Origin of the sequence: Bradyrhizobium sp. LLZ17 (assembly GCF_041200145.1) — a bacterium.
In the GTDB taxonomy this organism is placed as follows: Bacteria; Pseudomonadota; Alphaproteobacteria; order Rhizobiales; family Xanthobacteraceae; genus Bradyrhizobium.
On sequence record NZ_CP165734.1, the window covers coordinates 1,307,792 to 1,526,709 of the forward strand.

The window sequence follows — 218,918 nt, forward strand, 5'->3', positions numbered from 1 at the left end:
TGCCTGCGACAGTGATCTCCATGGTGGTACCTCGCTTGTTGTCGTTACTTCTTGCTTGCCGCGTAGCGCGCCTTGGTCTCGGCGTTCATGGGATAGAGGCCCGGCAGCACCGCGCCGTTGTTCACCTCGTTGACGATCCAGGCTTCCATGCGTTCCTGCTCGACACCTTCGGCCAGCACGTGATCGAGCATCGCCTGCGGGATCAACACGCAGCCGTCCTGGTCGGCGACCACGATGTCGTTCGGGAACACCGCGACGCCGCCGCAGCCAATCGGCTCGCCCCAGCCGACGAAGGTGAGGCCGGCAACGGAGGGCGGCGCGGCATAGCCGTCGCACCACACCGGAAGATTGGTCCCGAGCACGCCCTCGACATCACGCACCACGCCGTCGGTGACGAGCGCGGTGACGCCGCGCTTCATCATGCGGGCGCAGAGGATGTCGCCAAAAATGCCGGCATCGGTGATGCCCATGGCATCGACCACGGCGATGCAGCCCTCGGGCATCGCCTCGATCGCGGTCCGGGTCGAGATCGGCGACGACCAGGATTCCGGCGTCGCCAGATCCTCGCGCGCCGGCACGAAGCGCAGCGTGAAGGCCGGTCCCACCAGGCGCGGCAGGCCCGGACGCAGCGGACGCGCGCCGCGCATCCAGATGTTGCGCAGGCCCTTCTTGAGCAGGACCGTGGTGATGGTGGCGGTGGTGATGCCGGCGAGGGTCTTGCGGGCTTCGGGGGATAGCGACATGGACGGCAACGAGCTCCGAAATAGGCGGGACAGGACGCCGCGCATCTTGCGAGGCGCCGCCTTCGCGTCAAGGGCCAAGAACGCAGGCCCGCCGGGCTGTTATGCGATGCGATAACAAGGCTTTATCCCTTGCCCTTGCATTAATTTATTGGACTTGCGAGCGCATTTACGCGAAGCAGGCGATGCGCAGCTCAAGGATGAGCCCGCGTTTTCCAGAAGCCCGATTTCGAGAGCCCTTCGACAGCTCATGACCGCGACGCTTCCCCCGCCCCGCCTTCTGCCCAGTGGCGACAGCGCCGTCACGGTCGAGTTCAGCCGCACCATCGACGATACCGCCAACCAGCGCGTGCTGGCGCTCGACAAGGTGCTCGCCGCGGCGGCGATCGATGGGATCACCGAATCCGTCCCGACGTATCGCTCGCTGCTGGTTCATTACGATCCCGGCAAGATCGGCTTCGACGCCCTTGGCGAAAAGCTGCTTGCGCTTGCGACCCAGCCGCTGCCGCCGGCTACGACGGCGCGGCGCTGGCGCATTCCCGTCGCCTATGGCGGCGAGCACGGCATCGACCTCGAGGATGTCGCCAAGGCGTTGAACACCACGCCCGACGACATCGTCGCCAGGCATGTCGCCGGCGACTACAAAGTCGCGATGATCGGCTTCACGCCGGGCTGGTCTTATCTCAGCGGGCTGGACAAATCCCTGCACATGTCGCGGCGGCGAGAATCCGCGGTTGCTGACCCCCGCCGGCACGATCTCGATCGGGGGCATCCAGGCCGGAATCCAGTGCCTGGCTGCCCCGAGCGGCTGGCATCTGCTCGGCCGCACGCCGGTGCGGACGTATCAGCTCCACCGGAATCCGATCTTTCTGACCGAACCCGGTGATCGCGTGACGTTTTTCGCGATCGACCACAAGACCTTGGAGGAGCAGGATCGCGCCGCCGAGGCCGGCGAGATCATCGCCGAGCAGGTGGTCGCATGAGCCGGCTCGTTGTCGCCAGCATCGGGCCTGCAAGCTCCGTCCAGGACGGCGGGCGTCCGGGTGCGCAGCGCTATGGCCTGACCCCAAGCGGCGCGATGGATCGCCTTGCGCTCGCGGCAGCGAATACGCTGGTCAGCAACGACCCGTTCGCCGCCGTTGTCGAGATCGGCCCGTTCGGCGCCGCCTTCACGGCCCGCGACGGCGCGGTGCGCGTTGCGGTTGCCGGCGCGCCGCGCAACGCGGATATCGCCGGCCGACCGGTGGCCATGGAGACCTCGGTGACGCTGAAGGACGGTGAGACGCTGACGCTTGGTTTCGCCCGCGGCGGCGCGTTCACTTATCTCGCGATCGAAGGCGGCATCAAGGGTGAGCCGGTGTTCGGCAGTCTCGCGGTGAACGCGCGCGCGGGCCTCGGCAGCCCCTACCCGCGCCCGCTGCAGTCCGGCGACGAATTCGACGTCGATCCCGCGAGCGGCGCGCCTGAGCTGCGGATTGAATTGCCAAAGCCGATGAATGGTCCCATTCGCGTCCTGCTGGGACCACAGGACGACGAGTTCGACGACGCCAACAAGACGCTGTTCCTCAACAGCGAATGGAAGATCTCGGCGACGTCCGACCGTATGGGCTACCGGCTCGAGGGTCCCGCGATCAAGCACCTGCACGGCCACAACATCGTTTCCGACGGCACCGTCGACGGCAGCATCCAGGTGCCCGGCAACGGCGCGCCGATCGCCCTGATGATGGACCGCGGCACCTCCGGCGGTTATCCGAAGATCGCAACCGTGATCACGGCCGATGTCGGCCGCCTCGCGCAGATCTCGGCCGGCACGGTGTTCCGCTTCAAGGCCGTCAGCATGGCCGAGGCGCAGGACGAGGCCAAGACATTCGCGCAACTGATCCGCACCCTGCCCGATCGCTTGCGCGCCGCCGACACCGTCGCGCTCAACATCGAAGCGCTCAGCGATGCCAACGTGGCGGGCTATGCTGTCAGTGCCGTCGACGCCGGGACCTGGCAAGTTGCGGCCGAGCCGTAAACGACAAGAGGACCAGAGACGGAGAGCACCCCATGAAGACGATCGATCTCAATTGCGATCTCGGTGAAGGTTTTGGCGCGTGGGAGATGGGCAACGACGCCGCGATGATCGAACTTGCGAGTTCGGTCAACGTCGCCTGTGGCTTCCATGCCGGCGATCCCGACATCATGCGCCGGACCGTCGAGCTGGCGAAGGCGCGCGGCGTCTCCGTCGGCGCGCATCCCGGCTACCGCGACCTCCACGGTTTTGGCCGGCACCCGATCGCGGGCCTGAAGGCCTCCGAGATCGAGAACCTCGTCGCCTACCAGATCGGCGCATTGCAGGCGATCGCGACCGCGGCCGGCCACAAGGTGACGCATGTGAAGGCGCATGGCGCGCTCTCCAACGTCGCCTGCGAGGAAGACATGACGGCGAAGGCGATCGCCGCCGGCATCAAGGCCGTCGATCCGAGCCTGATCTTCGTCGTGCTCGCCAATTCGAAGCTGGTGAAGGCCGGCGAGGACGCCAATCTGCCGATGGTGCACGAGGTGTTCGCCGACCGCGCCTATGAGGACGACGGCAATCTCGTCTCGCGCAAGAAGCCGGGCGCGGTGTTGCACGATGCGAAAGTGATCGCCGACCGGGTGGTGCGGATGGTGCAGGATGGTGCGGTGGTCTCGGTCACCGGCAAGGTCATCAAGATGCGCACGGACACGGTCTGCATCCACGGCGATACGCCCGGTGCCGTCGAGATCGCGCGTGGCTTGCGTCAGGCGTTGAAGGATGCGGGGATCGAAGTGGCGCCGTTCAAGCGCGGGGCGTGAGGTTGGTCGTCATTCCGGGATGATGCGAAGCATCAGACCCGGAATCTCGAGGTTCCGAGTTCGGCTTCGCCGCCCCGGAACGACAACTCAGAACGGGTGCACCGAGAGCGTGCCGAACACGATGGCCGCGATGACCGCGACGGCGCTGTAGAGCCCGATGTGATGGACGCTGGCGCCAGTCCGCCGCGAGAGCGAGCGCGCGTAGAAATGCAGCCTGGCTTCCGCCGATAGCTCGCGCATTGTGGATCTCCAACGTCCCATTCCGGGGGATTATGAGGGATCAACCCCGGTGGGCCGCAAGGCGGCGACGGAAATAGCGATGCGGTTCTCCTGAAATACCGGCTTGGAGGTGCAAATTCTCCGCGGTGACCGGTTCCGAGAATCCCATTCGTTAAAATCCGCGCCGATTGGAACCGGCTCCTGTCGCGTTAGTACACATCCGCCTGGAACCTGCCCGTCTTCTTGAGCTCGGCGATAAAACTCACGGCGTCGTCGGTGGAGCGGGCACCGAACTGGGCGACGATGTCGACCAGCGCACGCTCGACGTCCTTGGCCATGCGCTTGGCATCGCCGCAGATGTAGAGATGCGCGCCTTCGGCAAGCCACGTCCACAGTTCGCGGCCGACCTCGCGCATGCGGTCCTGCACGTAAAACTTCTTCTCGCCGTCGCGCGACCACGCCAGCGACATGCGGGTCAGAAGTCCCGAGGTCTTCATCGCGTTGAGCTCGTCCTGATAAAAGAAATCGCAATCGCTGCGCTGGTGACCGAAGAACAGCCAGTTCTTGCCAGGCGCGCCGGTCGCCTTGCGATCGAGCAGGAAGGCGCGGAACGGCGCGATACCGGTGCCCGGGCCGATCATGATGATCGGCGTTTTGGGATCCTGCGGCAGACCGAAGCCGTGCGCCTTCTGCACATAGACCTTGAGCTTCTCGCCTTCATTGATGCGCTCGCCGAGGAAGGTCGAGGCGACGCCGATACGCTTGCGCTTGCCGATGACGTAGCGCACGGAATCGACCGTCAACGACAGTTTTCCGGGAGTCGCGTTGTGCGACGAGGAGATCGAATAGAGCCGCGGCTGGAGCGGCTCCAGCGCCTCGACGAAGGCCTCCGGATGCGGCCGGGTGCCGGAAAATTTCTGGAGCGCCGCCATGACGTCGAGCGTGGCGGCATCCCCATCGGGATCCTCGCCCTGTGCGAGCGCCCGCGCCTTTTCGCGCTGCGCACCGCCGGTGATGAAGGAGAGCAATTCGAACAGCGTGTCCGGCGCCGGCGACAGGGAGACGTCCTGGATCAGCGCTTCGCGCAGCGTCTTGCCGTTGACCTTCGTGGTATGGGAGGCGCCGAGCAGCGCGATGACCTGGTCGACCAGCCCGATATCGTTGCGCGCGAGCACGCCAAAGCTGTCGCCCACGACGTAGTCGAGCTTGCTCTCGGAGAGATCGAACTCGACGTGATAGGTTTCCTTCTCCGACTTTCCCTTGTTGAGAAGGCGGCGCGACAGGAAGGTCGCTGCGATCGGGTTGTCGCGCGAGCGGCCGGGTTCGGCAATCGTGACCGTCACCGCGGGCGCCGCCACAGCATCGGCCTTGCTGGCCGCCGGCGCCTTGTCGAGCTCCTCGTAGAGCGACTTCAGCATCCGCGCGGTTTCCTTGCCGCCGGGGACGCAGAGGTTGAGCCGCGCTTCGCTGCGGGTGGCGATCGCCTCCGAATAATCGTGGCAATTGTAGCCGCACTGGCCGCAATCCTGCTGCGCCATCGCCGCCATCATCTTGCGGCGTACGGGCCGGCCGTCAGCGAGCTTCATCCGGTCGGCGATCGGCATGGTCTGGTCGTGCCAGGGCGCTTCGCCGTCGTCGCCGTCCCCGGCTGCGCCTTGCATGACGGCCGCGCCCTGCTCCGCCGACAAAGGCGTAGCCGCATCAGGCGACAACAGTCCAGCAAAGAAGCCGTTCAGCCAGGAACGCTGCGCGTCGGAGAACGGCGCACTCGTTGGAATGATATCGAGTTTCGGCGGAGGGCTGATCTGGTTCATGCGGACACCTCTGCATCGGCAAGCTTGCGCAGCGTCTCGCCGTCATGGCGGCGCGCAAACGACAGGAAGGTTTCGTCGGGAGACGAGCGATGGGCGATATAGGCTTTGAGCAGCGCCTCGACCGTCTTCGGCGCGTCCTCGGCCTTGAGGTCGTGATAGACCTCCTGCCCGACATCGGCATCGGGACCGAACCCGCCGCCGGTGAAGAGGTGATAGCCCTCGACCGTGTCCTCCTCGCCAACCGGCACGCGCGCCCCGATCAGTCCGATATCGCTGATGTAGTGCTGCGCACAGGAGTGGTGGCAGCCGGTGACATGGATGTTGACCGGCTTGTCCATCGCGATACGCGGCTCGCACCAGTCGCCGATCTCGGCGGCGTGGCGCTTGGTATTCGAAGCGGCGAAGCGGCAGCCGGCGTTGCCGGTGCAGGCAATCAGGCCGGCGCGGATGTGGGAGGCCTCGACCGCCAGTCCGATCTGCTTGATCGCCGCAATCGCAAGCTCGACGCTATCGTCGCGCACGCCTGATATCAGCAAGTTCTGCCAGACGGTCAGGCGGATCTCGCCGTCGCCAAGATCCCGCGCGACCTTGGCCAGGCCCCGCATCTGTTCGCAGGTGATCTTGCCGAGCGGCACCGAGACGCCGATCCAGTTCAAGCCGTCCTGCTTCTGCTTGTGCACGCCGATATGCGCCATGCGGTCCGCCGCAGGCCGGGGCGCAAACGCCTCTTGCGGCACGCGCGCAAACGGCGTCTTCAGCCGCTCCTCGACGAGCTTGAGGAAGCCGTCATGGCCCATGGCGTCGAGCACATATTTCAGCCGCGCCTTGTTGCGGTTGGTGCGGTCGCCATGCTCAATGAACACCCGCACGATGGCATCGGCGACCGCGGTCGCCTGCTCGGGCTTGACGATGATGCCGGAATATTTTGCGAAATCCTTGTGTCCGGTGATGCCGCCGAGACCAAGGCGAAACCAGATTCCGGGCTCGACGCCGAACCCGTCTTTCACCTCGAACGCCGTGAAGGCGATGTCGTTGGTCTCCTCCAGCACCGCGATCCTGCCGGCGCCGTCGAAGGCGACGTTGAACTTGCGTGGCAGGCCATAGAGCGAGCGATCGTTGAGGATGTGATAGTGCCACTCGCGCGCGAAGGGCCGCGTGTCGATCAGTTCCTGCGGATCGATGCCGGCGGTCGGCGTTCCCGTCACGTTGCGGATGTTGTCGGCGCCGGAACCGCGCGAGCACAGGCCGAGATCCTGGATGCCCTCGATCAGCTTCACGGCGTGCTTCGGCGGAATCTCGCGAAGCTGCAGATTGGCGCGGGTCGTGACATGGCTGTAGGGCCCGCAGAGATCATCAGCGAGATCGGCAAGGCCTGACAGCTGCCAGTGCTTCATGATGCCGTTGGGAATGCGCAGGCGGCACATGTAGGAGTCCTGCGTCGGCGCGACGTAGAAGATGCCGAAATAGCGCCAGCGGAAATTATCCGCGGGACTCGGCGGCGCGTTGTCGTGCGCCTGCTGGCGCAGCCGCGGATAGGCGTCGAACGGATGCTCGTCGCGCTTGAATTTTTCCTGGTCGGCGAGCTTCTTGCCCGACGCGACGACCCTGTCCTGCGCCTTGATGTGCACGGCATCGGGACCGGTGGGCTCAGCGTTCGCCTTCCCGGCGGCGGCGCCGAGACCGCGACCGACCCGGCTGATCTGCAGACCGGTCGTGAAGCCCTCGAGATAGCGTTTCTGGTCGTCGGTAAAGTCGACTGAGACTGTATCGATTTTCATAGTCTGTAACGAAGCTCCTGCGGCCACCTCGGTGGGATCGACGGAATGGTAAGACCGGCGAGGACCTCGGCTGGCTCTGGAGCCGGCTTTGCCACTCGACGGTCCAAGCAGCTTCGTTGCTGTGGGACTTGGCGCAGCAGGCGACTGTGACTGGCTGGCCGCACTGCAACATTCAAGTTGCGTGCCAGCTTTGCGAAAATGAAATATTGAGCTATTTCAAATAATTATGGTGAGGGTCAAGAGATCCCGGCTCCGGAACTCTCTCGAAATTCGAGCAGTCAGCTCAAAATTTGGACGATAATCCCGGCTGCCCAAAAACGCTCCAGGCCGAATCAGGCCTTCCAGCGACCGACCTCGAAGGCCTCGAGATGCCCCCGGATATTACCGGGATCGAAGGTGGGGCCGGCGAACGCGCCAAACGCCGCCGGAGCCTCCGCAGGCGGCCGCTGTCCGAGAGCCGCATCGTAAAGATCCGGCCTGAACACGGCCATGGCCGTCTTGACGCCGTCGGGGTCAGCGTCGCCTGACCCCAGCGCACCATCTGGGCATAGAGCCACGCCGCCTGGACCGGATCCGGGCGCCCTGCCCCTTCGCGTCCGACCAGAAGGTAGCGAGCACTTTCGCGGAAGCTATCGTCGGGCGATATCTTCAGCCGCCCGTCGAGGGTGCGCTGGATCACTTCAGCATCGACGCCGATCCGTTCCGGCTGCGCGAGGATGCGCGCGGCCTCGGTCCGGTTTTCGGCGTGCTCGATGAACTCGGCCGCTTTCACTGCCGCGCGGGTGAGCGCGGCGACCACGTCCGATCTTGTCGGCCCAGACCTGGCGAACCGCCAATACCTTCTCCGCTGCGTGTACGAGAATATCGGAGACGAAATGCAGGATATGGCCGACGCCGAGATCGACCGCGATCGAATTCCAGGGGGCGCCGACGCAGAACGCGTCGACATGGCCGCTCTTGAGACTATCGACCATGTAAGGCGGCGGCAGCACCACGAGGCGCACGTCCTCGTCGGGATCGACGCCGGCCGCCGCCATCCAGAACCGCAGCTGGTAATTGTGGGTCGAGAACGGAAAAGTCATGCCGAAGGTCAGCGGCTCGGCCCCGGCCTTGCGCCGCTTGGCGACCAGCTTCGCCAGCGCTTTTGCGGTCGCAAGCGGATCGAAACGGTCGCCGTCGATCTCTTGCATCAGCGCGGCATGCAGCGCCGGCGACACGGTGATCGCGTTGCCGTTGATGCCGAGATTGAAGGGCGCCACGATCGGCACCTTGACATGGCCGAGCCCGAGCGAGGACGCGATCGCCACGGGCGCGAGCAGATGCGCGGCGTCGAACAGGCCGATATTGAGCTTGTCGCGGACGTTGGACCAGGACACCTCCCGCACCAGCTCGACCTCGAGCCCCTCGGCGGCGGTGAACCCCTTGTCGACGGCGACGATCAGGGCGGCGGCATCGACCAGCGGGATGAAGCCGATGCGGAGCGGAGCGGTCATTTCAGCATCTCCGACGCGGTGATGATCGACTGCGCGATCTCGCCGATTTTCTTCTTCTCGCGCATGGCGGTGGAGCGCAGCAGCACATAGGCCTCGTCCTCGGTGAGGCCCTTGACCTTCATCAGGATCCCCTTGGCCTTCTCGATGACCTTGCGGTCCTCGAGCTGCGACTTGGTGCGCTCCAATTCCTCCTGGAGCTTTGCGAAGGCGTTGAAGCGGGACACGCAGAGGTCCAGGATCGGCTTGATGCGCTCCTTCTTCAAGCCGTCGACGATATAGGCGGACACCCCGGCCTCGACCGAGGCCTGGATCGAGGAGGAATCGCTCTGATCGACGAACATCGCGATTGGGCGCCGCACGGCGCGGCTGACCTGGAACATCGCTTCCAGCACGTCGCGGCTGGGGTTTTCCAGATCGATCAAAATGATGTCGGGGTCGACCGCATAAATACGGGCGAGCAGGCTCTGCATCTCGCTGATATGGACGATCTGCGTGAATCCGGCCTCGCGCAACCCTTCCTCGAGGATCGCGGCCCGGATCGGGCTTTCGTCGACAATCACGATTTTAGGCGACTGTTCGGCGCTCATTGCTCACTCACGTCAGGCGATTCATCCATAGCACGCCCGAACGCCCTGCAAAGGGTTGTAATTAGTGGCTATTAGGACTAGCTCCTGCCGATCAATCAGGCAGATCTCCGGATATGGAACAGACGGCTGCGCCCAAGGTCAGCTTCGTGTCGCTCGGGTGTCCCAAGGCATTGGTGGATTCCGAACGCATCATCACGCGCCTGCGCGCCGAGGGCTACGAGCTCGCCCGCAAGCATGACGGGGCCGACATCGTCATCGTCAACACCTGCGGCTTCCTCGACAGCGCCAAGCAAGAATCGCTCTCGGCGATCGGCGAGGCCATGGCCGAGAACGGCAAGGTGATCGTGACCGGCTGCATGGGCGCCGAGCCCGAGCAGATCGAACAGGCCTATCCCGGCGTGCTGTCGATCACCGGCCCGCAGCAATATGAGAGCGTGCTGGATGCCGTGCACCGCGCGCTGCCGCCGGCGCACAATCCGCATCTCGATCTGGTGCCGCCGCAAGGCATCAAGCTGACGCCGCGTCATTACGCCTATCTGAAGATCTCGGAAGGCTGCAACAATCGCTGCACCTTCTGCATCATCCCGAAACTGCGTGGCGACCTCGTCTCGCGCCCAGCCAATGACGTGCTGCGCGAAGCCGAGCGCCTGGTCGATGCCGGGGTCAAGGAGCTGCTGGTGATCTCGCAGGACACCTCGGCCTACGGTGTCGATCTCAAATATGCCGAGAGCCCGTGGAAGGACCGCCAGGTCCGCGCCAGATTTCTCGATCTCGCCCGCGAGCTCGGCGAGCTCGGGGCCTGGATCCGGCTGCAGTATGTTTACCCCTATCCGCATGTCGACGAAGTCATCGCGCTGATGACCCAAGGCAAGGTGCTGCCCTATCTCGACATCCCGTTTCAGCACGCGAGCCCCGAGGTGTTGAAGGCGATGAAGCGCCCGGCGGCGCAGGACAAGACGCTGGCGCGGATCAAGCGCTGGCGCGAGGAATGTCCTGATCTCACCTTGCGCTCGACCTTCATCGTCGGCTTCCCGGGCGAGACCGATGCCGACTTCGCCTATCTGCTCGACTGGCTCGATGAAGCCGAGATCGATCGCCTCGGCTGCTTCAAATACGAGCCGGTCGCCGGCGCCACGTCGAACGCGATCGCAAATCCCGTCCCCGCCGAGATCAAGCAGGAGCGCTATAACGCACTCATGGCGCGCCAGCAGAAGATCTCGGCGCGCAGGCTGAAGCGCAAGGTCGGCACGCGGCAGCAGATCATTATCGACGAGGTCGGCCCGACCGTCGCCAAAGGCCGCTCCAAGGCCGATGCGCCGGAGATCGACGGCGCAGTCTACCTCACCAGCCGCCGCCCGTTGCGCGTCGGCGAGATCGTCACGGCGAAGATCGAGCGCGCCGACCAATACGACCTGCACGGCAGCGTCGCGGGGTTTTGATCTTCCGCTGTTAGGATTGGTGCAGCCACGCAGTCGCTGCAACCTCTCCCGCTTGCGGGAGAGGTCGCGCCGAAGGCGCGGGTGAGGGCTTTCTCCTCATTGGGAGTCTCTCTGCGGAAGCACCCTCTCCCCACCCCTCTTCCGCAAGCGGGCGAGGGAGCGCACTGTCGCTTGGGGCTACAGCTCTGTCAGCCTAGCCATTTCGGCACCCAGCGCTCCGGCCTTGGTGCACGGGTGAGATCGGCCCTGGCTTCGGAGAGCAGCGCCGGCTCGCCATCGATGGCCGGGCGCGCGTCGTAGTCGAAGTTGGGCATGACCCGGCCGTCGGCATAAAGCCCAAAACTCATCGCGTACCACAGCCCGAGCTCGGGCTGGGCCCGGCGCATCTCCTCGCGCAATTCGCGCAACAGCGATCCGATCGAGGCGGCTTCCTCGAACGGCTGCGGTCCCTGCTTGAGAATCCGCGCCTGGTATTGCTTGCCCACGATCGCGACTTCGAAGCGGGTCTTGTCCCAGGCCTTCTTGCCCTTGGGCAGATGCGCCGCAAGCCGCCAGCCGAGCTCGGCCATCATCCGGTGATTGGCCCAGTAGTCCTCGCGCTCGCGGCTCCACTTCTCGACGAAGCCGCGGAAGTCGGGCAGCTCCGACGATTGCTCCTCGGGCGCCATCCTTTCGCCGGGCGGCCGTCCGGCGAGCCACTGCGCAAGCTCGTCGGTCTGACACTCGACCTCGTCATCCGGCAGCAGATCGTGCCAGGCTTTGTCGAATTGCTGCGCGGTCAGCTTCGCGAGCAGACCGTCCAGCGTCGGCGCCAGCAGCTGATAGTCGCCCTCCGACCCCAGCCCCACCATCGGCGGGTCGTCGCGGTCGAGACCGGCGCCGTACCAACCACCGACGGCCGAACCGTCCGGCAAGCGCATGAACAGCGCGAAGCGGTCCCGCAACGAACTGCCGTCGAAGATCGGGGCCTGATCGGAGAACTGGCCTTGCAGCGAAAAGCAGCCGACGCTGCCCCAGGGACGCCCGTTCAGCCAACCGGCAAAATCAAGCAACAGGGGTGGCGCTTCGATGCCCGGCGGAAACGCGCCGCGAATGCTGTCGAGATCGATCGGGTAAGGCTTATCGGACAAAGCAAAAACTATCTGGTTGATCCCGCCCCTCTTGGTCTCGCCGGTCGTGCGTCCGGTTCGAACCAATTCGCGCGGTCTGATCACAAACTCGCCAGAGGCTTGATAGTTTCCGCGTAGCAATCAATGACATACAATCACAAGATCAATATGCGGGCCGGGCTCTGCTAACGGATTGCGAGCAGTCGCTCAAGATGCGCGAGAACGATCCTTATACGCTTGATAGCCGCGCCCTCATCTACCTCAAGCTCAGCAATCTCGATGCAGCGATTGCCGACTACGATCGCGCATTACGGCATGCCATGAGCAAGTCACTGGACCAGACGGATGCACACGGAGCGTGTTCTAGAAAACGCCTGCTTGACAAGCCCTGCCATTCGGCTGTACGGACCCGCCCCATGATCTCTTCCCGGACCCACCTGCGCCAAGCCATGCGTCGTCGCTCCCGCGACGATGATGGGTTGCGCCATGTCCGACGACGCCGCTGAAGCACTGAATTCAGCAGAGTTTTCGAGAAGGCCGCACCCCCAGTGCGGCCTTCTTGCTTTTCGCGCGTCTTTTTCACCCCGCCCCAGAGGAGTTCGACATGCCCAACGCCACCCATCCGTATGATGCGCTGATGGACATCACTGCTCGTCCCAAGGCCGTGTTCGTTCGCGGCGCCGGCTCCTACCTCTGGGATGACAGCCGCAAGCGCTATCTCGATTTCGTGCAGGGCTGGGCCGTCAATTGTCTCGGCCATTCGCCGCCCGCCATTGCCGATGCGCTAACAGCACAGGCCAAGCGGCTGCTGACGCCGAGCCCGGCCTTCTACAACGAGCCGAGTCTCAAGCTCGCGCAGGCGCTGGTCGCCAACAGTGCCTTCGACCAGGTGTTCTTTGCCAATTCCGGCGCGGAGGCCAATGAGGGCGCGATCAAGCTCGCGCGCAAATATGGCAGCCTGCACAGGAACGGCGCGTTCGAGATCATCAGCTTCGAGGGCGGCTTTCACGGCCGGACGCTGGCGACGATGTCGGCGTCGGGCAAGAAAGCCTTTGAGCCGCTGTTCGAGCCGAAGATTGCCGGCTTCAAGAAAGCCAAGCTCAACGATATCGCCTCGGTCGAAAAGCTGATCAACGCCAACACGGTCGCGGTGATGATCGAGCCGATCCAGGGCGAATCCGGCGTGTGGCCGGCCAGCGATCAGTTCCTGAAGGAGCTGCGCGCGCTCACCGAGGCGCGCGGCCTGCTGCTGATCTTCGACGAGATCCAGACCGGCATGGGCCGTACCGGAAAGCTCTTCCACTATGAGCACACCGGGATTGCGCCTGACATCATGACGCTCGGCAAGGGCATCGGCGGCGGCGTGCCGCTCGCTGCCCTGCTTGCGACCGAACGCGCGTCCTGCTTCGAGCACGGCGACCAGGGCGGCACGTTCAACGGCAACCCGATCATGTGCGCGGCCGGCCTTGCCGTCCTGGAACAGGTCAGCAAGCCCGACTTCCTGAAGTCGGTCACCGAGACCGGCCTGCTGCTCGAAAGCGAGCTCCAGAAGGTCTCGGCCCGGCACGGGCTCGGCGAGGTGCGCGGCCGCGGCCACTTGCTGGCGCTCGACCTCAGGCTGCCGATCGCACCTGGCATTGTCGCACAGGCGTTCGAGGCCGGCGTGCTCCTCAACGCACCGCAGGTCGACGCGTTGCGCTTCATGCCGGCGCTGAATGTCACGAAGGGAGAGATCGCGGAGATGATCGATTGTCTGGACGGGATCTTGACCAAGGCGGGTGCGGCGAGGCGCGTGGCGTAGCTGCACCGGGCAAGCTCGAGGCGGCCTGTCGTGACGGCTTTCCCCACGACGGCCCGCCCTGCGCCGGGTCGTTTCCCTACCCAAAGCGATGGTGATGATGAGGCATATCGCGAATGAGGCGAAACCGATCCCTCAGAATCCTTTCGCATTCGCAGGAATTCCGCCGCAGCCCTTCCAGATCGCGGATTCGAATGGCTCCGCGCGAACCGTCGATGACGCGCTTTGCATCGAGCTCCGAAAGCGCCTTCGAGACTCCCGGACGCCTCACGCCCAGAGCTGAGGCGATCATACTATGCGTAACAGGTACGCGGTCGCTTCCGATGCGATCTTGGGCCAGCAGAAGCCATCGGGCGACGCGTTCACCGATTTCATGCCTGCCATTGCAAAGCGCCATCTGCATATTGAGCGCCATCAGAACCTGGACGTATCTGAGCAGGTGTTCCCTGATCGTCGGGCTCCGCTGCAGGACATCCCGGAACGCATCGGCTTCGATGCGTAGTGCGCTTCCCGGCACCCGCACCACGCTTCGCTGGATCGTTTGCATCGTTCCGAGAACCAGCGACACCCCCACAAACCCGAACTTGCCGACCACCGCCACTTCGACCGGACCATCCCTGACCGTCCGAACGACCCGCGAAACCACACCGGACTCGATAAAGTAAGCCGCATCGGGGTAACGCAGCGCCTCCTGGAGAATCTCATTCCTCTTGAGCGGAACGGGCTTCAGGTGCGGTCGAAAGAGACCGAACTCGGCTTCCGGCAGCGTCGCAAGAATTGCATTCTGGACGGACGACGGCGCCTTGTCGAAGTGCTGAGTCGGATCGAATACCGCGGGATCAAGCATCGCCTTCCTTACGAGCCGCCGGGGTTCACGCGCCCACAAATGCGAACGACCGAGTGCAGTGCGAAATTAGCTCCAGAGCAAGGCGCCGTATCGTGACATATTAACGCAGTCGTGGGGTCGAGTCATGTTTTGGTCTTCGATCGGTGATCCCAGCCTGCTTGGGCAGCCCCGCGAACAGGTGGTTTGTCAAGCGACGGCATTTGTCTTGTGTTCGCTCTAACCGCCAGCAGCACCGCTGCTCGAGCGTGTCCGCCCGCGGGTCTCCGTCAAACCGAGAATCCGTTCGCGCGTTCGGCTCCGCGCTGCGTCCATCAGGATGGCGCCGGCCCAGCGATAAACGTTGTTCTCCTTCACTTGCTGGCGCATCAGCTTCATGCGTTCGACCTGCTCATCGACCGGCATCGTCATCGCAATCTCGAACGCGGCCGCCATTTCCTCCGTGTCGTAAGGATTGACGATCAGCGCTTCCGACATTTCACGCGAGGCACCCGTGAAGCTCGACAACACGAGCACGCCTGCATTGTCTTCGCGCGAACTGACAAATTCCTTGGCGACGAGATTCATCCCGTCGTGGAGGCTGCTCACGACACACACGTCGGCCGCACGAAACAGCTTGAACACGTCAGTCGGTTCATAGTGCCGTGCAATCAGCCTGATCGGCGCCTGTTCCTCCAAATATTGCCCGTTGATCTGTGCTGCGAGCGCCTCCGCCTCTGACTGCAACTTCGAATAAGCGTCGAGCTTGCTCCGCGTCGGAGCCGCGACTTGAATGAAGACGAGCCGTCCCTTCCAGGACGGATTGCGGGTCAACAGCGCAGCCACCGCCCGCATGCGGTCGAGGATTCCCTTCGTGTAGTCGAACCGCTCCACTCCGACGATCAGCTTCGTCCCGGCCGCGAGTTCAAAGTGGGCAAAGACCTCGGCGCGGCACTTTTCACCCGCGGGCACCGTCTGGAGGGCGCTGGGAGGCCATTCGATCGAGATCGGATAGGCGCGGATTTTCGTCTCGTGGCCCGCTAGACTGACGGCCTGCACCTCGCGGTCGATCCGGCTCTCGACGAACCTGTCGACGCACTCGACGAAATTGTTGCAGTGGAACTGGGTGTGAAATCCGAGGATGGTGCTTCCGAGCATTCCCTCGATGATCTCCTCCTTCCAGGGGCAGATACTGAAGGTCTCTGCGTTCGGCCACGGGATGTGCCAGAACGAGATGATCGTCGCTTTCGGCAAGCGCTGTCGAATCATCTTCGGTGCCAGAGCAAAGTGGTAGTCCTGAACGAGGACGACAGGGTCTTCGGTGCGCGCCTCCGCCACCACCGCATCCGCGAAGCGCTGGTTGATTTCCCGATACATCCGCCAGTCACCGATCCGGAAAGCCGGGCGTACGAAGACGATGTGACACAGCGGCCAGAGCCCCTCATTGGCAAAGCCGTAGTAATAGCCATCCTGCTCATCTTCGGAGAGCCAGACGCGCCGTAGTGCATATGCAGGCGCCCCTTCTGGAACCCGGATCCTGTCATTCTCATCGACCGTGTCGCGATCCGCGCTTCCGCTGCCATGCGCGATCCAGGTGCCCCCGCAGGCGCGCATGATTGGCTCCAGCGCGGAGACAAGACCGCTCGCCGGTCTCTGCACGACGATCCCGCCGTTCGATCTGTTGTGGATGTACGACTCGCGGTTGGAGACAACCAGCACTTCCGCACCCGGTAGTACGCCATGGAGCACTTCCTGAAGCGCCGTCGGGGTCCAGTCGATCTGTTTGGTGAGATTGAACTGTTCAGTCTGCCGCAGCAGCTTGTGAATTTCGCGGTCCATCGCCGACCCGCTCGCCGGAAGATGCGCGCCGGGGGTGCCCTTCCGGACCTCGTCAACCGCACGCCTGAGCGAATTCATCCAGTTCCGCAGCATCAGGAGTGCGAAGATGATGGTACCCACCGTCAGCACCAGCACGACGCCAGCCAGGGAAGCCAACAGATAGGCCAGCACCTGGCTTGACCGCGCGCTCGCAAAGCTCAAGTCGGTCAGGATCACGAGATACGACCGACCCTTGGTGGTGATCACCGGGAATGCGGCGACCAGAATGCGCGTGCCGGCGCTCGCAATATTTGCGAAGCTCTCGTTTTCAGACCGCGCGATCTTCTCGCAGTTGAAGCTTGCCGGCATTTCCGGGGTCGGCGCGACCAACTCGCCGGCCTGATTACAGAACCCGACGGCCAGGATCTTCTTGTCCAGCGCAACCCGCTTGAAGAGATCGGCTAGCCGATCCCAGGATTGATCTTCGACGTCGCGGTCGAGAAATGGTTGGATCGCATTGAAGACAAGCCTCGATCGGGTCTCTACGTCACTTCGGGACCATTGCTCGACGATTCCGCCCGTGAACGGCGAAATGCCGAACGCGACGATGAACGCAACAGCGAGACCGAACACCCCAAAGCGAAAGAAATCCCGAAATCTGATTGGCACCAAGTTATCCTTCGAAGATGGCCAGTTTCTCTGTGGCCAGATGCACTCCATAGGGGGCGTCAGCGCCCCCGGTTCTTCGTTGCAATTGCGGCGATGATCAGAGCAAACATCGCCAGCCTCAAGCAGTAGAAGGCCGGCTCCAATTCATTGGAGATATGCGTCAGCCCAAGCGTAAAACGCGTGACTGCGTCGATCGCAAAAGCAAGGCCGAACAGCAGGAAGAAGGTGTCCGAGGTCTGGCGCCAGAACTTGAGGAAGAACAGCGTCGCAGCGAATGACGCCATCGCCACCGCGCCTGATAAAAGCGCCGTAAGATTGGTCCCCATCATTCGGCGTCCCAGATCAATCCGTAAAGGAGAGTCACCATTGCAACCAGCGCGATCAGCAGCCGCCAAAGCGACAGGTCGACGTCGGGCAGCACGATCTTGTCGATGACGAGCACGACATTGTTCAGGGTCAGCCCCACGAAGCAGAGGCCACTCCAGAGCAACAGGCTGTACTTCTCCCGCCGATACGCGCCAAGCAGCATGCCTGCGCAGACCGCTGATGTCGCAGCACAAAGACCGTAGATGAAAGGGGACATCTTCACGAACCCTTTCGGAATTTAAAGGCATCGGCAAATGAGCCGATCCGGCGAGATTTCGAGTGAACGATGTTAGTCACCGGAATGAGGTGACGCGAGTATGCCCCCAGCAACTCTTCCAGCAACTCGAGATTCTGCGGCGGTATTCCGTCGACGCTGTAGTTTCCGTCGACGCAGATGAGAAGCTCGGTCGCGCAAAGTCGGTTCAGTGCTTCGGCCGCTTCCGATTCGGCGATGTAGAGACGCTTCGCCAGCCCGGTCGCGTTCCAGTGAGACTGGGCGCCGGATCGAATGAGAAGAAGAGCCTCGATTTGGACCACGGAATCGATCCGCTTCAAGATGAAGCTGCGAAGCTCGTCAGAAACATACGGATCTGCCATTGCAAAGCACGAGTCACGGCGTTTGGTGACGGACGATCGCCGGCAAGGACACCGCTGCTTACCGGTCGTGGCTGCAGGTCGAACCTGCATCGCCTCCTCTGGGTCTCTCGGAGTTGCACGCAAGGCAAACGGACCGCACCACCATGCGGCCGGCAACTGCACGTCGTTCGTGTAAATGCGGCGTCCTCATCTCACAAGACTCGCAATGCGTCTGCGGATATTTGAATTCCAGCTTTTCCGTTTTCGACATCCCGCCCCCACGGTCCAACCATCAGCCGTCCCCTGCCGCAATCACGATCGAATCGTGGCGACTCTAAGAACTTGATGTGCAGCAAGCGGCGAAGCAATCGGCCTTAAGGCGCGATCTGTCCGATAGTGTACCGAGAATTTGCCGCGAACGGCACGGTTCGAGATGCATTCAGGGCTTTAGGATGGACGCGCCCGTGGTCTTGCGGCTTTCGAGATCGACGTGGGCCTTCGCGGCATCTTTCAGCGCGTAGGCGTGGTTGATCGGCACGTGCAGCTTGCCGTTGATGACCGCGGCGAACAGCGTGTCGGCACCTTCCAAGAGCTCCGAACGCTTGCCGATGTAGTCGTTGAGTTTCGGCCGCGTCGCAAACAGCGAGCCGTGATTGTTGAGCTCGGCGATCGAGAACGGCGGAACGGGACCCGATGCGTTGCCGAAAGAAACGAACATGCCGCGCGGCTTCAGGCAGGACAGCGAGCCCGGGAATGTCGCCTTGCCGACGCCGTCATAGACGACATCGCAGCCCTCGTTGCGGCTGATCTGTTTGACCCGCGCGACGAAATCCTCCTCGTTGTAGAGGATGACGTGGTCGCAGCCATTGGCCTCGGCGATCTCCGCTTTGGCGCGCGAGCCGACGGTGCCGATGACGTGAGCCCCGAGCGCCCTCGCCCACTGACATGCAAGCAGGCCGATGCCGCCGGCCGCGGCGTGGATCAGCACGCGATGATGCGGCTCGACCTTGAAGGTCTTGTGCAGGAGATACCAGACCGTCAGCCCTTTGAGCATCAGCACGGCGCCCTGCTCGTAGGTGATGTGGTCGGGCAGCTTGACCAGCTTCTCCCAGGGAATGTTGCGCTCGCCGGTATAGGCGCCGAGATTGTGGTAGTAGGCGACGCGGTCGCCGGGGTGGAAATTCGTCACGCCCGGTCCAACCGCGACAACTTCGCCCGCGGCCTCGTTGCCGGCGATGAAGGGCAGCCCCGGCGCCTTGTAGAGGCCGGTGCGGTAATAAACGTCGATGAAATTCAGCCCGACCGCATGCTGGCGGATGCGCACCTCGCCGGTCGCAGGCGCCGGCACCTCGACGCTTTCATAGACCAGCGCTTCGGGGCCTCCGACCTTGTGCACACGGACGGCTTTGGTCATCGCCTGAGCTCCTCGTCTTGCTCTCGGTCTTGTTGCGGATCAGCGAAAGACATCGCGACCGTCTTGTCAACTCGACGCTAACCGGAACGCTTGACCGACGGCTTGCCGGTCTTCTTGCGGTTGCGCTTCGCGAGCACGTTGAAGAACTCGACCGCCGCCGAGAACGCAATTGCGAAATAGATGTAGCCGCGCGGGATGTGGAATTTGAATCCATCCGCAACCAGCGCCACGCCGATCAGCACCAGAAATGCCAGCGCGAGCATTTTGGTGGTCGGATGCTCCGCGACGAATCGCGCCACGGGACCAGAGGAAATGTACATGATCAGGCAGGCGATCACGACGGCCGCGATCATGATCTCGATGTCCTGCGCCATGCCGATCGCAGTGATGATCGAGTCCAGCGAGAACACGATGTCGATGACGACGATCTGGGCGATCACCCAGACGAAAGCGTTACGGCCGGAGGCGCCCTCGCCATCCGCGTTGTCCGCGTCGACTTCCGCATGAATCTCGTGGGTCGCCTTTGCGATCAGGAACAGGCCGCCGCCGATCAGGATGAGGTCGCGCCAGGAGAAGTCGTAACCCGAAAGCGAAAACACCGGCGCGGTCAGGCCGATCAGCCAGACCAGCAGGCTCAGCAGGATGATCCGGAACACCAGCGCCAGCGCCAGTCCGATCTGGCGGGCGCGCAGCGCCTGCTTCTCGGGAATGCGCGACACCATCACCGACAGGAAGATAACGTTGTCGATGCCGAGCACGATCTCGAGCGCGGTCAGGGTCAGCAGCGCGGCCCAGGCCTCGGGACTGGTCAACAGATGCATCATGCGAAGGATCTTGCCAGCCGGATCACGGCGTCGCTGAGACAGATCCAAAGCGCGATCGCGCAGAGTGCGATGGTCACGCCAGTGCCGACGTGAAAATCCATCTCCAGCGCATACAGCCCGAGCAGCGCCCAGATCACGATCAGCGACATCGTCAGCCAGCGCAGCCGCGCGACACGGACCGGATGCAGGACGTGGAACGGCACGAAGGTCAGCACCACCAGGGCTGCGACCAGCAGCGTCGACCACAGCGGCGGCCAATGCAGCAGGAACAGGTAGAACGCAGCCGCATTCCACAGCGCCGGAAAGCCGCGAAAATGATTGTCGTCGGCCTTCATGCGCAGATCGGCGAAATAGAGTGCGCTGGTGACGATGATGGCGATGCCGAGCAATGGGGCTGCCACCGGCAGCAACAGGCCGCTCGCAACGATGGCATACGCCGGCACGAACACATAGGTGACGAAGTCGACCACGAGATCGAGCACGTCGCCTGACCAGTTCGGCTGCACGTCCTTGACATTCAGCCGGCGCGCGATCGGACCGTCGATCGCATCGATGATCAGGGCTACGCCCAGCCATTGAAACATCGCCGCCCAATGCTCGCGCACGGCCTCCAGCATCGCCAGTAGCGCGATCGCCGCGCCGAAGGCGGTGAAGATGTGCACCGAGAAGGCCGCGGCACGGATCGCAGGCGTCGGCTTCAGGGATTCCTCCTGGCTGTCCATGGCTCGTGCTATCAGAATGAGAACGATTTGCACATCCGCCATTGCGGCGCTCGGTCGCACATTCGTCATAAAATCAAGGGAAATCAGCAGGAAGGCGGGTTGCGTCATTCCGGGGCAACGCGAGCGTCGAGCCCGGAATCCATTTCACAACCAGCTCGGCGGCGCGATGGATTCCGGGTTCGCGCCAAGAGGCGCGCCGTGGAATGACGGAGACGAGAGTTCGGCTTGAATTTGCCGCCGGGCATGTCAATTGTCGTTCCATGACAGACGCCTCGACACTCTTTGACGCAGCCGTGATCGGCGGCGGACCGGCAGGCCTTGCGGCGGCCATCGCACTGGCGCAAGCGGGTGCCCGAACTGCGCTGGTGGCACGGCGCGTACCCTATGCCGACAACCGCACCACCGCGCTGCTCGGCGCCTCCGTCGATCTGCTGGACGGCCTCGACGTCTGGCCACGCTGCAAGGACAAGGCCGCCGCGCTCGAAATCATGCGGCTCGTCGACGATACCGGCCGGCTGTTCCGCGCGCCGGAGGTCCGCTTCTCCTGTCACGAAATCGCCGTGGACGCCTTCGGCTACAATATCGACAACCGCTCCCTGATGCTGGCGCTGGAAGCGCGCGCGGCCGAGTTGCCCGATCTCGTCCGTTTCGATGACGAGGCCGAGAGCGTCGTCGTCGAAGCCGCCGACGTCGCGCTCCGCACCGCCTCCGCGCAATTCTTGATGGCACGGCTGGTGGTCGGCGCCGACGGCCGGCATTCGTTGTGCCGAGAGGCGGCCGGGATCGCCGTGACACGGCGCGACCTGACGCAGACCGCGCTCACCTTCAATGTCAGCCATGCGCGGCCGCATCGCAACGTCTCGACCGAGTTCCATACGCCGCACGGCCCTTGCGTGTTCGTGCCCTTGCCCGGCAACCGCTCCAGCGTCGTCTGGGTCGCAGCTCCCGCCGAAGCCGAGCGGCTTCGCGCCCTGAGCGACGACGAACTGTCCGCCGCGATCGAGAAGCAGGCGCATTCGATTTTGGGACTCATGACGGTCGAGCCCGGCCGCAACCTGTTCCCGTTGGCGATCGAGCGGCCAAAGTCCTTTGGCCGCGACCGCATCGCGCTGGTCGGCGAAGCCGCCCACGTGGTTCCTCCGATCGGCGCCCAGGGCCTCAATCTCGGCCTCAGGGATGCCGCCGATATTGCGAGGCTTGCTGGCCAAGCGATTGCGGCGGGCGACGATCCCGGCGCGCCCGAGGTGCTCAAGCGCTACGACCGCGCGCGGCGGCCGGATATCCTGAGCCGGACATTTGCGATCGACATCGCCAACCGTTCCTTGCTCAACGACTTCCTGCCGCTCCAGCCGGTCCGCGCAGTCGGGATGCACCTGCTCGGCGCCATCGGCCCGCTCAGGCGCTTCGCGATGCGCGAAGGCCTGACGCCGACCTGGCGAAAATAACGTTTTACGGAAACACCAGCCGTCCGGTCTGGAGCAGCCACATCACGCTGGTCAGCGTCACCACCGACGCAAACGTCCCGAGCAGCACCGCGACGGAGGCGGATCTGATCCAGGCATCGTTCTGCCGGGCGATGACGAACACGTTCAGCGCCGGCGGCAGCGAGGCCATCAGCACTGCCGTCGCGGCCCAGGGCTGCGCGAACGGTCCGAACGCCAGCATCAACGCGAAGGACGCGAGCGGATGCACCAGGAGTTTGACTGCGATCACGCCCGGCACCTCCCAGGGCACGCGATCGAACGGACGGAGCGCCACCGTCACGCCGAGCACGAACAGCGCCGTCGGAGCGGCTGCGTTCTGGAGAAAGGTGATGGTGCGATCGAGCGCGACCGGCAGCTCGATATGCAGCGCCGCGACCGCTGCGCCAAAGCAGGCCGACATGATCAGCGGGTTGAGAACGATCTGCTTCAGCACGACGCCAAAGGCATGCATTAGCGAGGGATGGTCCCGGTCGGAGAGCTCGATCAGCAGCGGCACGATCGAGAACAGGAAGATGCTGTCACAGCAGAAGATCAGCGCGGTCGGCGCCGACGCCTTCGGTCCCAGCACGGCAAGCGCCAGCCCCGGTCCCATATAGCCGATGTTGCCGTAGCCGCCGGACAGGCCCGCGAGCGTCGCCTCGCGCAGCGTCAGCCGTCCCAGAATCTTGCCGACGACGAGCGCGATGGTGAAGGCCGCAACCGTCGACAAGGTGGTCGCAACCAGGAACGGCGGGTTGTTCAATTCCGAGAACGGCGTCTTCGACATGATCGCGAACAGCAACGCCGGCAGCGACACGTAGAGCAGGAAGAAGTTCATCCAGGCGAGGCCCGATTCCGGCAGCGATTTGACCTTGCCGCAGGCGAAACCGACGAAGATCAAGCCAAAATATGGTAGCGCCAGATTGAGGATATCGACCATTGATGAAGTGTTTTCTGAAGATTTGGGGGCGCCCCTTACCGGCAGGTTAAATCCAGATGAGGCCACTAGCATCGGCCACAATCCTGGTCTATCGACGGAGAATGATTAAAGCGCGGACCGCCAAATTCCAGATCGGGCAGGTCGTTCGCCACCGGATCTTCTCGTTCCGGGGCGTGATTTTCGACATCGATCCGGAATTCAACAACACCGAGGAATGGTGGCAGTCGATTCCTGAAGAGGTGCGGCCTCACAAGGATCAGCCGTTCTACCATCTGCTCGCGGAGAACGCGGACTCGGAATACGTCGCCTATGTCTCCGAGCAGAACCTGTTGGCCGACGAGTCCGGCGAGCCGATCCGCCATTCCCAGGTCGCCGAGATCTTCGTCAAGGACAAGACCGGCGGCTACCGCCCGCGCAATCCATCGCTGAACTGAGTTTCGCCCGACCAAGCGGCCCAGCAAAAAAGGCGCTCGAGGTGAGCGCCTTTTTCATGTCCGGATTTGAGCCCGCTTACTTCTGTGCCGCCGGAGCCGCGCCAGGCGCAGCACCGCTCTGCTCGAGCTTCTTGCGCTGCTCGTCAGCCTTCTTCTGAAGCTCTTCCTGGAGCTTCTTCTGGGTTTCCTCAAACACCTTCGGATCGGTCGGCGGGCCGTCATAGGCCTTCTGGAATTCGCCGGCGAGCGGCAGCGGCAGGGTCAGCGGCGCGCCGTTGGCGTTGATCGCCTGAACAACGAGATTCTGGCCCTTCTTCATGTTGTTGATGAGCTCTGGCGTCGCCTCGTAGTCGGACATGCAGCCGTTCTGGAAGCAGATCACATAGGGGCTCTGCAACGGCGGATTGTTGTCCACGATGATGCGGGTGCCGTGCACGAGCTGCATGCCGAGCGGCAGCGTCACGCGCAGTATCTTCTTGGGCTCGCCTTCCGGCTCGATGATCACGGCCGCGATGACCGGCTGGCCCGATTCGATGCGGCCATCCTTGCCGGTGAAGCAGACCTGTTTGGCGTTGGCGTCCTGGCCCTTGAGGCAGAACTTGGTCCAGGGCGCGTAGATCAGCTGGATCTGCTGATCCGCCGGCTGGGCGCCCGGTTGTGCCGGAGCGCCCTGCGCGGGCGCTTGCTGGGCCTGAGGCGCAGGTGCGGGCGCCGGAGCTTTGGGGGCGGCCTTTGGCGCAGCCTTCGGAGCCGTCTTGGGCGCGGCCGGAGCGGCGGTCTGGGCTTCTGCGGCAAACGGAACGGCCAATGCCGTCGCCGTCAACAGGGCGAGTACTCGCCCGCGCGGCCGGACGGACGCGGCCAAATAACGGAAATTCATTGCGGAAAACCCTTTCTGAACGGGAAGCGCCCGAACCGCTCCGAAGCGCCGAACCGAGCCGCCAGGCGCGGCTCTCTCCCCGTCAATTGAGGCGGATAAGTGACGGGCTCGGCGCTCGTGCGCGATTGCCCGCCTTCTTAACGCGGTCGACGAAAAGATCAATGCCGACAAGCGTGTTTGACCGCGCTGGCGCCGGCGCCCCATCAAATTCCCTGTGATAAGATTGAGGCCCGGCTGTCCTCGAATCAACGTGTACCAATGTTCATGTTCCAGCGCCTGCTCGAGGGCCCCGGTGTGCGCCTCTGCGTCGTCGCCTTTGCTCTGGCCGCCGGGCTCGCAGCAAGCGGCGTGCGAGCCGAGGAAGCGCATGCCATCGCGATGCACGGCAAGCCGGCACTAGCGGCCGATTTCACCCACATGCCCTATGCCAATCCGGAAGCGCCCAAGGGCGGGCGGCTGACCTGGGGCATGCTCGGCACCTTCGACAGCCTCAATCCCTTCATCGTGAGGGGATTGGCCGTGCAGCAGATGCGGGGCTACGTGGTCGAGAGCCTGCTTGCGCGCGGACAGGATGAGCCGTTCACGCTCTATGGACTCCTCGCCAGGACCGTCGAGACCGACGACCAGCGGAGTTATGTCACCTTCCGCCTCGATCCCCGCGCCCGCTTCTCCGACGGCAAGCAGGTCACCGCCGACGACGTGCTGTTTTCCTGGCAGCTTCTGCGCGACCACGGCCGCCCGAACCTTCGGCAATACTATGGCAAGGTCGCCAAGGCCGACGCGCCAGATCCCCTCACCGTCCGCTTCGACCTCGCGGGCGCCAATGACCGCGAATTGCCACTGATCCTCGGCCTGATGCCGATCCTGCCGAAACATGCTGTCGACGTCGCGACGTTCGAGGAGACGACGCTGACCGGGCCGATCGGCTCGGGCCCCTACCGGGTCACGGTGGTGAAGCCCGGCGCCAGCGTCACGCTGACCCGCAATCCCGATTATTGGGGCCGCGACCTCCCAGTCAATCGCGGGCTCTACAATTTCGACGAGATCAGGCTCGACTATTTTCGCGAGGCGAACGGCCAGTTTGAAGCCTTCAAGCGCGGCCTCTATGATTTCCGTGTCGAGAACGAGCCGCTGCGATGGCACGACGGCTATGATTTTCCCGCGGCAAAGAGCGGCGATGTGATCCGCGACACCATCAAGCCCGGCGTACCGCAGCCGTCGGAATTCCTGGTGTTCAACACGCGGCGGCCGATCTTCGCCGACATCCGCGTGCGCCAGGCGCTGACGCTGCTGTTCGATTTCGAGCTGGTCAACCGCAGCTATTTCTTCGGACTCTATTCGCGCGTTGCCGGCTATTTCGCCGGTTCGGAGCTGTCAGCCTACGGCCGGCCTGCGGATGCAAGCGAGCGCGAACTGCTCAAACCCTTTGCCGCGCGGATGCCGCCCGACATCATGGACGGCATCTATCGCCTCCCCGTCACCGACGGCTCAGGGCGCGACCGCACCACGCTACGCGCCGCGCTAAAGCTGTTGTCGGAGGCCGGCTACGATCTCGAGGGCACAGTGCTGCGCAACCGCGCGACCAAAGCCCCCCTCACTTTCGAGATATTGGTGACCACCCGCGACCAGGAGCGCATCGCGCTGGCGTTCCAGCGCGACCTCAAGCGCGCCGGCATCGAGCCGAGCGTGCGATCGGTCGATCCCGTGCAGTTCGACCAGCGCCGGCTGGGTTACGAGTTCGATATGATCCAGAACCGCTGGGACCAGTCGCTCTCGCCCGGCAACGAGCAATATTTCTATTGGGGCAGCGCAGCCGCGGACAATCCGGGTACCCGCAACTACATGGGCGCCAGGGATCCCGCGGTCGATGCCATGATCGCGGCCCTCTTGGAGGCCCGTGATCATACGGACTTCGTCTCGGCGGTGCGGGCGCTCGACCGTGCCCTGATCGCAGGCTTCTACACAATCCCCCTGTTTAACGTCTCCGAGCAATGGATCGCGCGCTGGAATCGGATAGAACGACCATCGACCACCGCGCTGTCCGGGTATCTGCCGGAGACCTGGTGGTCGAAGGGTCCGTCTCCAGCGAAGTGATGCCGTGAACCAGCCAGCCGTATCGCCGACGCTCGACACGTTGTTCCAGCGCACGCTGTCCCGGCAGCCGCATGCGCCCGCCTTGTTCGATCCCCTCAACAAGGCACGCATCACCGGACACCAGCCGCGGCGGCTGACCTATGCCGAGGCCGACACGGCGATCGAGGCACTGTCGGCGCATTTCGTCGAGTCGGGCCTGCCCGCCAATTCCGTCATCGCGATCCAGTTGCCGAGCACGGTCGAGTTCGTGCTGACGGTGCTCGCCGCCCACCGCGCCGGCCTCGTCGTCGCCGTGCTGCCCCTGCTCTGGCGGCATGCGGAACTGACCGCCGCGCTCAACCGCACCGCGGCGCGCGCCATCGTCACCATGAGCAAGCTCGATGGCGTCAGCTATTCCGACCTCGCCATGCATGCCGCGGCGGAAGCCTTCTCGATCCGCCACGTGTTCGGTTTCGGCCCCGACCTGCCCGAGGGCATGGCCTCGCTCGACGACGTCCTGGCGCGCCCGCCCGGTACCACGCGCGCCGTGATCCAGGACGGCCGCAAGGCGGCGATGATCTCCTTTGATGTCACGGCAGAGGGCTTTCGCCCGGTGCCGCGGCCGCATTTCAGCCTGATCGCCGGCGGCCTCGCGATGTCGCTCGAAGCCGACATCAAGCAGGGCGCGACCGTGATGGCGGCGTTCTCGCCGATGTCGTTCGCGGGCCTCGCCTCATCGCTTGCGGTGTGGCTGCTCTGCGGCGGCACGCTGGCGCTGCATCATCCCTTCGAGAGCGAGGTGCTGGAGCAGCAGATCAACGCGCATGAATGCGACGTGCTGATCGCCCCGGCGCAGCTCGCCTTGCGGCTTGGCGATTCGGATCTTGCAGCGCGGATGCCGACCTTGCGCAACGTCGTCGGTTTGTGGCGTGCGCCCGAGCAGGTGGCGGCGAGCGAGGCATGGATCGCTCCGCATGCGCCGCTCACCGACGTTTATCTGTTCGGCGAGGCCGGATTGTTCGGCGCCCGGCGCGGCGAGGACGGCATGCCCCTGACCGTGATGCCCGGGCCGCATGGCGCCCCGCGCGAGCAGTCCGGATCCTCGATTGCAGGCGACATTCTGCTGACGCCGAAGGGCACGCTCGGGCTGCGCGGGCCGATGGTGCCGATCGCGGCCTACGCTCCGCCACAGCCGGTTGGCGATACGCTGATTGCGCAGCCGCCGCGCGACTATGTCGATACCGGCTATGCCGCGCGGATCGATCGTGCCAGCGGCGCGATCTGCATCACCGCGCCGCCCTCCGGCATCATGGCGGTTGGCGGCTACCGCTTCCTCTCCAATGACTTGCAGGAATGGGCACGCCGGCTCGGCCAGGGCGCGCTCTTGACCGCGCTGCCCGACCGGCTCTCGGGGCACCGGCTGGCTGGCCGGGCCCAGGACAATGCCCGCGCCCGCGAGGCGCTCAGTGAACTCGGGCTTAACCCCCTGATGGTCGAAGCTTTTCGCGACCGCTCCGGGCCGACTTGAGCACAGTTTCGGCCCATTCGTTGACGCAGCATTAAGGCGGCCAAACTAGATTGCGCAGCATCGATTGCGTGATCAGAGTTTGTGATGTCCCAGGCGGGCCCGATCCTTTTTGTGTCCAATGCCGAGCGCCCCGCCTTCATTGCGGCGCTGGACGAGGCTCGATTCTTTCCCGTCGTCGATACCGATTGGGCCAGCGCCGCGCGCGCCGTCGAGCAGATGCAGCCGGCGGCCGTCCTTGCCGCGATGCATGGCGGGCACGAACCGCATATTGCGCTGCTTGCGAAGAAGATCGCGGATCAGCCGCTCTATCTGCCACTGATCGCCCTCGATGCACGGAGCACGCTGCCTCCCAACGCCCTGCCCTTCTCCTCACGCGACAATGCCGACGCCCTGATCGCACGGCTTCGCGCCGCGATGCGCGTGCGCACGCTGCATGCCACGGTGCTGCGCCGGCTGCCGGAGCTGAGGGTCGCGCCGCCGGACGCTGATCCCGTGCGCGATGCCACCGTACTCCTGGTCGGCCGCGGCGCGGCTTACCCCGCGCTCTCCGTCGCGCTCGGCGAACGCATGGGCGTCATCGGCGCGCTTTCGATCGAGGCGGCGGCAAAGCATCTCAACTCCCGCGACATCGACGGCGTCGTGCTCGCCGAAGGTTTTACCCCGCGCGTCACCGATGCCTTCCTCACGGTGCTCGCGGAGGATACGCGCTTCCGCAACCTGCCCGTGGTCGTCACCGCGCACCAGCTCGTACAAAGCTATGATTTGCCCAATCTCGAGCTGATCTCGGGCGAGCCTGCGAAGATCGCCGCCAACGCACTGCCCCTGATCCGCCAGCACGCAATGGAAGCGCAACTCAGCCGCACCCTGCGCTCGATCGACGCCGGCGGCTGGCTCGACCCGCGCAGCGGGCTGCTGACGGTCGAAGCCTTCGCGCGGGATTTTTCCAAGGCGGTCGAGCAGACACTTGGCCGCGGCGGCGGCCTGTCGGTGGCGCGCTTTGCCTTCGATCCCGGCAATCCTCGCGCGCAATTGGACGCCGCGCGGATCCTGAGCCGCCTGATGCGACAGATGGATTTCGGTGCCGCCCAGAAAGACGGCTCCGTGATCGTGGTGTTCGCCGAAACCGACTTCCGCACCGCTCATATGATCGCCCGCCGCCTCTCCGCGGTCATGCGGCATACTTCGAACGGCAAGCACGAGATGCGCAGCGATCCGGTGGTCTCGGTGGACTCGCTGTCGCCGTCGGATACGGCCCGATCGCTGCTCGCGCGGCTGTCGGCGGACGCCTCAAGGGCTGCGTCGTAGCTTTCTTCGGCAAGCTGCTGCAACAAAACATCGTCATTGCGAGCGCAGCGAAGCAATCCAGAATCTTCCCGCGGGCAACAGTCTGGATTGCTTCGCTGCGCTCGCAATGACGTGGTGAGACCTGAAGCCTTACGCCGCCTTCTTGCTCTGCGCGAGGTGTGCCAGCTGGCGCATGATCTCGGTGGTGCCGGCGAGACGCTCTTCCGGCGTCTCCCAGTCCTGGAAAAACACCACCTTCATGTCGGGCCGCACCTTGGCCGCCTGGCCGTGGCTGCGGATGAACGACACCAGGCGGTCGGGATGCGCGAATGAACTGTCGCGGAAGGCGATGACGGCGCCCTTCGGGCCGGCATCGATCTTCTCGACGTTGGCCTGGCGGCAGAACGCCTTGATCGCGGCGACCTTGAACAAATAGCGCACCTCGTCCGGCAGCACGCCGAAACGATCGCGCATCTCGGCGCCAAAATTCTCGATCTCTTCCTCGGTGTCGAGGTCGGCGAGACGCCGGTAGAGCGACAGCCGCACCGAGAGATCACCGACGTAATCCTCAGGAATGAGAACCGGCATGCCGATCGTGATCGTCGGCGACCAGCGGTCGGCGGCAGGCTCGGAGACGCCGGCCTTGAGGTTAACAATCGCCTCCTCCAGCATCGACTGGTAGAGCTCGAAGCCGACCTCCTTGATGTGGCCGGACTGCTGCTCGCCCAGGATATTGCCGGCGCCGCGGATGTCGAGGTCGTGCGAGGCGAGCTGGAAGCCCGCGCCGAGCGTCTCCAGCGATTGCAGTACGGTGAGGCGGCGTTCGGCCTGTGCCGTGATCTTCTGCTGCGCCGGCAACGTGAACAGCGCATAGGCGCGCAGCTTGGAGCGACCGACCCGGCCGCGGAGCTGATAGAGCTGGGCAAGGCCAAACATGTCGGCGCGGTGCACGATCAGCGTGTTGGCGTTGGGGATGTCGAGACCGGATTCCACGATGGTGGTCGACAGCAGGATGTCGAACTTGCCGTCGTAGAACGCGGTCATGATGTCCTCGATCACGGCGGGCGGCATCTGGCCGTGGGCGACCGCGACCTTCATCTCCGGCACGTTCTTGTCGAGGAAGTCCTTGACCTCGGCGAGGTCGTCGATGCGCGGCACCACGTAGAAGGCCTGGCCGCCGCGATAGCGCTCGCGCAGCAGTGCCTCGCGGATCATCAGCGGATCGTGCGGGGCGACGAAGGTGCGCACCGCAAGCCGGTCGACCGGCGGCGACGCAATGATCGAGAGCTCGCGGACGCCGGTCAGCGCAAGCTGGAGCGTACGCGGGATCGGTGTCGCCGATAGCGTCAGCACATGCACCTCGGAGCGCAGTGCCTTCAGCCGCTCCTTGTGGGTGACGCCAAAGTGCTGCTCCTCGTCGACGATCACCAGGCCAAGGTCGCGGAACTTGATCGCCTTGCCGAGCAGCGCATGGGTCCCGACGACGATGTCGACCGAACCGTCGGCGATGCCCTTCTTGACCTGGTTGAGCTGCTTGGTCGGGACCAGGCGTGAGGCCTGCTCCACCTGCACCGGGAAGCCGCGGAAGCGCTCGGTGAAGGTCTTGTGGTGCTGGCGGGCGAGCAGCGTGGTCGGCACCACCACGGCGACCTGCTTGCCTTCGAGCGCGACGGCGAACGCGGCGCGCAGCGCGACCTCCGTCTTTCCGAAACCGACGTCGCCGCAGATCAGCCGGTCCATGGGACGGCCGAGTTCGAGATCCTTGAGGGTGGATTCGATCGCCCCTAACTGGTCCTCGGTCTCGTCATAGGGGAAGCGCGCGCAGAACTCGTCATAGAGGCCGGGTTGCACCGGCAGCCTGGGCGCCTCATGCAAATGACGCTCGGCCGCGATCTTGATCAGCTCGCCCGCGATCTCGCGGATGCGGTTCTTGAGTTTCGCCTTGCGGGTCTGCCAGCCAGAGCCGCCGAGGCGGTCGAGCTCGACCGTGGTCTGGTCGGAGCCGTAGCGCGACAGCAGCTCGATGTTCTCGACCGGCAGGAACAGCTTGGCGTCGGCGGCATAATGCAGCTCAAGGCAGTCATGCGGCGCGCCGGCGACGTCGAGCGTCTGCAGGCCGATGAACCGCCCGATGCCGTGGTCGGCGTGGACGACGATATCGCCGGCGGCAAGGCTCGTGATCTCCGAGATGAAATTGTCGAGCTTGCGGCTCGCCTTGCGCGGCCGCACCAGGCGGTCGCCCAGAATGTCCTGCTCGCTGATGACGGCGATCTCGTCGGTCTCGAACCCGCTTTCGAGGCCGAGCACCGCGAGAATGGTCTCGTTGCGCGGCGTTGCCTGCACCGTCCGCCAGCTGTTGACGCTGGTGGTGTGGGTCAGCTTGTGATCGCGCAGCATCGAGGTCATGCGGTCGCGCGAGCCTTCGGTCCACAGCGCGATCACGACCTTCTTGCGTTGGGCCTGCAAGGCCATTACGTGGCTGACCACGGACTCGAACACGTTGACGGTGGTGTCGTTACGCTCCGGCGCGAAGTCGCGGCCCTTGCGCGCACCGGCGTCCACGACGTTGGTGCCATCGGCCGGAACGGAAAACTGCGTCAGCCGCGCCAGCGGGACATCGCCGAGACGCTTGGCCCACTCGTCCTCAGTCAGATAGAGCCGGTCCGGCGGCAATGGCTTGTAGATGGCGCCGCCGCCTGGATGCTCCATCGCATCGCGGCGGGCCTGGTAATAATCGAGGATCTGCTTGAAGCGCTCGCGCACGGCGTCCTCGGCCTGCGGCTCGATCGCGACCGCGGCGCCTTGCAGGTAATCGAACAGTGTGTCCATCCGGTCCTGGAACAGCGGCAGCCAGTGCTCCATGCCGGGATGGCGGCGGCCCTCGCTGACGGCCTCGTAGAGCGCATCGTCGCGCTCGGGCGCGCCGAATTCGGCGACATAGCCCATGCGGAAGCGGCGGATGGTGTCGGTGACGAGCTGGAATTCCGAGATGGGCACGAGATCGAGCGAGCGCATGTCGAGCATCGTGCGCTGGGTCTCGGCATCGAAGGAGCGGATCGATTCCAGGCTGTCGCCGAAAAAGTCAAAACGGACGGGCTGGTCGAGGCCGGCCGGAAACAGGTCCAATATGCCGCCGCGAACGGCATATTCGCCGGGCTCGCGCACGGTCGAGGAGCGGTTGTAGCCGTTGTGCTCGAGCCAGGCGACAATGGTATCCATCGGCACCACATTGCCGGGTGCGACCGACAGCGCCTGCGCGGCGACGAGATCGCGCGAAGGCACGCGCTGCACGACGGCGTTCACAGTGGTCAGCACGATCAGCGGCTTGTCGCTGCCGGTCAGCGAGGCGAGCCGCGCCAGCGTGGTCAGGCGTTGCGCCAGGATGCCGCCATGGGGCGAGACACGGTCATAAGGCTGGCAGTCCCAGGCCGGGAAGGTCAGCACCGGCAAATCGGGCGCGAAGAATTGCAGCGAGCGTTCGAGCTGCTGCATCCGCGGCCCGTCGCGGCAGACGACCGCAAGACTGACAGCCGGCTTCTTCGGCCGCGCGGCAATGGCGCGCGCGAGGTCCGAAATGACGAGGCCTTCGGCACCTTCGGCGACATTGGCAAGCGTCAGCGCACGGCCCGGCGTCAGCAGCTCGGCGGGCGATTTCGAACCCGATTTCATAAATTGCCGTCCGCGATCGGAAACGCCTTGATGCGGGCAAACAGCGCGCCGGTGACGTCAGCCGGCAGCACCTTGTCGCCGATGATGGCGGCATAGAGATCGGGATCGGACTCCTCGAGCAGGCGCTCGAGCTCCTCGAGGTCGTTTTCGGACAAATTGCCGATCTCGGCGTCGGCAAAGCGGCCGAGAATCAAATCCATCTCGCGCGTGCCGCGGTGCCAGCAGCGGAACAGAATCCGCTTGCGGCGGTCGTCCAGCCCGCCACTTGATCGTGTCGTTCCCGTCATGTCTCGATTCCAGTCAAACGCCGAAAGCCCGGACGTGCCGGGCCGGCGTGATATAGCCACTCGGACCGCCGGTGTCAGCCCTTTGTTGCGACCCTCAGGGCACTCGATTTGTCATGGCCCGCCACGCGCGCGAGGGACCGCGAAAAAGACGTGGATGCCTGGCATAAAGCCGGGCATGACGGGTCGAAACGATCCTAGATTCACCCTGATGCGCCCCAGCCTGCTCAATCCGCTGTTTGCTCCCGTGACCAGCCTGCCCGGCGTCGGTCCGAAGCAGGACAAGCTGCTGCGCTATCTGCTCAGCCGCGATGAGACGCCGCGGCTGGTCGATCTCCTGCTGCATCTGCCGAGCCAGGTCATCGACCGCCGGGCGCGGCCGAAGATCCGCGATGCCGTCCAGGGAACCTTGGTGACGCTGGAGGTCACCGTCGACCGCCACCGCCCGCCCCCGCCGCGCAATGCGCGCGCGCCGTATCTGGTCTATGCCAGCGACGAGACCGGCGACGTCGTCCTGACGTTCTTCCGGGCCAAGCCCGGCTACGTCGAAAAGCTGCTGCCGATGGGCGAGAAGCGCTACGTCTCCGGCACGCTGCAAATGTACGACGGCATCCCGCAGATCGTGCATCCCGACCGGGTGCTGGACGCGGAGGCGATTTCAAAGCTCTCGGGCATCGATCCCGTCTATCCCTTGACCGAAGGGCTTGCACTCGGCTCGCTGCGTCGCGCGGTCGCACAGGCGCTGCAAAAACTGCCGGCCCTGCCGGAATGGATCAGCCCGGAGGTGCTGCGCCGCTGCAACTTCCCGCCGGTCGCGGAGGCCCTCACCCGGGTCCACCAGCCGGTCGAGCTCACGGACATCTTGCCTGATCAACCCTTCTGGTCGCGTCTGGCCTTCGACGAACTGCTCGCGGGGCAGCTCGCGCTGGCACTGATCCGCGCACAGCTGCGCCGCCCGGCCGGTGTGCGCAATGCCGGCGACGGGCATTTGCGCAACAAGATCATCGATGCTCTGCCCTACGCGCTGACATCCTCCCAGCGCGAGGCGGCGGCGGCGATCGCCAACGATCTGCAACAACCCGTGCGGATGCTGCGCCTGCTGCAGGGCGATGTCGGCTCGGGCAAGACCGTGGTGGCGCTGCTTGCCGCGGCGGCCGTGGCCGAAGTCGGCAAGCAGGCCGCGCTGATGGCCCCGACCGAAATTCTGGCGCGCCAGCACATCAAGACCATCGCGCCGCTGGCGGAACGCGCCGGGATGCGGGTCGCGATCCTCACCGGGCGCGAAAAAGGCAAGGAGCGGCGCGACATCATCGATCGGCTCGCCACGGGCGAGATCGACCTGCTGGTCGGCACCCACGCGCTGATCCAGGACGACGTGATCTTCAGCGATCTCGCGCTTGCCGTGGTCGACGAGCAGCATCGTTTTGGCGTCCGCGAACGTCTTGCGCTGACGTCAAAAGGCCAAGCGGTTGACGTTCTCGTGCTGAGCGCCACGCCGATTCCGCGCACGCTGGTGCTGACCTATTTCGGCGACATGGACATTTCCGAGCTGCGCGAAAAACCCGCCGGCCGCCAGCCGATTGAAACCCGCACCGTCTCGATGAGCCGCCTCAACGAAGTCACCGAGAGCATCGGCCGCGCGCTTCAGGCCGGCAAGCTGGTCTATTGGATCTGTCCGTTGGTCGAGGAGTCCGAGGCCGAGGGTACCGAGCACCTGACCAACGCGACGACACGTTTCGAGAGCCTGCAAAAACGTTTCGGCGATCGCGTCGGCCTGGTCCACGGCCAGATGAAAGGCACCGAGAAGGACCAGGTCATGGCGCAGTTCGCGGCCCACGAGATCGGGCTCCTGGTCGCGACCACCGTGGTCGAGGTCGGCGTCGACGTGCCGGCCGCGACCATCATGGTGATCGAGAACGCCGAGCGTTTTGGCCTGGCCCAGCTGCACCAGCTGCGCGGTCGCATCGGGCGCGGCTCGGAGGCCTCGACGTGCCTGCTGCTGTACTCGGAACCGCTCGGCGAGATGTCGAAGGCGCGGCTGAAAGTGATCCGCGAGACCACCGACGGTTTTCGCATCGCCGAGGAGGATCTGAAGCTGCGCGGCGAAGGCGACGTGCTCGGCGTGCGCCAGAGCGGCCTGCCCGGCTACCGCATCGCGCGCTCCGAGGTCCACGGCCAGCTGATCACGCAAGCCCGTGACGAGGCGCTGCGCATCATGAAGGACGACCCCAAGCTGAAGGGCGAACGTGGCGAGGCGCTACGCTGCCTGCTGTATCTGTACGAACGGGACGAAGCGATCCCGCTGATCGGGGCGGGTTAGCCCGCAGCTCTCTGACGTCCAACCTCATAGGCCGCCACATGCGCCCGGGCGAGATCCAGCAAGGGCGTGTCGATGCCGAGTGCACGGGCGCGATTGGCCATGTCGCCGAGGATGTGCTCCGCCCCGGTGATCGAGCCGCGCTCGACGTCGCGCAGCATCGAGGCCTTGAGCGGGGAGTCCAGGGTCGTGAACAGCTTCCGGTCAAACTCGATGAACGGGGCGCGCGGCTCAAAGCCCGAAGCGGTCGCAACGGAAGCTCCGTAATAGCCTCCAAGCGCTCCCGCGCCGATGACGAGTACTCTCATACGAACTCCCATTGGGGAGGAATTGCTTCCGCAGAAACAATAACAGATCGGCCACGCGCCGTCTCCTCCTCGTCATTGCGAGTGCAGCGAAGCAATCCAGAATCCCTCCACAGTAAGACTCTGGAACGCTTCGCTGCGCTCGCCATGACGACGCGGGAAGAGCCTGGCACATAGCGATCAGGTGGACTCGCGGCGACGCCCCTCACCTGGCATGCGCGCGCATGAACCTGCCGTGCTCGGATTCGGTCGCATCATTGGCCGGAAACATACATTCGAGCCGCAGCTCTTCCGCCGTCACCGTTTGTGGCGTTCCGACCGTCGTGATCATGGAGAAATAGTCCAGCCTCACGCCGTCCTTGACGAAACTGAGCGGGATCATAGGCATCGCATCGGAGGCCGACGGCGCGCGCCATTCCGGCTTCACGCCGGGGTATTGCGACAGTTCCTCCAGCAGCGCCTTCGTCGTCAGATCGACGACGTGTCCGACCGCCTCGCGATGTACCCGTGCGAGCAGTCCACGGGCGGTCTGCGGCCAGTTCGCGATGAAGGGACGCATGCCGTCCGGATCGAACATCAGGTGCAGCAGGTTGCGGGGAGCGGGTCGTGCCGACATGTCGATGAAACAATTGAACAGCCCCGGTGCGGCCTCGTTGGTCATCAGCACGTTCCAGTGGCGGTCCATAACGATGGCCGGAAACGGCTCGTGCTGACGCAGCATGCGGCGCAAGGCGCGATTGATGCTTGCCATGGCTGGCGTATCGAGCGCGGGATCGGAATAGGACGGCGCGTAGCCGGCGGCCAGCAGCAGCTCGTTTCGCTCGCGCAACGGGACGTCGAGGGCTTGCGCAAGGTCGAGCAGCATCTGGCGGCTCGGAACGCTGCGGCCACTCTCGACAAAACTGATGTGCTTCTGGGAGACGCCGGCATCGAACGACAGATCGAGCTGCGTCTTGGCGCGAATGTCCCGCCATTGCCGCAGCAGCGCGCCCGCAGAGCTGGCTCTCGTCTTGAGCTCACTGGCCGCAGCCTTCATCTCGACCGATCCTTGTTGTCGGAGCGCAATCTGCGCTTTTGGGCGGCGGAGGTGCCCCGGCGTCGGCGAGGCAGCTCCGCCGCCCGATGGGGCAGAACGAAGGTATCACCCGAAGGCCACCGGCCCCACGGCACCGACCCAGCGACGCACCTTGGTGTCGTCCTTCTCGTCCATGTAGAAAAAATGGGTCATCGTGGGATGCACCGTCGCCGCCGATCGGTCGTCGGGAGTCATGTCGACGATGCCACAAAACACTTTGAGGGAGCCGGCATCCCAATATTCGGTGACGTGATGCAGGGCGGTGAACCCGGTATCGATGAAGGCCTTCAGATTGGCGCGGATCGCTTCGCGGCCTTTCCAGTCTGCCACGCCGAGGTTGCAGACGGCATCCTCGGCAAAACAGTCAAAGCCCTTTCCGAACGTCTTGTCGTCGATCTCTTTCCACATATCGAGAAGCCATTGCGGCGGCTCTCTCCTGGTAAACATGACTTGCATATCGCTCTCCTGATGCGGTGACACATGCGCCGGAAGGCTTCATCGAATGCTCCGCGGCGGTGGACGACCAGGACAGTAGTCGGACGGCGACTTGGCTCAATTACATCGGAGGTAATAAAGCGGGCATCGCGCGTCGACAAAGGCGGTGCCCTGATGTGGGAGCAGCTAGCCCCTCTTGTTGACGCTTTTTTCCGCAAACGCCTTCATCAGGTCGGTATCGATCCCGTCGCCCGTTGCATCTCCAGCCAGATGCTCGAACCACCTCGCAAAACCCTCGTAGATCTGGCTGGCCGGATGATCGGGCCCGAGGAAGCCGGAAATCTCCCGCATTTCCGCGACCCAGCGATAGGCCTTCGGGATCATGTCGGGCAGCGCGACTTCGAGGCGCGCCAAAATTGCGGGTTGGCTCAGCGCGAGCTCGTTGCGGAGCGCGTCCGCTGCACCGGCTTTGGTGGCCGCGATCACCATCGCCGAGCCGATCCCGGCCAAGCCCTTGACGATGCCGGCGTAGGACATCTTGAGCGCGGACGCCGCGCCGACCGGACCTTCGACGATGCGTATGTCGAGGCCCAGGTCTTTCAGCACGGCAACGTCCCTGGCGTGCTCGCCGGACATATAGAATGCCGGACTCTTGCCGCCGGGCTGCGGCGGGAAGCCGATGATGCCGGCATCGACGAACGGCGCCTGCGCCGAGCCAATGATCTCCTCGATCCGCAGCACGGTGTCGACATTGACCGCATTGCAGTCGACCACGACCGGCTTCTTCTCGCGCCGGACGATCAGGGAGGCCAGCCGCTCAGCCAGCGCAACCGCCTCGCCCGGCGGCACGATCGAAAGGATGATGTCAGCGTCTGCGATCGCCTCGTCCTCGGCGCCAATCATGCCGGCATCCGCCGCCCGTTTCAGCGTCGCCTCGCTCCGCCCCCTGAGCGACGTGAGCACGCGCGCGCCGTTCTCGTTGAGGCGGCGGGCGACCGCACTGCCCATGGCACCGGGCGCGAGGATCGCTATGGTTGGGGACATCGCAAACTCCAGTTCGAAAGCCGAGCCGTGCGCTCAGGTCGAGTGGAATCATAGCAGAGGACGGACGCGCCTGCGTGAACGCGGCCATCCCGCGGGGGAATGGCCCTACTCCGCCTTCGCAGGCTGGAGTGTAGAGGCCTGGGCAATACGCGCGGCGTTCGCCATGCCGGCGAGGGCCGCCGCCTTCTTCGGATCGGGCGCCGACCCCGGCTGCACCACGCCGGCCGACATGATCAGCGTCGCGGCGTCCTCGGTGCTCATGTCGACCTCGACGATCTTGCTCTTCGGCACGTAGAAGAAAAAGCCGGTGGTCGGGTTCGGCGAGCACGGCAGAAACACCGAGACATGCTCCTCCTGCCCCGGCAGGCTGCGCGCGACGTCCTCGTTGGGTGCCTGCGAGATCAGCACGATCGACCACATGCCCGGCGATGGAAACTCGACCAGGCCTACTCTGCGAAAGCTCGAGCCCTTGCCCGAAAACAGCGTTTCGAACACCTGCTTCAGGCCACGGTAGACGGCGCGCACCGCCGGAATACGGCCGACGAAAGTCTCGCCGAGATCGACCAGGGTGCGGCCGATCAAATTGGCGGTCAGGAAGCCCAGCAGCGTCAGCGCGAAAACTGCGACAATCAGACCCCAGCCGGGAACGACGTAGGGCATATAGGTTTCGGGCCGATAGGCCAGCGGCACGAACGGCCGCACCACGCCATCGACCCAGGTGACGAACCACCAGACCAGATACAGGGTGATCGCGATCGGCCCGGTCACCACGAGGCCAGTCAGGAAATAGTTGCGGAAACGGCCGATCAGGCCGGTATGCGGTTCCGGGGCCGCATCCACAGGCGCAGGCGTGTCGTCGCGGGTGGTCATTCGGGTTCCAGGTCGGTCGCTTCGTTCAAGCTAGGGTCTTCTAGCAGGTTTTTGAAGACCACCTAGCGTCCCGGCCCGTTCCCTTTCGCCTATTCCACCGTCACCGATTTGGCGAGATTGCGCGGCTGGTCGACATCGGTGCCCATCACCACCGCCGTATGGTAGGCGAGGAGCTGAACCGGGACGGCATAGACCATTGGGGTGAAGGCGGCCGCCATGTCGGGCATGACGATGGTGACGAGCGACTCCACCGTTGCCTCTGCCGCGCCCTTCGCGTCCGTCATCAGGATGATGTTGCCGCCGCGCGCGGCGACCTCCTGCATGTTGGACACCGTCTTCTCGAACACCTGGTCATAGGGCGCGATGACGACGACCGGCATGGTCTCGTCGATCAGCGCGATCGGCCCGTGCTTGAGCTCGCCGGCGGCATAGCCCTCGGCATGGATATAGGAGATCTCCTTCAGCTTCAGCGCGCCTTCGAGCGCAAGCGGAAAGCTGGTGCCGCGGCCGAGATAGAGCACGTCGCGGGACTTGGCGATCCTGTGCGCCAGCTTTTCGATCTGGATCTCGGTGGTCAGCGCATCGGCCATCAGACGCGGAATCTCGACCAGGCCGTGAACCAGTTTGGTCTCGTCCTCGTCGGACAATTCGCCGCGGGCCTTGCCGGCCGCGATCGCAAGGTTTGCGAGCACCATCAGCTGGCAGGTGAAGGCTTTGGTCGATGCGACGCCGATCTCCGGCCCGGCCAGCGTTGGCATCACGGTCTCGCTCTCGCGTGCGATCGTCGAAGTCGGCACGTTGACGACGGCAATGGTGTGCGCGCCCTCGGCTTTGGCATAACGCAGCGCGGCCAGGGTGTCGGCGGTCTCGCCGGATTGCGAGATGAAGATCGCCAGATCGCCCTTGCGCAACGGCGCTTCGCGGTAGCGGAATTCGGAGGCGACATCGACCTCGACCGGCACCCGCGCAAAACGCTCGAACCAGTATTTTGCGACGATGCCGGCGTAGCTGGCGGTGCCGCAGGCCGTGATATTGATGCGCTGGATGTCCTTGAAGTCGAACGGCAGCTTGACCGGCAGCGAGACGCGCTCGGTCGCCATGTCGACATAGCGCGCCAGCGTGTGGCCGACCACCTCCGGCTGCTCGTGGATTTCCTTCGCCATGAAGTGGCGATAGTTGGCCTTATCGACCAGCGAGGTCGAGGCGGCATGCTTGATCCTGTCGCGCTGGACGGCATGGCCGTCCTTGTCGAAAATCGCAGCGCTCGTGTGGGTCAGGACGACCCAGTCGCCGTCCTCGAGGTAGCTGATCGTGTCGGTAAACGGGCCGAGCGCGATGGCGTCGGAGCCGAGATACATCTCGCCGTCGCCATAGCCGATCGCAAGCGGGGGGCCCATTGCGAGCGCCGATCATGAGATCGTCGTCGCCGGCGAAGATGAAGCCGAGCGCGAAGGCGCCGCGCAGCCGCGCCAGCGTGAGCTTCACCGCTTCCACCGGCTTGTTGCCGCGCCTCAAGAGATCGTCGACCAGGTGCAGAACGATTTCGGTGTCGGTCTGGGTGTGGAACACCGTGCCCTTGTGCTCGAGCTCCTCGCGCAGCTCGCGGAAATTCTCGATGATGCCGTTGTGGACGACGGCGACGCGCTCGGTTGCGTGCGGATGCGCGTTGTTGACGGTCGGCTTGCCGTGCGTGGCCCAGCGGGTGTGACCGATGCCGGTCGTGCCCTTCAGCGGCTCGGTCTCCAGCCGCTTCTCCAGATTCTTCAGCTTGCCCTCGGCACGACGGCGCTCGATATGCCTGCCTTCGAGCGTGGCGACGCCGGCGGAATCGTAGCCGCGATATTCAAGACGTTTGAGCGAATCCACCAATTGCTCTGCAACCGGCTCGCGCCCGAGAATGCCGACAATCCCGCACATGCGGATCAATATCCCCCAAATCGTCGAAAAATCGCCTAAACGACGCGCTCGGTTTTTAGCGAAGTTCCTAAGGAACCAGATACTCAATAATTATGACGGATTACGACAGCATCGCTGACGGCACGCCTTCACGTGCGTCGATGTGGCCGGCCTTTAACCGCGCGCGTTAACTCGTTGTCAACAAGTTTGGCCAACGATTCACGCCCGGGAGATCAAGGCCATGAAAGCCTCATCCGACCGCAAAGGTCTGTCATCGATGTCCGTGCGCGCCAGCGAGACCACGGGCACGCACCTTGCACATTGGCCACCGCCGCAGCGCGGCAACGAAAGCAAGCCCGTCTTCGTCAAGCATGCGGCCGGCGAGCCCGCGAAACGTGCCAAGCCGCGCGGCTGGCGCCTCACGCGCGCGATCTTCTCCGAATTCGCCGACGACGAATAACGCCGCTCAGGCCTCCGGCTTCTTTTCGCTCTTCTTACCGCCCGTCTTCATCTCGCGGTAGCGCGCGGCGCCGCCTTCTCGGATGGTCTGCTGGTTGCGCTCCAGCGCCATCGCATCGTCGGGCACGTCGCGCGTGATCACCGAGCCCGAGCCGATATAGGCGCCCTTGCCGATTTTCACCGGCGCGACAAGCGAAGAGTTGGTGCCGATGAAGGCGCCCTCGCCGATGATGGTCTTGTGCTTCTTGAAGCCATCATAGTTGCAGGTGATGGTGCCGGCGCCGATGTTGGAATTGGCGCCGATCGTGGCGTCACCGATGTAGGAGAGATGGTTGACCTTGACGCCGGCCTCCAGCGTCGCGGCCTTGGTCTCCACAAAATTGCCGATGCGCGCGCCATCGCCGAGCGTGGTGCCGGGCCTCAACCGCGCATAGGGACCGATCGAGACGTTCTTGCCGAGCGTGGTCTGCACAATGTGCGAGAAGGAGTGGATCACCGCGCCGTCGGCAATCGACACGCCGGGGCCGATCACCACGAATGGCTCGATGGTCACGTCCTTGCCGAATACGGTGTCAGCGGCGAGATAGACGGTCTCCGGCGCGACCAGCGTGACGCCGGCCTCCATCGCGGCCTTGCGCAGCCGCCCCTGCATCACCGCTTCCGCTTCCGCAAGCTGCGCCTTGGTGTTGATGCCGCGTACTTCGTCCTCACTGGTCTCGATCACCACGGACTCCCATCCCTGTTCGCGGACGATTTCGACCGCGTCCGTCAGATAATATTCGCCCTTCGAATTGGTATTGCCTATCTTGTCCAGGATCGCGAGTGCACGGCGCCCATCGATCGCCATCACGCCGGCATTGCACAGGTTGATCTTGCGCTCTTCGGGGCTGGCGTCGGCCTGCTCGCGGATCGCGACCAGGCGATTGCCCTCGACGATGAAGCGGCCGTAGCCGGTAGGATCTGCGGCGCGAAAACCCAGCGCGGCGATGGCCGCGCCTTTGGCGAGCGGCGCGCGCAGCCGTCCCAACGTCTCGGCCCAGATCAGCGGCGTGTCGCCGAACGCGATCAGGAGATCATCCACGCCCCGCAAGATGGCTTCGCGCGCCGCCAGCACTGCATGCGCGGTGCCGAGCCGATCGGACTGCACGAAGATCAGGGCGTCGGGGCGAATCCGCCTGGCCGCGTCGGCCACCGCGTGATGGTCGGGACCGATCACCACAGCGAGCGCGGCGCCGGTTCCCTGCGGCGCGGCGGCGAGCACATGGGCAAGCAGGCTCTCGCCTGCGACCGGATGCAGCGCTTTCGGCAGGCGTGAGCGCATGCGCGTGCCTTCACCGGCGGCGAGCACGATCGTGAGGCTGGAGCGGGCGGTCATCAAAATCCTGTCAGATGCGGCCGAATCGATCTGCGGCGGCAGGGCGTGCCGTCATGAGCTATCGCCTTGCTACCCCCGCAAACGCCCGGAGTTCAAGTGCGGGACGCTTTTCCTGTTAATGTTCCCTGATTGATTCGGGGAAGCCAGACAGGGCTGGGCACTTAAAACTTCATGGCGAAAGATTCCGACCCACTGGCGGACGCCTTCGGCACCAAGGAGACCGGCGGGCTGTTCTCCGGACTTTTGGCCGAGGAAAGCACGTTCAACCGCGGCATGATGTGGCGGCTGGGCTCGTGGGGCGTGGCGGCCGTGGGCGCCGTCGTGCTCGCCGTGCTGGCCAACCAGGCCCAGCTCGGCTGGCGACGCGACCAGGTCGCCTCGCTCGATCTGTCCCGCCAGGCCGACCGGCTGCAGATCCTGACGAAGGAGAGCCAGAACGAAGCGCGTCGCCTGGCCTCCGCCATCGAGACGTTGAACAGTGATCGCGACCGGCTCTATTCCCGCGTCACCGTGCTGGAGCAAGGGCTGGAGTCCGTGACCGGCGCCATCGCCAAGCAGACCCCCACATTGCCGCAGGCGCCCGCCTCGAAGCCGCAGGACGCGCCGATGGCCGCCGCGCCGCCGGCGGCGTCCGCACCGGAGGTCGCGCCGGTCACCTCCACGGCAGCATCGCTGGTCGACAGACCGCGCGCGGGTGCCGCCAGGGACCCCAAGGAAAGCCAGAAGGAAAGCTCGAAGGATACCTCGAAGGAAATTTCGAAGGACACTTCGAAAGAAGTTGCGAAGGACCAGCCAAGCCTGCCGCCGCAGACCGCCGCTGCGGCCTCGCTCGTACCGCAATCGCCGGCGACGACCTCGGCCCAGCCGATGCTTCCGCTGGTGCCATCAAAGTCGATGATGGCGCCGCCCGATCCTGCTGCATCGAAATTGATTCAGGCCGAGACAACTGAGAAGGCGGCAGAAAACAAGCCCGAGCCCGCCGCCGCCCCGACCGAAGTCGCGGCAGCATCGGCCAAGCCAGCGGAAGCAGCCGAGAGCGAGGCTCCTGCGATCGCGGTTCAGCAGACGCGCTTCGCGATCGATCTCGGCGGCGCGAACTCGATCGACGGCCTGCGCGCGCTGTGGCGCGGGCTCAGCAAGTCGAACCCGGAGATCGCAGTGTTGCGGCCGATCATCATGATCAAGGAAGGCAACACCGGGCTAGGGATGCAGCTTCGCTTAGGCGCCGGCCCGCTCATCAATGCCGCCGCCGCGGCAAAGCTCTGCGCAGGTCTCGCCGAGAACGACCGGCACTGCGAGACGACCGTGTTCGACGGCCAGCGCCTCTCGATGCGTGGACAGGAGAAGCAGGACAAGGGCTCGGAGAAGAATACCGAGAAGAGCCAGGACGCCGTGCCCCAAGCCGAGACCGCGCCTGCCCCGGCAGTCAAGCCCGACAAGCACCGCCGCAGCTATTCCTCCAAGCGCACCTCAAAGCGCGAGGAGCCCGCGCCGGCACCTGCCCCACAGCCAGCCGCTCAGGCTAAGCCTGAGACGACGTCGGCGAGTTCGACTATATCGTCGTTCTTCAGACGGTAGGACGATCAGGGCTTTTGATCGGGTTGCCGCAGCGCATCGCCTGAGACTGCGCCACTCAAAAAGCGGCCGCCAACTGGCTGATCTTGATGGCCGCGTTGGGCACAAAATTTCCGCGCAACACTGTTGCCCGCTCTCCCCTTCCCGACCATATTGCCCCCATGAAGAAAAAGCCCTTTCGCCTCACGCCCTACCAGGTACAGTTCCTGATCGTCGTCGGTTTCGTCACCGTCGGCTGGGCGCTTTACGTGCGCTATTTCGCGGTCGAGTTCTCGCAAGTGGCGCTCGCGTGCGATGCCGGCTTGCAGACCCTGATCTGCAAGGCGCGCGCGGTCTCCACGTCGCTGTTCAAGAATTCGGTGTTCGGCATCGTCGCGCTTGTGATCGCGACGCTGAACCTGATGCGGCCTTCGATCGTGCTCTTGACCCTGGGCGTGATCGCCGCCGGCCTCGGCATCGTGCTCTACAACATCGTGCTGGCGGGGCTGGCGATCGGCCTGCTCATCCTTGGCTTTGCGCGGCCCGCGCCCGCCACAGCGTGAGCGCGAACAACAGGTAGATCGCGCAGGTCCAGAGCGACTGCCAATTCTCGCGACCTTCGTTCAGAAGCGTATAGGCTGCACACAGCGCCAGCAGCCCGGCGAAGGCAGCCTCCGCGATCGGACGCACGCCGATCTGGGCGCGGTTAAGCATCAGAAGCGCGAACGGCACCACCGCCATCGTCAGCGAGGCATAGGGGAAGTCGCGGTAGCGCGGATCGAATACGAATCCGAGCGCGGTCTCGGCCGCGATCACGGCCGTCACCGCCAGCGTCAGGCCGAGCACGGCCGTGAGCTTCGACCATTTCCGTTCCTCGCGCGGACCAAGAATATCGAGGAAGGTCGGCAGGCTGCGGCCAATCACCAGCGCCTGCGCGCAGAAGATCGGCGACAGGATGCCGGCCGCCAGCAGCAGGCCCCATTGCAGCCAGCCGCCCCAGCCATAGCTCTCATAAAACATCTTGTCGGCGGCGATCCCGAGCAGGATGCCGGCCGACGTCGCGGAGATGCCGACGCCGAGCCAGGCCGAGAAGCGCGGCGTCCAGGGCCTGCGCCGCAGCGTGAGGCCGGCGACCGCGAACACCAGCACGCTTAACCCCATGCCGGCACCCATGTACCATTTCCAGAACGGGAAATTGCTGATCGGCTCGCCCGGCGGATATTTCAGCTGCCGGCGCACGGAATCGATCAGGCCCCAATAGCCGCCGACGGTGCCTTCGAGCCGGCGCTTCCACGGCTGGTCATAGGCCTCGATCAGATTGACGCGAAATTTCTGCGCCTTTGCAAGGCCGAGGATCTCCGAGACCACGCGTGCCTGGTTGGTGCGGGACGGCAGCGCGCCGTCGCGCATGCGGCCTTCGCTCGGCCAGCCGGTCTCGCCGATCAAGATCTCCTTGCCGGGAAACGCGACAGCCATCCGCTCGCGGATCGACTCGACATGGGCGGCAGCGAATTTCGCCCGCACCGGCATGTCTTCCCAATAAGGCAGGATGTGAATCGTGACGAAGTCGACGGCGTCGTAGACCTCGCGGTTCTTCAGCCAGTATTCCCACACGTCGGCATAGGTGACGGGCACGGTGACCTGCGCCTTCACCGAGCGGATGATGGCCGTGAGATCGGACGTCGTCATCTCGCCGCGCAGCAACACCTCGTTGCCGACGACGAGCGCGGAGATGGTGCCGGGGAATTCCTTGGTGAGGCGGACGGCGGTCGCCACTTGCGCAAAATTCTTGGCGCGGTTGCTGCCGAGCCAGATGCCCTGGATCACCTTCAGCCCGCCGATCTTCGTCGCGACCGCCGGCACCTGGTCGAGCCCGTTCTCGATCGAATAGGTGCGCACACAGTCGGTGATCTGCTTGAGCTGGCGCAGATCCTGCTCGAGCTGGTCGGCCTCGATATGGGTCCATTCGTTCAGCGGCGTCTGATCGCCGCGGAACGGCGCATAGGAGACGCATTGGACCTTGTCATTGGGATCGATTGGCGCGCGCGCGAGGGTGATCGGCGTGGCCAGCCACCACCACACGGCAGCAATCGTACAGAGGGAGACGAGCAGGAGCGCCAATGGCGTACGAAGTGAAATCGGTTCCGTCCTCCGCGAAGGGCCCGTCGATTACCTGCTCGCACGCCATCTGCCAAGGGGGGACGGTGCGATGGATCCTTCGCTCCCCCCGGGGAATTGGCCTGCGGCCGTTGGACCGAGGCTCAGGACGGTGACTTTGCTGGACAAAAATCCAAATACAGGCCATCAGATTTTGCGGGACTTTTCCGCCGCATTGGAGACCCATTTGGACGCCATCACCATTGCGTCCGCGATGTCCTCCGCGCGGGCGGTCAGCTGAGACATTGGGGAATTCATGCGGCGACGGGTGTTCGAGTTACGAAATGCGGCCCTGCGGCAGTTCGCCGCCATCTTGGCCGTGTCCTCCGTGGTTTTCCTGATCGGTCTCGGTGACGCCTCCGCCCAGAGCGGCTCGCCGGCCCCCGACCAGGGCAAGGCCGCGACCCAGCCCGCCGACGCCGCCAAGGATGCGGCCCAGAACCAGCGCCGCACCGACGAGTTCGCGGAAGCCGCCCAAGTCATCAACGGTCCCGCCGGTAACCCGGAATGCGTCTGGCTCGGCCGGCGCGTGGTGCGGCTGATGTGGCGGGATGACCTCGATACCGCCTTCCGCCACCTCGATCTCTACGACCGCTTCGGCTGCCCCGGCGGCCACATCCAGGCGGCGTTTCGCTGCCTGACCCGCTTCGGCGCCCAGATCGATCCGAAGGTCGCCGAGACCCTGGACAGCCGTGTGCACGCTTGCTGGATCAACCCGGCCTCCCAGCCGCAGCAGGCGGCGGCCGCGGCCTCCCAACCGGCGGCGCCGACCGCCGGCAGCGCGCAGCCGCAGGCGGCCGCAAGCCCGTCACCCGCGGCCAGCCCCTCGCCCGCGCCCCAGAAATAGCCGCGATCGTTTCAGCCTTCGTTCAGGAACGATCGGCGATAGCGATTGTTGGCACTGCCGCGCTTCTGTGAAAAAGGCGTGCCCTCGTATGGACATGAGGGCATGACAGTTGTGAAACCGCGCGGCAGAGATATGCTCCACTTGCCGCGAACTTGGTCGGATCTCGGGGTCGGATCCGCTTCCCTGCCATTTCAGCCCCGTTTGGTTTAGCCGCGATGCGCGTTGTCGCCGCCGTTCTGTTGCTTGTGTCCGTGCTTCACGCCGGCATCTGGGGAGTCATGCGCGACAGGGAACCCGCGCCCGACTTCAGGGGCCTGTTGCCCAGCCTGTCTTATACGCCGTTCGAGCCGGGACATGTTGTCGACGACAATGTCGACCCCGACAAGATTCGTGCCGATCTGAAAAAGCTCTCGACCCTCACGCGTGCCGTCCGATCTTACTCCGCGACGGAAGGCAACGAACTGGTGCCGCCGATCGCCGCCGAGTTCGGGCTCAAGGTCACGGTCGGCGCCTGGATCGGCAAGGACCCGGACCGCAACGAGCGGGAGATCAAGGCCGCCATCGAGCTCGCCCGCAAGAACAGCAACGTTAACGGGCTCGTCGTCGGCAACGAAGTGATCTACCGCGGCGAGCAGAAGGTCGAAGACCTCATCGAGATGATCAAGAGGGTGAAGAGCGCGGTCCGCGTGCCCGTCACCACCGGCGAGATCTGGAACATCTGGCGCGACAATCCCGACCTCGCCTCCAACGTCGATTTCATCGCCGCCCACGTACTGCCCTACTGGGAAAACTTCCGCTCGGACCAGGCCGTCGACCAAGCGGTCGACCGCTACAATTTGTTGCGCAACCTGTTCCCCGGCAAGCGCATCGTGATCGCCGAGTTCGGCTGGCCGAGCGCGGGCTATAATTTACGCAACGCCGACCCCGGCCCGTTCCAGCAGGCGCTGACCTTGCGCAACTTCGTCAGCCGTGCCGAAGGCCTCGGCATGGAGTACAACATCGTCGAAGCCATCGATCAGCCCTGGAAGTATTTCGAAGGCGGCGTCGGTCCGTACTGGGGCATCCTCAACGCCAACCGTGAGCCGAAATTCGCCTGGACCGGCCCGGTCGAGAATCTCGACTACTGGAAGCTGATGGGAATAGCACTTCTGGTCGGCATCCTGCTGTCGCTGCCGATCCTGCGGCTGCAGCAGCCGACCGCGCGGCAGGCGTTTCTGCTGTCGGCTGCCGCGAACGGTGTCGGCGCCTGGGCCGCCACCGTGTTCGCGTTCTGGAACGGGCACTATTTCATCTTCGGCTCGGCGTTTGCGCTGACGCTCGGCATGATTCTCCTTGTTCCCCTCGTCCTGATCGCGATGGCGCGCATCGACGAGATCGCAGCGGTGGCCTTCGGCCGGCCGCCGCAACGGCTGCTGACCAAGGGCAAGCCGGTCGACAACGTCCCGGAGACCTACTTCCCAAAAGTCTCGATCCACATCCCGGCATATTTCGAGCCGGTCGAGATGCTCAAGCAGACGCTCGATGCGTTGTCGCGGCTCGACTATCCGAACTACGAATGCGTCGTCATCATCAACAACACGCCTGATCCCGCCTTCTGGCAGCCGATCCAGGACCATTGCCGCGCGCTCGGCGAACGCTTCAAGTTCATCAACGCCGAGAAGGTGAAGGGTTTTAAAGCCGGCGCTCTGCGGATTGCGATGGATCGGACCGCTGCGGACGCCGAGATCATCGGCATCCTCGATGCCGACTATGTCGTCGATCCCGACTGGCTGAAGGACCTCGTGCCGGCCTTCGCCGACCCGCGCGTTGGCCTGGTGCAGGCGCCGCAGGAGCATCGCGACGGCGATCTGTCGATCATGCACTACATCATGAACGGCGAGTATGCCGGCTTCTTCGACATCGGCATGGTCCAGCGCAACGAGGTCAGCGCCATCATCGTGCACGGCACGATGTGCCTGATCCGCCGCGCCGCGATGGACATGGCCGGCGGCTGGTCGAGCGACACGATCTGCGAGGACAGTGATCTCGGCCTCGCGATCCAGGAGCTCGGCTGGGTGACCCACTACACCAACCACCGCTACGGCCGTGGCCTGCTCCCCGACACCTACGAGGCCTTCAAGAAGCAGCGTCACCGCTGGGCCTATGGCGGCCTCCAGATCGTGAAGAAGCACTGGCGGCGCTTCCTGCCGGGCGCTAGCCGGCTCACGCCCGACCAGAGGCGCGAATACGGTTTGGGCTGGTTGAACTGGCTCGGGGCCGAAAGCCTCGGTGTGGTCGTGGCGCTGCTCAATCTCGTCTGGGTGCCGATCGTCGCCTTTGCCGACATCGCCATCCCCGACAAAATTTTGACCTTGCCGATCATCGCCGCCTTCATCGTCTCGCTGGCGCACTTCCTGTCGATGTACCGCGCGCGCGTTGCGATCAAGCCCGGCCAGATGCTGGGCGCCATGATCGCGGCAATGAGCGTGCAGTGGACCGTGTCGCGGGCGGTCGCCCAAGGCTTGATCACCGAGCACATTGCGTTCGCGCGCACCTCAAAGGGCGGGCTGTCGCGGATGTCGATCGAGTTCCAGGCATTCTGGGAAGCGGTGATCGGCGCCCTGCTCCTGATCGGCGCCGGCGTGCTGATTGCGTCGAACAGTTTCCGCCAGATCACCGAGATCTACATTTTCGCAGGCGTCCTGGTGCTGCAAAGCCTGCCGTTCCTGGCCGCGGTCGCCATCGCGATCCTCGAGCTCAGCCGCATCAACTCGTTCCAGTTCTGGCGCGACAGCGCGATCCGCAGCGCCGAGCTGATCGGGCTCCGCCCGGTGGCGCTACCGACCCCTGCCGGCAACCCGCAGCCGGTGCCGAGCGAGGTGCGGCGGGAGGCGAATTGACGCGCCAATCGCCGGCCAAGGCCGCGTGATGAAAAGTCAGGTGGTCTTCGGCGTAGATGCGGGCGGCCAATCGGGATGAAAATCCCGCTCTAAGCGACGGAAAAATTGTCCGAATCCCCATCTCTGCCGCCATCTTCGGCAGCCTCCTGCGCTATTGACCTCAGCGCCCCGTCCCCCTACACAGCGCGAGCCGAAAGCATGATCCGGCAAGACATGCTTTTCGAAATGACCGAAGACGATGGCCATCAATCTCGAAGCCATCCAGCGGCCATGGGAGCGCGTAGCTCAGCCGGTAGAGCACGTGACTTTTAATCACGGGGTCCTGGGTTCGAGCCCCAGCGCGCTCACCAAGCAAAATCAAGCACTTAGCGCAGATTTTCTCTTCCCTCATCCAAAGCCGATCCGGGCATCTGTACACGGCCTGTCCACAAGCGAGGGCGGGCTATGACGGCCGTGGATATCGTCGGCTGGGTTTTGTTGGTCGTCGTGCTGTTCGCGACACTGAGCGCAAGTAAAAGCCCGCCAGCGTGAACCGGCGGGCCTCAGTCGTCAGCAGTGATACGGCGGAAACGGCGGGTCGGGGGCAAACTCCAGCCCGCTGATGTCCTTGCCGGCTATTGCAATGTACAGGCTGAGCCGGAAGCAGAGCCTGCCAAGTAGAAGCCGCATCAGGCGCATTCGTTGCCTCCGATCAGGACGACAACCGACGCGGGCTTGTGCGTCGGCTCGTCCTCAGCCAGGAAATCCGTCACAAGCTGACTTGCCAGCCGCAACACGGCCAGCGCGTCCTCGGTATTCTCCGGCAATTGACTCGCCAGAACGATTGCTTGGCGACGGTGCCAGTTCTCCACCTTCATGCCATCACCGTATGCTGCCAGTCTTCGCGCCCGATCTGCTCGAGCAGCCCGTCATGGTCGGCAATGCCGCTTTCGGCGTGGTCCTGCTCCAGATCGCGACGGCCTCCCGCCGCCCATCGCTCTTGGCTATGGTGGTGGTCGAGGCTTCCGAGGGACGGTTCGTCGCTGCCGTCATGCTCCGCCGGGTCGTCGTGCTCGGCGGGGTTGTCGTCCTCAAGGTCGGCTGAAATGTCGTCCTCCAGCTCGGTCATGACGTATTCGTCCGACTGGTCGAGGAAGGCTATCAGCCGATCAATTTCGGCCGCTGCCTTCTTCCTGAGTCTGCGGAGGCGCCTGAGGGCCGTTTCTCTGGTGCGCTGTTGGATAGCCAGGCGCGCCACAAGCTCGCAGGGGGAGTCCGCTGGCCGTTGTAGGGGGATAATCATGGTGGTGCTTTCGGTTTGGCTTCTGACAGCCGCGCCCAGTGACAGACTGGGCAGCCGGGGGGTCAGAACCTGCCGAAAGACAGGTCGTCGCGCTTTTAAGCCGCAAGGCTCTGGACATGGCGCAACGCCCCCGGCATAAAGCCAGAACGGCGCGCCCGCCAAGGCGCTCCTTAGCGCCAAGACAGCCCGCCAAGGCTGTTGCGCTTTCGGCAGCCATCGACGCCAATCGACGGCCGGCCTATTTCGGTCCGGGTTCTGACACCCACGGACGAGCCTGCACCTGATTTGCTTAAAAATCCATCCCCATCGGGGCGCCTCGGCGCGTTCTATTGGAAGAACACCATGGAAGTATTCGACCCACATAACAAAGCCGATGTCTTCTTTGACGGCGTCCACGAAGTGAAAATCGTGGGGGACAGCGCTCGCATTGCGCTCTTCAGCCGCCAGAACGGCACGGGAGTCATTGTTGCTCGTCTTGTGCTGCCACTCTCCGATCTGCCTGATGTAATCCAGGCGCTTGTGATCGCGCAGACACAAGCGGCCAGGAAGTAAAACTGTAGCGCATCAAGCCGTCTAGGAGCCATTGCCTTTGCGCGCCCGTTCCGGTTGAATCGCGCAAGGGGAGGCACCGAAATGTCTGAGATGGTGGATGTCGAAACTTGGATGCAGCAAGTTAACGAAGCCGTGGCCGAATTTAATGCGGTGATCGCCGGGATTGACGAACGTCTTGTTGTCGCTGAAGGGCAGAATTGGGCGCTTACTCGATTGCTTTATTCCTTTGTCAAACGTGAGATTCTGCCCCGGGAGGCTGCAAAGAAGCAGGTTCGGGAAATGATCGCGGTGATTAAGGAACATGAAGCCGGTGATTTGGAAAAAACATTCCTAGATTCTGCGCAGCGCCTTTTTGAAGAACTTGTAGATGACGAAAGACCGCCGCAGCCGCCGTCGCGGTTCTCAGTAATCCAAGGTGGTAAATCGGAAAAGTAATCTAGGCTATCCCGAGCGGCCGGTACTGGATTGGCCGATTAAAGCCGCCGCCGACGCCGGACGCGATCCATCCAGCCCGCCCCATCCGTGCCGCGATCGCGCCCGGTTCGTCACGCTCTGCCAGCACCGCCGTCTTGCCGGTTGGCTTGCCGCGCTCGTCACAGATCGTCACGACGCCATCGGCCACGAAGTAGCGTACGGCTTCCACCGCTCCGCACTCATCCCGATCGCTCGGTGCTGCTGTCTGAAACCATGCCAGCTTGATCTCTCGCCTTTGGCGAGGCTTGGGCGCCGGTCTTGCCTCTGCCGGCTTGGCCTTCGCCTCCTGCGCGCGCCCCTTGAGAGTGTCGAGCCAGCTCATCAGTGCTTCGCACGGAAGGGAATGACGTTGCTCTCCGCAGCGGCCTGCTCGTATTGCTCGGCCTTCTCACGCTCTGCTTCGCGCTCTGCGGCTAGATGGCGCTGGATCTCGAATGCTTCGTCAGACGAGCAGCCAAGTTGCTGCTGGATCTCTGCCGCCTCCGCGATGTAGGCCAGCAACCCGAAATGCTCGCTCATGCCGCTTGATCCTTCTCCAGGATCTGGAGATAGGCCGCACACTGGCAGCCCATGCCACGGGTGATGGAATTACGAATAGCGCCGGCCGGAACGCCGGGGCAGGTTTTAACGATCTCCGCAACATGCGCGTCAATTGCGGCGTCGATCTCCGCGCGCATCGCCGTAATCCGCTCTTCAAGCGGCAACGTTTTCGGGCTTGCCATTCTTCACCTTTGCTAGCTCTTGCCTAAGCTTTGCCGCCTCGCTATGCGCGCGATGGATTTCCCTCTCTCGCTGCCTATCGTGGTTTGCGGCGTACACCTGCAAATCGTACGGTAACTGCGCAAACCTCGCTTTTTGCTCTTTCGGCCACGACCGAGGCGGCTCGATCTTCGCAATCTCATTGATGGTAGCCGCAACCGGACCGCCCAATGTCGGATCAGCAAGCCCGACGGTGTAGTGAGCGCGGGAGATTTGCTGCACGATCGGCCAAATCTTATCGATGCCCCACGGCGCGATATCGGCAACGAAACGCGCCACCATCATCGGCGTCGCCGGGGTCGGCTTCATGTTGCTTAGCTCGCACCATCGGCCAAAGGTCGTCGGCTCCGTCATCGACCAACCTTGCGCAAGGTATGGTGCATACCCTGGAGGGCCTTCACATAGCCGTGCAATCTCGCGGCTTCGTTTAGGTTCAACTCGCCGCCGGACATATCGCGGTCAAGCTGGTCGAGGATATTCACGCGCTCATCCATTTCAGCCTTGGCAAAGTGCTTCGCCATCTCATCGGGAGATAGTTCTTTGCCTTCATAGGCGACGGCGCGGGCCTGCGTCTGTTCGATGTAGTTGCGGGGATCGTCAGCCATTGTCGTTACCTCCCTCCGCGGCGCTTCGCCACAATATCGGCCGCAAGTCGGACCTGCCTGTCGCCCGTGGCGGATGCCAGTTGCCGCTCAAGCGACGCTAAATCGGTTGCCTCCACACTCAAGCGCGGCGCGGAAGCCCCCGGCCGCTGCACGCGGGGGGCGGTGTGCGGGCGGCAACGGGTTTCGGTGCCTGCATCATCAAGCGATACTTCGCCGCATCTACCAGCACTTTTTGCGCCGCCGCCGTGCGCAGGAAGCGACTTTCGTTGCCGGCCTTCAGAAATTCCAGCGGATCAACGCCAAGCTCCGAAAGCATCCTCAGGAATCTCCGCCTCGATTTCCCGCAGTCGTGCCGGCGGCTCGTCCTTCACCAACTCGGCAAAGCGCGCATCCTCCGCCTTGGCGTAGTGCTGAAACTCGACCTGTTCGCGCTGCTGCTGCTGAACCTGCTGCTGCTGCCGGGCTGCCTGCAACTGAGACACCCGATTGAGCGAATTGATCGCGCTCTTGAACCGCTCCGGTTCCTGCTGCGCCATAGCGATCAAAGCGCCTTCCCATTGCTGGGGCGGCAGGTTGGAGATTTCCGGAAAGTTCTCAGCGAAGCTCATCCGCGCGAAGTCGTTCGCCTGTTCGACGGCCTGAGTTACCTGCTGCTGCACTTGGTTGTCATAGGCCTTGATGGCCTCCACGAATTTAGGTTTCGAAAGAGCTTTCGCGATGTCGGGATCGTCGTGGATCGGCAAATCGTTCGAGTCTGCGGGCTGATTTTCGGCCTTCGTCTCTTTCGGCTGATCGTCCGCAGGCTTGTCGCCGCGCAGCTCATCAACCTCCTTGCGGATTTGATCAGCCTTCAGCCTCTCCGCTTCCGCGTCTTCCGCTGTTCGGGCGTCCGAAAGAGACTTTGACGCCTGCTCAACGGTCATTGACATATTGTCGGGAAGGTCGGCGCCAGCAATGTGCGTGACGATCTCGGATTCCGGGGTGTTGCTGTCCGAAAGCTTCTCAGCGGCGTCTTCAATCGTCAGTTCGTCCGGGCTTTCCTCCTCGTCCGGCATCGGGATATAGCCGGCTTCGTGCTCAAGATAAGCCTTGCCGGTCAGGGGTTCTGCTGGCGCAAACTGGCCGGTCGATTCTGTCGCGTTCGCTCATTACCTTGCCTTGCGGTTGGGGAAGATCTTGGGTTTCTTGATTGCTGCGGGCGCCTCTGCGATCGCGCCGCTTGCGCCGCTTCGTGCGGTGCGCGCCAGTTCCTGCACGTGCTGAATGCGCCGGATGGTTTCGCCCACAAGCCGGTCAAGCTCTGCACCGTTTGTGTTCGTGCCGTTCCGCAACAGAAGATCGGCAACGGCCTGTCGCACCTGGGGAGTATTTCCGGTGACGGCATTCGAGCCGGCGCTAATGAGCGATCGAACCGCCGCGCCGTAATTGCCTTGGACCACGTGACCGACTACGGAGGGGTCAATTCCCATTGCGTCGGCATCAGCCAGATTGTCAGCGGTCTTTGATCCGCCTAGCGCGGTGTTGCGGGTCTCGAACATCCGCATTTCACGGCCAAGACGGCGCTGCATGGTGGTGTTGCCCGGCGCCATCGCCGCAGCCTCATCCGCGAAGGCATCTCCGCTGAAGGGCCGCGCCTTGTTGACGCCAAGGGCCGCGCCCTGAGTCTGTTCGATCGCCGGGCTTACATACCCGGTGCGAAATGCTTGCTGGCCGCGAGGCGAAAGGCCCTGATAGGCCGCGATAGTGTCCTCGGTGCGCCCGCGCTGTGCAGCCGCACGGCCTGCATCGATCGCCTCGATATTGCGGGAGGCGCCTGCAAAGTCGCGGTTGGCCTGCCGGAAGCCCTCAGAGGCATTCTCTAGCGAGTTGTCGACATGCGTCAGCACCTGACTAAGCATCCGGGCGCGGTTGCCCTGACCGCTCTGGCGGGCGTTCTGCACCTCATCCGAAAGCTCGGAGCGAACACGTTGCACATGCTCAAAATCGGAGACGAACTGCGGGTTTTCTTCGTCGCCGTTGGTCAACATGCGAGCGTAGCGCTGCAAACGTCCCGAAATGGTGTCAGGTGCTGCCGGCTCAGCAGGAACGTTGGCCTCGATATGATCGACCACGTTGCGCACGTCCACCGGGCCGGCATCATTGCGAACCGCCCCATAGGCGTCGTCCGCGATTGCGCCGCGCTCGGCTTCCATGGTGCCGCGCAACTCGTCCGGCGTCATGCGGCTGCCGAAACCCTCGGTAAGAGCGTTCTGCACGCGCCGACCTTGGCCCGCCTGCCGGTTCTCGAGATAGTTCACAACGTTGGTTCGGCCTTCGCCGGGCGCGCGGGCAACGGTCGAGAGCATCCGCTGGCCTGAATTGCCAAGAGCATCCGCAAGCGTGTAGCCGCCTTGGCCTTCAGCTGCTGCATTGGCAAGCTCGCCGCCGATGTCGGCAGTTGACCGGCCCGATTCCGCAATAGCTCTGGCAACCTGTCGCCGGCCATAACCAGCGGGATCGATGCGAGCGATAATGTTGCTGATGAACGGCGAGGCAACGCCTTTAGCAAGGGCGCCGGCAACAGGCATGGCGCCGCCAACCGCTCCACCGAGCAAAGCGCCGGTGCCCGCATTGGCGCCGCGCTCGGCAAGGCTGTTGCCTTCACCGAAACCAGCGAGGCCGCCGAGGGCGGAGCCGTCCAAGGCAGCGGCTGCTGTACGTCCGAGCAGACCGTTACCAAGGAAGCGAGCGGCAGTGATGCCGCCCCGCGCCAGCCCCGCACCCCCGCCGCGCCACCGAGTAACTCGGCAGCCGTACCGGCATAGCCGGTATTCTCTCGAGCCTGCTGCAAATCAAGATCCTCGCGGGCCTTCGCGTAGTTGTAACCTTCTGCCGGATTGATAGTGCCGTGCAGATACATTTCGGCCGGCGTCTCCAGGCCAGCATACAGCTCGTCCATCAGGTTGAAGCTTGCGCCTTGCTGGCCCATGCGCGCCAAGTCGGCAGCATGTCCACCCGTCAACGTATCGGCCACCTTGCCAGCGACCTTAAGGGGTAGCGGGGCAATGTTGCTGAGCGCGGCGCCGATGGCTTGGCGGGTTACGCCACCATGTGACGTATCGCCGGCAGCATCGCGAGCGGACTGCTCATCGATCGCGGCCTGTTGATACTTGTCCGGCTTCAGCCCGATTTTCTCGGCAAACTGATCGGGCGGCATGTCCGAATAGAAACGATCGTGAAGGGCTCCCGCCAACTCCACGTCGCTCATGTCGTTGTACTGCGGATATTGCGACCGAACCTCTGCAATGGTCGGCATCAGCGGATACCCAACGGATCAGATTTCGGGGCATCGCCCACGGCGGATGCCTGGGATTTGTAGCCAGGACCGGCCGCGCGCTTCATCTGCTCGATCACAACGGCTCGAGCCTTGGCCTTCTGCGCAACGGTGTCCCCGCTGTCACCGGGTTGCGGGAAGTATTCCTTTTCCGTGCGGGTAAATTCAGACGGAGCAATGGCCGCGCCGCTTTCCTGTCGGAGAACGCCGCTAATGAAGTTGTCGCGAGCCTGCCGATACTTCTGATAATCGTTGCTCTGCATCCAAGTCGTCGCCGCCGTCCCGCCGATCAATGGCGTGGTTTCGGTCAAGCGGTTCCAGAAGCTGGAGCCCTCGCCAGCGAGAGACTTCAGCGTCTTTTCGGCAAGCTCCATACGCGCCGCGTAAGACGACGCTTTGGCCTGTACCTCGGTCATCTTGCCGGTTGCAGCATCCGCGTTCGTCTTGCTGATCTCGTTCACGAAGGTCTTGCGATCGACGCCGGGCGGGATCTGGATCAGCTTGCCATCAGGGCCGGTCACAGCATCGCCGCGCTCGGGACCGCTGCCCTGGAGCGGCACAACGGTGCGCTTGCCGGCATCAATCCAGCCGTATTGCTTTCCGCCGCCTTCCTGCTCCCCAATGATGCCGAAAGTAGGCTTGGTGCCGCCCGAATAGACCGGCTCAACGGTGCCGTTTTTCGGATCTTGACGCACAACCGTTCCGTCCGGCAGCGTCGTGAAATTGTAGGTTTTGCCGAGCGCGTCCGCCAAGATCGACTTGCCGTATTCGGGATTGATAGCAGCCAAGCGCGCTTTCGGCTCGGGAATGCCGGCAGCAATCAGTGCCTGATAGGTCTGGCGCACGGTCTGCTGTGCAACGGCCTGCGGGTCATTCCGCTCCCCGGTTGCGAAACCGCTGATGCCGCTCAAGAGCGAGCCGATAAGCCCGTTGTGCAGATTGCCCGCGAGGTTGTGCAACCCGGCTGAAATGTGGTCGCCAAAACCGCTGGTAGAGGGCTGCTGAAGCTGCGGAGGCAACTGTTGCATCGGCGCGGGAAGTTGGCCGGCCGCCTGCTCTTGCGCGCTCTGGCGCGGTAACGGGCTGTCTTCCTCAGGGAAGCCGGCGCCAATCCGCGGCATCTGATAATTGCCAACAGCGATCGGGTCATTCTGCGGCGCCGCCTGCGCCGGCATCGCTGCATTTGCGTTCATGGGCGCACCAGGGAAGCCCTGCGAGGGCTGATACTGCGATTGCGTCTGCAACTGTGCCATCAGGCGGTCAATCATGCCGCTGCCGCCGCCCTGATAGGTGCTCGGGTCGAAATAGCTGTCAAAAATGCCCATCAGACTCAGTGCCTCCAGACCCCAGGGCCGAAATAAACGCGCGAAATGGTGCCCGTCAGCGCCTCTTGGTTTGTAAGGACTCCGGCGGTGGTGATGATGCCGTGAATGAACTGCCACGTTCCGGTGAAGCCGAGGAGTTGAACCCCCCAAGCCTGGGTCAGCGGCACATGATAGCCGTGAACAGTGGCTAACGTCGTGCCTGCCGCCACCGCGCCCGGCGTGTTCATCGTGATGTAACCGCTGCCGACGACGACATCACCGGATACGGCGGTTGACATATCTTCCGAGTTGCCCGGCAACGCGAAGCCTGTTGCTGGCGTCACAGCCAGGGGACGACACGACACCTGCACAAAGTCGGGTCGGAATATGCAGTCCGCGACAAAGCTCCAGAGCGCCACGCTGAAATCGTCCGCCGGGTGAACCTTGTCCGTCGCATTCAACCAGCCTGTGAGCAGGTTATAGCGGGCCTCTCGAAACTGCGCGTAAGCGTCAATGAACATCACGCCATAGTCACGGCAAGCCTGCCGTGCTTGCTGCACGAACGTTTCGCGCCAACTCTCGTTTCGCGCTCCTGTGTCATCATAGGCCGTGTTCGGCATGACATAGACGACTGATGTTTGATTGCCCGTCCACGTGCCCCGCAGCAACGCGAAGCCAGAGCGGAGATTGGAAATCGACGTTGGAATGCTGACCGGAGAGCCGCCGGTATATGGGTCGTTCATCCCGTAGTTCAGAATATAGAGCTTCGGAATGTTGCCGGCCGTATACGTGGAAAGATCAGACGGCAGATGTGTATTGAGCCAATCCGCGATGGTGGTCCCGGTAACTCCCAAGTTGGTCGGGGAGATGTTCAGCCCCTTGCGCTTCGCAACGGCCTTGAACACAACGTCAGGAGCCGTCGTCGTCGGACTCGATAGCCCGGTGCCGATCATCGTACTATCGCCGCGCATCAGGACGTTAGCCGCCGAACCGCCGCCAGTGCGCCACGAATTGAGATATGCGCCGAGATACTCCCTGCCGAAATAAAACTTAGCGCTGTCGGTATAGCTGGGTGGTCGCGGGCTTGTGCCGCCGGGCGTACCAGACAGGTTTAAGTTGGTCGGGCCGATCAAGTCCTCCGCAAGAGCGACAATCGCGACTTGGGGGGCTGCGCTGAAGTTTATCTTCGTCGTCGTACCAGACGAATTTGAAAAGACCGTCGTGCGAGAAAGAACGTTGGTCGAGGTGTTGTATGTGCCCGCTCCAGATTCCCACTGAGACAAATCGGCACTCTCAGCGCGATAGCTGTAGGTCGCCCCGTTGACTGCGCCCGCAGTGGCTGGCGATTGGTAGCCGGTAACGGCAGACGAGTAGGTCCAATCCGTGATGCCACCAGCGGCCGGGGTGAAGCGGCAAAGGTCCAGAAAGCTTGCCACTAAGCATCCACCCGCTCATAGCGCCGCGACAGAATGATGCTCATTCCGTTCGAAAGCATCCAATCGATTGCGCCGTGCTGATGCAGCTCGAGCAGCTTCTCCAGATCCATCCTGTAGGTTTGCTGCACCGGTCGGCCAACAGGAAAGCCCTCAGAAGCCACAGCAGCGTCCGCGAGCGAGCGGAGCAAGGTTGAGAGCCCCACACCACGGCGCTCGGCTACGGCCCTCAGGAGGTCCGGACGATCGTATCTAAAGCCAACGTCAGGCACGGGCGGATTCCTTCGTGATGCGCCAACCGCGCTGCTCTGCCAGCTCGAGGGCTGCGCGTAACTGCATGTTCGTAACCTGGGGCAGCGCTTCGCTCGCGTGGAGCATCCGCGCCAGCTCGCCAAGGTCTGCACGATCGGGGGCGGGACGCTGGCACATGTCAGGTTGCCGCCGGCTTCGTCAGCTCGGTCACGGCTGATTCCTGCGCTTGCTGCGCTCACGCTCGATCATGTCGTCAATGCTGCGGTTGAGATCGGGCTGCGGCGCCTGCCGTTCGCTGTTGATGTAGTCGCCAATGGGACGGCTGCGGTCCTGGGGCGGCACTTTGCCTGGATCGTTGTTGCTCACTGCGGCGTTCCTTTGTTGCGGATCACTTGTTCCGATAATGTAGCAACCCCGTAATCAATAATCACGGGAATGCATCTGAAATTGCCTGTAATTCCAGTGGTTACGCACATGACGACAGACAACTGTACACTACGTGTCCACAAGCGAGCTAAAAGCCTGAGTCAATCTGTCGCAGGCCTTCATCACAAGTTGCGACGAAATTCGGTCAGCCTCGCGCGCGCGAACTGGTCGCGTTCGTCCCGCTAGCCGGAGCCAAATTCCCAGTGCATACTCCAAGCATGACAAAGAAGCGGGGCTCGGTTTGGGACGGCATTCGGGACGCCTACAACGTTCATGAAGCCTTTCAGCTCCTAGAGAGCCTGCGTGATCGCAGCGGGAGCGTCCTGCATGAGCTGCGGGAATTGGCAATGCTGGCTGGCGCTCTTGCATTGGTCATCACCGTCTTCTGGCTGATGAGCTAAGCTGCTTCACCTGTCCCGTAGTGCTCTCTCAGCGCAGCCTCGATGATGCTGGTTGCCTCATCCAACACAGTCTCGGGGGCCGCTGATCATCCTGGGGAAGGCTTCGCTTGAACGTGTCTACCAGTCGTTCGAGCACGTCAGCGTCTAGTCGGCTTGGAAGTGGTCCCGGATCATATGCCAAGAGCTTGGGGGGCTGCTCTGGCGCCGCTCGCATTCCTAGGCGCTGCTCCAGCTCTATGATGCGCTTGCGGAGTGCTCGCGAATCGTTGGCGCTGATAACGTGGCCGTCGTCGTCGTGGATGGGATCGATTATGTCCCGTTCGATGGTCCGCGTCCGGCCGTCTATCGTCCTCATCAGTTCGTCGACGCTGCCGCCGGCAGGGACGCCAACCAACTCGATCTTTATTGAATGGCGCCGATCGCTCGTTTTCCCAACTGATCTTGATGTTTCGATCTTCCACCGCTTCGGGCAACTTGTCGCCGTACCGCTTCGGGTGAAGCTTCGCCATCAGGAACTTGAGCGTATCGACCTTGAGGCGAGACCGGGCAATCCATTCATGATTGCAGAGGTCATCTTTGCCCTCTCGCTTGATGGTGTCCTTGGAATCGTCCCAGGCAATCGCCAGGATCTCTTCCGAGTACCAATCCATGAGGGCTTCGCGGGCCTTCTGGTACTTGCTCTGCCGGCCGGTGTCGTTCTCAACCCACCGGAGGAAAGTCGATCGGCTCGGCATGTCGCGGTCGCTGCAAATCTTGCGCAGCCCCTCGCCGTTCGCCATGCGCTCGCAAATCTCTGCGAAGATCTCCTCTGTAAATTCGACGTAGGGGCCGGTCGTTTTCGGCGACGCGGATTCCGGTGCAACTTGCATATTTTGCCTATAAATTAAGTGTTTTTGATGACTTCGCGCAGATCCGATTTACTCTGAGCCTTCGATGTCGTGCGAGATTGTCTTGCGGTATTCATCGATTGCCAAAAACGCTCTGTGCGCTGCTTGCGGGTCGATGCCGTCGCGAACAATCAGCGTATGAAAATCAACGAATATCTTTGCAAGGTTATCGGCTGAATGGTTCCGCCTGGAAACCTCAACTGCCCCGCAAGTTCGAGCAAAGGCTGGCTTCGTCCAATCCCTGCAGCTTTGGAGCGATCGAACCGAAACGTGGCCGCGAAGCTCTGCCGGTACGTGCTCGCTGTTCGGGGTCCAGACGATCACTGTGTTGTAAGCTTTCACCTGGTTGCCTCGCTGGTACCTACCCGAGATATAGAGGTAGTGATGGTTTCCGACACTTGGACAGTAGTGCCGGTTTCCATCACTGGAGAATTGGCCCTACGGTGCCGGTTTCCATCACTGGCACAGTGCCGGTTTCCATCACTGGACTTTTGTTTTCTGGCGGCGCGAGCGACCATTTCCGCGGTCTCGATGTCAGGTATTCGCCGCCAATCATGCGTTGGGTCTGGGGTGCTTCGGCAGTTAACCCACGGGATCAGAAACAGGTTCGGAATCCGAAACTCTCCTGCGCTGGGTCGCCCGTGCTGCGTCACAATCAAAAACCCCAAGGCTTGCAGCTCTCGGATTGCCGGCGCGATCGCGTGGCGATGAATGCCGTATTCCACAAAATGCTCATAAGTTACGGGCAGTTTGCCGTTGTCGTTGCCGCCATGCTGGGCAAGCTCGATGCAGACACGATCTAGCACCCGATGCGCGGACAGGCTCAGCACCCGGTAAGCTGGGCTTTCCATCATCTCGATAAGACGGGCATTGAACTGCCCGTCTATCTTGTTCAGCTTCCTGCGAGCCACGCGGCGCTTACTCCCGCGCTCGCTTGGCCAGACCTTCCATGAACGTCACCTCGTTCTCTGGCGAGATAAAGACGAACGTGTCGGTTTCCGCGTCCCAGGTGGCGCGCTGCCGGATAATCAGCTCGCCATGCCTGTTGCGGTAAGCCGCGGTCGCCCGCTGCTCCCGCAAGATGATGCTGTCCTCGGTCGGGCTATCCCAATCAAATTCTTCTTCGCTGCCCGTGCCGAGCACGGCCCGAGCGGCCTCCACCTTCTCGCCGGCATGGATCTTCTCCACATCGGCCTTGAAGGCCGGGCTGTCAGGATCGATATGGCGAGGGAGCATCTGGATCAGCAATTCCTCTCGGGTCTTGCCGGCGGTCAGCTCGAGTTGCTTGGGGGTCACTGCTTTATTCACTGAGCAGCCCTCCAGAGCGCGACGGTGTAGCCGCCCTCGTTGATGGTGCGCTCGTCGGTCTCCTGCACCTCGCCGGCCGCCACAAGCTCGCTCATGCGGGCGCGGACGGAGTAGACCAGAATGCCGGTTGCAGCAGCGATCTGCTCGGAACTGCGCCCGTGAGGCAAAGCCTCCTTAAGGGCCGCGAGGATCTTCCCGCGCTGACTTTTCGCCAGGGGGGCGATGCGCTCGGCAGCGGCGCGGCTGGTGTCGGGCGCGCTGTCCCGATAGCCGGGTGCGCTAGGATAATGCTCGCTTGCGCGAGTGGTCGTTGTGATATAGTCCATGTGTGTTTCCGTCTTGCTGGTTGAAGTTTCAGAAAGCCCCGAGCGCTCGCAACGCCGGGGCTTTCGCCTTACGCACACGCCTGCACGGTCTGCGACGTAGAACGGCGCTTCCCGGCTTCCTTGAAAATTTGGATTGCTTCGTCTGTGTAGCGGACGGCGCTCCCGAGCTTCACAAACTCGGGGCCGCAGCCCTTTACCCGCCAGCCGTTGAGCGTGTGGACAGATAGTCCAAGCTCGGCGGCGGTCTCTTCAACGGTCTTCATCGTGCTAACCTCTCTGTGTTTAGAGTGGTTGCACCTTGCGCTGCGTTGCGATGATTTGTCTAGCTAAGTCATTGATTTCATGGAGACATTAAGCCACGTGAAAAAATCGATTACTTATTGTCCACGACGTGCAAATTGGGAGTTTGTAGAGCGACAATGCGGCGCGTCTCCGCGTCCTGCTCGTCCATCTTGCGCTTTATGCGTCGAGCGTGTGTGCCGTATTGCTTGCGGACTTTGAAGCGCGCGTAGATCGCCGCCGGCTTTGGCTTGCCGCCACGTATCTCGGCAATTATCTCTGCATCTTTCGCGGCGTATTTCTCATCCTTGCTGCCAATCGGCCGGTGATTGCTGTCGGGATCAATCCGGTTGCGCAGGAGTAGTGACGGCGCCTCGCCAACCACAGCCAACAATTCGTTTATATCGTCCGGCTCGCCGGCCAGGTATCTCCACCCGCGCGACTCCGTTCGTGCTGCCTGGGCGATTGCTGCGTTGCGCCGGGTCGGCGGGAGCTTGGACTTGTCGTCCATTATCCGCCCTAGGAAGATCAGGAGCGCGCGAAGGGTCTTGCGCTTGTTCTCCCTCATGACGCGGCCCTTTCCATCTTCACGACGTTGTCGGTCGGCGGATTGAGGATCAGCGCCACCAAGCCGGCCAGGGCCTCGAATGCTTTCCGCTTCTCGTTCAGGTACTCGTAACGATCATAGGTCCCGCGGACGCCTGCAATCATGTGCCCCATTGCCCGCTCGGCGTGGTCGTCTGAGATCCCCGCCCGGCTCATCAGGGTGCGCCCGGTGCGGCGCAGGTCGTGCAAGGTCCATCTGGGCATGGACGGCTTGCCGGCCGCCTTCCTAGCCTTGGTAATCAGCCGATCCAGCTCGGCCTTGGCCTTGCTGAAACCGGAGAACGCTTTCTTGCCGCCGGTTGTCGAGAACAGAAAACCCTTCCCGCTCGGCACCGTTTTCTTTGCGGCCTCGGTGAGCGGGATAACGTGGTCATGCTTATTTTTGTACCGGCTCGCCGGGATAACCCAAACATCGCCCTCGATCTCGTCTGAGTGGATGTCGGCAGCCTCATTGCGCCGCGTCATGGTCAGAAGCAGGGTTCGGACATACGCAGGGAAGCAAGGCGGCTCGGTCATCTGATCCAGCGCCGCCCATACCTCCCTGATTTCGTCGTCGGAAAGGATGCGTTTCCGCTTCCGTTCGGCTGGCTTCGTGCGGGCCATGCCGCGGACGATCGGGGACTTGAAGTCCTCGTCCTGCACCATCCACCAATTGAACGCCTTCCGAACATGGGCAAGCACACGATCGGCCATTACGGGGCCGTGCTCGTCCTCTACCTCGTTCAACAACTCCACGATGTTGCGGCGCTTAAGCTCATAGATTGATTTCGTGCCGATTCGAGGCCGGACGTAGACCGTGAAAGCACGCTTGATCTGATCGGCGCTGCGGAGCCTGCTCGAATAGCGGGCTTCAAATTTGTCCAGGATGGCGTCAACCGTGTTGGCCTCCGCCAGCTTCTCCATCTTCGCTTGTGCGCGGGTTTCCTCGCGGTCGCCCTTCGGGTCCTTGCCATCGGCAACCTCACCGGCTCGCTTCTTTGCGAATCCTCGAGCCTGCTCCGCAGTAATGGTGCCGTGTATGCCGAGACTGATAAGCCGCTGCTCGTTGCTCCCCTTAACCCGGTAACGGTAGGCATAGGAGATGGCGCCGCTATCAAGCCGGCGCGCTAGGAAGCCCCGGATTTCTTTGTCCGCAATTCGCTCGCCCGGATTCAATCGCTCAACGGCGGTCTTGGTGATCTTTCCAATCATCGCATTGCCCCGTGTGTGTACAAAAATCAGAAGGTCTGAGTGTCCACTCTATGTACACATGACCGGGGCAATGCAAGACAAATCGGAGCAACCTCGCACAATGCTGGAAAAGTGCTATAAAGGCGGGGTTTTAGCGGGAATTTGCAAAAATGGAGTCCATACAATGACTTGCGGCGAATGCGACGACATAACTTTTAATCACGGGGTCCTGGGTTCGAGCCCCAGCGCGCTCACCAAACAAACCAAGCGCTTAGCCAGAAAACCACCTCCACAAAAACCTCTGTGTCGGTACTGCATGGGCAAATCGATTGCCGCGACCTCTGTCAACTTGCCGACCGTTGCCGTCTGCACCTTGACCCGTGATGGGACGAGCTTAACTTTTGTTGACGTTACGTCGGACTATAGTTGATAGGATGACGATGCTCGGGGGCATGGGAAGCATATGGTTGACCGTCTGAAGGACGCTCTGGAGCATCTTGAAACTCCAATCTGTCTCGACTGCCATGTCGGGATGCGCTGGTTCCGCTCTGAGCTGGTCGCGGATAACCCGATCTCAAGGATCGCGCATCTTTTCGTCTGCCCAAACTGCAAGCGTGCGGAGCGGACGGACACGAAATTCACTCCCGCCGGCGTGCCGCCTGCAAAAGCTTCTGCCCCGCGTTTTCGCGGCGTGGCATCCGAAATCGGTGGCATAGCCAGTCGGGCTGTCTGACCGAAGCGGCTGGGCGCCTAGCGCCGACACAAACTCCAGTGATTTGCCCGACTTATCTTCAGCTTTCCGGAGCTGCAGCCGGCACACTCAGCGGAGCTCCTCCAACCGAGACGGGCCCTACGGACTTCAATTGCCGGGCCATCCGTTTGCGCATCGCCGCGGAAATTCCATAGCGTGCATGCGCTCTTCGAACGGAGGACGTCACGTCCGACATCATTGCGCTTTGCAGCGAGTCAATCTTTGCGATCAGCGTCGAAAGCTGTGACGATATCTTCTTCACATCGAACCGTTCGTCCGTGATGCTCTGTCGCAGAGAAAGCAGCACCATTGAATCCTGCTGCAGTAGATCTGCGTTTTGCTGCAATGCATGATTGTTCTCCTGCAGCGAAGCCGCGTGTTGTTGCTGGGATGACTGAATATCCTTCAGTGCAGCGACAACCGGATCCGGTTTTGGCGCAGAAGCTTCCCAGCGCGGAAGCAGTTCAGCCAAACTGCCGACATTCGGCGCGCGAAAATCAAGCGGCGATGTATAGATGGCCGCCGAGCCGTTGATGGCGAGAGCACAGACCGACAGGACCAGGATCGATTTCCGGCTGGACTGCTTGATCGGTGCTGGACTTTCCGGGGCTGCGGGTTCGAGTGCTGCGGCAGCAAGTGCGAGCGCCACAGGGTCGAATTGTTCGGCGAGGACTTGCGTTTCGGATGTCGTGGTCACGTGCGTCGACCTCAAAGGAGCCAGCGAAAGGCACCGTCGCCGGAACGCCGTCGTGACGCCTCCTGTACGCAGCACCCACCTACAACTGCCTAAAATTGTGGGCTTTTCGGATTAATTCCACGTTAGCAACGGGGCCGCGTCCCATGCCCAGCCACCCCGGCAGATTACGGGGGGCGATGCGATGGTTTGCCCGGTGGCGTGTCCCGGCTCTCGTCCAAGCAAACTGTTGTGCTCCCCTGAGGAATGGGGCAGCCTGCTTCGAAGCGCGACAAATCGGGAGGAACGGCATGTTTGAAATCAGCGGTTTCGACACGGCAGGCGTGGTGAGCCTCAAGCGGCCGTCACTCGCCGCCGCCCTCAAGAAAGCCAGAGAGCTTGTCGAGGACGGATGCTGGGACGTTCAGATCGTTGATCCAAATGGTCGCGTTTACCTCTCGTTCGAGGAACAGGCCGCGTAGCCACCCCGCCCCGCACCGTTGCCAATCAACTCGTTTCGGAGCACGCTCTCTTCAGGCGCGCAGACGCTGCATTGGGAGAGAGACATGAAGGAGACCGGCCTGGATGGTCGCCATCGGGACAAGGATGGCGCGATCAGCAAGAAGCACGGCAACACGCTGGTGGGTACGTTGCGCAAGATCTACGGCAAGGGCTTTGCAGCCGGTTATCCGGATACGACCCTGCTGAGTGACGTCCTGCTTCAATTGAACGAGACCTCCCTGAGCCAATTGCGTCGCGATCACGACACCGGGCATTTGGGGCACAAGATCGACCACGTCCCTAAGTAACGGACGTTACGCGGTCCACTTCACGTCATCGGAACCGGGCCTGCCGAGAGGCCCGGCAATGTGGCCTGGACAGGCGCGAGATCGGTTGTCCCAAGCCAACCGCTGAGCCGGCGCAGCCCCGGTTGGCGACACCTCAACGCACGGGCGGACGCAGATACCGGCGGGCTCTCATTGACGGTTTGAGCGTTCGGACACTCAGCGCTAGGATGGGCCTTTTACGGAGGCTCATTTGAAGTCGATCATTATCATCGCCGCCATCGCAATTGTTGCCACAGGGCCCGCACGGTCACAGGCGCTGGTCGATCCCGCCAAGGTTGCTCCCGAATATCGCGAGGCTGCGGAAAAACGCCGGGCGGAGCAGATCCGCCAGCGCGAATGCGCGATGAAGGCGGATCTCGAGAAAGTGCTCCCGAGGGATCGGACCGTCTACCTGAACCATTGCCTGGACGCATTGGCCGCCAAGCAATAGCCGCTTGATCGGTTTTGAAGAACTGGACGGCCCTCGTGTTTCCACGGCGGCTGCGCCTTCCGCGCGACGGGGTGCGACCGCCCTTCAACCTTTGTTCAGACCTTTGGGCTCAGCTAATCGCCTACCTCCATTGGTGATTGCTGTCCGCACATGAGCTCGGTCCAGGTCCAGTGCACGCGCTGCAAGACGATGTTCCGCGATCGCGCAGCGCGATTGCAGGATGGCTATTCCAGGCAATGTCCCGGCTGCGAGGTGGTGCTGTTCTTTGCCGAGGATGCACAACACCCCTTCATCAAGCGCGTGATGAGAGAGGCGCGGAAGGTCCGTAAGGAAATCCGCGACGCCGATGCTGCCAGGATCTCCGCGCCGAGCGCCGGTGCGGCCTCCTCAAGGTCGTCCTTTCGGCGAACGCGGGTGTCAGAGCGATCGGAGTAAGGACCGCTCGGGCTCGCCGGCAAAGCCGTCTAGGTTGCGTCCATCCAGATCCCGGCATCGGAATGCGCGCGGATGTGGTCGACCAAAAAATCCGAGAACACCCTGATTTTCGCCGGCAGCCGGACCCGGTTCTGGTAGGCCACGTTCATCGTGAGCAGCGGCAGCTCCCACTGCATCAGCACCGGCACGAGCTTGCCGGCCGCGATGTCGCCCTGCACGATGTAAAGCGGCTGGATCAGGATGCCGAGGCCCGCCAGCGCCGCACCGCGGATGATTTGGCCGTCATTGCTGTCCAGCGCCGGCGCGATGTGCACGGTCTGCGCGGCATTGCCTTGCTGAAGCCGCAGCGAATAGGGGTCGTTGGCAAGATTGTAGATCAGCATGTCGTGACGCGCGAGATCGGCGGGATGCTCGGGCTGGCCGTGCGTGGCGAGATAGGAAGGCGCTGCCGCCAGCACCCGGCGCATCTGCCCGATCCGGCGAATGATAACGTTGGAGTCGGGCTCCTGCTCCCTTGTGCGGATCGCGACGTCGATGCCGGCCTCGATGAAGTCGGGATAGCGGTTGGCCGCGATGATCTGGACGTCGAGCTTCGGGTAGAGCTTGCGAAACGCCGGCAGCATCGGCGCCATGTAGATCATCGCAAACGACAGCGAGCTGGTGACGCGCAGCATGCCCTTGGGCGACAGCGCGCGGTCGCTGACGGCGTCCTCGGCTTCGGCGAGCTCGTTCAGCAGCGGGCTGCAACGCTGCAACAGCTCCTGCCCTGCCTCGGTCAGCCATTGCCGGCGCGTGTTGCGCTCGATCAGCCGCACCGCGAGCCGCTCCTCCAGCGCGCTCAGGTGCCGGCTCGCGGCCGCGTTCGACATCCGCAAAACGTCCGCAGCCTTGGACAGGCTGCCGAGCTCGGCGGTCCTGGCGAAAACCTCTAGCTGGAGCAGCCGGTCCATTTTTGCGCATATTGGAAAAGAGACTTACGAAATTTGACCTTTATTTCCGATTTCTGCAAGGCAAAATGGGGGCAACAAACAAGATGACAGGCGAGGAAATCCGGGAATGTCGGGCCCGATCAAGCACATCGTGATGTGGCGGCTGCGCGGCGAGACGCCTGCGGAGCGCACGGCGGCCAGGTCCAAGGTCAAAACCTTGTTCGAAGGCCTCAGGGGCCGAATCGACGGCCTTACCCATATCGAGGTCGGCGTCGACGTCAGCGATGTCGATTACGCCTGCGACGTGGTCCTGGTCTCGGAGTTTACCGACAGTGCGGCCCTGAAGGCCTACGCCATCCATCCGGAACATCTGCGGGTACGGGAGGAGCTTGGCGACTTGCGGATCGGCCGTTTCCAGGTCGATTATCCCAGCAAAGAGACCGGCGCATGATCGGTTCGTTCACCTTTGAAAATCTGCCCTGCCGCGTCGTGTTCGGCAGCGGAACGCTTGCCTCGGCCAAGGCCGAGGTCGAGCGTCTCGGCGGCACACGCGCGCTGGTCCTGACCACGCCGCAGCAGGAGGCGCAGGGCGCCAGGCTCGGCGCCGCGCTGGGCCCGCTTTATGCCGGCATCTTCGCAGGCGCCACGATGCACACGCCGGTCGATGTGACCGAGCGGGCGATCGCGGCGATGAAGGCGTGCAATGCCGACTGCGTGGTTGCGCTCGGCGGCGGCTCGACGACCGGGCTCGGCAAGGCGCTCGCCTTGCGTACCGGAATCAACCAGCTCTGCATTCCCACCACTTATGCCGGCTCGGAGATGACGCCGATCGTCGGCCAGACCGAGAACGGCCTGAAGACCACGGTACGCGATGTGGCCGTGTTGCCAGAGACTGTGATCTACGACGTCGACCTGACGATGACGCTGCCCGTCGGCCTCGCCGCCACCTCCGGCATCAACGCCATCGCACACGCGGTGGAAGCGCTCTACGCCCGCGACACCAATCCCGTGACCTCGCTGATGGCGGAAGAAGGCATCCGCGCGCTGGCGCGCGCCCTGCCAGCCATTGCCGCCAAACCTGACGACCGCGAGGCCCGCAGCGAAGCGCTCTATGGCGCCTGGCTCTGCGGCGTGTGCCTCGGCACCGTCGGCATGGCGCTGCATCACAAGCTCTGCCACACCCTCGGCGGCACCTTCGACCTGCCGCATGCCGAGACTCACACCATCGTGCTGCCGCATGCGCTGGCCTACAACGCGCCCGCAGTGCCCGAGGCGATGGTGCGGATTTCGCGCGCGATCGGTGCGGCCAATGCGGCGCAAGGCCTGTACGATCTCGCCCGCCGCCTCGGAGCAAAGCTGGCGCTGCGCGACATCGGCATGCCCGAAAGCGGAATCCACAAGGCGGCCGACCTCGCCGTGACCAACGCCTACTGGAATCCGCGCCCGCTCGAGCGCAACGCCATCCGCGACCTGATCGCGCGTGCCTGGGCGGGCGAGCCGCCGGTCGCAGCCAAAGCCGTGACGTGACCGACATGCGGCGCATCCTGATCAAATCGGCAACAATCATCAGCATGGACGAGCGCATCGGCGATCTCCGTGCCGGCGACGTGCTGGTCGAGAATGAGCGGATCGCAGCGGTCCGTCCCGACATCGATCTCGGCAGCGGCGCTGCAGAGACCGAGATCGTCGACGGCCGCGGCCGCATCGTCATCCCCGGGCTCATCAATGCGCATATGCACACCTGGCAGACGGCGCTGCGCGGATATGCGGCGAACTGGACGCTGCTGGAATATTTCCGCCGGATGCATGCCGGGCTCGCGACGGTGTTCGCGCCGGACGATATCTACATCGCCACTCTCGTCGGCGCGCTGAACCAGATCAATTGCGGCGCCACCACGCTGGTCGATTGGTGCCACAACAATCCGACTCCTGATCATACCGACGCCGCATTGCGCGGCCTGATCGAGAGCGGCATCCGCGCCGCCTTCTTCCATGGCTCGCCCAAGCCGGAGCCGAAGCCGGGCGAGCCGCATTTCTCGGAAGTGCCGCATCCGCGCCGCGAAATCGAGCGCCTGCTCGCCGGCCCCCTGGCCGATCGCAACGGCCTCGTCACACTCGGGCTCGCCGTCCTCGGCCCGCATTATTCGACACTCGATGTATCCTTCCATGATTTCCGTCTGGCGCGGGAGTTCAACCTGATCGCCTCGATGCATCAGGGCGGCGGCCCGGCCAAGACCCAGGCGGCTGGGAAAAGTTGATCGACGCCGGCCTGGTCGGTCCCGGCGTCAACATCGTCCATGGCAACGACCTGCCCGACGAACTCCTGCAAAAGCTGATCGATCTCGGCGCGTCGATCTCGGCGACGCCGGAGAACGAGATGATCCAGGGCCACGGCTTTCCCATCACGGGACGGCTGCTCAAACGCGGCGTCCGTCCCACCATCGGCATCGATCTGGAATCCGTGTTGCCCGGCGATCTCTTCTCCGCAGCACGCGTCGCGCTGTCGATGCAGCGCGCGCTGGACAACGCCGGCATGCGCAAGAGCGAGGGCACCATTCCAGCGACGACCACGATCCCAGCGCGCGAAGCGCTGCGCTGGATCACCACCGAAGGCGCGCGCATGCTCGGCCGCGACAACCAGATCGGCTCGCTGAGCCCGGGAAAACTCGCCGATCTCGTCGTCATCAACGCCGATGATCTCAGCCTCGTTCCGGTCCACGATCCCGTCTCCACCGTTGTGATGCAGACGAGCCTCGCCAATATCGAGGCGGTCATGATCGGAGGCCGCTGGAAGAAACGAGATGGGATATTGTTGGTCGACGGACTCGCTCGCAAGAAGGAGCTGCTCGCGCAGTCAGGCCAGCGGCTGGTGAGGGATATCGAGCGACAAGGGCGCAGCGCATGATGCGGCCAACGGACAACAAGCCATGACTGATACGACAAGACACATCGCGTTCATCGGTATCGGCAAGATGGGCCTGCCGATGTCGCTGCTCATCGCCAAGGCGGGCTACCGCGTCGCCGCCTTCGATCAGAGCGCAGCGCGGCTCAATGAGGCGCGTGAAAACGGTCTTGCGGTCGCAAGCTCGCCGGCCGAGGCTGTCGCTAGCCGCGCCGTGGCCATCACCTCGCTCCCCGACGACGCCGCATTGCGCGCCGTGATGCTTGGCCCGACCGGCCTCGTCAGTGCGATGGCGCCGAAGTCGGTCCTGATCGAGACCAGCACGGTCAGTGCCGAAGCCTCGGCCGAGGTCGGCGCCGCCGCGCAGGCGCGCGGGATCGCCTATCTGCGGGCGCCCGTCTCCGGCAATGCCAGCATCGTCCACACCGGCGCTTTGAGCTGCTTTGTGTCCGGTCCCAGGGACGCTTTCGAAAGCGTCAGGCCGCTGTTCGCGAGCTTCACTCGTTCGCAGACCTATCTCGGCCCCGGCGAGGAAGCACGTTACGCCAAGCTCGCGGTCAATCTCCTGATCGCGGTCTCGGCGGCGATGATGGCGGAAAGCCTCGCGCTGGCGCGCAAGGGCGGCATCGGCTGGCACGACATTTTGAAGGTGCTGGACGACAGCGCGGTCGCCTCCCCGATGGTGAAGTACAAGACCGCGCCGCTACGGACGCGCGATTTCGAGTCGACCTTCTCCTGCAAGCAGATGGCCAAGGATCTGGACCTCATCCTCGGTGCCGGCCACGCCGTCGGCGTGCCGCTGCAGCTGGCGGCGCAGGTCCGCGAGACCTACGGCGCGCTGGTGGCGCAAGGCGACGGCGAGACCGACTTCATCGCGACCGTCAAGCATCTCGAACGGCTGTCGGGCCTTGGCGAGCCCAAACTCTGATCGACGAAGGCAGAATTGCGGAACTTCAACGAACACACGATCATCGACGCGGTGCTGGAGCGCATGGCCGGCGCGACGCGAACAACGCACAGCCGGCGTAAAGCCGGATACAACGGACTGACAAAGCGTCCGCATAGAACGGAAGACGGGAAGAGACGATGGGACCGCGGATCAGCATAGCCGCACTGGCTGAACGCCTCACAGGCATGATCGGTCCGCGCGCCAGCATCGCGCGCGGCGTGCTCGATCAGCATGGCCAGAGTGAATCCTACTATCGCGCATTGCCGCCCGACATCGTGGTGTTTCCGGAGACGACGCAAGAGGTGGTCGAGATCGTCAAGCTCTGCGCCGGCGCAGGCGTGCCGATCGTGCCGTTCGGCGCCGGCACCTCGCTCGAGGGCAACGCGTCCTCGGTCGCGGGCGGCGCCTGCATCGACTTCGCACGCATGGACAAGGTGCTGACGGTGCACGACAGCGACATGAATGTCGTGGTGCAGCCCGGCATCACCCGCAAACAGCTCAATGCTGAGCTCCGCGGCACCGGCTTGTTCTTTCCGATCGACCCCGGCGCCGATGCTTCGATCGGCGGCATGGCCTCCACGCGCGCCTCCGGCACCATGGCAGTACGTTACGGCACCATGAAGGACAACGTCATGGCCCTCGAAGTCGTGCTGGCGGACGGTCGCGTGATCCGCACCGCCAGGCGCGCCCGCAAATCGGCAGCGGGCTACGACCTGACGCGACTGTTCGTCGGCGCAGAAGGTACGCTGGGCGTCATCACCGAGATCACGCTGAAGCTGCACGCCCTGCCCCAGGCGATCTCGGCGGCGGTGTGCAGCTTCGACACTCTGCACGACGCGGTCGATACCGCGATCGGAATCATCCAGGCCGCCATTCCGGTGGCGCGCGTCGAACTACTCGACGATGTCATGATGCGCGGCATCAACGCCTACGCCAAGTTCGGCTATCGCGAGGCGCCGACGTTGTTCTTCGAATTCCACGGCTCCGAGACCGCCGTTGCCGAACAGGCTGAGCTGGCGCAAGCCATCGCCGCTGAACATGGCGGCCGCGGATTCGAATGGGCCAAGGCGCCGGAGGACCGCAGCCGGCTCTGGCACGCCCGCGACAACACGCTCTACGCCGGCCTCGGCTTGCGGCCCGGTGCGCGCGCCATCATCACCGATGTCTGCGTGCCGATCTCGCGGCTTGCGGAATGCCTGATCGAGACCCGCCGGGACGCCGACGAGCACGGCTTCACCGCCCCGATCGTCGGCCATGTCGGTGACGGCAATTTCCACATGCTGATCCTGATCGACCCGGCAAAGCCCGATGAGGTCGACAGCGCCAAGGCGCTCCAGGCCCGCATGGTCGCACGCGCCATCGCCATGGACGGCACCTGCACGGGCGAGCACGGCATCGGGCTCGGCAAGATCGATTACCTCACTGATGAGCTCGGTGGAGCCGTCGACGTGATGCGGTCGATCAAGACCGCGCTCGATCCGGATGGATTGATGAATCCCGGCAAGATCTTTGCGGGAGCGCGCGCATGAGCACCGCGGCGTTGGCCATCGAGCCCGCCTCGCCGACGCCGTTGCTCGAGCTGCGCGGCATCAGCAAGGATTTTCCGGGCGTCAAGGCGCTGGACGACGTCTCCTTCGCGCTTTACCCGGGCCAAGTGCACATGCTGCTGGGCGAGAACGGCGCCGGCAAGTCGAGCCTGATGAAAGTGCTGTGCGGCGCCTATCAGGCTGACGCCGGCGAGTTCTTCCACAAGGGCGAGAAAGTCACGATCACCTCCACCGCGGACGCGCAGAGGCTCGGGATCGCCGTGATCTTCCAGGAGTTCTCGCTCGTCCCCTATCTCGACATCGCGCAGAACATCTTCCTCGGCCGCGAGCCGAAGGGCCGCATCCCCGGCACCATCGACCGCAGGAAGATTCTGGCCGATGCGAAGCGCCTGCTGGACACGATCGGCTTCGACATCGATCCGTCCGTCACCGTCAACACGCTCGGCGTCGCCCAGCAGCAGATGGTCGAGATCGCGAAAGCGATCAGCCAGAATGCGCGCATTCTCGTGATGGACGAGCCCACCGCCGCGCTCTCCGACCGCGAGACCGAGCTGCTATTCGCGCTGATCGCGCGGCTGAAGGCCGACGGCGTCTCTATCGTCTACATCTCGCACCGCATGGCCGAGGTGTTCGCGCTCGGCGACCGCATCACGGTGTTGCGCGACGGCCGCCGCATCGACGGCGTTCGCCCCGCCGACGTCACGCCCGACCAGCTCGTGCGCATGATGGTCGGCCGCACCGTCGACATGACCTATCCGCGCAATTTCGCCGACAAACCGGGCGAGGTCCTGCTTGAGGTCAAGGGCCTGACCTCGCCGAGCAGAATCTCCGACATCAACATCGAGGTGCGCCGGGGCGAGATCGTCGGCCTGTGCGGCCTGGTTGGATCCGGCCGCAGCGAGGTGGCGCGCGCCATTTTCGGCGCCGATCCCACCACATCAGGCGAGATCATCTTCGACGGCAAGCCGATGTCGGGCGAACCCGACGTCGCCGCCCGCCGCGGCATCGCTCTGATCCCGGAGAACCGCAAGAGCGAGGGACTCGCTTTGCTCCGCTCGGTCGGCGACAACCTCGTAGTGTCGGCGCTGCGAAAACTGTTTCCGAGCGGGCTGTTCGATCCGCGCAGCGGCCAGCGCACCGCCGACGGGCTGATCCGGCAGCTCCGCATCGCCACCCCGAGCGCGCGTCAGACCGTCGGGCTGTTGTCGGGCGGCAACCAGCAGAAGGTCGTGATCGGCAAATGGCTCGCCGCCGGCGCCAGGCTCTTCATCTTCGACGAGCCGACCCGCGGCATCGATGTCGGCGCCAAGTCGGAGATTTTTGCCCTGATCGACCGGCTGGTCGCCGAAGGCGCCGCGGCCCTGATGATCTCCTCCGAGCAGGTCGAGATCTGCCATGTCTGCGACCGCGCCTATGTGATGCGCGAGGGCCGCATCGCCGGGCACCTCGCACGCCACGAACTGACCGAGGAGAACATCGTGCGATTGGGGATGCATCATGCGTGAGGCCGCGATCGTATCACAGCCCAATCCGCTTCAGCGCATCCCGGGCGTCGCCATTGTGTTGGGAGCGCTGGTCGTGCTGTTCGGCGCAATCGCGCCCGGCTTCCTCTCGGCGGCGAACCTGTCCAACGTGCTGGTGCAGTCGACCATCCTGACCATGCTGGCGCTGCCGATGACGCTGATCATCATGACCGAGGGCCTCGACCTCTCGATGGGCGCGGTCCTGACCTTGACCTCGCTCTGCGTGGCCATCGTCTCGCTCGCGACGAAGTCGATGCTGCTTGGGCTGTGCGCCGGCATTGCCGTCGGCGCGGCCTTCGGGACGGTCAACGGCTGGCTGGTCGCGACCGTCGGCATTCCGCCGTTCGTGGCGACGCTCGGCACCCTCGGCATGGCGCAAGGCTTGTCGCTGATCGTCTCCGACGGCCAGAGCGTGGTCGGCATTCCCCACACGGTCCGCGATATCTATTCGGCGTCGTTGCTGGGCATCCCCGTGCCGATCGTGATGGCGCTCGTCACCTATGCGGCCTTTCACGGCCTGCTCTATCACACCCGTTTCGGCAGCTACGTCTTCGCGCTCGGCGGCAACCGCGAGGCGCTCAGATATGCCGGCCTCTCGCCCAACCGGCTCTTGATCGCGGTCTACGCCATCGGCGGCACCATGGCCGGCATCGCCGGCCTGCTGATGACGGCCCGGATGAATTCGGGGCATCCGACCGCGGGTCTCGGGCTTGAATTCGACGCGATTGCGGCAGTTGCGGTCGGCGGCACCTCGTTCGAACGCGGCAATGGCTGGCTGCCCGGCACTTTGCTCGGCGTGATCGCGGTCGGCGTGCTGCGCAACGGCCTCAATTTGATCTCGATGCCGTCCTCGGTGCAGGTCGCAAGCATCGGCGTCCTTGTCATCGTCGCGCTCTTCCTCGATGGCCTGCGGAGCCGGGCATGACCGACATCTCCAAGGAAGCCTTGTCGCCGCCGCGCTCCTTCCTGTCCCAGGACGCGATCCAGCTGTTCTATCGTCTGCTCGCCGTGCTCCTGATCTGCGCCGTGCTGGCGGTGCTGAACGATTCATTCCTCAGCCTCGGCAACATTCTCAATGTGCTGCGGCAGGCGAGCCTGACCTTCTTCATCGCCTCGGGCCTGACGCTGGTGGTGCTCACCGCCGGCCTCGATCTCTCGGTCGGCGCCAATGTCGCGCTGTCCGCCTGTATCGCCGGGACCGTGATCCACGCGACCGGTTCGCCAGTGCTGGGAATCCTCACGGGGCTCGCCTGCGGCGGCATCGTCGGGCTCCTCAACGGCATCATGGTGACGGCGCTCCGCATTCCCTCCTTCATCGCCACCTACGGCATGCTCTGGGTCCTGAACGGGCTGACCTACTGGTACATGGCCGGCGAAACCCTTCACGGTTTCCCCGCCGGCTTCCGCCAGATCGGCAGCGGCTATTTGCTGGGCCTGCCGATCCCGGTCTATCTGCTGCTGGTGTTCCTCGGCATCGGGACGCTGTTTGCCCAGCGCACCATCTGGGGCCAGCAGATCTACGCCATCGGCGCCAATCCGGTCGCCGCGCGCCTCTCCGGCATTCCGGTCGCGCGGCGCCTGCTGCTGGTCTACGCCGTCTCCGGCACCATGGCGGGGCTTGCCTCGATCATCTTCCTGTCCCGGCTCAACTCGGCGGAGGCCGATATCGGCGAGAGCCTGACCTTGCCGGCGATCGCGGCCGTTCTGATCGGCGGCACCTCGCTGTTCGGCGGCGTCGGCACCGTGTTCGGCACCTTCATCGGCGCGCTGATCCTGACACTGGTCCTGAACGGCATGAACCTGCTCTCGGTCAGCGCCAACTGGCAACCGCTGGTCACCGGCATCATCGTCATTCTCGCGGTCTGGCTCGACATGAAGACGCGCCGCCGGACCTCATGAGTTTTCACGCAATCCAACAAACCAAAATGGGGATGGAGACGACATGAAACAGAGACTGGGCTATCTCGCACTGCCGCTTGTCATGGCGGCCGCGTTCACAACGCAGGCGCGCGCCGACGGCGAGACCATCGCCGTGTTCACGAAAAATCAGACCAATCCGTTCTTCCAGACCGTGCGGGTCGGCGCTGACAACATGGCCAAGTCGCTGAACGCCAAGACGCTGCAATACATCCCGACCAAGCCCGACTCGATTCCGGAACAGCTCAGCCAGATCGAAGACGTCGTGGTGAAGAAGCCGAGCGCGATCGTCTTCACGCCGGTCGACTACAAGGCGATGGTGCCCGGGGTCGAGAAAATCAACGACGCCAAGATCCCGGTCGTCAACATCACCGACCGCTCCGCCGGCGGCAAATTCGTCTCGTTCATCGGTGCCGACGATTACAGCCTCGGGCTCGAGACCGCGCGCTTCCTGCTCAAGGCGTTGAGCGGCAAGGGCAACATCGTCATCATCGAGGGCGTCAAGGGCTCGCTGACCAATGTCGACCGCGTCCGCGGCTTCAACGACGCGCTCAAGGAAGCACCCGGCGCCAAGCTTCTGGCGTCGCAGCCCGGCAACTACCAGCGGCTCCAGGCGCTCCAGGTGATGGAGAATTTGATGCAGTCGAATGCGCAGATCGACGGCGTGCTCGCCGCCAACGACGCCATGGCGGTCGGCGCGATCGAGGCGCTCGACGGCGCCAACCGCAAGGCCCAGGTGATCGGCATCAACGGCACCAAGGAAGCCATCGACGCCATCAAGTCAGGCAAGCTGCTCGCAAGCGGCGACTACAACGGCTTTGCCCAAGGCTGCCTCGGCACCATGATGGCGATCCGAAGCTTGCGCGATCAGCCCGTCGTCAAGGAGATCGTGCTGAAGCCCACCGTCATCACCAAGGACAATTACCAGCCGTTCGACACACCGCTGGAGCAGCGCACCTGCCCGACCTTCGAGGAAGCTAGCAAGCTCGGCGCCAAGTAGACGCGGCCTGTTCTGACGAAGCGCCGGACGGCTGACATCACAGCCGTCCCCCAAAGCCCTGGAGAGATCATGCTGTTTGCCATCCATGCCCTCGACCGTAGCGGCGCACTGCCGACGCGGCTTGCCAATTACGACGCCCACAAGGCGTTTCTCGGCGACACCTCGCGCTTCGGCGTCAAGATCGTGATGTCGGGACCGCTGGTGTCCGATGACGGCGGCACCATGATCGGCAGCCTGTTCCTGATCGAGGCTCCCGGCCGCGCCGAGGTCGAGGCCTTCAATCGCGCCGACCCCTTCGCGGCGGCCGGCATCTGGGAGAAGGTCACGATCACCGGGTTCTTGCGCCGGCAGGGCTGACGCACGGAGCCGACGCGAAAAACCCCAGTGCTTGGAGACACTGGGGCGTTTCAACGGAAATCAATTGGTACGGCAATGGCGCCTTGATAGCAGCGAACTCGGCGACGGTATGTGAACTGCTTCACATCCCACGGCGGCCGGTGACCGGTCCATTTGTCACACCCCAAGCAACGTCGCGCTCAGCTCCGCCGCCGCTGCTTCCGCGGGAACAGCCGATCGCGCACGTAGCGCGAGGTCGCAGTCAGGCGGATGCCGCGCGGCTTGTGCCAGGCGGCGCGGTCGATCTCCTTCTTGTCGCCGATCGCGAGCCTGCCCTTGGCGCTCTTGGCAATGAAGATCGCGTCGCTCATCTTGCGGCCGGAACGCTTGTTCTTGGCCTTCACTTCCTTCCAGAGGCTGATCCGGCCGAGCTTCAGCTTCGGCAGCTCCTCGCGGATCTCGCGCCGCAGGCAGTCCTTCTCGGATTCGCGCGCGCGTTTGCGGCCCCCTGGAAACATCCAGAGGCCGTCGGAGCGCCGCCTGACCAGCAGAACCTTACCGCGCCTGGCCGCAACCAATTTGGAAGACTTCGCCATTGCCGTCGCAAACCAAAAACAGAATCGGTCTATGGTAACTTGTCTAGTTGGTTAGACAAGTTAGTTGGCCATTGCGGTGACCGGCGCCGGCCGCAATTGTCCGGACTTGCGAGATCCGGCAAACCCGCGCCTCTTCCGCGAGACGCGTGCAGCCCTATTGAGCCTCGTCAACCGCCGGCGACTCCACTTTCCGTTTCCCCGCGCCTGTCCCGATCCACGCCGCCGCCATTTCCCACGCCACCGACAGGATGATCGGCCCGATGAACAGGCCGACGATGCCGTGGGCCAGCGTGCCGCCGATCACGCCGACGAAGATCACGACGGTCGGCGTGTTGAGGCCGCGTCCCATCACGAGCGGTTTCAGCATGGTGTCCAGGAAGCCGACAACGACGAGAAACACCGTGAGCACGAGCGCCGTGGTAACGTCCTTGGCGGTCCAGATCCAGATGATCACCGGCAGCAGCACCAGGAAGGCCCCGATCTGCACGATCGACAGCAGCAGAACGATGAAGGCGAGCAGGCCGGCGCTCGGCACGGCGGCGAGCTTGAAGCCGATTCCGGCAAGCAGCGCCTGCACGATGGCGACGCCGATCACGCCCTGCGCCACGGCGCGGATGGTGGCACCGCCGAGCTCGAGAAAATGCTCGCTGTGCTCGGGCACGATGCGAGACAGGAAACCGCGCCCGGCCGCAACCAGCCGCGGCCCGTGCGGAAACAGGAATCCGGCCACGAACACCGAGACCAGAAACTGGAGTGTTCCAAGGCTCGCATCGCCCGCGAGCAACAACAGCGGTCCCGCCAGCGGCTGGAGATAGGGCGCCACCTCGCGCAGCACCGCGCGGATGTTGGTGTAGGCCTGATCCCAGACTTCGTAGAGCGTCGGGCCGATGATCGGCCACGACTTGATCTGCTCCGGCGCCGATTTGAGCGCAAGGTCACCGGTGCCAAGCTGGTGCGCGAGCTCCTTCACCCCGTCCACGGCGCTGAGGCCGAGCCAGGTCGCGGGGCCGAGCACGATGCCGAGCGTGATCAGGGTGAGAATGGCGGCCGCGGTCTTGGGGCGGCCGCCGAGGATCTTGGCGACCCAGCTGAAAGCCGGATAGAACGCCACCGCGAGCACAGCGCTCCAGGCCAGGATCGGCACGAACGGCCGGATGATAATGAACGTCCAGATGATCAGCAGCGCCAGCAGGCCGAGCCGGATCACGAGCTGGATGACGTCCTCACCCGTCAGGAGCTGACGCAGACTTTTCACAGGCACGGCTTTCCTTGCGGCATCAACGCGGGTTCCGGCACTTGCGCGGCCATGCGTTATTGCCAGCAACGGACCGGACGTCAAGGTAACCGAGCCCGGGCGCGCGGGCTCCAACCTGGAAGTGATAGTTCACGCCCGGCGGCGATCTGGACTGATGGGCGGTCCGAACACCGGTAACTCTTGCAACGCCGCGCCCGAGCCGGGTTTGGCTAACGATGATTAACCGGATTTGCGACGGCCGGTTTACGCGGATGCAAACCCTCGCACCTACGCTTTGGCTTAAGGTCCCAAAAAACAAACTCGGTGCAATGGCCAACAGCATCTGGACGATCGAGGAATTCACCTGCCCCGGCTGCGGCATGAACTACACCGCGACCCGGGAGGAGCACGCCGAGCCGCACGCCGGCAGCTTCAAATGCAGCATCTGCAGCGGCGTGGTGCACAGCTGGTCCGGCAAGCATCATTTCTTCGGCTGGCAGGCGGTCAAGACGAAGCCCGCCGTGTTCGGAAGACGCTGGGCGGGCGCCGGCTGGTAGGCTAAGGGCAGCGTTCTCGGTGCTGTAGCCCGGAGGGAGCGAAGCGCAATCCGCGACGAGCGTCGGATCATGTTGCGCGTGCCCACCGGCTTGCGCTCCGCTCTCGTCCACACTCCGTCATTGCGAGCGCAGCGAAGCAATCCAGTCTGCCGCCGCGGAGGGATTCTGGATTGCTTCGCTGCGCTCGCAATGACGAGTTCGTTGAACCAGCGGCCCGCCTCTCCGGCGTCGTTGTCCCGGCGAACCGCGACGACCTAACACCCAGGTCAGCATTGGGAGTGAATCGCGGCTTCTGCTATGCCGCGACGCCCGTTAAACTCCGGCTCCCTGCAACCGAAGTCAACACGCCATGACCGCGCCCTTCGTTCCCCAGATCGCCCTCTACCGCAACTGGCTCGCCGAGCAGCGCGGCCTCACCTTCGCGAATTATGAGGAGATGCGGCAATGGTCGGTGCGCGATCTCGACGGCTTCTGGCGCAGCATCTGGGACTACTATGATCTGCAATCGCCGACGCCGTTTGCGGCCGTGATCACCGAGCGCAAGATGCCGGGTGCGGTCTGGTTTCCCGGCGCGCAGGTCAACTATGCCCGCCAGGTGTTCCGCCATGTCGAGGCGGCCGATGCAGCCCGCCTGCCCGCGATCGTCAGCGGCGGCGAAGACGGCAGGCTCGCGGAGACGAGCTGGCCTGAGCTTAAGCGCAAGGCGACCGCACTCGCGCTGCATCTCAAGGACCAGGGCATCGGGCCCGGTGACCGCGTAGCTGCCTATCTGCCCAACATTCCCGAGACCATCATCGCGTTTCTGGCGAGCGCCAGCATCGGCGCGGTCTGGAGCGTCTGCGCGCCCGATATGGCCGCGCCCGCGGTGATCGACCGCTTCAAGCAGATCGAGCCAAAGGTGCTGATCGCCTGCGACGCGGTCACCTATGCCGGCCGGCGGCATGACCGGCGCGACGTCGTCAGTGAGCTCCGGCGATCGCTACCGACGCTCGAGCATGTCATCCTGCACAGCGAGGCTGGCGCGGCCGCACCGCCCGACGCCTTGCTCTCGGATATCGTCGCCAGGACAGGTGCGGCGGTCGACGCGTTCGAGCCGGTCTGGCTGCCGTTCGATCATCCGCTCTGGATCGTGTACTCCAGCGGCACCACCGGCCTGCCCAAGCCGATCGTGCACGGCCATGGCGGCATCATCATCGTGGTGCTGGCGCTGCTTGGGCTGCACAACGACATCGGCTGCTCCTACCACGAGAACTCGTTCGGCGAGCGCTATCATTGGTACAGTTCGACCGGCTGGATCATGTGGAATTCGCAGGTCGGCGGCCTGCTCGGCGGTACCACCTGCTGCATCTTCGACGGCAGCCCGGGAGGCGCGAAGGACAAGCCGGACTGGGCCACGCTGTGGCGTTTTGTCGCCCAATCGAAATCGACCTTCTTCGGGGCCGGTGCGGCGTTCTTCGCGAATTGCGCCAAGGCCGAATTGGATCTCGCCACCGCGGGCGATCTCTCGCAGCTGCGCTGCCTCGGCTCGACGGGGTCGCCGCTCAGCGCCGACACACAAGCCTGGTTCAACGCGCGCTTCGCGGCACTGTCGAAGACCAACGGCAGCCAGGCGCAGGCAGACATCTGGTGGGCGAACATCTCCGGCGGCACCGATTTCGCCGGCGCCTTCATCGGCGGTAACCGCGAGCTACCGCAGACGCCGGGCGCGATGCAGTGCCGGCTACTGGGCGCCGCCGTCGAAGCCTTCAGCGAGCAGGGTCGCGCCGTCATCGACGAGGTCGGCGAGCTCGTCTGCACCGAGCCAATGCCGTCGATGCCGCTCTACTTCTGGAACGACAACGGCAACGCCCGTTATCGCGCCAGCTACTTCGAGACCTACCCGGACAATTTCGACGGCAGCGGCCGCGGACCGGTGTGGCGGCACGGCGACTGGCTCAAGGTCAATCCGGACGGCTCCTGCATCATTTACGGCCGCAGCGATGCGACCATCAACCGCCACGGCCTGCGCATGGGCACCAGCGAGCTTTATTCCGCGATCGAGGCGCTGCCGGAAGTGCTGGACTCGCTCGTGGTCGACCTCGAATATCTCGGGCGCGACAGCTACATGCCGCTGTTCGTCGTGCTTCGTGAGGGCGTCGCGTTGGACGGCGCGATGCAGGCGAAGATCAACGAGGCGATCGAGGCCGGCCTGTCACGCCGCTTCCTGCCGAACGAGATGTTTGCGGTCGCCGAGATTCCCGCGCACGCTGTCCGGCAAGAAGCAGGAGCTGCCGATCAAGAAGCTCCTGCTCGGCCAGCCCGTGGAGAAGGTCATCAACAAGGAGGCCATGGCCAATCCGGCCTGCCTCGACTGGTATCTCGGATTCGCGCGCGACTATCTGGCGCGGACCGCCCCCTGAGCGACAGATCGGGCCAATTGCATCAATGGCCTTTGCATTCCGTTCACCGATGATCGCTAGATCAGGATGGATCCTGCGCAACGAACACCTGACATGCCCGACCTCAACGCCGTCCTCACCAGGCTGAACGACCGCCTGCTCCGCCTCGAGGGCGAGCTGTTCGTGCTGCGCTCGCTGGCACGCGCGACGCTGACAGCCGGCGACGATCACGCCACGCGAATGCGCAAGCTGGTCGAAGCCGCCAAGATCGCGCTCGAGGACGAAGCCAGGCGTCCGCTCGACAAGCCGACCCGCAAATATGTCGATGCGGCAACCGCGTTGGTGGAGGAACTCCTGGTCGAACCCACCCACGCGCGGCCGCTGTTCACCGTCATCGACGGCGGCAAGCGCGACTAGTCTCCTTCGATGGTCCGGGTTGCAGCGGGATCAGCCAAATCCGCTTTCAACCGGCTCAGCCCGGCCTCGATGATCGCGATCTCCTCGTCGATCTGGCCGATCGGCAGGCTAAAATCGTAACCGGATTTGCTCTTCAGATCGACTGCGAGGCGCTGCCTGTGCATCATCAGCTGGTCGAGGCCACGGCGGTTTTTCAGTCGCACATAGGTGTCGACGATCTGCTCAATCGCGCTCGGCATGAAATCGGTCCCGGCAAAAAAAGCCCGCGGCGCGCCCGCGCCGCCGGGACATTTTTGGTGTCGCGGTACGCAATACTCATCCGCGACGGATTCGTCGATACGACAGCCAGGTTGAGAACAAGTTACGTTGGACGATCCTGCGACGGCAGGGCTAATCGGTGACGCAGAAATACGTCCGCGGCAGCTTGCGGTAGGCGGTGTAGCGGTAATGCGGCCGATAGGCATAACCACGATAGAGCGCCGGCGGCTCTTCGCCGTAATAGGCACCGTGATAGAAATTGTAGACCGGCCCTTGGGCGCACCGATAGGTGTCCCAGCTCGGGCCGATGAACGGCGGTATCCCCGATCTCGGGTGGCACGACCGGGTATGGCGGCCCGCCGGCGTGCGCAGGAGCCGTCAGCATCAATCCGGCGACAAGGATCAGCCACACGCGTCGCATTCGCTCGCTCCGAGCTGGTGGAATATACCCATGGAAGCACCGGAGCGGGCGGCCGCGCAATCGCAGAGTTCAACGCACCCGCCTCCGGCGCATTGTTGATAACCGGCGCAAACGCGCCGCGGCTGGTGACAGCACCGCCTGACGTGTTATCGGGGAATAACGCAGTTGCGAGACGGATCAGACAGCCATGCGCATTACCCTCGTCGGCTCCCGCCATTTCGGCGTCGCCACCCTGAACATGCTCCGGGAGCACGGGGTTTCGATCGCGCGGGTCGTGGTGACCGACCCCGAGGATCGGCTGGCCGCGACCGCGAACGCGGCAGGCATCGAGGTGGTGGTCCAGGCCGATCCGAAGCTCGTGGTCGCCTCCGAGATTGCTCCTGATACCGACCTGATCATCACGGCGCACAGCCATGCCCGGATCGGCAAGGACGCGCTGGCTGCCGCGAAGCTCGGCGGCATCGGCTATCACCCCCTCCCTGTTGCCGCGCCATCGCGGCAAGGCCGCTGTGGAATGGACCATCAAGGAAGGCGATCCGATCGCCGGGGGCACGATCTACCATCTGGCCGACCGCATGGACGCCGGCGCCATCGCCGCCCAGGATTGGTGCTTTGTCAGGAAGGGCGAGACGGCGCGAGAGCTGTGGGAGCGCTCACTCGCCCCACTCGGCCTCAAATTGCTGGCCGATGTGATCGATTATGCCAAGGTTCACAAGGCGCTGCCGTCCAAGATCCAGGACGAGCAGTTTGCAACGTCAGCGCCGAGTCTCTCCTGACGTTTACCCTTAACGTGAGGCGGCATTGATTTCGCTACAAAAATCGCAGCCAAAAACGCAAATAAACCATTGTTTCCACAGGAACAATTTTCGATTTGGCATTGCACCAAATTTCCGTCACATTTCGCCTGAATAAGGGTCATCATCTCAGACATATTCAAGGACGAAATTCATGCGTTTTGGTCGCATTGCGGCGTTCTGTGCCGCGTCAGTTTTCACCCTCGCCGCACCCGCCTTTGCCCAGACCCCCTATGACGGCAACTGGCAGGTCACCATCGTTACCAAGAGCGGCACCTGCGAGCCGACCGCAAGCTCCTTGCTGACGGTTGCGGACGGCAAGATCACCGCGCCCGGTGCTAACGTTTCCGGCACCATCGGCAGCGGGGGACTTGTGAAAGTTTCGATCAATGGTGCATATGCCAACGGTCAACTCAGCGGCAACGCCGGATCGGGGAAGTGGAATGGAGCATCTGCAGGCATACCGTGCAGCGGGCGGTGGGAAGCATCGCGCCAGTAAGCAATTCGGAACCGGTGTCCTGAACCGGCGGCTGATGACGGCGGCCGCCGTTTTGTTTGTTGCGACTGTCGCCAGCTCCGAAAGCAAGGCCCAGTCCGGTCCCTTCGCGCCGATGGCGGGAACCTGGAGCGGCGGAGGCACCGTCATCCTCGATGACGGCTCGACCGAGCGGATCCGGTGCCGGGCCAAATACGCCCCGATCGGACCGACCATGGAGATGTCGCTGACTTGTGCCAGCGACGCCTACAAGTTCAACCTCGGCGCCAACGTCCGCGCCGAAGGCAGCGCCATCACCGGCAGCTGGAGCGAAGCCAGCCGCAATATCAGCGGCTCGTTAGAGGGCCGCGGCAATGGCGGAAACTTCGAGGTGGTCGCTTCGGCCGCAGGCTTCAACGCCAATATCGGGCTGAAGACGAGCGGCAACAAGCAGATCGTCACCATCCGCGCGGACAGCCAGTTCCGCGGCGCCAACATCTCGATGTCGCGGTAAGCCAAAGTCAGACCTGACGACAATCGATCCGGCGCCCCGCGCCGGATCGATTTTTATGTGCCCGGGACGAACGCGGTCACCTCGATCTCGACCTTGGCGCGATCATCCACGAGACCGCCGATGTAGAGCAGCGTCGAGGGCGGGAAATTGCGCCCGAGCGTCTCCTTCCAGGCGGCACCGATGCCAGCGCCTGCGGCCTCATATTCGCTTCGGCTGGTCAGATACCAGGTCAGGCGGACGATGTGCTCGGGGCCGGCGCCCGCCTCAGCCAGCAGTTTGACGATCCGCTTCAAAGCGCTCGCGACCTGGGCGGCCATGTCAGGCGCATAATTGCCGGTCTCGTCGCCCCCGGTCTGGCCGGCAAGCACGACCCAGCGGCCCGGCCCCTCCACCGCCACACCATGTGAAAAACCGCGCGGTTTCGACCATTCAGCCGGCTGCAAGATGCGCATGAGCGAAGTCTCCCGATTTTCTCGTTGATCGGCGCTGATCTAGCACGCTGCCCTGCATCGCTGCACCCGCAGATTTGGCCGTTGCAAACCGCGGTGATGTCGCCGATACCGGCGTCCCCTCAGAGTCAATTCTCCCGCGCCCTGCCCCAATGACCACGACACCGTCCAAAACGATGGCTGCATTCTGGATGGCCGGCTGGCTGTCCCTGATGCTGATCATGGCCGTGGCCGGACGCGAGACCACGCGCGAGCTGAACGTCTTCCAAATCATGGAAGTGAGGTCGCTGGCCGGGTTCCTGCTGCTCTCCCCGATCATTTACCGCGCCGGCGGCTTCAGGGTACTCAGGACCTCGCGCCTGCCGCAGCACATCGGGCGTAATCTGGTGCACTACGTCGCCCAGCTCGGCTGGTTCTTCGCGCTGACGCTGATCCCGATCGGCCAGGTGGTCGCGATCGAGTTCACCATGCCGATCTGGACAGCCATTCTGGCGGCAAGCTTCCTCTCCGAGCGCATGACGCCGTGGAAGATCGCCGCCATCGCGCTCGGCCTTGTCGGCGTGGTCGTGATCGTCCGGCCAGCCACCGGCGAGATCAATCCGGGCCAGCTCATCGCGCTGGGCGCGGCCATGGGCTTTGGCGTGTCGATGGCGCTGGTCAAATCGTTGACCCGCACTGAAAGCGCGCTGTCGATCCTGTTCTGGATGCTGGTGGTACAATCCGTCGCAGGCTTCGTTCCGACCCTGTTCGTCTGGACCTGGCCATCCGCCCATGCCTGGGCTTGGGTCGGCGTGATCGCCGTCTGCGGCACGTTTTCACATTACTGTCTCGCCAGCGCGATGCGGTATGCGGATGCGACGATCGTCGTTCCGATGGATTTCCTGCGGGTACCGCTGACCGCGACGGCGGGCTGGCTGCTGTATTCGGAGCGGCTCGACGCCTGGACCGTGCTGGGCGCCGCACTGATCCTATGCGGCAATCTGCTGAATTTGAAACCAGCCGCGCCGGTTGCCGCTCGCGCCCAGTGAACCGCGCGCCATCTCGCGCGACAAAACGGAGTGGTCGAGCGTGATTTGGATCACGTTGGGGGGCCGTCCATCGTGCACGTTCGACCGCAAGGCAACGGGTCGGGCGACCTGTCGTTTTGGTGGCGCGAAACCGGGCGTTTTCGTGTAAGTTCGCGACCAATTTGTTGCTGCCGATTATTCGATTCTGTTGGGGATTTCAGATGCGCACTCTCACCATCCTCGTCTCGTTGATCTGCATGGCGCTGACGGTCAGCGCCGCAAAGGCCGACCGCCGCGTCGCCTTCGTCGTCGGCAACGGCGCCTACAAGAACGTCGCACAGTTGCCGAACCCGCCGATCGACGCGAAGGCGATGGCGGCCACGCTGCGCAATGTCGGCTTCGAGGTGATCGAAGGTTCGAACCTGAGCCGCGACCAGATGACGGAGAAGCTTCTGGACTTCGGCCGCAAGGCACAGGGCTCCGACGTCGCGGTGTTCTATTACGCCGGTCACGGCATCGCCGTCGGCGGTTCAAACTACCTGCTGCCGATCGACGCCGACATCAAGTCGGAGATGGACGTCAAGCTCGGCGCCGCCATCAATATCGACCTGACGCTCGACCAGACCATGGGCGACGCCAAGGTCAAGCTCGTCTTCCTCGACGCCTGCCGCGACAATCCCTTCGCCGCCAAGATCAAGTCGAACTCGGCGACCCGCAGTGTCAATGTGCAGAGCGGTCTCGCCGAGATGAAGTCCGGCGAAGGCACGCTGATCGCGTTCGCCACCGGCCCGGGCCAGACCGCGCTCGACGGCCAGGAGGGCAACAACAGCCCGTTTACCCGTGCGCTGATCGACAACATCACCAAGCCCGGCGTCGAGATCCAGCAGGCGATGACATCGGTCCGCGCTCAGGTCAACGAGGAAACCCATAAGGGTCAGCTTCCCTGGGGCCATACCAATCTGATCGGTGCCGTCTACCTCAATCCGGCTCAGCAGACCCAGGTCGCCAACGCCGCACCGACCGCTGCTTCCGGCAGTGCGCCCGTTGCCGCGACTGGCGCCAGCTCGGACGGCGTGGAGCTCGAGTATTGGCGTTCGGTGAAGGAGACCAACAAGCCGGAGGAGCTCAACGCCTATCTCTCCACCTATCCGAACGGCCAGTTCAAGGCGCTGGCGCTGGCGCGGCTTGCGGCGATCCAGAATGGACCGTCGACCACGACGCGCAACCTCAACGCCGGCGTCGACCCCGCGACCTTCACTGATGACGCCAGCCAGCTCACCGAGGACCAGATCGGCCTCGACAAGGGCCAGCGTCGCGACGTGCAGCGCCGCCTCAACGGGCTCGGCTTCGACACCAAGGTGACCGGTGCGTTCACCGACGAGACGCGGACCGTGCTCAAGCGCTGGCAGGCCGCCCGTGGCTATCCGTCGACGGGCTATCTCAACAAGCTTCAGCACAAGGCTCTGCTTTCAGAGATCGTCGCCTCGACGCCGACCGCCAGCGATGACAATGCGAAGCCGGCGCGGCGTGCCAACAGCGCTCCCACCAACAACGGCGGCGGCCACCGTGGCGGCGGCGATGCGGGCGCGGCCTTCGTGGGCGGCGTCGTCGGCGGAATGATGGGCGGCATGTTCCGCCACTGAGAGGCATACTCCGTCATTGCGAGCGCAGCGAAGCAATCCAAAATCCCTCCACGGCGGCAGCCTGGATTACTTCGTCGGCCCTCAAGGCCGGTCCCAACTCACAATGACGAGTTGCCTACTTCCCCGCCGCCTTCCGGAGTGCCTCGTTGATGCGGTCCTGCCAGCCGGGACCTCCCTCCTGGAAGAACTCGAGCACATCCTGGTCGATGCGCAGGCTGACCTGCTCCTTGACTCCAGGCGCCACGTTCGGCTTCGGCGGCGCTACGGCGACCTTGGCGGTCACCTTCTTGAACGCCGCCTCGGCTTCGCTCCGCGCATCGCCCAATGTCCGCGGCCGCCTCGGTGGTTGCTCCGCCATCTGCTAGATTCCTTCAAACAATGCTGTCGAAAGATAACGTTCTGAGAACGACGGCACCACTGCAACAATGGTTTTTCCCGCAGCTTCCGGCCGTTTGCCGATCTGGAGGGCTGCGGCGACCGCAGCACCTGAAGAGATGCCGCCCGGGATTCCCTCGTGCCGCGCCAAGGCCCGCGAAGTCTCGATCGCCGTGGTCGAGTTGATCTTCACGATCTCGTCGATCACGGAGCGGTCGAGAATGTCGGGCACGAATCCGGCGCCGATGCCCTGGATCTTGTGCGGCGTGTGCTGACCGCCCGACAGCACCGGACTTTCCTCGGGTTCGACCGCGACCACACGCAACGAGGGTTTGCGCGGCTTGAGCACCTGGCCGACACCGGTGATCGTGCCGCCGGTGCCGACGCCGGCTACGAAGAAATCGATTTTGCCGCCGGTGTCGTTCCAGATTTCCTCGGCCGTGGTGCGGCGATGCACCTCGGGATTGGCGAGGTTCTTGAACTGCTGCGGCATCACGGAATTCGGCGTCGTCTTCAGAAGCTCTTCGGCGGTGGCGATCGCGCCCTTCATGCCCTGGGCTGCCGGCGTCAGCACCAGCTCGGCGCCGAGAAAGGCGAGCATCTTGCGCCGCTCGATCGACATCGATTCCGGCATCACCAGCTTCAACCGGTATCCGCGCGAGGCGGCGACGAAGGCGAGCGCGATGCCGGTATTGCCGGAGGTCGGCTCGATCAGCACGGTGTCCGGCTTGATGATACCGGCGTTCTCCATCGCGATGATCATGGCCGCGCCGATGCGATCCTTCACACTCGCGGCCGGATTGAAATATTCAAGTTTTGCCAAAATGGTCGCGTTCAGGCCGTGCATGCCCGGCAGCCGGCGCAAACGCACGATCGGCGTGTCGCCAAAAGCCTCGACGATCGAGTCATAGATCCGGCCGCGGCCAGCTTGGTGCGCTGCACCCGTTTTTGCAGCCTTCTCCGACGATGCGTCCATGATGAACTCCCTGTGGCACGATTGCGCTCTGCCGCAGCCCTAGCGCAGTTAGAGATGGCCTGTGACGACACGCAAGCGACAATGCCGCACATGTTAAGTACGCTGCATCGCAAAATCGCGTGAGATGTAATTAGCAGAAAACCAACGCATTTGTGTTGCGACCTCGTCAACTGATTCTGTTTATGTTAGACTTAGGTCTCAAAGCAGGGAGGTCACCACGATGTCAGCGTTTGCTGAAGTGTTGTCGACCGTCGTCACGTCAAGCCGCGATCCACGTTGCAGCGCGTTGCCGACCTGTCCCGTCTGCGCCGACTCCATGGTCGCAGCCGAAGCTTCCGCCTATGTCTCGGACCACGTGATCAGCTATCTCTGGACCTGCGACACCTGCGGCTATGGCTTCGTGACCAAGCACGCCGTCAAGCAGCGGCTCGTCTGCAATTGACGCTGCAATGCTCTAGCGCGGGGCGATGTCGCCCCTCGCCCAGTCCTCGCGCGTACGCTGGTAGAACTCCTCGAACGTCCCGTGTGCGATCGCGTCCCTGATGCCCTGCATCAGCAACTGGTAATAGGCAATATTGATCTCGGATAGCAGCATCGCCCCCAGCGTCTCGCCGGCCTTGACGAGATGATGCAGGTAGGCGCGGGCATAATTGCGCGCCGACGGCCATGAACTCTCTTCATCGAGCGGACGCGGATCATCGGCGTGGCGCGCATTGCGCAGGTTCACCTGGCCAAAGCGCGTGAACGCGACGCCATGCCGGCCATTGCGCGTCGGCATCACGCAATCGAACATGTCGATGCCGCGCTTCACCGCCTCGAGCATATCGTCCGGCGTGCCCACGCCCATCAGATATCGCGGCCGGTCCGACGGCAGCGCCGGCGCGGTCTCGTCGATCATCGCCAGCATCACGGCCTGCGGCTCGCCGACGGCGAGGCCGCCGATCGCATAGCCGTGGAATCCGATCTCGACCAGGCCCTCGGCACTTGCATGACGAAGCTGCGGCAGGTCGCCGCCCTGCACGATACCGAACAGCATGTAGCCGTCCGGCGCGCTTTCGAAGGCGCGCTTGCTGCGTTCGGCCCAGCGCAGCGACAGTCGCATCGCGCGCTCGATGTCGTCGCGTTCGGCCGGCAACCGCACGCATTCGTCCATCTGCATGGCGATGTCGGAGCCGAGGAAACGCTGGACCTCGATCGAGCGCTCCGGCGACAGTTCGACCTTGGCGCCGTCGATATGCGAACGGAACGTGACGGCGTTCTCGGTGACCTTGCGCAGATCCGACAGCGACATCACCTGGAAGCCGCCGGAATCCGTGAGCATCGGTCCGTTCCAGCCGGTGAATGTCTGCAAGCCCCCGAGCGCATGGATGCGCTCCGCGCCCGGACGCAGCATCAGATGATAGGTATTGCCGAGCACGATGTCGGCGCCGGCGTCGCGGACCTCGCGCCAGTGCATGCCCTTCATGGCGCCGGCGGTGCCGACCGGCATGAAGGCCGGGGTTCGCACCACACCGTGCGGCGTGGTCAGGCGGCCGGTGCGCGCGGCGCCGTCGGTGGCGAGCAGTTCGAAATGATTGGGAACGGTCATGGCGGTGCTTATTGCGTGTCGGGCGGGGCCGATCAACCGCCCAGTTCGTTGCCCGCCGGCGCCCTGCTCGCCCTCGGCCGGACACAATCCGGCCGCGGCAACACCGCTTGTAAAACAAAACGACACCGTATAGTTCTAGCTGCGGGGCAGGATGGGAATGTCGACGCGGGCGCGAACGCCGGCGGCGGCGCGTAGCGTGTGCGGTGACTGACGGCGAATGCCTTCCCCTTTTGTTGAGACTCGATCGATCCCCTTCCTCAGCCGGATGGGGCGAACAGGCCTTCGCCTGCTCGGAGCGGCTGCCCTCGCGTGCAGCTTCACGCTCGGCGCCTGCACGTCGCTGCCCCGCACGCCCTACACCGCGGCCGATGCCAGCAGTTCGCGCGTGCTCGATATCGATGGCTTGAGGCGCTACACCGACGAGCCCATCACCAGATTCAGCTTCCCTGTGATCCGGAGCTATCTGGCGCTCTCCGGCGGCGGCGCCGACGGGGCCTACGGTGCCGGCGTGCTCAATGGCTGGAGCGCGGCCGGCACGCGCCCCGCCTTCTCGGTCGTCTCGGGCGTGAGCACCGGCGGTCTGATCGCGCCGTTTGCATTTCTCGGGTCGCAATATGACGACACGCTGAAGGAGGTCTACACCAGCGGCATCGCCGAAAGCCTTCTGAATGATCCCAGCATCATGCGCGTGCTGTTCGGCTCCGGCCTGTTCGGCAACAAGCGGTTGCGCGAGCTGGTGGCGCGCTATGTCGGGCCGGAGATCCTGGAGCAGGTCGCTCGCGAAAATGCCAAGGGGCGACGATTGCTGGTGGTGACGACCGACCTCGACACCCAGCGAACCGCCATCTGGGACATGGGCAAGATCGCCGCGGTCGGCACGCCGGAGGCGCTCAAACTGTTTCGCGACGTGATGGCGGCGTCCGCCAGCATTCCGCTGGTGTTTCCCCCGATCCTGATCGAAGCCGAAGGCCAGGGCCACCGGTTTCAGGAGATGCATGTCGACGGCGGCGTGACGGCGCCCGTTCTGACGCTGCCGGAGGCCCTGCTCTTCCAGGGCCGCCTGCCCGGCACCGCGAAGATGGACATCTACATTCTCGTCAACAAAAAGATCGAGCGAAACTTCGAGCTCGTCGCCAACAGCACGATCGATGTCGCGTCACGCAGCCTGTCCTCGATCACCCAGTCGCAGACCCGCTCAATCATCTTCTCGACCTACGATTTCGCCAGGCGCAACCGGCTCGGCTTCCATCTCTCCTATATCCAGCGCGACTATCCGGCACCGCCATCCGAAGGCTTCGACACCGCCTATATGCGGGCGCTTTACCAGTACGGATACGAGAAAGCGGCGGCCGGCCAAGCCTGGATCTCGACGCTGCCTTAGGACCGCGGCGCTGCCTTGGGACCGCGGTGCGGAACGGGCTCGTAGGGAGACCGTTGACGATACGGCCTGTTCGGCCAGATTCGCGATGACGCCCCGGCTGCTGCGCGTTATAGAGCAATGACCATTGTCGGGAACGCGCAGGAATCATTGGGCATGGGATTGGCTGCGACCAAGGCAAGAACGGCAACGCCAGGGCGCGAGGCATCGAAATCCCGCGGCGGCCGGCCGACCAAAACCGCAGCGATCGAGCGCGATCAGCGGCTGATCGAAGTCGCCACCCGGCTGTTCCTGGACCGCGGGTTCGACGCGACCTCGCTCGACGCGGTTGCGGAAGCAGCCCGGGTCAGCAAGCCCACCGTTTATGCCCGCTATGGCGACAAGCGCGGTCTGTTCCGGGCCGTGCTGCGGCGGGAAATCTCGCGCTGGCTTGCGCCCCTGTCCGCAGCGGCCGAGACCCAGCTCGGCAGTTCGTCGGACATCTCGGTCGAGCAGCGCCTGGTCGAGATCGGCCGGGAGATGCTGATCTTCACCTGCGGCCCCGATGCCATGGCCTTCAGCCGCATGATGACGTCGCAGGCCATCAACTTTCCCGACATCGCCAAGCTCGGCAAGGAGGAAGGCTGGCTCAAGGCCGTCGCCACGACCGCGCGCTTCTTCGATCACCTCGCCGCCCAAGGCGCGCTCGATGTCGACGACACCACCATTGCGGCCGAGGTATTCCTCGACGTCGTCGTCGGCCACACCCACCGCATGGCGACGTTCGGAACGCCGATGGAGCTCAAATCCGCCGAAAAGCGGATGCGCGCGGCGATCAAGCTGTTCCTGGCCGGAGCGTTAGGGCCGGCTGACCGTGTCCAGAGCCCTGCCAAAAGCACGCAACGGCGCCGCCCGTCCCGCTGACATTTCCGTGAGCCAGGCGATCTACCCGCCGAGCGCGACGGCCCTCTCGTTGACCGAAACAAAACGATACCGTATGGTTTTGTTCGGTTCGGACCTGTTTTTCACCAGCCCCAAATGGGTTCGGACCGACTTTCAGACGATGATCGTCGTGGCGGGTACAGCCCGTGGCGACAATCGGCGGCCGGCCGCTGCCCGCGGTCGGCCGCGACTTCTTTACGATTGTCCGGCACACTCGCTGGCCGAGGGTTTCGAGCATGACGACAGCACGACGACGCACCTGGCAGTTGACCGCGATCGCCCTGTCGGGGCTGCTCATCGCAGCGCCGGCGCAGGCGATCGGCACGACGGATGGCACTGCCACCGCCCTCCACGGCGAGACGGATGGTGATGCCGCGGCCGACCGCCAGGCCGTCAGCCGCGAGATCGAGCGCTTCCGCAGCTCGTCGATCTCGATCGGCCAGGCGATGGCGATCGCCGAGGCCCGCCATGCCGGCGCCACCACCGCGGACGTCAGCTTCGACGGCGGCTCCGGCGTCCCGGTGTTTCGGGTGAAAACCTTGCACAATGACCGGGTCTGGCGGCACACCATCAACGCCGCAACGGGCGAGCTGATCGGCGGCGAAGCCGCCCTGCCCCTCGCCCAGCTTGACCAGGAGGATCGCAACAATCTCGCAGCGCTCGGCACCATCCGGCATCGTCTGGCGGAAGCGGTCCGTGTCGCCGAGCAGGCCGCCTCCGGCAAGGCCATCAGCGGCGGGTTGGTGCGCGAACGCGGCCGGCTCAATTTCGCGATCGTCGTCATCAGCGGCGACGACCTCAAGGAGGTCCTCCTCGAGCCGCCGGGGGCGCGCGTGAAATAGCAGCGGCCACAATCACGCCGAAAAGCCATTGACGGGCGCAGAACACTCCCGCATAAGTCGCCGCCATGTTCACGACCACCAAACGCACCACCAAAACCACCGCGGCCTTCGGGGCCCGGGGAGGCGTGCGCGCATAGTCGTCGACTAGAACGCAATCAGCTCTACCGAAGCCCCGCCCATGATGGTCCGGGGCTTTTTTGTTGTCTGTGATCAACTGATATGGAGGAGAATGTGAGTAACGATCCCGTCGTCGCGATTGTCGGCGTCACCGGTGCGGTGGGCGCCGAATTCATCGCCACCATGGACAAGCGCGGCTTTCGCGTCGGCAAGCTCAAGGCGCTCGCAAGCGCCCGCTCGGCCGGCAAGACGGTGTCGTTCCGCGGGCAAAACATCGAGATCGAGGAGCTCACCGAGCGCGCCTTCGACGGCGTCGACATCGCCCTGTTCTCCGCCGGCGGCGGCATCTCGAAGAAGTACGCGCCACTCGCGGTCAAGGCCGGCGCGGTCGTCGTCGACAACTCCTCCGCTTTCCGCATGGATCCGAACGTGCCGCTGGTGATCCCCGAGATCAACGCCAACCGCATCCGCGACCACAAGGGCATCATCGCCAATCCGAACTGCGCGGCCATCACCGCGCTGGTGCCGCTCTGGCCGATCCATCAGAAGAACCGCATCAAGCGCGTGATCATCTCGACCTACCAGGCGGCTTCCGGCGCCGGCGCGGCTGCGATGGACGAACTCGTCGAATCCACCCGCGCCAATCTCAACGGGCAGGTCTATACGCCGAAGGTGATGCCGCACCCCTATGCCTTCAATCTCTTCAACCACAACACGGCGGTCGATCCCGAGACCGGCTACAATGACGAAGAGACCAAGGTCATCAACGAAACCCGCAAGATCTTTGAGGACGAGAACATCGCCATCGGTGTCACCTGCGTCCGCGTGCCGGTGCTGCGCGCCCATTGCGAGGCCATCACCTTCGAATGCGAGAAGCCGATCAGCGAGGACCAGGTCCGTGCCATCATGGCGCGGGCGCCCGGGGTGAAGGTCGTCGACGACCGCGTGAAGAACTACTTCCCGATGCCGATCGATGCCTCGGGCCAGGACGACGTCCTGGTCGGCCGCATCCGCAGGGACCTCAGCGATGGCTCAGGCCATTCGATCTCGATGTTCGTGGCGGCCGATCAGTTGCTCAAGGGCGCCGCGCTGAACGCGGTGCAGATCGCGGAGCTGTTGCCGCAGCGGGTGGTGGCCTAACCGCCATCGTAGGTCTCGTAGGGTGGGCAAAGGCGCACTTGCGCCGTGCCCGCCATTTCTTTCCCAAATTCAAACCAACGGGCGGGCACGCATCGCTTTGCCCGCCTACGGAGCCGGAACTCACCGCAAAATCTGGCTCAGGAACAACTTCGAACGCGCATGCTGCGGGTTGGCAAAGAACTCGTGCGGCGTGTTGGCCTCGATGATCTGGCCGGCATCCATGAACACCACGCGGTTGGCGACCTCCTTCGCAAACCCCATTTCGTGCGTGACGACCAGCATGGTCATGCCCTCTTTCGCAAGATCGACCATGGTGTCGAGGACCTCCTTGACCATTTCGGGGTCAAGCGCCGAGGTCGGCTCGTCGAACAGCATCACCTTCGGGTTCATCGTCAGCGCGCGGGCAATGGCGACGCGCTGCTGCTGGCCACCCGACATCTGTCCCGGAAACTTGTTGGCCTGGTGCGGGATCTTGACCCGCTCCAAAAATTTCATCGCGGTCGCTTCGGCGTCCTTTTTGGGGATGTTGCGCACCCAGATCGGCGCCAGCGTGCAATTGTCCAGCACCGTGAGATGCGGGAACAGATTGAAGCTCTGGAACACCATGCCGACCTCGCGCCGCACCGCGTCGACATGCTTGAGGTTCGGCCCGAGCTCGATGCCGTCGACGACGATCTCGCCCTCCTGGAATTCCTCGAGCGCGTTGATGCAGCGGATCAGGGTCGACTTGCCCGAGCCCGACGGGCCGCAAATCACGATGCGCTCGCCCTTCTCGACCTCGAGGTCGATGTCGCGCAGCACGTGAAAGTCGCCGTACCATTTGTTCAGGCCGGAAATGTTGACGATCGGTTTGGCTGACATGGTGAGCTCGATCAGTTGCGACGGTGAGCGTTGAGGCGGCGCTCGACGAAGAGCGAGTATCGCGACATTCCAAAGCAGAACAGAAAATAGATGATCCCGGCAAAGGCGAAACCGGTGAACGCGGTCGACGGCGTCGACCATTTCGGATCCGAGAATGACGCCCGCAGCGAACCCAGCAAGTCGAACAGCGCCACGATCGAGACCAGCGAGGTATCCTTGAACAGCGAGATGAAGCTGTTGACGAGGTTCGGAATGACGTGGCGGAGCGCCTGCGGCAGCACGATCAGCGACGTCGTCTTCCACCAGGACAGCCCCAGGGCCGCGGCCGCCTCGCCCTGCCCGCGCGGGATCGCCGCGAGCCCGCCACGGACGTTCTCGGCCTGGTAGGCACCCGTGAACAGGGCGATGCCGATCAACGCGCGCACGAGGCCATCGACCGAAAAATTGCCCGGCAGGAACAGAGGCAGCATGTAAGTGGCGAAGAACAGCACGGTGATCAACGGCACGCCGCGCCAGAACTCGATGAAGGCGATCGAGAAGATCCGGATCAGCGGGATCGAGGCGCGGCGGCCGAGCGCCAGCGCAATGCCGATCGGCAGCGAGGTGACGATGCCGGTCACGGAGACCACCAGCGTCACCAGCAGGCCGCCCCACAGATTGGTGGCGACGATCGGAAACCCGCCGTGATCCAGCCCCATCAGCTTGATGACGATCGCGATGACGGCAAAGACGGCGATGCTCCACGTGAGAGCGCGGCCGCCGCTGCGCATGCCGCCGCCGAGCAAGAAGGCGAGCAGCGAGACAAAACCGGCGGTGATGGCGAAATCGACCCAGACCGACTGGCCCGTCGCCTGGATCTGGTCGCGCAGCCAGGTCAGCGGAAAGATCAGCCAATGGACGGCGGTGCCGACCAGCAAGACGAGCTTGCCGACCACCCAGAGCAGCGGACCAATGGCCGATGTCTTGCCGAGGCTGAGCAGGACCTGTCCGGCGCTGATGACGCTGTCCTCGAACAACTCCAGCAGCCCGGCCGTCCAGCTCAGGCCGAACCCACTGATGCCGCCGCCATGCAGCAGGAAGAATGCGACGATCGGGAAAGCAAAGAAGAACAGGCCGGCATTGAGGCCCTTCGCCGGCAGGCGCGGGATCAGCAGCGGCAGCAACAGGATCACCGCCATGATGAGGGCGAGATTGACCCGCCAGCGCTCGGCGTCCGGATAGAAGCCATAGATCAGTTGCGGCAGCTTCGCCTGGATGTAGGGCCAGCAGGCGCCGACCGTAAATCCTGCATTCTCGGCCAGGCAGGCGGCGCGATCGTTGCCGGTCCAGACCGCATCGACGATCAGGAATCTGACCGACGGAATGACGGTGTACCAGAGCAGCAAGGCGCCCAGGATCGTCAGCAGGATGTTGGTCGGTGAATTGAACAGGCGGGTGCGCAACAGGCCGACGAACCCCGTGGTCTTCACCGGCGCTGCACGCTCGGCAACGAGGTCCTCACGCACGAATGATGACGCGGTGATGTCGGTCATGCGCCCAGGCTCCGGCTGATGCGCCATCCGTAGATGCTCATGACACCACTGGTGATCAGTGAGATCAAGAGATAGACGCCCATCGTCATGGCGATGATCTCGATCGCCTGCCCGGTCTGGCTCAGCGAGGTGCCGGCGAACACCGAGACCAGGTCCGGATAGCCGATCGCGACCGCCAGCGAGGAATTCTTGGTGAGGTTGAGATACTGGTTGGTCAGCGGTGGAACGATGACGCGCATCGCCTGCGGCACGACGATCAGCCGCAGTGTGGCGCCGCGGCTCAGTCCCAGCGAAGCGCCCGCCTCCATCTGCCCCTGGTGAACGGATAGGATGCCGGCGCGCACGATCTCGGCGATGAAGCTGGCAGTATAGGTGGATAGCGCCAGTGTCAGCGCCACGAACTCCGGAATGACCCGCGAACCGCCGGCAAAATTGAAGCCCTTGAGCTGCGGAAATTCGAAGATGAACGGCAGTCCGAACACAAGCATCGTAACCAGCGGCAAACCGACGATGAACGTCAGCACGTAGGGCCAAACACGGATCAACCGGCCGCTCTCGAACAGGGCGCGTCGTGCATAGGAGCGCAACGCCAACGACGCGACAATGCCAAGGCCAAGCATCGTCAGAAACGGGGCGAGGCCAGGCTCGCCCACCGGGGACGGGACGATCAGGCCGCGGTTGTTGATAAAGGCTGCACCGAAGAGCGAAATGCTCTGCCGCGGATTGGGCAATGCCGCGAGCACTGCGAGGTACCAGAACAGGATCTGGAACAGGAGCGGCAGGTTGCGGATGATTTCGACATAGATCTCACCGACGCGCGCCACCAGCCAATTGGGCGACAGACGGCACAGCGCGATGATGAAACCGATCACGGTGGCGAAGACAATGCCCACCACCGAGACCACGAGCGTATTCAAAAGCCCGACCACGAACACGCGGAAGAACGTGTCAGACCCGGTATAGGAGATCAGGGTCTGATTGACGTCGAAGCCGGCATTGTTCCTGAGGAAGCCGAAGCCAGCGGCAATGTGCTGGTTTTCGAGGTTGGCGCGGGCGTTGGAGATGATTTCGTAGGCGATCCAGCCCAACACCACCGCGAAGGCGAACTGGACGGCGATGCCGTTCCAGCCCCCCTTGCCACCCAGAATCCGCCTGATCTTCAGCGCGATCTGGAGCGGCGGTTTACGAGCCTCGATGCTCATGCCGCTGGCCTGTGGATCAAATCAATCAGCGGATCGGCGGCGCGTACTGGAGACCGCCTTTATTCCAGAGATTGTTCAGACCGCGATTGATGCCGAGCGGCGAGCCCGCGCCGACGTTGCGATCAAACACCTCACCGTAATTGCCGACGGCCTTGACGATCCGGATGACCCAGTCCTTGGTCACGCCAAGCTGTTCACCGAAATTGCCATCGCTGCCGAGGACGCGTTTCAGCTCCGGATTTTCCATTTTGGCCTTCTCATCGACGTTCTTCGACGTCACGCCGAGCTCTTCGGCGGTGACCATGGCGAACAACGTCCATTTGACGAGATCGAACCACTGGTCATCGCCGTGGCGCACCATCGGTCCGAGCGGCTCCTTCGAGATGATCTCCGGGAGCACCATGTGATCGTTGGGATTGGCCAGCTTCAGGCGATTGGCGTACAGGCCCGACTGGTCGGTGGTGAAGACGTCGCAACGCCCGGCTTCATAGGCCTTGACCGTCTCGTCGTTGGTGCCGAAAGCGATCACCTCGTACTTCATGTTGTTGGCCTTGAAGTAGTCGGCGAGATTCTGCTCGGTGGTCGTGCCGGTTTGGACGCAGACCGAGGCGCTGTTGAGCTCCAGCGCCGAATTCACCTTGAGCGACTTCTTCACCATGAAGCCCTGCCCGTCATAATAGGTCACGCCGGTGAAATTGGCGCCGAGCGAGGTGTCGCGCGAGATGGTCCAGGTGGTGTTGCGCGAGAGCACGTCGATCTCGCCGGATTGCAGCGCCGTAAAGCGGTCCTTGGCGGAGGTCGGCACGAATTTGACCTTGGTCGGATCGTTGAAGATCGCGGCCGCAATCGCGCGGCAGACGTCGACGTCGAGCCCGGTCCAGTTGCCCTTGTCGTCGGGCGCCGAGAAGCCCGGCAGGCCCTGGCTGACGCCACAGGACAGCACGCCCCGGTCCTTGACGGTCTTGAGCGTTTGCGCGTCGGCGGCTTGGGCGGACAGGCCGGCGGCGAGAGCGAGAGTGAGAGCCAGGGTTACGCGTTTCATGGGCTTAAGGCCTTTCAAAGTCGTCTCAAGGTCAAGAATGTTGTCTCAGGATCGCCTCTGCGAGGGCTAGCCGTATCAAGACCTGCCTTGCAAGAGTCATGCTGAAACCTTGCCGAACACCCGCCCATCCATCGAGGCCATTACCTTGATCCCCGCCGCAGGCGCCCGCCATTGTGGCTGTAGCGCAAAGTCCGGTCAGACGATGGATCGAAGATCGCGGCAGGCCCCTCAACATGCGGCGACTGAATAGCACCTGCGCATCTGAGAGCGGCTGGCGAGCCGGGTCAAGGGGTTGACGGGACTCTTCTGTGTTCTGTTATTAACATCTGCCGCCTCCGGTCGGCCCATCGGTGCGATCCGCGCCCGGCGGAAACGCGGTTTTGAAAGCAGACGCATGGATTCCTCGCACCCCTCCGAACAGCACGCCGAGACCCGGCTGGTCACCTCCGGCCGCGACACCAAGGCGCAGAAGGGGTTCGTTAATCCGCCGGTTTTTCACGGCTCGACCGTGCTCTATCCGACCGCCGAGGACCTGCACGCCCATCGCGGCGAGTTCCAGTACGGCCGCCATGGCACCCCCACCACGCGGGCGTTCCAGGAGACGATGATGGCGCTGGAGGGTCCGCGATGCGCCGGCGTCGGCATCGCACCGTCCGGCCTGGCGGCGATCTCCACCACCCTGCTCTCGGTCCTGAAGGCCGGCGACCATCTCCTGGTCTGCGACAACGTCTACCGGCCGTCGCGCAATTTCTGCAACGGCCTGCTCGCCCGCTACGGGGTCGAGACCTCCTATTTCGATCCGATGATCGGCGCCGGTATTGAACAGCTATTCAAGCCCAACACGCGCGCGGTGCTGGTCGAAGCGCCGGGATCGCAATCCTTCGAGATGCCGAATATTCGCGCCATCGCCGATGTCGCGCATGCGCGCGGCGCGCTCGTAATCGACGACAACACCTGGGCCACGCCGCTCTATCACCGCTCGCTCGAACAGGGCGTCGACATCAGCATGCAGGCTGCCACCAAATATATCGGCGGCCATTCCGACATCATGTTCGGCACCATCTCGGCCAACGCCAAGGCCTGGCCGCAGATCGCCGAAGGCATCCGCCTGCTCGGCGTCTGCGCCGGCCCCGACGACGTCTTCCTCGCGCTGCGCGGCTTGCGCACATTGTCGGTGCGGCTTGCGCAGCATCATCGCTCGGGACTGGACGTGGCGCGCTGGCTCGCAACACGGCCCGAGGTGGCGCGCGTGCTGCATCCGGCGCTGGAGAGCGATCCCGGCCACGCCATCTGGAAACGCGACTTCACGGGAGCCTCCGGCCTGTTCAGCATCGTGCTGAAGCCGGCGCCGCAGAAAGCGGTCGATGCCATGCTCGACACGCTCAAGCTGTTCGGCATGGGCTTCTCCTGGGGCGGGTTCGAGAGCCTGGTGATTCCCTTCGATTGCGACAGCTATCGCACCGCGACAAAGTGGGCGCCGGGCGGGCCGACGCTGCGGCTGCATATCGGGCTCGAGAGCGTCGACGATCTCAAGGCCGATCTCGATCGCGGCTTCGCTGCGTTGAAGGCCGCATCAGGTTCCTGACCCGGCCGACTGCAACGATCCGGCGGCTATCGACGGTTCGCCGGGCTTGACGTATAAGCCAATGGTTATTGCGCCTTGCCCATACTAGTTGCCGGCTGCAAATGGATTTGAAAGCATGAACGTCCGGGTCGACCGCCGTCTGGCAGCTATCCTTGCCGCCGACGTCGCCGGCTACAGCCGCCTGATGGGCGAGGACGAGGAAGGCACGCTCGCACGCCTCAAGAGCTGCCGACATGGGCTCATCGATCCCAAGATCGCTGAACATCGCGGACGCATCGTGAAGACGACCGGGGACGGCATGCTGGTCGAGTTCGGCAGCGCAGTCGACGCCGTCCGTTGCGCGGTCGAAATCCAGCGCGCCATGGCCAGCGGCTTTGTCGACATGCCCGCCGAAAAGCACATCCAGTTTCGGATTGGCATTCACGTCGGCGACATCATCATCGACAGCGACGATATCTTCGGCGACGGCGTCAACATCGCAGCGCGCCTGGAGGGGATTGCCGAGCCCGGCGGCATTTGCATCTCGGACGATGCCTATCGCCAGATCAGGGGCAAGACCGAGATCGCCTATGACGACATGGGACAGCAGTCGCTCAAAAACATCTCCGAGCCGATGCGCGCGTGGCGAGCCCGCCCCGCAGCAGGGGCGACGTCCTCGATGAGGACGTCCGATCGACCGGTTGCCCTGATGCTGCCTGAGAAGCCCTCGATTGCGGTCCTGCCGTTTACCAATATGAGCGGCGATCCGGAGCAGGAATATTTCGCTGACGGCGTGGTCGAAGACATCATCACGGCCTTGTCGCGCATGAACTGGCTGTTCGTCATCGCGCGCAATTCGAGCTTCACCTACAAGGGGAAGGCCGTCGACATCAAGCAGGTCGGCCGCGAACTCGGCGTCCGCTATGTGCTGGAAGGCAGCGTGCGCAAAGCCGGCAACAAGGTGCGCATTACCGGACAGCTGATCGACGCCTCGAACGGAGCGCATTTGTGGGCAGACCGGTTCGATGGCGCGCTCGAAGACGTCTTCGAACTCCAGGACGAGGTGACAACGAGCGTCATCGGCGCCATTGCGCCGAAGCTCGAGCAGGCCGAGATCGAGCGCGCCAGGCGCAAGCCGACGGACAAGCTTGCCGCGTACGACTATTATCTGCACGGGATGGCGAACATCTATCAGGGGACGAAAGACGCCAATCTCGACGCCCTGCAGAACTTCCAGCGTGCCACGGAAATCGATCCCAACTTCGCAACCGCTCACGGCATGAGCGCATATTGCTATGTGTGGCGCAAGGCGAATGGCTGGGTCACAGAAACCAAGCAGGAAACCGCCGCGGCCGAAGTCGCGGCAAGAAAAGCCGCTAGGCTGGGTCTCGATGACGCGATCGCGCTCGCCCAGGCGGGCTTCGCCCTGGCATTCGTTGCCGCCAATCTTGACGATGGCGCCGCGCTCATCGATCGGGCGCTGAACCTCAACCCAAATCTTGCGGCGGCCTGGCGCTTCAGCGGATATGTCCGGGTGTTTCTTGGGAACCCCGATCTCGCGATCGAGCATCTCGAACGCGCGATACGGCTGAGCCCGCTCGACCCATTGATCTTCATCGTCCAGAACGGGATCGTGCTGGCCCACTTCTTTGCCGGACGCTACGAGGAGGCGCTGGACTGGGCTCAGCGCGCGCTTCGGCAGAATCCGAACTACGCCGCAGCGCTGATTATGGCGGCGGTCAGCGGCGCGCTGGCCGGACGCAACGAGGATCGGGACAAAGCCGTCGCCCGGCTGCGCGAGCTCGACCCGCAGGTCCGGATCGCCAATTTCGCAAATGTGTGGCCTTTGCGACGCGCTGGGGACCATGCCGCCTTCGAACAAGGCCTACGTCTGACGGGTCTGCCTTCATAACCGGCATGCATGCCTCCGGCACGGGCACGCTGAAACTTCTTCCGAAGAAAATGATTGATCGCCAGTCGTTTGGCGCTAGCCTGACCCCTCGACTCCAATCCGGACACGGAGCATGGGAACGTTGGTTCTGCTCGATCTGATGGGCGGCGTGGCGCTGTTGCTGTGGGGCCTTCACATGGTCCACAGCGGGATTCTGCGCGCCTTCGGCCCTGACCTCCGTCGCCTCCTTGGCAAGGCGTTGAGCAACCGCTTCAGCGCCTTTGCCGCCGGTCTCGGGCTGACGGCGCTGCTCCAGAGCAGCACGGCGACCGCGCTGCTCACCAGCTCTTTCGCCGCGGAGGGCCTGCTGAGCCTCGTTGCCGCGCTCGCCATTATGCTCGGCGCCAATGTCGGCACCACGCTGATCGTGCAGGTGCTGTCATTCAACATCGCAGCCGTCGCGCCGGTGCTGTTCGTGCTTGGGCTCGTCGCCTTCCGCTCGGGGCGCGCGTTCGCGGATCAAGGATATCGGCCGAGTCTGCATCGGCCTCGGCCTGATGCTGCTGTCGCTGCACATCCTGCTCGACACGCTGGCCCCCGCGGAGAACGCGCCCGGCGTCCGCGTCGTCATGGCGGCGATCACCGGCGATCCGGTTCTGTGCATCGTCATTGCCGCGCTCGTCACCTGGGCCGTGCATTCGAGCGTCGCCAGCGTGCTGCTGATCATGTCGCTGGCCTATTCGCAGTTCATCACCCCCTACGCGGCTCTCGCATTGGTGCTCGGCGCCAATCTCGGCAGCGCCATCAACCCTGTGTTCGAAGGCGCCAGGCGCGACGATCCCGCCAGCTATCGGCTGCCGCTCGGCAACCTCATCAATCGCGTGGTCGGGATCGTGCTCGTGCTGCCGTTCCTGAGCGGGATCGCCGCCCACATGCAGGCCTGGCAGCCGGATCTCGCCAGGATGACAGCGGCCTTCCACATCGCGTTCAATGTCGGCACGGCCGTCGTCTTCATCGGTCTGCTCGACGCCATGTCGCGACTGTTGACGAGACTGCTGCCCGATCGCGTGCAGGAGACCGATCCGGCCCGTCCACGCTATCTCGACGAGACCGCGCTGGACACGCCGTCACTGGCGCTGGCCGATGCCGCCCGCGAGGCGTTGCGCATGGGCGACCTCGTCGAGGTCATGCTGCGCAAGGTGATGGCCGCGATGATGACGGGCGACCGCACCCTCGTCGACCAGGTCTCGCGGATGGACAATGTCGTCGACAGTCTCGACGAGGCGATCAAGCTCTATTTGACGAAGCTGACGCGGGGCAGCCTCGACGAGAGCGAGGGCCGCCGCGCGATGGAGATCATCTCCTTTGCCATCAACCTCGAGCATATCGGCGACATCATCGACAAGAATCTGAGCGAGCTTGCGACCAAGAAGATCAAGCGCCGCTTCCAGTTCTCACCGGAAGGCGCCGAAGAACTTGCCGCCTTCCACAAGCGCACGATGGATTCGCTGCGGATCGCCTTCGGCGTGTTCATGTCGGGCGACGCCAACGAGGCCCGCAAGCTGCTGGTGGAGAAGACCGCGCTGAAGAACACCGAGCTTGCCGCAGTCGAGCGCCATCTCGACCGCCTGCGCGAGGGTCGCCCCGAAACCATCGAAACCACTTCGCTGCATCTGGACGTGCTGCGCGATTTGCGCCGCATCCACTCGCACATCTGCTCGGTCGCCTATCCGGTACTGGATGCGGCGGGCGAGCCCTATCGCAGGCCCGAGGCGGAGGCGACCGCCCTGCCCGCACCCGGCGCGGCCTCGGCGCTGCCGCGCTAATCAGTCAGATGCAGTGGTCGTCGCGGTCACCCTGCCTGATGATCGTATCATGCCAGTGTTTTGCCCGACGCGTCAAACTGATTTCGTAAAATCAGCAACACCATTGCCAGCCCGGGGCTACTGTGCATGGGGTTGTTTTCGACATTTTTTGTCGATCTCCATCCAAGCCTCGGTCCAACCCGGGATCAGCGCTCCAGCGTCTTCGAGGCGCGGCTGCGGTTCTTGACGATCAGCATGATGTTCCGAATATAGATGATGGTCGCCAGCGCCTGCCCGAGAATGATGACGGGCTCGCGCTTGACGATGCCGTAGACCAGCGTCATCAGCCCGCCGCCCATCGAGCAGAACCAGAACGCCATCGGCACCACGCTGTTGCCGGCGCGCTCGCTCGCAATCCACTGCACCAGGAAGCGCGCGGTGAAGAACAGCTGTGCGACCAGGCCGAACGCAAGCCAGAAGTCGAATTTGGCGACGAAGACATCGTAGAGATAATTGTTCAGCGCCTGACCGTATTGGATGATCACGCATTCACCTCGCTCACGTCCGGTGTCGGCTTCTTGCGGCGGATCAGCCACCACACGCCGGCGAGATCCATGATTCCGATCCAGAGCCGGTCGAAGAAGCCGTAATTCGACACGCCGGAATGGCGCGGCCGGTCGATCACGTCGACATAGGCGATCTCGTAGCCCTCGCGACGCACCAGCGCCGGCAGAAACCGATGCAGCCCGTCGAAATAGGGCAGCATCAGGAACACCTCGCGCCGGAACGCCTTCAGGCCGCAGCCGGTGTCGCGGGTGCCGTCCTTCAGGATCGCCCCGCGCACGCCATTGGCGATGCGCGACTGGAACTTCTTGAAGCCGGTGTCCTTGCGTCCGATCCGCTGGCCGGCGGCGAGCCCGACGCGGGCTCCGTTCTCGACCGCCGCAATGAGGTCCGGCAGGAAGGCCGGGTTGTTCTGGCCGTCGCCGTCGAGCGTCGCCACGATCGCGCCGCGCGCCGCCCGCACGCCGCTGCGTACCGCCGCCGACTGACCGCTCGATCTGGCGTGGCGCAGCTGCCGCAGATTGTCGCGTTGCTTCATGATGGCCGCGAGCCGTTCACCGGTCGCGTCGGTCGAGCCGTCATTGACGTAGATGATTTCATAGGCCCAGCGGCCATCGAGCGCCGCGCTGATCTCTGCGATCAGTGGCGCGATGTTGTCGGCTTCGTTGCGCACGGGAACGACGATGGAAACCGAAGGCTGGGACGTCGACAAATCGAAGCTCGTGGTTGGAATTGGCCCGCCCTCAGGAACCGGCGGCCCCGGCAGGCAGCCGCTTTTATGGGGCGGATGCCCCGCGGGCAACCCTTTTGAGACGGCCGCCGACCGCCTCGGGAAGCGGCACAATGGTGCCGTCGGCGCGGATCGCAAAACCGAGCCGGCGAGCCGCAAACCAGTAGCGGACCGCCATGGCGCTGACGATGCCGACCAGGGCGCCGGCCACGACGTCGCTCGGGTGGTGCGCGAGCAACACCAGTCGCGTCAGCAGGATCACGATCGCGTAAGTGAACATGAACACGCGCAGCCGCGGCCAGAGCGCGGAGACCGCAAACGCCAGCGCGAACGCCGTGACCGCGTGCGCGGACGGCAGGCTGAAATAGGCCTCCGTTCCCTGGAATGGAACGAAGTTGAACGGGTTGGCCTTGCCGCCCACGAACGGCCGGCCGCGCCCGATGGCGAATTTCAGGATTTCGGCTGTGAACACCGCCACGGCAACGGACAGAAACAGAAACTGCAGCCGCGTGCCGAGCCCCAGCAGCACCGCACGGCGGGTGCCGTGCAGCCCCGCCGCAACAAGCGCCACGATCACGAGCGCCGCGGCCAGCACCACCAGCACATACTCGTCCTTGCCGAAATCGGTGAGGATCCGGATCGGCCACAGGCCGGGCGTGCCGCGCGCCGGCATCAACTCGATCTCGGTCAGATCGAAGGCGAGCATGAGCGCGATGACCAGGGCGGCGCCGGCCACGCTGAGCCAGAGCGAATGCCGCGCCAGTTTTCGCGCAGCCTCGGAGCGGCGCGAATGCGAGGGCGCGCGCACGAGCTGCGCCAGCGCGCCGCCCGCGACGGCGAGCAGTTGCGCGGGGTAGCGCGCGCGCGGCGCGATCTCGGTGGGAGCCGGCATCCTACTCGGTGCCTTCGGAGCGGAAGATCGAGATCGAGATCGCGCGCCCTTGCGAGAAATTATAGCCGTCGATGCGCGCGCCGACCTTGTAGCGCAGCCCGATCGCCTCGGCGCGCTGCACGAAGCTGCGCTCGGAACGCTGCTCGATCAGTGCGAAACGGCAGCTCCCCTGCCGCAGGAAGTCGGCCGCGCCAGAACCGTCGGTGAGCAGCGTCGAGGTGCCGGTCAGGAACACCAGGCTTGGCTCGTGATAGCCGGCCGCGGCCGCCTTCGGCCCGACACAGGTGACGTTGCGCAGGGCGCGCGCGATCTCGATGCTCGGAAACAATGGCGTCAGCGACGGCAGCACGATGCCGTAGACCACGACCGCCAGCATCAGCGCCGCCACCAGCGCGTTGAGCACCGAGCGCTCGGCGCGGTTGTTGTCGTAGAGCCACCAGGCGAACAGGCCGAAGATCAGCGAGGCCGCGATGAACGGCCATGCCACGAAGGCCGGCTGCCGCGTCAGCATGACCGCGCCGACCACCGCGATGATCGAGGCCGCCGCGGGAATCGCGAACCACCAGGCCGAGCCGCGCATCAGCCACGACCGCGACAGCACGCGCCGCTCCAGCGCGCCGACGGTGAGGATCGCGATCGCGGGGTACAGCGGCAGCACATAATGCGGCAGCTTGGTCAGCACCGCCTCGAACACGATCCAGGACGGGATCAGCCAGGCCAGCAGGAATTGCGCACCAGGTTCGCGCCGGGCCCGCCACACCGCCGGCGCCGCCATGGCCGCGAGCGGCGCGCCCGGCCAGAACGTGATCCAGAACAGCGCCAGGTACACGCCTGGCGGGGCGCCATGGGATTCCTGCGCGCCGATCTTGCTCAGCATGTCGCCGCCGACGGAATCGGCGAAAAAGGCGTCGCCCGCGCGCCAGAAGATCGCGATGAACCAGGGCAGCACCAGCACCAGCATCCACATCAGGCCCCAGACCGGGCGCAGCCGCCACAGCCACGAGGCATCGCGGTCCTGGATCGCGAGCACGACGATGGTGAGCCCCGCGAACATCAGGATCAGCGGTCCCTTGATCAGGATGCCGACGGCAAGCGCCGTCCAGAAGATCGCGGGCCAGCTCCAGGGCGGACGCGCCTCGTCTTCGGCGCGCTGCCAGGACAGATAGGCCCGCGCCATCGCGCCCATCGCCGCGGTGACGCAGAACAGCAGCATCGCGTCGGTTTTCGCGAGCCGCGCCTCGACGCCGAGCAGCACGGAGGCGCACATCAGGAGCGCGGCAAGGACCGCGGCGCGGCGCGTGACGAAGCCAAGTGCGGTCCAATAGGTCATGAGCACGGCGCCGATCGCGCCGATCAGCGATGGCAGCCGATAGACCCAGATCCGCAATTCGGCTTTCGGCAGTTTGAGCGCCGAGGCGATTTCGACCGCGGCGGATTGCAGCCAATAGATGCCGACCGGCTTCTTGTAGCGGACGTCCTCCTGGAAGCGGATGTCGACATAGTCGCCGCTCTCGACCATCTGCTTGGTGGCCTGGGCAAAGCGCGCCTCGTCGCGGTCAACGGGCGGGATGGTGAAGAAGCCCGGCAGGAACAGCAGCAACGCGCACAGCACAAGAAACGCAACCGCGCGGGCGTGGCTTGCGGTCGCGATGTCGAGCATCAGCAGGAGCCGGCTGCCCGGATTTACGGGCGATTTCGGCTCGCGCGGCGCTCCAAAACGGGGGCTGGGATAGGTCTCGGCCATTGGTTCCGCTTACGATGAAACCGCCATGGCCACAACCGCTTAAGGCAAGGTCATTGAATTCGAATGACAACTGTGTCCGCAGCGCCCGTGGCGTCGATCACGGTCAGCCGTGCAAAGCCTGGACCAGGCGGATCGATCAGGCGCTGGCGCCGTCCGTCCATTTCGCCGAGTGCCGTGCCGTTGACCATGACCGTCATCGGCAAGACACCGCCGGCGACCTTCACGGGCATGGCTGCGGCCTCCGGCCCGCTGGAGCGATCCACATCGATCCGCGAGCCGTTCATCGGGAACTGGATGTGCGGTGCCTGCTCGCCCCCGGTCCGAACGAGCTCCCCGACCGGCCGGAACCGCTTCAACGGCAGCGGCAGTTTGGCGTTACTGGCGACCAGGGTTCCCTTTGGCGGCTTCGGCAATGGGGTCAGCGTCTTGCCGGTCCGTGCAAAGGCGTCGAACAGGATGGGAGCTGCGGCGACGCGGCCGATCAGGCCGGGCACCGGCGCGCCGTCCGGGCGGCCAACCCAGACGCCGATGGTCATGCGGCCGTCGAACCCGACCGACCAGGCGTCGCGATAGCCGTAGGAGGTGCCGGTCTTGAAGGCGATGCGGTTATGGGCGGCGTTTTCCGGCGGCGGCGTGCCGAGCAAGACGTTGCCGACCTGCCACGCCGCGACAGGATCCAGTAGCCGCAAGGGCTCGCGGTCGTCCCTGTTCGCCATGATCTCACGCAGCGGCCGCGTTGAGCCCAGCCGGGCGAACCCCGTGTAGAGCTGAACGAGATCCTGAAGCGTCACGCCGACACCGCCGAGGCCCATCGCGAGACCAGGCGCCTCCTCCTTCGGCAAAACCAGATTGCCGCCGGCCTGCCGCAGCCGCGATGCCAGCCGGCTCGCGCCGACGCGGTCGAGCAGTACGATCGCGGGCACGTTCAGGGACATCTGCAGCGCCTTCTTCACCGGCACCGTGCCCTGGAACGTCATGTCGAAATTTTCCGGCGCATAGGAGCCGAAGCGAACCGGCCGGTCGTCGATCAAACTGTCCGGATGGACAAAGCCGTCCTCGAAGGCGAGCCCATAGATGAATGGCTTGAGCGTCGAGCCCGGCGAGCGGATGGCCCGGGTCATGTCGACCTGCCCGGCCCGGCTCTCGTCGAAATAATCCGCTGAACCGACGCGCGCGAGCACATCGCCGCTGTCGTTGTCGACCACGATGATGCCGACGGAGATGTTGGGACCGAGCGCGATGGCGCGGTCGCGCGCCAGCGGCTCCAGCACCTTTTGCAAGTTCGCGTCCAGCGTCAGCTTGATGAGCGGCGTATCCTTGACGGTCGACAGCGCCGTGTCCGAAGCGTGCGGCGCCAGTATCGGCATCGGCTTGCGCAGTTTTGGCACCGGCACAGCCTTGGCCTGCCTGGCGTCGTCGACGCTGACCACATGCTCCTCGACCATGCGATCGAGCACGCGGTCCCGCGCAATGCGGGCGGCCTCGGGATAGCGGTCGAGCCGGCGCGTCTCCGGTGATTGCGGCAGCGCGACCAGCAATGCAGCCTCCGCCAGCGAAAGCCGCTTCGGCTCCTTGCCGAGATAGGCGATCGAGGCGGCGCGGATGCCTTCGAGATTGCCGCCATAGGGCGCGAGCGCAAGATAGAGGTTGAGGATCTCGTCCTTGCTGAGCGTCCGCTCCAGCTCGATCGCACGCACGATCTGGTGCAGTTTTGCGTAGAACGAGCGCTGCCGCCGCGGCTCCATAAGCCGGGCGAGCTGCATCGAGATGGTCGAGCCGCCGGACACGATGTGCCCGCGCGTCGAGAGCTGCAACGCGGCACGACCCAATGCGAGCGGATCGATGCCATCATGGGCATAGAAGCGCTGGTCCTCATAGGCGAACAGCAGTTTGAGATAAGTCGGATCAACATTCGCTTTGGTCTCGACCGGCAAGCGCCAGCGTCCGTCCGTCATGGCATAGGCACGCAGCAGCTTGCCGTTACGATCGACGATCGTGGTGGAGACTCGGCGCGCCTCCTCGAGCGGCAGTGGACCGAGCGAGTAAACCCAGGCGACGAAGGCGCAGGTGGCGAGGATGAGCGTGAGAGCGAGCGCGGAGAGTATACGCATGCTCGCGCGCCCTACTCCTCCGTCATTCCGGGGCGACTCGAAGAGTCGAACTACGGTGCGCAATTGCGCACCGGAGAATCTCGTCATTCCGGGTCTGGTCCTTCGGACCATCCCGGAATGACGAGATACTTGGTTGACCTCGCTCATCCCATTACCACTCACTTCGCCGGCCGCACCTCGACATTGCCAGTACCCGTACGCCCATAACGCGAGGGATTGTACATGTCCTCGACATAGGCCTGCGGCAGCACGTATTTGCCGGGCGAGACCACGCGCACGACATAGGCCACCGTGAAGACCGCCTTCGAATCCGAGGCCCGATCGACCGCCGCGGTGAAGCGGTCGTCGCGAAACTCGGCATCTTCGGGCTCCTGGCCATCCTCGATCCAGTCCAGCGTGCCGCTGTCGCCCGACGAAACCAGCTTCGGGTTGTCGATCTCCAGCCCAGCCGGCAGATAGTCGGACACCATGATGTGGCCGTATTCAGGCTTCGCCTCCGTAACCTTCAACACCACGGCGAAGCGATCGTTCTGCTTGACCTTGCTGATGTCGGCCGGCTTGCCGTCGAGCGTGAAATAGTTGCGCTCGATCTTGAAGCCGTTGGAGGCCGCAGGCTCCGGCGTCACCGGCGAGCCTGATACCGAGATCACCGCCTGCACCGGCGCGTCGCCGGTGTTGGTGATCTTCAGCGGCTTGCCGCTCAGCATGTCCGCCTTGTAGCTGCGATACAGCGCTGTCTTGACCGATTGGCCATCGACCTCGATGGAGAGGTTTTCCTTCGCCAACGCACGTGCCGCCAGCACCAACCACGCATTCTCCTGCGTGGAGGTGTAGGGCGTCAGCCCGCGAGCGGTCTCGACCCGCGACACGGCTTGCGTGAGCGTCGCCTTCGGGGCGTTGCCCTCGCTCGCGAGCGACACCAGCGCCGCCGCATCGCGAAGCTGCGAGCCGTAGTCGGTCCGGCCAAACTCCAGCACCGGCTTCGGTGCCAGGCTATCGAGCGCAGCACCATAGACCCGCTCGGCGCGGTTGCGATCACCGACCAACGCAAGCGCCGCTGCGAGCTGCGACTTCGCGATCGGAGTTGCCAGGTTGGAAAGCTTGGTGTCAGCGAGATAACGCAGATCGCCGATCGGAGCTGCGCCGTTACGTGCGAGCACGTAGAGTCCATATGCGAGATCACGCCCGCCGTCCTTCTCCGGCTCGTTGCCGTTGACGACGGAGTTGCGGACGCGGTCGAGCGCGTTCTTGAACAGCACGTCCGGCACCACAAAGCCTTTTTCACGGGCCCGGGTCAGGAAGTCCGTCACATAGGCGTCCAGCCAGGCATCGTCGCCGCCGGCCACCCACAGGCCGAACGAGCCATTGGAGCCCTGACGGGCCAGCAGCCGCTCGATCGCATCGCGGATGCGCTGGTCCACCTCGGTGTCCATGGCGAGATGCGCGCCGGCCGCGAGGTCGTTGACATAGAGCAGCGGCAAGGCGCGGCTCGTGATCTGCTCCGAGCAGCCATAGGGATAGCGGTCGAGTGCTTTCAGGATCGTCGCAGCATCGAGGGCGGTCGACAGGCTCGCCGAAACCGAGACGCTGCCCGTGCCCGGCACGAGGTCGGAGAACATGTCCGAGGTCAACGTCAGGCTCTCACCCTTTGCCAGCGTCCGGATCGAGCGCCGCGCCAGCACCTGCGTCGCCGCCTTGACGTCGAACGCATAGTGCCGCGCCAGCGCAAGTCCGTTCGGCCCCTTGATGTCGACGTCGAGCGTCGCCGGCCCTGCCGCCGTCGCGTCGAGCGCCAGGGAAAACGAGTTGCGCTGCTTGGCCGCGAGCTTGACCGTGGTTGCGGCATTGCCGGTCATCTTCACCGGACCACCCGTCTTCACGTTAATGACGTAGTCGCCGGCCTGGCCCTCGACATTGTCGATTTCGAGATTGACCGTCCCATGGTCGCCGTTGAGCAGGAAGCGCGGCAGCGTCGTGGTCAGCACCACGGGATCGCGGATCACGACATCGGTGTTGGCGCGGCCGAGCTTGGTCGCGGTCCACGCCACCGCCATCACGCGCGCGGTGCCGGCGAATTCGGGGACGTCAAAACTCACCTCCGCGGTGCCGTCGGAGGCGACGGTGACGATGCCCGAATAGAGCGCCAGCGGCTTTTGCGCGGGCGGCGAGCCCTGCAGCTCGGCCGCGCCGGCATCACCGCCGGACTTGATCTGGCCGCGCGTGCCCGACATGCCGTCGATCAGCTGCCCGTAGAGATCGCGGATCTCGGCGCTGAGGCGGCGCTGGCCGAGATAATAATCGTCCGGCGCGGGCGGCTTGTAGTTCGTGAGGTTGAGGATGCCGACATCGACCGCTGATATGACCACCTTCGCGTCCTCGCCCGGATTGAGCCCATCCAGCTTGACCGGTATTTTGAGCATCCCGTTCGGCCGGATGAGCGCCGGTGGTGTCAGCTTCACGGACAGTGTGCGCGTCTGCTTGTCGATGCCGAACCATTTCAGCCCGATCGCCCGGCCGGGCATGCGCTGAGCGGCCGCATCGAGCGGACGACGCAACGTTGCCACGACATAGGCGCCCGTACCCCAGTCCTTGCCGACCGGAATTTTCAGCTGCGCGGTGCCCTCTTTGACGTCGATGGTCTGCGTCGTGAGCAGGCGATCACCGAGCACGTTGATGGTGAGCTTGCCCGCGGTGCGGACGTTCACCGACACCGTCATCGTATCGCCGGAGGCGTATTGCGGCTTGTCGATCGAGGTCTCCAGCAGGTCGGGGGTGTCGGCGCTGCCCTCGGAGTACCAGCCGACGTCGAACTGCACCGAGGTCATCGGGCCGTCGGCGTCGTTCGACTTCACGTCGAGACGGTAGCGGCCGGGCTGCGGCGTCAATGACACGCGCGACGGCTTGTCGGCAGCGATCGTGACATCGCCGTCAGAGACGCGCGAGGTCGACTTGACCGGCTCGTACTCCCAGTAATTGTTCTGGCGATACCATTGATAGCGCGACTCCAGCTTCAGCAGCTCGTAGCGCAGGCCGTCCCGCGGCAAGGTCTTGCCCTCGGGCGAGACGAACACGACGTCGAACTCGGCCTTGTCGCCCTCGGCAACGTTCTTGTCGCCGAAGAGCGGCTTGATGCCGATCATGGCAGTTGCGGGCGCGACCGGCAGTATGAGCTTGCGTTCGACGGCGCGGCCGCCGGTCTCGACCATGCGGACGAAGATCTGCGCCTCCTGCGGGCGGGTCGAGGCCGGCTGCTTGTCGAGCGTCACAGGGAACGTCGCAACGCCATTGGCATCGGCTTCAGGCAAATTCTCCAGCGGCGTGCGCTCGTTCGAGGTGGTTTCCTCGTCGGCGACGCCGAACTGGTAGCCGGCAAAGCCCGGACGTTCGGACGCGGGCGCGACCAGCATGTCGCCCTCCAGCTGGAGGCCGGACGCGGGCGCGCCGTAGAGGAAGTGACCGTCGGCCTTCAGCTCCACTGGAGCATTAGCTTTGATCAGCTTGTCCTTGGTGGACAAGTCGAATTCGATCCGGTCGGGAACGTAATCCTCGACCATGAAGGTGGTCTCGCCGACCGAGGAGCCCTTCGGGTCGGTGAAGGCGCGCACGCGCCAGGTGCCGGTCGGGACGGCGGAGTTGAGCGCCACGGACAGCGTGCGGCCGCCGGCACCCTGGTCGGACAGGACTGCGCGGCGGAATTCGACGCCGTCGGGGCGCTCGATCACCAGCGTCAGCGGCCCGCCGGTGACGGCATTGCCCTGCCCGTCGCGCAGCAGCGCGGTCAGATAGACGGTCTCGCTGGAGCGGTAGACGCCGCGCTCGGCATAGACGAAGGCGTCGGCGCCGGCCGGCACCACACGTCCCGCCACGCCGCGGTCGGAGAGATCAAAGGCGGAGGTCTTCAGGCTGAGGAAGGCATAGTCGGCCTTCTCGCCAGTGACGGTCAGCATCGCCGGGGACAGCCCGCCCTCGCCGCGCGCGAGCCCCGTCTCGAACAGGACGTGGCCGCTGTCGTCGGTCTTGCGGGTCGCGAGAATCTCGTTGTTGCGGGCCACTAGCCGGACCTCGGCCTTCCCGACCGGATCGGTCGATGCCAGCGAATTGACGAAGACATGGATGCCGTCATTGCCCGAATACGCCGTCACGCCGAGATCGGAGACGATGAACCATTGGGTGGCGAGCTGATAATCGTCGTCGTTGCCCGGGCCCTTCGCGGCGGCCGTCATCACGTAGACGCCGGGCTGAAGCTCACCGAGCGCCTGGTCGACCGGGAATGCGGTGGTGACGTCCTGGTTCAGGGTCATTGCGGTGGCGAGCTCGCCGGACCACACCTTGACCCCGCGCTCGCCGCCGAGATCTGCAAGCTGGTATTTTGACAGCGTCTTCTGGAAGTCGCTGTCGACCACCGTGTTGATCAGATTGCGGTCGCCGATCCGGAATACGTTGACATTGACCGCCGGCGTGTTGACGCTGACCACGGGAATGCCGCGCTGGCCGGTCCTCGGCAGCACATAGGCGCGGCTGGTGAAGCGCACGAACGGCTTCCGGTCGCGCACATAGACGTTGAATTCGGCCGATTTCGGCAGCCCCTCTTTCACCGTGGATGGCAGACCTGCGCGCAGATTGATGTTGTAGCGCTCGCCATGCTTCAGCCCGTCGACGCAGAGTTGCTTGCCTTCGGCCGTCACAGCCGGCTTGTCGGTGCCTGCCAGCGCCAGGAACGGCGCGAAATCGGTGCGCTTGGCAAGGTCCTCAGAGAACTGGAAGCACGCGCGCGGGCTCGCCGAGTCCGAATCCACGGTATAATCGAGCAGCCGAAAGCCGTGCTCATCGCGCATCTTCTCATATTGCCCGCGGACGTCGGCGACCTCACGCATGTCGAGCGATAGCCGCAGCGCATCCAGCGCCGGCCGCCACAATTTTCGTTCGGCCAGCGACTTGCCGAGCACGGCGAGCGCGTCCGCCTCCTCGCCCGGATTACCGGCGCGCTGATAGGCAATGTAGGCGGCGGTCGAGGCGCGCTCCAAAAGGAAGATCTGCTCGCTCGAGCTCTTCGGCGTGATCTGGAAAATGACCTTGGCGAGCCGCAGCCAGTTGCCGGCGTCCTCCGGCGCGGTCGCGGCGATCTGGCCGAGAACCGACAGGCCACTGCGAAAATCGTTGCGCCGGAAGGCAGCGTCGGCATCGGTGCGCAGCGTCGTATTGGTCTTGGCGACCGGCCCCGCCTCGCTCTTGATCTGGGCCTCCAGCTTGATCGCGGAATCGGCGAGATCGTCGCGCTTGAACGCCTTGTCCGCGGCGTGCGCAGCCGCAAGGCCGAACGCCAGCGTGGCGCAGAGTGCAACAGCGCGGATCAGACCGATCATGATGGACTCCAGAATCCCTGAGAGGATCGCGGACGAGCGCCGCGTTGGCGATAAAGGGCGCGGAAAGGTGACGGACTCAAGGCGATGGAACCAAAGGTGCAAAAGGTCGCATTCGCCATGGCAAGGCAAGCCCAAAGCTGCCGAAGGACCGCCGCAAGGACACGGCGGAAAGATGAACGGGCAAAGCACGTCTCACGCGCGACTTCTGAGGGCGGCACGGCTCGCTGCCGCGTCGCGAGAGGCCGGCCAAACGCACTCCGCCGCTCCGCTTTGTCGCTTTCGGGGGGAAAACGGTTCGGTTCAGGCTTGGCGAACCCGCGGATTTTTCATACTTGCCATGGTACAAGCCGGCCACGCCTCGATAGAGGCTGGCTTCATGACGGTCCCATAGCTCAACTGGATAGAGTAGCGGATTTCTACTCCGCGGGTTGCAGGTTCGAGTCCTGCTGGGATCGCCAGCTTTCCAACCCATAAATCAAGACGTTGGACCGGTATCCGCTTCGTTCTGCGAGGCAATCCGTGTTGCGCGACGTTCCGAGCGGCTCGCAGGAAATTCAACGCGTTACGCGACGTTATAAATCGCTCCGTGCAACACGGGAGCAGCATCGACATTCGCTCTCTATTCACCGAAGCCGGTCAATGACCGCGCTCGTGGGGATCATGCTCGGAAGTCTTCTGGCCATCCTCGGGCGAGCGCTGTGGGCGTGGTGGCGCCGTCCTCCGGCGAAAACGATGGAGCAAGTCTGTCGCGATCTGGCAGCGAGTACCGCAGATGACGTATGAGTGGTCGGCGCTGCTCGAGATGGCCGAGAACTATCGGGCCGCGATCAAGTCGCTGAATTCGCGACCGGGCAAGCCCGCGTCTCAGATCCACTCTGACCAACTCGATAGAAATAACAGAACGCTGTTCGATGTACGCTGCCATAGAAGGTAATGTTGCTCTTGTAGACAAAACAGCCTTGAACGAGGACGAGCCGATTGCGATCGCCCTTGTCGATCTTTAGGCCGGTCTTCGTGTGCTTGTACTCAAAGTCAGGGAAAGCAACGCGTTCCTGAAAGATAGCCTTTTGCTCGCACTTCTCCCGTTGCCACGAAACAGCCCACTCCCCGCAACTACCCTTCAAGCCGTCGCTTCTACAGTCGCTGGAAAAATCGAACTGCTCGGAGCTCGTCGCCACCGTAGCTGACCAATCGTCAGACCAATCATCGCCAAACTCGACGGCCGGCTCTTTGCCTGCATTCTTGTAGGTAACGTCAATGGTGACAATACCCGCATCGTCGATCGAAACTGTCGCTTTGGAGGGGCCCACCCACGCTCGTGTTGAGGCCTCCAATGTCGAATAGCCAAGGCCTGCCAATAGGACCGTCGCAATAGCAGACAGCATCGAAAACATGAAAGCGCCTAGGCGCAGTCTGGTGACCGAATCCAAAATCATAGCCTATCGCAAAAGCCCCCGGCGTGAGCCGTGCCATTCACGAGGGGTTCATAGCCGCTGAAGCACGCTGCGCCTTATGGAGGTTGTCAGATGATCAGTATCGGGCTCGCCGCAGCACTACTCACGGGTCAGGCTTTGCCGACCGTGGACTTTCAGCCCCCCATGCAGCAGGTCCAGTATGGCGTGCCCAGACACCCTCCACCGTGTGGCAACGGCTGGGACGTGAGCGCCCGCGACGGGATGTGCTACCCCAACGGCTACTTGCCACCACAAGAGCAGGCCGCGCGGCAGTACTATTATCGCGGCGGTGGAGGCTATGGCCGCTATCCCGTTCCCTGTGGCAACGGCGCCGATATCGATATCCGCGATGGACAGTGTTACCCCACTGGAACGGTACCCCCGCAGTTTCAGCAGGGCCGACAGGGGTACTACGGCGACGACGACTACGATCGCCGGCCCCGGCGCCGCTATTATCGCTATTATTGAGGCCCGCAGCTTGAACCGGCGGCCTGACTGTTGAGCTGAGATAGATAGCGGCAACGCTGGAGCAACAGCGAGGTGCTAAGCCATTGATTAGATTCAGTGTCCGGAAGATTTCTACTCCGCGGGTTGCAGGTTCGAGTCCTGCTGGGATCGCCAGCCCTTCGCAAATCTGTCGCACTTCAAGAACGCGTGCGCAGGCCTGTTGCGGAGACGGGAGCGTCTTACCTCTTCGGCACGCAATCGACGTATCGAAGGTTTTGGAATGCCGGCATCCGACTGGACAAGAATGGGCATCGCATCAGCCGTTGCCGTGATCGCGATATCCTTCCTGGCGGTTGACGCGAGCGTAGACGTGAACTCCGCCGGGATCGCCAAACGCCTTGAAGCGACGCTGGCTTCCATCACGCATGTCGCGGCTGGTGAGCATCAGCTAGCCTTCGCCGTTCAGGCGTGGGCGCATGAAAGCGATGTGACCCGCCGTTCGGCCGCGGATGAAGCATGCGTCCCGGTGCGCCAGCACAGGCCGCAACCGGTGAGCGTCGTTCGCGGCGTTCGACAGCAGCAATCTCCGCCGCTCTCCGTGCAACGTCCTGCGGTCGATCCTGTTCAGGATGAAGCGGGCTAAATCCTAGCGCTCGCCGGCAGGCAGGCCGGACCGGTCGATATTCCAGGGCAGCCGACATTGGCTGCGATGCGTCAGTCGGGCCGCTCGTCGTCGCGGCGATCGCGGGCGAGTTGATGCCACGCGAGCGCGATCTCGATGAGTCTTTGCCGGTCGGCGCCTTCGGACGCTGCGGCGCGCTTCATCGCCACCTCGGCTTCATGCTGCGGATCGTACTTGGTACACATGGGGCCGAGTTTAACCGTCCGATCTGGACAAGGACGTGGCAATTTTGTCCGTATGATTGCGGAGGACGTGTTGCCAGCGATTTCCACACGTCAAAATTGTATCCAATATAGAGTTGCACTGGCGGTTTCAAGCGGCTCAAACCAACCGCCGCGCCCAGCAGGAGATTGGCGCAACGACCGTCACACCGGTGAGGCCGAGTTTCACGCAGGCCATCTGTGAAGTGCCTCACAGCCTCGGCCCGGCAGGTCCGCTAAACTTGTGCACGGCGCTCCGCAGAGCGCGACTGAGGAACGGCTATTCCCCTCATGGCACACGAAGCTAAAGCCACAACACGGGCTGACACAGCGGCATCGTCGCGCAAGACCGACCTGCACGGCCTCGCCTTTCTCGCAACCATCGCCATCGTGATGACGGCCTGGATCGCTGCCCTGATCTGGGGAGCGATGGCATTCATGAGCTGGCTTGTTTCATAGCGTGGACCGCGCATCAGACAGTCGTTGTGCCTCGCGGCAAGGATTCATCCACAAAGACACGGATCTTTGTGAGGTCCGGACAAAAATAAGGCGGGCATCGCGCCCGCCTTATTCGATCCAGATCTTTTCAGAACCCGCTGGGGCGCTCAGTAGCAGGCGCGCGGATCGGCCTGCACATACTGGCCGCTCGGGTAGCGGTAGTAGCAAACGCCCTCGGCGACATAATAACCGGGACGCGAGGCCGCCGTAGCGCCGGCGATGGCGCCGGTGGCGCCGCCAATCACGGCGCCTGCCGCGGCTCCCGAGGCTCTGCCGGAAATCAGGCCGCCAAGCACACCACCAATGATGGCCCCACCGAGCGCACTTGCGCCCGGATCGGGTGCAGGCGGCGGAGGCGGTGGCGGTTCATAGGCGACCGGCGGTCCCGGCGGCGCGTAGGCCACCGGCACGTCGTCGATATAGTCTTCGGAAATGTAGGCCGGCGGACCGTCCATCCGCTGCGGATAATAATACCAGACGCCGCCGACGTCCCACCACCAGCCCGGGCGGCCATTGTGGACCTCATGGCGCCAGCGCCCGCCTTCCCAGGCGAGGTTGCCGCGGTAGGCGTGTCCGCCCCAGTCGCGCGCCGGCGCGGGACCGCGGGCCATATAGCGTCCCGGCGGCGGGCCGCCGGGGCCATGTGGACCGGCCCCCATACGAGCCTGGCCGCCCTGGTTGCCGGGCTGAAGCGCGGGTCGCGCCGTCTGCTGCGGCGCTGGGCCCTTGCGGATGTTCTGATTGTTCTGGGGCGGCGCACCGGCGCCCTGTCCCGGCGGTTGCCCCCTTGGCGGACCCGCGTCCTGCGCTTGCGCGGCGAGCGCCAGCAACGACATGGCCGAAACCACGGGAATGATGATCTTCATACGGCTGGACGCACTCATTCGTGCCTACCCCCTGCTTGCTCGATGGCCGTGGCCCATGCGCGTAGACGATTCGGCGCGCGCCTGGCCGATGCCGGCCGACATAGCTGACCTCTCCGGTCCGCTATGTCCCGTTACAAACGATTAAGATCACGGCAATTTTTCGTCAGGACGATCGGGGGAATACCGCTAGCGTGCCGGCTCGATGACATTGCAATTGCTGCGGCCAGACATCACGCAGTCCTGCAGCTTGCTGGCGGCAGTGAGGTCTCGGGCGAGCCACAGACCGACACCGAGAATCACGGCGGCAATGATCAAGCCTGCGATAGCGCCGCGGCGGCTGTCGCCGGATTTGGGCTTTGCCGGAGACCTGGGTTCTTGGGACTCGGGTTCTTGAGACTTGAGGTTTCCGGCCGGTTCGGGCCTGCCGGGTTCAGGTTGGGCTGGAGGCTTGGACATGACGACCTTGTCGCTGCGCGAGCCGGTTTTAGCAGTTCCGCGCCGTGGCGTCACATCGACTCAGCCCCTGGTGGACCTGATCGCATCCTTGCGCGAGGTTTCGACCGCCGGATTCCCCTGCTGGAGCCGCGGCGCGCAGCTCGTCAGCACGAACGCGGTGCGGGTACACTCCCAATCGGTCCCCAAAACGGTGTTGTCGACCGGTTGCGGACGGGCGAGCAGCAGCACCCCCACGGCCATTGCCGCCGCAGCCACCGTGATAGCAAGGGCCTTCAGGCTCAGCCGGAAAAAAGTCATGCCCGTGCTCCGTCTGGTATCGTGGCGGACGCTAGGCGCCGCCTACGTGTGTCCTTATGAGGGACATCACATTCGGCAGTTTTTCCGGGCTACGAAGGGATCGGCTGGTTCAGCGATTTTTCGTCTACCTGATCGGCTGCGATTAAGGGTGGCGTTGCGGCGCGCGCGGATGTACACGCATCTGCGTCGCGTGGCGCCTGCTATGCCCAGCCGACGTACCAACAGGCAGTGATGTAGGATTGAAAGCGAGGAAGGCAAGGCCGTTCGATGAGTGGATTTAGGGAACCAGGTTTTTCTGACCGGCAGAAGGCGGCGCAGGAAGCGCGCAAGAACCTTTTGAACAAATTCAAGTCGCAGCCAGGGCCGGATGACCCGAGCGTCGCGGCGAAGCGTGCCGAACGCGAGGCTCTCGCGGCCAAGCGGGCCGAGACGAAGGCTGCGCGCGAGCTGGAAAAGGCCGAGCAGAAGCGTCGCGACGAAGAGGCCGCGGCCCTCGAAGCCGCGCGGATAGCTCGTGAAGCGGAAGAAGCGGCCGCAAAGGCCGCCGAAGCCGAGGCCGACCAAAAGGCCAAGCGCGACGCCCGCTACGCCGCCCGCAAGGCCAAGCGCAAGTAGACTTGAAAAGTAGACTTGAAGAGTAAACTTCAAAGGTAACGTTCAATTGAAAATGAACTGAGGCACGCCTCGGTTCACATCTCACAACGGGACCGTCTTGTCGCAACGGGCGGTCTTGTCGAACGGGACGGTCTTGCCGGCCCGACAGCGCGGCGCGACGACGGGCGAACAAACGGACCATCGCGAAACGCCGGGCTCGCCTCGTCGAGGCGCCCCGGCATAACGGCGTGAGATCAGTTCTTCTTCATCATCCCGTCGTCCTTCTTCATCCCGTCCTTCGACATGGTATCCTTCTTCATGCCGTCCTTGGACATCGTGTCCTTCTTCATGCCGTCCTTGGACATCGTGTCCTTCTTCATCATGCCGTCGTCCTTGCCCATTTTGTCCTGAGCAAAGGCGGCCGGCGAAAGCGCGAGGCCAAGCGAGAGAGCGGCAGCCGAGACGCCGAGCACGATGCGGGTGCGAATGGTCATGATTCATCTTCCTTCGGAATGGTGTTGCCAGCGACGGATGCCGCTACACAATCTCGACGGATCGGTACCCTCGGTTGTTACGCCACCTCGCGAAGTTTTTTTCGCAAACCGTCCGCCGCTTGCCCGATCCTCCCCTGACAGACATCGTTAACGATTAGAAACGGATGAGGCCGGCGAGTGCAGCGCAGCAAGGCCAACGCTTGCCGCGGCATTCCATCTCGAACTATCAGATGAGAGAACTCGGGGTCGAAGACCGGCTAGGATGGGCGCCCATGCTGGTCTCATGACCCCAAATCACGTCAAACAAGAACCGTCCGAGGGGATGCTCCATGTTCACCCGCCGTCATTTGATCGCGACTGCCGTCGCGGCACCCGCCATTCTCCGCTTCGGCATTGGCACCGCGCACGCCGCGACCACGCTGAAGATCTCGCACCAATTCCCGGGCGGCACCATCGACAAGGGTGATTTCCGCGACCGGCTCTGCCGCATGTTCGCGGCTGAAGTTGCCAAGCGCAGCAACGGCGACATCGCTGCCGAGATCTATCCGAACTCCTCGCTGATCAAGACCAACGCGCAGTTCTCCGCGATGCGCAAGGGCGCGCTCGACATCAGCCTCTACCCGATGCCCTACGCCGGCGGCGAATTGCCGGAGACCAATATCGGCCTGATGCCCGGTCTCGTCACCACCTACGACCAGGGCATGCGCTGGAAGAAGCAGCCGGTCGGCAAGGCGCTCTCCGACTTTCTTGCCGACAAGGGCATCATCCTGCTCTCCTGGGTGTGGCAGGCCGGCGGCGTCGCCAGCCGCTCCAGGCCCATCGTCGCGCCGGAAGACGCCAAGGGTATGAAGGTGCGCGGCGGCTCGCGCGAGATGGACATGGTGCTGCAGACGGCGGGCGCCTCGGTGCTGTCGGTGCCGTCGAACGAAATCTATGCGGCGATGCAGACCGGCGCCTGCGATGCCGGCATCACCTCCTCCACCAGCCTGATCTCGTTCCGCCTTGAGGAAGTCGCGAAGTCGCTGACCTCGGGTGCGGGCGCCTCCTACTGGTTCATGCTCGAGCCGCTGATGATGTCGAAGGCGATCTTCGACAAGCTGCCGAAGAACCAGCAGGACATCCTGGTCGCTGTTGGCGAGGAGCTCGAGGCGTTCGGCCGCAAGGGCGCGCAGGACGACGATGTCGAGGTCGCCAAGGTCTATGAGAAGGCCGGCGCCAAGGTCACCGCGCTCGACGCTGCAACCGTCGGCAAGTGGCGCGACATCGCCCGCGATACCGCGTGGAAGGATTACGGCGCCAAGACCGCGACTGCGGCGAACCTGCTCAAGCTCGCTTCCGACGTCGCAGCATGATCCACGGTCCGCTTCCGGATCGTGACGACCCGGCGAACGCTGCCGCAAGCACAGGCCTTGCGGCGGCGCTCGATCGCGGCCTCGCCGTCCTCAACCGCATCATCGTGGTGTTCGCAGCGGTCGCGCTGGTCGCGGCCTGCGCCATCCTGAGCTACAGCGTGCTCAGCCGCGCGCTGTTCCATGCCGCCAATTACTGGCAGGACGAGGCCGCCGTGTTCCTGCTGGTCGGCGCCACCTTCATGTCCGCGGCCTATGTGCAGCAGAACCGCGGTCACATCGGCATCGAGGCCTTCGTCGGCCTGCTGTCGCCGCTGGCGAACAGGATCCGCCTCTGGTTCGTCGACGCGGTGACGCTGCTGTTCTGCGCGTTCTTCGCCTGGAAGTCCTGGACGCTGGCGCATGAGGCTTACGTCGACGGCCAGGTCTCGAACTCGATGTGGTCTCCGCCGCTCGCCATTCCCTATTCGCTGATGGCGTTCGGCATGAGCCTGCTCTGCGTGCAGGTTCTGGTGCAGCTTGCGCTACCGTTTGCGGGAGCCAGGCGGCCATGAGCGTCTTCGCTATCGGCCTCGCCTACGGCTTTGCGACACTGGTCGCCATGTTCTCGGGCATGCCGATCGCTTTCGCGCTCGGCGCCGTTGCGGTGGTGTTCATGGGCATCTACATGCCCGCAGCTTCGCTGGATACGGTGACGCAGAACGTCTACGAGGAAATGGCTTCGATCACGCTATTGTCGATCCCGCTCTTCATCCTCAAGGGCGCGGCGATCGGCAAGTCGCGCGCCGGCCAGGATCTCTATTCGGCGCTGCATGCCTGGCTGCATCGCGTGCCCGGCGGCTTGGGCGTCGCCAACGTATTCGCCTGTGCGCTGTTCGCGGCAATGGCGGGCTCCTCGCCCGCAACCTGCTCGGCGATCGGCTCGGCAGGGATCCCCGAGATGCGCAAGCGCGGCTATTCCGGCGGTTTTGCCGCCGGCATCATCGCCGCCGGCGGCACGCTCGGCATCCTGCTGCCGCCCTCGATCACCATGATCCTGTTCGCGGTCGCCGCGGAAAAATCGCTTGGCCGCTTGTTTCTCGCTGGCATCGGACCCGGGCTGCTGCTGGTGACGCTGTTCGGCGGCTATGCCGTAATCCGCTTCCGCCAGGAATATGCCGCGGCCGAAGCGGCCTACAAGAAAGGCGGGCCCGAGGCAGCGATCCTGGCGCGCGACGAATATACCCTGGCGGAGCGCTTCAGCGTGCTGCCGCGCGTGCTTCCCTTCGTGTTGCTGCTGACCGGTGTGATGGCCGCGCTCTATGGCGGCTATGCCACGCCGTCGGAGACCGCCGGCCTCGGCGGGCTGCTGGCGCTGGCGCTGATCGCGATGATCTACGGCGTGTGGCGACCGAGCGACCTTGCGCCGATCATGAAATCGACGATCCGGGAATCCACCATGCTGATGATGATCATCGGCATGTCGCTGCTTTATTCCTACGTGATGAGCTATCTGCACATCTCGCAATCGGCCGCCGAATCCGTCGTCGCAATGCATTTGCCGCGCTGGGGCCTGTTGTTCGCGGTGCTCGTCATGGTGGTCGTGCTCGGCTTCTTCCTTCCGCCGGTCTCGATCATCCTGATGACGGCACCGATCATCCTGCCGCCGCTGCGCGCCGCGAATTTCGACATCATCTGGTTCGGCGTGGTCATGACCATCGTGATGGAGATGGGCCTGATCCACCCGCCGGTCGGCCTCAACATCTTCGTCATCCGCAACGTCGCGCCCGATATTCCCCTGAGCGAGGTGATCTGGGGCACGCTACCGTTCGTGTTGCTGATGATGGCGGCCGTGCTGCTGCTTTGCTTCGTGCCGGGAATCTCGACCGCGCTGCCGGATCTGGTGATGGGCGCGGACGGGAGCAGGTAGACGCTCTCTCCGTCGTTGTTGCGAGGGCCGCTGCCGTAGGGTGGGCAAAGCGAAGCGTGCCCACCGCAAAACTAGCGATCGCGGAGCGATGGTGGGCACGGCGCAAGCGCGCCTTTGCCCACCCTACGAATTCCCTGCGCTCGCAATGACGGCGGACTAGGAAACGGCTCGCTTCTTCTTCGCGTTCAGCGCCGAGGCCACGCGGCTCACAGGCGGCTTGCCCAGCAAGCCGCTCATATCATTGGTCGCCGCCAGCAGCTTGTCCATATCGACGCCGGTCCCGATCCCCATGCCATCGAGCATGTAGACGACGTCTTCGGTCGCAACGTTGCCGGTCGCGCCCGGCGCGTAGGGGCAACCGCCGAGCCCGCCTGCGGCAGCGTCGATGACGCAGACCCCCTCCTCCAGGCCCGCGTAGAGATTGGCGAGCGCCTGGCCGTAGGTGTCGTGGAAATGCATCGCAAGCCTGGCCGCCGGAACGTTGGCAGCGACCGCGCGCAGCATGTCCCTCGCCTTCGTCGGGGTGCCGACACCGATGGTGTCGCCGAGCGAAATCTCGTAGCAGCCGAGCTCCCACAGCGTCCTGGCGAGATCGGCCACCGCTTTCGGCTTGATCTCGCCGTCGAACGGACAGCCCAGCACGCAGGAGATATAGCCGCGCACCTTGACGCCGTCGGCCTTGGCACGTGCCATCACCGCCTTGAACCGCTCGATGGACTCCGCGACCGTGCAGTTGATGTTGGCGCGCGAAAAACCCTCCGAGGCCGCCGCGAACACGGAAACGACTTGCGCTCCGGCGGCACGCGCGGCGTCATAGCCCCTCTCGTTCGGCACAAGCACGTGGAATTCGGCGCCCTTGATGCGGGCAACGCCGCGCAGCACGGCATCCGAGCCTGCCATCTGCGGGATCGCCTTGGGCGAGACGAAGGCGCCGACCTCCACGGTGGTGAGGCCGGCCGCAACGAGCGACTCGACAAAGGCGATGCGGGACTCGACGCTGACGGGCGTCTTCTCGTTCTGGAGGCCGTCGCGCGGCCCCATTTCGATGATGCGGACCTGGTCGCCCATCTCACTCTCCCGCCGGCTCGACCACAGCGAGTTCGACGCCCTCCTGGACGATGTCGCCGACCTTGCACTTGATCGACTTCAGCACGCCGGCATAAGGCGCCCGCAGCGTCTGCTCCATCTTCATCACTTCCAGCGTCAGGATCGGCGCACCCTTTTCGAGCGTTGCGCCCTCCTCGGCCAGCACGGCGACGACCGTGCCCGGCAGTGGCGCCGCGATCTTGTCGGCGCCGGCCTGCTCCTCGGTCTCGCCGCCGAACGGGTCGACCCAATGCAGGTCGAAGCGGCCGTTGCGGGTGCGCAAGTAAAGCTCGTGCCCGTCGATGACGGCGGCGACCTGTGACTTCACGCCGTCGAGCGTCAAATCGAAGCCGCCGTCCCGCGGTGCAATCGCGAACGCCAGTTCGCGCTCGCCGATCACGAGCGTCGATGGTCCGCTGCCATAGTTCAAGGTGACCTTCAGCTCAGGCCCATGACTATGACTAACACCATGTCCGACGCGGAACGCAAAACTGCGCCGACGGCGGCCAACCGGCATCCAGCCAAAGGTCTGCCAGGGCGAACCGGCGTCCGCCTGCGCCGCCGTGCGCTCGTCGTTGATCACAGCGGCCACGGCCGCACAGAGCTCGAGTTCACCCGGCGCCGGCGCCGCCGAGGTCAATGCCGTCAGCTCGCGCTCGATGAAACCGGTGTCGATCGCATTCGCCCGCACTTTCGGATGCGTGATCAGCGCCGACAAGAACGGGATGTTGGTGACGACGCCGCGGACGTCGCAATCCTCAAGGCCGCGGTTCAGCCGCTCGATCGCGACATCCCGGGTCGGCGCCCACGCGATCATCTTGGCGAGCATCGCGTCGTAGTAGGGCGAGACAGTGTCTCCCTCGCGATAGCCGGCGTCGATGCGCAAGCCACCGCCTTCCGCCGGCAGGCGCCAGGTCGAGATCCTTCCGACCGACGGCATGAAATTCCTGGTCGGGTTCTCGGCGTAGACGCGCGCCTCGACGGCGTGGCCGTTGAGGCGGATCTCGTCCTGCTTCAGCGGCAGCGCCTCGCCGAAGGCGACACGCAGCTGCCATTCGACCAAATCGATGCCCGTGATCAGCTCGGTCACGGGATGCTCGACCTGAAGGCGGGTGTTCATCTCGATGAAGAACACGTCCTTGCCGTCAGAGACGAACTCGATGGTGCCGGCCCCGACATAGTTCACCGCGCCCGCCGCCTTTCGCGCCGCCGCGCAGACGGTCTCGCGCTGTGCCGGGTTGAGCGTCGGTGATGGCGCCTCTTCGATCACCTTCTGGTGCCGGCGCTGCAATGTGCATTCGCGCTCGAACAGCGACAGCAGATTGCCATGGCTGTCGCCGATTACCTGCACTTCGATGTGGCGGGGATTGTCGACATATTTCTCGATCAGCATGCGGTCGTCGCCGAACGCGGCCTTGGCCTCGCGCTTGGCGCTGACGATCGCGGGTGCAAGCTCATCGGCCGACCGCACGATCCGCATGCCGCGGCCGCCACCGCCGGCGGACGCCTTCACCAGCACGGGGAAGCCGACCTTCTCGGCCGCCTTCGCCAGTGTCGCCTCGTCCTGGGCCTCGCCGTGATAGCCGGGTACCAGCGGCACGCCGGCCTTCTCCATCAGCGCCTTGGAGCCGGATTTCGAGCCCATCGCCGTCATCATCGCGGCGGTCGGGCCGACAAAGACCAGGCCGGCATCGAAACACGCCTGGGCAAATTCGGCATTTTCGGACAGAAAGCCGTAGCCGGGATGCACAGCTTCCGCGCCCGTCTTGCGTGCCGCTTCGATCAGCCTATCGACATTGAGATAGCTGTCGCGCGCCCGGGCCGGCCCGAGCAGCACGGATTCGTCGGCGAGCGCGACATGCATCGCGTCGCGGTCGGCCTCGAATACACGGCGACCGTGCGCAGGCCCATGGCGCGCGCGGTGCGGATGACGCGGCATGCGATCTCGCCGCGGTTGGCGATCAAGAGTGTGCGAAATCGCCGGTAGAGCTTTGAGCGGTCCATCGCATCACATCCTGAACAGGCCGAATTTCGTCGGTTCGATCGGCGCATTCGACGCCGCCGAGAGGCCAAGGCCGAGCACGAGCCGGGTGTCGGCCGGGTCGATCACGCCGTCATCCCACAGTCTCGCGGTCGCGTAATACGGGTGTCCCTGGCTTTCATACTGCGCGCGGATGGGCGCACGAAACTTGTCTTCCTCTTCCCTGGACCAGCTATCACCCTTGGCCTCGATATTGTCGCGCCGGACCTGGCTCAGCACCATGGAGGCCTGTTCGCCGCCCATCACCGAGATGCGCGCGTTCGGCCACATCCAGAGGAAGCGCGGACTGTAGGCGCGCCCGCACATGCCGTAATTTCCGGCGCCATAGGAGCCGCCGATCACCACGGTGAATTTCGGCACCGAGGCGGTCGCAACCGCCGTGACGAGCTTGGCGCCGTCACGCGCGATGCCGCCGGCTTCGTATTTCTTGCCAACCATGAAGCCGGTGATGTTCTGCAAGAACACCAGCGGAATGCCGCGCTGACAGCACAGCTCGATGAAATGCGCCCCCTTCAGCGAGCTTTCGCTGAACAGGATGCCGTTGTTGGCGATGATGCCAACCGGAAAACCCCAGATATGGGCGAAGCCGCAGACCAGCGTCGTGCCATAGAGTTTCTTGAACTCGTCGAACTCGGAGCCGTCGACCACGCGTGCGATGATGTCGCGCACGTCGAACGGCTTTCTTCCGTCGACGGGCACCACGCCGTAAATCTCCTCCGCCGCGAACAGCGGATCGCGCGGCGGATGCATGTTGAGATTCGGCCGCATCGATGGCTTCAGCGTACCGACAATGCGCCGGGCGATGCCGATCGCGTGCGCGTCGTTCTGGGCGTAGTGGTCGGTCACGCCCGACTGGCGCGAATGTACGTCGGCGCCGCCGAGCTCTTCGGCGGTCACCACCTCGCCGGTGGCGGCCTTCACCAGCGGCGGGCCGCCGAGGAAGATGGTGCCCTGGTTGCGCACGATGATGCTCTCGTCCGACATCGCCGGCACATAAGCGCCACCGGCGGTGCAGGAGCCCATCACGATCGCGATCTGCGGGATGCCCTGCGACGACATCTGAGCCTGATTGTAGAAGATGCGGCCAAAGTGCCGCTCGTCCGGAAAGATCTCGTCCTGGAGCGGCAGGAAGGCGCCGCCGGAATCGACCATGTAGACGCAAGGCAAGTTGTTCTGCCGCGCCACGTCCTGCGCACGCAGATGCTTCTTCACGGTCATCGGGTAGTAGGTGCCGCCCTTGATGGTGGCGTCGTTGGCGACAACAACGCATTCGCGCCCCGCGATGCGCCCAACCCCGGTGACGACGCTGGCCGAATGCACGTCGCCGCCATACAGGCCATGGGCTGCCAGCGGCGACAGCTCCAGGAACGACGTTCCGGGATCGACCAGCAAATCGACGCGCTCTCGCGCCAGCATCTTGCCGCGCGCGGTGTGGCGGTTGCGCGCCACCTCGCCGCCGCCGCCGGCGACCTGGCTGAGCTTTTCACGCAGATCCGCGACGAGCCCGCGCATGGCCTCGGAATTGCGCGCAAAGTCCGATGACGACGTATCGATGCTGGAATGGAGCGGCATTGAGGTCCCGCGTTTCTGGTGATCTGGTGAGGGGCCGCGACAGGTTTGACTCTTTCGCGGCAATTCCAATTCCGTGAACGCTTAGGCCGTTTCCGCCATCAGCTCGCGGCCGATCAGCATGCGGCGCACTTCCGAGGTGCCGGCGCCGATCTCGTACAGCTTTGCATCGCGCCACAGACGCCCCACCGGAAACTCGCTGGTATAACCGACACCCCCGAGCGCCTGGATCGCCTCGCCCGCCATCCACGTCGCCTTCTCCGCCGAATAGAGGATCGCAGCCGCAGCATCCTTGCGCAAGCTGCGCGCGTGGTCGGCGCGGTCGCAGGCGCGGCCGACCGCGTAGACATAGGCGCGTGTGGCCTGCCAGGTCGAATACATGTCGGCGAGCTTGCCCTGCATCAGCTGGAAGTCGCCGATCGGCTGGCCGAACTGCTTGCGCTCGTGCATGTAGGGCACCACCGCGTCCATGCACGCGGCCATGATTCCAAGCGGGCCGCCGGAGAGCACCGCACGCTCATAGTCGAGGCCGGACATCAGCACCTTGACGCCCTCACCGACGCCGGCGAGCACGTTTTCTTCCGGCACTTCACAGTCGTCGAAGAACAGCGGATAGGTGTTGGAGCCACGCATGCCGAGCTTGTCGAGATGCTGGCCGTGGGTGAAGCCCTTAAAACCCTTCTCGATGAGGAAGGCGGTCATGCCGCGCGGGCCCGCCTCCGGATCGGTCTTGGCGTAGACCACGAGCACGTCGGCATCGCCGCCATTGGTGATCCACATTTTCGAACCATTGAGCACATAGCGGTCGCCGCGCTTGTCGGCGCGCAGCTTCATCGAGACGACGTCGGACCCCGCGCCGGGCTCGGACATCGCGAGCGCGCCGACATAGTCGCCGGAGATCAGCTTTGGCAGATAGCGCTGCCGCTGCGCGTCGTTGCCGTTGCGGCGTATCTGGTTGACGCAGAGGTTGGAATGGGCGCCGTAGGACAGCCCGACCGCAGCCGAGCCCCGCGAAATCTCTTCCATGGCGACGACGTGGGCCAGATAGCCCATGTTGGAGCCGCCATATTGCTCCGGCGCGGTCATGCCGAGCAGGCCGAGGTCGCCAAGGCGCTTCCAGAGGTCGGCCGGGAACAGATTGGCTTTCTCGATCTCGGCAGCGCGCGGGGCGATCTCCGCCTCGACGAAGGCGCGCACGGTGTCGCGCAGCATGCTGATGTCTTCGCCCAGATCGAAATCGATGCTCGGGATGTTCAAGGCGAATCCTCCGAATTTCTTGCGAATTTCTTGTCCGCCCGAACCTAGCGCCGGCCGGGCACCGTGGCGGTCGAAAAGGTTGCATTTTCCGCCAACTTTGGCGAGGATTTTCCAAAGGACGTCACATGACCTTTCAAGCCGCAACCGCAACGCCGCGACGCGCCATGACCCCCGCCGCCTTCGTCCGCGGCGTGGTCGCAGCCTATGCCCGCTACGGGCGGGATCCGGCCGAGGCGCTGGCCAAGGGGCAGGTCTTGCCTGATCTGGTCAAGTCCGGCGGGGGGCGGGTAACCGCGGCGCAATTCGAGGCGTTGGCCGGCCATGCCATGCGCGAGCTCGATGACGAGGCGCTCGGCTGGTTCTCGCGCAGGCTGCCCTGGGGCACCTATGGCATGCTGTGCCGTGCCTCGATCACCGCCCCCAATCTCGAGGTCGCGCTGAAACGCTGGTGCCGGCATCACCGCCTGCTGACCGAGGACGTGCTGTTCGAGCTTGCGATCGGCAAAGACACCGCGACCATTTCCATTCGCGAGGTCCGCGATCTCGGACCGTTCCGCGAGTTCTGCCTGGTCACACTGCTCCGCTATGTCCTCGGCTTCTCCTGCTGGGCGATCGATTCCGCGGTCGCACTGCGCGCGGCGGAATTCCCCTACTCCGAGCCCGAGCACGTCTCGGTCTATCCCACCATCTTTTGCAGGAACACTCGCTTCGACGCGGATGGCGCCTGCATCGTCTTTGACAAGCACTATCTCTCGCTGCCGCTCACGCGCAGTGCCGCCGACCTCGACAACATGCTCAAGGGCGCGCTGCGCTTGACCGTGCTGCCCTATCGCCGCGATCGCCTGCTGGTGGAGCGTGTCCGGCGCGTGCTGCGCGAGGCGCGCGGACGCATTCTGGGCGCGGAGGATGTCGCCAGCGAGCTCGCGCTCTCCACCCGCACCATGCACCGCCGCCTGCGCGAAGAGGCGACGTCGTTGCGCGATCTCAAGGAAGAGGCAAAACTCGAGCTCGCCAAGCAGGAGCTGATGCGCGGCCGCACCCCGATCAAGCGGATCGCGGAGATCGCCGGCTTCCGCAACGAAAAGAGCTTTTCCCGTGCCTTCCGCAGCTGGACCGGCACCTCGCCGCGGGAATTTCGCGGGCGGTATCGCTGAAGGAGCCGGGACATCCTGCATCCGCGGAAGCGGAGCAGTCGGTCGCTACCCGGCCGACGCCGTCGCGACCTCCTGCAGCGGCAGCGGTACATCCTTGGCCACGCCCAGCACAGGAAAGCTGCGGACGTTCCTCACATTCGGCATCGCGGCGAAGTGCAGGAGCTGCTGGCGCATGCTCTCCACGCTCGGCGCCACGCATTTCAGGAGGTAGTCGGTATCGCCCGAAATTCGCCAGCACTGCTGGATGCGCGGGATCGCGGCGATGGAGCTCTCGAAGGTCTCCAGCACCGGCTGGGCCTGGCTGCCGAGCTGGATCGAGACGAACGACACCACCTCGTAGCCGAGCAGCCGTTCGTCGATGACCGCACGGACCGCCCGGATCACGCCGCGGCTGAACAGGGATTTCAACCGCCGTAGACAGTTCGGCGCGGACACGCCGACGCGCAACGCCAGCTCGTTGTTGCGGACCCGCCCGTCCTGCTGGAGCTCGGACAATATCTTCAGATCGACGCCGTCGAGCTGGTCACGCCCGGCCATACCCCACCTCGTCATGATCCCGTCATGCGGGCCAGCGAAGCACGTGGGGAAATGGGTGCCAAGGGGCAGAAGCTGGGGCAGCGGCTGATCAGCGGGTCGCGACACTATCGCCGACGAGCGGAGTGCCTCACCATCGTCATGGCTGGGCTTGTCCCGCCTGCGCGGCCGAAGCCGCTTCGGCGAGGCGAAGGCCCGGCCATCCACGTTCTTTCGTGCGTCCAAACGTGGCTGCCCGGGACAAGCCCGGGCATGACGAGAAACTTAGGTTATCAGTCGGGCAACCTCAATGCGTCCAGGGCTCGCCGCGCCGGAACGAAAAATTATCGGCGTAGGCGACCGGCCGGCGCACCGATTCCTTGGGCTCGATCACCTGGTAGGCGACGCCCTTGCGCTCGCAATAGGCGATTGCCTCGTCCTTGCTGTGGAAGTGCAGCGTGATCTGCTGCTTCATGTCGCCGGACGATGTCCAGCCCATCAGCGGCTCGACGGCGCGCGGCTGCTCAGGCTCGTAATCGAGCTGCCATTCCTTGGTCTTGGACCGACCGGATTGCATTGCGTTCTTGGCGGGCTTGAAAATGCGTGCGGTCATTTGGCTGTCCGGCCCTCTTCGTCTTTCCGTTCGATTTTAATGCGTCACGGTAGCAGTTGGTGGAAACCACGGGCATAGTATAGAGACACCTTTTGGGAACTGATCGGTGATTCCGGCCCCGGGCGATCTCACCGATGGGTATAGTCATTATGCTGCACCGTGACAATTCCGTACCCGCCTTCCGCGCCGGGGTCCCGCCCGGCGGCACTGCCTCGCCGACACCAGCGCATCTGTCCCCTTCGAAAGCTCCCGTCGCATGGCCTTCCTGAACATCAGCGCAACCCTTCCCGAGAAAGGCCGCGACCTCAGGCTCGACCTGTTTCGTGGCATCGCGAACTGGGCGATTTTTCTCGACCATATCCCCGACAACATCGTGAACTGGATCACGACCCGCAATTACGGCTTTTCCGACGCCGCTGACCTCTTCGTCTTCATCTCCGGCTACACCGCCTCCTTCGTCTACGCGCGGATGATGCTGGAGCGTGGTTTCCTGGTCGGCGCCACCCGTCTCACCAAGCGGGTTTGGCAGCTCTACGTCGCCCACATCATCCTGTTCGTGATCTACATCGCCTCGATCAGCTATCTGGCGCTGCGCTTCGGCGATTCCGAGATGATCAACGAGTTCAACGTCGCCGGCCTCGTCGACAACGCCACCGAGACGCTGCGGCAGGGCCTGTTCCTGCGCTTCAAGCCGCTCAATCTCGACGTGCTGCCGCTCTACATCGTGCTGATGGGTCTGTTTCCGCCGGTGCTGTGGTTCATGCTGCGCAAGCCGGACCTGACCATGGCGCTGTCTATCGTCCTGTGGCTCTCGGCGCGGCACTTCGGCTGGAATCTGAACGCCTATCCGGCCGGCCAGTGGTACTTCAACCCGTATTGCTGGCAGGTGCTGTTCGTGTTCGGCGCCTGGTGCGCCATGGGCGGCGCGCGGCGCTCGATGACGCTGATCAACTCGCCGATCACGTTGTGGGTCTGTCTCGCCTATCTCGCTTTCGCGCTGGTGATGACCATGGCCGGTCGCTTCCCGGGCCTCGCCGCCATGATGCCCGAATGGCTGTTCTCGGCGTTCAATCCGAACGACAAGACCAATCTTGCGCCCTACCGCTTCATCCATTTCGTCGTGATCGTGATCATGGTGATCCGCTTCGTGCCGAAGGAGTGGCCGGGCCTGGAATGGAAGATCTTTGATCCCGTGATCGTCTGCGGCCAGCAGTCGCTCGCCGTCTTCTGCGTCGGCGTGTTCCTGTCCTTTGTCGGCCATTTCGAGCTGTCGATGAGCTCGGGATCGCTGTTCGCGCAGCTGTTCGTCTCGATCGCCGGCATCGCGATCATGACGACGGTGGCCTACTACATTTCCTGGTCGAAGCGGCAGGACAAGCCGTTAAAGCCGCCACCGGCCAAGCCGGCGGCAACGACGGCCAAAGCCGCTTAGGAGCAGGCCGCCTGAGCGAGGTGGCAGCGGATGAAGCTCACGCCGCCGCTTCGTCGTACTCGGTGAACTTCCTGTAGATCCAGTCACGGCCGTCGTGGCGGCGCCAGACCTTGCCGTAGACGAGCTGCCCGTTGATCGAGCGGCGCGGCACGATCACGGTCCAGAGGTGCCAGATTTCGGTCCAGTTCGAGCGCGGACGGAGAGTTCTGGTGCTGCTATCGAAAACCATGACCAGCAACTCGCGCGAAACGAAACGCCGCGACGAATGTGATCTCGTGTGGGCTGACTGATGGCCCATCGTCGCAAGCCGGACTGGCTTGATAACAGCCGCCATGGCGGCGGCAACGACGTCTCGCGCTTAACCTAACCGATCAACCTTACCTGGCGCAGAGTCTGGTTGAAACGCTGGCCTGTTTGATCCTAGGATATGTGCGCAATTTGAGAATGAGCGCGCCGTTTACGAACAAGGCGCGGTGATTTCGAACTCAGACTGATTTTTGAAAAACTTACTGCACGGGCTGGATGATCATGAATTTGCAATGTGCATATCTGCGCCTGGCGCTGGTTTCGCCGCCGCCATGGCCCGTCACCAAACCGGCCACGGACAAATTGCCGAAAGCCGCCAATGACGATTGTCGGGTTTGGCCGCTGATCCCATTCCCCGCCGGTTGGTACGCCTTGAACTGAGCGGGAAAAAGCGCAACGCCGCACAAGCGGAATATCATCGCTTGGCGGCGTCCGTTTAGGTATTGGGCGCTGAAATCCCCAACATCCATATGTCGTTGGCGACGCCCAAAGGTTCGATGAACTTTGGTCATTCCGCGCCGGATAACCTGTTTTAATTCCAGCAAGAATCACGCAGAGATTGGATCCCGCGAGGAACAAGCGCTGAGCGTTTATTGGCGTCCGAACCGTGGGGGACTGGTCGGGGCAGCTGGATCTCGAACCAACGACCTGCAGTACCCAAAACTGCCGCGCTACCAGGCTGCGCTATACCCCGAATGTCCGGTGAGCCCCGTCGATACACGCTTCCCAAGCCGCCAGCAAGCTTTCGAAGCGGCCAGCAAGGCGCCAAATCGCCCCGTGGTGTGGGCTCTATTTGCTGCCGAACAGCGGGTGGCCGACGCGGTCGCCGGGGCGGATGCCGTATTTCTGCGCCGTGCCCGCCGGCACCTCCAGAACGGCCCGGGCAGGGCCCTGGGACGAGATGATTTTGGTCGACAGCGGCTCGGTATTCTCCGCGATGCGCAGGATGCGGCCGTCGGCGCGGATGAAGATCATATCGAGCGAGACGTAAGTGTTCTTCATCCACATCGAGATCTGCTGCTCGGGATTGAAGTCGAACAGCATGCCTTTGCCGTCGGCCAATTCCTTGCGGTACATCAGCCCGGTCTGCTTCTCCTCGTCCGTCGTCGCCATCTCCACCGAGAACGCCTGCACGCCGTTCTTGGTGACGATCTCAAGCGGCTGGAAGCTGGCGGCGCGGACGGGCGAACTAGCGACAGCAAGGCCGGCGACGACGAGGATGGCGGCAAGCCAGCCCCGGGCAAGGGACCAGACAGTCGTTCGATCAGAATTCATGAGATGGCATTCTTGGCGCAAGAGCCTGGGACTGGCGAGGGACTGGTCCATCCTTACGCGGCGATGGCTGGAAAATCCAGAACAGGCGCTCCGCCCCGGCCACCCGCCTCCGCTCACGATTGCGGGAGCAAACAGCCGTCAGTGCGACTGCAATCCCGGCGATCCCGTCTCGGGATGGATCTCGGCCGCCATCATGCCCTTCGAGCCGGGCCCGAAGCGGACCAGCACATACTGGCCGGGCCGCAACTCGGTCATGCCGAACCGGCGCAGCGTCTCCATGTGCACGAAGATGTCGGGAGTGCCCTCGCCGCAGGTCAGGAAGCCGAAACCGCGAAGCCGGTTGAACCACTTGACCTGGGCGCGCTCGAGCCCGCTGGTCGCGGTGACCGTGACGTGGGTGCGCGGCGGCAGCATCTGCGCGGGATGGATCGCGGTCGATTCGTCCATCGAGACCACGCGAAAGGCCTGGTAGCCCTTGGCGCGCTGGATGCATTCGACGACGATGCGGGCGCCCTCATAGGCGGTCTGGAAACCATCGCGCCTAAGCACGGTAACGTGCAGGAGCACGTCGGGCCAGCCATTGTCGGGAACGATGAAGCCGTAGCCCTTTGAAGCGTCGAACCATTTGATGACGCCGTGGACCTCGACGAGGTTGGCGCTGGCCTCACCTAATCCGGTGAAGGGACTGAGCGCGCTATCGCGACCGCCGCCATGTTCGCCGGCTGCGGGAACTCCCAGCTTCTTGGACTCAAATCCGTCCGACGACCCCATAACCCCGGACCCCACACATGCCATGCGACCCGCCTCAATTGGCGGCGCCGAATCACGCGTCTTTCGAGAACCTTCAGAGAATCTTCTCAACTCGACGCGACGCGAATCTTTCGAATCAAAAGATAACACTCCCGGTTAGGAGGCATAGACAAAAAAGAGATTCGCCGGAACCTATGAACAGCTTGCACAGCCGCGAATCAAAAGACGACCGCTCAATTGCCGACGAACGGCCCGAGCGTTTCGCCGATGTCGTGATGGATCACCAGGTCGGCGATGGCGTCCTGCTCGGTCGGCTCGCGATTGATGATCACCAAACGTGCACCGGCGTTCTTCGCCATCATCGGAAAGCCCGCCGCCGGCCACACCACGAGCGAGGAACCGATCGCGATGAAGAGGTCGCAGGCTTGCGACAGCTCGGTGGCGCGTTGCATTTCGTCTTCGGGCATCGCCTGACCGAATGAGATCGTTGCGGTTTTCACCGGCGCATCGCATGCGGCGCAGTTCGGCGCGGCGCCGTTTTCGTCGAAACGGCGCTTCACCCAGTCGAGCTGATAGGCCTGCCCACATCCGATGCAGCGCGCATAAGTGGTATTTCCGTGGAGTTCAATCACGCGGTCGGGCGCGAAGCCCGAGGCCTGGTGCAGATTGTCGATGTTCTGGGTGATGACCGCGGGAACCTTGCCGGCGCGGTACAGCGCCGCGAGCGCGCGATGACCGCGGCCGGGCTTCGCCGCCGCGAAGGTGTCCTGCATCGCAAAGCGCCGGCGCCAGGATTCGTCCCGCGCGTCCTGGCTCGCGGCGAATTCATCGAACGGGATCGGACGGTTGCGAGTCCACAGGCCGCCGGGCGAGCGGAAGTCCGGGATACCGCATTCGGTCGAGATGCCGGCGCCGGTGAAGGGAACGATAGTCTTCGCCTCGGCGATCATATCGCCGAGCCGTTCAACGCCGCTGCGAAGATCTGAAGCAATCAACGCGGCCTCCGATTTGTTTTTGCGCTAGCTGCCACGCGCCCAAGCGGCAAGATTGTTGACGCTCTTATCCACCGTTGCGCAAGCCGCGATCGGCAATTCTTTCCGGTCCCTGTTTATCACATTCCTGCAATGCCTCCTCCCCATTGACGCCCCAATCAGAACCGCCAATGCATGTGTTGAATCGACTCAACCGATGCGGCGGCGCTGCTTGAGTTTAGGAGTGAACAGAGTCGAACTGTGAACAGAGTTCAGAGTTCAAGTGTGAACAGGGGATGGACATGACCGAAGACGAAGAACGCAGAGCACGCGAACGAGACGAAATCGCCGCACGTGTTGCCGCCTTCCGCGCGACGCAAGAAAAGTTCAAGCGCGAGCGTGACGAATATTTCGTGTCGACGCTCGAGAACGCCCGCAAGGTGGAACGGCCCTCGCTCTGGCCGTAACGATATCGCAACCAGAGATGCGCGCATGAAAAAAGCCCGGAGCAACGCTCCGGGCTTTTCGCTTGTCATTCCGGGCCGGCGATTACCAGTGATGACGGTAATAGTGGTGCCGGTAATAGCGCGGGCCGCCGTAATAGGCGTAGGGGCCAGGACCATAAGCATAGGCCGGTTCGTCATAGTAACCGTAGCCGGGACCATAGCCGTAGCCATACGGACCGGAGGCGGCGATCGCGCCCGCGGTGAGCGCGCCGGCGGCCAGACCGAAGGCCAGACCCGGGCCGATGCCACGGCCCCGGGCTTCGGCGGGTGCCGGAGCCGCAACCGCGGTCACGCCGACGGCTGCAACGGTCGCAAGAACTGCAAGTGTCTTCCTCATCATTTATTTTCTCCTCAAGTCCGAGGATACAACGAGGACGGCCTGCGATGGTTGCGTGCGGCCGCGGAACCCGCACCGCCAAAATGTTTGGGCCGGGCCCGGAACCAAATCGCGGCCCGTGGATTGAACCTGCAAGTGCAAGAGCCTCCGCTATCCGGTTGAGGCGACAGCACGAAGACCCCGTCAGTATCCTCCGCGGTGCTGGCGGGGTTTTCTGTTCCAGGGGAAAAAATGGCAGCAGATATAAATGGCTGCCAACGGCGACGACCCGTGGGAGGAAAGATTGCCGCTATCCGCCTTGCTGGCCCGCATCCGCAGGCTCGTTCCCCGGACCAAGGAGCAGCACTACGACGAGATCGTCCGCAACTTCAGCGTCGGCGCCCTGCGTCCGCCCTCGACGCCAATGAGTGACGGCGAGCTCGCCCGCGCCATTGCGGAGTTCCTCAAGGCAAGGCCGTCGACGGAGACGGTTGCGAAGCTGGGCCGGCGGCTCGACCCCCTCCTCCCCGCTCTGAGCGGCGTTTCTGAGCGGTGCGGGAACGGGTGAATGGCCTGGGTGTTGATCTCGCCTCCGCATATCAAGAGGCTCACCATGCCCGTGTGGCTCGAGATCCTGCTCAATCTGTCCGGCTATGCCGGCTTCGTGGCGCTCGCAACGCACGGCACCTCATGCCGGCACATCGAGGCCGACGATCAGACCCTCTAGCGACGCGCGCTCAATTCGCGTGCGCAGCCTCTCCCGCGGTGCGCATCAGCCGGTCGGCCTTGACTGCAACGCGCGTATCGTCGACCTGCGGACGCAGCGAAAAGCTGATCACGACGAAAGCGAGACAGAACAGCGTGCCGACGACGGCAACGCGGCGATAGGTTTGGCGGTCGCCTTGGTAAAATGACGGTTCGAAAAAAGGGATCATTGGCAAATCGGTTTTCTTGTTGTGCTTGCCAGACACCTATCCCAACGGCGCGCAACTGCAACGCGATTGGGCTTTTAACCTAACCGAATAGGGTTATCGCGATCCCGACAGGTTTTCGTTAAAGCCTGATCCGGGCAAGCGCGAAGCGGTTTGCGGCATGATGCGGGTGAGCGAGACCGCAACGAGATGGTCCTTGGCCGTGCGTTCACTGCCTTTGTTCCGCCTTCAACTCTCTTTCGTTCCCAAAGAACGAATCGGAATCGACGAAATCGGTGCGGAGCAAGTCCTAACAATCGGTTTGCACTGTGCGGGCGCAGCATGCGAGCGCAGCTTCGATCAGATCGAAATCGAAGAGCTTGATAGTGGAGCTTGGCGTGAAGCTCGCCTGCAGCCATCCTTCGAGACGCCCGCCTCTGGCGGGCCCTCAGGATGAGGTCGCGCTTTGCGGCGAGATACCCCTCATCGAAACGTCAGACCCTCATCGGCACACATCAGACCTCATGGTGAGGAGCCCGCTCAAGCGGGCGTCTCGAACCATGCAGGCCGAGCATGTCCGGCAAGTCGTGCCTCGACATCAACAGGCGCAACTTGTTCTGCTTCCGACTCCATTTCGTTCTCAAAGAACAGATCGGAATCGCGAAAATCAGCACGAACCGATTCTAATAACGCATGAAGCCATCATGCATGAAGGCGCGCAGCGCTACTTCCCCGGCGGCAGGAATTTCGACACCACCGCAAACACGATGATGATCTCGCGGCATGACTCGCACCGGAAGATGTTCGGTGGATTTGCGATCATCGGCTTGCAGCATTGCGGACAGGGTCATGCAGATCGAATGCAGCCGGCGAACGTTCGTTCCTACGCCGGCGTCACCGACATTCGCGCCAGCGACGACAGACCGTCATTGCCGGCGCGCGTTGGCCCGATGCGCGCCGATGATGCGCCTCAAGCCGCGCGCTTCGCCTTATCCTTCTCAGCAAAGCATTCGAGGATCTGGATCCGGAGTTCTTCTGCGACCGGCCCCTCGACCTTCCGCAGTTGATTCCAGAGCCTGATCACTTCACGCTGTTTCTCGATGGTCATGAGTCACCTCCAAGGTGACGTCACTAGAACAAAGTGAGAACAAAAAGTCCAGCCCTTTCCACCGGAATTCCTGTAGATGCCGGCGTTGCGTTCTGGATTTTCAACTTTAAGTTAGGGGCGTAGCCAGCGGCCAGGCGCTGAAATCCCATTGCCGTCGGCTAGAGAGCCCCGTGCGCAAGCGCGGGGTTTTTCTTTGAGCGTTGGGCTGGAGCCTTGTCGAGTTCGCGCGGCAACGCCGGAACGAATTCCCCATCCCGCACATTAGCAAACCGAATGCGATGGTGCTGTCGGTTGTGTGAGGCGACCGCCGGCTTGGAAAACCCCGTAGCTCCCGCGCGGGGTTTTTCTTTGTGAGCCGCGGCGCAGTCGATGATCACCGCGATCGCAGCATGGCCTGCCCGCGTGCCCTCCGGCACGCAGACGGCGCGCGGCGGCCGGATCAGACGGAGTCCTTGGCAACCTTCAGCGGCGAGGCCTTGACCGACTTGCTCGCCGGCTTTGCCGCAAACTGCATCGGCTCCTTGGTGAAGGGATTGACGCCCATGCGGGCTTCGGTCGCAGGCTTGTTCACGACCGACATTTTCGCAAAGCCGGGAATCACGAACTCGCCGGACTCGTTCAGCTCCTTGTAGCCGACGGTCGCCATGTACTCGATGACCGACTTCACGTCGTTCTTCGACAGCTGCGTGCCCTCTGCGATTGCATCGATCAATTGGGTCTTGGTCATCTTCGCCATGTCAAACAGTCCTCTGAATTGGGTGCGCGCGAGCTACGATGTAGCTCTGCCTGGGAGGCCGTAAAACGACCCGGCGCGCTTCGGTTCATGCCTACGGTCATGAAGCAACCGGGCTTAGAACCTATCGGGACCGGAAACGCAAGCCGCACTTGCCCGGAGATTCCGGGTCTTTTGTTCGGATATTGGCCTGCCGCGCCGGGCTGGTTTCAAACCCCGCCGCCGCAATGCGGGTTCTCTTTTCAAGCCAGTTCCTGCATAATGCGGCATGGCTAAAACAAAAGTGACCTTCAAAACCGTCCGGATTGCAGACAACGACTGGAAAATACTGGCGGATTACCCGGGCAGCGAACAGCGCCAGATCACCGGCTTCACCAGCAAGGCGGATGCCGACGACTGGATCAACGGAGATCGCAAGATCGCGTGGCTCCGCTCGCAGGGCTACGCCAAGTGAGTAGGCTAAGCCAAGTGACACGGTAGCATCTGACCCGTAGCGTCTGACCCGCTACGCTCGGGCGCCTTGCCCTTCGGCTTCGCCGGGTAGGCGTGCCGCCCTCTCCGCTCCAGATGTTCTCACCGCCGCGGTGCTTCACAGACCGCGCTGCGGATCGCTTTGACATGGCCAGAACAGGTTGACGATCCAAAGCGCGTGATCCGTGGTCCTCGAACGCAACATCCCAACCTCGCTCCTGACAAGACACTCGTGGTTAAACTTGTGGCCGAGCCTGCGTTGTTGAGACTTCAGTAACCCAACGCCTCCACTCTCCTCATCAGTATCGTTGCGTTGGAGTACCCCACAGTGCTGGATTTTCACGAGCTGCGTGAACTCGCGGCCGATGTTCGCGTATTTGTCGATGTCGCCGAGGACAAGGCCGAGGCGCTGCGCGCCGTCGTCGCGGCGTATGACGTGGTGTTGGCGATCTTCCCTTCGGAAGAGGGCATGGGACTCCACGTCATCAAGGGCAAAGAGATCCTGGATGGAATCGCAAATTCACGGATCCACGCGAGTTACAGCCACACGGCTATCGCCGTTCCCGACCTGCAACACGCACAAGCGCTGAAGCTCCTGACCGCGCCGGTCGAACAACGGATTGCAGCCTAGTCGAACGCGGCCATCCCGCCTCTCAGTTGATGGCGATATCACCACGATACTGCGCGCTCTCGCGCAGACCGTGCTTGTGCATCCTGAACAGGCCGAAGGCCAGCTGTCGAAGGTCGTCGCGATAGGATCCCGGCGGCAGCTTGCGTGCGCGCAGAAATGTCATCGCCGCCTGCTTGCGCAACGGAAGCGACGGCGCAACAGCCTTTTTCAATTCGGCGTGCTCACTCATTCTAACTGCCCTTGCTTATCTGGCCTTGGCTTACCGGGGCGGCTGCAGGCCGGGCGACCGCAGCCATTCGTTGATTTTCGCAGCCGTCTCGGCCTGGCGCGCCTGCCGGATCAGGTGATCCCGGCGAATACTCGGGGCCAATTTCTGCGCCTTCTGGCGCAGGCTCGAGGCTTCCTGCCGCATCATATCCTGCAGCGATGACGTCTGTTTGAAACTGCGCCAGGTGACCACGGCGCGCCCTTTCCGCTCAGCAGCAAAAACTATTGGATGACGCGATCATGCCCCACGCCGGGCAACGCTTCGTTAACCATTGATAGTTTGCAGCGCGAAAATTTACGTTTTCATCGCTCGGCATTGCGGGAGGCGGCCGTGCTCTCCCGGCGTGCAGCCGCGGCGCAACACACCACGTTCGAGGTCGAAGCCAACGAGGATATTGTCGGTTAGACAGCGGCTTGCGCAGAGCCCTCGGAATGCCGCTCAAGCCGAGTAGGTCTTGCTCAGGCGAAGGCGGGCAATCGTCCGACCACCTGCAGCGCGCCCAGCACGATCACCGACAATCCAAGAGCCGACCCGAGGAAGGCCAGATAGAGCACAACGTCACGTTGCTCGTCGCCCATTCCCGAAAACGCCTTGCGCATATCCGCCTCCGCTTTTGTCCAGGAAGTTTTTGTCCAAGAACTTTGATCCAAGAACATGCGGTTGGTTGTTCTGTTCCTGCGGCCAAGAAAAAGGCCTCCGCGAACGGAGGCCTAGTTTGAAGGGAGGAAAAGCACGTCAACCCGGCCAACCTGCCGGTAAAGCCGACGTTCCCTGATGCACAGCTGGATTCTTGAAAACCTGCCGGGACTTTATCCTGGGTTTAGGTCTCGAAAGGACCGAGTCTTAGTCCACCGGTGCAGTCCGGCACTGTCACCGCAATCCCTGAGCAAAGCAGCCAGACACAAGCAGCAGCTCATTTCGGGACCGGCGATCCGTGATGCTGGGCAATCAGCCAGTGACCGCCGACCTGCACCAAAGCGAGGGTCAGACGATACGGGACGACGGTGCCATCCTTCAGCGTAAAGCTCGCGAAACCGGAGCTCAGGAGAACATTCGACCCGACCGCGATGGCTTGTTGATCGCCCATCTTTGCTTTGATGCCCGGCGGCAGCTTGCTGTAGTAGGCACGCACGCCGTCCGAACCGGTGAAGAGCTGGGCCGTCGATCCGAAAAGCGTGGCATCCTTGGTATAGAGCGCGACGAATTTGTCGGCGTCGCCGGAATTGTAGACCTCCTCCCACTGCGCGCGGACCGCGGCGGCGTCTTCGTTCGGTCCGGCCTTCGCGAGCTGCGGCGAGGACAAGGCAACGACAATGACAATGGCAAGAACTGCAAAAAGCTTCTGCATCAGGTTTCTCCCCAAATAGGCGGCGTGTCTGCGGCACGCCGTTCGGCCGCAAGTATCTTCAGCTCAAAATCCAACAAAGTGCGACAAGCTGCCGGCGGGCTATCGCCGATGTCTTCGTATTGCGCTCACGCACGGTGACCGCAATTCTAATGTTAGTTCTGCACGACCTTTTTCTCTTGGTCGGCCGCTGGAGCGTCGATATCCATCTCGTAGCTAATCACCGTCCCAAACGTAAGCTCCGGCCCCAGTGTTATGACCCAGAACGCGAACTTGCCGCTCGCGTCGAAATTCGCTTTCGCAGTAACGGTCAATGAACAAGTTGCCGTGAATCCGCTTTTCAACGCGGCCTGGTTTTTCTCGAGGCAGTCGTAAATTCCCACCGGAATGGCCGGCCTTTTGCCAATACAAACCGCGGTATTTCCCTGATTGATGTTCATTTTGCCTTCGAGCGTATTCTTGTCGACCCTGGTAAGGTCATATCCCGCACTGAGCTTTGGGGCTTGAATAATCGAGGCGAGCCAGCCACCGATCCCCGCTTCCACCGAAGCTTTTGCTTCATAGCTTCCGCTCGTCGAATATTTCACATGTGCCCTGAGCGCCGGATCCAGTCCCGCCGCCTTGGCCCTCAGCGCAAACAGGCCCATCTCACACTGCATCGACTTGAAAACGGTGTCCGGATTGAGATTCTTGATGATTGTCTGAGCGCTCGCGCTCGAAGCAAGGATCAACGCGAAGAAGCAAGCAGCGAAAAAACGCAGCATTGAAAAGCCCCCAAATTATTGGGCATCTTCTATGGTTTCAGCAAAGAATCAAGCGCTAGTAGATGGGCTTCTCTGATGCTACCCATTCGCCATCCACACCCTGCCGGCTGTGCGGCTTCGGTCAATGCTTTGCCCCGACCTGATAAGAGCCTTGTGGACACCAGCTCGCCTTCGAAGTGATCCCGCTCACAGGAGATTTGAGATGCCCTTCGACTTCTCGGCTGCTCGCATTAAGATCAAAGGCGCACGGGACCATATCGAGCACTTCCGGAAACGCACTTCACCGCTCGATCCGCTGCTCTACAGCATCGAACTCGTGGAGAAGCCTAGCGACCCACCGCGCAACCCGCGACTATCCTACGCCCTGACTTACCGGCCGAAGGATCAGCCTATACCCGAGACGCTCGCAAACATCATTGGCGATGCTCTCGGGAATTTGAGGAGCGCGTTGGACTACGTCGGCTCTCGGATCGCGCCCAATGATAAGAAGATCTTTTTTCCAGTCGCCCCGCGACCCGATCTTCCGAGCCACTCGAGCCTCCCTGCATGCGAGGCTGCGCTTCCTGGCTTCAAGGACCTCCTGCTCAACAAGATCCGCCCTGAGAATGGTCCAGATGAGCCACTATGGGATTTGGTAGGCAAAGCGAACAACGATAATAAGCACGTTGATTTCATTCCGACGATCGCCGCACTCGAAATTCGGAATATCAATGCAAGATTTCCACGCGGCTATCAAAAACTGCTCTGTGGGCGGCAACGCAGCTAACCAGATTATTATCATCAGTTCTGATGCGCCGTTCACTTACACTCGCGGCTATGAAACGATTGTGGAAGGCAAATTCGGCCCAAAGACGCCCGTTCCAGAAAAACTCCTTGTGCCAACCCTGGAACAAACGGCGGCGATGGTCGAGCAGGCAATAAACGCCGTCGATAAACTAGCTAATCCATAGGGGCAGTTCACGCCCTTGAATGGATTGTCCTGGTAAGCAATTGAAAACTGGGGCCTGTTTGATTAGGCGATTGCCGATGACAAAAATCCGGAAGCCGAACGCAGCTACTGAGTCCGTAGCCGAAGAATGGCTGAGGCGTCACCTTTGTTACGAAGTTGGCATGATGCGCCAGCTACTTCCGGTACTTGCGCATAGTCCACCATCTCAATTCGAGCGAAATATTCACATTGAATGCTTTCATTTGCATGCGCGGAATCTGATCGAGTTCTTCAAAAACAAAGACCCCTGCGACATTGACCCAAGACGCTTTACGAAACCAAGTTATCAACCAGACGGAAATTTTATCGACAAAGACCTTGAAGCCAGAATCAATCAGCAAATATCCCATCTGACATCTAATAGAGTAGGCGCAAAGCAGCTTGGCCCCAGCGATTGGCGCAAGATCAGCGCGACGATCGAAGCTGAGATCGCGCGCTTTGAAAAGCATCTGACTAAGGATGCCGAAGGTCATTGGCGCTTAGGCCTGAGTGATATGGGATTGTAGAGAACCTCCCAATCTTGATCGGTGACAGTGCACCAGATTGTCGTTCCGGAGTTACGGTGCCAGTAGTAACAAACTTGCACTAGAGCCACCGGTAAGCCGAGACTAGGAAGATGACCAAGAAGCATGCGGCGCCGATGCCTAACACCCCTTCGGCGCTGACGTCGAACCCCAGAACTTTGATTTGAAATTTGGGTGGCGGATTCATAACGCAGCTCTCCGTTAAGTCGGATGCTGCTTCCTCAGCCAAGATTCATAAGATCAGAGATCTGAAGACTTGCAACGAAATTGATTCACACTTCATGCGTCGAAAAACTCAAACCGCAGGGCGCGGACTCGCTATGGACGACCGTAGTGTCTGAAAGGATTGAGGAAACAATCCACAGTTCCGCGAAAATCCGTCAAACGAAAAAATTTTACACGATGCAGATCACATAGCCCCATACCGTAGTTTCCGCGCCCTCAATACTGGGGGAATTACGAGAATTGCAGGACAGTGCACTAAATCCATTCGCCACCGTCCCTGCTGGCTGCGCAACTCGGTCAACGCGTTGCGGACGCCGTCAATTGAGTGCACTGTCGCCGAAACCGTAACTTCGTAATCTTCCATGCCGAACTGATCGAAGTATCGGTTAGGAGCGAAGCTAGGCTTGCTGATCATCCCAGCTTCCCTTGATTGATCTTGTGCGCAACGTCGCCAACGGAGCTGCCAACGATGACGGCGGTCACGATTGGCCAAAAACCCGCCACTATGACAATAGCGCCCCAACGCGTGTCTTCGCCGGGCCGTCTGTAGCCATCGCTGATGCCGCCGAGGATCAACCAGATCAGGCAGCCAATTGCATATCGTTTGAACCATTTCACGGCGAAATACCTTCCAGCTATGGGCATTAGTGACCATGACATTGAGTATGGTTCATCGGCGGGACTAGGCTTGCTCATCTACGAAAGGCGCTGAATTCCGATGCATCGAATTCATCCGCGAGTCCCGGCTGATGCTGCGGCTCGTCCGTCCACGCTTAGCTAGCTTACCGCACCGGTCGCTTTCCCTCACGCACACGTGCCCTCACCCTCTGCCCCTCATCCCATTTTGCTGCTATTCATCGCCCCCGCCAGAAACCAAAAACCCTCCATCCGTTCAAGGGAGCAATAACCATGCGATATCTTCACACCATGCTGCGCGTACGCAATCTCGATGTCGCGCTGAAGTTTTATCAGGATGCGCTGGGGCTGAAGGAGGTGCGGCGGATCGAGAACGACAAGGGGCGTTTCACGCTGGCGTTCCTGTGCTCGTCCGACGACCTCGAGGCGCTGAAGAAGCAGCCGCAAACGCGCGGCGCGCCGCTGGTCGAGCTCACCTGGAATTGGGACGAGGAGAAGTATGGCGAGGACCGCTTCTTCGGCCATCTCGCCTATGAGGTCGACGACATCTACGCCACCTGCGAGAAGCTGATGAAGGCGGGCGTCACCATCAACCGGCCGCCGCGCGACGGCAACATGGCCTTCGTCCGCTCGCCCGACCTGCACTCGATCGAGCTGCTGCAGAAGGGCGAGCCGAAGCCGCCGCAGGAGCCGTGGTCGTCGATGCCCAACACCGGCCATTGGTAACGCCCTTCACGGGGAACAAGCTTCCCATCGCCGCGTTCTCTGTTCATGGAGCGAATGGAGGAGAACGCGATGGGACGCGGAATTTTGTTGTGGCTGTTAGGCGTGCCGATCCCGGTGATCATTCTGCTGTGGCTGTTCTTCGGCCGCTGATCGCCTGGTCAGACTTGCAATGAAAGCTCCGCCCCAGGCGGGGCTTTTTGCATGCAGCGGAGCCTTTGCGTGAGAGGCTCGCAGCAATCGCGAAATTCCGCTATCACCCGCGCGACGGGCTCGTAGCCCGGATGGAGCGAAGCGTCATCCGGGACAGACGCGCCTTGTGGCAACATCCCGGATTGCGCTTCGCTCCATCCGGGCTACGACAGAAAACGCGCGGAGGAATCTCATGCCTGAGACCAAGCTGACGATCTGGGGCCGCGCCAATTCGGTCAATGTGCAGAAGGTGCTGTGGTGCCTGACCGAGCTTGGCCTCGCCTATCAGCGCATCGATGCCGGCATGGCTTTCGGCAAGACCCGCGACGCCGGCTATCTCGCGATGAACCCCAACGCGCGGATCCCGACGCTGGTCGAGGGCGACTTCGTGCTGTGGGAATCCAATTCGATCATGCGCTATCTCTGCCTCGCGCATGGACGCGGCACGCCGATCTATCCGGAGGCGCCGAAGCTGCGCAGCTCGGTCGACCGCTGGCTCGACTGGACGCTCTCGACGGTGCAGCCGGTCGATCGTCCGGTGTTCTGGGGCATCGTGCGCACGCCGCCCGCCGAGCGCAACATGATCCAGGTGCAGCGGGATGCCGACGCGGCCGCCGAGGTCTGGGCGATCGCCGATCGCCTGCTGGCCACGCGCCGCTTCATGGAGGGCGAGCAGTTCACGCTCGCCGATATCGCGCTCGGCGCCTATGCGCGGCGCTGGCTTGGCGTCGAAGGCATCAGCCGACCTGCGCAGCCGCACCTGACGCGCTGGCTCGCCGAGCTCGCACCGCGGCCCGGATCTGCGCAGCACGTGGCCCCGCCGATGTCGTGAGCCGCTGACGCGGCTTAAGCTGCAGTGAGGTCGTGCTGAATCGCTTCACGCGCGCAAGCCTCACGCAGCACGGCCGGACTTGACGGCTACTGTGCATGGGGTTGTTTTCGACTTTTTTGTCTGGCTAGCGCCGCACCCCGGCATCGACGCTGGTTGAGCCGCCGATCTTGACGCAGGTCCCGGTCGCCTCGACCCAGCTGAAGCCCTGGCCATAGGACGCGCAGGCGTTCGCCCTGGCCGCTCCCGAGGCGCCCTTCAGCGGCAGCGTCTTGCTGGCCTGCGGTTGATCGGCCGGCGGAAGCCGCAACGTCTCGGCCGTGGCCGCAGAGGCGGCGGCGAAAGCGATCAGGCTGAGGACAATGGCGCGCATCCACGCCTTTTAGCCCGGACCGGCCGCACGCGCCATCCGGGCCGCGTGGGCGGGCGTCAGAGGAACCTGATGCCGGCCGACTTGCCGCGGCGCCAGATCACCTGGCAGCTTCGCCCGGTCCGCGCGTCCCGTGAGAACGCCATCCGGATCACGCCCGGAAGCTGGCTTGCGTCCTCATCCGTCGTGATCTTCGCGCCCGTGCTCGAGATGTCCTGCAACAGGCAATGCCGCGCCGCGAATCCGCCCTCCAGCGTGATCCAGGCATGCCGCGACAGCAGTTTGCGGGCCGCGCGCTTCTTGGGCTGTGGCATGGCTTAAAATCTCCCGCTCCAGCGCTATCTCAGGGAACCCTAAGAAACGGTTGAAATCGCGTTCCGAATGATGCCGGGGAAGCTAACCACCGCGGCGCAAAAGACCGGTCCCGAACGGCTTGCCGACCGGCCCAAAGGCCACTATACGTTCGCCCGCCGTGGCCGCCGGGCATGACTCGTGCGGCCGGCGGCCGTGCCGTGAAGAGCGGCGGGGCCTTGCGTTTGCTCCCTTCGTCTATCGGTTAGGACGCCACCCTTTCACGGTGGAGAGAGCGGTTCGATTCCGCTAGGGAGCGCCAACGATATCAGCCAGTTAGCGCCCTACTCCGCTGCCGTGTCCAACACATGGCCAATAAACGCGTATGGACTACTCGCAGACGGCGGGACCGTGGGCAGCGCAATAACCGGCAATTAATGGATATGGAACTATTTTACACGTAAGTTCTTTCGTTCTGAATGGCCGCCAGGAGGCTAACAGATGACGGATGCAGAGCTAACTCTTCAGGCTGTCAGTGACGCGCAGCGCATTCTCGAGGAGTACTTAGAACCGAGGCCCCGAAATAACGAGCGCATCATCTTGGACAGGCTGGTGGAAGTGCTCGAGCGGCCAGACCTTCTTGTCGCCGTTCATCGGATGCAGCGCGGCTCGTAGGATCCCCGTTGTCGGGCCCTTGCTGATCGGCTCGTGCTAATTTGAGCCAGTCCTCAGCAAGTTTGAGCCACAGCTCCGCATCGATCGAGCAACGGGCTTCGGCGGCCCTTTCTCTGCACACCTCAGCGAACTGGTAGAAGCGTAGTACATTTTCCGACATAGCAATCGACGCGAATACGCCCATCAACCCGCCTTTACCGTACTCGCCTCTCCTCGACACTGTCTGTCGATTACCTCACACACCGAACATTGGCCGCGCGATAATCTCGAAGTGTGCCAAATAGGCAACCCAGCGGCCGCAGCGTGAACCGGCGGGTGTGGCTCGGTGAAGCGACTTGGATTAGCCTCGGACGATGCATCTATCATTGGAATTACCCCACTGGCTGATGATCGCAGGCGCCTTGCTACTGGTCATCGGCATTATTGGCGCACTCGTCAGCCGAAAGAAGGTGGACGAGGCAGGTACGACGCCGGAAGAACCAATCGAGGCGCCAAAAACGAAGATGCCGCCCCTCCCAAAGCTCCTCGACTCCAGTGGAAGAACGCCGCCTAAGACCGATGCACACGAAGAAAACGGCCCGCCAGCGTGAAACCGGCGGGCTGAATGAAACCATTCACTGCGATGCACGAAGCAGTCTGGAAACGATCCGGGAGTAGCTTTCCCTCATTAACGACGGGATTTCCAAATGATCGCGCTTCAATTGATGGCAGTGGTGCTTGGTGGCGGCATTCTCTTTTCAATGTACTCGGGCGATCTAGGCGCCGACGTGGTCCTCGCCATCGTCGCTTGCCTGTCGTAAGCGAGAAGGCCCGCCAGCGTGAACGGGCGCCCCTTGCGCCAAATCACGCAATGCCACTCAGCGACTCTCCAAGCCCGTCAGAAATGCTGTCCGGTTGCCCGGTGTATTCAGCGGTGGTTCAATCTGGCGCCGGTTGTCTCCCCAATGACGGCAGGCAAAGGGCGGCCCCGATGCTTTGATCCCTTCCGCGATCGGGGCCGTTCTCATGCGCACCCCATCAGATCCTTTGGTCATGGCGCTCCCCACTTTGAAGGCGGAGGCGCAGTCGCGTCTCCCAGTCACCGGCACCGGCCCAAGGGTCTGGAACGGTGATAGCTCGGGAATGCAGCGTAAGCAGCAGCGTTCCTATTTCGGTGCTAAAGCGTAATTCCGGCTACGGCGGAACACAACTTAGCAAGGCCGCAATTCACCTAAGCTAGTGCGCAAATGTTGGATTTCTGAGATCACGGGTAGTGCCCGCCGCATAGCGTACTTCCTTCGTCAACACGCTCGCGTTACTTCGGCGGCTGCAATCCCGTTGACTTCAGCCAATCAGTCATGTGCGCGCCAGTGTTAGCTTGTCGGGCCTTCCTAAGAAGAGCCTCGCGTTCTGCGCCTGCCGGTAGCGCGCTGGCCTGCTCTTTGAACCTTGCGGCTAGATCGGCCAATCGTTCCTCAAGAGATCGGGTTTGCTTCAGCTCGCGACGGTGCTCCGCCATGGTGCTTTCCTCAGCCGTTGGGAAAATTCGAAACGCACAAAAGGTAAGTTCAGTTCCAGCTCATGGAACGAACTTGCGCCGGGTCTGTGCGCGGCGCGCGCCGGGAGCTGGCGCGATTTGATTCTTCGTGCGGCAATGAAAACGGCCCCAGCTACTGGCGGCGGCTGGGGCCGTGGGGATCACTCCGACACCGCAGGGGGGACTTGAGAGTCGGAGCGTAGGTCAATGACGTGTATCGCCCCATTGTTCCTAAGACTCGTATAGTTATCTTAAATCCCTATGTTTCGCCCATGCGTATGACCTACGAGCTCTGCCTGGCGACCGCCGGCAAGCAGGTCCCATCGGGACCGGACTGGATCCACGAGGTAAAGCACGACGGCTACCGGATGCTGGTAATCCGGGAGAACGAGCGCGTGCGGCTGCTTTCCAGGAACGGCACCGATTGGACCAAGCGCTATCCATGGATTGCCGAGGCCGCTCTGAAGAACCGGCAGACCCATTTTGTGATCGACGGCGAGGCTGTGATTTTGGGGATCGACGGCCTCTCCGATTTCAACGCGCTGCACTCCCGTAAGCACGACCACGAGGTGCAGCTTTATGCGTTCGACGTGCTGGCACTGGGCAGTGACGATTTTCGCGACCTGCCGCTGCACCTCCGAAAGACAAACTTGCAACGCCTGTTAGCGCGCCGGCCGGACGGGATCACCGTGGCGCCGTTCGAGCGGGGCGAGATCGGCCCCGATCTGTACCGCGCCGCCTGCCGCATGGGCCTGGAGGGGTTGGTCTCGAAGCACCGCGACCGGCCTTACCGCGGGGGCCGACAGAAGCATTGGGTCAAGGTGAAGAATAGGCAACACCCCGCCATGAATCGCGAACTGTAGCCGCCCGCCCTCTTTAACTTCCTCGCGAATCAGATTTGTATGGTCAGAGGCGGAGGGGGTGGACATGAAGTTCATTTTCACGGAAGCTGGCGGCAATAAGCCGGTTCGGAAGTGCGATCTTTGCTTACAGCCGATGAGGTTTTTGGGCGAACATGCGAGATCTTGGCTGTTCAGGTGCGAGGCTTGCGCGCTTGTCAGCACAGCCAACATTCAACCTCTGCAAGCCAGCTTGGAACGATCTCCTCGCTCGCCGCATGCTATCTGACGGTTCGCCGCGCGAGGCGTGGCATTTAAGTCTCAGGTCGTCGGCTTCGCGCAGGAATGACGTCAGGCGATGTTGCCTAGTCTAACCGCCCGCTGTTAGCTGCAGCGGCCGAGCATCCATTGGCCTTGGGGTTGCAGGAAGACCATGGCGCCCGGCCGCCTGGTCGCAGGCGGCTGCGACCAGGCACCATATAACCGCGAGTCGCTAAAAGATCTCGCCTTCTTCCTAGAGTGACACATTAAATTCTGCAAAACGAAGCCGGCCTCGCGGAGTGGTAAGCGCGCGCCGCGATAAGCTGCCGGAGGCCTGCTGTGGGGAACGGCGTGCTCACTGCGCCGTTGGCTGAGTCGCTGGCCCAAGCTGGCGGAACGGCCCCGGTCAGTACCGTCCATCCCTTCGAAGCCGGGGCCGTCTCTCCCTGTTCCGGAGTATGCGTATGCGTTCGTCGCCCTCGATCGTGCCGCTCGACCGCCTCGATCGCGATGTCTATCTCGTCTTGGAAGATTTCGGCGCGCGCGCGGCTGCGCCTGGCGGGAGACGGACGAGCAGGACACCGACTTCGAGACGGTCATCCGCGATCTGCTGTCGGGCCAATACGCCTATCCGGTCCGCATCGTCGCCTTCAATGCCATCGAGGGTTGGTCTCGCGATGCGACCAGCGAGGTCGCGGACGAGCTGGCCGAGCGCCACGTGGGCGACGACGAGATCGCGCCGGCGCTGCGTGCCTTCATAGAAGCGAATGCCAGCCGACCGTTTGCCATCCAACTGGCGCTGCCACTGCGTGGACCCCTTGACCATGGCGCATCTGACACCCGCCGAGAGGATCGAGCAGAGCTATGACCTCGCCATGATAGCGCTGGCCGATTATCTCACGCGCGAGCGCGATGCAGCAGCAACGGTCGACCGGCTGATCCGCATTCTCGACCGCGACAGTCTCCGCGAGGCAATTACGGAGGTCCTCGTCCATGCTCGCGTCCATCCTAGGTCGAAATCGGATCCCGGCGCGACCATAACTGTTTGGATTTACCACCAGGAGGAGGACCTGAAGGTGTTCGCCAATGAGCAAGCCGCGCGCGCCTGGATGGACGAAAACGATCCGGAGGGCGTCGCGTTTGAGTACGAGGTGGTAGGCTCGCCGGCGTGATCCGTGACATAGAAAGCGGCCGCCGCTGAGCGTGCCGTCCTATCCACAGCGGCTTGGTGCGCCAGTCTTCGAATGGCGTTGGCGGCGTTTCTTGGTCTCAGTCCCCCTTGGGCTAGGCGGAGTGTCAGCCACACTGATCATGATTGCTGGCGCGGTGGTATCTCGCATCGTCTGGATTAAGTATGATGATCCGGAAACGAACCGCCGGGAGCTGGAAGATCGCGTCCGGAATTGGTTTCCCTAACCGCAGCCTCCGTCGATTGCACGTTTCAAAAGAAGCCTTCGCGTGGACCGCATCCGCATCATCGGCCACGAAGCGGTCCAGTCAGTGGCCCCTCATTCGACTTTGGCTTGTCGCCGCGGGCCGGGGTGATGAACACCCAGCTGAACGCGGGCGCCGGGAATTTCGCTTGCAAGAGACGCACCGCCTCGGCTGCGGAATCCGCAGTTACACGTTCTCGGATAAGCCTCCGATCGGCCGTTCTCTGAAAGCCCACTATGAAGGTTGGCAAGAGGCATCGTCTCCTGAGATACCTCTTGGACAGCATGCGTCGTGCCAGCGTTTTTTGTGCCGGACTGAGACGAGTTCCGGCGGACGCCCAGCAGGCTAGGGCCATCGAGTTGACCGCCGCGAAGGCGTCCAAACTGGACTTGCCGCGGGCTGAGCACGACGGGCTGGACAGGTCGCAGTAGCGTTCGCCCCGCAATCGAATGCCACGGCGACCGCCGAGATGGTCCTATTCAGAATTAGGGACACTTTGATTTGTGACAGTTGAATTCGGGCGCATGCTGGTTTAGCGCCCGCTAACGGCTACGGACTGGCACTCCCCTTGCTCTGCAATGCCCAATCCATCAGACTCAAGGTGGGCCTGTTTCATATTGAGGCGAAGCCGATGCAAGCGATGCCCCGTTTCGAAGCGACCGTCCAGCTCCATGCGTTGATCTCCGACCTGCTACGGCGCGTTCAACTTCTCAATGCCGACATCGAGGAGGAGGAACGCAAGTCTCGTGTCTTCGACCCTGCTAACCAGTCTTACTCGAGGCTGGCTCTAACAATGCGAGAACGTCGCGACAACCTGCAGACGACCGTCGCTACCTTGGAAAAGCAACTGGAGACCGATCCTCGGAGATCTCCGCCCGAGGCCATTGCCGTTTACCGTGCGTCGCGACGGCCGCGATTCCGGATAACTAACGTGCGTAATGCTGTCCTACGATACTCGGAAAATCAGAGGTAAGCCCACTGCACGGATCGCTTCAGCGCTGTTCTGGGCGCATGTTTAATTCCTGGTCCGTTTGAAAGCCTCACGGTCCGGCCGCCTCGGCCTCAGCTTCCACCCCCGTCGAAGTTGGGGCCGATTTTCGCCCTTGGCTGGTTGCGGCACTCCGCGCCTAACGCAGATACCGCGCTGGCCTGTTCGCGTGGTTCATTTCCTCAAAGGCCTTCGCCAGCTCTTCTGGCCGATGCTTCGCCTTGAAGCTCTCCCAGGCGACCTTGAAGCGCCCTTTCGCTTCGTCGAGCGAACCAGCGTCCCCAAAAGGCGGTCCGGGAAGTGTCACGATGCACGTCCACAGCCACAGCCCGGGGGAGCATTCGCTGGCGTAGCGGATGCGCCCGACTAGCTGCCGGTCCTCGTGGACCGTGTAATCATCGAGGCCGATCATCCGTAGGGTCAGGGGCATTGTGGCCTGCCGTTGGCTAGGACCAAATAATCGCCGGCTGCTCGAATGGTCCCTATCCACAGGAGCGCGGCTGCTTCGAACTGCACGCGAGCGGCACACCTGAGTGGCGGAGGATCACACCATCGTCTTGAGCGCCATAACTTAGATCATTTTTCCGCAAGCTGTCGCCATCCCGTGCCCGCACTGGCGATGTTCAATCTTGAGGAGGCTGGCACTTCTATCCAAATGGTTGTGCCGGAAAACTAAGAGCCCCAGCCGGGAGGCCCCCCGGGTTGGGGCCTTTCTTGTGATGTTGCCAAGTGTTCGGCTGAGACGGCGACCTCGAAACTTAAACGGCCCCACGTGGGGGCCGTCAACCCGCTGATCGGGTTTTCCTCCAGCAGCCGGGGGGCGACCTGTCTGGCTGGGGGCCTCGGAGAGACGCGGTGCGAAGCAGATTGTTCCACTTACGTTTGATTGCGGAAGCCCCAAGCCCGGCCCGTCTCTCCGCCCGGAGATCGTCGGCCGGAAGGTACGCCTCAGTCGTCCCAGGACCGCTTGCCGCACGCACATTCGAACATGTGAGTGATGCCTCCGCTGTCAGAGTCCACCACCGTTCGTACAAGCTTCATTTTGTTGCCGCAGGTCCGGCAGGACCTGCTTGAGTTGTCCTCGACAACGCAAATCTTCTCAGCGCGAAATATTTCCATGACTCTCGTCCCCCGTCCCCAGGTGACAAAGTGGGGCATATAACAAGCCTGTAAAATGGAGGAAGTGGGTACGAAGCGCGACTAATTTGCGACCGTACACGGAGCAAACCGAGATGCGCCAGCTATCCTGCCGTCCGTTTTGGGTACCCCATTAGGGTGCCCCGAGTAACGGAACGGAGCGATCCCCGCCGATCCTCTCAGTGCTTGGGCTGATGTAATCCCGGTGCAAAACGGTTGGTCGGTTGGCACCATCGAACAGGACGGTAATGCCGGTGGTACGAGCGCTGACCGCGACAACGACGCCGACCTTGCGGGCGAGATCTGGGCAACGGGTTATTCCGAACTTGCTGAGCTTGAAACGCGCGCCGACCACCATCCAGTCCATTCTAACATTCATCTTGCGCCCCCTAAGATACAGATCGCAACTGGAACGGTGGGGCCGAGTAGCAAAGTTGTACGACGCATATTTCGCTTGTGTTTAGGTTCCCGCACTCACCTATGTGAAGGGAAACGCGGACACGTCGGCGCTTCCGACCCACTGCCTCAGCGCGCGCCTCCCTGCTATGAACCTGCCGCGGGCTTGCTTGCGGAATAAGATCGCACTTCCGCTAATTGCGCCCCGACAAAAGCTCCAGCCGTGGTCACGCAGGCGGTAAACCCGATGCCGGGACGCGCTTTGCCTCGCACCTCCGATAGCTACGATTTGTGGCCTTGATCCAGAACTTTTGCCGGCGGCCCCGGCTCCAGCGGACAGGCGAATGCCTTCGAGCGCACGATCTGATCAAATCTGACAAGCAGCGAGCGGCCTGACATTTTTTTCACATTCTAACTTACCGCGAAGCGCTACAGAGTCGTGGCGCGGGTCGCTGCCACGGTGACTCTCATGATTGGCATCTTAGTCTAGCGTCCTAAGAGGTCCAATATGCTAGCAATATATCGAACCCTTCGGTGGCTGGGCTTTTCACGCTGGAGGGCCACGCGAACACTTTTGAAAATCTACTGTGTGACTTTCCAATCGCGAATGTTCTAGACAATGCAGCGGCGTGGGCGCTCTTCCCCAAAGCGTTGGCGACCTCGGCGCCGCCGCACTGGCAGCATGATCGCGGAAGACATCTGATTAGCATCGATCCGAAGGGTTCGTTTCTCCGTCGCGAGAGACGAGCCTTAGGAACAGCTTGCCGGCGAGCTCCGCTTGCTCCGTCATGGCAAGGTCGCTGAGCTTCTTCAGTTCCTCATGCGAGGCGCCCATCGCGCGTGCGTCGAGGAAGCGCCGGAGCGCGGGAGGTGCATCTAGAATGCGGTGCATAATGTGGTTCATCTGCCAGCCATCTTCAGAATTTCAGTCAGCTGCGCGATCGCGCGCGTGTGCTGGTCGATCAGCGCTTCCGCGCGCTGGATCTCTGCCTTTCCGTTCGCGAGCCCGCCTTGGGCTGCGATCAGCCCCGTCTCCTGGATCTGGATCGCGTTACGAATAATCTCGCGCGCTTCATTCACCTTAGATTTCCCCTTAGAATGTGCGGTCCGGGTTACCCCGGACCGCCTCAGTGTGTCCGCCAGCGACAGCGGTCTTTTGCGCGATGAGACGCAAAACCTTCATTTCGAGTACGCCATCCGACGAATCTTTGCGGCTTCGGCTAGGCGCTGCTCGCGAGTTGGGGTGGGATCGTCGACGATGCGCGCGCTGATCGCACGCGCCCGGGCCACGAGTTCTCGCGCCTCACGGCGTCTGTCCAACATTTTGGTTTCGCCCAGTCGCACCTCGAGAGAATCCACCAGGGCTCGCGCCACACTGATAACATTGCCGGGCATGTCGGATTTTTCGAGAGCCGCAAAGCTCTGGCGCCAGCCCGTTTTCGAGGCGACGATGGTCCCGCCTGCGACCTTGCAAAATGGAAACTGATAGCTATCGGCCTTAAATGCCGCAGACGCATTGGAGGCAAAGAAAAAGTGTTTGGCGTCCTCGGTGATCGTCCCGTTCGGGGAGAATTGCGCAAGCAAAGCGGCCTTTGCTGAGGCAGCGTTATAGGGATCATCGGTCGAATCGATCGGCATCGTACCGATCGCCTGGCATACCCAGTCGCTCGGCTCTCCGCCCGGCAAGGGGTAGTCATCGAGCGGAGCATTGCGAACGCGGCCGGATGATTTTGCGCCGGCTGCTGGACCGACCAGTAGGCAGTTCGGATTGGCCGGCACGGGGCACAGGCTGAATTCAGTCAAGATGTGGCCCGACAGAAAATCGATTCCCCCGGGCCGCTGCGGGTCCTTGGTGAACTGAAAACTGCCTGGCACGAAGCCCACGCTGCAACCACGCAGGACACCCGCAGCGACCATGCTGCGAACTTGATCCGAAACAGCCGAAACGCCTTGAGGCGGAAAGTTAACGTTTGCCATCAGTGACGGGCCGCTGCTCGTCCATGGCGTCGAGGATTGTCCGACCGGCATCGAGCTGCTGTCATGGCAAAACAGGACAGGTCCATTCTTCGCGAAGTTCGCGAGCCGCCATCCGCCGACCTTGATGACGTCGTTCATCAAATCTGGCGTCTCGTCACTAATTCTGAATTGCCACGAAAGCGCGGTACTATCCATGGCGCGCAGCACGGGCGCAGACGCGGGCACCCGGATTGCCGGTTCGGCTTGCTTCATTTCGAAGGCGTCAATAAGCGCTCGCTCAGAGAATTCCCAGATGCCATGCCGGAGTTGAGCGATATGCTTTGCGTTCCACAAAACGCGATTTCCCCCGACCATTCCCTTAAGTCGATGGGCAAGCGCTGACTCGCGCAATGTATCTAGATTGTTCATCGCGCCTTCGCCTTTTCGATTTCGGCGGAACTGACTATGCCGGCAGCAATGAGGCGCTCCACGCACCAGTTCACTTCCTCATCATACGTCTCGCCAACGCCAAGTAATTCACGACCATCGGTCGGCAGGCTTCCACCGCCGCCGGCTGAACGGATGTTCTCACGCAACTGTTCTCGCTGGCGATTGATGCGCTGTAGATCCAGGGCCGCCATGATGCGCCGACGCTCAATCTCGGCGATCTCGCTAGAAAATGAGGCGAAGATTCTGTCGCCACGCTCGACGAGAAGATGCTCTCGCGCAACACGGCCGATCTCGAACGCGCGCCGATAGACAGCGCGCTTTTTACATACGATCTCCAACTGCGAAATTGAGTTCGCGGTTGGATCGTAGTCGGTACCATCGAGCAACGCTCTGGCTGCGTCTGTAAGGCGCGAGGCCGTGCCGCCCCCGCTGCTCTCTTCGAGAGACAACTGGACTTCAAATAAGGCCTGGTCATCGGACTCGATCTTCGCGATTTTGCGGTCGAGCGCCGCGAGCGGGGCATCCTCGTAGTCGACGAGAGAAGCGGTTTTCTTTCGGAGGGCGGCAATCATGTCTCTGTGGCCTCGTGAGCTTGAACACAGATAGCCATGATTGCGTTTGCAACATCCACAGGGAGATGTTGCAAACGTCAACGCCCGCGGTGGCCCTCGATGACATTCAAGATTTGCCGCCAAGACAGCGATGCGCCGACGGAGAAAAACGCGATCTTAAACAAAAGGCGGCGCCGTTCGCCTGATCCTTCGGGCGGACCACCATCACGTTCCCGAAGCCACGCCCCGGACAGATACCGTGAGAGATCCACGGCGATGGCTTTAGCCGAGCCGCTCGGCGTCCCATCGTAAAGAGCAGAAATATCCCGCACGGCCTGATCTCGGTCGTTGAGCCTACGTCCCCGTATTGGCGGCGCCGATGCCAATGCTCGCTCAATCACTTCCCTATCTTCTGGTTTCAGCCTGTCCAGAACTGCCTGGACTGCACCGGCTCGGCAGGCTGAGCTTGAGCTCAGGTCAGCGAGGCTGCTCTTATCGAGGGGCATTAGATTGGATTTTTTCAACTTGATTTATTGTTCAACAAAATCAGTTATATGACCCAACAATAGCGATGGGTCGGTCTTGATTTTAGGTCTTATTGCGAACGGAGCTGCAGCGCCGGTCCCCGCCGGTGTCGGCAATGAACAAACAAACCGCCACCACCCCCTGATGATTGTCATCGAAGTGGCTGCTCGCGCTCTGGCCATTTCACACCCGGCGGAGGACCGGCATCGAACAGCGAGGCGAAAAATTGCGGATGCCTCCACTTCACCGAGTCCAAACCAGCTACCGTCGCCTGGACAAGCGTGAGATCGATGGGCGGGCGGGCCGTCCTTTCGTCCACTGCGATCTGATACACGGCCTCCAACTTTGCCGCAGCGAGCAGCCTGGCTTCGGGCGGCCAGTGCGCATCCCCGGCTATCTCAAAAAGTCGATCGATGTCGCGCTGGTCAAAAACATTGTCGATCGCACGCCGCACGAGGTCGAGACGGTCAGGGGATTGCAGATCGTGCAGCCCGACACCGCGATAGGTCGCGACGACCGGAATTGTGTCTCTGCGGTCATGCATTGGTTTTGCCTCCTTGCAGGATTCGAAGCGCGCGCCGCGTGACGGGATCGCGCTCAGCGGGTTCTTCAGGTTTCTGAGCACTGCTGCTCAACAGGGCTTTCGCGGCGGCTACGCGGGCCGCGGCCGGCGCGCTCTGATCCGCGGCGATCGAGCGCAAGACATTGTTCGGATCGAGCGTTGAAAGATCAACGCCGGCCAGCGCTTTCTGGCTCGCCTCTCGCCGGTTCGGCCTACCTTTGCGGCGCTTCGCTATCCGTTTCGCCATAGTGGTTTTCTCCGTTAGGTGATTTTCTGGGAATTTTCACCGCGCGCGCGCGTGGTGCGAATGGCGGCCCATGCGGTAGCGCTCCCAAAGCGCCGCCTGAGGAAAGTAACCCGCATCCCGTGCGCCCCCAATGTCGCGCAACCAGCAATATTTCTCGAAACCTGCGGCGTTTAACATTGGACTGGCAACCTGGTTTCCCGCCCTGCTTGGCGCCAGCGGAAATCCCCCTAACACTGCTCACAACGCTCACAGTCGCGCTCTTACTCATCTTCATCAGGATCCTGTCTGGTGTGAGCGGTGTTAGAGGTGTTGGTGGGGGTGTAGCGGCCATATCCCTGCTTCTGGATCTCGCCCGCAGCCACCATCTGGCCGAGGAGGAACCTGACGTTGCCGTCCTTCATGCCCGTTGCCGCGGCGATCTCTTTTGGTCCGAGCGGCGACGTTTTGGTCAACGCGGCGAGAATTGCCCTCCGTTCGTCGGAGCGACGCACGTCAGCCGCCTCCCCGAGAACCGCCCAGCTCCCAGCATTGAACAGCACCGCTGTCTCGCGCTCCTCTACGTCGCGACCGCGAACGTAGAGCGTCCGACCGTTTGGCCCCTGGTCCAGAACAATGGTGGTGTCGGCGCAGGCTGCTAGGCCGTTGGATCCGGATAGCGCCTCGAGAGGATCGTCCATCGCGCCCTTCTTGGTGTGATGCAGACCGAGCACAGCCACTCCATGTCGAGTCGACCATTCCTGGAGCGGCGCCCAAGTGGAATAGTCCGACTCATAGGCGTTCTGGACCTTGTTGCCGGGAGGCTTGATCCGCTGAAGGACGTCGATAACGACCAACCGAGGATCCTTCACCGATATCCGCCAACGATCCAAACGGTTGATGAAGCCGTCGTTGAGCAGCGGAGCTTCCGTGACCCACTCCAGCCGCGACATGTCTGGCAAGTTCTGATCACGAGGGAATAGCGCCCTGATCCGCGATTGGATGCGGCGGGGACCATTTTCAAGGTCGATGTACAAGACGTCGCCGCCGACACAGTCGATGGAGCCCATCGCGACGCCGGGAGTGGCAACGGCGACGGCCCAATCAATAGCCAGCCAAGTCTTGCCGAGCTTCATCCTGCCAGCGAGCACGACGAAGCCAGCATAGACATAGCCGGGAATGATCGCCTTCAAGGGCGGGAATGTCGCCGCCATTAGGTCGTTTGTGTTGGTACGCTTGAAGCCAGATCCGGACCGATCTCGAACCGCGGTCAAGGCGTCCAATTCCCCGTTGCTCATTTTCTCGCCCGGAAACTCGGTGATGCGAATGTTCATGCAACACCTTCCGCGAGGCCGGCCGCCATTATCTTCTGAATGGCTTCGATTCCGTACTCGAGATAAAGCTGATTGTAGAGCGCGGCTGTATGCAGGTGGTCCGCAGCGGCAGCACGATTGAACAGCCCAAATCGAACCAACCCCACCACATGATCAGCCTCAGCAGCGAACGCGCAAAGCTTGGCGTTTGCGATATTAAGGCAGATCTCAGCCTGCAAGATCGACCACTGCGCCGGATCAAGTACACGTATCTGTTCGGCGAGGTCGCACTCCAAATTCAGATTCACTGTGCGCGCTCCCCATAGATAAGAGGCGCAAGCAACGCAGCGGCAGCTCCGCTAATCGCGCAACGACGTGTAAGATTTGAAACTTGAAGGCGTCGGGTAATTTTGCTAGCTTGCGAATTGTCCAAAGCACCAGCAAGGACCATTTCGCAGACCCGGCCGTCACCAGCGGTCGGGTTTTGCATTTCCAGATCACGCAAGGTGGAGCACCTCGCGAACGATCTTGTAGCGCCGAAATTTCGTTGCGAGCTTTGGCTCCGGCGCCGTGCCCTCGGCTACTGGCTCGGCAAACAGGTAGCTGGGGAACGGCCCGGCCACGGCGTCACCGCAGACGAGTTCGAATAGTTTATCATCGCGCTGATGGATCTCCTGGAGGCGAGGCATTTACGCAACCTCCTTGCGGCCAGCGGCGCCCTCGCACGAGCGGCGCCAATCCGCGGCTGCCTCAAGGGAAATCAACGTCCGAGAACCAACCGACATGGTTTTCGGAGCTTTTCCCTCCGAGCGCAACTTGTAGAACATGGCTCGCGAAATGGCATGAGTCGAGCAAAACTCGTCGACTGAATAGCAGGCCTTGCCAGTTACATTGCCTTGGATGGTATCCATTCTCGATCTGTCCAGCATTGGTTTCGATGGACAGATAAAGACAACGACAGCCACTCAGGAAAAAGACACGAGTTGTGATGGCTCGTTATCCGCTTTTCGTGGTATTTAGTTTCGTCTTTCGACCACGGCGAGGTAGCGCCGCGTCCAAGAATTTCATTCCGGAAAGAGCGCTCTTTAGCCGCGACTCGTCCGGTACAGGGGTTATTCTGGCCGAACGAAAGGTCTCCTTGATGAGCTTCGCGAATAGGCCGGACCTCGAATAGCTGGGGGTCACTTTGAAAGAATCAGCGTAGCCGCGCGCGATATCGCGGACCAGACCGTCGATTCTAACCGTCATGCCGCCGCCTTCAATCAATGCTGAGGCGGCCCCTGAAATAAGCCGCAGCCTCTTAACATCCTTGTCAAGGTCGTCGAGACTGATTGCTTCCTCGCGGAGCCGGCCGGCGTTCTTTGAGAGCCAAATCTTCTGGACTAGAACAGAGGCCGTTATTCGATCAAGCGCGCCCAAATCTCGAGCCAGTGCAGTTGCGGCCTTCTCAATCGAACGGGCCAGTTTTATGCCCCTCTGATCAGACGGGACGGCCCCGGTATAGAATCGATGTTCCCCTATGGCCTCGTCGACAGCGCGGACAAATTGATCTTGCTGTGAGCTGTCCCCTAGATCGCGAGCAATTTCAAATACACGCCTCCGAAGTGCTTCGGCCTCCTGGGGCGAAAGACCAATTAACATTGCGGCGACCGGTTCGCGGGGAGGATCATTACTCATTGGAACCTTGGCCCCCCGCTTCGAATGGCATCGGCCACGAAAGATGGCGCAAGATGACCATAGTGCTTTTCAACCATCCGCGTCGTCGAGTGGCCGAGGTTTTTGGCGACGACCATTAGCGGCACGCCGTTCATTACGGCATGACTCGCCCAGGTATGGCGAAGGACGTGGAAATTCGCGGCCTTGATCTTTGCCAGCTCGCAGGCTTCCGCGATCGGATCTTTCTGATGATCGCGCACCCATGGCTGATCATCGTCTTTCACGAACATGGGCGCGTCGCCTAGTCGCCCCTTCGTGATTGATGCAAAGAAAGCCGCGCCCTCCTCGGTCAGGACGATGTGCCTCGGCTTGTCACTCTTGGACTGGCGGACGGCAATGGTCCCGCTGTCTGCGTTGAAATCTTGCACGGTGAGCGCGCACAATTCGCCATATCGCCCCCCTGTTTCCAAGGCACCGCGCACCAGCCGCTGGAAAGCAGGCAAGCTCGCCGCTAATAACAGCTTCACTTCATCAAGTGTGAGATACCGAACCCGCGCCGAATCTACGCCATGGAACGGCTTAACACGACGCCATGCTGCATCAGACGGGATGCTTTTGGGGTGGTCATGCGCGGTAAGATTAAGAGCGGCCTTCAATATCGTGAGTATCCGGTTCGCGGACGACTTTCGGCGACGCTCATTTTCGGGATCATCGATGGACTTGAATTGCTGTTTCTCGCCCTTCTTTGTACGGACACGCGCTGGCGACTTGGCAAGCTTTGAGATCCATGCGCGGACCTGTTCCGGCACCAAAGCGTTGATCTCGACCGCACCTAACGTTGGTAGAATGAAGGCATCGGCGGCATAGCGTGCCTCGCGCCCCGAGCGGCTTCGCTTCGATTCCAGATACGTGACGTAGGCCTCGATCGCATCCTTGACAGTAAGGGGCTTGGTCTTGCCGACCGCGGCATGGGCGCGAGCGACCATGCGCGTTCGTGCCAGCGTCTGAGCTTGGGGGAAACTGAGAATTGCAACGCCGTCCGGGTCGGAAAAATCATCAGCGATAGCGATGGTCTCGACCTCATAGGCCTGACCACCAAGGTAGTGCCGCGCCAGCCACTTGCCGGCGCCGCTGAGCGGCTTTCGGTAGCCGAGGTGTAATCCCGGCTCCAACCCTCGCCAGTACGGCTTGCCGCGCGCCTTGAGCCGGCTGCGCGCGGTGCGCGTGTCCAATAAGGCATCCCTGATTGTGCGCGCCATAGCATCTTTCCCACGGTGGCAAACTGCATCGTGTCCAACATGTGTCTAATATCTTTGAGTGGACGTCAATGGACAGGCATGCCCGCTTATGGCCTAACTATCTGATTATTTTCATTATGTTCAAACGAGTGTGGACAGCGGTGAACGCCGTATCCTTCCTTTCACGGTGGAGAGAGCGGTTCGATTCCGCTAGGGAGCGCCATACCTCGCTGCCGCCGGCCGGCGGACCGGCCCCGCAAAATCCACCCTCCCCGCGTGAACCTCCCTGCCGCTTACCTCCGACCCGGGCTCGTCTTCCAATCGCGCTTCCCGCTGTATCTCGGCGCCTTTTTCTTCTTCACGGATGGCGAGTTCATCGAATGGGTGCTGCGCAAAGCGGGCATCCGGTTCGAGCCCGACGCGATCGGGCCTGATCTCGTCAAGTGCTTCGCCTCCCGGTTCGGATGGGGAGCGCTGCTCGCGTCCTGGAAAGCCTCCGCGCCGCGAGAGAGCGTGCACCTCGCGAAGGTCCCCCTGCGGCTTACTACCGCCTCCGGCGTTTACCAGAAATTTACCCCTGCTCATGAGTGCCGGTATCATTTGCTTAGAATTTGATTGCTACCGTGGAATTACGGAAACACTCCGCAACACGATTGGCCTACATGTCCGTCGCCGAATTCCTCAAGCAGCGTGCAGTGGACGTCAACGTGGGCGGCAGTTATTCGCTGCCGCGCTGGTACGATTGCGAGGGCAGGCTCAGGACGTTCGCCTGCCGCACCAAGCGCGTCTCGCCGTTCCGGATGATCGTGGACGTGCCGGTCGTCGGCAAGGTCGGCGAGCGCGTCACCTCCTATTTCCAGGAGTTCGGCGAATTCGAGTGCACGATCACCGCGACGCTGAGGATGGGCTTCCTGATGGAGCTCGAGATGACCCGGGCGCGGCGCGCCTGGATGTCGGAAAAGCTGACCTGGCTCGAGAAGAGGCAAAAGGACGCCAGCCTCGCCGAGTTGCGGCATGACGCGCGGTTTGTGCCGCAGGTCCCGCATACGTTCCTGGCGCTCGCCGACGGCAGCACTCATCCCTGCTTCATCATCGACGTCTCGACGGCCGGGGTTGCGATATCCTGCGAATACGACCCGCCGATCGGAACGCCGCTCGCGGTCGGGGCCTGCGTCGGGCGCGTCATCCGGAAATTCGAGAACGGCTTCGCGGTCAAATTCGCTCAAAAACAGCAGCGCGTCGACCTCGTCCGCCTGATCGTCCGGTCGGGACTGAAGCAGTCGGCGTGAGGGGGGGCGGCCGCTTCGCCTCCGTACCGCCGCCACGCCGTCGCCTCATTGCCGGGTCAGTTTTTGCGGGTCCGTGCGTCGTGCCGGACTCATGGGCAGAACTGCGATCGGGGGACCGAATGGCAGTGGACAAGATCACCTGGGACAGGGTCGGCCGGGTCACCGAGCCCGGACGCTACATGTACACCTTCGGCTGGCTCACCATCACCGCCGGCGACCTCGCGATCTGGCAGCAATATCCGCAGGCGGCGTTCACGCTGCTGGCGCAGCGCCCTATGCGGGACGAGGCGACCGGCGAGGAATTCCACCTCGGCGCTTTCGACGTCGCACCCGATCCGCGGCCGCCTTTCACCACCCACTAGTCTCTCGTTCCCAAGCGTCGTTTCCAAGGGTGGTTTCCAAGGTCGATTTCGCGGCGGAGCCGGCTTGGACGATGATCAAAAAGGCAGCATCATCAAATTATTACCCGAGCCTATGATCGCCATTTAGCGAATAAATTTCACTTCTTGTTGCGCCGCAGCTAGGCATCGCTGTGCCGGGCGGACCCAACAAGGACACGCGATGCGAGATACCACGCGACGAGAGTTCATCCGCTTAGCCGCAACCGCCGCGGCGCTGCCCGCAACCAGCTTCCGCGCATTGGCCGATGACCGCGTCATCAAGGTCGGGACGCTGAAGCTCATCCACGGCATCACGCCCTATTTTTATGAGAAATTCGCGCCGGCCGGCGTCAAGATCCAGGTGATCCCGTTCGAAAGTCCCACCGACGGCAAGAACGCTGTCGCCACCCGCACCGTCGACTTCGGCATTTTCGGCTTGGCAGCAGCGACGCTTGGCGCGGCCAACGCCGAGCCCGTCGTCGTCATTGCTGCCGCCTGCAACCGCGGCATGGCCGTCGTGGCGGGAAAAGACTCTGCGATCAATTCGATCAAAGACCTCAACGGCAAGAGGGTCGCGATCTGGCCGGGCTCCACGCAGGAGGTCGTGATCCTCGACCGGCTGACCGCCGAAGGCATGACGATCAAGGACATCGAGCCGGTTCGCGTGTCGTTCAGCGACATGGCGCCCGCCCTCGCCCGTGGCGACATCGACGCTTATGTCGGCGCGGAGCCCGGGCCCGGCATCAGCCTGGCCAACGGCGTCGGCAAGATCGTGGAATACCCCTACTCGACGCCGACCGGCTCGCTGAACATGGTGCTGACCACGCACCGTGAGTTGATCGAAAAGGATCCAGACCTGATCCGCACGTTGCTCGCAATTCATCGCAAGGCGAGCGAATATGCGATGAGCGATCGCGAGGCGTTCGTCGCGATGGCGATGCAAAAGCTCGGCCAGCCCAAGCCGTCGATCGAACAGGCCGCGCCCAACGTGGAGCTCACCTGGAATATCGATGCGCTGTTTCTCAAGCAGGCGAACTATTACGGAACGCAAATGCTGGCCAAAAAGCAGATCCGCGAACTCCCGGACTACGGCAAATTCATCGAGCCGAGCTTCGTGAAAGCCATTGCCGCGATGTGAGCGAGCGATGAGCCGGTCGATCAAAATCGCACCTCCGGCCGAGGCAGTGGCCGACCGCGCAGCGAAGAGCACCCCGGCCAGGACGTCGCGCCCGTGGAAGCTCCATCGTCTTCGCGCCATCGCGCTGGCGGCGGTGGTGCCGCTGGGGCTGCTGTTGTTCTGGGACATCATGGTGCGGTGGACTGGAACGCGACTCGTGCCGCTGCCGTCCGGCGTCGCCTTGATGATGAGGGATTTTGCAATCGGTGGAATCTACGATGACGCCTACAGCGCGAGCCTTGCCATACATTTCTGGAAATCGGTGCAGCGCGTCTATGGCGGCTTTCTCTGCGCGGCCGTCATCGGAATTCCACTTGGATTGATGATCGGCCGACTGCCGCTGTTGCGCGCGGTGCTCGATCCGACGCTGTCATTGTTGCGGCCGATTCCGTCACGGCGTGGCTTCCATTGTCGATGATCTTCTTCGGGCTTGGCGCCAAATCGGCGATCTTCCTGGTTTTCCTGGGGGCCTTCTTTCCAATTCTCCTCAACACCATCTTTGGCGTGAAATCAGTTGACGTACGCCTGTTCGAAGCCGCCGAAATGCTCGGCTGCGCCGGGCCAAAATTATTCCGGGCGGTGGTTTTGCCCGCGGCCCTGCCCAGCATCTTCAACGGCCTGCGTCTTGGCGCCAGCTTCGCCTGGATCCTGATCGTGGTCGGGGAGATGACAGGAGTTCCGGAAGGCCTCGGCGCGGTGATCATGGACGGCCGCTCATTGTCGCGCACCGATCTGGTCATCACCGGTATGATCATTATCGGCGTCACCGGCTTTGTCTCCGACCGCATCCTGCTTTGGCTGAGCAACTATTTCCTTCGCTGGAGCCCGCAACACCATGTCTGACAGCCAACACGCGCCACCGATCCTGCGCGTCGATGATCTGCACAAAGTCTATGACGCGTCCAATGGCCCGGTCGAGGCGTTGCGCGGGATCGATCTGACGATCCAAAAAGGCGAGTTCGTCTGTTTGCTCGGCGCATCAGGCTGTGGCAAGTCGACGCTGTTGCGGATCATTGCCGGTTTCGAGCAGGCGACCAGCGGCTCTGTCACGATGTTCGGATTTGGGATTGATCGTCCTGGACCCGACCGCGGAATGGTGTTTCAGGACTACGCGCTGTTTCCCTGGCTGACGGTGAAAGAGAATATCGCCTTCGGACCGAGCCAGCGGCGGCTCGCTTCCAAGGATGTTGCCGGGATCACCGAGAGATTCATGGCGATGGTGGGACTGGCTGCGTTCGCCGACCGCTATCCGCATCAACTGTCCGGGGGCATGAAGCAAAGGGTCGCTATTGCGCGCGTGCTCGCCAACGACGCCGACGTCCTGCTGATGGATGAACCGTTTGGTGCCCTCGACGCTTTGACGCGCAGCAAGCTGCAGGAAGAACTGATCGATATCTGGAGGGCCACCAAGCTGACCGTGATTTTCGTGACCCATTCGGTCGAAGAGGCCGTCCTGCTCGCGGACCAGGTGGTGGTGATGACCGCGGGGCCCGGCCGCATCGATTGCCAAGTCCAGATCGAGCTGCCTCGCCCGCGTGATGTCTCGTCGCCAGAGTTCAATACCCTTCGGCGCGACGTGACACGGCGGCTGACCAGCCATATCGCCCGGGGCCGGGCGCTCGCCGCGACCGCGGATTCCTGATGTGAGACTTGCGGTGGCGACACGTACATCGTGAATCGAAGAAATCTCCGCATTCTCTTGATTTTGCTGGCCGATCGCGATCTCATCGCCGCGGCGCCATCGCTGTCATCGATCGCAGACGGGTCACGTCATGTAATTGATTGGGCTCGCATTCCCACCTCGGCAACGCTACGGATGAACAGAGGCTGTCACACTCGTTAAGCGACAGGACAGCTGGCGCATGACACATCGTCGCATCGGTCGACGTAGATAAGCCGGTCAAGGAAACGTATTTTCGACCCCGATGTACCTGATTGAAGCACTGCCCACCGTGATCGGAACGGCCGCCATCGCCCCGGCGCTGCTGATGCTGTGGCTTGTCATCGCGGCCGAAGAACGCCCGGGCCCGCCGACCCAGGTTTGGACCGCGTTCCTGCTCGGCGCGGCCAGCATCTCGCTGCTCGGCCTCGCCCGCGCTCCCTTCGCCAGGATGGTTGCGGCGCCGGACAATCCCTGGGCGGAGCTGGCCATGCATTCGGTGTTCGGCGTCGCGCTGCCCGAGGAAGCCGTGAAGGTGATCGCCATCGTGCTGGTCTCCTCAACCAAGCGGCGAACCTTCGCCAATCCGATGGACACCGTAGTCTATGGCGCCGCGGTCGGCCTCGGCTTCGCCGCCTATGAGAACCTCGCCTATCTCGTCCAGCACGCCGAGATGTGGCGCTCGCTCGCGGCCCTGCGCAGCGTGCTGACCGTGCCGTTCCACGGTGCGCTCGGCATCATCGCCGGCGCGTATCTGACGATCGCACGGGCCGGCACGGCGCTGGGTGCGCACCGCCGTCATCGCGACTGGGCCCGGCTCTCGAGCCGGCTGCTGATGCTGGCGGGCCCGCTGGCGCTGCACTCGGCCTTCGACTTCCCGCTGCTGACGCTGCAGCAAATGCCCGATCTCGATCCGACGCTGCGGATGTGGCTGGGCGCTGCCAGCCTCCTGATCGGCTTCAGTTCGATCGCCTTCGCCACGCGCCTGGTGCGGCGCGTCGCGCGCCACCACGCTCCACGCACCGATATCGCGCGCGAGCGGCTCAGCCAACTGCGCCGGATGTGGGCGCTGCTGCTCACCGGCGGTGGGATCGGCTTCCTCGGCCTCGCCTTCGTGCTGACCTCGATCCATCATTGGCTCATCAATCCCGAGCGCAACTTGACGCTGGCGCTGATCCCGATCGGTCTCACCTCGATCCTGCTCGGCATCGCGCTTCTGATCGTCACAACCGCGATCTATGTTCTCGGCCGCAACCGTATCCGCACCAGCGGAGAGGGTTTTTCGTCAGCGCACGGCGGAGGTTGATCCACGGCAAAGCCAGGCCGGCACGCACACACTACATTGAGCTCCATCTGCTCCTGCGACGTAGAGGTCCCCCATGACATCGCCCGAGGATTTTTCACGGCTGCAATCCGCCATGAGCGAGACGGTCAAGGCGCATTGGAAGGCCTTTCTGTTCGAAGGCATCCTGCTCGCCGTTCTCGGTGTTGCTGCGCTGATCCTGCCGCCGCTCGCAAGCCTCGCCATCGCGATCTTCCTCGGCTGGATGTTCTTGATCAGCGGCATCGGCGGGCTGATCGCGACCTACTGGGCGCGCAGCACGCCGGGGTTCTGGTGGTCGCTGATTTCGGCCGCACTCGCCGTGCTCGCCGGCATGTTGCTGTTGGCGCGCCCAATGCAGGCCGTGCTGACGCTGACGATCGTGCTCGGCGCCTATTTCCTCGCCGAGGGGGTCGCCACCATCATGTATGCGCTGGAGCACCGTCGTGAGCTGAGCGGCCGCTGGTCGTGGCTCCTGATCTCGGGCCTTGTCGACATCGCGATCTCGTTCATGGTGATCACGGGACTGCCGAGCACGGCGGAATGGGCGATCGGCGTCCTCGTCGGCATCAACCTCTTGTTCGGCGGCGCCACCCTGATCGGCATGGCGCTGGCGGTACGCAATAGCAACAGTTGAGACGCCTCGTCGCGCCCTGCGCGGTCTTAGGGGGTGACAATCCGCCGACCGCGCGCTATATGGGCTGCCATGATCACCCTCGTCACCAGCTACTTTTGGTACTTTAGCTACGACAGCTCGCTGGCGGCAGGAGGATCGCGCTCAATCTGAAACATTGCAGCAAACGTCCGAACAGCCGCCAGACCTGGCGGCTTTTTTATTGGCCGGCAGGTTCTCAAAATGACAGGAGCCCGCCGTGCTGAGCACGACCGACGATCTTCGTATCCGCGAACTGAAAGAGCTAAGCACGCCGGAAGAGGTGATGCGGGAAGTCCCGCGCACGCTCACCGCGACGCGTGTGGTGATGGCGTCGCGCAACGCTATCCATGCCATCCTCAATGGCCAGGACGACCGGCTTCTGGTCGTGGTCGGCCCCTGCTCGGTGCATGACCCCAAGGCTGCGATCGAATATGCGGAGCGCCTTGCTACGTTGCGCGAGGACCTCGCCGACCAGCTCGATATCGTGATGCGGGTGTATTTCGAGAAGCCGCGCACCACCGTCGGCTGGAAGGGCCTGATCAACGATCCCGATCTCGACGGCAGCTTCGACATCAATAAGGGCCTGCGGCTGGCGCGCAACGTGCTGTCGGCCATCAACAATCTCGGCCTGCCCGCCGGCGCCGAATTCCTCGACATGACGACGCCGCAATATATCGCCGACCTCGTGTCCTGGGCCGCGATCGGCGCGCGCACCACCGAGAGCCAGATCCATCGCGAGCTGGCCTCGGGGCTGTCCTGTCCGGTTGGCTTCAAGAACGGCACCGACGGCAATGTGCGGATCGCGGCGGACGCAGTGAAATCGGCCTCGCACCCGCATCATTTCATGGCCGTGACCAAGCGCGGCCGTTCGGCGATCGCCTCAACCGCCGGCAACGAGGACTGCCACATCATCCTGCGCGGCGGCAGCAAGCCGAACTACGATGCCGAAAGCGTCGCGGCGGCCTGCAACGAGCTGGCGAAATCCGGCGTCGCGCCGCTCGTCATGGTGGACGCGAGCCACGCCAATTCGAGCAAGAAGCCGGAGAACCAGCCGCTGGTCACCGCGGACATCGCCGGCCAGATTTCCGGCGGCGAGAACCGCATCATGGGCGTCATGATCGAGAGCAACCTGGTCGCCGGCCGGCAAGACGTCGTGCCCGGCAAGCCGCTCACCTACGGCCAGAGCATCACCGACGGCTGCATTGACTGGGCGACCACGACAAGGGTGCTCGAGCAGCTTGCCGACGCCGTCGAGATCCGACGTAACATACGGCGCGCCGGGCTGAACGAGCGCTCAGCCTAGATGTGAACGCGGGCGGGGCGATGCTGTTCGCGCCCTGCCCGCAATCGGCGCGGCTCAGCAGCCGCGGCAGATGCTCTTGATCTTCTTGTCGAGCGCCTGGTTTTCCTTGCTCAGGGGATCGTTCGGATCGCTCGGATTCTTCTCGCTGGGCACATCGCTGGGGCGCACCTGGCGATGACCGACCGGCGCCGGCGGTGGCGAGCCGGATGTGGCGCCGCCCGACGTCGATCCCTTGGTGCCGGTTTGCGCGACCGCCACGCCGCCAAGCAGGACCACGAGCGACGCGGCCACAATGATCTTCTTCATTTCATTCCTCCATTCCTCAACCCGCCGTTACCCCCCGTCACCGCTCAGGTCTCGGGCGGATAGAGGTGAACGTCGCCGCAATAGTCGATGATACGATAGCGCGTTTCCGGCGCCGCATCACGTATGTCGGGTGCGGTATTTTGCGCCGCCAACACATAATTCGGCCCCACTGGCGACTTGCCCGCGCCGCCGGGAATGTCGATGACGTAATCAGGCTGGCACAGTCCCGACACCCGTCCACGCAACTGCCGCATCAACTCCTGTCCCTGCGCCAGAGTGGTGCGCAGGTGCGCAGTACCCGGCGCGAGATCGCCGTGATGCAGGTAATAGGGCTTGATCCGGCATTCGACGAAAGCTCGCATCAAATCCGACAGAGCCGTGCTGTTGTCATTGACGCCGCGCAAAAGCACGGACTGGCTCACCATGGGAATTCCGGCATCGACGAGCCGCGCGCAGGCGGCGCGCGCGGCCGGCGACAGCTCGCGCGCATGGTTGGCATGCAGCGCGACCCATGTGGTCGCGCCCGTCACCTTCAGCGCAGCGACCATGTCGTCGCTGATGCGCGCTGGCTCAGCCACGGGCACGCGGGTGTGAAGGCGGATGATCTTGACGTGATCGATACGAGCGAGATCGGTCATGATCTCGCTCATGCGCCGCGACGACAGCATCAGCGGATCGCCACCGGTCAGGATCACCTCCCATATCTCGCGGTGCGAACGAATGTAATCGATCGCAGCGCGGTAGGCGCTGTCCGAGAGCGCATTCTCCTTGCCCGGGCCGACCATCTCGCGACGGAAGCAGAAGCGGCAATAGACCGCGCAGACATGAACGAGCTTGAACAGCACCCGATCGGGATAGCGATGCACGATGCCGGCGACCGGCGAATGCGGGTGATCGCCGATCGGATCGGCGTTCTCGCCCGGCTGCAGCTCCAGCTCTGCGGCCGTGGGAACGAACTGCCGGGCAATAGGATCATCGGGATCGGAACTGTCAATCAGCTCGACCAGCGCGGGCGTGATCGCGACCGCATAGCGCGCGGCGACGCGCTCGAGCGCCGGCAGCGCTTCGGCGGGTGCAAGATGCTCGGCCACGAGCTCGGCCGGCTCGCGCAGTGTTCGTGCCAGATTGGTCTTCGTCATGTCTCGCTTGTCGTTTCATCTGCGGGCGGCGTCCACACCACCTGGTCAATCCGTGTTGCGCCGCTCGCCAGCATGACCAGTCGGTCGAAGCCGAGCGCGACGCCGCTCGCCTCGGGCATCGCGGCAACCGCCGTGAGAAAATCCTCGTCCAGCGGATAGGCCTCGCCATAGCGACGCAGCTTCTCCGCCATCGATTCCGTGAAGCGGCGGCGCTGCTCGGCCGCGTCGGTTAACTCGCCAAAGCCGTTGGCGAGCTCGACGCCGCAGGCATAGATCTCGAAACGCTCCGCCACCCGCGGGTCGTCGGCCTTTGTGCGCGCCAGCGCCGCCTCTGGAGATGGGTATTCGAACAGGATGGTCAAACGCCCCTGCCCTAGATGCGGCTCGACATGCTCGACCAGAACCTTGCTGAAGACATCCGACCAGGTGTCGTCCTCCGCGACGCGGACCTTGCCGGCGGCCGCTTCTGCAAGTGCGGCCCGATCGCCTTGGTCGCCTGAAATGGTGGCAAGCAGGTCGATCCCGGCGAACCGCTCAAAGGCGCTGGCAACGGTCAGAAGCTCCGGCTCGGCAAAGGGATCGGCGGTGCGGCCGCGGAAGGCGAAGGTCCCGATCCCGGTCGCCTGCGCCGCATGGGCGATCACGACGACACAATCGGCCATGATGGCATCATAGGGCGCGCCGGCCCGGTACCATTCCAGCATGGTGAATTCGGGCAGATGCAGGTCGCCGCGCTCGCGGTCGCGGAACACCCGGGCGAATTCGACGATTCGGGGCTCACCGGCTGCCAGCAGCTTCTTGCAGGCGAATTCCGGGGACGTTCGCAGGTAACGCCTGGCACGGCTGCCGCCGGGACGCACGATCTCGGTGTGCGGGGCGTGGAGATGGGTCTCGTTGCCGGGAGAGATCTGAAGGACGGAGGTTTCGACCTCGACGAAGCCCTGTTCGGCAAAAAAGCCCCGTAGAGCCCCGGTGATCGCCCCCCTCGCCTGGAGGAACGGCCGGCGGTCCAAGTGTCGCGAGGGGGACCAGAACGGCGAAATCGGCTTGTCCCCAGCCATCAACCGACCGCTCCGCAGGCCAGCAAAATGCTGGCATTCAACGACAAAATGCGTATGTTGCGGCCCGAAACGGGCGCCAAGGTCTGATTTGAGGCCCCAGGTCCCCCATCAATTTGATCACGTCCTGGCCGGTGCCGGGCCAAGCAAGCAGGAAATATCGCTTTGAGAGTCATCGCCAGTTCTATTCGCAAGGGCAACGTGATCGAGCAAGACGGCAAGCTATATGTCGTCGTGACCGCCGAGAACATCCATCCCGGCAAGGGAACTCCGGTCAGCCAGATCGAAATGCGCCGAATCTCGGACGGGGTAAAGATCTCCGAACGCTACAAGACCACCGACCAGGTCGAGAAGGCCACGATCGAAGAGCGCAACTACACCTTCCTGTATGAAGATGGCGACGGCTACCACTTCATGAACCCCGAGAGCTACGACCAGGTCCAGGTCTCCAAGGACGTCATCGGCGACGCGGCGGCGTATCTTCAGGAGGGCATGACCGTCAAGCTGTCGCTGCACGGCGCCAACCCGGTCTCGATCTCGCTGCCCCAGCGGGTGACGCTGGAAGTGGTCGAAACCGAGCCCGTGACCAAGGGCCAGACCGCCTCCTCCTCCTACAAGCCCGCCGTGCTCTCGAATGGCCTGCGCACCACCGTGCCGCCGCATATCGCGGTCGGTACCCGCATCGTGGTGATGACCGAAGACGGCTCCTACTCCGAACGCGCCAAGGACTAAGCGAGGGATCACAACAGGTGACCGCCGGGGGCGAGACAGTGGGTAGGAAGGCTTTCCGCTTCGTCTCGCAAGCCCTGGCGTCGCTTTCGTTGCTTACCGCCAACCCGCTGGCTGCGGATGAATTGCGCAGCCCCTCACTCACGGCGCTGCGGGTCGATTGGCGCGCAGCGCTCGACCAGCTCCGCACCGAGATCAACAGCCACCCCCAGATCGCGGGCGACTTCGTCTTCGTGCCCCGCCGCACGGTACCGCGCTACGATCCGCGGGCGATGCCGGCGCTGGTGCAGCTCAACGCCGTCTCCTCGCAATTCTTCGCAGGCATCGCGCGAAGCGCTGTCCCGGTGCTGCTGCCGTTCGATGCCGCCGCATATCTGGAAGGCCGGCGCAACGGCACGCCATCGAGCCTGTCGCTGTCGCGCTACGAGGCCGATTTCAACCCCGTCGACATGTTCGACGCCGGACCCGCCGGCTATAGCGCCAGCTTCTCGTTCGAACCTGGTGCCGGCGACGGCATGCCGAGCCGCGTGTTTGCGAAGCCGGTCGAGGTGCAGATCACGGGATCGGCGCTCATCTACGACATCGCCGATCCCTCCGGCGGCAAGGGCGAGCCGGTCAAGCCGCTCGCGGCGGTCTATCCGGACCTGCGCAAGTTCATTCGCGAAGGCTATGTGCGTTACGCCTTCTCCCGCTTCGGCGTCGCTTATGTCGTATCCATCCAGTGCCTGGACAGCGTCGCAAAACCGCGGCGGCTCGCCTGCAAGGAAGCCTATCCGGTTGCCGAGCGCTTCCTGAAGGCGCTGCACGTTGCCGGCGGCCAGCGTATGCGCCCGCTGGCGGATGTTGCCTCCGACGTCCTCGATCGTCCTATCGCGCGCTCGGCGGATTTCAGCTACCGGCCGAGCGGCGACATCATCCCGAACACCGGCTATCGCAAGCAGGGCGGCCATCCCGACGTGATAGCCTATGCCCAGATCCGTTTTCCGCTGGAAAAGGCGCCTGCCTTCGTGCGCTCGCAATCCTACGCCAAGCGTGACAAGAACGACGGCCCGACCGCGTATCCCTGGCGCGACAATTTCTGCGAGTCCCGCAGCTTTGAAGTCTGGCAATGCGGCGGCGGTTACGGCCATCAGGGCGAAGACATCCGTGCCGCCGATTGTCCGCCGCCAAGCGACGGCCAAGCCCCCTGCGATCCCAGGCAGCGCGGCGTGGTTGCGGTGCGCGACGCAATCGTGATCCGCGGCTCCAAGGACCAGGCCGCCACACTCGAGATCAACAGCCGCACCGAGCACATCCGCTTCCGCTACATGCACATGAACCCGCAGACCATGAACGCCGACGGCCTGCTCAACGGCCGCATGGTCGTTGAGGGCGAAAAGATCGGCGTTGTCTCGAACTATCTCGACCATCCCGCCGGCACCTCCATGCACCTGCATTTCGACGTCCAGGTGTTCACCCGCGACGGCTGGATCTGGGTCAGCCCCTACGCCACCCTGGTCTCGGCCTACGAGCGTTTGATCCGCGCCCGCGGCCGCGAGATCGGCCCGGAGATCGCGGTCACCGCGCAGCCCGTCGCGCATGCGCTGCCCGAGGACGTGGTCAAGCCCGACCAGCGCGAGGGATCGAGCGGCGAGGAGAATTGAGGCGCCGCTCGCGCCGCCAGCAGCCTCGCCGACGTCTTTGATGACGCCAATCCCGGCAGCAAGGCGGGACCGTATTTCGGCCGCGCCCGCATCACGCAACCTTCTCTGGCCTCAGAATTGCTTGGCTCCCGCCAGGCAATCAGGATGAAGGGAAGCATATGCGTTGTCTCACCACGGTGGCCATTTTGGCCGTCGCGCTCGCCACGCCGATTCATGCACAGGAATTGAGCGGCACGCTGAAGAAGATCAAGGAGACCGGCGCGATCACGCTCGGGATCCGCGACAGTGCCGTGCCCTTCAGCTACATCGACGACAAGCAGAAGATCGTCGGCTACGCCGTCGACATCTGCATGAAGATCGTTGACGAGATCAAGGCCGAGCTCAAGCTCGACAAGCTCGAGGTCAACCAGAACATCGTCACGTCCTCCACCCGTATTCCGCTGATGGCGAACGGCACCGTCGATCTCGAATGCGGCTCGACGACCAACAACGCCGACCGCCAGAAGCAGGTGTGGTTCACCAACACGCATTTCCTGACGGCAAGCCGCTTCGTCTCCAAGAAGGCGCTGAAGCTCGATCAGATTGACGACCTCAAGGGCAAGGCTGTCGTCTCGGTCTCCGGCACGACCAACATCACTCAGCTCAACAAGGCCAATGCGGCCCGCTCGCTCGGCATCACCGTGATGAACGCCAAGGACGTGCCGGAAGCATTCCTGATGGTGGAGACCGACCGCGCTGCGGCATTCGTCATGGACGACATCCAGCTTGCGGCGATGATCGCCTCGTCGAAGGACCCGTCACTGTACGCGATCAGCACGGGCGCATTTTCCGATCCGGAGCCCTATGGCATCATGCTGCGCAAGGACGATGTACCGTTCAAAACCGTCGTCGATCGGGCAACCGCCAAGCTCTACAAGAGCCCCGAAATCGAGACGATCTACAACAAATGGTTCATGGAGCCGGTGCCGCCGCGCGGCCTGAACTTCCACGTGCCGATGCCAGCCTCGCTCAAGAAGTCATTCGAGCACCCGTCCGACAATCCCGATCCCGGATCTTACGCGGGATGACGACAACCTGAAATGTGGAGCCCGGATCGAGCGAAGCTCACTCCAGATACGTCGTGAGCTGCGCACCCTCGTCGGCCACGAACACGGCAATCAGTTCGGCCGGCTCGGTGGTGCTCGCATTGGCGGAGACCAGATGCGTTGCGCCCGGCGGTTCGAAGAAGGATTGGCCGACCCCAAACGTCTCGATCGGGCCGCCGCCGAGCTGTGAGCGAATCTCACCCTTGGTGATGTAGGCCGTCACCGACCCCGCGTGACGATGCGGCCTTGAAAACCCGCCGGGGCCATAGAACACGCGCACGATGGTGACGCGCTTGCCGGGCACGTTGGGCAGCGCGTAGGAGCCGATCGGCTCCACCCTGTCGAGCGGCGAACTCTCGGCGGCGGTCGCGCAGAGCGGCGCGAGCACCCCGGAGACCGTATCCATCGTCGCCGGGAGAGTCTTGCCGATCGCCAGCGCGCCAGCGAGTCCGCCGATGACGGCGAACCCTACCGAGCGCGAACGCGATCGCCACGGCGCAGCCGTCAGATTCATTGCGGTCATGTTGACCTCCCTTTGTCGCAATCAGGACGCCGCGGGATTGGCCGCGGCGGGTCGCTTCGGCGGCGTCCAGCGATACGCCGCGCCAAATCGGTTCCAGACGTTGATCGAGGCGATCGCCGAGGTCAGATAGGTCAGCTCGGTCTCGGAGAATTCGCGCTGCACCTCGGCATAGATCTCATCACCGAAGCCATCCGGCAACAGGGTCAGGGCTTCGGTCCAGGCCAGTGCCGCGCGCTCGCGCGCCGAGAAGATCGGTGCCTCGCGCCAGACCGCGACCAGATGGAGTTTGTCGACGGGCACGCCGAGCCGTTCGGAGAGCAGAACGTGATGCTGGACGCAAAAGGCGCAGCCGTTGATCTGCGAGGCGCGCAACTTGACCAGCTCGAGAAGCTGCTTGTCCAGGCCGGCCTTGGCCGCAACCTGGCCCAGCGCGAGCACCAGCTCATACGCATCGGGCGCAATCCTCTTGAAATCCTCGTATTCGCTGCGGGCGTGTGACATCGCCGTTCACCTCGTGTTATTGTAAGGCTGCTTACATATTATAAGAGCTCTTACATGGCGCGCAAGCCGGCCGGCATCACGAAATCGCAACTGCGACACAAGGCGCCCGTGGCCGCCGCGTCGGTGCAAGTGCCGGCTCCCGGCGAAGGCAAGCGTGGCGAGCAGGGCTATCTCGGCTATCTCCTGCGTCAGGCGCACGCCGCGGTGCGGCTCAAGATGGAACGAACGTTGGCCGATCTTGGCGTGACGTCGCCGCAATTCGCCGTGCTGACCATGCTGAACGCCTATCCGGGCCTGTCCGGTGCCGACGTCGCCCGCCTCACCTTCCTGACGCCGCAGACCGTCGGGGTCATCATTCGTAATCTCGAACGCGACGGCGCCATCGAGATGACGCCGCATCCCGTCCACGGCCGCATCCAGCAATGGACGCTGACGCCGCGCGGAGCAACGCTGCTGAAAGCCTGCCGGGAGCGTGTCATCGCGCTGGAAAAGCGCCTCGTGGCCGGGCTCGACAGCAAGGCCGAGGCCGCAATCCGGCGCTGGCTCGCCGACGTCGCGATCGAGTTGCAGGACGAGGCTTAGTCGCCTCCTCCGTCACCCGCATCGCCCTCCGAAAAGTCTCCCCAGCCGGCGTCGCCGCCGCCTTGAATGCCGCGGCCGAAATTCTCCGCAATGATCATCAGGATCACAACGAGTAAGCCTGCGCCGAAGGGCCAGGGATTGGCACGAATGAGGTCGAGCAGCTCCCGCATGCGGGCATCTTGCGCAGACGAACGCGAACGGACCGTAAAGTAGCGGGCTGAAAGTTTGCGGCTTGCGAACTTGCGGAAGGAGACTACCCGCCGCTTAATTCATGCTTAACCTCGCCCTGCGGCCAGGTCTCGTCAGCCCCGATCACGCGCACACGGCTTTGATCGGTGGCATTCACCAGCACGTGCGAACTCACCTGGTCGCCGCTCGGCTCCAGGTGAAAATCAGTTTCAGGATTCCAGCTCAGCGTGGTCGCGAGATCCCCGGGAAATATCTGCCACCGGGATCCGTCGTCCAGCTCGACGATGTGGCTTTCGGCATGTGCGCGTATCTTCATTCCACCCCAAAGTCTTCCTGAAAAAGTGGGCCCCGACGCTTGAACCGGGGCCCTGCTTCGTCAATCGTTGTCGTGATGGATCACGGTCTTGCTGCGGTTGCCGAATTCATCTTGCTTCTTGATCACCGTGGTACGGTCGGTGGGTGCACGTTCCTTGACGATCGTGGTGCGATCACGATCGCGATCACGATATTCGGGGGCCTGACCGACCGTCACGCCGGCGCCAACCGGGCCGACATGAACGCCGACTTCATCCGCGAATGCAGGAGCCGCGATCGCCGTAACCATGGCAGCGGCAAAAAGATACTTCCTCATTTCATGCTCCTCTCGGGTGGTGGGGAGGGAATGCGGGACTGCGACATTTTGTTCCGGGGAACGCCGGCGCGATGGCCTGTTCTTCATGTTCCTGGAACCGCTCACAGCGGCCATGTTTCCCGCTACAATGCGCGCATGAAACAAGCTGATTCTTTACTCAATCATACCCGCCGTTCCCTGCTCAAATCCACGCTCGGCGCAGCTACCCTGCTCGCGTTCCCGACGCGCGTTCTTGCTTCGCCGCCCGGCTTCGATGAATGGCGCGAAGCTTTTCGCGCGCGTGCGATGGCCAAGGGCATTTCGGCTGCGACCTGGCAGCGCGCGATGGCGCGGGTCGAGCCCGACATGAGCGTGTTCAAGCAAATGCGCAACCAGCCGGAATTTCACGAGCAGGTCTGGCAATACATCAACCGCCGCGTCTCCGACTGGCGCATCATCAACGGCAAGATCGCGCTGAAGAACAACGAGGCGCTGTTCGCGCGCATCGAGCGCGATTTCGGCGTCGAGCGCGGCACACTGCTGGCGCTGTGGGGCGTCGAGTCGGCCTACGGCGATCCGCTCGTGCAGCAGAACCACATGACGCCGGTGTTTCCCTCGCTGGCCGCACTCGCCTGGAACGAGCCGCGTCGCAAGGCCTATTGGGAAACCGAGCTGATCAACGCGCTGCGCATCGTCGACAAAGGTTGGAGCACGCCGGAGGAGATGCGGGGGTCCTGGGCCGGCGCGATGGGACATTCGCAATGGATGCCGGAAGTCTGGCTCAATGTCGGCATCGACTATGACGGCGACGGCAAGGTCTCGCCATTCGGCAAGCCCGACGACGCGCTGGGCTCGACGGCGAAATACCTCGTCAATCGCGGCAAGTGGCGCCGCGGCGAGCATTGGGGCTACGAGGTGCGCGCGTCCGGCGACATCAGCGGCAGCCGCACTTACGCTGCATGGGCATCGGCCGGCGTCACGCGCGCGGACGGGCAGCCGTTTCCGCAACCAAGCGCATCTGCGCAGATGTGGACGCCGGTTGCGGGCGGGCCGACGTTCCTGCTTGGACCGAATTTCAATGCAGTGAAAAGCTACAATCCCTCGATGAACTATGCGCTGGCGATCTGCCATCTCGGCGACCGCTGTCTGGGCGCGCCGCCCTTCATCCAGCCCTTCCCCGGCTCCGAGCGCGCACTCACGCTCGCCGAAGTACAGGAGATGCAGACGCGATTGACGAAGGCGGGCTTCGACACCGGCGGCACCGACGGCCGCGTCGGCAACGACACGATGAAGGCGATCAAGGATTTTCAGCAGAAGGCCGGCATCTTGCCGGCCGACGGCTATGGCGGGCTGAAGGTCCTGGCCAAGCTGCGGCAGGGTGGATAGCAGCTCCCGTCATTCCGGGGCGCGCCACTTGGCGCGAGCCCGGAATCCATTTTTCCGCCTCACCTGCTGCACGATGGATTCCGGGCTCGCGCTTCGCGCGCCCCGGAATGATGCCGTTGGCGACGCGCACTCCGCCTCAGTGCCGGTACTGCGGCTCCTCGGCATCGAGCTGGCGCCGGATCGCCGCGAGATGCAGCCGCGCGGATCGGAATCGCCTTCACGCATCTGCTTGTAGGTGGCGGTCGCGATAGCGGGATCGACCGGCAAGACCTTGCGGCCCGTCGACATCGCCAGCACCTGCACTTCGGCCGCGCGCTCGAGGTAGTAGAGATCGTCCCAGGCGTCCGCGATGGTCGGCGCAAGCACCATCACGCCGTGATGTTTCATGAAGACGATGTCGGCGTCACCGACGGCGGAAGCGATGCGCGCGCCTTCGCGGTTGTCGAGCGCGAGGCCGTTGTAGTCGCGATCGACCGCCGTGCGCCCGTAGAATTTGAGCGCGGTCTGGCCCGCCCAGATCAGGAGGATCGCCCTCCGTCATCGACAGTGCCGTCGCATAGGGCATGTGGGTATGGAAAGCGACCTTGGCGCGTGGCAAGCGCCTGTGCATCTCGGCGTGGATGTAGAAGGCGGTCGCCTCGGGCTCTCCTTCGCCGTCAAGCACATGGCCGTCGAAGTCGCAGATCAGGAGTTTAGACGCAGACAGCTCGCGAAAAGCGTAGCCATAGGGATTGACCAAAAAGAGATCGTCATGGCCGGGCACCACGGCCGAGAAGTGGTTGCAGATGCCCTCCTCAAAACCGTTGCGCGCCGCCATGCGGAAGCAGGCAGCGAGATCCTCGCGCGCGCTGCGGATCGCATCGCTGGCGAGGTCCGGTCGGTTTGAGCGAATGGGTGCTGGGGAGGAGGCGTGAAGGCCGTGCGCCATGGCGAAGGATAACCTCGTTCAGTCGTAAGCTGCCGGCCTTGTACAAGGCCGACACCTGCGCGTCAGCCCCTGCGGACGCCACCCTGCCCTTCGCACCTTGCGCGGCGGCTTGCTATCGCCGCGGTACGCCGCCCGCGTTCATGCCGCCGTCGATCACGAGTTCGGTCCCGGTGACGTAGCGCGAGGCATCGGAGGCCAGATACAGCACGCCGCTGGCGATCTCGACCGCCTGCCCGGCGCGGCCGAGCGGCGTCACGACCCGGGCGCGCTCCTCGGGATCGATCGGCGCATTGGCCTGGTTGCCAGTCGCGCCGGTCGGGATTTTGCCCCAGATCGGCGTGTCGATGATGCCGGGGTGCACGGAATTGACGCGAATGCCGTCACCCGCCGCCGCGCACTCCATCGCGATCGATTTGGCGAACATCCGCACGCCGCCCTTGGTCGCCGAATAGGCGGACAGCCCGGGCGAGCCGCGCAGGCCTGCCAGCGAAGACATCATGACGATCGAGCCGCCGGCAGTCTTGCGCATCAGCGGCAGGCAATGCTTCACCGAGAGGAACACGCCGTCGAGATTGATTGCGTTCTGCTTGCGCCAATCGCTCAGCGTCATGTCGATGATCGAGGGCACGGCAATGCCGATGCCCGCATTGGAGACGAGAATATCGAGCCGGCCATAGCGCTTCGCGATTTCGGCAACGATCTCGATCCAGCGCTCCTCGGAGGTAACGTCCTGCTCCAGAAAAATCGCCTTGCCATCAGCCTTGGTGATGCGCCTGGCGAGCTCCGGTCCCCTCAACTCGTCGATGTCGGTGATGACGACGCTCGCGCCCTCGCGCGCGAACAGCTCGACGACCGCCTCGCCAATACCCGAAGCGCCGCCCGTCACCAGCGCGATCTGGCCTTCAACCTGTCCTGCCATGTTCACTCCCTTTCTTTTTGTTGCTTGAGCGATTTATCTTTTGCGCATGGCGCTATCTAATCACGGATGGCCCCTGATCCGGTAGCGCAACGTCGATCACGCGAAACTGCACGCGCTCGGCGCCCTGGTAACGGTCGACCGACAACGAACCCGCGACGTTCAATTGCTGCCCGCGATTGGCCACCAGTGCGTTGCCGAGCCTTTGACCGACCGAACGGAACGCAATGCCGTTGACGATCGCGCCGTCGCCCGACTTGAATCGCAGCCTTAAATGCGCCTGCCCGACCTCGTCGGCATAGATGAGCTGATGCGCCGGTAGCGCCAGCACGACTTCCGGATTGCCGCTGCCGAACGGACCTGCGCGGTTGAGCGTGGCGGCAAGCTCCGTCGTCACCGCGCGCGCCGAAACCGCGCCGTCAATGTAGAGTTCGTTGACATGACGTGCCTCCGCGACGTCGCGCGCCAGCGCGCTTTCGAGATAGGCGCGGAATTCGGCGAGCTTCTCCTTGCGCAGCGTCACGCCCGCGGCCATCGCGTGCCCGCCGCCCTTCAGCAAGATGCCGTCGGTGACCGCCTGCCGCACCGCCTTGCCGAGATCGACGCCGGCGATCGAGCGGCCCGAACCGGTACCGATGCCGCCCGGCTCGAGCGCGATGGCGAAAGCGGGCCGCGAAAACTTCTCCTTCAGGCGCGAGGCGACGAGGCCGACCACGCCGGGATGCCAGCCTTCGGAGGCCGTGACGATGACGCCGAGCTTGTCCTCGAACCCTATCGAGGCAAGCGCCTCGGCTTCGGCCTGGGCTTCGGCGGCCTGCTCGATGACGCGGCGCTCGCTGTTGAGGCGGTCGAGCTCGGCGGCGATGCGCGCCGCCTCGACGCTGTCGCCTTCGAGCAAAAGCCGCACGCCGAGATCGGCGCGGCCGATGCGGCCGCCGGCGTTGATGCGCGGCCCCAGCATGAAGCCGAGATGCCAGGCCTCCGGCGGTCCGTTGAGCCGCGCCACGTCCATCAACGCGGTGTGCCCGACATGGTCGCGCCGCCGCATCGCGATCAGCCCCTTGGCGACGAAGGCGCGGTTGAGGCCAATCAGCGGTGCGACGTCGGCAACGGTGCCGAGCGCGACGTGATGTAGCATGCCGAGCAGATCGGGCTCGGGCATTTCGCTCGACCAAAAGCCGCGCTGGCGCAGTTCGCGGTTGACGGCGACCAGCGTCACCAGCACCAGGCCGACCGCGGCGAGATGGCCAAGGCCGGAGAGATCGTCGGGGCGGTTCGGATTGACCAGCGCGTCGACTTCAGGGAGATCGATCCCGGATTGGTGGTGATCGATCACGACCACGGACTGGCCGAGCCGCTTGGCTTCGGCCAGCGGCTCGATGCTGGTGGTGCCACAATCGACGGTGACGAGCAGCGTGGCGCCCTTCGCCGCCAGCGCGCGCACCGCCTCAGTGTTGGGGCCGTAGCCCTCGAAAATGCGATCAGGAATATGGATCAGCGGATCGAGCCCGCAGTGGCGCAAATGCCAGGCGAGCAGCGCCGCGGAGGTCGCGCCGTCGACGTCGTAGTCGCCGAAGATCGCGACCTTCTCGCCCTTCACCGCCGCATCGGCGATCCGCCTTGCCGCGGCCTCCATCTCGGTCACCGTGTAGGGGTCCGGCAACAATTTGCGGATGGTCGGGTCGAGGAAGTCGGCGACGGCATCGATGTCGACGCCGCGGCCGGCCAGCACCCGCGCCAACAGCTCCGGCAATTGGTGCCGCTGCACGATGGCGAGTGCCCGGGCCGCGCCGCGGGCATCGAGCCGGTCGCGCCAGAGCTTGTCGGTCAGCGAACGCGCCACACCCAGGAAGGCCTGGGGCGCTTCGACGGGCAAGGCGGTAGCGGGCGGCGTCATGATGGGACTGACTGTTGGGGACTCTGGACCCGGGCGAACACGCACGCGCTCGGTCGGGGGATTGGCCGGCAATCCACCGCGGTTTGCAACGGCTGGGCTGCACAAAGCGGTGGATGGCGCCTGACCGGAGGGAGTGACTACCATTTAGGCACTCCGTCGAACAGCATATTAAGCGGGCGTTAGGTTGAATCCTCGAAAAAGACTCGTATTCGATCTGTGATTGATTGTTCCGGGTTCGTTGCAGATCAGGCCTCATTGCCAAGGGAAATTACCCGATGTCTGCCGCGCTGAATTTGAAAGCCAAGCCGATTGCGAACGGAACCGCCGAGCCCGATGATGATTCCGACATCTCGGGACTGATCAACCGCCTCACCGCGGAGGTCAACCAGATCGCGGTCGACAAGACCAAGTCGATCCAGCAGATCACCAACCAGATGAAGATGCTGGCGCTGAACGCGCTGATCGAAAGCTCGCGCGCCGGTGCCCAAGGTGCAGGCTTCGCCGTGGTGGCGCAGGAGGTGCGCGGCGTCGGCCAGCAAGTCGAGACCATCGCGCGCGAGCTCGAAACCCAGCTGACCAAACGCACCGGCGATCTCGTCGCCTCGATCGAGCGCATGAGCCAGCGCTCGCGCGGCGAGCGCATGGTCGATTTGTCGCTGAACGCGATCGAGCTGATCGACCGCAACCTCTATGAGCGCACTTGCGACGTGCGCTGGTGGGCCACCGATTCCGCCGTGGTCGACTGCGCGGCCGCGCCGAGCGCTGCCGCCGTCTCCCACGCCTCGCAGCGCCTGGGCGTGATCCTCGGCGCCTACACCGTCTATCTCGATCTCTGGCTCTGCGACCTCGACGGCAACGTCATCGCCAACGGTCGCGCCGACCGGTTTCGCGCCGTCGGCCAGAACGTCGCCCACACCAAATGGTTTCGCGAGGCCAAGGGCCTGCGCTCCGGCGACGACTATGTCGCCGGCGACGTCGAGAACCAGCCGCTGCTTGGCAACGCGCAGGTCGCGACCTACTGCGCCAGCGTGCGCGCCGGCGGCCAAGCCAATGGCGCGCCGATCGGCGTGCTCGCGATCCATTTCGACTGGGAGGCGCAGGCCCGCGCCATCGTGCAAGGCGTGCGCGTCGGCGACACCGACAAAGCCCGCGTGCTGCTGGTCGACTCCAATTTTCGCATCATCGCCGCCTCCGACGGCCAGGGTATCCTCAGCGAGCGCATCGCGCTGTCGCTGGATGGCCAGCGCTCCGGCTTCTATCACGACCGCACCGGCACGCTGGTCGCCTTCCATGCAACCCCCGGCTACGAAACCTATCGTGGGCTGGGCTGGTATGGCGTGATCGTCTGCGGTGCGTGAGGCCCGACGCAAGCCTGACCAATCAAAAACCGCGAAAACAACCCCATGCACAGTAGCCAGAGGGTTGTTTTCGCTGGTGCTTTTTTGCACGCGCCAAAGCGCTTTGACACGTCGGGCAAAACAGTGGCATTCCGCCATCATCACGACATCTGAAACCGTGCCCGTTGCCGCAATCACGCGCGGCGACGCGTCGCCATCTCGGCCGCGAGCAGCACCGCGGCGCGGGTCGCGCCGGTGGACGCGATGCCCTGCCCTGCGATGTCGTAGGCGGTGCCGTGCGCAGGCGTGCAGATCGGAAACGGGAAGCCGCCGAGAAGAGTGACGCCGCGATCGAATCCCATCAGCTTCATCGCGATCTGGCCCTGGTCGTGGTACATCGTCAGCACCGCATCGAAGTCTCCACGCTTGGCACGCAGGAACACGGTGTCCGCCGGGAACGGCCCCTGGACGGCGATGCCCTCGCGCTGGCCCGCCACGACTACTGGCGCGATGATGTCGATCTCCTCGCGGCCGAAATTGCCGCCGTCGCCGGCGTGCGGATTGAGGCCCGCGACCGCAATGCGCGGACGCGCAAAGCCGGCGTTGCGCATGCAGGCATCGGTGAGCTCGAGCGCGCGGTGGATCCGTTCGCTGGACAGACGCGCGGCGACGTCCTTGAGCGGAATGTGGGAGGTGACCCGCGCGTTCCAGAGCTCGCCCAGGACGTTGAACTCGCTTGCCGGCGTCTTGAGGCCGGCGATCTCGGCGGAGAACGCGATCTCGTCATCATAGTCGGCGCGGGCAAGTCGCATCGCCTGCTTGTTGAACGGCGTGAAGCAGACGGCATCGACACGGCGATCACGGGCGAGCTCGAGCGCGTGCCGGTAGTTCGCCAGCGCGAATTTTCCGCCGGCAAGGGTCGCGGTTTTCGCTTCGACCTCCTTGGGATCGAGATGGCCAAGATCGACGAACAGCGTCTCGCCTGCCGTCGCGCGAAGGTCGGCGTCAGGCTTCACCGTCGTCAGCTCCGGGGTGACGCCGGCGATACGGGCGCCCTCGTCGAAGATGCGGCGGTCGCCGATCACGACCAGCCGGCCGCGGGCGCGGACCTCGTCCAGCGCGACGATCTTTGCGGTCAGCTCCGGGCTGATGCCGGCGGGATCTCCCATGGCGAGAGCAATGAGCGGCTTTGCGATCATATGATCACCTTTTCCTGGCCGGTCGTCCCGGTGTCGCCTGGCGCGGGCTTGCGCAGCAATTGCGCGAGCTGGAGCACGAGCGGAAGCAGCAGCAGCGCGATTCCGGCGATCACCAGGCACGTCACCAGCTTGTTTGCGAAGAAGATCCCGAGCGATCCCTTGGACATCAGCATCGATTGCCGGAACGCGTCCTCGGCCTTGTCGCCGATGACGATCGCCAGCACCAGCGGCGCCAGCGGATAGAACAGCTTCTTGAAGAGATAGCCGACGATGCCGAAGCCGAGCATCATGACCACGTCAAGATACGAGTTCGAAACCGAATAGGCGCCGACCACGCAGATGATCACGATCAGGGGGGCGATGACCACGAAGGGTATCCGCATCAATGCCGCAAACACCGGAACGGTCAGCAGCACCAGCACAACCGCGACGATGTTGCCGACATACATTGACGCGATCAGGCCCCAGACGAAATCCTTCTGGTCGACGAACAGCATCGGCCCGGGATTGAGGCCCCAGATCATCAGGCCGCCCATCATCACCGCCGCGGTGGCCGAGCCGGGAATACCGAGCGAGAGCATCGGCAGCAGCGCGCTGGTGCCGGCCGCGTGGTCGGCCGTCTCCGGCGAGATGATGCCCTCGACCTCGCCTGTGCCGAAATACCGGCCGCGTTTCGAGAAACGCCGGGCGATGCCGTAGCTCATGAAGGACGCCGCGGTCGGACCGCCCGGCGTGATCCCCATCCAGCAGCCGATCGCCGCGCTGCGGAGTAACGCGACGCCATGCCGCGGCAGGCGGCCGACGGCACGAAACACTTCGCGCCAGTCGATCCTGGAGGAGACGGCGCGGGCGTGAAACTCCTCTTCGACAGCGACCAGGAGCTCGCCGATACCGAACAGACCCATGACCGCGACGACGAAGTTCACGCCCTTGACCAGCTCGTCGATGCCCATGGTGAGGCGCACGCTGCCGGACACTGTGTCGATGCCGATGGCGGCGATCGCAAAGCCGATCGCGAGCGCCACGACCGTCTTCATGGGCGCCGCGCCGCCCATGCCGACGAAGCTCGCAAACGCCAGGAAATAGACCGCGAAATATTCCGGCGGCCCAAAGGCGAGCGCGACCTGCGCCACCCATGACGCGAGGAAGGTGATCAGGATGACGCCAACCAGCGCGCCAAAGGCGGCCGAACCGAAGGCGGTAGCGAGCGCCGTGGTCGGCCGCCCGTCGCGCGCCATCGGATAGCCGTCGAATGTGGTTGCGACGGAGGACGGCTCGCCCGGAATGTTGAACAGGATCGAGGTCACGGATCCGCCGAACAGCGCGCCCCAATACATGCTGGAGAGCAGGATGATGGCCGAGACCGGCTGCATGCCGAAGGTGAGAGGCAGCAGCAGCGACACGCCGTTCGGCGCGCCCAGCCCGGGCAGCACGCCGACGAGAATGCCGAGCAGCACGCCGACCACCATCAGCGCCAGATGCGGCACCGTGACAGCGATGGTGAAGCCGTGCAGGAGTTCACCGAGATTATCCATCGGCCTCTCTCCTCAGAAGCCAAACGCGGCAGCGAGCGCGCCGTGCGGCAGGCTGACCTGGAACATGCGCTCGAACACGACATAGAGCGCGACGGCGGTTGCCGCCGCCATCGCGAGCGAGCGAAGCAGCGATTGATGCCTGGGGATCGCCAGCACCGCGAAGATATAGAGGGCCGAGGCGAGATACATCCCGAGCAGCGGGATCGCGGCCACGAAGATCGCGGCGGGCACGAACAGGCCCGCAAGCCGGCGCAGCTCGGCCGGATTGATCGCGACGGGCACGCTTGCCAGTGTCACGGCCGGCAGCAGGCCGCGCGCCAGATTGTAGAGACTGCCGAGCACGATCACGAGGCCGGTCAGGAACGGAAACGTGCCGGAATCCACGCCCGCGCTCGACCAGCCGATGCCGTTGTCCAGGCTCTGGACCACCACGGCGACGCCAAAGCTGCCGGTGAGGACGGCGGTCGCGAGTTCGAGGGATCGGCGCGAGATCATCGAAGGCTCCGGTTGGGCGGCGAATTTAACATTCGACGTCGTCCCGGCGAAGGCCGGGACCCATAACCCCAGGGAGAAGTTTGGGGAAGACTTGGTGTTGGAAGACTTGGTGTTAGAAGACTTGCCGTTAGAAGACTTGGCGTTAGGTGTTCTCCGGTACGACAACCGCTGTCTATAGCGAGATCACGCGGTATGGGTCCCGGCCCCCGTGCGCAATGCGCACTAGGCCGGGACGACGGAGGAGTTTGTGGCCCACCCCGCCTCACTTGAGCAGCCAGCCCTGCTCGCTCGCGACTTGTCTGAGATGCTCGAGGTCCTCCTTGATGAACTTGTCCAACTCGGCACCGGTCAGGAACGTGTCGATCTGCGAGGACTTTTCGATGTAGTCCTTCCATTCCGGCGTGGCCTGCACCTTCTTCATGAGGTCGACATAGTATGCCGCCTGCTCCGGCGTGACCTTGCCCGGCAGCCACACCGTGCGTGGCTGCTCGTATTGCTTGATGTCGAGGCCCTGCTCGACGCAGGTCGGAACGTCGCTCCAGCCCTCGGTCGCGGTGATCTTGGGTCCCTGCGGCAGACGCTTCGGGCTGAAGGCGCAGAGCGGGCGCTGCGTACCGCCGCGCCACTGGCCGAGGCTTTCGCTGGGATTGTTGACGTGGGAATCGATATGCCCGCCGGCGAGCTGCACGGCGGCTTCGGCACCGCTCTTGAAGGGGATGTAGGTCAGCTTCACATGACCGACCTTCTCGATCATGCGGGTCAGGACTTCGTCGGTGTCCTTGGACTGCGCCCCGCCCATCTTGAAGTCACCCGTTGCCGCCGCCTTCAGATAGTCGCCCGCGGTCTTGTAGGGTGCGTCCTGCTTGACCCAGAGCAGGAATTCATCCTGCGCCATGGCCGCGATCGGGGTCAGATCGGTGTAGTTGAAGGCGACCTTGGAGACGAGCGGCTGCTGCCAGGCATTCGACGTGCCGAAGATCACCTTGTAGGGATCGCCGGCGGAGGCCTTGCCGTAGACATAGCCTTCCGCGCCGCTGCCGCCGGGCTTGTTGACGACGACAATCGGCTGGTCCGTCAGCTTGTACTTGGTGACGATGTTCTGCACCGCGCGGGCGATATTGTCGGTGCCGCCGCCAGGACCTGCGGTTGCCACGAACTCGATCGGCTTCTGGGGTTGCCACGCCGCGAGCGCGGGCGCGCTGCTGGCGAGAGCTGCCGCACTGACGGACAACAGAAACAGAGACGTCCTACGCATGATTTCCTCCAACTGATTTTTTGTGATTTGTTCTCCAGCCGTCTCGACGTCTGCTCAGGCGACGCGTTCCTTGCGCTCCCTGGATGCCGAAACGATTGCGCCTTCTTGTTCGAGCGCTTCGATCTGCTGTTGGTCGAACCCGTGCTCCGTCAGCACCTCGCGCGTGTGCTCGCCATACACGGGCGCGCCGGAGCGCACCTTGCCCGGGGTCTCCGAGAATTTGACGGGAAGTCCGATCGTCTTGACGGGGCCGAGCGTGGAATGCTCGACCTCGACCACCATCTCGCGCGCCAGCGTCTGCGGATCGCTGAGCGCCTCCAGCATGTCGTGCACGGGGCCGCAGGGGACGCCCTTCTCGTCGAGCGCCGCGAGCCAATGCGCGCGCGACCGGGTCCGGAAGCGCTCGCTCAGGACGGCTTCGAGCTCCTTCAGGTGCGCCATGCGATCGGCTCCGGTGACGAAGCGCGGATCGGCGGCGAGCTCGCTCGCGCCAAGCGCTTCCAGCATCAACAGCCAGTGCTTTTTGTTGGCACCGCCGACCACGAGCCAGCCGTCGGACGCCTCAAAAGCCTGATACGGCGCATTGAGCGGATGCGCCGAACCCATCGCGCGCGGCGCGGTGCCGGCGGCGAGCGCGATCGTGGATTGCCAATAGGTCTGCACCAGCGCCGCCTCATAGAGCGACGTCTCGACCCACTGCCCTTCACCGGTCTTGAGACGATGGGTGTAGGCGGCCAGAATGCCCATGCTCGCGAGCAGCCCGGCGGTGATGTCCGACAGCGGCGGGCCGCACTTCACGGGCGGGCCATCGGGACGTTCGCCGGTAAAGCTCATGATGCCGCTCATCGCCTGCGCGACCAGATCGAATCCCCGGCGATCCTTGTAGGGACCGGTGCGGCCGAAGCCCGACAGCGAGCAATAGATCAGCGTCGGGAATTCTTCGTGCAGTGCCTTGTAGCCGAAGCCCAGGCGCTCCATCGCGCCCGGCGCGAAATTTTCCACCAGCACGTCGGCGTCCGCGACCAACCGGCGCAGCACGCGCTTGCCGCCCTCGGTCTTGAGATCGAGCACGATGCCGCGCTTGTTGCGGTTCATCATCAGGAACGATGCCGCCTCGTCGCCGATCTTGGGCGGCACGGAATGGCGGGTGTCGTCGCCGTTCGGCCACTTCTCGATCTTGATGACGTCAGCGCCCATGTCGGCGAGCATCAAGGTGCAGGTCGGCCCCGCCATGACATGGGTGAGATCAATGACCTTGAGGCCGGCGAGCGGTCCCATACGGCGGGAGGTGGATTGCGAACGGTCGCTTTGCATCGGCTGGCCTATTGACCGCGCCATTGCGGCGCGCGCTTGTTGAGGAAAGCATCGAGCCCTTCGCGAAAATCCTGGCTCGTGTAGCACATCAGGATGAGGTCTTCGCCCTCTTCCCATGTCAGCCGCCTTTGCAGGCGGGCCACCGCCTGCTTGGTCGCAGTCAACGTCAGCGGCGCGTGGCTGGCCAGCAGCCGCGCAACCTCACCGGCACGGCGGCCGAGCGCCGCGTCATCCTCGACGACCTCGCCGAGCAGCCCGACACGTGCCGCCTCCGCGGCATCGACGAGGCGCGCGGTGAAGATCAGATCCTTGACGCGCGCCGCGCCGATGAGCGCGGTGAGGCGGCTGATATTGGACATCGACAGGCAATTGCCCAGCGTGCGAGCGATGGGAAATCCGATTCTGGCGCTTTTGGTGCCGATGCGCAGGTCGCAGGACGCGGCAATGCCCGCGCCGCCGCCGGTGCAGAAGCCGTTGATCGCCGCGATGGTCGGCACCCGGCACTGCTCGAGCGTGGTCAGCACCCGATCGATCCGGTTCTCGTAGTCGATCGCGTGCTGCGGCGTCTTGAAGTCGCGGAATTGATTGATGTCGGTGCCCGAGGCGAACGCCTTGTCGCCCGCGCCGCGCAACACCAGCACCTTGATGGCGGGATCGCCGTTGGCCTGTTCGCAGATCGCGGCAAGCCGCTCGTACATCGCGAAAGTAAAGGCGTTGCGGGCCTGCGGCCGGTTGAAGGTGACCCGCCCGATGCCGTCCTCAAGCTCGAAAACGAGGTCTTTTGCCTCTGCGGCCTCTAGGTCCATTTGCCATCCCCTGTTTTTTACATTTTTGAATGCAAAATTGGGGATATTCAAGGTGGAACTTTGGATTAGACGCCATTAAATTCTTTTTGAATGCAAACCGGATCATCCCATGCTTCATGAAGAGGTCGTTGGCCGCATCCGCGCCATCCTGCTCGAGGGCGAGATCACGCCGGGTGCGCGCATTCCCGAGCGGGAGCTGTGCGAGCGGCTGCAGATCTCGCGTACGCCGCTGCGCGAGGCCTTGAAGGTGCTCGCTGCCGAAGGACTCGTGCAGCTCTTGCCGCATCGCGGCTCGCGCGCGGCGAAGCTGACCGACAAGGACGTGCGCGACCTGTTCGAGGTCTGCCAGGGCCTCGAGGCGCTGGCCGGCGAACTCGCCTGCGAGCGCATCAGCGAGGCCGGGATCGACGAGATCGCGGCTGCGCACGCGGCCATGGTGCAGCATTATCGCGAGGGCGACCTGATCCAGTACTACCGCGGCAACCGCGCCATTCACGAAGCCATCGTCACCGCAGCCGGCAATCCGGCACTGATCGGGCTCTACGCGTCCGTGACGGCGCGCATCCGGCGCGCGCGCTACGTCACGCCGATGACTCCACAGCGCTGGGCGCTGGCCGTGCAGGAGCACGAAGCGATCCTGAACGCGCTGCAGCGCCGCGACGGTGTCGGCCTGTCGCACATCCTGCGCACGCATCTGCGGCACAAGCGCGAGGAGGTCCTGCAGGCGGGCTTTGCCGAGACGGAAGCAAGCGAGCTCGCGCTGCGGATTGCGTGAAGACCCTAGCAGCCGAGCCTGTCGGCGATCCCGCCAAAATCCCTGGCGACGATGTCCCAGTTGCCGGTCGCCTCGAAGTCGACCTTCTGGTGCGGACCGTATTCGGTCGGCCGCGCGACGAACGCGGTCTTGAGGCCATTCTTCTGCGCGGCGGCCAAATCGCCATTGTGCGCGGCGACCATCATGACCTCTTCAGGCTTGAGGTCGAGCAGCTGCGCGGCGCCGAGATAAGTCTCGGGATCGGGCTTGTAGTGCTCAAACAGCTCGGCCGACATCACGAGGTCCCAGGGCAGACCCGCAAACTTCGCCATGTTCGTGAGCAGCGCGACATTGCCGTTCGACAGCGGCGAGATGACGAATTTGGTCTTGAGCCGCGTCAGGCCGGCGACGCTGTCAGGCCAGGGATGCAGGCGGTGCCAGCCTTTGGTGATGTAGTCGAGGTCGGCCTCGGTCAGACCCTTGATCGCGAACTTCTCGACCAGCCTGTCCAGCGAGCGGCGGTGCAGGACGTCGAGGATGACATAACCGCGTTCGGGGTGCTTGCGCACGTCGTCCATGGCCGCGGTGTACATGCCGCGCCAGCCGTCGACCAAAGCGGTCCAGTCGGCGGTGATGCCGCGGCCCTTGCCCCACCACATCAGGTCGGTGATCAGACTGGCGCGCCAGTCGACAACGGTGCCGAACACGTCGAACACGAGGGCTTTGACGGCGGTGAGATCGGAGGTCGTAGTCATGCTTTGCACCGTGGCTGCGGGACGCGCTCGGATCGAGGGCTTTAAAGCACGATCGGTTCCATGCAACAATAGCGCTGGCCGGTACATGAAGCACATCCAACATGAGCAAGGTGACCGGCCAACCAGTCGGATTGCTGCGCACCTGCCATGACCAAATCTGTCGCCTACGTGATGCTGGAGGACGGCCATTTCCCGAACATGGGAGTCCTGATTGAGGCGTTACGCGTCCGTCATCCCGGCCTGCGCTGGGAAAGCACCGAACGCGGGTCAAGTGTAGACGCCGACGGACCGATGTTCATCCGCGCCGGCGATCATCTAGTGGCCATCCTGTTGATGCCCGCGCCCCTGCCCTTCGATCAGCAGCTGTGGGAGCGGACGTTGTCGGTGTGGCCCGACGCTTTCCACGCGGTAGACCGCCACCGCGCGCACCTGATCATTTCGACGATGGGCTCCGCCGAAAAAAACGCAGGCACGACAGAGCTTGGGCTCGTCGAGAGTGCTCGCCTCACAACGGCCGTGGTCGGCGGCGTGCTCGAAGCGCAGCGGGGCTGTCTCGGAGTAGTCTGGTGCGGAAACGTTGGTCGCTCCCCCGAGATGTGGCTTGAGCAGTCAGGCCGATCGTTCACTCCGTTTCCAGATCACCCGTTTGGACTGTGGATGGAAATCGTTCCCTTCCGTTGCGGTGAGACCGTCGGGGCTTATACGGTCGGTTTATCCGCATTCACGGGACGCGAGATTGAGTTTGAAGTGGATGGACTCGACGAGCGCGTTGTCATCGGCCGCGTTGCCCAGCTTGCGTCATTCGTCATCGCAAACGGCATCGGCACCGAACTCGCGAGCGGCGCAGTGTTCGAGGCCGACTCCGAGATCGAGCACCGCGTCGCTGTGCTTCACCGCAACTCGCGGTTCAACATCGGGCCGGTCATTACATTCTCATCTGTTGGGGACCGGCCCGGAAAACAAAAGAACCTACGAGGTCATTCCTACCTCGATCGCCCGAAATCATCCGTTGCTGGTCATGTTGGGCAAGGCTGGGCTCTTCGACCCGGCAAGTCCTGAAAATCGAATCCAGCTACGGCCGGATCATTACGTTTCGGAAGTCCGGTTGGAGAGCTACGATGCCGGCATATCGGGCGCGTTGTCCAACATGCTGGCCAGCGATGCCTATTTTGAGGCCGACGCAAACGCTCGGCGCGCGCTCGCGACCGGGGATGTCAAATCGGCGAAGCTGCTTCTTCTGCCTTTTGCCAAAGAAGTCGACCTGCTGCAGTCGGCTCTGAAGCTAGCGCTGACCTTGCGCGATGCCTTCATGTTTTTGCCAGCACCGCCTCACAGGCCATAACCCAACTTCGACGCAGGCTGGTCAATCCGCGGCGAACGTCCGGCTGAATTCGCCGAACGTTATGCGCGCTCCTCGCATCCTTAGTCCAAATGAAACTTCGCGAGCTCGCGGTGCTCGGCCTTGATGTAGCGCACCGTGCCGGTGACGGAGCGCATCACCACCGTCTCGGTCTCGATCACGCCGTCCTTGCGGAATTTCACGCCTGAGAGCAGCGAGCCGGTGGTGACGCCGGTGGCCGCGAACAGGCAGTCGCCGCGCGCCATGTCCTCGATGCCGTAGATCATCTTGGGATCGTTGACGCCCATCTTGGCGGCGCGCTCGCGCTTCTCTTCGGAATCGAGGATCAGGCGGCACTGCATCTGGCCGCCGATGCAGCGCAGCGCCACGGCCGCAAGCACGCCTTCCGGCGCGCCGCCGGTGCCGAGATACATGTCGACGCCGGTATTATCAGGATCCGCGCAGTGGATGACGCCGGCGACGTCGCCATCGGTGATGAGGCGCACGGCCGCGCCGGTCGACCGCACGCTCTCGATGATGCTGGCGTGACGCGGACGGTCGAGCACGAGCACGGTGATGCCGTCGGGCTGGACGCCCTTGGCCTTGGCGAGACGGCGGACGTTCTCGGCCGGCGTGGCGTCGAGCTCGACGACGCCCTTGGCGTAGCCGGGACCGATCGCGAGCTTCTGCATGTAGACGTCGGGCGCGTGCAGCAGCGTGCCGCCGTCCGCCATCGCCATGGTGGCGATCGAGCCCGGCATGTTCTTGGCGCACAGCGTGGTGCCTTCGAGCGGGTCGACCGCGATGTCGACCTGCGGGCCGGCGTTCATGCCGACCTTCTCGCCGATGAACAACATCGGCGCCTCGTCGCGCTCGCCCTCGCCGATCACGATGGTGCCTTCGATCGGCAGCTTGTTGAGCTCGCGGCGCATCGCGTCCACCGCGGCCTGGTCCGCCGCCTTCTCGTTGCCGTGCCCGCGCAGCCGCGCCGACGACACCGCCGCCCGCTCCGTCACCCGCACGATCTCCAGCGTGAGAATGCGCTCGAGCAAGGCTTGCGGCGGCACTGAAATATGGGTCGACATCTGGCTAACTCCTTCAACTGCTTTCGGCGGACGTTCGCCGCATCAATTCGCAACATCGCGGTTCGTTCGAACCGTGCTGTCGATGCGCTAGTTCTTCTCGATCCTGATGACCTGCGGCCGTCCGCTGATCACCTTATCCTTCTGCACCGCTGCGAGTGCGCGGCGCACGGCATCTTCATGCGTCGCGTAAGTGATCAGAATGACGGGCACGGGCACCGCCTTGCCATTTGCCGGCGTGACCCCGCCATTGGGATGACGCTGCACGATCGACTCGATCGAAATCTTCTGCTCGGCGAGCCGGGTCGCGATCGCGGCCGCCGTGCCGGGGAAATCGCGCGCCAGGAGGCGGATGTAGTAGCCGCCCTCGTGGCGCTCCATCGGCGCCTTCCTGGTGTCGCGCAGCTGCGCGATCGGCCGGCCGAACGGATTGGCGCGGATGCCGCGCGCAACGTCGGCGATGTCGGCCACCACGGCGGACGCGGTCGCTGCTCCCCCGCGCCGGGGCCAACCAGCGTGATCGGCGGAATGCCCTCGCCATCGATCGTGACCGCATTGGTGACACCCATCACCTGCGCGATCGACGAGGATTTTGGAACCATGGTTGGATGCACGCGCTGCTCGATGCCAGTTGCGGTGCGAACCGCAACGCCGAGCAGCTTGACGCGATAGCCGAGATCGGCGGCGGCGCGCAGATCTTCCGGCGCGATGGAGGAGATGCCTTCGACATAGACCGCGCTTTGAGCAACTTTCGTGCCGAAAGCGAGGCTGGCGAGAATCGCGAGCTTTTGCGCGGTGTCGTGGCCGTCGACGTCGAAGGACGGATTGGCCTCGGCATAGCCGAGCCGCTGCGCGTCCTTGAGGCATTCGGCAAACGACAGGCCTTCCTGCTCCATCCGCGTCAGGATGTAATTGCAGGTGCCGTTGAGGATGCCGTAGACGCGGCTGATGCCGGTTCCCGCAAGGCCTTCGCGCAACGTCTTGATGACGGGGATCGCAGCACCAACGGCTGCCTCGAAATTCAGCGCACCGCCATGCTTTTCGGCCGCCTTGGCGAGCTTCAGGCCGTGCTTGGCGAGCAACGCCTTGTTGGCGGTGACGACGGACTTGCCGGCGTTGAGCGCAGCTTCGACGGCCGCGAGCGCGGGATCGCCGGCGCCGCCCATCAGTTCGACGAAGCAGTCGATGCCGGGATGGGTTGCAAGTGCGAGCGGATCCTTGACCCATTCGACGCCGCGCAGATCGACGCTGCGCTTCTTCGCCTTCGAGCGCGCGGTGACGGCGACGACGCGAATGCCGCGGCCGCTGCGGCCTGCGAGCACGCGGGCTTGCGTTTCGATCAGACGGACGACTTCGGCGCCCACGGTGCCGAGCCCCGCTATGCCCAGTTTCAGGGGTGCGACCATGTGCTTTGGAAAACCTGTCGAAGAGAATTAACGCCGGGTGGCGAGCGGAACGACGTTGTGCAACGTTTCGATGCCGCTTTCAAGGAAGCGGCGCACGCCGCGCGCGGCCTGCCTGATCCGCTGCTCGTTTTCCACCATGGCGATGCGGACATATCCTTCACCATGCTCGCCGAAGCCCACGCCGGGCGAGAGCACGACGCCGGATTTCTCCACCATCAGTGTCGCGAACTGCATGCTGCCGACGCTGCGGAACGCCTCCGGCAGCGGTGCCCAGGCGAACATCGAGGCATCCGGCGGCGGGATCTCCCAGCCGGCGCGGCCGAACGACTCCACCAGCGCGTCGCGGCGCTTCCGGTAGGTATCGCGCATCTCCTTGATGCAATCGTCAGGGCCGTTCAGTGCGGCGGTCGCCGCGACCTGGATCGGCGTGAACGCACCGTAATCGAGATAGGATTTGACCCGTCCGAGCGCGGCGATGACGCGCTCATTGCCGACGGCAAAGCCCATGCGCCAGCCGGCCATCGAATACGTCTTCGACATCGAGGTGAATTCGACGGCGACGTCGATCGCGCCGGGCACCTGCAGCACCGAGGGCGGCGGATTGCCCTCGTCGAAATAGACCTCGGCATAAGCGAGATCGGACAAAATCAGGATCTCGTGCTTCTTCGCGAAGGCGACCAGGTCCTTGTAGAAGTCGAGGCTCGCGACATAGGCGGTGGGGTTCGAGGGATAGCAGACCACGAGCGCGAGCGGCTTCGGGATCGAATGCACGATGGCCCGCTCGACCGCCTCGAAGAATTGCGGCGTCGGCTCCGAGGGCACCGAGCGGATCACGCCGCCCGCCATCAAAAAGCCGAAGGCGTGAATCGGGTAGCTCGGGTTCGGGCACAGGATGACGTCACCCGGCGCAGTGATCGCCTGGGCCACGTTGGCAAAGCCCTCCTTGGAGCCGAGCGTCGCCACGATCTGGGTGTCGGGGTTGAGCTTCACCCCGAAGCGGCGGGCGTAATACCCGGCCTGGGCCCGGCGCAGGCCGGGGATGCCCCGCGAGGCCGAGTAGCGGTCGGTGCGCGGCTTGCCGAGCGTCTCCTTGAGCTTCTCCAGCACATGCGGCGGCGCCGGCAGGTCCGGATTGCCCATGCCGAGATCGATGATGTCAGCGCCGGCATTGCGCGCGGCCGCCTTGGCCCGGTTGACCTGCTCGAACACGTAAGGCGGAAGGCGGCGGATGCGGTAAAATTCTTCCATGGGTCCAGACATCGCTACTTGGGCTCCGGGCAACCGGTCAGGGCAGAATCGAACGGTCATGACAGACCATGGGGGAGGCCTCGACCCATTCGTGAAAATCGCTCAAAATCAAATACTTCGAGCGTTTCTCAGCGACGGGGATTGAAGTCCCTTGCTCTGACTCTCGGCTGAACTGGGGTCTTTTTAGCACGGAGTGGCGGGGGCGCCAGCGATTACCTTGCTCCGCCACGCCGTTCTCTACTTAGCGTACTTACTTGGCGTCCTTGGCGGCGACGGCCTGGCGGTCACGCGCGGCGGCAAGCTCCGCCTCGATCTTGGCGCGCTGGTCGGGTGGGATGATCGCCTGGTCGCGATCAGGCGGCAGGTCGTGCACCGGAAGATAGCCGCTCGGATCCTTCGCATGCGCCTGCGCATCGGCGGGCGAGTAGTCGGCGAGCTGGCTCGAGCAGCCGCCCAGCGCAAGCGCCGCGATCAGCAGCGCGCCGCACGCGAGCCGGGTCTTTTGCAGGTCCCACAACGCCAACACTTGGGAAATCCCCACTTCGTCCCAACGCAAGGCTGCCGGTAGCTTAACCAACAACCTGCCCAAGCTCAAACCATTGCTGCCCACAAATGGTACGAGCGAGAATTCATCCAAGGCCCACAACACGAGAGGTGCACGTCGATTGTGACAAAAGCAAGAAGCCTTGTCGCAGTGCAGCACATCTTCGCGTCTGTTTGACGCGAAACCGGCGAGCTTCGCGGTGACGAATACGGAATGAATCGTTACTGTTCTGCCCATGAGTACAGCCACGACCGACACGCCCGGATCCGAGACGAAGTTCGATGCAAACGCCTTCGCGATGAATGTCGCGCGCGCGATGGAAGGCGGCGGCAAGGCGCTTGCCGCCTACCTGAAGCCGCGCGAAAGCGGCGAGGTGCAGGACCGACCGTCGGCGGAGCTCGCCGAAGTGGTCAAAGCCTTCACGTCGGTCGCCGAATACTGGCTGTCGGACTCCTCGCGCGCCTCCGAGGTCCAGACCAAGCTTGCCAAGGACTATCTCGACCTCTGGGGCTCTGCGGCGCGGCGCATGGCCGGCCAGGATGCGCAGCCCGCGATTGCGCCGTCGCCGCGCGACAAGCGCTTTGCCGATCCGGAATGGAAATCGAACCAGTTCTTCGATTTCATGATGCAGCTCTATCTGCTCACGACCAGATGGGCGCAGGAGCTGGTGCGCGACGCCGAGCTTGATCCGCAGACCCGCCGCAAGGCGGAGTTCTACGTCCAGCAGGTCGCCAACGCGCTGTCGCCGTCGAACTTCGTGCTGACCAATCCCGAGGTGCTGCGCGCAACCGTCGCAAGCAGCGGCGAAAATCTCGCGCGCGGTCTGACCATGCTGGCCGAGGACATCGCCGCCGGCAAGGGCATGCTGAAGATCCGCCAGTCCAATCCGGACAACCTCGTCGTCGGCGTCAACATGGCGACCACGCCGGGCAAGGTGATCTACCAGAACGAGATGATGCAGCTGATCCAGTACGCGCCGACGACGGAGAAGGTGCTGCGCACGCCCCTCCTCATCGTGCCGCCCTGGATCAACAAGTTCTACATCCTCGATCTCAAGCCGGAGAAATCCTACATCAAGTGGTGCGTCGACCAGGGCATCACCGTGTTCGTGATCTCGTGGGTCAATCCCGACAAGCGGCTCGGAGCCAAGACCTGGGAAGACTACATGAAGGAAGGCGTTCTGACGGCGATGGACGTCATCGAGCGCGCGACCGGCGAGTTGAAGGTGCACACGGCCGGCTATTGCGTCGGCGGCACGATGCTCGCGACCACGCTGGCCTGGCTCGCCGAGAAGCGCCGCCAGCGGGTGACCTCGGCGACGTTCTTTGCAGCGCAGGTCGACTTCACCCATGCCGGCGATCTCCTCGTCTTCGTCGACGAGGATCAGATCACAGCGCTCGAGCAGGACATGAAGGCATCCGGCGTGCTCGAAGGCTCCAAGATGGCGATGGCCTTCAACATGCTGCGCTCCAACGATCTGATCTGGTCCTATGTCGTCAGCAACTATCTGAAAGGCCAGCAGCCGAGCGCGTTCGACCTGTTGCACTGGAATTCGGATGCGACCCGCATGACCGCGTCGAACCATTCCTATTATTTGCGCAACTGCTATCTGGAGAACCGGCTGTCCACGGGCACCATGGTGCTCGACAACACCCTGCTCGACCTCTCCAAGGTCAAGGTGCCCGTTTACAATCTCGCCACCCGCGAGGACCACATCGCGCCGGCCGAGTCGGTGCTTTACGGCTCGCAGTTCTTCGGCGGCCCGGTGAAATATGTGCTGTCCGGCTCGGGCCACATCGCCGGCGTGGTCAATCCGCCGGCGTCGAACAAATACCAGTACTGGACCAACGACAACGTCAAGAACGTCACCGTAGCCGAGTGGATGAAGGGTGCCGTCGAGCACAAGGGCTCGTGGTGGCCGGACTGGCGCGAATGGCTGGGCGGGCTCGATCCGGAGGAAGTCCCGGCGCGCAAGGTCGGCAGCGAGGCGCTGCCTCCGATCGAGGACGCGCCCGGCAGCTATGTCAGGGTGCGCGCGTAGCGGACGATTGCTTGCGCATGGCGCAAGCTTGCGCGCTTGTATAAGCTCGCTCTCGATTCAGACATGAGACGACAGAGGGGACCGGATTATGACGCGCGAATTGTTCTGGCTGACAATGACGGTGATCCTGACCGGGATTCTCTGGATTCCCTACACCATCAATCGCTGCCAGGTGCGCGGTCTCGGTGGCGCGATGGCCAATCCCTCGCGCGGCGACAAGCCGCAGGCGGAGTGGGCGAACCGCCTGATGTTCGCGCATGACAACGCGGTCGAGAACCTGGTCCTGTTCGCGCCGCTGGTGCTGATCCTGAACGCGATCGATTATTCGACGAAATGGACGGTGCTGGCATGCGTCGTCTACTTCTGGGCTCGCGTCGCGCATCTGATCGTCTATGCCCTCGGGATCCCGGTGTTCCGGACGGTCGCCTTCACGGTGGGCTTCCTGGCGCAGGCTGTGCTGGCGCTGGCGATTTTCAAGGTGTTCTAGCGATCAGGGAAACAGCGCGATCTGCTCCAGTCCAGCGGTCTCGGGCAGCCCGAACATCAGGTTCATGTTCTGGATTGCCTGACCGGCCGAGCCCTTCACCAGATTGTCGAGGGTGGAAATCACGATCGCCCGATTCTTGATCCGGTCGGCGATGACGCCGACCTGCACATAGTTGGAGCCGCGCACGTTCTGGGTCTGCGGCAGCACGCCCTTCCTGGCCACATGCACGAAGGGCTCGTTCGCGTAGGCTTTCTCGAGTGCGGCCCGCAAATCGTCCGGCGTCGCGCCGTTGAGCCTGACATAGGACGTGCAGAGTTCGCCGCGCGCCATTGGAATAAGATGCGGCGTGAAGTTGATCGTCACCGCGGAACCGGCGGCGACGCCGATCTCCTGCTCGATCTCCGGCGCGTGCCGGTGGGTGCCGACCGAATAGGGCGACAGCCCCTCGCCCGCCTCGCTGAACAACGTGTTCTGTTTCAGCCCGCGGCCGGCGCCGGTGACGCCTGATTTGGCGTCGATGACGATGTCGTCGATGTCGATCAATTTGGCTTTCGCAAGCGGCACCAGCGCGAGCAGCGCCGCCGTGGGATAGCAGCCGGGACAGGCGACCAGCCGCGCCGACGCGATCTTCTCGCGATAGAATTCGGTCAGGCCATAGACCGCTTCGCCCTGCAGTTCGAGCGCCCGGTGCTCATGGCCGTACCATTGCGCGTAGGTGTTCTTGTCCCGCAGCCTGAAGTCGGCGGACATGTCGAGGACCTTGATCTCCGGATTTGCCTTGAGGACCGCGGCAATGATTTCCTGCGTGGTGCCGTGCGGCAGCCCGCAGAACACCGCATCGAGCTTGCTCCAGTCGACCTTTTCCCATTCCACGAGTTTCGGCAGGTTCAGCATGAAGAAATGCGGAAACACGTCGCCCATCGACTTGCCGGCGTGGGTGTTGGCGGTGAGCGCGATGATCTCGGCGTTCGGATGCCGCGCCAGCAGGCGCACCGCATCGGCCCCGGTGTAACCGGAGGCGCCGAGAGTGCCGATCTTCTTCGAGCTCATCACGCGTTCCTTTCAGGCGTCAAGGCCCAGCATCAGCCGCATATTCTGAACGGCTGCGCCCGAGGCGCCCTTGCCGAGATTGTCGAGCCGCGCGACCAGCACCGCCTGGTGATGTTTGTCGCTGGCGAAGACATAGAGCTCGAGCATGTTGGTTTCGTTGAGCGCCTCCGGCTCGAGCTTGCCGCCCTTGGTCGCTTCGTTCTGAAGCGGCATCACCGAGACGTATTTTGAGCCGGCATAGCGCTTGGCCAATGCGGCCTGGAGATCTGCACCGCTGGGCTTTCCCGGCAGTGTGTCGAGCTGGAGCGGGACCGAGACCAGCATGCCCTGCCGGTAGTTGCCGACCGACGGGATGAAGATCGGCCGCCGCGTCAGGTTCGAATAGAGCTGCATCTCCGGCAGATGCTTGTGCTCGAAGCCGAGGCCGTAAAGCTCGAAGGCCGGCGCGCGGCCCTCTTCATAGCTCGCGATCATCGACTTGCCGCCGCCGGAATAGCCGCTCACCGCGTTGACGGTGACGGGATAATCGGGCGGCAACAGACCCGCGTCGACGATCGGCCGCAGCAGCGCGATCGCGCCGGTCGGATAGCAGCCGGGATTGGAGACCTTCTTCGCGGCCTTGATCCTGCCGGCCTGGTCTGCCGTCAGCTCCGGAAAGCCGTAGGCCCAATCAGACGCGACCCGGTACGCGGTGGAGGCGTCCAGCACCTTCGGCCCCGACGCGCCCATGCTGTCGATCAGCGCGACCGCTTCGCGGGCCGCATCGTCCGGCAGGCACAGGATGACGAGATCCACCTCCTGCATCAGCGCCTTCTTGGCCGCGGGGTCCTTGCGCTTGTCGTCGGCAATCGTCTTGACCACGACATCGCTCTGGAGCTTCAGCCGCTCGTTGATGCCGAGCCCGGTGGTGCCGGAGCCGCCGTCGACGAAGACGGATGCGGGCTTTTTCGCAGGGCCCGTTTTCGAGCCTTCCTTCGTGTCGACGAGGCTGGTGTCAGAAAGGCTGGTTTCAGAAAGATTCATGGCACGCTTCCTTGGAGCTTGTTGGCAGCCGCGAAAGCTTGCGGCTTCACGTCCTGCATCAGTTGCGCGATCTCCCTGGCGTCGGCGGAAGGCTGCGCACCGAGAGCATCGGCGATCGCGGTGTAATCCGCGTCGGATTTGTGCTGGTTGAGCTTGAAGCTGCCTTCGACCTCTTCAACCGTCATCACCAGACCCACGATCGCCTTCTTCATCGCCTCCAGCCGGCCCGCGGTCATCTTGCCCGACGTCCACGGCTTCTTCGGCAGCAACCGGCTCTCGAACTTCTCGCTGAGGACATCGACCTGCACCGACAGCTCGTCGTCCGCTAGCAGCCGCACCGGCCCGCTCAGATGCACCGACTGATAGAGCCAGGTCGGCACCTGATCGGGCGAGACGTACCAATCGGGCGAGACATAGGCATCGGGACCGTTGACCGCGAGCAGCCAGGAGGTCGCGCCGTCCGCAAGCTTTAGCAGCGGATTGTGACGCGCGGCATGAAAGGCGGCGTGCGGCGTGCCGTCATCGGCGTAGGTCAGATAGAACGGCAGCGCCGACGCGATCGGCTTCTTGCCGTCGAAGGCGCACATCATGCCGAAGCCGCGCGCCTCGGCGAATTTCAGGCTCGCGGCGCGGTCCTGCTTGAACAAGGGGGCGTGTACATATTGGTCTCCTGCTGGGCCTCGTTGGGGGCCGCCGGATCAGATCGCGCTGACAGGAGAGAGAATGCCGCGGATCGGATCCAGCGGCAAAGACGATGATCTCAAACGCGATCGACCGCCCAAACCGCTAAAGCGCGGCGGCGGCGACGGGCGAACAGGATGGTCGCGGCGTTGATCATGGCGCGGGGCTATAGGGCCAAGCGCGGTTCCCGTCAAGCTTCACACCACCCGCCAGATCCATTCCATGATCGTTGCGATCACGTCGCCGAACAGCAGCAGCGCCGCCGACCAGACCAGGGCCGAAATGAAATTGGCGGTCTGGAAGCTCCAATAGGGCATCTCGAAAATGCCGGCGGCGAGCGGCACGGAGGCGCGCAAGGGGCCGAAGAAGCGGCCGATGAAGATGCTGGGCACGCCCCAGCTTTTCACGAAGGCCTCGCCCTTGGGCAGCAGTTCCGGATAGCGCGAGAGCGGCCACATCTGTGCGACCTGCTCCTTGTAGCGGTAGCCGAACCAATAGGAGACCCAGTCCCCGAGAGCGGCGCCAATGCCGCCGGCGATCCAGACCGGGTAGAAGCTGATGCCGCTCGCCCCGATCAGGGCACCGATCGCGACCAGCGCGCCCCAGGCCGGGATCAGCAGCGAAATGAAGGCGAGCGACTCGCCGAAGGCCAGCAGGAACACGATCGGAGCCGCCCAAGCCTGGTGAAGGCGCACGAAGTCGGCCAGTGCGTGCGCATACTGCTCCATTCCTGATCGCCTTCCCGCCCCGCCTTGAGGCCTGCTCGATGAAAAGGACTGGTAAGCCAAGCACTTGTGTGACATCAAGTCACAAAGCCCGATCTGGACCGGACCGGCGCGTCAAATTGCCGGGACTTGGGCAGCCAGCGGCGTAAAATCGCCGGGATTGGCTCCCAACGCCACCGCCCGGCCGTCCCGCGGTGACCTTTCTCGGCCAGCCGTGGCATAGTCGGCGCAACCGATCTGCCGCTCAGGCGGCCCTCAAACTGCATCAAGATACATGTCCAAACAATTGAAGCCCAAGGCAAAAGACGATTTTTTCGGCGGCGATGAGCCGAAGCCTCGCGCCGCCGCCAAGGCGGCCTCGCGGGCCGGCGGTGCCGAAGCCGACTACACGGCGGCCGACATCGAGGTGCTCGAAGGCCTGGAGCCGGTGCGGCGCCGGCCCGGCATGTATATCGGCGGCACCGACGAAAAAGCGCTGCATCACCTCTTTGCCGAAGTCATCGACAACTCGATGGACGAAGCGCTGGCCGGGCATGCGACCTTCATCGGCGTCGAGCTCAGCGCCGACGGTTTCCTGACCGTCACCGACAACGGCCGCGGCATTCCGGTCGATCCGCATCCGAAGTTTCCGAAGAAGTCGGCGCTCGAAGTCATCATGTGCACGCTGCACTCGGGCGGCAAGTTCGACTCCAAGGTGTACGAGACTTCGGGTGGCTTGCACGGCGTCGGCATCTCGGTGGTGAACGCCCTCTCCTCCTTGCTGGAGGTCGAGGTCGCGCGCAGCCAGAAACTCTACCGCATGACGTTCGAGCGCGGGCACCCGAAGGGCAAGCTCGAGGATCTCGGCAAGATCAACAACCGCCGCGGCACGCGCGTGCGCTTCAAGCCCGACACCGACATTTTCGGTGCCAAGGCCGCGTTCAAGCCGCAGCGCCTGTTCAAGATGACGCGCTCGAAGGCGTATCTGTTCGGCGGCGTCGAGATCCGCTGGAATTGTGCGCCCGAGCTGTTGAAGGGCGTCGAGGACGTGCCGGCGGAAGCGACGTTCCACTTCCCCGGTGGCTTGAAGGATTATCTGGCCGCTGCGATCCATGCCGACACGCTGGTGCATGCCGACATCTTCTCAGGCAAATCCGGGCGCAACGGCGCGCATGGCGCCTGCGAATGGGCGGTGGCGTGGACCGCGGATGCCGATGGCTTCCTGTCGTCCTACACCAACACCGTGCCGACGCCCGACGGCGGCACGCACGAGTCCGGCCTGCGCAGCGCGCTGTTGCGCGGCCTGAAGGATCATGCCGAGCGCGTCGGCCAGGGCAAGCGCGCGGCCTCCATCACCTCGGAAGACGTGATGGTCGGCGCGGCCGTGATGCTCTCGGTGTTCGTGCGCGAGCCCGAATTCCAGGGCCAGACCAAGGATCGCCTTGCCACGGCCGAAGCGCAGCGCATCGTCGAACAAGCGATGAAGGATCCGTTCGACCACTGGCTCTCCGGCAATCCGAACCAGGCCAACAGGCTGCTCGATTTCGTGATCGATCGCGCCGAGGAGCGGCTGCGCCGCCGCCAGGAGAAGGAGACCGCGCGCAAAACCGCCGGCAAGAAGCTGCGCCTGCCCGGCAAGCTCGCCGACTGCAGCGATGCAGGCCTGGAGGGCTCAGAACTCTTCATCGTCGAGGGTGACTCGGCCGGCGGCAGCGCCAAGCAGGCGCGCGACCGCAAGACCCAGGCCGTGCTGCCGCTGCGCGGCAAGATTCTCAACGTCGCCTCCGCCGGCAAGGACAAGCTGACGGCAAACACCCAGCTCGCCGACCTCGTGCAGGCGATCGGCTGCGGCATGCTGGCGCAGTATCGCGAAGAGGATCTGCGCTATCAGCGCATCATCATCATGACCGACGCCGACGTCGACGGCGCCCCATCGCTTCGCTCTTGATCACCTTCTTCTACCGGCAGATGCCGCGGCTGATCGACGAAGGGCATCTCTTCCTTGCGGTGCCGCCGCTTTACAAGCTGACAGTCGGCACCAAGTCGATCTACGCCCGTGACGACGCGCACAAGGAGGCACTGATCAAGAGCGAGTTCAACGCCAATGCCAAGGTCGAGGTGAACCGCTTCAAAGGCCTCGGCGAGATGATGCCGGCGCAGCTCAAGGAGACCACGATGGATCCGGCCAAGCGGACCATGCTGAAGGTGGTGCTGCTCGCGGATGACCGCGACACCACGGCCGATTCGGTGGAGCGGCTGATGGGCACCAAGGCGGAAGCGCGATTCGCGTTCATCTCGGACAAGGCCGAATTCGCCAACGACGATTTGCTCGACGTCTGAAGCAGCGGTTTTCCGCGAAAAAGCCCCGGCTCAACGCCGGGGCTTTTTCATTGGCAGTGCGGCTCTTTCCGGCTGATTCAGGCAGGCCGCCGTCCAGCACGACCCGCGACTCGGCCAACGACTCACAGGCGCCAAGGCCAAAGCAGGACTGCCTCCGTTTCGGACAGAGGCGCATTTGCTAACAAAAACTTACCCGCAGCAGAACTCCGAAGAAGCACGCAACACTATGATTCCGTGTCATTTTCTCGACCCAGTCAATCGTCCTCCAAACCGCCGTCCGGCCGGCGTTTTCCGGCGACTGTGCCTGCCCTGCAACAGCATTTCGGAGAGAAACGTCTATAGTCGGGGCATCAGATCACTCGGACTTCAGTGCGCTCGCGCCTGCACCACAGACCTAGGTTGGGGATTTATCATGAAGAAGATTTTGCTGGCTCTGACCGCGGCGGCGGCGATGACCGGTTCGGCCTCGGCGGCTGATCTCGCGGCGCGCCCCTATGTGAAGGCTCCGATGGCGGCTCCGGTTGCCAACTGGACCGGCTTCTACATCTTCGGTGGCGCTGGCGGCGGCATTTCGGCCTCTGACCAGAGCATCCTCGCGACCCCGACCGGCACGCCGCTGACGATCACGCAGCGTCAGGGTGGCTCGGGCTGGTTCGGCACCGTCGGTCTCGGCTACGACTGGCAGTTCAGCGGCACCTGGGTCGCCGGCGTGTTCGCTGACGGCCAGTTCGGCAGCATCCGCTCAACCGTTCAGGATCCTCTGCTCGGCCTCACGGGCAGCCAGAAGCTGGAAGATTCCTGGGCCGCCGGCGTGCGCCTCGGCTGGCTGGTCGCTCCGAACGTCCTTTCCTACGTCAACGGCGGTTACTCGGGCGCTCACTTCGGCAGCACCAGCTTCACCAACCTGGCTGGCACTCCCGCTGGTGTCCATCTCGCCGGCTACAATCGCAACGGCTGGTTCGTCGGCGGCGGTGTCGAGAACAACCTGAACATCTTCGGCATCACTGCGCCGGGCTGGTTCATGAAAACCGAATACCGTTCGGCCTTCTACGGCGCGAAGACCCGGGACGAACTGTCCGACGCGACCAACCTGCCGACAGGTATCGACAGCATCCGTGCCAACTCCTGGAACCAGACGATCTCGACCTCGCTGGTTTACCGCTTCAACTGGACCGGCCCGGTCGTCGCGAAGTACTGATCTGATCTCGATCTGAGACATCAAAGCCCCGGCATCGTCCGGGGCTTTTTTGTTTGGCAACAGGCTGACGGAATAATCCGCGCACGTCGTACTGGCCCGTCCGACCGCTCAAGCCCTGTACCATTCTCGCAACAGCTCTTCGGCCAACAATCGGCTAGAAGTTCCATGGAACTTTGGAATCGCGCGAGACTGATGGCTGGCGCGTTGGCTCGGATTGCTGGAACCATGACAATGAAGAAGCTGCTGCTCACGACGACGGCAATCGCCCTGATCGGCGGCTCGGCATCCGCCGCCGATCTCGCGCCCAGACCGTATGTCAAAGCCCCTGCTCCGGCTGCGGTCGCGAGCTGGACCGGCTTCTACGTCTTCGGCGGCGGCGGCAGCGGTCTGTGGAGCGCCGACAGCAATCTCGTCAGCGACGGAACAATCGGCTTCTTCGGACCGCCTGGCGCGCCGTTCACGCGCGACCAGCGGCTGGGCGGCAGGGGCTGGTTCGGCACGGTCGGCGCCGGCTACGATTTCCAGTTCGCCAACCGCTGGGTTGCCGGCGTCTTCGCGGACGGACAGTTCGGCGACATCAGCGGCTCCATGTCGGACTCATTTTTCGGCATGGAGGGACGCGAAAAGCTCCGCACGAGCTACGCCGCAGGCGCAAGGCTCGGCTACCTGGTCGCTCCGAACGTGCTGTCCTACGTGAACGCCGGCTATACGGGCTCCGAATGGTCCGGCGCCAGCCTGTCCACGCTTTCCGCGTTCCCTGGCACGTCGACTGCGGCGCTCGCCACCACTTCGTCTTTCCGTCGCAATGGCTTCTTCGTTGGCGGTGGCGTCGAGAACAATCTCAGCTTGTTCGGCATCAGCGCGCCAGGCTGGTTCATGAAGACCGAATATCGGTCCGCGTTCTACGACCGCACCACCTTGGCCGAGACCTGCACGGCCGCCGGCGAGGCGGCGACTGTATGTGGCCCTGCCGGCTCGTCGCTTGGCACCGCCATCACTTTCAAGCCTTGGGTACAGACCATCAGCACTTCGCTGGTCTACCGGTTCAACGACAAGGGCATGCCCGCGACTGCGGATGCCTCTCCGCGCCTCTACACCAAGTCTCCCGCGCCTGCCGCAGGACCAAGCTGGACCGGCGTCTACGTCTTCGGCGGCGCCGGCGACGGGCTTTGGAGCGCGGAGAGCAACGTCGAGACCAACGCGATCCTAGGCGGTCCCATTACGCCCTTCACGCGCGACCAACGCCAGGGAGGCAGCGGCTGGTTCGGAACCGTTGGTCTCGGATACGACTGGCAATTCAGCAGCAATTGGGTTGCCGGTGCTTTCGCTGACGGACAATTCGGGGATATTCACGGTTCGCTCAACGAAACGTTCATGGCCAATTCGGAGGGGACGGAAAAGCTTCGCACCAGCTACGCAGCCGGCCTGCGGCTCGGATATCTCGCCGCGCCCAACGTCTTGTCCTATGTCAATGCGGGCTACACGGGCTCCGAATGGTCCGGCAACACTCTCAGTTCCCTCCGTCTGCCCGGCGTCGCGTTTTACACAACGCCATCCTTCCATCGCGATGGCTGGTTCGTCGGCGGCGGCGTCGAGAACAGCCTAGACATCTTTGGCATCGCTGCCCCCGGCTGGTTCATGAAGACCGAATACCGCAGCGCTTACTATGATCGCGCGTCACTGCCCATGACACTCACGCCTGCCTTTGGCGGCACGCCGACCGGCCTGTCGGTCACCTTCAAGCCTTGGGTGCAGACCGTCAGCACGTCTCTGGTCTATCGCTTCAATGCAGGCCCGGTGGTCGCGAAATACTGATCGAAGCTCAACATCGAATGTCAAAGCCCCGGCGCCGTCCGGGGCTTTTTCGTTACGAGGTGAGCTGAGTTTACTTGGATCGAGCTGAGAGCCTTTCCCCACATTTGCGCTGTTCCAGGCAGCGCGCTCGTTGCGCTCGTGACCCATTGTATCCGAAGCAAAGCCGGCTACTGTGCAGCCCAAGCTTCATGCCCGCGGACATCATTGACGCAGCGGCCATGACAGAAGCGGATCCATGGAGGGAATGCATGCGCAGATTTCTGCTGATCGCAGGCCTGTTTGCCCTCGCCGTCGGGCTGCTCTGGATCGGACAGGGCACGGGCACCGTTCCGTGGCCGCGATCGAGCTTCATGGTCAACCAGCTGCAATGGGCGGGGTATGGCGCTGCCATGGCCGGTCTGGGGCTGGTGCTGATCTGGCAGAGCAATCCATAGAAGAAACCAGGGAATAAAGCATGACATCCAGTCGGTTCGATCTCCGCGGCAAGGTCGCGATCGTCACGGGAGGCAATGGCGGCATCGGGCTTGGCCTGGCCCACGGGCTTGCCGACGCCGGTGCCGACATCGCCGTGGTCGGCCGCAACGAAGCCAAATCGACCACTGCAATTGCCGATCTCAAACAGCGCGGCGTGAGGGCGATTGCCGTCACCACGGACGTGACCGACAAGGCGGCCGTCGCCACCATGGTCGAGCGCGTGGTCCGGGATCTCGGCCGCATCGACATCCTCGTCAACAACGCCGGCATGAGCATCCGCAAGCCGCCGCACGAGCTCGAGCTCGACGAATGGAACAAGGTCATCGCAACCAATCTCACCAGCGCCTTTCTGTGCTCGAAGGCCGCCTACCCCGCGCTCAAGGCGTCCGGCAACGGCAAGGTGATCAATATCGGCTCGATGATGTCGATCTTCGGCGCGAGCTTCGCGACGGCTTATGCGGCGAGCAAGGGCGGCATCGTGCAGTATACGCGCGCCTGCGCCAATGCGTGGGCGCCGGACAACATCCAGGTCAATGCCATCCTGCCGGGTTGGATCGACACTGAGCTGACGCGCGGCGCGCGGCAGCAGGTCTCGGGATTGCACGAGCGGGTTCTGGCACGCACGCCTGCGGGGCGCTGGGGCGACATCGACGACTTTGCCGGCATCGCGGTGTTCCTCGCCTCGCCCGCATCGGCCTTCGTCACGGGCACCGCAATCCCCGTCGATGGCGGGTTCTCGGTGATGGCATGAGCCAGCCCCGCACAAAAAAGAAGCCCCGGACGAAGCCGGGGCTTTTGAATTGGTGGTGATGATTTTCTTGTTGGCTGATCGATCGTTCGTCGATGTGCTCAGTAGCGCGCGATGACCGGCGCGTCGAACTTGTAGCTCGCGCGCACGACGGCCCACTGGATGTCGCGCGGCTTGGCGTCGAAGGTGTAGTTACCCGAGGTCCCGCCAAGCTGATAGGTCTGGCTGCCGAAGGCGGCGTAGTTGTATTCGAGGCCGACGATCCAGTTGCGGGTGACGCCGTATTCCCAGCCCGCGCCGACGGTCCAGCCGTTGGCCCAGTGGGTCTGACCGCCCGAACCCGTGGCCGCACCGACCGTATCTGTCACGTTGAGACGGTTGTTCACGCCGGCATAGCCGCCCTTGATGTAAAACAGATTGTTCTGCACGGCGAAGCCGGCGCGGCCGACGACGGTCGCAAGCACGTTCGCGC

The 218,918-nt window shown here is 63.4% G+C and carries 222 protein-coding genes, 5 tRNA genes and 15 pseudogenes (2 of these 242 running past the window's edge); 105 read left to right on the plus strand and 137 right to left on the minus strand.

The features are described 5' to 3' along the window. Positions 1 to 22 carry the beginning of a cupin domain-containing protein gene (locus AB8Z38_RS06465; RefSeq protein ID WP_369723600.1) on the minus strand. 383 nt of this gene lie to the left of the window's left edge, so 22 of the gene's 405 nt are visible here — the first part of the coding sequence; it begins with the start codon at positions 20 to 22; its stop codon lies off the left edge, out of view. Between the two features lie 22 nt (positions 23 to 44). Next, on the minus strand, positions 45 to 743 hold the full coding sequence (locus AB8Z38_RS06470; protein ID WP_211386428.1) for a ribonuclease activity regulator RraA: 699 nt from the start codon (positions 741 to 743) through the stop codon (positions 45 to 47). A 247-nt stretch (positions 744 to 990) separates the two neighbouring features. On the opposite strand from AB8Z38_RS06470, the pseudogene pxpB reads away from it, so the two are divergent. The 3 genes and pseudogenes from pxpB to AB8Z38_RS06485 all read left to right on the plus strand — a co-directional run bounded on the left by pxpB (position 991) and on the right by AB8Z38_RS06485 (position 3,560). Further along, a pseudogene (gene pxpB / locus AB8Z38_RS06475) lies at positions 991 to 1,723 on the plus strand (5-oxoprolinase subunit PxpB). Then, a complete protein-coding gene (locus AB8Z38_RS06480) occupies positions 1,720 to 2,757 on the plus strand; it encodes a biotin-dependent carboxyltransferase family protein (protein ID WP_369723601.1) in 1,038 nt (345 codons plus the stop codon). Before pxpB ends, AB8Z38_RS06480 begins: the two are co-directional and overlap by 4 nt. Before the next feature lie 32 nt (positions 2,758 to 2,789). After that, the gene (locus AB8Z38_RS06485) at positions 2,790 to 3,560 is read left to right on the plus strand and encodes a LamB/YcsF family protein (protein ID WP_369723602.1); all 771 of its coding nucleotides are present in this window, start codon (positions 2,790 to 2,792) and stop codon (positions 3,558 to 3,560) included. Between the two features lie 87 nt (positions 3,561 to 3,647). Here the strand turns inward: AB8Z38_RS06485 and AB8Z38_RS06490 are convergent, their stop codons facing one another. The 5 genes and pseudogenes from AB8Z38_RS06490 to AB8Z38_RS06510 form a co-directional block, all read right to left on the minus strand. Further along, entirely contained in the window at positions 3,648 to 3,800 is a 153-nt protein-coding gene (locus AB8Z38_RS06490) for a hypothetical protein (RefSeq protein ID WP_369723603.1), read from the minus strand. A gap of 188 nt (positions 3,801 to 3,988) precedes the next feature. Continuing rightward, positions 3,989 to 5,593 (minus strand): sulfite reductase subunit alpha, encoded by a 1,605-nt coding sequence (locus tag AB8Z38_RS06495; protein ID WP_369723604.1) that lies wholly within the window; start codon positions 5,591 to 5,593, stop codon positions 3,989 to 3,991. Continuing rightward, complete coding sequence (locus AB8Z38_RS06500) at positions 5,590 to 7,371, minus strand: NirA family protein (protein WP_369723605.1); 1,782 nt, start codon at positions 7,369 to 7,371, stop codon at positions 5,590 to 5,592. Before AB8Z38_RS06500 ends, AB8Z38_RS06495 begins: the two co-directional genes overlap by 4 nt. 332 nt (positions 7,372 to 7,703) lie before the next feature. Continuing rightward, positions 7,704 to 8,864 (minus strand): annotated as a pseudogene (locus tag AB8Z38_RS06505) (CmpA/NrtA family ABC transporter substrate-binding protein). Continuing rightward, complete coding sequence (locus AB8Z38_RS06510; protein ID WP_369723606.1) at positions 8,861 to 9,451, minus strand: ANTAR domain-containing response regulator; 591 nt, start codon at positions 9,449 to 9,451, stop codon at positions 8,861 to 8,863. The pseudogene AB8Z38_RS06505 and the gene AB8Z38_RS06510 overlap by 4 nt, the downstream one beginning before the upstream one ends. Positions 9,452 to 9,564: 113 nt before the next feature. Here AB8Z38_RS06510 and rimO point away from each other — a divergent pair, with 113 nt between their 5' ends. Beyond that, positions 9,565 to 10,890: a 30S ribosomal protein S12 methylthiotransferase RimO gene (gene rimO, locus AB8Z38_RS06515; RefSeq protein ID WP_369723607.1), complete on the plus strand. Its 1,326-nt coding sequence runs from the start codon at positions 9,565 to 9,567 to the stop codon at positions 10,888 to 10,890. Between the two features lie 188 nt (positions 10,891 to 11,078). Here rimO and AB8Z38_RS06520 read toward each other — a convergent pair whose 3' ends face one another. Further along, the gene (locus AB8Z38_RS06520; RefSeq protein ID WP_369723608.1) at positions 11,079 to 12,020 is read right to left on the minus strand and encodes a hypothetical protein; all 942 of its coding nucleotides are present in this window, start codon (positions 12,018 to 12,020) and stop codon (positions 11,079 to 11,081) included. Between the two features lie 191 nt (positions 12,021 to 12,211). Between AB8Z38_RS06520 and AB8Z38_RS06525 the strand changes: the two genes are divergently transcribed. Together AB8Z38_RS06525 and AB8Z38_RS06530 are read left to right on the plus strand one after the other, a co-directional pair. Continuing rightward, the gene (locus AB8Z38_RS06525; protein ID WP_369723609.1) at positions 12,212 to 12,505 is read left to right on the plus strand and encodes a tetratricopeptide repeat protein; all 294 of its coding nucleotides are present in this window, start codon (positions 12,212 to 12,214) and stop codon (positions 12,503 to 12,505) included. Between the two features lie 98 nt (positions 12,506 to 12,603). Beyond that, positions 12,604 to 13,800 (plus strand): acetylornithine transaminase, encoded by a 1,197-nt coding sequence (locus tag AB8Z38_RS06530; protein ID WP_369723610.1) that lies wholly within the window; start codon positions 12,604 to 12,606, stop codon positions 13,798 to 13,800. A gap of 76 nt (positions 13,801 to 13,876) precedes the next feature. Here the strand turns inward: AB8Z38_RS06530 and AB8Z38_RS06535 are convergent, their stop codons facing one another. Further along, positions 13,877 to 14,644, minus strand: a complete 768-nt coding sequence (locus AB8Z38_RS06535) for a Crp/Fnr family transcriptional regulator (protein ID WP_369723611.1) — start codon at positions 14,642 to 14,644, stop codon at positions 13,877 to 13,879. 216 nt (positions 14,645 to 14,860) lie between these two features. Continuing rightward, a complete protein-coding gene (locus tag AB8Z38_RS06540) occupies positions 14,861 to 16,630 on the minus strand; it encodes a trehalose-6-phosphate synthase (protein WP_369723612.1) in 1,770 nt (589 codons plus the stop codon). A gap of 61 nt (positions 16,631 to 16,691) precedes the next feature. Here AB8Z38_RS06540 and AB8Z38_RS06545 point away from each other — a divergent pair, with 61 nt between their 5' ends. After that, entirely contained in the window at positions 16,692 to 16,841 is a 150-nt protein-coding gene (locus AB8Z38_RS06545) for a hypothetical protein (protein WP_369723613.1), read from the plus strand. A gap of 325 nt (positions 16,842 to 17,166) precedes the next feature. Here AB8Z38_RS06545 and AB8Z38_RS06550 read toward each other — a convergent pair whose 3' ends face one another. The 6 genes from AB8Z38_RS06550 to pcsA form a co-directional block, all read right to left on the minus strand. After that, positions 17,167 to 17,433: a DUF5985 family protein gene (locus AB8Z38_RS06550; RefSeq protein WP_369723614.1), complete on the minus strand. Its 267-nt coding sequence runs from the start codon at positions 17,431 to 17,433 to the stop codon at positions 17,167 to 17,169. Continuing rightward, positions 17,433 to 17,690: a DUF5985 family protein gene (locus AB8Z38_RS06555; protein WP_369726759.1), complete on the minus strand. Its 258-nt coding sequence runs from the start codon at positions 17,688 to 17,690 to the stop codon at positions 17,433 to 17,435. The genes AB8Z38_RS06550 and AB8Z38_RS06555 overlap by 1 nt, the downstream gene beginning before the upstream one ends. Positions 17,691 to 17,692: 2 nt before the next feature. Next, a complete protein-coding gene (locus AB8Z38_RS06560) occupies positions 17,693 to 18,070 on the minus strand; it encodes a hypothetical protein (protein WP_369723615.1) in 378 nt (125 codons plus the stop codon). A 418-nt stretch (positions 18,071 to 18,488) separates the two neighbouring features. Next, a complete protein-coding gene (locus AB8Z38_RS06565) occupies positions 18,489 to 19,463 on the minus strand; it encodes a quinone oxidoreductase (RefSeq protein WP_369723616.1) in 975 nt (324 codons plus the stop codon). 77 nt (positions 19,464 to 19,540) lie between these two features. Next, positions 19,541 to 20,287: a TerC family protein gene (locus AB8Z38_RS06570; protein ID WP_369723617.1), complete on the minus strand. Its 747-nt coding sequence runs from the start codon at positions 20,285 to 20,287 to the stop codon at positions 19,541 to 19,543. Continuing rightward, on the minus strand, positions 20,284 to 21,051 hold the full coding sequence (gene pcsA / locus AB8Z38_RS06575; RefSeq protein WP_369723618.1) for a phosphatidylcholine synthase: 768 nt from the start codon (positions 21,049 to 21,051) through the stop codon (positions 20,284 to 20,286). Before pcsA ends, AB8Z38_RS06570 begins: the two co-directional genes overlap by 4 nt. 218 nt (positions 21,052 to 21,269) lie before the next feature. Here pcsA and AB8Z38_RS06580 point away from each other — a divergent pair, with 218 nt between their 5' ends. After that, positions 21,270 to 22,454 (plus strand): UbiH/UbiF family hydroxylase, encoded by a 1,185-nt coding sequence (locus tag AB8Z38_RS06580; protein WP_369723619.1) that lies wholly within the window; start codon positions 21,270 to 21,272, stop codon positions 22,452 to 22,454. 4 nt (positions 22,455 to 22,458) lie between these two features. Here the strand turns inward: AB8Z38_RS06580 and AB8Z38_RS06585 are convergent, their stop codons facing one another. Then, complete coding sequence (locus tag AB8Z38_RS06585) at positions 22,459 to 23,412, minus strand: AEC family transporter (protein WP_369723620.1); 954 nt, start codon at positions 23,410 to 23,412, stop codon at positions 22,459 to 22,461. Between the two features lie 101 nt (positions 23,413 to 23,513). Between AB8Z38_RS06585 and hspQ the strand changes: the two genes are divergently transcribed. Next, a complete protein-coding gene (hspQ, locus tag AB8Z38_RS06590) occupies positions 23,514 to 23,846 on the plus strand; it encodes a heat shock protein HspQ (protein ID WP_369723621.1) in 333 nt (110 codons plus the stop codon). 76 nt (positions 23,847 to 23,922) lie between these two features. Here the strand turns inward: hspQ and AB8Z38_RS06595 are convergent, their stop codons facing one another. Continuing rightward, positions 23,923 to 24,726, minus strand: a complete 804-nt coding sequence (locus AB8Z38_RS06595) for an invasion associated locus B family protein (protein WP_369723622.1) — start codon at positions 24,724 to 24,726, stop codon at positions 23,923 to 23,925. A gap of 258 nt (positions 24,727 to 24,984) precedes the next feature. Here AB8Z38_RS06595 and AB8Z38_RS06600 point away from each other — a divergent pair, with 258 nt between their 5' ends. From AB8Z38_RS06600 to AB8Z38_RS06610, 3 genes are all read left to right on the plus strand, one after another. Further along, complete coding sequence (locus AB8Z38_RS06600) at positions 24,985 to 26,820, plus strand: extracellular solute-binding protein (protein WP_369723623.1); 1,836 nt, start codon at positions 24,985 to 24,987, stop codon at positions 26,818 to 26,820. A 4-nt stretch (positions 26,821 to 26,824) separates the two neighbouring features. Continuing rightward, the gene (locus AB8Z38_RS06605; protein ID WP_369723624.1) at positions 26,825 to 28,327 is read left to right on the plus strand and encodes an AMP-binding protein; all 1,503 of its coding nucleotides are present in this window, start codon (positions 26,825 to 26,827) and stop codon (positions 28,325 to 28,327) included. Positions 28,328 to 28,411: 84 nt separating this feature from the next. Next, entirely contained in the window at positions 28,412 to 29,632 is a 1,221-nt protein-coding gene (locus AB8Z38_RS06610) for a GGDEF domain-containing protein (protein WP_369723625.1), read from the plus strand. A 129-nt stretch (positions 29,633 to 29,761) separates the two neighbouring features. Here AB8Z38_RS06610 and mfd read toward each other — a convergent pair whose 3' ends face one another. Continuing rightward, positions 29,762 to 33,280, minus strand: coding sequence for a transcription-repair coupling factor (gene mfd / locus AB8Z38_RS06615; RefSeq protein WP_369723626.1), 3,519 nt, complete (start codon positions 33,278 to 33,280; stop codon positions 29,762 to 29,764). Next, positions 33,277 to 33,567: a succinate dehydrogenase assembly factor 2 gene (locus AB8Z38_RS06620; protein WP_369723627.1), complete on the minus strand. Its 291-nt coding sequence runs from the start codon at positions 33,565 to 33,567 to the stop codon at positions 33,277 to 33,279. Before AB8Z38_RS06620 ends, mfd begins: the two co-directional genes overlap by 4 nt. Before the next feature lie 208 nt (positions 33,568 to 33,775). On the opposite strand from AB8Z38_RS06620, the gene recG reads away from it, so the two are divergent. Then, positions 33,776 to 35,884, plus strand: a complete 2,109-nt coding sequence (gene recG / locus AB8Z38_RS06625) for an ATP-dependent DNA helicase RecG (RefSeq protein WP_369723628.1) — start codon at positions 33,776 to 33,778, stop codon at positions 35,882 to 35,884. Here the strand turns inward: recG and AB8Z38_RS06630 are convergent. The 6 genes and pseudogenes from AB8Z38_RS06630 to glmS form a co-directional block, all read right to left on the minus strand. Continuing rightward, positions 35,881 to 36,138, minus strand: a pseudogene (locus tag AB8Z38_RS06630) (ketopantoate reductase C-terminal domain-containing protein); the annotation flags it as partial. The gene recG and the pseudogene AB8Z38_RS06630 sit on opposite strands and share 4 nt — an antisense overlap. A 253-nt stretch (positions 36,139 to 36,391) precedes the next feature. After that, a complete protein-coding gene (locus AB8Z38_RS06635; protein WP_369723629.1) occupies positions 36,392 to 37,222 on the minus strand; it encodes a helix-turn-helix domain-containing protein in 831 nt (276 codons plus the stop codon). Between the two features lie 105 nt (positions 37,223 to 37,327). Further along, the gene (locus tag AB8Z38_RS06640) at positions 37,328 to 37,717 is read right to left on the minus strand and encodes a nuclear transport factor 2 family protein (RefSeq protein WP_369723630.1); all 390 of its coding nucleotides are present in this window, start codon (positions 37,715 to 37,717) and stop codon (positions 37,328 to 37,330) included. Positions 37,718 to 37,882: 165 nt separating this feature from the next. Continuing rightward, a complete protein-coding gene (locus AB8Z38_RS06645; RefSeq protein ID WP_369723631.1) occupies positions 37,883 to 38,740 on the minus strand; it encodes a DUF1932 domain-containing protein in 858 nt (285 codons plus the stop codon). 105 nt (positions 38,741 to 38,845) lie between these two features. After that, positions 38,846 to 39,610 (minus strand): DUF502 domain-containing protein, encoded by a 765-nt coding sequence (locus AB8Z38_RS06650; protein WP_369723632.1) that lies wholly within the window; start codon positions 39,608 to 39,610, stop codon positions 38,846 to 38,848. Positions 39,611 to 39,699: 89 nt separating this feature from the next. Beyond that, positions 39,700 to 41,527, minus strand: a pseudogene (glmS, locus tag AB8Z38_RS06655) (glutamine--fructose-6-phosphate transaminase (isomerizing)). Between the two features lie 220 nt (positions 41,528 to 41,747). Here glmS and AB8Z38_RS06660 point away from each other — a divergent pair. Continuing rightward, the gene (locus AB8Z38_RS06660) at positions 41,748 to 41,966 is read left to right on the plus strand and encodes a hypothetical protein (protein ID WP_369723633.1); all 219 of its coding nucleotides are present in this window, start codon (positions 41,748 to 41,750) and stop codon (positions 41,964 to 41,966) included. Positions 41,967 to 41,972: 6 nt separating this feature from the next. On the opposite strand, the gene glmU is transcribed toward AB8Z38_RS06660, so the two are convergent. After that, positions 41,973 to 43,340, minus strand: a complete 1,368-nt coding sequence (gene glmU / locus AB8Z38_RS06665; protein WP_369723634.1) for a bifunctional UDP-N-acetylglucosamine diphosphorylase/glucosamine-1-phosphate N-acetyltransferase GlmU — start codon at positions 43,338 to 43,340, stop codon at positions 41,973 to 41,975. A gap of 171 nt (positions 43,341 to 43,511) precedes the next feature. On the opposite strand from glmU, the gene AB8Z38_RS06670 reads away from it, so the two are divergent. Together AB8Z38_RS06670 and AB8Z38_RS06675 are read left to right on the plus strand one after the other, a co-directional pair. Next, the gene (locus tag AB8Z38_RS06670) at positions 43,512 to 44,918 is read left to right on the plus strand and encodes a hypothetical protein (RefSeq protein WP_369723635.1); all 1,407 of its coding nucleotides are present in this window, start codon (positions 43,512 to 43,514) and stop codon (positions 44,916 to 44,918) included. A 158-nt stretch (positions 44,919 to 45,076) separates the two neighbouring features. Continuing rightward, entirely contained in the window at positions 45,077 to 45,457 is a 381-nt protein-coding gene (locus tag AB8Z38_RS06675) for a hypothetical protein (RefSeq protein ID WP_369723636.1), read from the plus strand. On the opposite strand, the gene AB8Z38_RS06680 is transcribed toward AB8Z38_RS06675, so the two are convergent. After that, on the minus strand, positions 45,417 to 46,976 hold the full coding sequence (locus AB8Z38_RS06680; RefSeq protein ID WP_369723637.1) for a beta-(1-6) glucans synthase: 1,560 nt from the start codon (positions 46,974 to 46,976) through the stop codon (positions 45,417 to 45,419). The two genes, AB8Z38_RS06675 and AB8Z38_RS06680, sit on opposite strands and share 41 nt — an antisense overlap. 331 nt (positions 46,977 to 47,307) lie before the next feature. On the opposite strand from AB8Z38_RS06680, the gene AB8Z38_RS06685 reads away from it, so the two are divergent. From AB8Z38_RS06685 to AB8Z38_RS06695, 3 genes are all read left to right on the plus strand, one after another. Continuing rightward, the gene (locus AB8Z38_RS06685) at positions 47,308 to 47,898 is read left to right on the plus strand and encodes a beta-1-3, beta-1-6-glucan biosynthesis protein (protein WP_369723640.1); all 591 of its coding nucleotides are present in this window, start codon (positions 47,308 to 47,310) and stop codon (positions 47,896 to 47,898) included. 215 nt (positions 47,899 to 48,113) lie between these two features. Next, on the plus strand, positions 48,114 to 50,777 hold the full coding sequence (locus AB8Z38_RS06690; protein ID WP_369723642.1) for a glycosyltransferase: 2,664 nt from the start codon (positions 48,114 to 48,116) through the stop codon (positions 50,775 to 50,777). 274 nt (positions 50,778 to 51,051) lie between these two features. Next, positions 51,052 to 51,127, plus strand: a tRNA-Lys gene (locus tag AB8Z38_RS06695). A gap of 318 nt (positions 51,128 to 51,445) precedes the next feature. Here the strand turns inward: AB8Z38_RS06695 and AB8Z38_RS06700 are convergent. Further along, positions 51,446 to 51,634 carry a hypothetical protein gene (locus AB8Z38_RS06700; RefSeq protein ID WP_369723644.1) on the minus strand — a complete coding sequence of 63 codons (189 nt, stop codon included), beginning with the start codon at positions 51,632 to 51,634 and terminating at the stop codon, positions 51,446 to 51,448. Continuing rightward, positions 51,631 to 51,885 carry a hypothetical protein gene (locus AB8Z38_RS06705; RefSeq protein ID WP_369723646.1) on the minus strand — a complete coding sequence of 85 codons (255 nt, stop codon included), beginning with the start codon at positions 51,883 to 51,885 and terminating at the stop codon, positions 51,631 to 51,633. Before AB8Z38_RS06705 ends, AB8Z38_RS06700 begins: the two co-directional genes overlap by 4 nt. 516 nt (positions 51,886 to 52,401) lie before the next feature. Between AB8Z38_RS06705 and AB8Z38_RS06710 the strand changes: the two genes are divergently transcribed. Further along, a complete protein-coding gene (locus AB8Z38_RS06710; protein WP_369723648.1) occupies positions 52,402 to 52,611 on the plus strand; it encodes a hypothetical protein in 210 nt (69 codons plus the stop codon). An 81-nt stretch (positions 52,612 to 52,692) separates the two neighbouring features. Then, complete coding sequence (locus AB8Z38_RS06715) at positions 52,693 to 53,046, plus strand: hypothetical protein (RefSeq protein ID WP_369723649.1); 354 nt, start codon at positions 52,693 to 52,695, stop codon at positions 53,044 to 53,046. A 1-nt stretch (position 53,047) separates the two neighbouring features. Here AB8Z38_RS06715 and AB8Z38_RS06720 read toward each other — a convergent pair whose 3' ends face one another. From AB8Z38_RS06720 to AB8Z38_RS06780, 13 genes are all read right to left on the minus strand, one after another. After that, positions 53,048 to 53,407, minus strand: coding sequence for a hypothetical protein (locus AB8Z38_RS06720; protein ID WP_369723651.1), 360 nt, complete (start codon positions 53,405 to 53,407; stop codon positions 53,048 to 53,050). Further along, positions 53,407 to 53,604, minus strand: coding sequence for a hypothetical protein (locus tag AB8Z38_RS06725; RefSeq protein WP_369723653.1), 198 nt, complete (start codon positions 53,602 to 53,604; stop codon positions 53,407 to 53,409). The genes AB8Z38_RS06720 and AB8Z38_RS06725 overlap by 1 nt, the downstream gene beginning before the upstream one ends. Next, the gene (locus tag AB8Z38_RS06730; protein WP_369723655.1) at positions 53,601 to 53,762 is read right to left on the minus strand and encodes a hypothetical protein; all 162 of its coding nucleotides are present in this window, start codon (positions 53,760 to 53,762) and stop codon (positions 53,601 to 53,603) included. Before AB8Z38_RS06730 ends, AB8Z38_RS06725 begins: the two co-directional genes overlap by 4 nt. 16 nt (positions 53,763 to 53,778) lie before the next feature. After that, positions 53,779 to 54,153: a hypothetical protein gene (locus tag AB8Z38_RS06735; RefSeq protein ID WP_369723657.1), complete on the minus strand. Its 375-nt coding sequence runs from the start codon at positions 54,151 to 54,153 to the stop codon at positions 53,779 to 53,781. A gap of 41 nt (positions 54,154 to 54,194) precedes the next feature. Continuing rightward, on the minus strand, positions 54,195 to 54,449 hold the full coding sequence (locus tag AB8Z38_RS06740; protein WP_369723658.1) for a hypothetical protein: 255 nt from the start codon (positions 54,447 to 54,449) through the stop codon (positions 54,195 to 54,197). Positions 54,450 to 54,567: 118 nt separating this feature from the next. Continuing rightward, a complete protein-coding gene (locus tag AB8Z38_RS06745; RefSeq protein WP_369723660.1) occupies positions 54,568 to 54,765 on the minus strand; it encodes a hypothetical protein in 198 nt (65 codons plus the stop codon). Then, the gene (locus tag AB8Z38_RS06750) at positions 54,743 to 55,504 is read right to left on the minus strand and encodes a hypothetical protein (protein WP_369723661.1); all 762 of its coding nucleotides are present in this window, start codon (positions 55,502 to 55,504) and stop codon (positions 54,743 to 54,745) included. The genes AB8Z38_RS06745 and AB8Z38_RS06750 overlap by 23 nt, the downstream gene beginning before the upstream one ends. Positions 55,505 to 55,597: 93 nt before the next feature. After that, positions 55,598 to 56,794: a hypothetical protein gene (locus AB8Z38_RS06755; protein ID WP_369723663.1), complete on the minus strand. Its 1,197-nt coding sequence runs from the start codon at positions 56,792 to 56,794 to the stop codon at positions 55,598 to 55,600. After that, on the minus strand, positions 56,743 to 57,744 hold the full coding sequence (locus AB8Z38_RS06760) for a hypothetical protein (protein WP_369723665.1): 1,002 nt from the start codon (positions 57,742 to 57,744) through the stop codon (positions 56,743 to 56,745). Before AB8Z38_RS06760 ends, AB8Z38_RS06755 begins: the two co-directional genes overlap by 52 nt. Continuing rightward, positions 57,744 to 59,087, minus strand: coding sequence for a hypothetical protein (locus AB8Z38_RS06765; RefSeq protein ID WP_369723666.1), 1,344 nt, complete (start codon positions 59,085 to 59,087; stop codon positions 57,744 to 57,746). Before AB8Z38_RS06765 ends, AB8Z38_RS06760 begins: the two co-directional genes overlap by 1 nt. Before the next feature lie 5 nt (positions 59,088 to 59,092). Continuing rightward, positions 59,093 to 60,502, minus strand: a complete 1,410-nt coding sequence (locus AB8Z38_RS06770) for an SGNH/GDSL hydrolase family protein (RefSeq protein WP_369723668.1) — start codon at positions 60,500 to 60,502, stop codon at positions 59,093 to 59,095. Then, positions 60,502 to 60,771, minus strand: a complete 270-nt coding sequence (locus tag AB8Z38_RS06775; RefSeq protein ID WP_369723670.1) for a hypothetical protein — start codon at positions 60,769 to 60,771, stop codon at positions 60,502 to 60,504. The genes AB8Z38_RS06770 and AB8Z38_RS06775 overlap by 1 nt, the downstream gene beginning before the upstream one ends. 187 nt (positions 60,772 to 60,958) lie before the next feature. Next, positions 60,959 to 61,117 (minus strand): hypothetical protein, encoded by a 159-nt coding sequence (locus AB8Z38_RS06780; RefSeq protein ID WP_369723672.1) that lies wholly within the window; start codon positions 61,115 to 61,117, stop codon positions 60,959 to 60,961. A gap of 278 nt (positions 61,118 to 61,395) precedes the next feature. Between AB8Z38_RS06780 and AB8Z38_RS06785 the strand changes: the two genes are divergently transcribed. Continuing rightward, the gene (locus AB8Z38_RS06785; protein ID WP_369723673.1) at positions 61,396 to 61,578 is read left to right on the plus strand and encodes a hypothetical protein; all 183 of its coding nucleotides are present in this window, start codon (positions 61,396 to 61,398) and stop codon (positions 61,576 to 61,578) included. A gap of 170 nt (positions 61,579 to 61,748) precedes the next feature. On the opposite strand, the gene AB8Z38_RS06790 is transcribed toward AB8Z38_RS06785, so the two are convergent. The 8 genes from AB8Z38_RS06790 to AB8Z38_RS06825 all read right to left on the minus strand — a co-directional run bounded on the left by AB8Z38_RS06790 (position 61,749) and on the right by AB8Z38_RS06825 (position 66,175). Beyond that, positions 61,749 to 62,447 (minus strand): hypothetical protein, encoded by a 699-nt coding sequence (locus tag AB8Z38_RS06790; protein WP_369723675.1) that lies wholly within the window; start codon positions 62,445 to 62,447, stop codon positions 61,749 to 61,751. 48 nt (positions 62,448 to 62,495) lie between these two features. Beyond that, positions 62,496 to 62,807 (minus strand): hypothetical protein, encoded by a 312-nt coding sequence (locus AB8Z38_RS06795; RefSeq protein WP_369723677.1) that lies wholly within the window; start codon positions 62,805 to 62,807, stop codon positions 62,496 to 62,498. Further along, complete coding sequence (locus tag AB8Z38_RS06800; RefSeq protein ID WP_369723679.1) at positions 62,804 to 63,376, minus strand: hypothetical protein; 573 nt, start codon at positions 63,374 to 63,376, stop codon at positions 62,804 to 62,806. Before AB8Z38_RS06800 ends, AB8Z38_RS06795 begins: the two co-directional genes overlap by 4 nt. 7 nt (positions 63,377 to 63,383) lie before the next feature. After that, the gene (locus tag AB8Z38_RS06805) at positions 63,384 to 63,773 is read right to left on the minus strand and encodes a hypothetical protein (protein WP_369723680.1); all 390 of its coding nucleotides are present in this window, start codon (positions 63,771 to 63,773) and stop codon (positions 63,384 to 63,386) included. After that, a complete protein-coding gene (locus AB8Z38_RS06810) occupies positions 63,770 to 64,099 on the minus strand; it encodes a hypothetical protein (protein ID WP_369723682.1) in 330 nt (109 codons plus the stop codon). The genes AB8Z38_RS06805 and AB8Z38_RS06810 overlap by 4 nt, the downstream gene beginning before the upstream one ends. Before the next feature lie 68 nt (positions 64,100 to 64,167). Continuing rightward, positions 64,168 to 64,362, minus strand: a complete 195-nt coding sequence (locus tag AB8Z38_RS06815; protein ID WP_369723684.1) for a helix-turn-helix transcriptional regulator — start codon at positions 64,360 to 64,362, stop codon at positions 64,168 to 64,170. Positions 64,363 to 64,472: 110 nt separating this feature from the next. Beyond that, positions 64,473 to 64,946, minus strand: a complete 474-nt coding sequence (locus AB8Z38_RS06820) for a hypothetical protein (protein ID WP_369723686.1) — start codon at positions 64,944 to 64,946, stop codon at positions 64,473 to 64,475. After that, entirely contained in the window at positions 64,943 to 66,175 is a 1,233-nt protein-coding gene (locus tag AB8Z38_RS06825) for a tyrosine-type recombinase/integrase (RefSeq protein ID WP_369723688.1), read from the minus strand. The genes AB8Z38_RS06820 and AB8Z38_RS06825 overlap by 4 nt, the downstream gene beginning before the upstream one ends. A gap of 442 nt (positions 66,176 to 66,617) precedes the next feature. On the opposite strand from AB8Z38_RS06825, the gene AB8Z38_RS06830 reads away from it, so the two are divergent. Next, positions 66,618 to 66,887, plus strand: a complete 270-nt coding sequence (locus AB8Z38_RS06830) for a hypothetical protein (RefSeq protein ID WP_369723691.1) — start codon at positions 66,618 to 66,620, stop codon at positions 66,885 to 66,887. Positions 66,888 to 66,945: 58 nt separating this feature from the next. Here the strand turns inward: AB8Z38_RS06830 and AB8Z38_RS06835 are convergent, their stop codons facing one another. Beyond that, on the minus strand, positions 66,946 to 67,602 hold the full coding sequence (locus tag AB8Z38_RS06835; RefSeq protein ID WP_369723693.1) for a hypothetical protein: 657 nt from the start codon (positions 67,600 to 67,602) through the stop codon (positions 66,946 to 66,948). A gap of 287 nt (positions 67,603 to 67,889) precedes the next feature. On the opposite strand from AB8Z38_RS06835, the gene AB8Z38_RS06840 reads away from it, so the two are divergent. The 3 genes from AB8Z38_RS06840 to AB8Z38_RS06850 all read left to right on the plus strand — a co-directional run bounded on the left by AB8Z38_RS06840 (position 67,890) and on the right by AB8Z38_RS06850 (position 68,856). Beyond that, entirely contained in the window at positions 67,890 to 68,060 is a 171-nt protein-coding gene (locus AB8Z38_RS06840; protein WP_369723695.1) for a hypothetical protein, read from the plus strand. Positions 68,061 to 68,144: 84 nt separating this feature from the next. Next, positions 68,145 to 68,387, plus strand: a complete 243-nt coding sequence (locus AB8Z38_RS06845) for a hypothetical protein (protein ID WP_369723697.1) — start codon at positions 68,145 to 68,147, stop codon at positions 68,385 to 68,387. Positions 68,388 to 68,616: 229 nt separating this feature from the next. Next, positions 68,617 to 68,856: a hypothetical protein gene (locus AB8Z38_RS06850; RefSeq protein ID WP_369723699.1), complete on the plus strand. Its 240-nt coding sequence runs from the start codon at positions 68,617 to 68,619 to the stop codon at positions 68,854 to 68,856. Between the two features lie 464 nt (positions 68,857 to 69,320). Here AB8Z38_RS06850 and AB8Z38_RS06855 read toward each other — a convergent pair whose 3' ends face one another. Beyond that, complete coding sequence (locus tag AB8Z38_RS06855; RefSeq protein ID WP_369723701.1) at positions 69,321 to 70,241, minus strand: LysR substrate-binding domain-containing protein; 921 nt, start codon at positions 70,239 to 70,241, stop codon at positions 69,321 to 69,323. Between the two features lie 106 nt (positions 70,242 to 70,347). Here AB8Z38_RS06855 and AB8Z38_RS06860 point away from each other — a divergent pair, with 106 nt between their 5' ends. The 10 genes and pseudogenes from AB8Z38_RS06860 to AB8Z38_RS06905 all read left to right on the plus strand — a co-directional run bounded on the left by AB8Z38_RS06860 (position 70,348) and on the right by AB8Z38_RS06905 (position 80,415). Further along, the gene (locus AB8Z38_RS06860; protein ID WP_369723703.1) at positions 70,348 to 70,671 is read left to right on the plus strand and encodes a Dabb family protein; all 324 of its coding nucleotides are present in this window, start codon (positions 70,348 to 70,350) and stop codon (positions 70,669 to 70,671) included. Continuing rightward, positions 70,668 to 71,747, plus strand: coding sequence for a maleylacetate reductase (locus AB8Z38_RS06865; protein WP_369723704.1), 1,080 nt, complete (start codon positions 70,668 to 70,670; stop codon positions 71,745 to 71,747). Before AB8Z38_RS06860 ends, AB8Z38_RS06865 begins: the two co-directional genes overlap by 4 nt. Before the next feature lie 5 nt (positions 71,748 to 71,752). After that, positions 71,753 to 73,125: pseudogene (locus AB8Z38_RS06870) on the plus strand (amidohydrolase family protein). 22 nt (positions 73,126 to 73,147) lie between these two features. Continuing rightward, positions 73,148 to 74,050 carry an NAD(P)-dependent oxidoreductase gene (locus AB8Z38_RS06875; protein WP_369723707.1) on the plus strand — a complete coding sequence of 301 codons (903 nt, stop codon included), beginning with the start codon at positions 73,148 to 73,150 and terminating at the stop codon, positions 74,048 to 74,050. A gap of 158 nt (positions 74,051 to 74,208) precedes the next feature. Further along, positions 74,209 to 75,600 (plus strand): FAD-linked oxidase C-terminal domain-containing protein, encoded by a 1,392-nt coding sequence (locus AB8Z38_RS06880; protein WP_369723708.1) that lies wholly within the window; start codon positions 74,209 to 74,211, stop codon positions 75,598 to 75,600. Further along, on the plus strand, positions 75,597 to 77,123 hold the full coding sequence (locus AB8Z38_RS06885; protein WP_369723711.1) for a sugar ABC transporter ATP-binding protein: 1,527 nt from the start codon (positions 75,597 to 75,599) through the stop codon (positions 77,121 to 77,123). The genes AB8Z38_RS06880 and AB8Z38_RS06885 overlap by 4 nt, the downstream gene beginning before the upstream one ends. After that, entirely contained in the window at positions 77,116 to 78,066 is a 951-nt protein-coding gene (locus AB8Z38_RS06890; protein WP_369723713.1) for an ABC transporter permease, read from the plus strand. Before AB8Z38_RS06885 ends, AB8Z38_RS06890 begins: the two co-directional genes overlap by 8 nt. Further along, complete coding sequence (locus AB8Z38_RS06895; protein ID WP_369723715.1) at positions 78,063 to 79,040, plus strand: ABC transporter permease; 978 nt, start codon at positions 78,063 to 78,065, stop codon at positions 79,038 to 79,040. Before AB8Z38_RS06890 ends, AB8Z38_RS06895 begins: the two co-directional genes overlap by 4 nt. A gap of 43 nt (positions 79,041 to 79,083) precedes the next feature. Beyond that, the gene (locus AB8Z38_RS06900) at positions 79,084 to 80,058 is read left to right on the plus strand and encodes a sugar ABC transporter substrate-binding protein (RefSeq protein ID WP_369723717.1); all 975 of its coding nucleotides are present in this window, start codon (positions 79,084 to 79,086) and stop codon (positions 80,056 to 80,058) included. A 69-nt stretch (positions 80,059 to 80,127) separates the two neighbouring features. Beyond that, positions 80,128 to 80,415, plus strand: coding sequence for a YciI family protein (locus AB8Z38_RS06905; protein WP_369723718.1), 288 nt, complete (start codon positions 80,128 to 80,130; stop codon positions 80,413 to 80,415). A gap of 179 nt (positions 80,416 to 80,594) precedes the next feature. On the opposite strand, the gene AB8Z38_RS06910 is transcribed toward AB8Z38_RS06905, so the two are convergent. Both AB8Z38_RS06910 and AB8Z38_RS06915 read right to left on the minus strand, forming a co-directional pair. Further along, positions 80,595 to 80,990: an NUDIX hydrolase gene (locus AB8Z38_RS06910; RefSeq protein ID WP_369723720.1), complete on the minus strand. Its 396-nt coding sequence runs from the start codon at positions 80,988 to 80,990 to the stop codon at positions 80,595 to 80,597. 154 nt (positions 80,991 to 81,144) lie between these two features. After that, a complete protein-coding gene (locus AB8Z38_RS06915) occupies positions 81,145 to 82,245 on the minus strand; it encodes an AI-2E family transporter (RefSeq protein ID WP_369723723.1) in 1,101 nt (366 codons plus the stop codon). A 308-nt stretch (positions 82,246 to 82,553) separates the two neighbouring features. Here AB8Z38_RS06915 and AB8Z38_RS06920 point away from each other — a divergent pair, with 308 nt between their 5' ends. The 3 genes and pseudogenes from AB8Z38_RS06920 to AB8Z38_RS06930 all read left to right on the plus strand — a co-directional run bounded on the left by AB8Z38_RS06920 (position 82,554) and on the right by AB8Z38_RS06930 (position 85,576). Then, a complete protein-coding gene (locus AB8Z38_RS06920) occupies positions 82,554 to 82,781 on the plus strand; it encodes a hypothetical protein (protein ID WP_369723725.1) in 228 nt (75 codons plus the stop codon). Between the two features lie 349 nt (positions 82,782 to 83,130). Further along, positions 83,131 to 85,180: pseudogene (locus AB8Z38_RS06925) on the plus strand (acetoacetate--CoA ligase). Positions 85,181 to 85,273: 93 nt separating this feature from the next. Further along, the gene (locus AB8Z38_RS06930; RefSeq protein ID WP_369723727.1) at positions 85,274 to 85,576 is read left to right on the plus strand and encodes a hypothetical protein; all 303 of its coding nucleotides are present in this window, start codon (positions 85,274 to 85,276) and stop codon (positions 85,574 to 85,576) included. Here AB8Z38_RS06930 and AB8Z38_RS06935 read toward each other — a convergent pair. Further along, positions 85,573 to 85,815, minus strand: coding sequence for a hypothetical protein (locus AB8Z38_RS06935; RefSeq protein WP_369723728.1), 243 nt, complete (start codon positions 85,813 to 85,815; stop codon positions 85,573 to 85,575). The genes AB8Z38_RS06930 and AB8Z38_RS06935 overlap by 4 nt on opposite strands. A gap of 627 nt (positions 85,816 to 86,442) precedes the next feature. Between AB8Z38_RS06935 and AB8Z38_RS06940 the strand changes: the two are divergent. The 3 genes and pseudogenes from AB8Z38_RS06940 (at position 86,443) to AB8Z38_RS06950 (ending at position 88,038) form a co-directional block, all read left to right on the plus strand. Then, positions 86,443 to 87,031, plus strand: a pseudogene (locus AB8Z38_RS06940) (formyltransferase family protein). 172 nt (positions 87,032 to 87,203) lie between these two features. Then, positions 87,204 to 87,548 (plus strand): hypothetical protein, encoded by a 345-nt coding sequence (locus AB8Z38_RS06945; RefSeq protein ID WP_369723730.1) that lies wholly within the window; start codon positions 87,204 to 87,206, stop codon positions 87,546 to 87,548. Next, the gene (locus tag AB8Z38_RS06950; RefSeq protein ID WP_369723731.1) at positions 87,493 to 88,038 is read left to right on the plus strand and encodes a hypothetical protein; all 546 of its coding nucleotides are present in this window, start codon (positions 87,493 to 87,495) and stop codon (positions 88,036 to 88,038) included. Before AB8Z38_RS06945 ends, AB8Z38_RS06950 begins: the two co-directional genes overlap by 56 nt. A gap of 53 nt (positions 88,039 to 88,091) precedes the next feature. Here the strand turns inward: AB8Z38_RS06950 and AB8Z38_RS06955 are convergent, their stop codons facing one another. Next, positions 88,092 to 88,490 carry a RidA family protein gene (locus AB8Z38_RS06955; RefSeq protein ID WP_369723733.1) on the minus strand — a complete coding sequence of 133 codons (399 nt, stop codon included), beginning with the start codon at positions 88,488 to 88,490 and terminating at the stop codon, positions 88,092 to 88,094. A 149-nt stretch (positions 88,491 to 88,639) separates the two neighbouring features. On the opposite strand from AB8Z38_RS06955, the gene AB8Z38_RS06960 reads away from it, so the two are divergent. Further along, on the plus strand, positions 88,640 to 89,515 hold the full coding sequence (locus AB8Z38_RS06960) for a DMT family transporter (protein ID WP_369723735.1): 876 nt from the start codon (positions 88,640 to 88,642) through the stop codon (positions 89,513 to 89,515). Between the two features lie 200 nt (positions 89,516 to 89,715). After that, positions 89,716 to 91,137 (plus strand): caspase family protein, encoded by a 1,422-nt coding sequence (locus AB8Z38_RS06965; protein ID WP_369723737.1) that lies wholly within the window; start codon positions 89,716 to 89,718, stop codon positions 91,135 to 91,137. A gap of 115 nt (positions 91,138 to 91,252) precedes the next feature. Here the strand turns inward: AB8Z38_RS06965 and AB8Z38_RS06970 are convergent, their stop codons facing one another. Further along, positions 91,253 to 91,495 carry a BrnA antitoxin family protein gene (locus AB8Z38_RS06970; protein WP_369723739.1) on the minus strand — a complete coding sequence of 81 codons (243 nt, stop codon included), beginning with the start codon at positions 91,493 to 91,495 and terminating at the stop codon, positions 91,253 to 91,255. Positions 91,496 to 91,498: 3 nt separating this feature from the next. Then, the gene (cysK, locus tag AB8Z38_RS06975; protein WP_369723741.1) at positions 91,499 to 92,488 is read right to left on the minus strand and encodes a cysteine synthase A; all 990 of its coding nucleotides are present in this window, start codon (positions 92,486 to 92,488) and stop codon (positions 91,499 to 91,501) included. 220 nt (positions 92,489 to 92,708) lie between these two features. On the opposite strand from cysK, the gene AB8Z38_RS06980 reads away from it, so the two are divergent. Next, the gene (locus tag AB8Z38_RS06980; protein ID WP_369723743.1) at positions 92,709 to 92,930 is read left to right on the plus strand and encodes a hypothetical protein; all 222 of its coding nucleotides are present in this window, start codon (positions 92,709 to 92,711) and stop codon (positions 92,928 to 92,930) included. 12 nt (positions 92,931 to 92,942) lie between these two features. Here the strand turns inward: AB8Z38_RS06980 and tgt are convergent, their stop codons facing one another. Beyond that, entirely contained in the window at positions 92,943 to 94,076 is a 1,134-nt protein-coding gene (tgt, locus tag AB8Z38_RS06985; protein WP_369723744.1) for a tRNA guanosine(34) transglycosylase Tgt, read from the minus strand. A gap of 265 nt (positions 94,077 to 94,341) precedes the next feature. Here tgt and AB8Z38_RS06990 point away from each other — a divergent pair, with 265 nt between their 5' ends. The 4 genes from AB8Z38_RS06990 (at position 94,342) to AB8Z38_RS07005 (ending at position 98,474) form a co-directional block, all read left to right on the plus strand. Continuing rightward, complete coding sequence (locus AB8Z38_RS06990) at positions 94,342 to 95,457, plus strand: patatin-like phospholipase family protein (protein WP_369726760.1); 1,116 nt, start codon at positions 94,342 to 94,344, stop codon at positions 95,455 to 95,457. Positions 95,458 to 95,610: 153 nt separating this feature from the next. Beyond that, positions 95,611 to 96,357, plus strand: coding sequence for a TetR/AcrR family transcriptional regulator (locus AB8Z38_RS06995; RefSeq protein WP_369723746.1), 747 nt, complete (start codon positions 95,611 to 95,613; stop codon positions 96,355 to 96,357). A 254-nt stretch (positions 96,358 to 96,611) separates the two neighbouring features. Next, complete coding sequence (locus AB8Z38_RS07000; protein WP_369723748.1) at positions 96,612 to 97,217, plus strand: PepSY domain-containing protein; 606 nt, start codon at positions 96,612 to 96,614, stop codon at positions 97,215 to 97,217. A gap of 219 nt (positions 97,218 to 97,436) precedes the next feature. Further along, positions 97,437 to 98,474, plus strand: coding sequence for an aspartate-semialdehyde dehydrogenase (locus tag AB8Z38_RS07005; protein WP_369723750.1), 1,038 nt, complete (start codon positions 97,437 to 97,439; stop codon positions 98,472 to 98,474). Positions 98,475 to 98,594: 120 nt separating this feature from the next. Here AB8Z38_RS07005 and AB8Z38_RS07010 read toward each other — a convergent pair whose 3' ends face one another. Genes AB8Z38_RS07010 through AB8Z38_RS07025 form a run of 4 tightly spaced genes read right to left on the minus strand, consistent with a single transcriptional unit; the run spans position 98,595 to position 103,111 of the window. After that, positions 98,595 to 99,335, minus strand: a complete 741-nt coding sequence (locus AB8Z38_RS07010) for an amino acid ABC transporter ATP-binding protein (protein WP_369723752.1) — start codon at positions 99,333 to 99,335, stop codon at positions 98,595 to 98,597. Positions 99,336 to 99,346: 11 nt separating this feature from the next. Next, entirely contained in the window at positions 99,347 to 100,867 is a 1,521-nt protein-coding gene (locus AB8Z38_RS07015; RefSeq protein WP_369723754.1) for an amino acid ABC transporter permease, read from the minus strand. Continuing rightward, the gene (locus tag AB8Z38_RS07020) at positions 100,864 to 102,069 is read right to left on the minus strand and encodes an amino acid ABC transporter permease (RefSeq protein WP_369723756.1); all 1,206 of its coding nucleotides are present in this window, start codon (positions 102,067 to 102,069) and stop codon (positions 100,864 to 100,866) included. Before AB8Z38_RS07020 ends, AB8Z38_RS07015 begins: the two co-directional genes overlap by 4 nt. Before the next feature lie 25 nt (positions 102,070 to 102,094). Further along, entirely contained in the window at positions 102,095 to 103,111 is a 1,017-nt protein-coding gene (locus AB8Z38_RS07025) for an amino acid ABC transporter substrate-binding protein (RefSeq protein ID WP_369723757.1), read from the minus strand. 394 nt (positions 103,112 to 103,505) lie between these two features. Between AB8Z38_RS07025 and metC the strand changes: the two genes are divergently transcribed. From metC to AB8Z38_RS07040, 3 genes and pseudogenes are all read left to right on the plus strand, one after another. Next, the gene (metC, locus tag AB8Z38_RS07030; protein WP_369723758.1) at positions 103,506 to 104,696 is read left to right on the plus strand and encodes a cystathionine beta-lyase; all 1,191 of its coding nucleotides are present in this window, start codon (positions 103,506 to 103,508) and stop codon (positions 104,694 to 104,696) included. A gap of 115 nt (positions 104,697 to 104,811) precedes the next feature. Next, positions 104,812 to 106,587, plus strand: coding sequence for an adenylate/guanylate cyclase domain-containing protein (locus tag AB8Z38_RS07035; RefSeq protein ID WP_369723759.1), 1,776 nt, complete (start codon positions 104,812 to 104,814; stop codon positions 106,585 to 106,587). 112 nt (positions 106,588 to 106,699) lie between these two features. Further along, a pseudogene (locus AB8Z38_RS07040) lies at positions 106,700 to 108,392 on the plus strand (Na/Pi cotransporter family protein). Between the two features lie 185 nt (positions 108,393 to 108,577). Here the strand turns inward: AB8Z38_RS07040 and AB8Z38_RS07045 are convergent. The 6 genes from AB8Z38_RS07045 to AB8Z38_RS07070 all read right to left on the minus strand — a co-directional run bounded on the left by AB8Z38_RS07045 (position 108,578) and on the right by AB8Z38_RS07070 (position 119,775). Beyond that, entirely contained in the window at positions 108,578 to 108,916 is a 339-nt protein-coding gene (locus AB8Z38_RS07045) for a lipid-A-disaccharide synthase N-terminal domain-containing protein (RefSeq protein ID WP_369723761.1), read from the minus strand. After that, positions 108,913 to 109,647 carry a glycosyltransferase family 2 protein gene (locus tag AB8Z38_RS07050; protein WP_369723763.1) on the minus strand — a complete coding sequence of 245 codons (735 nt, stop codon included), beginning with the start codon at positions 109,645 to 109,647 and terminating at the stop codon, positions 108,913 to 108,915. The genes AB8Z38_RS07045 and AB8Z38_RS07050 overlap by 4 nt, the downstream gene beginning before the upstream one ends. Before the next feature lie 64 nt (positions 109,648 to 109,711). After that, a complete protein-coding gene (locus AB8Z38_RS07055; protein WP_369723765.1) occupies positions 109,712 to 110,557 on the minus strand; it encodes a phosphatase PAP2 family protein in 846 nt (281 codons plus the stop codon). A 1-nt stretch (position 110,558) separates the two neighbouring features. After that, positions 110,559 to 112,301, minus strand: a complete 1,743-nt coding sequence (locus AB8Z38_RS07060; RefSeq protein WP_369723767.1) for an ArnT family glycosyltransferase — start codon at positions 112,299 to 112,301, stop codon at positions 110,559 to 110,561. A 50-nt stretch (positions 112,302 to 112,351) separates the two neighbouring features. Further along, entirely contained in the window at positions 112,352 to 114,412 is a 2,061-nt protein-coding gene (gene pbpC, locus AB8Z38_RS07065; RefSeq protein ID WP_369723769.1) for a penicillin-binding protein 1C, read from the minus strand. Between the two features lie 158 nt (positions 114,413 to 114,570). After that, a complete protein-coding gene (locus AB8Z38_RS07070; protein ID WP_369723771.1) occupies positions 114,571 to 119,775 on the minus strand; it encodes an alpha-2-macroglobulin in 5,205 nt (1,734 codons plus the stop codon). 381 nt (positions 119,776 to 120,156) lie between these two features. Between AB8Z38_RS07070 and AB8Z38_RS07075 the strand changes: the two genes are divergently transcribed. Further along, positions 120,157 to 120,233, plus strand: a tRNA-Arg gene (locus tag AB8Z38_RS07075). Between the two features lie 369 nt (positions 120,234 to 120,602). Here AB8Z38_RS07075 and AB8Z38_RS07080 read toward each other — a convergent pair. Beyond that, positions 120,603 to 121,169 (minus strand): hypothetical protein, encoded by a 567-nt coding sequence (locus AB8Z38_RS07080; protein ID WP_369723773.1) that lies wholly within the window; start codon positions 121,167 to 121,169, stop codon positions 120,603 to 120,605. A 132-nt stretch (positions 121,170 to 121,301) separates the two neighbouring features. Between AB8Z38_RS07080 and AB8Z38_RS07085 the strand changes: the two genes are divergently transcribed. The 3 genes from AB8Z38_RS07085 (at position 121,302) to AB8Z38_RS07095 (ending at position 123,017) form a co-directional block, all read left to right on the plus strand. After that, positions 121,302 to 121,697 carry a hypothetical protein gene (locus AB8Z38_RS07085; RefSeq protein WP_369723775.1) on the plus strand — a complete coding sequence of 132 codons (396 nt, stop codon included), beginning with the start codon at positions 121,302 to 121,304 and terminating at the stop codon, positions 121,695 to 121,697. Between the two features lie 259 nt (positions 121,698 to 121,956). Next, positions 121,957 to 122,319, plus strand: a complete 363-nt coding sequence (locus AB8Z38_RS07090; RefSeq protein WP_369723777.1) for a hypothetical protein — start codon at positions 121,957 to 121,959, stop codon at positions 122,317 to 122,319. Positions 122,320 to 122,849: 530 nt separating this feature from the next. After that, on the plus strand, positions 122,850 to 123,017 hold the full coding sequence (locus AB8Z38_RS07095) for a hypothetical protein (RefSeq protein WP_369723779.1): 168 nt from the start codon (positions 122,850 to 122,852) through the stop codon (positions 123,015 to 123,017). Between the two features lie 146 nt (positions 123,018 to 123,163). Here the strand turns inward: AB8Z38_RS07095 and AB8Z38_RS07100 are convergent, their stop codons facing one another. The 3 genes from AB8Z38_RS07100 to AB8Z38_RS07110 all read right to left on the minus strand — a co-directional run bounded on the left by AB8Z38_RS07100 (position 123,164) and on the right by AB8Z38_RS07110 (position 124,675). After that, positions 123,164 to 123,940, minus strand: a complete 777-nt coding sequence (locus AB8Z38_RS07100) for a hypothetical protein (RefSeq protein WP_369723781.1) — start codon at positions 123,938 to 123,940, stop codon at positions 123,164 to 123,166. 168 nt (positions 123,941 to 124,108) lie between these two features. Beyond that, positions 124,109 to 124,378 (minus strand): hypothetical protein, encoded by a 270-nt coding sequence (locus AB8Z38_RS07105; RefSeq protein ID WP_369726761.1) that lies wholly within the window; start codon positions 124,376 to 124,378, stop codon positions 124,109 to 124,111. 60 nt (positions 124,379 to 124,438) lie between these two features. Continuing rightward, positions 124,439 to 124,675, minus strand: a complete 237-nt coding sequence (locus AB8Z38_RS07110) for a hypothetical protein (RefSeq protein ID WP_369723783.1) — start codon at positions 124,673 to 124,675, stop codon at positions 124,439 to 124,441. A gap of 267 nt (positions 124,676 to 124,942) precedes the next feature. On the opposite strand from AB8Z38_RS07110, the gene AB8Z38_RS07115 reads away from it, so the two are divergent. Beyond that, entirely contained in the window at positions 124,943 to 125,290 is a 348-nt protein-coding gene (locus tag AB8Z38_RS07115) for a DUF6481 family protein (RefSeq protein ID WP_369723785.1), read from the plus strand. Positions 125,291 to 125,523: 233 nt separating this feature from the next. Here the strand turns inward: AB8Z38_RS07115 and AB8Z38_RS07120 are convergent, their stop codons facing one another. After that, positions 125,524 to 125,763: a pentapeptide MXKDX repeat protein gene (locus AB8Z38_RS07120; RefSeq protein WP_369723787.1), complete on the minus strand. Its 240-nt coding sequence runs from the start codon at positions 125,761 to 125,763 to the stop codon at positions 125,524 to 125,526. A 329-nt stretch (positions 125,764 to 126,092) separates the two neighbouring features. On the opposite strand from AB8Z38_RS07120, the gene dctP reads away from it, so the two are divergent. The 3 genes from dctP to AB8Z38_RS07135 are packed head-to-tail and all read left to right on the plus strand — an operon-like array spanning position 126,093 to position 129,021. Then, a complete protein-coding gene (gene dctP, locus AB8Z38_RS07125) occupies positions 126,093 to 127,115 on the plus strand; it encodes a TRAP transporter substrate-binding protein DctP (RefSeq protein WP_369723789.1) in 1,023 nt (340 codons plus the stop codon). Next, positions 127,112 to 127,666 carry a TRAP transporter small permease gene (locus AB8Z38_RS07130; protein ID WP_369723791.1) on the plus strand — a complete coding sequence of 185 codons (555 nt, stop codon included), beginning with the start codon at positions 127,112 to 127,114 and terminating at the stop codon, positions 127,664 to 127,666. Before dctP ends, AB8Z38_RS07130 begins: the two co-directional genes overlap by 4 nt. Next, positions 127,663 to 129,021 carry a TRAP transporter large permease gene (locus tag AB8Z38_RS07135; RefSeq protein ID WP_369723794.1) on the plus strand — a complete coding sequence of 453 codons (1,359 nt, stop codon included), beginning with the start codon at positions 127,663 to 127,665 and terminating at the stop codon, positions 129,019 to 129,021. The genes AB8Z38_RS07130 and AB8Z38_RS07135 overlap by 4 nt, the downstream gene beginning before the upstream one ends. Positions 129,022 to 129,177: 156 nt before the next feature. Here AB8Z38_RS07135 and AB8Z38_RS07140 read toward each other — a convergent pair whose 3' ends face one another. The 5 genes and pseudogenes from AB8Z38_RS07140 to AB8Z38_RS07160 form a co-directional block, all read right to left on the minus strand. Further along, entirely contained in the window at positions 129,178 to 130,089 is a 912-nt protein-coding gene (locus AB8Z38_RS07140; RefSeq protein ID WP_369723796.1) for a hydroxymethylglutaryl-CoA lyase, read from the minus strand. Between the two features lies 1 nt (position 130,090). Further along, on the minus strand, positions 130,091 to 131,764 hold the full coding sequence (locus tag AB8Z38_RS07145) for a biotin/lipoyl-containing protein (protein WP_369726762.1): 1,674 nt from the start codon (positions 131,762 to 131,764) through the stop codon (positions 130,091 to 130,093). A 54-nt stretch (positions 131,765 to 131,818) separates the two neighbouring features. Continuing rightward, positions 131,819 to 132,159: pseudogene (locus tag AB8Z38_RS07150) on the minus strand (biotin carboxylase N-terminal domain-containing protein); the annotation flags it as partial. After that, a complete protein-coding gene (locus AB8Z38_RS07155) occupies positions 132,116 to 133,720 on the minus strand; it encodes a carboxyl transferase domain-containing protein (RefSeq protein ID WP_369723797.1) in 1,605 nt (534 codons plus the stop codon). The pseudogene AB8Z38_RS07150 and the gene AB8Z38_RS07155, both read right to left, overlap by 44 nt. Positions 133,721 to 133,801: 81 nt before the next feature. Next, positions 133,802 to 134,974, minus strand: coding sequence for an isovaleryl-CoA dehydrogenase (locus tag AB8Z38_RS07160; RefSeq protein WP_369723799.1), 1,173 nt, complete (start codon positions 134,972 to 134,974; stop codon positions 133,802 to 133,804). Positions 134,975 to 135,099: 125 nt separating this feature from the next. Here AB8Z38_RS07160 and AB8Z38_RS07165 point away from each other — a divergent pair, with 125 nt between their 5' ends. Continuing rightward, positions 135,100 to 136,128: an AraC family transcriptional regulator gene (locus AB8Z38_RS07165; protein ID WP_369723800.1), complete on the plus strand. Its 1,029-nt coding sequence runs from the start codon at positions 135,100 to 135,102 to the stop codon at positions 136,126 to 136,128. A gap of 45 nt (positions 136,129 to 136,173) precedes the next feature. On the opposite strand, the gene AB8Z38_RS07170 is transcribed toward AB8Z38_RS07165, so the two are convergent. Both AB8Z38_RS07170 and AB8Z38_RS07175 read right to left on the minus strand, forming a co-directional pair. Beyond that, positions 136,174 to 136,665, minus strand: coding sequence for an Lrp/AsnC family transcriptional regulator (locus AB8Z38_RS07170; protein ID WP_369723802.1), 492 nt, complete (start codon positions 136,663 to 136,665; stop codon positions 136,174 to 136,176). Positions 136,666 to 136,948: 283 nt separating this feature from the next. Beyond that, entirely contained in the window at positions 136,949 to 137,254 is a 306-nt protein-coding gene (locus AB8Z38_RS07175; protein ID WP_369723804.1) for an ETC complex I subunit, read from the minus strand. Positions 137,255 to 137,510: 256 nt separating this feature from the next. Between AB8Z38_RS07175 and AB8Z38_RS07180 the strand changes: the two genes are divergently transcribed. After that, complete coding sequence (locus AB8Z38_RS07180) at positions 137,511 to 138,686, plus strand: OpgC domain-containing protein (RefSeq protein ID WP_369723806.1); 1,176 nt, start codon at positions 137,511 to 137,513, stop codon at positions 138,684 to 138,686. Positions 138,687 to 138,723: 37 nt separating this feature from the next. Here AB8Z38_RS07180 and AB8Z38_RS07185 read toward each other — a convergent pair whose 3' ends face one another. The 6 genes from AB8Z38_RS07185 to AB8Z38_RS07210 all read right to left on the minus strand — a co-directional run bounded on the left by AB8Z38_RS07185 (position 138,724) and on the right by AB8Z38_RS07210 (position 142,012). Continuing rightward, positions 138,724 to 138,915, minus strand: a complete 192-nt coding sequence (locus AB8Z38_RS07185) for a hypothetical protein (protein WP_369723808.1) — start codon at positions 138,913 to 138,915, stop codon at positions 138,724 to 138,726. A 277-nt stretch (positions 138,916 to 139,192) separates the two neighbouring features. Next, positions 139,193 to 139,537 (minus strand): hypothetical protein, encoded by a 345-nt coding sequence (locus AB8Z38_RS07190; protein WP_369723810.1) that lies wholly within the window; start codon positions 139,535 to 139,537, stop codon positions 139,193 to 139,195. A gap of 71 nt (positions 139,538 to 139,608) precedes the next feature. Next, positions 139,609 to 139,686 (minus strand) — tRNA-Pro (locus AB8Z38_RS07195). A 95-nt stretch (positions 139,687 to 139,781) separates the two neighbouring features. After that, positions 139,782 to 140,267 carry a DUF192 domain-containing protein gene (locus tag AB8Z38_RS07200; protein WP_369723812.1) on the minus strand — a complete coding sequence of 162 codons (486 nt, stop codon included), beginning with the start codon at positions 140,265 to 140,267 and terminating at the stop codon, positions 139,782 to 139,784. 138 nt (positions 140,268 to 140,405) lie between these two features. Continuing rightward, the gene (locus tag AB8Z38_RS07205) at positions 140,406 to 141,038 is read right to left on the minus strand and encodes a cold-shock protein (protein WP_045007223.1); all 633 of its coding nucleotides are present in this window, start codon (positions 141,036 to 141,038) and stop codon (positions 140,406 to 140,408) included. Between the two features lie 212 nt (positions 141,039 to 141,250). Beyond that, positions 141,251 to 142,012: an NAD-dependent protein deacetylase gene (locus AB8Z38_RS07210; protein WP_369723814.1), complete on the minus strand. Its 762-nt coding sequence runs from the start codon at positions 142,010 to 142,012 to the stop codon at positions 141,251 to 141,253. Between the two features lie 278 nt (positions 142,013 to 142,290). Between AB8Z38_RS07210 and AB8Z38_RS07215 the strand changes: the two genes are divergently transcribed. After that, on the plus strand, positions 142,291 to 142,455 hold the full coding sequence (locus AB8Z38_RS07215) for a hypothetical protein (protein ID WP_369723816.1): 165 nt from the start codon (positions 142,291 to 142,293) through the stop codon (positions 142,453 to 142,455). Between the two features lie 82 nt (positions 142,456 to 142,537). On the opposite strand, the gene AB8Z38_RS07220 is transcribed toward AB8Z38_RS07215, so the two are convergent. Then, complete coding sequence (locus tag AB8Z38_RS07220) at positions 142,538 to 142,831, minus strand: hypothetical protein (protein ID WP_369726763.1); 294 nt, start codon at positions 142,829 to 142,831, stop codon at positions 142,538 to 142,540. 247 nt (positions 142,832 to 143,078) lie between these two features. Here AB8Z38_RS07220 and AB8Z38_RS07225 point away from each other — a divergent pair, with 247 nt between their 5' ends. Both AB8Z38_RS07225 and AB8Z38_RS07230 read left to right on the plus strand, forming a co-directional pair. Next, the gene (locus AB8Z38_RS07225) at positions 143,079 to 143,378 is read left to right on the plus strand and encodes a hypothetical protein (RefSeq protein WP_369723818.1); all 300 of its coding nucleotides are present in this window, start codon (positions 143,079 to 143,081) and stop codon (positions 143,376 to 143,378) included. Next, the gene (locus AB8Z38_RS07230; protein ID WP_369723820.1) at positions 143,379 to 143,537 is read left to right on the plus strand and encodes a hypothetical protein; all 159 of its coding nucleotides are present in this window, start codon (positions 143,379 to 143,381) and stop codon (positions 143,535 to 143,537) included. A gap of 10 nt (positions 143,538 to 143,547) precedes the next feature. On the opposite strand, the gene AB8Z38_RS07235 is transcribed toward AB8Z38_RS07230, so the two are convergent. Further along, positions 143,548 to 143,745, minus strand: a complete 198-nt coding sequence (locus AB8Z38_RS07235) for a hypothetical protein (protein ID WP_369723822.1) — start codon at positions 143,743 to 143,745, stop codon at positions 143,548 to 143,550. A 536-nt stretch (positions 143,746 to 144,281) separates the two neighbouring features. On the opposite strand from AB8Z38_RS07235, the gene AB8Z38_RS07240 reads away from it, so the two are divergent. Further along, a complete protein-coding gene (locus AB8Z38_RS07240; RefSeq protein WP_369726814.1) occupies positions 144,282 to 144,788 on the plus strand; it encodes a hypothetical protein in 507 nt (168 codons plus the stop codon). A 480-nt stretch (positions 144,789 to 145,268) separates the two neighbouring features. Here AB8Z38_RS07240 and AB8Z38_RS07245 read toward each other — a convergent pair whose 3' ends face one another. Then, on the minus strand, positions 145,269 to 145,565 hold the full coding sequence (locus tag AB8Z38_RS07245; RefSeq protein WP_071914190.1) for an HU family DNA-binding protein: 297 nt from the start codon (positions 145,563 to 145,565) through the stop codon (positions 145,269 to 145,271). Positions 145,566 to 145,845: 280 nt separating this feature from the next. On the opposite strand from AB8Z38_RS07245, the gene AB8Z38_RS07250 reads away from it, so the two are divergent. Both AB8Z38_RS07250 and AB8Z38_RS07255 read left to right on the plus strand, forming a co-directional pair. After that, on the plus strand, positions 145,846 to 146,016 hold the full coding sequence (locus tag AB8Z38_RS07250) for a hypothetical protein (protein WP_369723824.1): 171 nt from the start codon (positions 145,846 to 145,848) through the stop codon (positions 146,014 to 146,016). 345 nt (positions 146,017 to 146,361) lie between these two features. Further along, positions 146,362 to 146,664 (plus strand): hypothetical protein, encoded by a 303-nt coding sequence (locus tag AB8Z38_RS07255; protein WP_369723826.1) that lies wholly within the window; start codon positions 146,362 to 146,364, stop codon positions 146,662 to 146,664. Positions 146,665 to 146,686: 22 nt separating this feature from the next. Here the strand turns inward: AB8Z38_RS07255 and AB8Z38_RS07260 are convergent, their stop codons facing one another. The 5 genes from AB8Z38_RS07260 to AB8Z38_RS07280 all read right to left on the minus strand — a co-directional run bounded on the left by AB8Z38_RS07260 (position 146,687) and on the right by AB8Z38_RS07280 (position 149,041). Then, a complete protein-coding gene (locus tag AB8Z38_RS07260) occupies positions 146,687 to 146,893 on the minus strand; it encodes a hypothetical protein (RefSeq protein ID WP_369723828.1) in 207 nt (68 codons plus the stop codon). A 30-nt stretch (positions 146,894 to 146,923) separates the two neighbouring features. Further along, a complete protein-coding gene (locus tag AB8Z38_RS07265; RefSeq protein ID WP_369723829.1) occupies positions 146,924 to 147,124 on the minus strand; it encodes a hypothetical protein in 201 nt (66 codons plus the stop codon). A 266-nt stretch (positions 147,125 to 147,390) separates the two neighbouring features. Next, on the minus strand, positions 147,391 to 147,531 hold the full coding sequence (locus AB8Z38_RS07270) for a hypothetical protein (protein WP_369723831.1): 141 nt from the start codon (positions 147,529 to 147,531) through the stop codon (positions 147,391 to 147,393). 314 nt (positions 147,532 to 147,845) lie between these two features. Next, positions 147,846 to 148,280 carry a nuclear transport factor 2 family protein gene (locus tag AB8Z38_RS07275; protein WP_369723833.1) on the minus strand — a complete coding sequence of 145 codons (435 nt, stop codon included), beginning with the start codon at positions 148,278 to 148,280 and terminating at the stop codon, positions 147,846 to 147,848. A gap of 152 nt (positions 148,281 to 148,432) precedes the next feature. Then, positions 148,433 to 149,041 carry a hypothetical protein gene (locus tag AB8Z38_RS07280; protein ID WP_369723835.1) on the minus strand — a complete coding sequence of 203 codons (609 nt, stop codon included), beginning with the start codon at positions 149,039 to 149,041 and terminating at the stop codon, positions 148,433 to 148,435. A gap of 202 nt (positions 149,042 to 149,243) precedes the next feature. Between AB8Z38_RS07280 and AB8Z38_RS07285 the strand changes: the two genes are divergently transcribed. From AB8Z38_RS07285 to AB8Z38_RS07295, 3 genes are all read left to right on the plus strand, one after another. Further along, positions 149,244 to 149,807 carry a hypothetical protein gene (locus AB8Z38_RS07285; protein ID WP_369723837.1) on the plus strand — a complete coding sequence of 188 codons (564 nt, stop codon included), beginning with the start codon at positions 149,244 to 149,246 and terminating at the stop codon, positions 149,805 to 149,807. After that, entirely contained in the window at positions 149,788 to 149,991 is a 204-nt protein-coding gene (locus AB8Z38_RS07290; RefSeq protein ID WP_369723839.1) for a hypothetical protein, read from the plus strand. Before AB8Z38_RS07285 ends, AB8Z38_RS07290 begins: the two co-directional genes overlap by 20 nt. 76 nt (positions 149,992 to 150,067) lie before the next feature. Further along, positions 150,068 to 150,535: a hypothetical protein gene (locus AB8Z38_RS07295; protein WP_369723841.1), complete on the plus strand. Its 468-nt coding sequence runs from the start codon at positions 150,068 to 150,070 to the stop codon at positions 150,533 to 150,535. Positions 150,536 to 151,189: 654 nt separating this feature from the next. On the opposite strand, the gene AB8Z38_RS07300 is transcribed toward AB8Z38_RS07295, so the two are convergent. Further along, positions 151,190 to 151,396 carry a hypothetical protein gene (locus tag AB8Z38_RS07300; protein ID WP_369723842.1) on the minus strand — a complete coding sequence of 69 codons (207 nt, stop codon included), beginning with the start codon at positions 151,394 to 151,396 and terminating at the stop codon, positions 151,190 to 151,192. 291 nt (positions 151,397 to 151,687) lie between these two features. Here AB8Z38_RS07300 and AB8Z38_RS07305 point away from each other — a divergent pair, with 291 nt between their 5' ends. Continuing rightward, positions 151,688 to 152,140, plus strand: coding sequence for a VOC family protein (locus AB8Z38_RS07305; RefSeq protein ID WP_369723844.1), 453 nt, complete (start codon positions 151,688 to 151,690; stop codon positions 152,138 to 152,140). A 382-nt stretch (positions 152,141 to 152,522) separates the two neighbouring features. Continuing rightward, a complete protein-coding gene (locus AB8Z38_RS07310; protein ID WP_369723846.1) occupies positions 152,523 to 153,161 on the plus strand; it encodes a glutathione S-transferase family protein in 639 nt (212 codons plus the stop codon). A gap of 124 nt (positions 153,162 to 153,285) precedes the next feature. Here AB8Z38_RS07310 and AB8Z38_RS07315 read toward each other — a convergent pair whose 3' ends face one another. Together AB8Z38_RS07315 and AB8Z38_RS07320 are read right to left on the minus strand one after the other, a co-directional pair. Then, positions 153,286 to 153,531, minus strand: coding sequence for a hypothetical protein (locus tag AB8Z38_RS07315; protein ID WP_369723848.1), 246 nt, complete (start codon positions 153,529 to 153,531; stop codon positions 153,286 to 153,288). Positions 153,532 to 153,587: 56 nt separating this feature from the next. After that, the gene (locus tag AB8Z38_RS07320; RefSeq protein ID WP_369723850.1) at positions 153,588 to 153,842 is read right to left on the minus strand and encodes a PilZ domain-containing protein; all 255 of its coding nucleotides are present in this window, start codon (positions 153,840 to 153,842) and stop codon (positions 153,588 to 153,590) included. Positions 153,843 to 154,066: 224 nt separating this feature from the next. Here AB8Z38_RS07320 and AB8Z38_RS07325 point away from each other — a divergent pair. The 6 genes and pseudogenes from AB8Z38_RS07325 to AB8Z38_RS07350 all read left to right on the plus strand — a co-directional run bounded on the left by AB8Z38_RS07325 (position 154,067) and on the right by AB8Z38_RS07350 (position 158,282). After that, positions 154,067 to 154,141 (plus strand) — tRNA-Glu (locus AB8Z38_RS07325). A gap of 179 nt (positions 154,142 to 154,320) precedes the next feature. Then, on the plus strand, positions 154,321 to 154,494 hold the full coding sequence (locus tag AB8Z38_RS07330; protein ID WP_369723851.1) for a hypothetical protein: 174 nt from the start codon (positions 154,321 to 154,323) through the stop codon (positions 154,492 to 154,494). Positions 154,495 to 154,847: 353 nt separating this feature from the next. Continuing rightward, complete coding sequence (locus AB8Z38_RS07335) at positions 154,848 to 155,084, plus strand: phage holin family protein (RefSeq protein ID WP_369723853.1); 237 nt, start codon at positions 154,848 to 154,850, stop codon at positions 155,082 to 155,084. A gap of 1,204 nt (positions 155,085 to 156,288) precedes the next feature. Then, a complete protein-coding gene (locus tag AB8Z38_RS07340; RefSeq protein ID WP_369723855.1) occupies positions 156,289 to 156,873 on the plus strand; it encodes an RNA ligase family protein in 585 nt (194 codons plus the stop codon). Between the two features lie 701 nt (positions 156,874 to 157,574). Further along, positions 157,575 to 157,978: pseudogene (locus AB8Z38_RS07345) on the plus strand (hypothetical protein). Continuing rightward, positions 157,935 to 158,282 (plus strand): hypothetical protein, encoded by a 348-nt coding sequence (locus AB8Z38_RS07350; RefSeq protein WP_369723857.1) that lies wholly within the window; start codon positions 157,935 to 157,937, stop codon positions 158,280 to 158,282. The pseudogene AB8Z38_RS07345 and the gene AB8Z38_RS07350 overlap by 44 nt, the downstream one beginning before the upstream one ends. Positions 158,283 to 159,671: 1,389 nt before the next feature. On the opposite strand, the gene AB8Z38_RS07355 is transcribed toward AB8Z38_RS07350, so the two are convergent. From AB8Z38_RS07355 to AB8Z38_RS07405, 11 genes are all read right to left on the minus strand, one after another. Beyond that, positions 159,672 to 159,962 carry a hypothetical protein gene (locus AB8Z38_RS07355; RefSeq protein ID WP_369723859.1) on the minus strand — a complete coding sequence of 97 codons (291 nt, stop codon included), beginning with the start codon at positions 159,960 to 159,962 and terminating at the stop codon, positions 159,672 to 159,674. 840 nt (positions 159,963 to 160,802) lie between these two features. Then, on the minus strand, positions 160,803 to 161,036 hold the full coding sequence (locus AB8Z38_RS07360) for a hypothetical protein (RefSeq protein ID WP_369723861.1): 234 nt from the start codon (positions 161,034 to 161,036) through the stop codon (positions 160,803 to 160,805). A gap of 929 nt (positions 161,037 to 161,965) precedes the next feature. After that, entirely contained in the window at positions 161,966 to 162,145 is a 180-nt protein-coding gene (locus AB8Z38_RS07365; RefSeq protein WP_369723863.1) for a hypothetical protein, read from the minus strand. Positions 162,146 to 162,244: 99 nt separating this feature from the next. Next, a complete protein-coding gene (locus AB8Z38_RS07370) occupies positions 162,245 to 163,450 on the minus strand; it encodes a hypothetical protein (RefSeq protein WP_369723864.1) in 1,206 nt (401 codons plus the stop codon). Next, positions 163,447 to 164,043, minus strand: coding sequence for a hypothetical protein (locus AB8Z38_RS07375; RefSeq protein ID WP_369723866.1), 597 nt, complete (start codon positions 164,041 to 164,043; stop codon positions 163,447 to 163,449). The genes AB8Z38_RS07370 and AB8Z38_RS07375 overlap by 4 nt, the downstream gene beginning before the upstream one ends. A gap of 655 nt (positions 164,044 to 164,698) precedes the next feature. Further along, a complete protein-coding gene (locus AB8Z38_RS07380) occupies positions 164,699 to 165,172 on the minus strand; it encodes a hypothetical protein (protein ID WP_369723868.1) in 474 nt (157 codons plus the stop codon). 444 nt (positions 165,173 to 165,616) lie between these two features. Then, complete coding sequence (locus tag AB8Z38_RS07385) at positions 165,617 to 166,666, minus strand: AAA family ATPase (RefSeq protein ID WP_369723870.1); 1,050 nt, start codon at positions 166,664 to 166,666, stop codon at positions 165,617 to 165,619. Next, the gene (locus AB8Z38_RS07390) at positions 166,663 to 166,953 is read right to left on the minus strand and encodes a hypothetical protein (protein ID WP_369723871.1); all 291 of its coding nucleotides are present in this window, start codon (positions 166,951 to 166,953) and stop codon (positions 166,663 to 166,665) included. The genes AB8Z38_RS07385 and AB8Z38_RS07390 overlap by 4 nt, the downstream gene beginning before the upstream one ends. Positions 166,954 to 167,142: 189 nt before the next feature. Then, positions 167,143 to 167,334, minus strand: a complete 192-nt coding sequence (locus AB8Z38_RS07395) for a hypothetical protein (protein WP_369723874.1) — start codon at positions 167,332 to 167,334, stop codon at positions 167,143 to 167,145. A 307-nt stretch (positions 167,335 to 167,641) separates the two neighbouring features. Then, on the minus strand, positions 167,642 to 168,322 hold the full coding sequence (locus AB8Z38_RS07400) for a hypothetical protein (protein WP_369723876.1): 681 nt from the start codon (positions 168,320 to 168,322) through the stop codon (positions 167,642 to 167,644). Then, positions 168,319 to 169,560: a tyrosine-type recombinase/integrase gene (locus AB8Z38_RS07405; protein ID WP_369723877.1), complete on the minus strand. Its 1,242-nt coding sequence runs from the start codon at positions 169,558 to 169,560 to the stop codon at positions 168,319 to 168,321. Before AB8Z38_RS07405 ends, AB8Z38_RS07400 begins: the two co-directional genes overlap by 4 nt. 127 nt (positions 169,561 to 169,687) lie before the next feature. Between AB8Z38_RS07405 and AB8Z38_RS07410 the strand changes: the two genes are divergently transcribed. The 10 genes and pseudogenes from AB8Z38_RS07410 to AB8Z38_RS07455 all read left to right on the plus strand — a co-directional run bounded on the left by AB8Z38_RS07410 (position 169,688) and on the right by AB8Z38_RS07455 (position 177,324). Further along, a tRNA-OTHER gene (locus AB8Z38_RS07410) sits at positions 169,688 to 169,762 on the plus strand. Positions 169,763 to 169,815: 53 nt separating this feature from the next. Then, complete coding sequence (locus AB8Z38_RS07415) at positions 169,816 to 170,154, plus strand: hypothetical protein (RefSeq protein WP_369723879.1); 339 nt, start codon at positions 169,816 to 169,818, stop codon at positions 170,152 to 170,154. A 47-nt stretch (positions 170,155 to 170,201) separates the two neighbouring features. After that, complete coding sequence (locus AB8Z38_RS07420) at positions 170,202 to 170,828, plus strand: PilZ domain-containing protein (protein ID WP_369723881.1); 627 nt, start codon at positions 170,202 to 170,204, stop codon at positions 170,826 to 170,828. A gap of 119 nt (positions 170,829 to 170,947) precedes the next feature. Next, on the plus strand, positions 170,948 to 171,190 hold the full coding sequence (locus tag AB8Z38_RS07425) for a hypothetical protein (RefSeq protein WP_369723883.1): 243 nt from the start codon (positions 170,948 to 170,950) through the stop codon (positions 171,188 to 171,190). 199 nt (positions 171,191 to 171,389) lie between these two features. Then, the gene (locus tag AB8Z38_RS07430; RefSeq protein ID WP_369723885.1) at positions 171,390 to 172,346 is read left to right on the plus strand and encodes an ABC transporter substrate-binding protein; all 957 of its coding nucleotides are present in this window, start codon (positions 171,390 to 171,392) and stop codon (positions 172,344 to 172,346) included. Between the two features lie 7 nt (positions 172,347 to 172,353). After that, positions 172,354 to 173,228: pseudogene (locus AB8Z38_RS07435) on the plus strand (ABC transporter permease). Continuing rightward, complete coding sequence (locus AB8Z38_RS07440; RefSeq protein ID WP_369723887.1) at positions 173,221 to 174,027, plus strand: ABC transporter ATP-binding protein; 807 nt, start codon at positions 173,221 to 173,223, stop codon at positions 174,025 to 174,027. The pseudogene AB8Z38_RS07435 and the gene AB8Z38_RS07440 overlap by 8 nt, the downstream one beginning before the upstream one ends. A gap of 283 nt (positions 174,028 to 174,310) precedes the next feature. Further along, positions 174,311 to 175,351, plus strand: a complete 1,041-nt coding sequence (locus tag AB8Z38_RS07445) for a PrsW family intramembrane metalloprotease (protein ID WP_369723889.1) — start codon at positions 174,311 to 174,313, stop codon at positions 175,349 to 175,351. A 73-nt stretch (positions 175,352 to 175,424) separates the two neighbouring features. Further along, a complete protein-coding gene (locus AB8Z38_RS07450) occupies positions 175,425 to 176,003 on the plus strand; it encodes an HdeD family acid-resistance protein (RefSeq protein ID WP_369723891.1) in 579 nt (192 codons plus the stop codon). A gap of 235 nt (positions 176,004 to 176,238) precedes the next feature. Then, positions 176,239 to 177,324, plus strand: coding sequence for a 3-deoxy-7-phosphoheptulonate synthase (locus AB8Z38_RS07455; protein ID WP_369723893.1), 1,086 nt, complete (start codon positions 176,239 to 176,241; stop codon positions 177,322 to 177,324). Between the two features lie 54 nt (positions 177,325 to 177,378). On the opposite strand, the gene AB8Z38_RS07460 is transcribed toward AB8Z38_RS07455, so the two are convergent. The 3 genes from AB8Z38_RS07460 to epmA are packed head-to-tail and all read right to left on the minus strand — an operon-like array spanning position 177,379 to position 179,830. Further along, complete coding sequence (locus tag AB8Z38_RS07460; protein WP_369723895.1) at positions 177,379 to 177,630, minus strand: hypothetical protein; 252 nt, start codon at positions 177,628 to 177,630, stop codon at positions 177,379 to 177,381. Between the two features lie 44 nt (positions 177,631 to 177,674). Continuing rightward, positions 177,675 to 178,769 (minus strand): lysine-2,3-aminomutase-like protein, encoded by a 1,095-nt coding sequence (locus AB8Z38_RS07465; protein ID WP_369723897.1) that lies wholly within the window; start codon positions 178,767 to 178,769, stop codon positions 177,675 to 177,677. Beyond that, complete coding sequence (epmA, locus tag AB8Z38_RS07470; RefSeq protein ID WP_369723899.1) at positions 178,766 to 179,830, minus strand: EF-P lysine aminoacylase EpmA; 1,065 nt, start codon at positions 179,828 to 179,830, stop codon at positions 178,766 to 178,768. Before epmA ends, AB8Z38_RS07465 begins: the two co-directional genes overlap by 4 nt. 162 nt (positions 179,831 to 179,992) lie before the next feature. On the opposite strand from epmA, the gene efp reads away from it, so the two are divergent. The 3 genes from efp to AB8Z38_RS07485 all read left to right on the plus strand — a co-directional run bounded on the left by efp (position 179,993) and on the right by AB8Z38_RS07485 (position 183,266). After that, positions 179,993 to 180,559: an elongation factor P gene (efp, locus tag AB8Z38_RS07475; protein ID WP_369723901.1), complete on the plus strand. Its 567-nt coding sequence runs from the start codon at positions 179,993 to 179,995 to the stop codon at positions 180,557 to 180,559. Positions 180,560 to 180,576: 17 nt separating this feature from the next. Next, the gene (locus tag AB8Z38_RS07480) at positions 180,577 to 182,199 is read left to right on the plus strand and encodes a M23 family peptidase (RefSeq protein WP_369723903.1); all 1,623 of its coding nucleotides are present in this window, start codon (positions 180,577 to 180,579) and stop codon (positions 182,197 to 182,199) included. A 158-nt stretch (positions 182,200 to 182,357) separates the two neighbouring features. Then, positions 182,358 to 183,266, plus strand: coding sequence for an amino acid ABC transporter substrate-binding protein (locus tag AB8Z38_RS07485; protein ID WP_369723905.1), 909 nt, complete (start codon positions 182,358 to 182,360; stop codon positions 183,264 to 183,266). Positions 183,267 to 183,303: 37 nt separating this feature from the next. Here AB8Z38_RS07485 and AB8Z38_RS07490 read toward each other — a convergent pair whose 3' ends face one another. Next, positions 183,304 to 183,807: a cupin domain-containing protein gene (locus AB8Z38_RS07490; protein ID WP_369723907.1), complete on the minus strand. Its 504-nt coding sequence runs from the start codon at positions 183,805 to 183,807 to the stop codon at positions 183,304 to 183,306. Between the two features lie 21 nt (positions 183,808 to 183,828). Next, positions 183,829 to 184,308: a carboxymuconolactone decarboxylase family protein gene (locus AB8Z38_RS07495; RefSeq protein WP_369723909.1), complete on the minus strand. Its 480-nt coding sequence runs from the start codon at positions 184,306 to 184,308 to the stop codon at positions 183,829 to 183,831. 54 nt (positions 184,309 to 184,362) lie between these two features. On the opposite strand from AB8Z38_RS07495, the gene AB8Z38_RS07500 reads away from it, so the two are divergent. Next, the gene (locus AB8Z38_RS07500) at positions 184,363 to 184,890 is read left to right on the plus strand and encodes a MarR family winged helix-turn-helix transcriptional regulator (protein WP_369723910.1); all 528 of its coding nucleotides are present in this window, start codon (positions 184,363 to 184,365) and stop codon (positions 184,888 to 184,890) included. On the opposite strand, the gene AB8Z38_RS07505 is transcribed toward AB8Z38_RS07500, so the two are convergent. The 3 genes from AB8Z38_RS07505 to AB8Z38_RS07515 form a co-directional block, all read right to left on the minus strand. Further along, positions 184,887 to 185,060 carry a hypothetical protein gene (locus AB8Z38_RS07505; protein ID WP_369723912.1) on the minus strand — a complete coding sequence of 58 codons (174 nt, stop codon included), beginning with the start codon at positions 185,058 to 185,060 and terminating at the stop codon, positions 184,887 to 184,889. The two genes, AB8Z38_RS07500 and AB8Z38_RS07505, sit on opposite strands and share 4 nt — an antisense overlap. Positions 185,061 to 185,143: 83 nt before the next feature. Then, positions 185,144 to 185,395: a hypothetical protein gene (locus AB8Z38_RS07510; RefSeq protein ID WP_369723914.1), complete on the minus strand. Its 252-nt coding sequence runs from the start codon at positions 185,393 to 185,395 to the stop codon at positions 185,144 to 185,146. A 60-nt stretch (positions 185,396 to 185,455) separates the two neighbouring features. After that, a complete protein-coding gene (locus AB8Z38_RS07515) occupies positions 185,456 to 185,710 on the minus strand; it encodes a hypothetical protein (RefSeq protein ID WP_369723916.1) in 255 nt (84 codons plus the stop codon). A gap of 135 nt (positions 185,711 to 185,845) precedes the next feature. On the opposite strand from AB8Z38_RS07515, the gene AB8Z38_RS07520 reads away from it, so the two are divergent. Continuing rightward, on the plus strand, positions 185,846 to 187,075 hold the full coding sequence (locus AB8Z38_RS07520) for a lytic murein transglycosylase (protein WP_369723917.1): 1,230 nt from the start codon (positions 185,846 to 185,848) through the stop codon (positions 187,073 to 187,075). A gap of 136 nt (positions 187,076 to 187,211) precedes the next feature. On the opposite strand, the pseudogene AB8Z38_RS07525 reads toward AB8Z38_RS07520, so the two are convergent. The 3 genes and pseudogenes from AB8Z38_RS07525 to recJ form a co-directional block, all read right to left on the minus strand. Beyond that, positions 187,212 to 188,003 (minus strand): annotated as a pseudogene (locus tag AB8Z38_RS07525) (aldolase). Between the two features lie 112 nt (positions 188,004 to 188,115). Then, positions 188,116 to 188,922, minus strand: coding sequence for an SDR family NAD(P)-dependent oxidoreductase (locus AB8Z38_RS07530; RefSeq protein WP_369723919.1), 807 nt, complete (start codon positions 188,920 to 188,922; stop codon positions 188,116 to 188,118). 52 nt (positions 188,923 to 188,974) lie between these two features. Continuing rightward, positions 188,975 to 190,816, minus strand: coding sequence for a single-stranded-DNA-specific exonuclease RecJ (gene recJ / locus AB8Z38_RS07535; RefSeq protein ID WP_369723921.1), 1,842 nt, complete (start codon positions 190,814 to 190,816; stop codon positions 188,975 to 188,977). 275 nt (positions 190,817 to 191,091) lie between these two features. Between recJ and AB8Z38_RS07540 the strand changes: the two genes are divergently transcribed. Continuing rightward, positions 191,092 to 192,174: a methyl-accepting chemotaxis protein gene (locus tag AB8Z38_RS07540; protein WP_369723923.1), complete on the plus strand. Its 1,083-nt coding sequence runs from the start codon at positions 191,092 to 191,094 to the stop codon at positions 192,172 to 192,174. A gap of 173 nt (positions 192,175 to 192,347) precedes the next feature. Here AB8Z38_RS07540 and AB8Z38_RS07545 read toward each other — a convergent pair whose 3' ends face one another. The 6 genes from AB8Z38_RS07545 to AB8Z38_RS07570 all read right to left on the minus strand — a co-directional run bounded on the left by AB8Z38_RS07545 (position 192,348) and on the right by AB8Z38_RS07570 (position 198,757). After that, positions 192,348 to 193,352, minus strand: a complete 1,005-nt coding sequence (locus AB8Z38_RS07545; RefSeq protein ID WP_369723925.1) for a 4-hydroxythreonine-4-phosphate dehydrogenase PdxA — start codon at positions 193,350 to 193,352, stop codon at positions 192,348 to 192,350. Then, the gene (locus tag AB8Z38_RS07550; protein WP_369723927.1) at positions 193,349 to 194,887 is read right to left on the minus strand and encodes a tripartite tricarboxylate transporter permease; all 1,539 of its coding nucleotides are present in this window, start codon (positions 194,885 to 194,887) and stop codon (positions 193,349 to 193,351) included. Before AB8Z38_RS07550 ends, AB8Z38_RS07545 begins: the two co-directional genes overlap by 4 nt. A 12-nt stretch (positions 194,888 to 194,899) precedes the next feature. Next, on the minus strand, positions 194,900 to 195,382 hold the full coding sequence (locus AB8Z38_RS07555) for a tripartite tricarboxylate transporter TctB family protein (RefSeq protein WP_369723929.1): 483 nt from the start codon (positions 195,380 to 195,382) through the stop codon (positions 194,900 to 194,902). A gap of 262 nt (positions 195,383 to 195,644) precedes the next feature. Further along, positions 195,645 to 196,637, minus strand: a complete 993-nt coding sequence (locus AB8Z38_RS07560; RefSeq protein WP_369723931.1) for a tripartite tricarboxylate transporter substrate binding protein — start codon at positions 196,635 to 196,637, stop codon at positions 195,645 to 195,647. Between the two features lie 54 nt (positions 196,638 to 196,691). Next, positions 196,692 to 197,951: a CaiB/BaiF CoA transferase family protein gene (locus AB8Z38_RS07565; RefSeq protein ID WP_369723933.1), complete on the minus strand. Its 1,260-nt coding sequence runs from the start codon at positions 197,949 to 197,951 to the stop codon at positions 196,692 to 196,694. A gap of 8 nt (positions 197,952 to 197,959) precedes the next feature. After that, the gene (locus tag AB8Z38_RS07570; protein WP_369723935.1) at positions 197,960 to 198,757 is read right to left on the minus strand and encodes an enoyl-CoA hydratase/isomerase family protein; all 798 of its coding nucleotides are present in this window, start codon (positions 198,755 to 198,757) and stop codon (positions 197,960 to 197,962) included. A 109-nt stretch (positions 198,758 to 198,866) separates the two neighbouring features. Between AB8Z38_RS07570 and AB8Z38_RS07575 the strand changes: the two genes are divergently transcribed. Beyond that, on the plus strand, positions 198,867 to 199,532 hold the full coding sequence (locus AB8Z38_RS07575; protein ID WP_369723937.1) for a GntR family transcriptional regulator: 666 nt from the start codon (positions 198,867 to 198,869) through the stop codon (positions 199,530 to 199,532). 5 nt (positions 199,533 to 199,537) lie between these two features. On the opposite strand, the gene AB8Z38_RS07580 is transcribed toward AB8Z38_RS07575, so the two are convergent. Then, entirely contained in the window at positions 199,538 to 200,266 is a 729-nt protein-coding gene (locus tag AB8Z38_RS07580) for a haloacid dehalogenase type II (protein ID WP_369723939.1), read from the minus strand. 147 nt (positions 200,267 to 200,413) lie between these two features. Between AB8Z38_RS07580 and AB8Z38_RS07585 the strand changes: the two genes are divergently transcribed. Further along, positions 200,414 to 201,325, plus strand: a complete 912-nt coding sequence (locus tag AB8Z38_RS07585) for a hypothetical protein (RefSeq protein WP_369723941.1) — start codon at positions 200,414 to 200,416, stop codon at positions 201,323 to 201,325. Positions 201,326 to 201,371: 46 nt separating this feature from the next. After that, complete coding sequence (locus AB8Z38_RS07590) at positions 201,372 to 201,608, plus strand: hypothetical protein (protein ID WP_369723942.1); 237 nt, start codon at positions 201,372 to 201,374, stop codon at positions 201,606 to 201,608. 80 nt (positions 201,609 to 201,688) lie between these two features. Here AB8Z38_RS07590 and glpX read toward each other — a convergent pair whose 3' ends face one another. The 4 genes and pseudogenes from glpX to AB8Z38_RS07610 form a co-directional block, all read right to left on the minus strand. Continuing rightward, a complete protein-coding gene (glpX, locus tag AB8Z38_RS07595; protein WP_369723944.1) occupies positions 201,689 to 202,690 on the minus strand; it encodes a class II fructose-bisphosphatase in 1,002 nt (333 codons plus the stop codon). Positions 202,691 to 202,777: 87 nt separating this feature from the next. Next, positions 202,778 to 204,093 (minus strand): annotated as a pseudogene (locus tag AB8Z38_RS07600) (homoserine dehydrogenase). A gap of 27 nt (positions 204,094 to 204,120) precedes the next feature. Continuing rightward, positions 204,121 to 205,341 carry an LL-diaminopimelate aminotransferase gene (locus AB8Z38_RS07605; RefSeq protein WP_369723946.1) on the minus strand — a complete coding sequence of 407 codons (1,221 nt, stop codon included), beginning with the start codon at positions 205,339 to 205,341 and terminating at the stop codon, positions 204,121 to 204,123. 250 nt (positions 205,342 to 205,591) lie between these two features. Further along, positions 205,592 to 205,867: a hypothetical protein gene (locus AB8Z38_RS07610; RefSeq protein ID WP_369726764.1), complete on the minus strand. Its 276-nt coding sequence runs from the start codon at positions 205,865 to 205,867 to the stop codon at positions 205,592 to 205,594. A 253-nt stretch (positions 205,868 to 206,120) separates the two neighbouring features. Between AB8Z38_RS07610 and AB8Z38_RS07615 the strand changes: the two genes are divergently transcribed. Then, positions 206,121 to 207,926: a PHA/PHB synthase family protein gene (locus AB8Z38_RS07615; protein WP_369723949.1), complete on the plus strand. Its 1,806-nt coding sequence runs from the start codon at positions 206,121 to 206,123 to the stop codon at positions 207,924 to 207,926. Between the two features lie 88 nt (positions 207,927 to 208,014). Beyond that, positions 208,015 to 208,413 (plus strand): MAPEG family protein, encoded by a 399-nt coding sequence (locus tag AB8Z38_RS07620; RefSeq protein ID WP_369723951.1) that lies wholly within the window; start codon positions 208,015 to 208,017, stop codon positions 208,411 to 208,413. 3 nt (positions 208,414 to 208,416) lie between these two features. Here AB8Z38_RS07620 and argC (AB8Z38_RS07625) read toward each other — a convergent pair whose 3' ends face one another. From argC (AB8Z38_RS07625) to AB8Z38_RS07640, 4 genes and pseudogenes are all read right to left on the minus strand, one after another. Continuing rightward, positions 208,417 to 209,463, minus strand: a complete 1,047-nt coding sequence (gene argC / locus AB8Z38_RS07625) for an N-acetyl-gamma-glutamyl-phosphate reductase (RefSeq protein WP_369723953.1) — start codon at positions 209,461 to 209,463, stop codon at positions 208,417 to 208,419. A 12-nt stretch (positions 209,464 to 209,475) separates the two neighbouring features. Further along, positions 209,476 to 210,486 carry an N-acetyl-gamma-glutamyl-phosphate reductase gene (gene argC, locus AB8Z38_RS07630; RefSeq protein ID WP_369723955.1) on the minus strand — a complete coding sequence of 337 codons (1,011 nt, stop codon included), beginning with the start codon at positions 210,484 to 210,486 and terminating at the stop codon, positions 209,476 to 209,478. Continuing rightward, positions 210,483 to 211,147 (minus strand): annotated as a pseudogene (locus AB8Z38_RS07635) (FMN-binding negative transcriptional regulator). The gene argC (AB8Z38_RS07630) and the pseudogene AB8Z38_RS07635 overlap by 4 nt, the downstream one beginning before the upstream one ends. Positions 211,148 to 211,364: 217 nt before the next feature. Beyond that, positions 211,365 to 211,895, minus strand: a complete 531-nt coding sequence (locus tag AB8Z38_RS07640; protein WP_369723956.1) for a DedA family protein — start codon at positions 211,893 to 211,895, stop codon at positions 211,365 to 211,367. A gap of 271 nt (positions 211,896 to 212,166) precedes the next feature. On the opposite strand from AB8Z38_RS07640, the pseudogene parE reads away from it, so the two are divergent. The 5 genes and pseudogenes from parE to AB8Z38_RS07665 all read left to right on the plus strand — a co-directional run bounded on the left by parE (position 212,167) and on the right by AB8Z38_RS07665 (position 218,449). Further along, positions 212,167 to 214,211, plus strand: a pseudogene (gene parE / locus AB8Z38_RS07645) (DNA topoisomerase IV subunit B). A gap of 412 nt (positions 214,212 to 214,623) precedes the next feature. Next, complete coding sequence (locus AB8Z38_RS07650) at positions 214,624 to 215,409, plus strand: outer membrane protein (RefSeq protein ID WP_369723958.1); 786 nt, start codon at positions 214,624 to 214,626, stop codon at positions 215,407 to 215,409. Between the two features lie 225 nt (positions 215,410 to 215,634). Beyond that, on the plus strand, positions 215,635 to 217,224 hold the full coding sequence (locus AB8Z38_RS07655; RefSeq protein ID WP_369723960.1) for an outer membrane protein: 1,590 nt from the start codon (positions 215,635 to 215,637) through the stop codon (positions 217,222 to 217,224). 248 nt (positions 217,225 to 217,472) lie between these two features. Further along, complete coding sequence (locus AB8Z38_RS07660) at positions 217,473 to 217,658, plus strand: hypothetical protein (RefSeq protein WP_369723963.1); 186 nt, start codon at positions 217,473 to 217,475, stop codon at positions 217,656 to 217,658. A 20-nt stretch (positions 217,659 to 217,678) separates the two neighbouring features. Beyond that, on the plus strand, positions 217,679 to 218,449 hold the full coding sequence (locus tag AB8Z38_RS07665; RefSeq protein WP_369723965.1) for an SDR family NAD(P)-dependent oxidoreductase: 771 nt from the start codon (positions 217,679 to 217,681) through the stop codon (positions 218,447 to 218,449). Between the two features lie 98 nt (positions 218,450 to 218,547). On the opposite strand, the gene AB8Z38_RS07670 is transcribed toward AB8Z38_RS07665, so the two are convergent. Next, on the minus strand, positions 218,548 to 218,918 hold the 3' end of the coding sequence (locus AB8Z38_RS07670; RefSeq protein WP_369723967.1) for an outer membrane protein. The gene runs 400 nt beyond the window's last position; 371 of the gene's 771 nt are visible here — the last part of the coding sequence; the start codon falls outside the window, past its right edge — the gene reads right to left on this strand; its stop codon occupies positions 218,548 to 218,550.

Excerpts from the sequence above, each read along its gene's own strand:
- AB8Z38_RS06470 (WP_211386428.1), bottom strand. The coding sequence starts at position 743 with ATGTCGCTATCCCCCGAAGCCCGCAAGACCCTCGCCGGCATCACCACC.
- AB8Z38_RS06480 (WP_369723601.1), top strand. The coding sequence starts at position 1,720 with ATGAGCCGGCTCGTTGTCGCCAGCATCGGGCCTGCAAGCTCCGTCCAG.
- AB8Z38_RS06485 (WP_369723602.1), top strand. The coding sequence starts at position 2,790 with ATGAAGACGATCGATCTCAATTGCGATCTCGGTGAAGGTTTTGGCGCG.
- AB8Z38_RS06490 (WP_369723603.1), bottom strand. The coding sequence starts at position 3,800 with ATGCGCGAGCTATCGGCGGAAGCCAGGCTGCATTTCTACGCGCGCTCG.
- AB8Z38_RS06495 (WP_369723604.1), bottom strand. The coding sequence starts at position 5,593 with ATGAACCAGATCAGCCCTCCGCCGAAACTCGATATCATTCCAACGAGT.
- AB8Z38_RS06500 (WP_369723605.1), bottom strand. The coding sequence starts at position 7,371 with ATGAAAATCGATACAGTCTCAGTCGACTTTACCGACGACCAGAAACGC.
- AB8Z38_RS06510 (WP_369723606.1), bottom strand. The coding sequence starts at position 9,451 with ATGAGCGCCGAACAGTCGCCTAAAATCGTGATTGTCGACGAAAGCCCG.
- rimO (WP_369723607.1), top strand. The coding sequence starts at position 9,565 with ATGGAACAGACGGCTGCGCCCAAGGTCAGCTTCGTGTCGCTCGGGTGT.
- AB8Z38_RS06525 (WP_369723609.1), top strand. The coding sequence starts at position 12,212 with ATGCGCGAGAACGATCCTTATACGCTTGATAGCCGCGCCCTCATCTAC.
- AB8Z38_RS06530 (WP_369723610.1), top strand. The coding sequence starts at position 12,604 with ATGCCCAACGCCACCCATCCGTATGATGCGCTGATGGACATCACTGCT.
- AB8Z38_RS06535 (WP_369723611.1), bottom strand. The coding sequence starts at position 14,644 with ATGCTTGATCCCGCGGTATTCGATCCGACTCAGCACTTCGACAAGGCG.
- AB8Z38_RS06550 (WP_369723614.1), bottom strand. The coding sequence starts at position 17,433 with ATGGGGACCAATCTTACGGCGCTTTTATCAGGCGCGGTGGCGATGGCG.
- AB8Z38_RS06555 (WP_369726759.1), bottom strand. The coding sequence starts at position 17,690 with ATGTCCCCTTTCATCTACGGTCTTTGTGCTGCGACATCAGCGGTCTGC.
- AB8Z38_RS06560 (WP_369723615.1), bottom strand. The coding sequence starts at position 18,070 with ATGGCAGATCCGTATGTTTCTGACGAGCTTCGCAGCTTCATCTTGAAG.
- AB8Z38_RS06565 (WP_369723616.1), bottom strand. The coding sequence starts at position 19,463 with ATGACCAAAGCCGTCCGTGTGCACAAGGTCGGAGGCCCCGAAGCGCTG.
- AB8Z38_RS06570 (WP_369723617.1), bottom strand. The coding sequence starts at position 20,287 with ATGATGCATCTGTTGACCAGTCCCGAGGCCTGGGCCGCGCTGCTGACC.
- pcsA (WP_369723618.1), bottom strand. The coding sequence starts at position 21,051 with ATGGCGGATGTGCAAATCGTTCTCATTCTGATAGCACGAGCCATGGAC.
- AB8Z38_RS06580 (WP_369723619.1), top strand. The coding sequence starts at position 21,270 with ATGACAGACGCCTCGACACTCTTTGACGCAGCCGTGATCGGCGGCGGA.
- AB8Z38_RS06585 (WP_369723620.1), bottom strand. The coding sequence starts at position 23,412 with ATGGTCGATATCCTCAATCTGGCGCTACCATATTTTGGCTTGATCTTC.
- hspQ (WP_369723621.1), top strand. The coding sequence starts at position 23,514 with ATGATTAAAGCGCGGACCGCCAAATTCCAGATCGGGCAGGTCGTTCGC.
- AB8Z38_RS06595 (WP_369723622.1), bottom strand. The coding sequence starts at position 24,726 with ATGAATTTCCGTTATTTGGCCGCGTCCGTCCGGCCGCGCGGGCGAGTA.
- AB8Z38_RS06600 (WP_369723623.1), top strand. The coding sequence starts at position 24,985 with ATGTTCATGTTCCAGCGCCTGCTCGAGGGCCCCGGTGTGCGCCTCTGC.
- AB8Z38_RS06610 (WP_369723625.1), top strand. The coding sequence starts at position 28,412 with ATGTCCCAGGCGGGCCCGATCCTTTTTGTGTCCAATGCCGAGCGCCCC.
- mfd (WP_369723626.1), bottom strand. The coding sequence starts at position 33,280 with ATGAAATCGGGTTCGAAATCGCCCGCCGAGCTGCTGACGCCGGGCCGT.
- AB8Z38_RS06620 (WP_369723627.1), bottom strand. The coding sequence starts at position 33,567 with ATGACGGGAACGACACGATCAAGTGGCGGGCTGGACGACCGCCGCAAG.
- recG (WP_369723628.1), top strand. The coding sequence starts at position 33,776 with ATGCGCCCCAGCCTGCTCAATCCGCTGTTTGCTCCCGTGACCAGCCTG.
- AB8Z38_RS06635 (WP_369723629.1), bottom strand. The coding sequence starts at position 37,222 with ATGAAGGCTGCGGCCAGTGAGCTCAAGACGAGAGCCAGCTCTGCGGGC.
- AB8Z38_RS06640 (WP_369723630.1), bottom strand. The coding sequence starts at position 37,717 with ATGCAAGTCATGTTTACCAGGAGAGAGCCGCCGCAATGGCTTCTCGAT.
- AB8Z38_RS06645 (WP_369723631.1), bottom strand. The coding sequence starts at position 38,740 with ATGTCCCCAACCATAGCGATCCTCGCGCCCGGTGCCATGGGCAGTGCG.
- AB8Z38_RS06650 (WP_369723632.1), bottom strand. The coding sequence starts at position 39,610 with ATGACCACCCGCGACGACACGCCTGCGCCTGTGGATGCGGCCCCGGAA.
- AB8Z38_RS06660 (WP_369723633.1), top strand. The coding sequence starts at position 41,748 with ATGAAAGCCTCATCCGACCGCAAAGGTCTGTCATCGATGTCCGTGCGC.
- glmU (WP_369723634.1), bottom strand. The coding sequence starts at position 43,340 with ATGACCGCCCGCTCCAGCCTCACGATCGTGCTCGCCGCCGGTGAAGGC.
- AB8Z38_RS06670 (WP_369723635.1), top strand. The coding sequence starts at position 43,512 with ATGGCGAAAGATTCCGACCCACTGGCGGACGCCTTCGGCACCAAGGAG.
- AB8Z38_RS06675 (WP_369723636.1), top strand. The coding sequence starts at position 45,077 with ATGAAGAAAAAGCCCTTTCGCCTCACGCCCTACCAGGTACAGTTCCTG.
- AB8Z38_RS06685 (WP_369723640.1), top strand. The coding sequence starts at position 47,308 with ATGCGGCGACGGGTGTTCGAGTTACGAAATGCGGCCCTGCGGCAGTTC.
- AB8Z38_RS06690 (WP_369723642.1), top strand. The coding sequence starts at position 48,114 with ATGCGCGTTGTCGCCGCCGTTCTGTTGCTTGTGTCCGTGCTTCACGCC.
- AB8Z38_RS06700 (WP_369723644.1), bottom strand. The coding sequence starts at position 51,634 with ATGAAGGTGGAGAACTGGCACCGTCGCCAAGCAATCGTTCTGGCGAGT.
- AB8Z38_RS06705 (WP_369723646.1), bottom strand. The coding sequence starts at position 51,885 with ATGACCGAGCTGGAGGACGACATTTCAGCCGACCTTGAGGACGACAAC.
- AB8Z38_RS06710 (WP_369723648.1), top strand. The coding sequence starts at position 52,402 with ATGGAAGTATTCGACCCACATAACAAAGCCGATGTCTTCTTTGACGGC.
- AB8Z38_RS06715 (WP_369723649.1), top strand. The coding sequence starts at position 52,693 with ATGTCTGAGATGGTGGATGTCGAAACTTGGATGCAGCAAGTTAACGAA.
- AB8Z38_RS06720 (WP_369723651.1), bottom strand. The coding sequence starts at position 53,407 with ATGAGCTGGCTCGACACTCTCAAGGGGCGCGCGCAGGAGGCGAAGGCC.
- AB8Z38_RS06725 (WP_369723653.1), bottom strand. The coding sequence starts at position 53,604 with ATGAGCGAGCATTTCGGGTTGCTGGCCTACATCGCGGAGGCGGCAGAG.
- AB8Z38_RS06730 (WP_369723655.1), bottom strand. The coding sequence starts at position 53,762 with ATGCGCGCGGAGATCGACGCCGCAATTGACGCGCATGTTGCGGAGATC.
- AB8Z38_RS06735 (WP_369723657.1), bottom strand. The coding sequence starts at position 54,153 with ATGAAGCCGACCCCGGCGACGCCGATGATGGTGGCGCGTTTCGTTGCC.
- AB8Z38_RS06740 (WP_369723658.1), bottom strand. The coding sequence starts at position 54,449 with ATGGCTGACGATCCCCGCAACTACATCGAACAGACGCAGGCCCGCGCC.
- AB8Z38_RS06745 (WP_369723660.1), bottom strand. The coding sequence starts at position 54,765 with ATGCTTTCGGAGCTTGGCGTTGATCCGCTGGAATTTCTGAAGGCCGGC.
- AB8Z38_RS06750 (WP_369723661.1), bottom strand. The coding sequence starts at position 55,504 with ATGCCGGACGAGGAGGAAAGCCCGGACGAACTGACGATTGAAGACGCC.
- AB8Z38_RS06755 (WP_369723663.1), bottom strand. The coding sequence starts at position 56,794 with ATGCTCTCGACCGTTGCCCGCGCGCCCGGCGAAGGCCGAACCAACGTT.
- AB8Z38_RS06760 (WP_369723665.1), bottom strand. The coding sequence starts at position 57,744 with ATGCCGACCATTGCAGAGGTTCGGTCGCAATATCCGCAGTACAACGAC.
- AB8Z38_RS06765 (WP_369723666.1), bottom strand. The coding sequence starts at position 59,087 with ATGGGCATTTTTGACAGCTATTTCGACCCGAGCACCTATCAGGGCGGC.
- AB8Z38_RS06785 (WP_369723673.1), top strand. The coding sequence starts at position 61,396 with ATGACAAAGAAGCGGGGCTCGGTTTGGGACGGCATTCGGGACGCCTAC.
- AB8Z38_RS06790 (WP_369723675.1), bottom strand. The coding sequence starts at position 62,447 with ATGCAAGTTGCACCGGAATCCGCGTCGCCGAAAACGACCGGCCCCTAC.
- AB8Z38_RS06810 (WP_369723682.1), bottom strand. The coding sequence starts at position 64,099 with ATGGACTATATCACAACGACCACTCGCGCAAGCGAGCATTATCCTAGC.
- AB8Z38_RS06815 (WP_369723684.1), bottom strand. The coding sequence starts at position 64,362 with ATGAAGACCGTTGAAGAGACCGCCGCCGAGCTTGGACTATCTGTCCAC.
- AB8Z38_RS06820 (WP_369723686.1), bottom strand. The coding sequence starts at position 64,946 with ATGAGGGAGAACAAGCGCAAGACCCTTCGCGCGCTCCTGATCTTCCTA.
- AB8Z38_RS06825 (WP_369723688.1), bottom strand. The coding sequence starts at position 66,175 with ATGATTGGAAAGATCACCAAGACCGCCGTTGAGCGATTGAATCCGGGC.
- AB8Z38_RS06830 (WP_369723691.1), top strand. The coding sequence starts at position 66,618 with ATGGTTGACCGTCTGAAGGACGCTCTGGAGCATCTTGAAACTCCAATC.
- AB8Z38_RS06840 (WP_369723695.1), top strand. The coding sequence starts at position 67,890 with ATGTTTGAAATCAGCGGTTTCGACACGGCAGGCGTGGTGAGCCTCAAG.
- AB8Z38_RS06845 (WP_369723697.1), top strand. The coding sequence starts at position 68,145 with ATGAAGGAGACCGGCCTGGATGGTCGCCATCGGGACAAGGATGGCGCG.
- AB8Z38_RS06855 (WP_369723701.1), bottom strand. The coding sequence starts at position 70,241 with ATGGACCGGCTGCTCCAGCTAGAGGTTTTCGCCAGGACCGCCGAGCTC.
- AB8Z38_RS06860 (WP_369723703.1), top strand. The coding sequence starts at position 70,348 with ATGTCGGGCCCGATCAAGCACATCGTGATGTGGCGGCTGCGCGGCGAG.
- AB8Z38_RS06865 (WP_369723704.1), top strand. The coding sequence starts at position 70,668 with ATGATCGGTTCGTTCACCTTTGAAAATCTGCCCTGCCGCGTCGTGTTC.
- AB8Z38_RS06875 (WP_369723707.1), top strand. The coding sequence starts at position 73,148 with ATGACTGATACGACAAGACACATCGCGTTCATCGGTATCGGCAAGATG.
- AB8Z38_RS06880 (WP_369723708.1), top strand. The coding sequence starts at position 74,209 with ATGGGACCGCGGATCAGCATAGCCGCACTGGCTGAACGCCTCACAGGC.
- AB8Z38_RS06885 (WP_369723711.1), top strand. The coding sequence starts at position 75,597 with ATGAGCACCGCGGCGTTGGCCATCGAGCCCGCCTCGCCGACGCCGTTG.
- AB8Z38_RS06890 (WP_369723713.1), top strand. The coding sequence starts at position 77,116 with ATGCGTGAGGCCGCGATCGTATCACAGCCCAATCCGCTTCAGCGCATC.
- AB8Z38_RS06895 (WP_369723715.1), top strand. The coding sequence starts at position 78,063 with ATGACCGACATCTCCAAGGAAGCCTTGTCGCCGCCGCGCTCCTTCCTG.
- AB8Z38_RS06900 (WP_369723717.1), top strand. The coding sequence starts at position 79,084 with ATGAAACAGAGACTGGGCTATCTCGCACTGCCGCTTGTCATGGCGGCC.
- AB8Z38_RS06905 (WP_369723718.1), top strand. The coding sequence starts at position 80,128 with ATGCTGTTTGCCATCCATGCCCTCGACCGTAGCGGCGCACTGCCGACG.
- AB8Z38_RS06910 (WP_369723720.1), bottom strand. The coding sequence starts at position 80,990 with ATGGCGAAGTCTTCCAAATTGGTTGCGGCCAGGCGCGGTAAGGTTCTG.
- AB8Z38_RS06920 (WP_369723725.1), top strand. The coding sequence starts at position 82,554 with ATGGCCAACAGCATCTGGACGATCGAGGAATTCACCTGCCCCGGCTGC.
- AB8Z38_RS06930 (WP_369723727.1), top strand. The coding sequence starts at position 85,274 with ATGCCCGACCTCAACGCCGTCCTCACCAGGCTGAACGACCGCCTGCTC.
- AB8Z38_RS06935 (WP_369723728.1), bottom strand. The coding sequence starts at position 85,815 with ATGCCGAGCGCGATTGAGCAGATCGTCGACACCTATGTGCGACTGAAA.
- AB8Z38_RS06945 (WP_369723730.1), top strand. The coding sequence starts at position 87,204 with ATGCGTTTTGGTCGCATTGCGGCGTTCTGTGCCGCGTCAGTTTTCACC.
- AB8Z38_RS06950 (WP_369723731.1), top strand. The coding sequence starts at position 87,493 with ATGGAGCATCTGCAGGCATACCGTGCAGCGGGCGGTGGGAAGCATCGC.
- AB8Z38_RS06955 (WP_369723733.1), bottom strand. The coding sequence starts at position 88,490 with ATGCGCATCTTGCAGCCGGCTGAATGGTCGAAACCGCGCGGTTTTTCA.
- AB8Z38_RS06960 (WP_369723735.1), top strand. The coding sequence starts at position 88,640 with ATGACCACGACACCGTCCAAAACGATGGCTGCATTCTGGATGGCCGGC.
- AB8Z38_RS06965 (WP_369723737.1), top strand. The coding sequence starts at position 89,716 with ATGCGCACTCTCACCATCCTCGTCTCGTTGATCTGCATGGCGCTGACG.
- AB8Z38_RS06970 (WP_369723739.1), bottom strand. The coding sequence starts at position 91,495 with ATGGCGGAGCAACCACCGAGGCGGCCGCGGACATTGGGCGATGCGCGG.
- cysK (WP_369723741.1), bottom strand. The coding sequence starts at position 92,488 with ATGGACGCATCGTCGGAGAAGGCTGCAAAAACGGGTGCAGCGCACCAA.
- AB8Z38_RS06980 (WP_369723743.1), top strand. The coding sequence starts at position 92,709 with ATGTCAGCGTTTGCTGAAGTGTTGTCGACCGTCGTCACGTCAAGCCGC.
- tgt (WP_369723744.1), bottom strand. The coding sequence starts at position 94,076 with ATGACCGTTCCCAATCATTTCGAACTGCTCGCCACCGACGGCGCCGCG.
- AB8Z38_RS06990 (WP_369726760.1), top strand. The coding sequence starts at position 94,342 with ATGGGGCGAACAGGCCTTCGCCTGCTCGGAGCGGCTGCCCTCGCGTGC.
- AB8Z38_RS06995 (WP_369723746.1), top strand. The coding sequence starts at position 95,611 with ATGGGATTGGCTGCGACCAAGGCAAGAACGGCAACGCCAGGGCGCGAG.
- AB8Z38_RS07000 (WP_369723748.1), top strand. The coding sequence starts at position 96,612 with ATGACGACAGCACGACGACGCACCTGGCAGTTGACCGCGATCGCCCTG.
- AB8Z38_RS07005 (WP_369723750.1), top strand. The coding sequence starts at position 97,437 with ATGGAGGAGAATGTGAGTAACGATCCCGTCGTCGCGATTGTCGGCGTC.
- AB8Z38_RS07010 (WP_369723752.1), bottom strand. The coding sequence starts at position 99,335 with ATGTCAGCCAAACCGATCGTCAACATTTCCGGCCTGAACAAATGGTAC.
- AB8Z38_RS07015 (WP_369723754.1), bottom strand. The coding sequence starts at position 100,867 with ATGACCGACATCACCGCGTCATCATTCGTGCGTGAGGACCTCGTTGCC.
- AB8Z38_RS07020 (WP_369723756.1), bottom strand. The coding sequence starts at position 102,069 with ATGAGCATCGAGGCTCGTAAACCGCCGCTCCAGATCGCGCTGAAGATC.
- AB8Z38_RS07025 (WP_369723757.1), bottom strand. The coding sequence starts at position 103,111 with ATGAAACGCGTAACCCTGGCTCTCACTCTCGCTCTCGCCGCCGGCCTG.
- metC (WP_369723758.1), top strand. The coding sequence starts at position 103,506 with ATGGATTCCTCGCACCCCTCCGAACAGCACGCCGAGACCCGGCTGGTC.
- AB8Z38_RS07035 (WP_369723759.1), top strand. The coding sequence starts at position 104,812 with ATGAACGTCCGGGTCGACCGCCGTCTGGCAGCTATCCTTGCCGCCGAC.
- AB8Z38_RS07055 (WP_369723765.1), bottom strand. The coding sequence starts at position 110,557 with ATGCCGGCTCCCACCGAGATCGCGCCGCGCGCGCGCTACCCCGCGCAA.
- AB8Z38_RS07060 (WP_369723767.1), bottom strand. The coding sequence starts at position 112,301 with ATGGCCGAGACCTATCCCAGCCCCCGTTTTGGAGCGCCGCGCGAGCCG.
- pbpC (WP_369723769.1), bottom strand. The coding sequence starts at position 114,412 with ATGCGTATACTCTCCGCGCTCGCTCTCACGCTCATCCTCGCCACCTGC.
- AB8Z38_RS07070 (WP_369723771.1), bottom strand. The coding sequence starts at position 119,775 with ATGATCGGTCTGATCCGCGCTGTTGCACTCTGCGCCACGCTGGCGTTC.
- AB8Z38_RS07080 (WP_369723773.1), bottom strand. The coding sequence starts at position 121,169 with ATGTTTTCGATGCTGTCTGCTATTGCGACGGTCCTATTGGCAGGCCTT.
- AB8Z38_RS07085 (WP_369723775.1), top strand. The coding sequence starts at position 121,302 with ATGATCAGTATCGGGCTCGCCGCAGCACTACTCACGGGTCAGGCTTTG.
- AB8Z38_RS07090 (WP_369723777.1), top strand. The coding sequence starts at position 121,957 with ATGCCGGCATCCGACTGGACAAGAATGGGCATCGCATCAGCCGTTGCC.
- AB8Z38_RS07095 (WP_369723779.1), top strand. The coding sequence starts at position 122,850 with ATGGCACACGAAGCTAAAGCCACAACACGGGCTGACACAGCGGCATCG.
- AB8Z38_RS07100 (WP_369723781.1), bottom strand. The coding sequence starts at position 123,940 with ATGAGTGCGTCCAGCCGTATGAAGATCATCATTCCCGTGGTTTCGGCC.
- AB8Z38_RS07105 (WP_369726761.1), bottom strand. The coding sequence starts at position 124,378 with ATGTCCAAGCCTCCAGCCCAACCTGAACCCGGCAGGCCCGAACCGGCC.
- AB8Z38_RS07110 (WP_369723783.1), bottom strand. The coding sequence starts at position 124,675 with ATGACTTTTTTCCGGCTGAGCCTGAAGGCCCTTGCTATCACGGTGGCT.
- AB8Z38_RS07115 (WP_369723785.1), top strand. The coding sequence starts at position 124,943 with ATGAGTGGATTTAGGGAACCAGGTTTTTCTGACCGGCAGAAGGCGGCG.
- AB8Z38_RS07120 (WP_369723787.1), bottom strand. The coding sequence starts at position 125,763 with ATGACCATTCGCACCCGCATCGTGCTCGGCGTCTCGGCTGCCGCTCTC.
- dctP (WP_369723789.1), top strand. The coding sequence starts at position 126,093 with ATGTTCACCCGCCGTCATTTGATCGCGACTGCCGTCGCGGCACCCGCC.
- AB8Z38_RS07130 (WP_369723791.1), top strand. The coding sequence starts at position 127,112 with ATGATCCACGGTCCGCTTCCGGATCGTGACGACCCGGCGAACGCTGCC.
- AB8Z38_RS07135 (WP_369723794.1), top strand. The coding sequence starts at position 127,663 with ATGAGCGTCTTCGCTATCGGCCTCGCCTACGGCTTTGCGACACTGGTC.
- AB8Z38_RS07140 (WP_369723796.1), bottom strand. The coding sequence starts at position 130,089 with ATGGGCGACCAGGTCCGCATCATCGAAATGGGGCCGCGCGACGGCCTC.
- AB8Z38_RS07145 (WP_369726762.1), bottom strand. The coding sequence starts at position 131,764 with ATGATGACGGCGATGGGCTCGAAATCCGGCTCCAAGGCGCTGATGGAG.
- AB8Z38_RS07155 (WP_369723797.1), bottom strand. The coding sequence starts at position 133,720 with ATGCCGCTCCATTCCAGCATCGATACGTCGTCATCGGACTTTGCGCGC.
- AB8Z38_RS07165 (WP_369723800.1), top strand. The coding sequence starts at position 135,100 with ATGACCTTTCAAGCCGCAACCGCAACGCCGCGACGCGCCATGACCCCC.
- AB8Z38_RS07170 (WP_369723802.1), bottom strand. The coding sequence starts at position 136,665 with ATGGCCGGGCGTGACCAGCTCGACGGCGTCGATCTGAAGATATTGTCC.
- AB8Z38_RS07175 (WP_369723804.1), bottom strand. The coding sequence starts at position 137,254 with ATGACCGCACGCATTTTCAAGCCCGCCAAGAACGCAATGCAATCCGGT.
- AB8Z38_RS07180 (WP_369723806.1), top strand. The coding sequence starts at position 137,511 with ATGGCCTTCCTGAACATCAGCGCAACCCTTCCCGAGAAAGGCCGCGAC.
- AB8Z38_RS07185 (WP_369723808.1), bottom strand. The coding sequence starts at position 138,915 with ATGGTTTTCGATAGCAGCACCAGAACTCTCCGTCCGCGCTCGAACTGG.
- AB8Z38_RS07200 (WP_369723812.1), bottom strand. The coding sequence starts at position 140,267 with ATGAATTCTGATCGAACGACTGTCTGGTCCCTTGCCCGGGGCTGGCTT.
- AB8Z38_RS07205 (WP_045007223.1), bottom strand. The coding sequence starts at position 141,038 with ATGGGGTCGTCGGACGGATTTGAGTCCAAGAAGCTGGGAGTTCCCGCA.
- AB8Z38_RS07215 (WP_369723816.1), top strand. The coding sequence starts at position 142,291 with ATGACCGAAGACGAAGAACGCAGAGCACGCGAACGAGACGAAATCGCC.
- AB8Z38_RS07220 (WP_369726763.1), bottom strand. The coding sequence starts at position 142,831 with ATGAGGAAGACACTTGCAGTTCTTGCGACCGTTGCAGCCGTCGGCGTG.
- AB8Z38_RS07225 (WP_369723818.1), top strand. The coding sequence starts at position 143,079 with ATGGCTGCCAACGGCGACGACCCGTGGGAGGAAAGATTGCCGCTATCC.
- AB8Z38_RS07230 (WP_369723820.1), top strand. The coding sequence starts at position 143,379 with ATGGCCTGGGTGTTGATCTCGCCTCCGCATATCAAGAGGCTCACCATG.
- AB8Z38_RS07235 (WP_369723822.1), bottom strand. The coding sequence starts at position 143,745 with ATGATCCCTTTTTTCGAACCGTCATTTTACCAAGGCGACCGCCAAACC.
- AB8Z38_RS07240 (WP_369726814.1), top strand. The coding sequence starts at position 144,282 with ATGCAGGCCGAGCATGTCCGGCAAGTCGTGCCTCGACATCAACAGGCG.
- AB8Z38_RS07245 (WP_071914190.1), bottom strand. The coding sequence starts at position 145,565 with ATGGCGAAGATGACCAAGACCCAATTGATCGATGCAATCGCAGAGGGC.
- AB8Z38_RS07260 (WP_369723828.1), bottom strand. The coding sequence starts at position 146,893 with ATGAGTGAGCACGCCGAATTGAAAAAGGCTGTTGCGCCGTCGCTTCCG.
- AB8Z38_RS07270 (WP_369723831.1), bottom strand. The coding sequence starts at position 147,531 with ATGCGCAAGGCGTTTTCGGGAATGGGCGACGAGCAACGTGACGTTGTG.
- AB8Z38_RS07275 (WP_369723833.1), bottom strand. The coding sequence starts at position 148,280 with ATGCAGAAGCTTTTTGCAGTTCTTGCCATTGTCATTGTCGTTGCCTTG.
- AB8Z38_RS07280 (WP_369723835.1), bottom strand. The coding sequence starts at position 149,041 with ATGCTGCGTTTTTTCGCTGCTTGCTTCTTCGCGTTGATCCTTGCTTCG.
- AB8Z38_RS07285 (WP_369723837.1), top strand. The coding sequence starts at position 149,244 with ATGCCCTTCGACTTCTCGGCTGCTCGCATTAAGATCAAAGGCGCACGG.
- AB8Z38_RS07295 (WP_369723841.1), top strand. The coding sequence starts at position 150,068 with ATGACAAAAATCCGGAAGCCGAACGCAGCTACTGAGTCCGTAGCCGAA.
- AB8Z38_RS07305 (WP_369723844.1), top strand. The coding sequence starts at position 151,688 with ATGCGATATCTTCACACCATGCTGCGCGTACGCAATCTCGATGTCGCG.
- AB8Z38_RS07310 (WP_369723846.1), top strand. The coding sequence starts at position 152,523 with ATGCCTGAGACCAAGCTGACGATCTGGGGCCGCGCCAATTCGGTCAAT.
- AB8Z38_RS07315 (WP_369723848.1), bottom strand. The coding sequence starts at position 153,531 with ATGCGCGCCATTGTCCTCAGCCTGATCGCTTTCGCCGCCGCCTCTGCG.
- AB8Z38_RS07320 (WP_369723850.1), bottom strand. The coding sequence starts at position 153,842 with ATGCCACAGCCCAAGAAGCGCGCGGCCCGCAAACTGCTGTCGCGGCAT.
- AB8Z38_RS07330 (WP_369723851.1), top strand. The coding sequence starts at position 154,321 with ATGACGGATGCAGAGCTAACTCTTCAGGCTGTCAGTGACGCGCAGCGC.
- AB8Z38_RS07335 (WP_369723853.1), top strand. The coding sequence starts at position 154,848 with ATGCATCTATCATTGGAATTACCCCACTGGCTGATGATCGCAGGCGCC.
- AB8Z38_RS07340 (WP_369723855.1), top strand. The coding sequence starts at position 156,289 with ATGACCTACGAGCTCTGCCTGGCGACCGCCGGCAAGCAGGTCCCATCG.
- AB8Z38_RS07350 (WP_369723857.1), top strand. The coding sequence starts at position 157,935 with ATGGCGCATCTGACACCCGCCGAGAGGATCGAGCAGAGCTATGACCTC.
- AB8Z38_RS07355 (WP_369723859.1), bottom strand. The coding sequence starts at position 159,962 with ATGCCCCTGACCCTACGGATGATCGGCCTCGATGATTACACGGTCCAC.
- AB8Z38_RS07360 (WP_369723861.1), bottom strand. The coding sequence starts at position 161,036 with ATGGACTGGATGGTGGTCGGCGCGCGTTTCAAGCTCAGCAAGTTCGGA.
- AB8Z38_RS07370 (WP_369723864.1), bottom strand. The coding sequence starts at position 163,450 with ATGAACAATCTAGATACATTGCGCGAGTCAGCGCTTGCCCATCGACTT.
- AB8Z38_RS07375 (WP_369723866.1), bottom strand. The coding sequence starts at position 164,043 with ATGATTGCCGCCCTCCGAAAGAAAACCGCTTCTCTCGTCGACTACGAG.
- AB8Z38_RS07385 (WP_369723870.1), bottom strand. The coding sequence starts at position 166,666 with ATGAACATTCGCATCACCGAGTTTCCGGGCGAGAAAATGAGCAACGGG.
- AB8Z38_RS07395 (WP_369723874.1), bottom strand. The coding sequence starts at position 167,334 with ATGCCTCGCCTCCAGGAGATCCATCAGCGCGATGATAAACTATTCGAA.
- AB8Z38_RS07400 (WP_369723876.1), bottom strand. The coding sequence starts at position 168,322 with ATGAGTAATGATCCTCCCCGCGAACCGGTCGCCGCAATGTTAATTGGT.
- AB8Z38_RS07405 (WP_369723877.1), bottom strand. The coding sequence starts at position 169,560 with ATGGCGCGCACAATCAGGGATGCCTTATTGGACACGCGCACCGCGCGC.
- AB8Z38_RS07420 (WP_369723881.1), top strand. The coding sequence starts at position 170,202 with ATGTCCGTCGCCGAATTCCTCAAGCAGCGTGCAGTGGACGTCAACGTG.
- AB8Z38_RS07425 (WP_369723883.1), top strand. The coding sequence starts at position 170,948 with ATGGCAGTGGACAAGATCACCTGGGACAGGGTCGGCCGGGTCACCGAG.
- AB8Z38_RS07430 (WP_369723885.1), top strand. The coding sequence starts at position 171,390 with ATGCGAGATACCACGCGACGAGAGTTCATCCGCTTAGCCGCAACCGCC.
- AB8Z38_RS07440 (WP_369723887.1), top strand. The coding sequence starts at position 173,221 with ATGTCTGACAGCCAACACGCGCCACCGATCCTGCGCGTCGATGATCTG.
- AB8Z38_RS07445 (WP_369723889.1), top strand. The coding sequence starts at position 174,311 with ATGTACCTGATTGAAGCACTGCCCACCGTGATCGGAACGGCCGCCATC.
- AB8Z38_RS07450 (WP_369723891.1), top strand. The coding sequence starts at position 175,425 with ATGACATCGCCCGAGGATTTTTCACGGCTGCAATCCGCCATGAGCGAG.
- AB8Z38_RS07460 (WP_369723895.1), bottom strand. The coding sequence starts at position 177,630 with ATGAAGAAGATCATTGTGGCCGCGTCGCTCGTGGTCCTGCTTGGCGGC.
- AB8Z38_RS07465 (WP_369723897.1), bottom strand. The coding sequence starts at position 178,769 with ATGACGAAGACCAATCTGGCACGAACACTGCGCGAGCCGGCCGAGCTC.
- epmA (WP_369723899.1), bottom strand. The coding sequence starts at position 179,830 with ATGGCTGGGGACAAGCCGATTTCGCCGTTCTGGTCCCCCTCGCGACAC.
- AB8Z38_RS07485 (WP_369723905.1), top strand. The coding sequence starts at position 182,358 with ATGCGTTGTCTCACCACGGTGGCCATTTTGGCCGTCGCGCTCGCCACG.
- AB8Z38_RS07490 (WP_369723907.1), bottom strand. The coding sequence starts at position 183,807 with ATGACCGCAATGAATCTGACGGCTGCGCCGTGGCGATCGCGTTCGCGC.
- AB8Z38_RS07495 (WP_369723909.1), bottom strand. The coding sequence starts at position 184,308 with ATGTCACACGCCCGCAGCGAATACGAGGATTTCAAGAGGATTGCGCCC.
- AB8Z38_RS07500 (WP_369723910.1), top strand. The coding sequence starts at position 184,363 with ATGGCGCGCAAGCCGGCCGGCATCACGAAATCGCAACTGCGACACAAG.
- AB8Z38_RS07505 (WP_369723912.1), bottom strand. The coding sequence starts at position 185,060 with ATGCGGGAGCTGCTCGACCTCATTCGTGCCAATCCCTGGCCCTTCGGC.
- AB8Z38_RS07510 (WP_369723914.1), bottom strand. The coding sequence starts at position 185,395 with ATGAAGATACGCGCACATGCCGAAAGCCACATCGTCGAGCTGGACGAC.
- AB8Z38_RS07515 (WP_369723916.1), bottom strand. The coding sequence starts at position 185,710 with ATGAGGAAGTATCTTTTTGCCGCTGCCATGGTTACGGCGATCGCGGCT.
- AB8Z38_RS07520 (WP_369723917.1), top strand. The coding sequence starts at position 185,846 with ATGAAACAAGCTGATTCTTTACTCAATCATACCCGCCGTTCCCTGCTC.
- AB8Z38_RS07530 (WP_369723919.1), bottom strand. The coding sequence starts at position 188,922 with ATGGCAGGACAGGTTGAAGGCCAGATCGCGCTGGTGACGGGCGGCGCT.
- recJ (WP_369723921.1), bottom strand. The coding sequence starts at position 190,816 with ATGACGCCGCCCGCTACCGCCTTGCCCGTCGAAGCGCCCCAGGCCTTC.
- AB8Z38_RS07540 (WP_369723923.1), top strand. The coding sequence starts at position 191,092 with ATGTCTGCCGCGCTGAATTTGAAAGCCAAGCCGATTGCGAACGGAACC.
- AB8Z38_RS07545 (WP_369723925.1), bottom strand. The coding sequence starts at position 193,352 with ATGATCGCAAAGCCGCTCATTGCTCTCGCCATGGGAGATCCCGCCGGC.
- AB8Z38_RS07550 (WP_369723927.1), bottom strand. The coding sequence starts at position 194,887 with ATGGATAATCTCGGTGAACTCCTGCACGGCTTCACCATCGCTGTCACG.
- AB8Z38_RS07555 (WP_369723929.1), bottom strand. The coding sequence starts at position 195,382 with ATGATCTCGCGCCGATCCCTCGAACTCGCGACCGCCGTCCTCACCGGC.
- AB8Z38_RS07560 (WP_369723931.1), bottom strand. The coding sequence starts at position 196,637 with ATGCGTAGGACGTCTCTGTTTCTGTTGTCCGTCAGTGCGGCAGCTCTC.
- AB8Z38_RS07565 (WP_369723933.1), bottom strand. The coding sequence starts at position 197,951 with ATGCAAAGCGACCGTTCGCAATCCACCTCCCGCCGTATGGGACCGCTC.
- AB8Z38_RS07570 (WP_369723935.1), bottom strand. The coding sequence starts at position 198,757 with ATGGACCTAGAGGCCGCAGAGGCAAAAGACCTCGTTTTCGAGCTTGAG.
- AB8Z38_RS07575 (WP_369723937.1), top strand. The coding sequence starts at position 198,867 with ATGCTTCATGAAGAGGTCGTTGGCCGCATCCGCGCCATCCTGCTCGAG.
- AB8Z38_RS07580 (WP_369723939.1), bottom strand. The coding sequence starts at position 200,266 with ATGACTACGACCTCCGATCTCACCGCCGTCAAAGCCCTCGTGTTCGAC.
- AB8Z38_RS07585 (WP_369723941.1), top strand. The coding sequence starts at position 200,414 with ATGACCAAATCTGTCGCCTACGTGATGCTGGAGGACGGCCATTTCCCG.
- glpX (WP_369723944.1), bottom strand. The coding sequence starts at position 202,690 with ATGTCGACCCATATTTCAGTGCCGCCGCAAGCCTTGCTCGAGCGCATT.
- AB8Z38_RS07605 (WP_369723946.1), bottom strand. The coding sequence starts at position 205,341 with ATGGAAGAATTTTACCGCATCCGCCGCCTTCCGCCTTACGTGTTCGAG.
- AB8Z38_RS07615 (WP_369723949.1), top strand. The coding sequence starts at position 206,121 with ATGAGTACAGCCACGACCGACACGCCCGGATCCGAGACGAAGTTCGAT.
- AB8Z38_RS07620 (WP_369723951.1), top strand. The coding sequence starts at position 208,015 with ATGACGCGCGAATTGTTCTGGCTGACAATGACGGTGATCCTGACCGGG.
- argC (WP_369723953.1), bottom strand. The coding sequence starts at position 209,463 with ATGAGCTCGAAGAAGATCGGCACTCTCGGCGCCTCCGGTTACACCGGG.
- argC (WP_369723955.1), bottom strand. The coding sequence starts at position 210,486 with ATGAATCTTTCTGAAACCAGCCTTTCTGACACCAGCCTCGTCGACACG.
- AB8Z38_RS07640 (WP_369723956.1), bottom strand. The coding sequence starts at position 211,895 with ATGGAGCAGTATGCGCACGCACTGGCCGACTTCGTGCGCCTTCACCAG.
- AB8Z38_RS07650 (WP_369723958.1), top strand. The coding sequence starts at position 214,624 with ATGAAGAAGATTTTGCTGGCTCTGACCGCGGCGGCGGCGATGACCGGT.
- AB8Z38_RS07655 (WP_369723960.1), top strand. The coding sequence starts at position 215,635 with ATGACAATGAAGAAGCTGCTGCTCACGACGACGGCAATCGCCCTGATC.
- AB8Z38_RS07660 (WP_369723963.1), top strand. The coding sequence starts at position 217,473 with ATGCGCAGATTTCTGCTGATCGCAGGCCTGTTTGCCCTCGCCGTCGGG.
- AB8Z38_RS07665 (WP_369723965.1), top strand. The coding sequence starts at position 217,679 with ATGACATCCAGTCGGTTCGATCTCCGCGGCAAGGTCGCGATCGTCACG.